The 230686-nt window shown below is 70.7% G+C and carries 208 protein-coding genes and 6 tRNA genes (2 of these 214 cut by a window edge); 71 read left to right on the forward strand and 143 right to left on the reverse strand.

The annotated features are described in order from the left end of the window. Nucleotides 1–631, forward strand: the 3' portion of a protein-coding gene (locus tag QU602_RS11045) for a LysM peptidoglycan-binding domain-containing protein (protein WP_308796506.1). The gene continues 458 nt to the left of window position 1, outside the view; the window shows 631 of its 1089 coding nt (coding positions 459–1089); its start codon lies off the left edge, out of view; it ends in the stop codon at nt 629–631. A 100-nt stretch (nt 632–731) separates the two neighbouring features. Further along, complete coding sequence (pknB, locus tag QU602_RS11050) at nt 732–2669, forward strand: Stk1 family PASTA domain-containing Ser/Thr kinase (RefSeq protein WP_308796507.1); 1938 nt, start codon at nt 732–734, stop codon at nt 2667–2669. A gap of 576 nt (nt 2670–3245) precedes the next feature. Here the strand turns inward: pknB and QU602_RS11055 are convergent. The 3 genes from QU602_RS11055 to QU602_RS11065 all read right to left on the reverse strand — a co-directional run bounded on the left by QU602_RS11055 (nt 3246) and on the right by QU602_RS11065 (nt 6412). Then, nucleotides 3246–4574, reverse strand: a complete 1329-nt coding sequence (locus QU602_RS11055; protein ID WP_308800152.1) for a class II 3-deoxy-7-phosphoheptulonate synthase — start codon at nt 4572–4574, stop codon at nt 3246–3248. Between the two features lie 148 nt (nt 4575–4722). Further along, nucleotides 4723–5412 carry a lysophospholipid acyltransferase family protein gene (locus QU602_RS11060; protein ID WP_308796508.1) on the reverse strand — a complete coding sequence of 230 codons (690 nt, stop codon included), beginning with the start codon at nt 5410–5412 and terminating at the stop codon, nt 4723–4725. 49 nt (nt 5413–5461) lie between these two features. Beyond that, nucleotides 5462–6412 (reverse strand): ROK family glucokinase, encoded by a 951-nt coding sequence (locus tag QU602_RS11065; RefSeq protein ID WP_308796509.1) that lies wholly within the window; start codon nt 6410–6412, stop codon nt 5462–5464. Between the two features lie 173 nt (nt 6413–6585). Here QU602_RS11065 and QU602_RS11070 point away from each other — a divergent pair, with 173 nt between their 5' ends. Beyond that, a complete protein-coding gene (locus tag QU602_RS11070) occupies nt 6586–8415 on the forward strand; it encodes an AMP-dependent synthetase/ligase (protein WP_308796510.1) in 1830 nt (609 codons plus the stop codon). Nucleotides 8416–8437: 22 nt separating this feature from the next. On the opposite strand, the gene QU602_RS11075 is transcribed toward QU602_RS11070, so the two are convergent. Genes QU602_RS11075 through QU602_RS11085 form a run of 3 tightly spaced genes read right to left on the reverse strand, consistent with a single transcriptional unit; the run spans nt 8438 to nt 12567 of the window. Beyond that, the gene (locus QU602_RS11075; RefSeq protein WP_308796511.1) at nt 8438–8641 is read right to left on the reverse strand and encodes a hypothetical protein; all 204 of its coding nucleotides are present in this window, start codon (nt 8639–8641) and stop codon (nt 8438–8440) included. A gap of 10 nt (nt 8642–8651) precedes the next feature. Then, nucleotides 8652–9143, reverse strand: coding sequence for a peptide deformylase (gene def, locus QU602_RS11080; protein ID WP_308796512.1), 492 nt, complete (start codon nt 9141–9143; stop codon nt 8652–8654). A gap of 13 nt (nt 9144–9156) precedes the next feature. After that, a complete protein-coding gene (locus QU602_RS11085; protein WP_308796513.1) occupies nt 9157–12567 on the reverse strand; it encodes a pyruvate carboxylase in 3411 nt (1136 codons plus the stop codon). An 87-nt stretch (nt 12568–12654) separates the two neighbouring features. On the opposite strand from QU602_RS11085, the gene QU602_RS11090 reads away from it, so the two are divergent. Next, nucleotides 12655–13500, forward strand: coding sequence for a ParA family protein (locus QU602_RS11090; protein WP_308796514.1), 846 nt, complete (start codon nt 12655–12657; stop codon nt 13498–13500). 81 nt (nt 13501–13581) lie between these two features. Here the strand turns inward: QU602_RS11090 and QU602_RS11095 are convergent, their stop codons facing one another. The 4 genes from QU602_RS11095 to QU602_RS11110 all read right to left on the reverse strand — a co-directional run bounded on the left by QU602_RS11095 (nt 13582) and on the right by QU602_RS11110 (nt 16093). Beyond that, nucleotides 13582–14136, reverse strand: coding sequence for a MerR family transcriptional regulator (locus QU602_RS11095; protein WP_308796515.1), 555 nt, complete (start codon nt 14134–14136; stop codon nt 13582–13584). 132 nt (nt 14137–14268) lie between these two features. Beyond that, the gene (ftsR, locus tag QU602_RS11100) at nt 14269–14958 is read right to left on the reverse strand and encodes a transcriptional regulator FtsR (protein ID WP_308796516.1); all 690 of its coding nucleotides are present in this window, start codon (nt 14956–14958) and stop codon (nt 14269–14271) included. Continuing rightward, nucleotides 14958–15431: an FHA domain-containing protein gene (locus QU602_RS11105; RefSeq protein ID WP_308800153.1), complete on the reverse strand. Its 474-nt coding sequence runs from the start codon at nt 15429–15431 to the stop codon at nt 14958–14960. Before QU602_RS11105 ends, ftsR begins: the two co-directional genes overlap by 1 nt. 38 nt (nt 15432–15469) lie before the next feature. Next, on the reverse strand, nt 15470–16093 hold the full coding sequence (locus QU602_RS11110) for a CDP-alcohol phosphatidyltransferase family protein (RefSeq protein ID WP_308796517.1): 624 nt from the start codon (nt 16091–16093) through the stop codon (nt 15470–15472). Between the two features lie 56 nt (nt 16094–16149). Here QU602_RS11110 and QU602_RS11115 point away from each other — a divergent pair, with 56 nt between their 5' ends. Continuing rightward, nucleotides 16150–16980 carry a DUF1295 domain-containing protein gene (locus tag QU602_RS11115; RefSeq protein ID WP_308796518.1) on the forward strand — a complete coding sequence of 277 codons (831 nt, stop codon included), beginning with the start codon at nt 16150–16152 and terminating at the stop codon, nt 16978–16980. Nucleotides 16981–16994: 14 nt separating this feature from the next. On the opposite strand, the gene QU602_RS11120 is transcribed toward QU602_RS11115, so the two are convergent. Further along, complete coding sequence (locus tag QU602_RS11120; RefSeq protein ID WP_308796519.1) at nt 16995–17444, reverse strand: NUDIX hydrolase; 450 nt, start codon at nt 17442–17444, stop codon at nt 16995–16997. Nucleotides 17445–17510: 66 nt separating this feature from the next. Here QU602_RS11120 and QU602_RS11125 point away from each other — a divergent pair, with 66 nt between their 5' ends. From QU602_RS11125 to QU602_RS11140, 4 genes are all read left to right on the forward strand, one after another. Then, a complete protein-coding gene (locus QU602_RS11125; RefSeq protein ID WP_308796520.1) occupies nt 17511–17891 on the forward strand; it encodes an RNA-binding S4 domain-containing protein in 381 nt (126 codons plus the stop codon). A gap of 10 nt (nt 17892–17901) precedes the next feature. Further along, entirely contained in the window at nt 17902–18195 is a 294-nt protein-coding gene (locus tag QU602_RS11130) for a GNAT family N-acetyltransferase (protein WP_308796521.1), read from the forward strand. Nucleotides 18196–18262: 67 nt separating this feature from the next. Continuing rightward, on the forward strand, nt 18263–18928 hold the full coding sequence (locus QU602_RS11135; RefSeq protein ID WP_308796522.1) for a GntR family transcriptional regulator: 666 nt from the start codon (nt 18263–18265) through the stop codon (nt 18926–18928). Between the two features lie 92 nt (nt 18929–19020). Next, nucleotides 19021–20943 carry a hypothetical protein gene (locus tag QU602_RS11140; protein ID WP_308796523.1) on the forward strand — a complete coding sequence of 641 codons (1923 nt, stop codon included), beginning with the start codon at nt 19021–19023 and terminating at the stop codon, nt 20941–20943. Nucleotides 20944–21027: 84 nt separating this feature from the next. Here QU602_RS11140 and QU602_RS11145 read toward each other — a convergent pair whose 3' ends face one another. After that, the gene (locus QU602_RS11145; RefSeq protein ID WP_308796524.1) at nt 21028–23202 is read right to left on the reverse strand and encodes an RICIN domain-containing protein; all 2175 of its coding nucleotides are present in this window, start codon (nt 23200–23202) and stop codon (nt 21028–21030) included. 262 nt (nt 23203–23464) lie between these two features. Between QU602_RS11145 and QU602_RS11150 the strand changes: the two genes are divergently transcribed. Further along, the gene (locus tag QU602_RS11150; RefSeq protein WP_308796525.1) at nt 23465–24469 is read left to right on the forward strand and encodes a LacI family DNA-binding transcriptional regulator; all 1005 of its coding nucleotides are present in this window, start codon (nt 23465–23467) and stop codon (nt 24467–24469) included. On the opposite strand, the gene QU602_RS11155 is transcribed toward QU602_RS11150, so the two are convergent. Both QU602_RS11155 and QU602_RS11160 read right to left on the reverse strand, forming a co-directional pair. Next, nucleotides 24447–25709, reverse strand: a complete 1263-nt coding sequence (locus QU602_RS11155; RefSeq protein ID WP_308796526.1) for a family 1 glycosylhydrolase — start codon at nt 25707–25709, stop codon at nt 24447–24449. The genes QU602_RS11150 and QU602_RS11155 overlap by 23 nt on opposite strands. Nucleotides 25710–25801: 92 nt before the next feature. Continuing rightward, the gene (locus QU602_RS11160; RefSeq protein ID WP_308796527.1) at nt 25802–27070 is read right to left on the reverse strand and encodes an ABC transporter substrate-binding protein; all 1269 of its coding nucleotides are present in this window, start codon (nt 27068–27070) and stop codon (nt 25802–25804) included. Nucleotides 27071–27295: 225 nt separating this feature from the next. Here QU602_RS11160 and QU602_RS11165 point away from each other — a divergent pair, with 225 nt between their 5' ends. The 8 genes from QU602_RS11165 to QU602_RS11200 all read left to right on the forward strand — a co-directional run bounded on the left by QU602_RS11165 (nt 27296) and on the right by QU602_RS11200 (nt 34600). Next, on the forward strand, nt 27296–28252 hold the full coding sequence (locus QU602_RS11165; RefSeq protein WP_308796528.1) for a carbohydrate ABC transporter permease: 957 nt from the start codon (nt 27296–27298) through the stop codon (nt 28250–28252). After that, nucleotides 28249–29160, forward strand: a complete 912-nt coding sequence (locus QU602_RS11170; RefSeq protein WP_308796529.1) for a carbohydrate ABC transporter permease — start codon at nt 28249–28251, stop codon at nt 29158–29160. Before QU602_RS11165 ends, QU602_RS11170 begins: the two co-directional genes overlap by 4 nt. 79 nt (nt 29161–29239) lie before the next feature. Further along, the gene (arfA, locus tag QU602_RS11175) at nt 29240–30766 is read left to right on the forward strand and encodes an arabinosylfuranosidase ArfA (protein ID WP_308796530.1); all 1527 of its coding nucleotides are present in this window, start codon (nt 29240–29242) and stop codon (nt 30764–30766) included. A gap of 173 nt (nt 30767–30939) precedes the next feature. Beyond that, a complete protein-coding gene (locus QU602_RS11180) occupies nt 30940–31620 on the forward strand; it encodes an NAD(P)H-hydrate epimerase (RefSeq protein ID WP_308796531.1) in 681 nt (226 codons plus the stop codon). Between the two features lie 107 nt (nt 31621–31727). Then, entirely contained in the window at nt 31728–32297 is a 570-nt protein-coding gene (locus tag QU602_RS11185; protein ID WP_308796532.1) for a hypothetical protein, read from the forward strand. Between the two features lie 226 nt (nt 32298–32523). Continuing rightward, complete coding sequence (locus QU602_RS11190; protein ID WP_308796533.1) at nt 32524–33000, forward strand: GyrI-like domain-containing protein; 477 nt, start codon at nt 32524–32526, stop codon at nt 32998–33000. Next, on the forward strand, nt 32987–33862 hold the full coding sequence (locus QU602_RS11195; protein WP_308796534.1) for a TrmH family RNA methyltransferase: 876 nt from the start codon (nt 32987–32989) through the stop codon (nt 33860–33862). Before QU602_RS11190 ends, QU602_RS11195 begins: the two co-directional genes overlap by 14 nt. A 9-nt stretch (nt 33863–33871) precedes the next feature. After that, nucleotides 33872–34600 (forward strand): hypothetical protein, encoded by a 729-nt coding sequence (locus QU602_RS11200; RefSeq protein ID WP_308796535.1) that lies wholly within the window; start codon nt 33872–33874, stop codon nt 34598–34600. 163 nt (nt 34601–34763) lie between these two features. On the opposite strand, the gene QU602_RS11205 is transcribed toward QU602_RS11200, so the two are convergent. The 10 genes from QU602_RS11205 to rplU all read right to left on the reverse strand — a co-directional run bounded on the left by QU602_RS11205 (nt 34764) and on the right by rplU (nt 41672). Further along, nucleotides 34764–34839: transfer RNA gene (locus tag QU602_RS11205), tRNA-Ala, on the reverse strand. Nucleotides 34840–34931: 92 nt separating this feature from the next. After that, nucleotides 34932–35309 (reverse strand): ribosome silencing factor, encoded by a 378-nt coding sequence (gene rsfS, locus QU602_RS11210; protein WP_308796536.1) that lies wholly within the window; start codon nt 35307–35309, stop codon nt 34932–34934. 76 nt (nt 35310–35385) lie between these two features. Beyond that, entirely contained in the window at nt 35386–36468 is a 1083-nt protein-coding gene (locus QU602_RS11215; protein WP_308796537.1) for a hypothetical protein, read from the reverse strand. Between the two features lie 32 nt (nt 36469–36500). Then, the gene (nadD, locus tag QU602_RS11220) at nt 36501–37100 is read right to left on the reverse strand and encodes a nicotinate-nucleotide adenylyltransferase (protein WP_308796538.1); all 600 of its coding nucleotides are present in this window, start codon (nt 37098–37100) and stop codon (nt 36501–36503) included. Between the two features lie 17 nt (nt 37101–37117). Then, nucleotides 37118–37324, reverse strand: a complete 207-nt coding sequence (locus QU602_RS11225; protein WP_308796539.1) for a hypothetical protein — start codon at nt 37322–37324, stop codon at nt 37118–37120. A 73-nt stretch (nt 37325–37397) separates the two neighbouring features. Continuing rightward, nucleotides 37398–38666 carry a glutamate-5-semialdehyde dehydrogenase gene (locus QU602_RS11230; RefSeq protein ID WP_308796540.1) on the reverse strand — a complete coding sequence of 423 codons (1269 nt, stop codon included), beginning with the start codon at nt 38664–38666 and terminating at the stop codon, nt 37398–37400. 9 nt (nt 38667–38675) lie between these two features. Beyond that, nucleotides 38676–39494, reverse strand: a complete 819-nt coding sequence (gene proB / locus QU602_RS11235) for a glutamate 5-kinase (RefSeq protein ID WP_308796541.1) — start codon at nt 39492–39494, stop codon at nt 38676–38678. Further along, nucleotides 39491–41011 carry a GTPase ObgE gene (gene obgE / locus QU602_RS11240; RefSeq protein ID WP_308796542.1) on the reverse strand — a complete coding sequence of 507 codons (1521 nt, stop codon included), beginning with the start codon at nt 41009–41011 and terminating at the stop codon, nt 39491–39493. The genes proB and obgE overlap by 4 nt, the downstream gene beginning before the upstream one ends. A gap of 73 nt (nt 41012–41084) precedes the next feature. After that, nucleotides 41085–41342 carry a 50S ribosomal protein L27 gene (gene rpmA, locus QU602_RS11245; RefSeq protein ID WP_308796543.1) on the reverse strand — a complete coding sequence of 86 codons (258 nt, stop codon included), beginning with the start codon at nt 41340–41342 and terminating at the stop codon, nt 41085–41087. Nucleotides 41343–41363: 21 nt separating this feature from the next. Continuing rightward, nucleotides 41364–41672 (reverse strand): 50S ribosomal protein L21, encoded by a 309-nt coding sequence (gene rplU, locus QU602_RS11250; RefSeq protein ID WP_308796544.1) that lies wholly within the window; start codon nt 41670–41672, stop codon nt 41364–41366. A gap of 367 nt (nt 41673–42039) precedes the next feature. On the opposite strand from rplU, the gene QU602_RS11255 reads away from it, so the two are divergent. Then, a complete protein-coding gene (locus QU602_RS11255; RefSeq protein WP_308796545.1) occupies nt 42040–42324 on the forward strand; it encodes a DUF4031 domain-containing protein in 285 nt (94 codons plus the stop codon). A gap of 82 nt (nt 42325–42406) precedes the next feature. Here QU602_RS11255 and QU602_RS11260 read toward each other — a convergent pair whose 3' ends face one another. Continuing rightward, nucleotides 42407–45400 carry an Rne/Rng family ribonuclease gene (locus QU602_RS11260; protein WP_308796546.1) on the reverse strand — a complete coding sequence of 998 codons (2994 nt, stop codon included), beginning with the start codon at nt 45398–45400 and terminating at the stop codon, nt 42407–42409. A 274-nt stretch (nt 45401–45674) separates the two neighbouring features. Here QU602_RS11260 and QU602_RS11265 point away from each other — a divergent pair, with 274 nt between their 5' ends. Then, nucleotides 45675–46301 (forward strand): vitamin K epoxide reductase family protein, encoded by a 627-nt coding sequence (locus QU602_RS11265; protein ID WP_308796547.1) that lies wholly within the window; start codon nt 45675–45677, stop codon nt 46299–46301. Nucleotides 46302–46352: 51 nt separating this feature from the next. Here the strand turns inward: QU602_RS11265 and ndk are convergent, their stop codons facing one another. The 5 genes from ndk to QU602_RS11290 all read right to left on the reverse strand — a co-directional run bounded on the left by ndk (nt 46353) and on the right by QU602_RS11290 (nt 52474). Further along, nucleotides 46353–46775, reverse strand: a complete 423-nt coding sequence (gene ndk, locus QU602_RS11270; protein WP_308796548.1) for a nucleoside-diphosphate kinase — start codon at nt 46773–46775, stop codon at nt 46353–46355. Beyond that, nucleotides 46772–47191, reverse strand: coding sequence for a DUF4233 domain-containing protein (locus QU602_RS11275; RefSeq protein ID WP_308796549.1), 420 nt, complete (start codon nt 47189–47191; stop codon nt 46772–46774). Before QU602_RS11275 ends, ndk begins: the two co-directional genes overlap by 4 nt. Further along, a complete protein-coding gene (locus QU602_RS11280) occupies nt 47188–48567 on the reverse strand; it encodes a bifunctional folylpolyglutamate synthase/dihydrofolate synthase (protein WP_308796550.1) in 1380 nt (459 codons plus the stop codon). Before QU602_RS11280 ends, QU602_RS11275 begins: the two co-directional genes overlap by 4 nt. Beyond that, a complete protein-coding gene (gene ileS / locus QU602_RS11285; RefSeq protein ID WP_308796552.1) occupies nt 48564–51884 on the reverse strand; it encodes an isoleucine--tRNA ligase in 3321 nt (1106 codons plus the stop codon). Before ileS ends, QU602_RS11280 begins: the two co-directional genes overlap by 4 nt. 239 nt (nt 51885–52123) lie before the next feature. Further along, nucleotides 52124–52474, reverse strand: coding sequence for a GntR family transcriptional regulator (locus tag QU602_RS11290; RefSeq protein WP_308796553.1), 351 nt, complete (start codon nt 52472–52474; stop codon nt 52124–52126). A 76-nt stretch (nt 52475–52550) separates the two neighbouring features. Here QU602_RS11290 and QU602_RS11295 point away from each other — a divergent pair, with 76 nt between their 5' ends. From QU602_RS11295 to QU602_RS11320, 6 genes are all read left to right on the forward strand, one after another. Then, nucleotides 52551–54221, forward strand: coding sequence for an ABC transporter substrate-binding protein (locus QU602_RS11295; RefSeq protein WP_373692802.1), 1671 nt, complete (start codon nt 52551–52553; stop codon nt 54219–54221). Continuing rightward, on the forward strand, nt 54218–55264 hold the full coding sequence (locus tag QU602_RS11300; RefSeq protein WP_308796554.1) for an ABC transporter permease: 1047 nt from the start codon (nt 54218–54220) through the stop codon (nt 55262–55264). Before QU602_RS11295 ends, QU602_RS11300 begins: the two co-directional genes overlap by 4 nt. Continuing rightward, nucleotides 55261–58059 (forward strand): ATP-binding cassette domain-containing protein, encoded by a 2799-nt coding sequence (locus tag QU602_RS11305; RefSeq protein ID WP_308796555.1) that lies wholly within the window; start codon nt 55261–55263, stop codon nt 58057–58059. The genes QU602_RS11300 and QU602_RS11305 overlap by 4 nt, the downstream gene beginning before the upstream one ends. Nucleotides 58060–58170: 111 nt before the next feature. Next, nucleotides 58171–60750, forward strand: a complete 2580-nt coding sequence (gene valS, locus QU602_RS11310) for a valine--tRNA ligase (protein WP_308796556.1) — start codon at nt 58171–58173, stop codon at nt 60748–60750. A gap of 30 nt (nt 60751–60780) precedes the next feature. After that, entirely contained in the window at nt 60781–61227 is a 447-nt protein-coding gene (locus tag QU602_RS11315) for a GNAT family N-acetyltransferase (protein WP_308796557.1), read from the forward strand. Nucleotides 61228–61243: 16 nt separating this feature from the next. Next, nucleotides 61244–61465: a hypothetical protein gene (locus QU602_RS11320; protein WP_308796558.1), complete on the forward strand. Its 222-nt coding sequence runs from the start codon at nt 61244–61246 to the stop codon at nt 61463–61465. A gap of 71 nt (nt 61466–61536) precedes the next feature. On the opposite strand, the gene QU602_RS11325 is transcribed toward QU602_RS11320, so the two are convergent. The 6 genes from QU602_RS11325 to sufB form a co-directional block, all read right to left on the reverse strand. Next, nucleotides 61537–62376 (reverse strand): methyltransferase domain-containing protein, encoded by an 840-nt coding sequence (locus tag QU602_RS11325; protein ID WP_308796559.1) that lies wholly within the window; start codon nt 62374–62376, stop codon nt 61537–61539. A gap of 1 nt (nt 62377) precedes the next feature. Continuing rightward, the gene (locus tag QU602_RS11330) at nt 62378–62707 is read right to left on the reverse strand and encodes a metal-sulfur cluster assembly factor (protein ID WP_308796560.1); all 330 of its coding nucleotides are present in this window, start codon (nt 62705–62707) and stop codon (nt 62378–62380) included. A gap of 9 nt (nt 62708–62716) precedes the next feature. Next, nucleotides 62717–63475, reverse strand: a complete 759-nt coding sequence (gene sufC, locus QU602_RS11335; RefSeq protein WP_308796561.1) for a Fe-S cluster assembly ATPase SufC — start codon at nt 63473–63475, stop codon at nt 62717–62719. A 69-nt stretch (nt 63476–63544) separates the two neighbouring features. Beyond that, on the reverse strand, nt 63545–63871 hold the full coding sequence (locus QU602_RS11340; RefSeq protein WP_308796562.1) for a non-heme iron oxygenase ferredoxin subunit: 327 nt from the start codon (nt 63869–63871) through the stop codon (nt 63545–63547). A gap of 1 nt (nt 63872) precedes the next feature. Continuing rightward, nucleotides 63873–65051, reverse strand: coding sequence for a Fe-S cluster assembly protein SufD (gene sufD, locus QU602_RS11345; RefSeq protein ID WP_308796563.1), 1179 nt, complete (start codon nt 65049–65051; stop codon nt 63873–63875). Between the two features lie 2 nt (nt 65052–65053). After that, a complete protein-coding gene (gene sufB / locus QU602_RS11350; protein WP_308796564.1) occupies nt 65054–66472 on the reverse strand; it encodes a Fe-S cluster assembly protein SufB in 1419 nt (472 codons plus the stop codon). A 253-nt stretch (nt 66473–66725) separates the two neighbouring features. On the opposite strand from sufB, the gene QU602_RS11355 reads away from it, so the two are divergent. Beyond that, the gene (locus QU602_RS11355; RefSeq protein ID WP_308796565.1) at nt 66726–67664 is read left to right on the forward strand and encodes a COX15/CtaA family protein; all 939 of its coding nucleotides are present in this window, start codon (nt 66726–66728) and stop codon (nt 67662–67664) included. A 30-nt stretch (nt 67665–67694) separates the two neighbouring features. Here QU602_RS11355 and QU602_RS11360 read toward each other — a convergent pair whose 3' ends face one another. After that, complete coding sequence (locus QU602_RS11360) at nt 67695–68615, reverse strand: heme o synthase (RefSeq protein WP_308796566.1); 921 nt, start codon at nt 68613–68615, stop codon at nt 67695–67697. A gap of 313 nt (nt 68616–68928) precedes the next feature. Between QU602_RS11360 and tkt the strand changes: the two genes are divergently transcribed. Genes tkt through pgl form a run of 6 tightly spaced genes read left to right on the forward strand, consistent with a single transcriptional unit; the run spans nt 68929 to nt 77039 of the window. Further along, complete coding sequence (gene tkt / locus QU602_RS11365) at nt 68929–71019, forward strand: transketolase (RefSeq protein ID WP_308796567.1); 2091 nt, start codon at nt 68929–68931, stop codon at nt 71017–71019. Between the two features lie 28 nt (nt 71020–71047). Continuing rightward, nucleotides 71048–72157 (forward strand): transaldolase, encoded by a 1110-nt coding sequence (tal, locus tag QU602_RS11370; RefSeq protein WP_308796568.1) that lies wholly within the window; start codon nt 71048–71050, stop codon nt 72155–72157. Next, nucleotides 72154–73755 carry a glucose-6-phosphate isomerase gene (locus QU602_RS11375; RefSeq protein WP_308796569.1) on the forward strand — a complete coding sequence of 534 codons (1602 nt, stop codon included), beginning with the start codon at nt 72154–72156 and terminating at the stop codon, nt 73753–73755. The genes tal and QU602_RS11375 overlap by 4 nt, the downstream gene beginning before the upstream one ends. Nucleotides 73756–73777: 22 nt before the next feature. Further along, complete coding sequence (gene zwf / locus QU602_RS11380) at nt 73778–75319, forward strand: glucose-6-phosphate dehydrogenase (RefSeq protein WP_308796570.1); 1542 nt, start codon at nt 73778–73780, stop codon at nt 75317–75319. After that, a complete protein-coding gene (locus QU602_RS11385; protein WP_308796571.1) occupies nt 75316–76272 on the forward strand; it encodes a glucose-6-phosphate dehydrogenase assembly protein OpcA in 957 nt (318 codons plus the stop codon). The genes zwf and QU602_RS11385 overlap by 4 nt, the downstream gene beginning before the upstream one ends. Continuing rightward, entirely contained in the window at nt 76269–77039 is a 771-nt protein-coding gene (pgl, locus tag QU602_RS11390; RefSeq protein ID WP_308796572.1) for a 6-phosphogluconolactonase, read from the forward strand. Before QU602_RS11385 ends, pgl begins: the two co-directional genes overlap by 4 nt. 72 nt (nt 77040–77111) lie before the next feature. Here the strand turns inward: pgl and QU602_RS11395 are convergent, their stop codons facing one another. The 16 genes from QU602_RS11395 to QU602_RS11470 form a co-directional block, all read right to left on the reverse strand. Further along, entirely contained in the window at nt 77112–77477 is a 366-nt protein-coding gene (locus QU602_RS11395) for an RNA polymerase-binding protein RbpA (RefSeq protein WP_308796573.1), read from the reverse strand. 48 nt (nt 77478–77525) lie between these two features. Beyond that, nucleotides 77526–77777, reverse strand: a complete 252-nt coding sequence (secG, locus tag QU602_RS11400) for a preprotein translocase subunit SecG (protein ID WP_308796574.1) — start codon at nt 77775–77777, stop codon at nt 77526–77528. 104 nt (nt 77778–77881) lie between these two features. Next, nucleotides 77882–78670 carry a triose-phosphate isomerase gene (tpiA, locus tag QU602_RS11405; RefSeq protein ID WP_308796575.1) on the reverse strand — a complete coding sequence of 263 codons (789 nt, stop codon included), beginning with the start codon at nt 78668–78670 and terminating at the stop codon, nt 77882–77884. Next, a complete protein-coding gene (locus QU602_RS11410) occupies nt 78661–79875 on the reverse strand; it encodes a phosphoglycerate kinase (protein WP_308796577.1) in 1215 nt (404 codons plus the stop codon). The genes tpiA and QU602_RS11410 overlap by 10 nt, the downstream gene beginning before the upstream one ends. Before the next feature lie 5 nt (nt 79876–79880). Further along, nucleotides 79881–80885, reverse strand: a complete 1005-nt coding sequence (gene gap / locus QU602_RS11415; protein WP_308796579.1) for a type I glyceraldehyde-3-phosphate dehydrogenase — start codon at nt 80883–80885, stop codon at nt 79881–79883. Between the two features lie 89 nt (nt 80886–80974). Then, complete coding sequence (locus tag QU602_RS11420; RefSeq protein WP_308796580.1) at nt 80975–81601, reverse strand: superoxide dismutase; 627 nt, start codon at nt 81599–81601, stop codon at nt 80975–80977. A 136-nt stretch (nt 81602–81737) separates the two neighbouring features. After that, nucleotides 81738–82718 carry a DNA-binding protein WhiA gene (gene whiA, locus QU602_RS11425; RefSeq protein WP_308796581.1) on the reverse strand — a complete coding sequence of 327 codons (981 nt, stop codon included), beginning with the start codon at nt 82716–82718 and terminating at the stop codon, nt 81738–81740. A 64-nt stretch (nt 82719–82782) separates the two neighbouring features. Then, nucleotides 82783–83658: an RNase adapter RapZ gene (gene rapZ / locus QU602_RS11430; RefSeq protein WP_308796582.1), complete on the reverse strand. Its 876-nt coding sequence runs from the start codon at nt 83656–83658 to the stop codon at nt 82783–82785. Between the two features lie 36 nt (nt 83659–83694). Beyond that, nucleotides 83695–85623, reverse strand: a complete 1929-nt coding sequence (gene uvrC / locus QU602_RS11435; protein WP_308796583.1) for an excinuclease ABC subunit UvrC — start codon at nt 85621–85623, stop codon at nt 83695–83697. A 4-nt stretch (nt 85624–85627) separates the two neighbouring features. Beyond that, entirely contained in the window at nt 85628–88516 is a 2889-nt protein-coding gene (uvrA, locus tag QU602_RS11440) for an excinuclease ABC subunit UvrA (protein WP_308796584.1), read from the reverse strand. Nucleotides 88517–88606: 90 nt separating this feature from the next. Continuing rightward, nucleotides 88607–90673, reverse strand: coding sequence for an excinuclease ABC subunit UvrB (gene uvrB / locus QU602_RS11445; RefSeq protein ID WP_308796585.1), 2067 nt, complete (start codon nt 90671–90673; stop codon nt 88607–88609). Nucleotides 90674–90750: 77 nt separating this feature from the next. Further along, nucleotides 90751–91374, reverse strand: a complete 624-nt coding sequence (gene coaE / locus QU602_RS11450) for a dephospho-CoA kinase (RefSeq protein WP_308796587.1) — start codon at nt 91372–91374, stop codon at nt 90751–90753. A 216-nt stretch (nt 91375–91590) separates the two neighbouring features. Further along, a complete protein-coding gene (rpsA, locus tag QU602_RS11455) occupies nt 91591–93054 on the reverse strand; it encodes a 30S ribosomal protein S1 (RefSeq protein ID WP_308796588.1) in 1464 nt (487 codons plus the stop codon). Nucleotides 93055–93215: 161 nt separating this feature from the next. Beyond that, nucleotides 93216–94934, reverse strand: a complete 1719-nt coding sequence (locus QU602_RS11460; RefSeq protein ID WP_308800155.1) for a DUF885 domain-containing protein — start codon at nt 94932–94934, stop codon at nt 93216–93218. A gap of 273 nt (nt 94935–95207) precedes the next feature. Beyond that, the gene (polA, locus tag QU602_RS11465) at nt 95208–97898 is read right to left on the reverse strand and encodes a DNA polymerase I (protein WP_308796589.1); all 2691 of its coding nucleotides are present in this window, start codon (nt 97896–97898) and stop codon (nt 95208–95210) included. 131 nt (nt 97899–98029) lie between these two features. Continuing rightward, a complete protein-coding gene (locus QU602_RS11470; RefSeq protein ID WP_308796590.1) occupies nt 98030–98635 on the reverse strand; it encodes an ANTAR domain-containing response regulator in 606 nt (201 codons plus the stop codon). A 36-nt stretch (nt 98636–98671) separates the two neighbouring features. Here QU602_RS11470 and QU602_RS11475 point away from each other — a divergent pair. After that, nucleotides 98672–98757: transfer RNA gene (locus QU602_RS11475), tRNA-Leu, on the forward strand. 70 nt (nt 98758–98827) lie between these two features. Here QU602_RS11475 and pyk read toward each other — a convergent pair. The 38 genes from pyk to mltG all read right to left on the reverse strand — a co-directional run bounded on the left by pyk (nt 98828) and on the right by mltG (nt 140672). Next, on the reverse strand, nt 98828–100243 hold the full coding sequence (gene pyk, locus QU602_RS11480) for a pyruvate kinase (protein WP_308796591.1): 1416 nt from the start codon (nt 100241–100243) through the stop codon (nt 98828–98830). An 80-nt stretch (nt 100244–100323) separates the two neighbouring features. Then, on the reverse strand, nt 100324–101781 hold the full coding sequence (locus tag QU602_RS11485; protein WP_308796592.1) for a glutamate synthase subunit beta: 1458 nt from the start codon (nt 101779–101781) through the stop codon (nt 100324–100326). 53 nt (nt 101782–101834) lie between these two features. Then, entirely contained in the window at nt 101835–106472 is a 4638-nt protein-coding gene (gene gltB / locus QU602_RS11490; protein ID WP_308796593.1) for a glutamate synthase large subunit, read from the reverse strand. A gap of 84 nt (nt 106473–106556) precedes the next feature. Beyond that, nucleotides 106557–107570: a prolipoprotein diacylglyceryl transferase gene (lgt, locus tag QU602_RS11495; protein WP_373692803.1), complete on the reverse strand. Its 1014-nt coding sequence runs from the start codon at nt 107568–107570 to the stop codon at nt 106557–106559. Nucleotides 107571–107647: 77 nt separating this feature from the next. Next, a complete protein-coding gene (gene trpA, locus QU602_RS11500; RefSeq protein WP_308796594.1) occupies nt 107648–108433 on the reverse strand; it encodes a tryptophan synthase subunit alpha in 786 nt (261 codons plus the stop codon). Next, nucleotides 108430–109647 carry a tryptophan synthase subunit beta gene (trpB, locus tag QU602_RS11505; protein WP_308796595.1) on the reverse strand — a complete coding sequence of 406 codons (1218 nt, stop codon included), beginning with the start codon at nt 109645–109647 and terminating at the stop codon, nt 108430–108432. Before trpB ends, trpA begins: the two co-directional genes overlap by 4 nt. A gap of 2 nt (nt 109648–109649) precedes the next feature. After that, nucleotides 109650–110420: an indole-3-glycerol phosphate synthase TrpC gene (trpC, locus tag QU602_RS11510; protein ID WP_308796596.1), complete on the reverse strand. Its 771-nt coding sequence runs from the start codon at nt 110418–110420 to the stop codon at nt 109650–109652. Between the two features lie 5 nt (nt 110421–110425). Then, nucleotides 110426–110659: a DUF6704 family protein gene (locus tag QU602_RS11515; RefSeq protein ID WP_308796597.1), complete on the reverse strand. Its 234-nt coding sequence runs from the start codon at nt 110657–110659 to the stop codon at nt 110426–110428. A gap of 85 nt (nt 110660–110744) precedes the next feature. Then, nucleotides 110745–111452, reverse strand: a complete 708-nt coding sequence (locus QU602_RS11520; protein ID WP_308796598.1) for a Trp biosynthesis-associated membrane protein — start codon at nt 111450–111452, stop codon at nt 110745–110747. Next, nucleotides 111453–112982: an anthranilate synthase component I gene (locus QU602_RS11525; RefSeq protein WP_308796599.1), complete on the reverse strand. Its 1530-nt coding sequence runs from the start codon at nt 112980–112982 to the stop codon at nt 111453–111455. Nucleotides 112983–113016: 34 nt separating this feature from the next. Next, on the reverse strand, nt 113017–113463 hold the full coding sequence (gene hisI / locus QU602_RS11530; protein WP_308796600.1) for a phosphoribosyl-AMP cyclohydrolase: 447 nt from the start codon (nt 113461–113463) through the stop codon (nt 113017–113019). Then, complete coding sequence (gene hisF / locus QU602_RS11535) at nt 113460–114221, reverse strand: imidazole glycerol phosphate synthase subunit HisF (RefSeq protein WP_308796601.1); 762 nt, start codon at nt 114219–114221, stop codon at nt 113460–113462. Before hisF ends, hisI begins: the two co-directional genes overlap by 4 nt. Before the next feature lie 8 nt (nt 114222–114229). Continuing rightward, complete coding sequence (hisG, locus tag QU602_RS11540; RefSeq protein WP_308796602.1) at nt 114230–115072, reverse strand: ATP phosphoribosyltransferase; 843 nt, start codon at nt 115070–115072, stop codon at nt 114230–114232. A gap of 49 nt (nt 115073–115121) precedes the next feature. Further along, complete coding sequence (locus QU602_RS11545) at nt 115122–115385, reverse strand: phosphoribosyl-ATP diphosphatase (protein WP_308796603.1); 264 nt, start codon at nt 115383–115385, stop codon at nt 115122–115124. Between the two features lie 27 nt (nt 115386–115412). Then, the gene (gene rpe / locus QU602_RS11550) at nt 115413–116075 is read right to left on the reverse strand and encodes a ribulose-phosphate 3-epimerase (protein ID WP_308796604.1); all 663 of its coding nucleotides are present in this window, start codon (nt 116073–116075) and stop codon (nt 115413–115415) included. Between the two features lie 127 nt (nt 116076–116202). Beyond that, entirely contained in the window at nt 116203–117762 is a 1560-nt protein-coding gene (locus tag QU602_RS11555) for an RsmB/NOP family class I SAM-dependent RNA methyltransferase (protein ID WP_308796605.1), read from the reverse strand. Further along, nucleotides 117759–118706, reverse strand: coding sequence for a methionyl-tRNA formyltransferase (gene fmt / locus QU602_RS11560; RefSeq protein ID WP_308796606.1), 948 nt, complete (start codon nt 118704–118706; stop codon nt 117759–117761). Before fmt ends, QU602_RS11555 begins: the two co-directional genes overlap by 4 nt. A gap of 134 nt (nt 118707–118840) precedes the next feature. Beyond that, the gene (locus tag QU602_RS11565) at nt 118841–120817 is read right to left on the reverse strand and encodes a primosomal protein N' family DNA-binding protein (protein ID WP_308796607.1); all 1977 of its coding nucleotides are present in this window, start codon (nt 120815–120817) and stop codon (nt 118841–118843) included. A 2-nt stretch (nt 120818–120819) separates the two neighbouring features. Then, nucleotides 120820–122013 (reverse strand): methionine adenosyltransferase, encoded by a 1194-nt coding sequence (gene metK / locus QU602_RS11570; RefSeq protein WP_308796609.1) that lies wholly within the window; start codon nt 122011–122013, stop codon nt 120820–120822. Then, the gene (gene coaBC, locus QU602_RS11575) at nt 122010–123317 is read right to left on the reverse strand and encodes a bifunctional phosphopantothenoylcysteine decarboxylase/phosphopantothenate--cysteine ligase CoaBC (RefSeq protein ID WP_308800157.1); all 1308 of its coding nucleotides are present in this window, start codon (nt 123315–123317) and stop codon (nt 122010–122012) included. The genes metK and coaBC overlap by 4 nt, the downstream gene beginning before the upstream one ends. Before the next feature lie 19 nt (nt 123318–123336). Then, nucleotides 123337–123594, reverse strand: a complete 258-nt coding sequence (gene rpoZ / locus QU602_RS11580) for a DNA-directed RNA polymerase subunit omega (RefSeq protein WP_308796610.1) — start codon at nt 123592–123594, stop codon at nt 123337–123339. Nucleotides 123595–123607: 13 nt separating this feature from the next. Beyond that, nucleotides 123608–124603 (reverse strand): guanylate kinase, encoded by a 996-nt coding sequence (gene gmk / locus QU602_RS11585; RefSeq protein ID WP_308796611.1) that lies wholly within the window; start codon nt 124601–124603, stop codon nt 123608–123610. Next, nucleotides 124596–125474 carry an orotidine-5'-phosphate decarboxylase gene (pyrF, locus tag QU602_RS11590; protein WP_308796613.1) on the reverse strand — a complete coding sequence of 293 codons (879 nt, stop codon included), beginning with the start codon at nt 125472–125474 and terminating at the stop codon, nt 124596–124598. The genes gmk and pyrF overlap by 8 nt, the downstream gene beginning before the upstream one ends. Then, nucleotides 125471–128761: a carbamoyl-phosphate synthase large subunit gene (gene carB, locus QU602_RS11595; RefSeq protein ID WP_308796614.1), complete on the reverse strand. Its 3291-nt coding sequence runs from the start codon at nt 128759–128761 to the stop codon at nt 125471–125473. Before carB ends, pyrF begins: the two co-directional genes overlap by 4 nt. Then, nucleotides 128761–129918, reverse strand: a complete 1158-nt coding sequence (gene carA, locus QU602_RS11600) for a glutamine-hydrolyzing carbamoyl-phosphate synthase small subunit (protein WP_308796615.1) — start codon at nt 129916–129918, stop codon at nt 128761–128763. Before carA ends, carB begins: the two co-directional genes overlap by 1 nt. Continuing rightward, nucleotides 129911–130510 (reverse strand): PH-like domain-containing protein, encoded by a 600-nt coding sequence (locus QU602_RS11605; RefSeq protein WP_308796616.1) that lies wholly within the window; start codon nt 130508–130510, stop codon nt 129911–129913. The genes carA and QU602_RS11605 overlap by 8 nt, the downstream gene beginning before the upstream one ends. After that, nucleotides 130503–131846: a dihydroorotase gene (locus QU602_RS11610; RefSeq protein ID WP_308796617.1), complete on the reverse strand. Its 1344-nt coding sequence runs from the start codon at nt 131844–131846 to the stop codon at nt 130503–130505. The genes QU602_RS11605 and QU602_RS11610 overlap by 8 nt, the downstream gene beginning before the upstream one ends. Beyond that, a complete protein-coding gene (locus QU602_RS11615) occupies nt 131843–132793 on the reverse strand; it encodes an aspartate carbamoyltransferase catalytic subunit (RefSeq protein ID WP_308796618.1) in 951 nt (316 codons plus the stop codon). Before QU602_RS11615 ends, QU602_RS11610 begins: the two co-directional genes overlap by 4 nt. Beyond that, nucleotides 132790–133332, reverse strand: a complete 543-nt coding sequence (gene pyrR / locus QU602_RS11620) for a bifunctional pyr operon transcriptional regulator/uracil phosphoribosyltransferase PyrR (RefSeq protein ID WP_308796619.1) — start codon at nt 133330–133332, stop codon at nt 132790–132792. The genes QU602_RS11615 and pyrR overlap by 4 nt, the downstream gene beginning before the upstream one ends. 235 nt (nt 133333–133567) lie before the next feature. Then, nucleotides 133568–134086, reverse strand: coding sequence for a DoxX family membrane protein (locus tag QU602_RS11625; protein ID WP_308796620.1), 519 nt, complete (start codon nt 134084–134086; stop codon nt 133568–133570). A 174-nt stretch (nt 134087–134260) separates the two neighbouring features. Beyond that, the gene (nusB, locus tag QU602_RS11630; RefSeq protein WP_308796621.1) at nt 134261–134674 is read right to left on the reverse strand and encodes a transcription antitermination factor NusB; all 414 of its coding nucleotides are present in this window, start codon (nt 134672–134674) and stop codon (nt 134261–134263) included. Next, entirely contained in the window at nt 134674–135237 is a 564-nt protein-coding gene (gene efp / locus QU602_RS11635) for an elongation factor P (protein ID WP_308796622.1), read from the reverse strand. Before efp ends, nusB begins: the two co-directional genes overlap by 1 nt. 106 nt (nt 135238–135343) lie before the next feature. After that, complete coding sequence (locus tag QU602_RS11640; RefSeq protein WP_308796623.1) at nt 135344–135787, reverse strand: type II 3-dehydroquinate dehydratase; 444 nt, start codon at nt 135785–135787, stop codon at nt 135344–135346. 58 nt (nt 135788–135845) lie between these two features. Beyond that, entirely contained in the window at nt 135846–136928 is a 1083-nt protein-coding gene (gene aroB / locus QU602_RS11645) for a 3-dehydroquinate synthase (RefSeq protein ID WP_308796625.1), read from the reverse strand. Continuing rightward, nucleotides 136925–137443, reverse strand: coding sequence for a shikimate kinase (locus QU602_RS11650; RefSeq protein WP_308796626.1), 519 nt, complete (start codon nt 137441–137443; stop codon nt 136925–136927). The genes aroB and QU602_RS11650 overlap by 4 nt, the downstream gene beginning before the upstream one ends. Beyond that, nucleotides 137436–138644: a chorismate synthase gene (gene aroC / locus QU602_RS11655; protein WP_308796627.1), complete on the reverse strand. Its 1209-nt coding sequence runs from the start codon at nt 138642–138644 to the stop codon at nt 137436–137438. Before aroC ends, QU602_RS11650 begins: the two co-directional genes overlap by 8 nt. 23 nt (nt 138645–138667) lie before the next feature. Next, nucleotides 138668–139498, reverse strand: coding sequence for a shikimate dehydrogenase (locus tag QU602_RS11660; protein ID WP_308796628.1), 831 nt, complete (start codon nt 139496–139498; stop codon nt 138668–138670). After that, a complete protein-coding gene (gene mltG, locus QU602_RS11665; RefSeq protein ID WP_373692804.1) occupies nt 139491–140672 on the reverse strand; it encodes an endolytic transglycosylase MltG in 1182 nt (393 codons plus the stop codon). The genes QU602_RS11660 and mltG overlap by 8 nt, the downstream gene beginning before the upstream one ends. On the opposite strand from mltG, the gene QU602_RS19125 reads away from it, so the two are divergent. Then, entirely contained in the window at nt 140667–140843 is a 177-nt protein-coding gene (locus tag QU602_RS19125) for a hypothetical protein (protein WP_373692805.1), read from the forward strand. The two genes, mltG and QU602_RS19125, sit on opposite strands and share 6 nt — an antisense overlap. A 72-nt stretch (nt 140844–140915) precedes the next feature. Beyond that, a complete protein-coding gene (locus QU602_RS19130) occupies nt 140916–141230 on the forward strand; it encodes a pentapeptide repeat-containing protein (RefSeq protein WP_373692806.1) in 315 nt (104 codons plus the stop codon). Here the strand turns inward: QU602_RS19130 and ruvX are convergent. The 5 genes from ruvX to QU602_RS11690 form a co-directional block, all read right to left on the reverse strand. Continuing rightward, nucleotides 141146–141631 (reverse strand): Holliday junction resolvase RuvX, encoded by a 486-nt coding sequence (ruvX, locus tag QU602_RS11670; RefSeq protein ID WP_308796630.1) that lies wholly within the window; start codon nt 141629–141631, stop codon nt 141146–141148. The genes QU602_RS19130 and ruvX overlap by 85 nt on opposite strands. A 2-nt stretch (nt 141632–141633) precedes the next feature. After that, nucleotides 141634–144288, reverse strand: coding sequence for an alanine--tRNA ligase (gene alaS, locus QU602_RS11675; RefSeq protein WP_308796631.1), 2655 nt, complete (start codon nt 144286–144288; stop codon nt 141634–141636). 67 nt (nt 144289–144355) lie between these two features. After that, complete coding sequence (locus tag QU602_RS11680) at nt 144356–144553, reverse strand: hypothetical protein (RefSeq protein WP_373692807.1); 198 nt, start codon at nt 144551–144553, stop codon at nt 144356–144358. Between the two features lie 202 nt (nt 144554–144755). Continuing rightward, nucleotides 144756–145379 (reverse strand): 30S ribosomal protein S4, encoded by a 624-nt coding sequence (gene rpsD / locus QU602_RS11685; RefSeq protein WP_308796632.1) that lies wholly within the window; start codon nt 145377–145379, stop codon nt 144756–144758. Nucleotides 145380–145566: 187 nt separating this feature from the next. Beyond that, nucleotides 145567–146985 carry a replication-associated recombination protein A gene (locus QU602_RS11690; RefSeq protein WP_308796633.1) on the reverse strand — a complete coding sequence of 473 codons (1419 nt, stop codon included), beginning with the start codon at nt 146983–146985 and terminating at the stop codon, nt 145567–145569. Between the two features lie 137 nt (nt 146986–147122). Between QU602_RS11690 and QU602_RS11695 the strand changes: the two genes are divergently transcribed. From QU602_RS11695 to QU602_RS11705, 3 genes are all read left to right on the forward strand, one after another. Further along, complete coding sequence (locus QU602_RS11695) at nt 147123–147923, forward strand: peptidylprolyl isomerase (RefSeq protein WP_308796634.1); 801 nt, start codon at nt 147123–147125, stop codon at nt 147921–147923. Nucleotides 147924–148032: 109 nt separating this feature from the next. Beyond that, nucleotides 148033–149265, forward strand: coding sequence for a DUF349 domain-containing protein (locus QU602_RS11700; protein ID WP_308796635.1), 1233 nt, complete (start codon nt 148033–148035; stop codon nt 149263–149265). A 100-nt stretch (nt 149266–149365) separates the two neighbouring features. Then, on the forward strand, nt 149366–149932 hold the full coding sequence (locus tag QU602_RS11705) for a hypothetical protein (protein ID WP_308796636.1): 567 nt from the start codon (nt 149366–149368) through the stop codon (nt 149930–149932). Here the strand turns inward: QU602_RS11705 and QU602_RS11710 are convergent. The 11 genes from QU602_RS11710 to pdxS form a co-directional block, all read right to left on the reverse strand. Further along, nucleotides 149911–152160, reverse strand: coding sequence for a RelA/SpoT family protein (locus QU602_RS11710; protein ID WP_308796637.1), 2250 nt, complete (start codon nt 152158–152160; stop codon nt 149911–149913). The genes QU602_RS11705 and QU602_RS11710 overlap by 22 nt on opposite strands. 110 nt (nt 152161–152270) lie before the next feature. After that, on the reverse strand, nt 152271–153293 hold the full coding sequence (secF, locus tag QU602_RS11715) for a protein translocase subunit SecF (protein WP_308796638.1): 1023 nt from the start codon (nt 153291–153293) through the stop codon (nt 152271–152273). Beyond that, complete coding sequence (gene secD / locus QU602_RS11720) at nt 153293–155044, reverse strand: protein translocase subunit SecD (protein ID WP_308796639.1); 1752 nt, start codon at nt 155042–155044, stop codon at nt 153293–153295. Before secD ends, secF begins: the two co-directional genes overlap by 1 nt. A gap of 63 nt (nt 155045–155107) precedes the next feature. After that, nucleotides 155108–155506, reverse strand: coding sequence for a preprotein translocase subunit YajC (gene yajC, locus QU602_RS11725; protein WP_308796640.1), 399 nt, complete (start codon nt 155504–155506; stop codon nt 155108–155110). Nucleotides 155507–155574: 68 nt separating this feature from the next. Then, the gene (gene ruvB / locus QU602_RS11730; RefSeq protein ID WP_308796641.1) at nt 155575–156642 is read right to left on the reverse strand and encodes a Holliday junction branch migration DNA helicase RuvB; all 1068 of its coding nucleotides are present in this window, start codon (nt 156640–156642) and stop codon (nt 155575–155577) included. Next, complete coding sequence (gene ruvA, locus QU602_RS11735) at nt 156639–157265, reverse strand: Holliday junction branch migration protein RuvA (RefSeq protein ID WP_308796642.1); 627 nt, start codon at nt 157263–157265, stop codon at nt 156639–156641. Before ruvA ends, ruvB begins: the two co-directional genes overlap by 4 nt. Next, the gene (ruvC, locus tag QU602_RS11740) at nt 157262–157879 is read right to left on the reverse strand and encodes a crossover junction endodeoxyribonuclease RuvC (protein ID WP_308796643.1); all 618 of its coding nucleotides are present in this window, start codon (nt 157877–157879) and stop codon (nt 157262–157264) included. The genes ruvA and ruvC overlap by 4 nt, the downstream gene beginning before the upstream one ends. 11 nt (nt 157880–157890) lie before the next feature. Next, nucleotides 157891–158649, reverse strand: a complete 759-nt coding sequence (locus QU602_RS11745) for a YebC/PmpR family DNA-binding transcriptional regulator (protein ID WP_308796644.1) — start codon at nt 158647–158649, stop codon at nt 157891–157893. A gap of 118 nt (nt 158650–158767) precedes the next feature. Then, nucleotides 158768–159295 carry a DUF1697 domain-containing protein gene (locus QU602_RS11750; RefSeq protein WP_308796645.1) on the reverse strand — a complete coding sequence of 176 codons (528 nt, stop codon included), beginning with the start codon at nt 159293–159295 and terminating at the stop codon, nt 158768–158770. A gap of 102 nt (nt 159296–159397) precedes the next feature. Beyond that, nucleotides 159398–160051, reverse strand: coding sequence for a pyridoxal 5'-phosphate synthase glutaminase subunit PdxT (gene pdxT / locus QU602_RS11755; protein ID WP_373692808.1), 654 nt, complete (start codon nt 160049–160051; stop codon nt 159398–159400). Beyond that, nucleotides 160048–160938, reverse strand: a complete 891-nt coding sequence (pdxS, locus tag QU602_RS11760; protein WP_308796646.1) for a pyridoxal 5'-phosphate synthase lyase subunit PdxS — start codon at nt 160936–160938, stop codon at nt 160048–160050. Before pdxS ends, pdxT begins: the two co-directional genes overlap by 4 nt. A gap of 117 nt (nt 160939–161055) precedes the next feature. Between pdxS and QU602_RS11765 the strand changes: the two genes are divergently transcribed. Both QU602_RS11765 and pdxY read left to right on the forward strand, forming a co-directional pair. Next, a complete protein-coding gene (locus QU602_RS11765) occupies nt 161056–162447 on the forward strand; it encodes an aminotransferase class I/II-fold pyridoxal phosphate-dependent enzyme (RefSeq protein WP_308796647.1) in 1392 nt (463 codons plus the stop codon). Beyond that, on the forward strand, nt 162444–163295 hold the full coding sequence (gene pdxY / locus QU602_RS11770) for a pyridoxal kinase PdxY (RefSeq protein WP_308796648.1): 852 nt from the start codon (nt 162444–162446) through the stop codon (nt 163293–163295). The genes QU602_RS11765 and pdxY overlap by 4 nt, the downstream gene beginning before the upstream one ends. A 61-nt stretch (nt 163296–163356) precedes the next feature. On the opposite strand, the gene QU602_RS11775 is transcribed toward pdxY, so the two are convergent. The 3 genes from QU602_RS11775 to QU602_RS11785 form a co-directional block, all read right to left on the reverse strand. Then, a complete protein-coding gene (locus tag QU602_RS11775; RefSeq protein ID WP_308796649.1) occupies nt 163357–163923 on the reverse strand; it encodes an HIT family protein in 567 nt (188 codons plus the stop codon). Continuing rightward, nucleotides 163920–165905: a threonine--tRNA ligase gene (gene thrS, locus QU602_RS11780; RefSeq protein WP_308796650.1), complete on the reverse strand. Its 1986-nt coding sequence runs from the start codon at nt 165903–165905 to the stop codon at nt 163920–163922. The genes QU602_RS11775 and thrS overlap by 4 nt, the downstream gene beginning before the upstream one ends. Nucleotides 165906–166011: 106 nt before the next feature. Next, complete coding sequence (locus tag QU602_RS11785; RefSeq protein WP_308796651.1) at nt 166012–167901, reverse strand: sialidase family protein; 1890 nt, start codon at nt 167899–167901, stop codon at nt 166012–166014. A gap of 242 nt (nt 167902–168143) precedes the next feature. Here QU602_RS11785 and QU602_RS11790 point away from each other — a divergent pair, with 242 nt between their 5' ends. Next, nucleotides 168144–168974 carry a sigma-70 family RNA polymerase sigma factor gene (locus tag QU602_RS11790; RefSeq protein WP_308796652.1) on the forward strand — a complete coding sequence of 277 codons (831 nt, stop codon included), beginning with the start codon at nt 168144–168146 and terminating at the stop codon, nt 168972–168974. A gap of 17 nt (nt 168975–168991) precedes the next feature. Here the strand turns inward: QU602_RS11790 and QU602_RS11795 are convergent, their stop codons facing one another. Further along, on the reverse strand, nt 168992–169948 hold the full coding sequence (locus QU602_RS11795) for a glycosyltransferase family 9 protein (protein ID WP_373692809.1): 957 nt from the start codon (nt 169946–169948) through the stop codon (nt 168992–168994). Nucleotides 169949–170044: 96 nt separating this feature from the next. On the opposite strand from QU602_RS11795, the gene QU602_RS11800 reads away from it, so the two are divergent. Genes QU602_RS11800 through QU602_RS11830 form a run of 7 tightly spaced genes read left to right on the forward strand, consistent with a single transcriptional unit; the run spans nt 170045 to nt 176689 of the window. After that, nucleotides 170045–170602 carry a D-glycero-alpha-D-manno-heptose-1,7-bisphosphate 7-phosphatase gene (locus tag QU602_RS11800; protein WP_308796653.1) on the forward strand — a complete coding sequence of 186 codons (558 nt, stop codon included), beginning with the start codon at nt 170045–170047 and terminating at the stop codon, nt 170600–170602. Continuing rightward, the gene (locus QU602_RS11805; protein ID WP_308796654.1) at nt 170599–171648 is read left to right on the forward strand and encodes a glycosyltransferase family 9 protein; all 1050 of its coding nucleotides are present in this window, start codon (nt 170599–170601) and stop codon (nt 171646–171648) included. The genes QU602_RS11800 and QU602_RS11805 overlap by 4 nt, the downstream gene beginning before the upstream one ends. After that, nucleotides 171645–172712, forward strand: a complete 1068-nt coding sequence (locus tag QU602_RS11810; protein ID WP_308796655.1) for a glycosyltransferase — start codon at nt 171645–171647, stop codon at nt 172710–172712. Before QU602_RS11805 ends, QU602_RS11810 begins: the two co-directional genes overlap by 4 nt. Continuing rightward, a complete protein-coding gene (locus QU602_RS11815) occupies nt 172697–173995 on the forward strand; it encodes a glycosyltransferase (protein WP_308796656.1) in 1299 nt (432 codons plus the stop codon). The genes QU602_RS11810 and QU602_RS11815 overlap by 16 nt, the downstream gene beginning before the upstream one ends. Beyond that, nucleotides 173992–174603, forward strand: a complete 612-nt coding sequence (locus tag QU602_RS11820) for a D-sedoheptulose-7-phosphate isomerase (protein ID WP_308796657.1) — start codon at nt 173992–173994, stop codon at nt 174601–174603. The genes QU602_RS11815 and QU602_RS11820 overlap by 4 nt, the downstream gene beginning before the upstream one ends. Further along, nucleotides 174600–175958 (forward strand): PfkB family carbohydrate kinase, encoded by a 1359-nt coding sequence (locus tag QU602_RS11825; RefSeq protein ID WP_308796658.1) that lies wholly within the window; start codon nt 174600–174602, stop codon nt 175956–175958. The genes QU602_RS11820 and QU602_RS11825 overlap by 4 nt, the downstream gene beginning before the upstream one ends. A gap of 32 nt (nt 175959–175990) precedes the next feature. Further along, nucleotides 175991–176689: an SDR family NAD(P)-dependent oxidoreductase gene (locus tag QU602_RS11830; RefSeq protein WP_308796659.1), complete on the forward strand. Its 699-nt coding sequence runs from the start codon at nt 175991–175993 to the stop codon at nt 176687–176689. On the opposite strand, the gene QU602_RS11835 is transcribed toward QU602_RS11830, so the two are convergent. Further along, nucleotides 176619–177788 carry a glycosyltransferase family 9 protein gene (locus QU602_RS11835; protein WP_308796660.1) on the reverse strand — a complete coding sequence of 390 codons (1170 nt, stop codon included), beginning with the start codon at nt 177786–177788 and terminating at the stop codon, nt 176619–176621. The genes QU602_RS11830 and QU602_RS11835 overlap by 71 nt on opposite strands. Before the next feature lie 150 nt (nt 177789–177938). On the opposite strand from QU602_RS11835, the gene rfaE2 reads away from it, so the two are divergent. After that, complete coding sequence (gene rfaE2 / locus QU602_RS11840) at nt 177939–179450, forward strand: D-glycero-beta-D-manno-heptose 1-phosphate adenylyltransferase (RefSeq protein WP_308796661.1); 1512 nt, start codon at nt 177939–177941, stop codon at nt 179448–179450. 53 nt (nt 179451–179503) lie between these two features. Here rfaE2 and QU602_RS11845 read toward each other — a convergent pair whose 3' ends face one another. The 3 genes from QU602_RS11845 to QU602_RS11855 all read right to left on the reverse strand — a co-directional run bounded on the left by QU602_RS11845 (nt 179504) and on the right by QU602_RS11855 (nt 181791). After that, nucleotides 179504–180253, reverse strand: coding sequence for an SDR family NAD(P)-dependent oxidoreductase (locus tag QU602_RS11845; RefSeq protein ID WP_308796662.1), 750 nt, complete (start codon nt 180251–180253; stop codon nt 179504–179506). Nucleotides 180254–180394: 141 nt separating this feature from the next. Continuing rightward, nucleotides 180395–180904, reverse strand: coding sequence for a PaaI family thioesterase (locus QU602_RS11850; RefSeq protein WP_308796664.1), 510 nt, complete (start codon nt 180902–180904; stop codon nt 180395–180397). After that, the gene (locus QU602_RS11855) at nt 180901–181791 is read right to left on the reverse strand and encodes an NAD(P)-dependent oxidoreductase (protein WP_308796665.1); all 891 of its coding nucleotides are present in this window, start codon (nt 181789–181791) and stop codon (nt 180901–180903) included. Before QU602_RS11855 ends, QU602_RS11850 begins: the two co-directional genes overlap by 4 nt. Nucleotides 181792–181888: 97 nt before the next feature. On the opposite strand from QU602_RS11855, the gene yczR reads away from it, so the two are divergent. Further along, nucleotides 181889–183307 carry a MocR-like transcription factor YczR gene (gene yczR / locus QU602_RS11860; RefSeq protein ID WP_308796666.1) on the forward strand — a complete coding sequence of 473 codons (1419 nt, stop codon included), beginning with the start codon at nt 181889–181891 and terminating at the stop codon, nt 183305–183307. Between the two features lie 13 nt (nt 183308–183320). On the opposite strand, the gene QU602_RS11865 is transcribed toward yczR, so the two are convergent. Together QU602_RS11865 and QU602_RS11870 are read right to left on the reverse strand one after the other, a co-directional pair. Continuing rightward, nucleotides 183321–184223 (reverse strand): aldo/keto reductase, encoded by a 903-nt coding sequence (locus tag QU602_RS11865; RefSeq protein ID WP_373692931.1) that lies wholly within the window; start codon nt 184221–184223, stop codon nt 183321–183323. 78 nt (nt 184224–184301) lie between these two features. Beyond that, nucleotides 184302–185216, reverse strand: a complete 915-nt coding sequence (locus QU602_RS11870) for a MetQ/NlpA family ABC transporter substrate-binding protein (RefSeq protein ID WP_308796669.1) — start codon at nt 185214–185216, stop codon at nt 184302–184304. A 287-nt stretch (nt 185217–185503) separates the two neighbouring features. Here QU602_RS11870 and QU602_RS11875 point away from each other — a divergent pair, with 287 nt between their 5' ends. The 4 genes from QU602_RS11875 to QU602_RS11890 are packed head-to-tail and all read left to right on the forward strand — an operon-like array spanning nt 185504 to nt 189860. Beyond that, nucleotides 185504–186550, forward strand: a complete 1047-nt coding sequence (locus QU602_RS11875; protein ID WP_308796670.1) for a methionine ABC transporter ATP-binding protein — start codon at nt 185504–185506, stop codon at nt 186548–186550. Between the two features lie 17 nt (nt 186551–186567). Beyond that, nucleotides 186568–187209, forward strand: coding sequence for a methionine ABC transporter permease (locus QU602_RS11880; RefSeq protein ID WP_308800162.1), 642 nt, complete (start codon nt 186568–186570; stop codon nt 187207–187209). Nucleotides 187210–187224: 15 nt separating this feature from the next. Further along, nucleotides 187225–188481 (forward strand): acyl-CoA dehydrogenase family protein, encoded by a 1257-nt coding sequence (locus QU602_RS11885; RefSeq protein WP_308796671.1) that lies wholly within the window; start codon nt 187225–187227, stop codon nt 188479–188481. A gap of 11 nt (nt 188482–188492) precedes the next feature. After that, nucleotides 188493–189860: an LLM class flavin-dependent oxidoreductase gene (locus QU602_RS11890; protein WP_308796672.1), complete on the forward strand. Its 1368-nt coding sequence runs from the start codon at nt 188493–188495 to the stop codon at nt 189858–189860. Nucleotides 189861–189882: 22 nt separating this feature from the next. Here QU602_RS11890 and QU602_RS11895 read toward each other — a convergent pair whose 3' ends face one another. The 4 genes from QU602_RS11895 to QU602_RS11910 form a co-directional block, all read right to left on the reverse strand. After that, entirely contained in the window at nt 189883–191061 is a 1179-nt protein-coding gene (locus QU602_RS11895; RefSeq protein WP_308796673.1) for a hypothetical protein, read from the reverse strand. Between the two features lie 117 nt (nt 191062–191178). Continuing rightward, a tRNA-Val gene (locus tag QU602_RS11900) sits at nt 191179–191253 on the reverse strand. A 21-nt stretch (nt 191254–191274) separates the two neighbouring features. Further along, nucleotides 191275–191348 (reverse strand) — tRNA-Cys (locus QU602_RS11905). 54 nt (nt 191349–191402) lie between these two features. Then, nucleotides 191403–191474: transfer RNA gene (locus QU602_RS11910), tRNA-Gly, on the reverse strand. Nucleotides 191475–191755: 281 nt separating this feature from the next. Between QU602_RS11910 and QU602_RS11915 the strand changes: the two genes are divergently transcribed. Next, nucleotides 191756–191828: transfer RNA gene (locus QU602_RS11915), tRNA-Val, on the forward strand. Nucleotides 191829–191868: 40 nt separating this feature from the next. On the opposite strand, the gene QU602_RS11920 is transcribed toward QU602_RS11915, so the two are convergent. Next, nucleotides 191869–192582: a GntR family transcriptional regulator gene (locus tag QU602_RS11920; protein ID WP_308796674.1), complete on the reverse strand. Its 714-nt coding sequence runs from the start codon at nt 192580–192582 to the stop codon at nt 191869–191871. Nucleotides 192583–192871: 289 nt separating this feature from the next. On the opposite strand from QU602_RS11920, the gene QU602_RS11925 reads away from it, so the two are divergent. The 5 genes from QU602_RS11925 (at nt 192872) to QU602_RS11945 (ending at nt 196931) form a co-directional block, all read left to right on the forward strand. Continuing rightward, a complete protein-coding gene (locus QU602_RS11925; protein ID WP_308796675.1) occupies nt 192872–193768 on the forward strand; it encodes a transporter substrate-binding domain-containing protein in 897 nt (298 codons plus the stop codon). A 2-nt stretch (nt 193769–193770) separates the two neighbouring features. Then, nucleotides 193771–194481: an ectoine/hydroxyectoine ABC transporter permease subunit EhuC gene (gene ehuC, locus QU602_RS11930; RefSeq protein ID WP_308796676.1), complete on the forward strand. Its 711-nt coding sequence runs from the start codon at nt 193771–193773 to the stop codon at nt 194479–194481. Further along, a complete protein-coding gene (gene ehuD, locus QU602_RS11935; RefSeq protein WP_308796677.1) occupies nt 194478–195131 on the forward strand; it encodes an ectoine/hydroxyectoine ABC transporter permease subunit EhuD in 654 nt (217 codons plus the stop codon). Before ehuC ends, ehuD begins: the two co-directional genes overlap by 4 nt. Continuing rightward, nucleotides 195115–195927, forward strand: coding sequence for an ectoine/hydroxyectoine ABC transporter ATP-binding protein EhuA (gene ehuA / locus QU602_RS11940; RefSeq protein WP_308796678.1), 813 nt, complete (start codon nt 195115–195117; stop codon nt 195925–195927). The genes ehuD and ehuA overlap by 17 nt, the downstream gene beginning before the upstream one ends. Nucleotides 195928–196085: 158 nt before the next feature. Further along, nucleotides 196086–196931 (forward strand): PIG-L deacetylase family protein, encoded by an 846-nt coding sequence (locus tag QU602_RS11945; protein ID WP_308796679.1) that lies wholly within the window; start codon nt 196086–196088, stop codon nt 196929–196931. 32 nt (nt 196932–196963) lie between these two features. Here the strand turns inward: QU602_RS11945 and QU602_RS11950 are convergent, their stop codons facing one another. The 5 genes from QU602_RS11950 to zapE form a co-directional block, all read right to left on the reverse strand. Beyond that, nucleotides 196964–197914 (reverse strand): hypothetical protein, encoded by a 951-nt coding sequence (locus QU602_RS11950; protein ID WP_308796680.1) that lies wholly within the window; start codon nt 197912–197914, stop codon nt 196964–196966. After that, nucleotides 197901–199931 (reverse strand): hypothetical protein, encoded by a 2031-nt coding sequence (locus tag QU602_RS11955; protein WP_308796681.1) that lies wholly within the window; start codon nt 199929–199931, stop codon nt 197901–197903. The genes QU602_RS11950 and QU602_RS11955 overlap by 14 nt, the downstream gene beginning before the upstream one ends. A gap of 118 nt (nt 199932–200049) precedes the next feature. Next, entirely contained in the window at nt 200050–200553 is a 504-nt protein-coding gene (locus tag QU602_RS11960; protein WP_308796682.1) for a type II toxin-antitoxin system PemK/MazF family toxin, read from the reverse strand. Between the two features lie 144 nt (nt 200554–200697). Beyond that, nucleotides 200698–201918 (reverse strand): ammonium transporter, encoded by a 1221-nt coding sequence (locus tag QU602_RS11965; protein WP_308796683.1) that lies wholly within the window; start codon nt 201916–201918, stop codon nt 200698–200700. 283 nt (nt 201919–202201) lie between these two features. After that, nucleotides 202202–203275, reverse strand: a complete 1074-nt coding sequence (zapE, locus tag QU602_RS11970; RefSeq protein WP_308796684.1) for a cell division protein ZapE — start codon at nt 203273–203275, stop codon at nt 202202–202204. A 158-nt stretch (nt 203276–203433) separates the two neighbouring features. Here zapE and QU602_RS11975 point away from each other — a divergent pair, with 158 nt between their 5' ends. After that, a complete protein-coding gene (locus QU602_RS11975; RefSeq protein ID WP_308796685.1) occupies nt 203434–204333 on the forward strand; it encodes a sulfurtransferase in 900 nt (299 codons plus the stop codon). Between the two features lie 77 nt (nt 204334–204410). Further along, nucleotides 204411–204857, forward strand: coding sequence for a SufE family protein (locus QU602_RS11980; protein ID WP_308796686.1), 447 nt, complete (start codon nt 204411–204413; stop codon nt 204855–204857). A 28-nt stretch (nt 204858–204885) separates the two neighbouring features. On the opposite strand, the gene QU602_RS11985 is transcribed toward QU602_RS11980, so the two are convergent. After that, nucleotides 204886–206100 (reverse strand): alpha/beta hydrolase family protein, encoded by a 1215-nt coding sequence (locus tag QU602_RS11985; protein ID WP_308796687.1) that lies wholly within the window; start codon nt 206098–206100, stop codon nt 204886–204888. A gap of 145 nt (nt 206101–206245) precedes the next feature. On the opposite strand from QU602_RS11985, the gene QU602_RS11990 reads away from it, so the two are divergent. From QU602_RS11990 to QU602_RS12005, 4 genes are all read left to right on the forward strand, one after another. Further along, entirely contained in the window at nt 206246–206779 is a 534-nt protein-coding gene (locus QU602_RS11990; protein ID WP_373692932.1) for a DUF3000 family protein, read from the forward strand. Beyond that, nucleotides 206772–207968 (forward strand): ribonuclease D, encoded by a 1197-nt coding sequence (locus QU602_RS11995; protein WP_308796689.1) that lies wholly within the window; start codon nt 206772–206774, stop codon nt 207966–207968. Before QU602_RS11990 ends, QU602_RS11995 begins: the two co-directional genes overlap by 8 nt. 76 nt (nt 207969–208044) lie before the next feature. After that, on the forward strand, nt 208045–209250 hold the full coding sequence (locus QU602_RS12000; protein WP_308796690.1) for a thiolase family protein: 1206 nt from the start codon (nt 208045–208047) through the stop codon (nt 209248–209250). Nucleotides 209251–209255: 5 nt separating this feature from the next. Next, nucleotides 209256–211400 carry a 3-hydroxyacyl-CoA dehydrogenase NAD-binding domain-containing protein gene (locus tag QU602_RS12005; protein WP_308800164.1) on the forward strand — a complete coding sequence of 715 codons (2145 nt, stop codon included), beginning with the start codon at nt 209256–209258 and terminating at the stop codon, nt 211398–211400. 117 nt (nt 211401–211517) lie between these two features. Here QU602_RS12005 and dxs read toward each other — a convergent pair whose 3' ends face one another. The 5 genes from dxs to dut form a co-directional block, all read right to left on the reverse strand. Then, on the reverse strand, nt 211518–213464 hold the full coding sequence (gene dxs, locus QU602_RS12010; protein ID WP_308796691.1) for a 1-deoxy-D-xylulose-5-phosphate synthase: 1947 nt from the start codon (nt 213462–213464) through the stop codon (nt 211518–211520). Nucleotides 213465–213613: 149 nt separating this feature from the next. Continuing rightward, complete coding sequence (gene acnA, locus QU602_RS12015) at nt 213614–216427, reverse strand: aconitate hydratase AcnA (protein WP_308796692.1); 2814 nt, start codon at nt 216425–216427, stop codon at nt 213614–213616. Nucleotides 216428–216585: 158 nt separating this feature from the next. Beyond that, nucleotides 216586–217377 carry a DUF3159 domain-containing protein gene (locus QU602_RS12020; RefSeq protein ID WP_308796693.1) on the reverse strand — a complete coding sequence of 264 codons (792 nt, stop codon included), beginning with the start codon at nt 217375–217377 and terminating at the stop codon, nt 216586–216588. Then, entirely contained in the window at nt 217374–217994 is a 621-nt protein-coding gene (locus QU602_RS12025; RefSeq protein ID WP_308796694.1) for a DUF3710 domain-containing protein, read from the reverse strand. Before QU602_RS12025 ends, QU602_RS12020 begins: the two co-directional genes overlap by 4 nt. After that, nucleotides 217991–218449 (reverse strand): dUTP diphosphatase, encoded by a 459-nt coding sequence (gene dut / locus QU602_RS12030; RefSeq protein ID WP_308796695.1) that lies wholly within the window; start codon nt 218447–218449, stop codon nt 217991–217993. The genes QU602_RS12025 and dut overlap by 4 nt, the downstream gene beginning before the upstream one ends. Nucleotides 218450–218487: 38 nt before the next feature. Here dut and QU602_RS12035 point away from each other — a divergent pair, with 38 nt between their 5' ends. Further along, nucleotides 218488–218937, forward strand: coding sequence for a DUF3093 domain-containing protein (locus QU602_RS12035; RefSeq protein WP_308796696.1), 450 nt, complete (start codon nt 218488–218490; stop codon nt 218935–218937). Nucleotides 218938–218951: 14 nt separating this feature from the next. Here QU602_RS12035 and QU602_RS12040 read toward each other — a convergent pair whose 3' ends face one another. Further along, on the reverse strand, nt 218952–219245 hold the full coding sequence (locus QU602_RS12040; protein WP_308796697.1) for a DUF4193 domain-containing protein: 294 nt from the start codon (nt 219243–219245) through the stop codon (nt 218952–218954). Between the two features lie 201 nt (nt 219246–219446). Between QU602_RS12040 and sepH the strand changes: the two genes are divergently transcribed. Continuing rightward, nucleotides 219447–220610 (forward strand): septation protein SepH, encoded by a 1164-nt coding sequence (gene sepH / locus QU602_RS12045; RefSeq protein WP_308796698.1) that lies wholly within the window; start codon nt 219447–219449, stop codon nt 220608–220610. A 189-nt stretch (nt 220611–220799) separates the two neighbouring features. Then, the gene (locus QU602_RS12050; protein ID WP_308796699.1) at nt 220800–221084 is read left to right on the forward strand and encodes a hypothetical protein; all 285 of its coding nucleotides are present in this window, start codon (nt 220800–220802) and stop codon (nt 221082–221084) included. A gap of 4 nt (nt 221085–221088) precedes the next feature. Here QU602_RS12050 and clpX read toward each other — a convergent pair whose 3' ends face one another. From clpX to QU602_RS12085, 7 genes are all read right to left on the reverse strand, one after another. Then, on the reverse strand, nt 221089–222363 hold the full coding sequence (clpX, locus tag QU602_RS12055) for an ATP-dependent Clp protease ATP-binding subunit ClpX (protein ID WP_308796700.1): 1275 nt from the start codon (nt 222361–222363) through the stop codon (nt 221089–221091). Nucleotides 222364–222482: 119 nt separating this feature from the next. Further along, nucleotides 222483–223235, reverse strand: coding sequence for an AAA family ATPase (locus tag QU602_RS12060; protein WP_308796701.1), 753 nt, complete (start codon nt 223233–223235; stop codon nt 222483–222485). A 13-nt stretch (nt 223236–223248) separates the two neighbouring features. Then, a complete protein-coding gene (locus tag QU602_RS12065; protein ID WP_308796702.1) occupies nt 223249–223932 on the reverse strand; it encodes an ATP-dependent Clp protease proteolytic subunit in 684 nt (227 codons plus the stop codon). Nucleotides 223933–223966: 34 nt separating this feature from the next. Further along, complete coding sequence (locus tag QU602_RS12070) at nt 223967–224554, reverse strand: ATP-dependent Clp protease proteolytic subunit (protein ID WP_308796703.1); 588 nt, start codon at nt 224552–224554, stop codon at nt 223967–223969. Between the two features lie 75 nt (nt 224555–224629). Continuing rightward, the gene (locus tag QU602_RS12075; protein WP_308796704.1) at nt 224630–225307 is read right to left on the reverse strand and encodes a hypothetical protein; all 678 of its coding nucleotides are present in this window, start codon (nt 225305–225307) and stop codon (nt 224630–224632) included. Nucleotides 225308–225453: 146 nt separating this feature from the next. Then, nucleotides 225454–226920, reverse strand: coding sequence for a phosphomannomutase/phosphoglucomutase (locus QU602_RS12080; protein ID WP_308796705.1), 1467 nt, complete (start codon nt 226918–226920; stop codon nt 225454–225456). Next, on the reverse strand, nt 226917–227132 hold the full coding sequence (locus tag QU602_RS12085) for a DUF3499 family protein (protein WP_308796706.1): 216 nt from the start codon (nt 227130–227132) through the stop codon (nt 226917–226919). Before QU602_RS12085 ends, QU602_RS12080 begins: the two co-directional genes overlap by 4 nt. 45 nt (nt 227133–227177) lie before the next feature. On the opposite strand from QU602_RS12085, the gene QU602_RS12090 reads away from it, so the two are divergent. Further along, a complete protein-coding gene (locus QU602_RS12090; RefSeq protein WP_308796707.1) occupies nt 227178–227621 on the forward strand; it encodes a hypothetical protein in 444 nt (147 codons plus the stop codon). Nucleotides 227622–227714: 93 nt separating this feature from the next. Here QU602_RS12090 and QU602_RS12095 read toward each other — a convergent pair whose 3' ends face one another. Next, the gene (locus tag QU602_RS12095) at nt 227715–229172 is read right to left on the reverse strand and encodes a DUF5719 family protein (RefSeq protein ID WP_308796708.1); all 1458 of its coding nucleotides are present in this window, start codon (nt 229170–229172) and stop codon (nt 227715–227717) included. Continuing rightward, a protein-coding gene (locus tag QU602_RS12100; protein WP_308796709.1) for a glycosyltransferase family 2 protein crosses the window boundary here: on the reverse strand, nt 229162–230686 show its final stretch. It continues 1604 nt past the right edge of the window; only the last 1525 of its 3129 coding nucleotides appear in the window; its start codon lies beyond the right edge, outside the window — the gene reads right to left on this strand; its stop codon occupies nt 229162–229164. The genes QU602_RS12095 and QU602_RS12100 overlap by 11 nt, the downstream gene beginning before the upstream one ends.

The raw sequence follows: 230686 nt of genomic DNA on the forward strand, positions 1-230686 counted from the left end.
GCACGTCGTCGTCGAGGGCGACACGATGAGCGGCATCGCCGCGCAGCACGGCCTCGGACTCGACGCGCTGCTCAGCGCGAACGGTCTGAGCCGCACGAGCCTCATCTTTCCCGGACAGTCGATCGTGCTGCCGCCCGCGGATGCGGCACCCGCACCCGCACCCGCCGCCCCCGCGGCCGCGCCCGCACCCGCGCCGGTCGAATCGGTCGTCGCCGTCTCCGCACCGCTCACGGACGAGATGAGGCAGCACGCGCGCGTCATCGTCGACGTCGGCCGTTCGCTCGGCGTCCCCGAGCAGGGCCTCGTGGTGGCCCTCGCGGCGGCCGCCCAGGAGTCCGGTCTCAGAAACGTCGACTACGGCGACCGTGACTCGCTCGGCCTCTTCCAGCAGCGGCCGAGCCAGGGGTGGGGCACCCCCGAGGAGGTGCGCGATCCCACGCGCGCCGCGCTCGCGTTCTACGGCGGGCCGACGAATCCGAATCCCGGTCGCACACAGGGGCTGCTCGACATCGACGGCTGGCAATCGATGACGGTCACCCAGGCGGCGCAGGCCGTGCAACGGAGCGCGCACCCCGATCTCTATGCGAAGTGGGAGCAGCAGGCGCGCGCCTGGCTCGTCGAACTCGGCTGACGCGCGGCTCGACCGCCCGAGGTATCACGGTCGAGTTTCGATTCGAGCCGCACCCGGTGTCTATCCGGCTTCGGGCATGTCCGGTTCGTACACTGGTACGGTGACCACCGCTCCGCCCGACCCCATGATCGGCCGCCTCATCGATGGCCGGTATCAGGTGCGCTCGCGCATCGCCCGGGGCGGCATGGCCACGGTCTACCTCGCGACCGATCTGCGGCTCGAACGCCGCGTCGCGATCAAGATCATGCATGGCCACCTGGCCGACGACAACACCTTCAAGACGCGGTTCGTGCAGGAGGCGCGGAGCGCCGCCCGACTCGCGCACCCGAACGTCGTCAACGTGTTCGACCAGGGACAGGATGCAGAGTCGGCGTACCTCGTCATGGAGTACCTGCCCGGCATCACGCTGCGCGACCTGCTGAAGGACTACACCCGGCTCACCCCCGAGCAGACCGTCGACATCATGGACGCCGTGCTCTCGGGCCTCGCCGCCGCGCACAAGGCCGGCATCGTGCACCGCGACCTCAAGCCCGAGAACGTCCTGCTCGCCGACGACGGCCGCATCAAGCTCGGTGACTTCGGCCTCGCCCGGGCGGCATCGGCGAACACCGCGACCGGTCAGGCCCTGCTCGGCACGATCGCCTACCTCTCCCCCGAGCTCGTCACCCGCGGCGTCGCCGACGCGCGGAGCGACCTCTACGCCATCGGCATCATGATGTACGAGATGCTCACGGGTGAGCAGCCGTACGTCGGCGAGGCGCCGATGCAGATCGCCTACCAGCACGCCAACGACACCGTGCCCACGCCGAGTTCGAAGCAGGAAGGCGTCCCGGCCGAGCTCGACGAGCTCGTGCTGTGGGCGACCTCGCGCGATCCCGAGGAGCGGCCGGCCGACGCCCGCGAGCTGCTCGACCGGTTGCGCGAGGTCGAACCGCTCGTCCGCGCGCCGCACGCGGCGCCGCCCGGCACCGCCACCATGGTGCTCGCGGGCGGTACGGCGACGGCAACCGCCGAGACGCGTGTGCTCGCCCCCTCCTCGACCGTGGCCTTCCCGTCCGACCTCGTCCCGCCGGGCGGCGGCGACGAGCCGCCCGCCGACGACGACGCCGGCGCGCTGACGGCCGGGGCCGCCCGGCGCCGCCGCCGCGGCTACTGGCTGTTCGCGCTCGTGCTGCTGCTCACCGGCCTCGCCGCCGGTACTGGGTGGTTCTTCGCTGCCGGCCCGGGCGCCCTCGCCGACGTCCCCGACACACGCGCGAAGACGGTCGCCGAGGCGACGGTCCTGCTCGAGGACGCCGGATTCCAGGTCGCGCCCGACGAGCGACACGACCCCGACGTACCCGAAGGCCAGGTGTCGGGCACCGACCCGGCCGGCGGGGTGCAGGCGCAGCGCGGCTCCACCGTGCGCATGTTCGTCTCGCTCGGCCCGCGCATCCTGCCGATGCCCGAGGTCGTCGGACTTCCCGAGGCCGAGGCCCGCGAGCAGCTCGCGGAGTTCGCGGTCGCCGACGCGTCTCAGCCGCAGTTCTCCGACGACCTCGCCGCCGGCACGGTGATCGGCGTGCTCGACCGCGACGGCGCTCCCGTCGGCGCCGAGTATCCCGAGCGCGCCGCACTCACGCTCATCGTCTCGGTGGGCGCGGTCCCCGACGTGGTCGGCCTGCCGCGCGCGGAGGCGCAGGCCGCGCTCGAGGCCGTGAACCTCGCCATGAACGAGGCCGGCGCCGAGTTCGACAACTCGGGCGGCGTCCCCGCCGATGCGGTGCTGAGCGCGGAGCCGACGACGGATCCCGTACGACCGGGCGACACCATCGACGTCATCGTGTCGAAGGGCCAGGATCTCGTCGCGGTGCCGAACGTCGTCAACACGCGACTGCCCGACGCGATCGCGGCGCTCGAGGCGGCCGGGTTCACGGTCGCGCACAACTTCCCGGCCGCGTTCCTGCCGTTCGTGAACGTGACCTCGCAAGACCCCGGCGCCGACGCACGCGCGCTGCGCGGCAGCGAGGTCAAACTGGTCGGCACGCTCACCCTCTGAGTGACCCTCCGGCACGCTCATTCTCGAACGATTCCTCGCTCGGTGAGCAAGCGCCGCGGAGCGTATCGACACCCGGTGGGCCGCCCGTGCGACCGGCTCACCGGCCGTCGACACGCGCGCTCGTTCTTCGCTCGCCTCGCGTCCGACGAGAACAGCGCGAGGCATCCGTCATCGACGTCGGATCCCTCGCCCTCCTGCGTGGCGCGCGCCCGAGGCATCCGCCGACCGTCGCGAGCGCAACGCGTTCCCGACCGTCGCGCGCGAAACGCGCTTGCTCAGGAAGATCCATGCGACACGCCGCGCCCGCGGCACGCGCGAACCGCGTGCCTCTCGCATCTTCCTGAGCTGGGTGCGCGCTGGAGGCATCCTCCCGGCCCGCACACCCGGCCCGCACACGCCCGCGCCCGCACCACCCGCTTGCTCAGGAAGATCCACGCGACACGCCGCGCCCGCGGCACGCGCGAACCGCGTGCCGCCCACGTCGTCCTGAGCTGGGTGCGCGCCCAGCACGACGAGGGCGCGAGACATCCGTGATCGGATGCCTCGCGCCCTCGTCCGTGCGTCGCGCGCGCCGGCTCAGCTGGCCGAGAGCTCCTCGGCCACCAGGAACGCGAGCTCGAGCGACTGCATGTGATTGAGCCGCGGGTCGCACAGCGACTCGTAGCGCGTCGCCAGGGTCGCCTCGTCGATGTGCTCCGACCCGCCGAGGCACTCGGTGACGTCGTCGCCCGTGAGCTCGACGTGGATGCCGCCGGGGTGCGTGCCTGCGGCGCGGTGCGCCTCGAAGAACCCCTTGACCTCGTCGACCACGTCATCGAACCGGCGGGTCTTGTAGCCCGTCGGCGTGGTGATGCCGTTGCCGTGCATGGGATCGGTCACCCACAGCGGGTTGGCGTCGCTGGCCTTGATCGCCTCGAGCAGGGGCGGCAGCGCGTCGCGGATCTTGCCGGCGCCCATGCGCGTGATGAACGTCAGCCGCCCGGGCTCGCGGTTCGGGTCGAGCTTCTCGACGAGCTCGAGCATGACCTCGGGCGTCGTCGTCGGGCCGAGCTTCACGCCGATCGGGTTGCGCACGCGCGACAGGAAGTCCACGTGGGCGCCGTCGAGCTCACGCGTCCGCTCGCCGATCCACAGGAAGTGCGCCGACGTGTTGTACGGCGTGCCCGTGCGCGAGTCGATGCGGGTCATGGGCCGCTCGTAGTCCATGAGCAGGCCCTCGTGCCCCGTGTAGAACTCGGTGCGCTTGAGCTCGTCGAAGTCGGCCCCGCACGCGTCCATGAACTTCACGGCCTTGTCGATCTCGCGCGCCAGCTTCTCGTACCTGGCGTTCGCCGGGTTCGCGGCGAAGCCCTGGTTCCACTGGTGCACCTGCCGCAGGTCGGCGAAACCGCCCTGGGTGAAGGCGCGGATGAGGTTCAGTGTGGAGGCCGCGGTGTGGTAGCCCTGCACGAGTCGGCGCGGGTCGGCCGCGCGTGACTCGGGCGTGAAGTCGTACCCGTTCACGATGTCGCCGCGGTAGGCCGGCAGCGTCACCTCGCCGCGGGTCTCGGTGTCGCTCGAACGCGGCTTCGCGAACTGGCCGGCCATGCGGCCCATCTTCACGACGGGCATCGAGGCGCCGTAGGTCAGCACGACGGCCATCTGCAGCACGGTCTTCACCCGGTTGCGGATCTGATCGGCCGTCGCACCCGCGAAGGTCTCGGCGCAGTCGCCGCCCTGCAGCAGGAACGCCTCACCGCGTGACGCGGCGGCGAGCCGGTCGCGCAGCATGTCGACCTCGCCGGCGAAGACCAGCGGCGGCAGGGTCGCAAGCTCGGCCGATGCCGCGTGCGCCGCCTCGGGGTCCGGCCAGGACGGCTGCTGCTTGATCGGCAGGGTCCGCCAATAGTCGAGCCCCGCGATCACCGAGGGATCTGCGTTCACGAAGGGCTCGACGAGCTGGGTCACTGGAATGGTCCTTGCGGATCGGGCGCCGGTCCGGCGCGGGATGGGGGCAGGCGACGCCGCAGAGCGCGAGCGGCCGCCGAAGCGAGCCTACCGCGATCGGCGGCACCTAACGCGACGGTGCCGCGCGCTGCTCCTTGACCGAACTCGCATACAGGTCGACGTATTCCTGGTCGCTGAGCTGGCGCAGTTCGTGCACGAGCTCATCGGTGACGCTCCGCAGCACGAACCGGTCGCCCTCGAGCCCCTCGAAGCGGCTGAAGTCGAGCGGCTCACCGAGGATGATCCCGATGCGACGGATCTTGGGCAGCCGGGTGCCGATCGGCATCACGTGCTCGGTGCCGATCATGGCGACCGGGATCACGGGTGCACCGGACTCGAGCACCATGCGCGCCACGCCCGTGCGGCCGCGGTACAGTCGCCCGTCGGGGCTGCGTGTGCCCTCGGGATAGATGCCGAGGATCCGCCCCTCGGAGAGCACACGGAGGCCCGTGTTGAGCGACGCCTCGGAGGCCTTGCCACCGGAGCGGTCGATCGGCAGCTGACCCGTCGCCTGGAAGAACAGGCGCGTCGCCCAGCCCTTCAGGCCCTTGCCGGTGAAGTACTCGCTCTTCGCGAGGAAGACCACCGGCCGGTCCACGACGATCGGCAGGAACACCGAATCGATGAACGACAGGTGGTTGGAGGCCAGGATCACCGGCCCGTCCTTGGGCACGTGCTGCAAGCCCACAACCCAGGGGCGGAAGATCGCGAGGAGGATCGGGCCGACCACGACGTTCTTCATGATCCAGTAGAACACCCGGCCTCCTTCCAGCTGGACTGAGCCAGCCTACTCCTCAGCGATCCGCTCACGCGTGCTCGGCCACCCACACGCGGGCGAGGTCGGCGGCACCCACGACACCGGCGTCGTTGACGAGCTCGGCGATGACGAAGTCGGGCTCGGGATGGTAGCCGCGCGCCGGAAGGTGCTGCAGGTAGGACTCGCGGATCGGCTCGAGCAGCAGCTCCCCGGCGACCGCGACCCCGCCGCCGAACACGAAGCGCTGCGGGTCGAGCACCGCCGACAGACTGGCGGATGCCTCGCCGAGCCAATGCCCGAGCTGTCGCAGCGCCGAGACGGCGCCGGGGTCGCCCTGCTCGATGAGCGCACCGACGAGCTGACCGTCGAGCCCGCCCTGCGCGGCGCGCACGCGCGCCAGTTCCTGCCCGATGCCGCCGGCGTCGGCGATCTCGTTCGCCATGCGCAACAGGGCGCGACCGGAACCGTACTGCTCGATGCATCCGTGCTGGCCGCACCCGCAGGCGATGCCGCCGGGCACCACCCTCAGGTGCCCGAGCTCGGCGCCGGCGCCGAAGCCCCCGCGGAAGAGCCGGTCGCCCGCGACGATCGCGCCGCCGACCCCCGTGCCGATGGTGAGCATGACCATGTCGCTCACGAGGCGACCGGCGCCGAACCGGAACTCGGCCCAGCCGGCCGCGTTGGCGTCGTTCTCGACCACCACCGAACCGCCGACGCGCCGCTCGAGCTTCTCGCGGAAGGGCTCGTTGCGCCAGTCGATGTTCGGCGCGTAGTACACGGTCGACTGCGCGGCGTCGATGAACCCGGCCGCCGCGACACCGACCGCGGTGATCTCGTCGTGTGCGCGGAGCGCCTCGATCATCGCGACGACCGCGTCTTCGAGACGCCCGGTGTCGGCGGGCGTCGGCACGCGGTCGGCCCGGACGATCTGGCCGAGCTCGTCGACGACCGCACCCGCGATCTTCGTCCCGCCGATGTCGATGCCGATCGCATACGTCACGAGGGCCGCCTTCCGGTGTTTCCGTCTGGGTGTCGAGGAGGTGGGTGCCACGAGACCGCGCTCGACCGCACGCCGAGGGGCCCGCGGAATGCACCGAGTAGAGTGTAGTCAACCCCATGCCGAGGTCCGCACGGCCCGACCCCGGGCGGCCTCCCGGTACCGAAGGAGCTACCGTGACCGAATTCGAAACCCCGGCTGTCGTCGCCGCCGACCCCGACGCGAATGCGACGGACCTGCTCGTGCAGCGGCTGGCGGAGACCCCCGACCGTGTGCTGTTCTCGCTGCCGACCGCTGACGGCGGGTGGTCGCCCGTGACGACGCGCGAGTTCTACGACGAGGTGATCGCACTCGCGAAGGGATTGGTGGCGGCCGGCATCCAGCCCGGTGACAAGATCGGGCTGATGTGCAAGACCCGCTACGAGTGGACCCTCATCGACTTCGCCACGTGGTTCGCCGGTGCGGTCCTGGTTCCCGTCTACGAGACCAGCTCCCCGTCGCAGGTGCGCTGGAACCTCAGCGACTCGGGTGCGATCGCGTTCATCGTCGAGACGCCCGACCATTTCGCGCGCTTCGACGAGGTGCACCCCGAGCTCCCGGCCATCCGCAGCGTATGGCAGATCGACCTCGGCGACCTCGACAAGCTCCGCGCCGGCGGCGCCGACGTCCCCGACGACGAGATCGAGCGACGTCGCTCGCTCGCGGTCGGCTCCGACATCGCCACGCTCATCTACACCTCGGGTTCGACCGGCAAGCCCAAGGGCTGCGTGCTCACGCACGCGAACTTCGTCGAGCTCTCGCGCAATTCGGCCGTCGCGCTCGAAGAGGTCGTCCTCGACCCCGACGGCGCCTCGACGCTGCTGTTCATCACGACCGCGCACGTGTTCGCGCGATTCATCTCGGTGCTGTGCGTGCACGCTGGCGTGCGCGTCGGCCACCAGCCCGACACCAAGCAGCTGTTGCCGAGCCTCGGCACGTTCAAGCCGACGTTCCTGCTCGCGGTGCCGCGCGTGTTCGAGAAGGTCTACAACGTCTCCGAGCAGAAGGCCGAGACCGGCGGCAAGGGCAAGATCTTCCGGTCCGCGGCCGACACCGCGGTCGCGTACTCGCAGGCGCTCGAGCGCGGCAGTGTGCCGCTCGGCCTGAAGCTGAAGTTCCGGCTCTTCGACGCGCTCGTCTACAAGAAGCTCCGGCACGCGATGGGCGGCCATGTGAAGTACGCGGTGTCGGGCTCCGCCCCGCTCGGCCCGCGCCTCGGGCACTTCTACCACGCGCTCGGCATCACCATCCTCGAGGGCTACGGCCTCACCGAGACCACGGCGCCCGCGACCGTGAACCTCGCCACCAAGTCCAAGATCGGCACGGTCGGCCCGGCTCTGCCGGGCGTCGCGGTGCGCACCACCGACGACGGCGAGATCCAGGTCAAGGGCATCAACGTGTTCAAGGAGTATTGGAAGAACCCCGAGGCGACCGCCGAGTCGTTCGACGGCGAGTGGTTCAAGACGGGCGACCTCGGCAGCTTCGACGCCGACGGGTTCCTGACGATCACCGGCCGGAAGAAGGAGATCATCGTGACGGCCGGCGGCAAGAACGTCGCGCCGGCCGCGTTGGAGGATCCGATCCGGGCGAACCCGCTCGTCGGTCAGGTCGTCGTGGTCGGCGATCAGAAGCCCTTCATCGCGGCCCTCGTCACGCTCGACCCCGAGATGCTGCCGGTGTGGCTCAACAACAGCGGCGAGGACGCCGCCATGAGCGTCGACGAGGCAGCGAAGCACCCGGTCGTGCTCGCGGAGGTGCAGCGCGCGATCGACGCGGCGAACGAGACCGTGTCGCGTGCCGAGTCGATCCGCAAGTTCACGATCCTGCCGATCGAGCTCACCGAGGCGAGCGGGCACCTCACGCCCAAGCTCAGCATCAAGCGCAACATCATCCTCGACGACTTCGCGGTGCAGATCGAAGAGATGTACGTGGGCGCGCCCGCCACCGAGAGCACCTCGATCATCTGACGGGCGCGGCGCGGTCGCCGCGTCACACGCGTGGGAAGTCGAAAAGTGGGTTGGAAGTCGGGAGTTCCCGGCTTCCAACCCACTTTTCATCGGCGATCGCACCGGGTGCGGCGGTCACATCGGGTGCGGCGGTCACACCGGGCACCGCGGTCACACCGGGTGCGGCGGTCACACCGGGCGCGGCCAGCACACTGTGCGCGGTGAACACACCGAGTGCGGCGATCACATCGGGTGCGTCAGAACCAGTCGGACTCGCGGACCTGACGCATCGCGACGCGGCGTTCGTCCTTCTCCAGCCGGTCGAGGTACAGCAGACCGTCGAGATGGTCGACCTCGTGCTGCAGCGCCTGCGCGAGCACGCCGGTGCCCGAGACCTCGACGGGGCGGCCGTCGAGGTCGATGCCGCGGACGCGGGCGAACGGATGCCTCGGGGTCTTGTGCCAGTTCTCCGGCACCGAGAGGCAACCTTCGTCGATCTTCTCGGGCTCGCCGCCGAGCTCGACGATCTCCGGGTTGATCACGTACCCGACCGCACCGTCGACGTTGTAGCTGAAGACGCGCAGGTTCACACCGATCTGGGGCGCGGCCACGCCGGCGCGCCCGGGCACCCGCACGCTGTCGAGCAGGTCGGTCACCAGTGCGCGCACACGGTCGTCGACCTCGCCGACGGGTGTCGAGACCGTCTTCAGGACGGGGTCGCCGAAGAGTCGGATCGGGCGTTCCGGCACGTGGACGCTCCGATCAGTTGCCGCGCGGGCGGACGACGACGAGGAGATCCCCGGCCTCGACCTGCTGGGTCTTCGGGATCGCGACGCGTTCGATCACGCCGGAGATGGGAGCCGTGATCGCCGCCTCCATCTTCATGGCCTCGATCGACGCGACCGCCTGGCCGGCCTCGACCTCGGCGCCGGCCTCGACCTGCAGCGTCACCACGCCGGAGAAGGGTGCGGCGATCTGGCCGGGCTGCGAGGCGTCGGCCTTCTCGGCCGCACGCGTCTCGACCACGATCGAGCGATCGCGCACGAAGACCGGGCGCAGCTGGCCGTTGAGGATGGTCATGACGGTGCGCATGCCCTTGTCGTCGGCCTCGCCGATCGCCTCGAGCCCCGCGTACAGCCGCACGCCGCGCTCGATCTCGACGACGTGCTCGGTGCCGACCTGCAGACCGTAGAGGTAGTCGGCCGTGTCCACGACCGACAGGTCCCCGAACAGCTCGCGGATCTGCTCGAACTGGCGCGTCGGCGCCGGGAAGAGCAGCGTGTTGAGCGTCGAGCGCCGCGTCGCGCTGTCACCCTCGAGCCCGGCGCGCTGCTCGTCCGTGAGCTCGGTCACGCCGACGCGGACCTCGCGGCCGGCGAGCACCTTGGAGCGGAACGGCTCAGGCCAACCGCCCGGCAGGTCGCCGAGCTCGCCCGCCATGAAGCCGATCACCGAGTCGGGCACGTCGTACTTCTCGGGGTTGGCCTCGAAGTCGGCCGGGTCGGCCTTGACCGCCGCGAGGTGCAGCGCGAGATCGCCGACGACCTTGGACGACGGCGTGACCTTCGGCACCCGGCCCAGGATGTTGTTCGCCGCGGCGTACATGTCCTCGATGAGCTCGAAGTCGTCGGCGAGGCCGAGCGCGATCGCCTGCTGCCGCAGGTTCGACAGCTGCCCGCCCGGGATCTCGTGGTGGTACACCCGGCCGGTGGGGCCCGGCAGCCCCGACTCGAACGGCTTGTACAGCCGGCGGACCGCCTCCCAGTACGGCTCGAGATCGGACACGGCGTCGAGCGAGATGCCCGTGTCACGCTCGGTGTGCGCGAGCGCGGCGACGAGCGACGACGCCGAGGGCTGGCTCGTGGTGCCCGCCATCGGCGCGCTCGCGACGTCGACCGCGTCGACGCCCGCACGGCTGGCCGCGAGCAGCGTCGCGAGCTGGCCGCCGGCGGTGTCGTGCGTGTGCAGGTGCACGGGAAGGTCGAACCGCTCGCGCAGCGCGGCGACGAGCTTCTCGGCCGCAGCGGGACGCAGCAGCCCGGCCATGTCCTTGATCGCAAGGATGTGCGCGCCCGCGTCGACGATCTCGTCGGCGAGGCCCAGGTAGTAGTCGAGCGTGTAGAGGTCCTCGGCGGGGTCGAGCAGATCGCCCGTGTAGCAGAGCGCGACCTCGGCGACGGCGGTGCCGGTCGCGAGGACCGCGTCGATCGCCGGTCGCATCTGCGAGACGTCGTTGAGTGCGTCGAAGATCCGGAAGATGTCGACGCCCGTCGCGGCGGCCTCACGCACGAACGCGTCGGTCACCTCGGTCGGGTACGGCGTGTAGCCGACCGTGTTCCGGCCGCGGAGCAGCATCTGGATGTTCAGGTTGGGCAGCGCCTCGCGGAGCGCGGCGAGCCGGTCCCAGGGGTCTTCGCCGAGGAAGCGCAGCGCGACGTCATACGTCGCCCCGCCCCACGCCTCGACGGACAACAGTTGGGGCGTCAACCGGGAGACGTACGGCGCGACCGCGACCAGGTCCTTCGTGCGCACGCGGGTCGCGAGCAGCGACTGGTGGGCGTCCCGGAAGGTCGTCTCGGTGACCGCGAGCGGGGTCTGCGCGCGGAGCGCGGCCGCGAACCCGGCCGGCCCGAGCTCGAGGAGCCGCTGGCGCGACCCGTCGGGCGCGGGCGTCGTCAGGTCGAGCTTCGGCAGCTTGTCGACCGGTGCGACGTTGATCGGCGCCGCGCCGTTCGGCTGGTTCACCGTGACATCCGCCAGCCAGTTCAGGATCTTGGTGCCGCGGTCCTTCGAGACGCGGCCGCGCATCAGCTGCGGACGCTCGTCGATGAACGACGTGCTGAGGTCGCCCGCGATGAACGCCGGGTCGTCGAGCACGGCCTGCAGGAACGGGATGTTCGTCGAGACGCCACGGATGCGGAACTCCGCGAGTGCGCGCCTCGCCCGGGTCACGGCCTGCGGGTAGTCCCGGCCACGGGTGATGAGCTTGGCGAGCATGGAGTCGAAGTGCGGGCTGATCTGCGCACCCGGGTTGACCGTGCCGCCGTCGAGGCGGATGCCGGCGCCGCCCGGAGACCGGTAGGTCGTGATCTTGCCGGTGTCGGGGCGGAAGTTCGCGGTCGGGTCCTCCGTCGTGATGCGGCACTGCAGGGCCGCACCGCGCAGCTGGATCTGCTCCTGCCGCAGTCCGAGCTCGGCGAGCGTCTCACCGGCCGCGATGCGCATCTGCGAGACCACGAGGTCGACGTCGGTGACCTCCTCGGTCACGGTGTGCTCGACCTGGATGCGCGGGTTCATCTCGATGAACACGTGCTGACCTGCACGGTCGCCCGCGGTGTCGACGAGGAACTCGACGGTGCCCGCGTTCACGTACCCGATGGACTTCGCGAACGCGATCGCATCACGGTGGAGGGCCTTGCGGATGTCCTCGTCGAGGTTCGGCGCGGGCGCGATCTCCACGACCTTCTGATGACGCCGCTGCACGGAGCAGTCGCGTTCGAAGAGGTGCACGGTCTCCCCCGTGGCGTCGGCCAGCACCTGCACCTCGATGTGGCGCGGCCGCAGGACGGCCTGCTCGAGGAACATCGTGGGGTCGCCGAACGCGCTGTCGGCTTCGCGCATGGCCTCTTCGAGCGCGGGCCGCAGGTCGGCCTTGGTCGCGACCCGGCGCATGCCCCGGCCGCCGCCGCCGGCCACGGCCTTCGCGAAGATCGGGAACCCGATCTCGTCGGCCTGCGCCAGCAGCTGCTCGATGTCGCGCGACGGCTCCGTCGACTTCAGCACCGGGACGCCGGCGGCGATCGCCTGCGACTTCGCCGTCACCTTGTTGCCCGCCATCTCGAGCACCCGCGTGGGCGGCCCGATGAAGGTGATGCCGGCGTCGGCTGCCGCCTGCGCGAGCTCGGGGTTCTCGGAGAGGAAGCCGTAGCCCGGGTAGATGGCGTCGGCGCCCGACTCCCTGGCGACCCTGATGATCTCGTTCACGTCGAGATAGGCGCGCACCGGGTGGCCCGGCTCACCGATCTGGTAGGCCTCGTCCGCCTTGAGTCGATGCAGTGAGTTGCGGTCTTCGAAGGGATAGACCGCAACGGTCTTCGCACCGAGTTCGACGGCCGCACGGAACGCCCGAATGGCGATTTCGCCGCGATTGGCAACCAGGATCTTCGTGAACATGAGGCCTTTCCGAGATGGTTCGGAGACGGATTTGCGCACAGCGAACGTTTAGGTATCGCCCAACGTCTAAAGGTAACGTATCTGTTCGTGCATGTTCTCTCCGTCAGCTCCCTCAAGGGCGGCGTCGGCAAGACCACCGTGACCCTCGGACTGGCGTCGGCGGCCTTCGCCCGCGGCGTCCGCACGCTCGTCGTCGACCTCGACCCCCAATCGGATGTCTCGACCGGCATGGACATCCAGATCGCCGGCCACCTGAACGTGGCCGATGTGCTGGCTTCGCCGAAAGAGAAGATCGTCAGGTCGGCGATCGCCGCGAGCGGCTGGTCCAAGTCGAACCCGCAGGGCACCATCGACGTCATGATCGGCAGCCCGGCTGCGATCAACTTCGACGGGCCGCATCCGTCGATCCGCGACATCTGGAAGCTCGAGGAGGCGCTCGCGAACGTCGAGTCCGACTACGAGCTCGTGCTCATCGACTGCGCACCCTCACTCAATGCGCTCACGCGCACGGCGTGGGCCGCGAGCGACCGTGTGGCCGTCGTCACCGAGCCAGGGCTCTTCTCGGTCGCCGCCGCCGACCGCGCGCTCCGCGCGATCGAAGAGATCCGCCGCGGCCTCTCACCTCGACTGCAGCCGCTCGGCATCGTCGTGAACCGGGCCCGCGTCCAGTCGCTCGAGCACCAGTTCCGCATCAAAGAGCTGCGCGACATGTTCGGGCCCCTGGTGCTCTCGCCCCAGCTCCCCGAGCGCACCTCGCTGCAGCAGGCGCAGGGCGCGGCGAAGCCGCTGCACATGTGGCCCGGCGAGAGCGCCGAAGAGATGTCGGCGCACTTCGACCAGCTGCTCGATCGCGTGCTGCGCACCGCGCGCATCGGCGAGTATGCGAACGGTGAGCCGGCCGAGGAGCCGCTCACGGTCGAGCGCGCCGGCTGAGCGTTCATTGGGCGGGTCGCGGGTGACGATCGCGACCACGGATCGAGAGCACACGGCCAGGCGGCCGTGCGAGCACCGGTCCTAGGAGATGCGTCGCGTCTTCGCGCCGCGTCGCGCGGCGAGCTCGTCGATCGGGTCGGCGGGCTGGGTGCCGATCTCGACGAGCGTCGATTCGACCTCGCGGAGCACTTTGCCGACGGCGATGCCGAAGACGCCCTGTCCGCGGTTGACGAGGTCGATGACCTCGTCATCGGACGTGCACAGGTAGACGCTCGCGCCGTCGCTCATCAGGGTCGTCTGCGCGAGATCCTGGACGCCGGCCTCGCGGAGCTGGGTCACCGCCGTGCGGATCTGCTGCAGCGAGATGCCGGTGTCGAGCAGGCGCTTCACGAGCTTGAGGACGAGGATGTCGCGGAACCCGTACAGGCGCTGCGAACCCGAGCCCGCGGCCCCGCGAACGGTCGGCTCGACGAGACTGGTGCGCGCCCAATAGTCGAGCTGCCGGTAGCTGATGCCCGCGGCGCGAGCCGCGACCGCACCGCGGTAGCCGCCGCCGTCGTCGTGCTGGGGCAGTCCGTCGGTGAAGAGCAGGCCGAGGTCGTAGCGCGTTCGATCGCTCCGCTCGAGCTCAGTCATCCGGGTGCCCCTCACTGTTCCACGCGTCGTGCTCGGCGCGTGACCCCAACGCTACCGAGCGGACGAACCCCGGCCAAACACATCCGGCCGATCGTCACGGCGTGTCGCGTCGGCCTCGCGGGTTCGCGTGCGTCAGCGCGTCGGTTTCGTGAGCGCGCTGCGCAGGATGCTGCCGTGGATCGTCTCGAGTTGCCGCCCGAGGTCGAGCGCGCGTTCCATGGAGCGCGCGCGCCCGGCAGGGTCGTTGCGCCTCGCCGGGGCAATGGCGCGTTCGATCAGTGCGGCGTCGCGCTCCGCGGCGAACCGGACCCCGCGAAGGTGGCGCGGTTCGATGCCGACGGCTCTGAGCATGGCGAGGGCCTGCATGACCTCGAGCGCATCGTCACCGTAGTCGTCGGCGGCCGGGAGCAGCCCCGCGGAGACGGCTTCGTCGAGCAACGACGGCGGCGCGCCGGCCGCTCGCGCGAGCTCGTCTCGGCGGAACCTCGGCGCACGGGTGACCTGCGCCGCCGGTGCGGCGCCGGGCAGCGCGGGCGTCTCGCCGGCGTCGATCGCCTCGAGGTGGGTGCGGATGACCTTCAGGGGAAGATAGTGGTCGCGTTGCATCGCGAGCACGAACCCGATGCGCTCGACGTCGCCCGGGGCGAACTTCCGGTAGCCAGACGGGGTGCGCGCGGGAGTCACGAGCCCCTGCTCTTCGAGGAACCGGAGCTTCGAGGGCGTCAACTCGGGGAACTCGGGCTGCAGCCGGGCGAGCACCTGCCCGATGCCGAGCAGCGGCACGCCGCGGCCCGCGGCCTGCGATGCGGCCGAACGGGCCACTAGCCGCCCGCCACCGACGCGAGGTCTCGGCGCGAGGCGTAGAACGTGAGGCGATACTTGCCGATCTGCACCTCGGCGCCGTCGGAGAGCAGCGCGGTCTCGATGCGCACGCCGTCGAAGTAGGTGCCGTTCAACGAGCTCAGGTCTTTCACCTCGAACGCGGTGCGGTGACGGAGGAACTCGGCGTGCTTGCGCGAGACCGTCACGTCGTCGAGGAAGATGTCGGCGTCAGGGTGCCGGCCGACGGTGGTCACATCCTGGTCGAGGAGGAAGCGGGCGCCGCTGTTCGGCCCGCGGCGCACGATGAGCAGGGCTGAGCCGGACGGCAGCGCCCCGATCGCCTCCTGCTCTTCGGCCGAGACATCGGCGTCGAGCGCGCTCAGCTGCGCTGCGGCTTCCCTGCTGAACCCGATGGTCGTGTCGTCGGCCCGTCCCGCGCCCTGCGCCGGGTCGAGCGGAGTGCCCGCATCCATCGTGTCGCCGGCCTGGGTGTTGTCGGAATCCGCCACGGCTAACCTCCCGATCCCAGCGTATCGGATCCTGCGTCGCTCGCCACCCGCGGAATGCGGATGACGCGAGCGGTCTCGATCGCATAGATGACGCCCGCCCACCAGTAGAGGAAGGCGCCCCAGAGGGTGACCGCCCAGCCGATCGGTGCGCTGACCGCCTCGACGGCGGGGAACGCCGCACCGAGCATGAGGATCGGCAGCCCGGTGAACAGGGCGAACGTGGCGACCTTGCCGAGTTGATGCACGGGCAGCGGACCGTAGCCGAAGTTCGCGAGCACGACGCCGAGCACGACGAGGAGCGCGTCGCGCGCGACGATGACCGCGACGATCCACCACGGAACGAGATCGCGCGCGGCGAGCCCGATGAGCGCCGCGAAGATGTAGAGCCGGTCGGCCGCCGGGTCGAGGAGACGCCCGAGCTTGGTGATCTGGTTGAGGCGCCGTGCGAGATATCCGTCGAGCAGATCCGAGATGCTGGCGACGATGAGCACGACGAGCGCCGCGACATAGTCGCCGAGCACGATGAACACCAGGAACACCGGGACGAGCAGCAGGCGCAGCATGCTGAGCAGGTTCGGGACGGTCCAGATGCGGTCGCTCTCCCCCGCCGCTCCGTCCCCGTTCACACGTCGATCCTAGCGACGCCCACGAAATCGATGAGCGAGGTCCTAGAATCGCGCACATGAACGCCCTGACCGTGTGTCTCGTGCTGTGCGGCGTCGTCACCGCCGGCACCTGGCTCGCCAGCGTCGTCACGCGCGAGCACTCCTGGGTCGATCGAATCTGGTCGATCGCGCCGATCGCCTATGCCTGGATCCTCGCTGCAGGGGGCGGCTTCGAGCCCCGGCTCGTGCTGATGGGCGTGCTCGTCACGCTCTGGGGCATCCGGCTGACCTTCAACTTCTGGCGCAAGGGCGGCTACCGGCCTGGCAGCGGCGAGGACTACCGCTGGGCGGTGCTGCGCGGCCGCATGCCGGGCTGGGCCTTCGCCCTGTTCAACCTCGGCTTCATCTCGATCTACCAGAACGCGCTCATCCTCGCGTTCTGCCTGCCGGTGTACACGGCGTCGCAGTCCGGCGCGCCGCTCGGGGCGTGGGACATCGTGCTCGCGGTCGGATTCCTCGCGCTGCTCGCGGGCGAGACGATCGCCGACCAGCAGCAGTGGCGTTTCCACCAGTGGAAGGCCGCGGAGCGCGTGGCCGGCCGGGCCCCGCAGCCGGGCTTCTTGCAGCAGGGCCTCTTCCGCGTCTCGCGGCACCCGAACTTCTTCTTCGAACAGGCGCAGTGGTGGGTCTTCTACGGGTTCGCCGTGGCGGCGACGGGCGTATGGCTGCACTGGACCGTCGCGGGCGCTGCGCTGCTCACCCTGCTGTTCATCGGCTCGACGATCTTCACCGAGTCGATCTCGCGAAGCCGCTACCCCGAGTACGACGACTACCGCCGTCGCACGTCGATGCTGGTGCCGTGGTTCCCGCGCCCCGCGCGGGCCCACGCCACCCCGGTCGCCGAGTAGGGCGCGAACCCGCGTCAGATCTTCGCGGCGAGCGCGGGCCAGGCTTCGGCGAAGCGCGGATGCAGCGGCAGCGCCGCGACCTCGTCCACGGGCACCCAGGACAGCGCGATGCTCTCGGGATCGCTCACGACGGGCGGGAACCGTTCGACGGCGTCGGCGACGACGGTCGTGTACGACCAGTAGCCGAGGTCGAGCACCGTGCTGAACCGCACGACCAGGAGGCCGGCCGGCACACCGGCTTCCTCGGCGGCTTCGCGCACCGCGGCGTCGACCGCGCTCTCCCCCTCGTGCCGGGCGCCGCCCGGCATGCCCCAGGTACCGCCGAAATGGCTCCACACCGCGCGGTGCTGCAGCAGCACTTCACGGCCGGGGCTGACCGCGAGCAGCCCGGCCGCACCGAACCGCCCCCAGTACCTCGCCCCGTCGGGGCCCTCGACCCAGGCATCGCCGCTCACGCCGCTCATCCGTCCAGCATGCCCCACTCGCCGCTGGTCGACGGCGAACCGCGTCACCCGACGTAGGGTGAGGGGGTGAGCGACGAGTCCCCGGTGCGCGTCGACGCCTGGCTCTGGGCGGTGCGGCAGTACAAGACGAGGTCGGCGGCGACGGCTGCGTGCCGCGCCGGACACGTGCGCGTGAACGGCGAGCGGGCGAAGGCCGCGCAGCAGGTGCGCCCAGGCGACGAGCTGCGGGTCCGCGTGAACGGCTTCGATCGATTGCTGGTCGTGCGGCGGACGATCGTCAAGCGCGTGTCGGCCACGCTCGCCGCGACCGCGGTGGAGGACCTCACGCCGCCCCCGCCGCCGAGGACCGAGCAGGCCCTCGCACCCATGCGGGACCGGGGTGCCGGCCGGCCGACCAAACGTGAGCGCCGGGACCTCGAGCGGCTCCGCGGTCGCCCGGGCGCGTAGGCTGGATCGCGTGAAGAAGGACATCTCGCACGAACCCGATGCGCGGCGTTACGCCCTGCGCGTGAACGGCGAGCTCGCGAGCGTGCTCGACTACCGGGTGCTCGGCGACTCGATCGCCTTCACCCGGACCTTCACCAATCCGCCGTACCGCGGCAATGGTCTCGCGGGCGAGGTCGTCGCGTTCGCGGTCGACGACGTCGAGGCGGGTTCGAAGCGCACGATCGTGCCGGCGTGCTGGTACGTCGGCGAGTGGTTCGACCGGCACCCCGACCGTGCCCACCTGCTCGACCCGCGAACGAGCTGACTGCCCCGCACGGCCGGCGCTACGGTTGGGTGGACCCCGGATCGACCGGCGTCGGATGGGAACAGCGATGGTCGACCGGGTGGAGGGCGGATTCGTGCCGGCGATCGCCACCGAGCCTCCGCGAGGCGGGGTCGCGGATGCCGTGTTCGCCGCCCTGTGCGCGGCGATCGCCGACGGCAGCCTGACCTCGGGCATGTACGTGCACGAGGGCGCGATCGCGAAGGCGCTCGGCATCTCGCGGACCCCCGTGCGCGAAGCCGTGCAGCGGCTCCGCAGCCTGGGGCTCATCGACGCGCAGCCCGGCCATCACACGCGAGTCGCGTTCATCACACCCGAGCGCACCGCACAGGCGCTCAGCGTCTTCGTCTCGCTGTTCCGGAGCGTCTGCCTCGAGGTTGCGCCCCGCGCCGAGGCATCCGTCATCGTTCCCATGCGTGCGGCGCTGGACGCGTTCGGCGCGGCCCGCGACGCGGCCGACGACGACGGCATGGCCGTCGCGAACTTCGGCTTCTACGATGCGGGCATCCGCGCGAGCCGGAACGCGGTGCTGCAGTCGGCGATCGAGCACGTGGTGTATCTGATCCGACTCGGGGGGTTGCAGCTCCCGGCACGGATCGACGTCGAGGCGGTGCACGGCGCGCTTCGCGGCGTGCTGGACGGCTTCGAAGGACGCGATGCGAGCGTCGCGGTCGGTGCGCTCGATCTGCTCGTCGAGCTCCAGATCCCGCGCTGACGCAGAGCCCTTGAATGTGAGAGGCACCTCCGCTACGCTCACGATCAACCATTATAACGGTGTTCCGGCGAGCAATCTGAGGACGACGACTCATGACCCTTTCCCCGACGGCGTCGCTCGGCTTCCGACGAGTCCGGCGGGTCCCCCGCTGGTCGGCGGTGACCGCCTTCGGCGCGGTGTTCCTCGCGGCCGCGCTCATCACGCCGGCCGGCGCGGCATCCGGCGCCGAAGCCGGCAGCGCCGCGTGCGACTTCGACGCCGGGCTGTGCGTCGTCGATCCATCGAACATCGCCGCGAACCCCTCGGTCATCGTGCCGGCCGACACGCACGTCATGACGGCGGTGGTCGTCGGCGGCAACGGCGGCGCGAACAGCACCGGCGTGCTCGGCGGGCAGGGCGGACTCACGGTGGCGACGTTCCCCGTCACGCCCGGCGAACAGTTGCGCATCATGCTCGGCGAGGGCGCCGACGGCCCGACGCCGGGAGCCGGCTATTCATCGGGCGGCCGCGGCGGCCCGATCTCGGACACGCCGACCGGCATGCCGACCGGTGGCGGCGGTGGCGGCTCGACGGCCGTGCTCGACGCCTCGGACCAGCCGATCGTCGTGTCGGGCGGCGGTGGCGGGGCCGGCGGCGACATGGAGGGCAGCGGCGATGCGGGCGGCCAGGGCGGCAGCGGCGGCTCGCCGGCGAAAGACGGCTGGAACGGCGCACCCAATGAACAGAACACCGACGGCGCGGCCGGTGGCGAGGGCGGCGCCCACTCCACGCCCGACGGCGAAGACACCCACGGCATGCCCGCCAGCCCGACCACCGGGGCCGGTGGCGGCGGCTGGAACGGGAACGGCGGCGGTGGCGGTGGACACGGCGACACGGGCGCACCCATCGACGACGGCATCCAGTACGGCGCCGCGGGCGGTGGCGGCGGCGGCCAGTCCTACGTCAGCCCGGCCGTCACGACGTGGACCTTCCTCTCCGCCGGGCCGATGAACACGGGCGGCGACGGTGTCGTCGCACTGTTCCCGCGTTCCACGGCCGCGATCTACCAGTGCGCGGACGGCACCCAGGATTACGACCTCGCAGAGGGGGCAACACGCGTCTTCGGCATCGTCGGCGGCGGTGCCGGTGAATCCACGCGTGACAACGCCCAGGGTGGCGGCGGCGCGGTCGTCACGGGCACCTTCGACGTCGCCGGACCGCAACAGCTCCAGGTCGTCGTCGGCTGCAGCGGCGAACGAGGCGGGTACGGCTGGTCCTCGGGCGGCGCAGGCGGGCACGGTGGCACCGCGGAGGTCTCGGGCGGCACCGGCGGCGGGTCGACGCAGATCGACATCACGGGCCTCGGCGGACCGAAGCTCGGCGCGGGCGGCGGGGGCGGCGCAGGCGGCGGCATCTTCGAACCGGTCTGCAACTGCCCAGGCGGCGACGGCGGGAGCGGCATCCCCGTTCCGGTCGCCGGTGGCGTGGGACAGGCCGGTGACGGTGGAGTCGGCGGCGGCGCGCTCGGCGGCAATCCGGGTCCGGGCGGAAATGCGAACGGCGCATCGGGTGACGACGGCCAGAACCACACCGACGGAGCCCCAGGCGGTGGCGGCGGCGGCGGCATCTTCAACGGCGGCAGCTTCGGCCGCGCCGGCGGGTTCTCCTCGTCCGGTGGCGGGGGCGGCGCCGGATCGTCCTTCGTCTCGCCGGATGCTGCGCTCGTCTCGGGCGGCACCCTCGACCCGCGCGACGGCTACGTGCTCGACGGCATCGCGGTGATCGTGCCGATCTTCGCGGCCGAGGACGCACCCGCGCCGTCGCCATCGCCCGGGCCGAACGATCCATCCGTGCCGCCGGCCGGTGGCGGCTCCGCAGCCGACCCGTCCGGATCGGGCCTCCGCGCCCTTCCGGCGACCGGAGCTGCGTGGACCGCCGAGAGCCTGATCGTGCTCATCGCGGCCGCGATCGCCGCGGTCGGCTGGGGCTCTGCCCTCGTCATGCGGCGAGCGCGTGGCCGGCGTGCCCAGATCTGACCTGATCGGCGACTGAGTCGGGACGCGAGAGCGGGGCGGTTGCCATTGATGCATCCGCCCCGCTTCCGGATCGCTCGGCGCGTCCTACTGGATCCCCTCCTTCACCAGCCGCCAGTCCTGGCACGCTGCGGCCGTCGGCCCCCATTGCTGGGCGACCGCGCCGTCGGTCGGCGAACACCCGTCGATCTCGAGCAGCTTGCCGCTGTTCGCATTGACGAGCTGCCAGAACCCGCCGCTCACGAGGTCGAGGTCCCAGCGTTGCGTCGCGTTCCCGGTCGGGCCCCACTGCACCGCATCCACGCCGTCGGCCGTCGCCGCCCCCGGGATCTCGAGCAGCTTGTGGCTGTTCTTGTTGACCACGTGGTGCGTTCCCGAGCTCGCGCTCTGCAGTTGCCAGACCTGCGTCGGATTGTTCGTCGGACCCCACTGGCCGACCGCAGCGCCGTCCGTGGTGAGCGCGGCGAGCACCTCGAGCAGCTTCCCGCTATTGCGGTTGACGATGTGGAACTCGGGATCGGGTGTGACGCCGGAGCGGAACACCTGGATCTGATCGATCTCGGCGTAGGTGCCCTGATAGCCGAACTGGATCGTGTTGGCTCCGGCGGCGAGGGTGGTCGTGAACTGCGCCCACAGATACCGACCCCAGTGCGCGGTCGGCGGATAGCTCACCGAGAACGCCGAGCCGCCGTTGACGCGGACCGCGTGACTGCTCGTGCCCGGCATACCGTTCGCGTAGCGGACGTTCACCGTGTAGGTCCCCGACGCCGGCGCATCCACCGTGAACGCGACCGTGCTGTCTGAGAAGTTGATGTCGCCCACCTTCGATCCGTTGGAGGCGTCCGCGTGTGTGACGAGCGACACGTTCGAGAGGGTGGCGTTCTCCGCCTCGTACGCGATGGCGTTCAGCGGGACCGTGCCGACTCTGATGTCGTTGTACATGTAGGTCTCGCTGGGGTCGCTCGGGTTCGGGCGGTAGTTGTCGACGTTCGTGGCCTGGTAGAGGGTGCGCCCGTCGGGGCTGTAGTCGATGCCCTGCGCGAACCCGGTGATCGAGCTCGGACCGTCGAACGTCACCGCGAACGGCAGTCGTTCCCACGGCCCGGCGCCGAGGTTGTAGTTCACGAAGAAGTTCTGGCCCTGATAGACGTTGCCCGCCGGGTCCAGTCCCCACTTCGACGCGACCACGATCATGCCCTTCGGGCCGCCGGTGGGCACCCACTTCACGAACGGCGAGGATCCGATGCCGCTGCCGTCGGCGAGCTCGACCGGGGTGCCGAGACCCGTGGTGGTGCCCCAGTCGAGACCGTCCGGAGACGTCTTGAAGAACACCGGCGAGGCGTTGGGGTGGGCGTAGCCCACGGCGTTCACGACCTCGTACGTGGCGATGTAGCTGCCGTCGGGCAGCCGGTCGACCGTGATCATCCCGGGCCGGTGCGTGTTGTCGGTCGGTGCAGAGACGTTCGACAGCGCTCCCCACGTCAGGCCGCCGTCGGTCGAGCGCCGGTAGGAGATCGCCTGCAGGACGCCGTCCGCCTTCTGCCGCTCGTCCGAGAAGTAGGCGACGAGACCGCCGTACGCGTCGATCGCGAGCGTGGGCTCCCAGACGGTGGTGGTGGTCGAGGTCGGGCTCGGGTCGTAGACGGCGGGGCCGCCGGTGTCGATGGTGCTGAGGTAGGACCAGGATGCGCCGTGGTCGCTGCTCGAGTAGACGACGAGCTTGCTGACCGAGGCGGGGTCGTCGCGGTCTGCCGGCCGGATCTGCCCGGTGAGCAGAATCGTCCCGGCGGGGAGGTCACCCACCGCCTGCGGGAGCTCGTAGAGGAACGGCTGCGCGGTGCGGTCGAGCTGTGTGGTGTCCTCCTGACCCGGGATGCCCGGGAAATCGGCGCCGGGATCGACCGCGGAGATCTTCTGCCAGGTCGCGCCGTCGTCGGTGCTCTCGAAGATCGGCCACTCCTGGTGACAGGCAAGGAGCGGGTTCGCGAGGCACGCCTGGGTGTCGACGACGGGGTCGGGGCTGGGGCTGACGTCCTGGATGAGGCGGGCATCGTCGAAGGTGGCGATGAGCGTGCCGTTGGCTGCGCCGCTGTGTTTCAGCGCAAGCACCTTGGCGTAGGCGGTGCCGGTCGCGTCGCCGCCCTCGTCGTTGAACGACGATCCGTTCGGCGGCGCATAGACCAGGGATCCATTGCCGGTCGTCACGGCGTGGGCCGGGCTCGCGACGAGCACCGGACCGATGAGGACTGCTGCGGCGATCACCGCCGCTCCGACGGCGGTTCGGGGTCGTGATGGTTGCGTACGAGAGTGCTTCATTGCGTCTCCTCGGTAGACGTACCTGCGGAGTCCGGCGCACATGCAGAGCCGGTTCTCCGGTTTACATCGTTGCAATCGAAGGCTTGCACAACGTTGTACTCTCGTCAAGAGCGCCGTGTCACCTCCGCGCGCCGCCCGCGCGCCGACGCGCGCGCACGATACAACGATGGGAACGACCCATCGCCGACCACAGATGGAAGGGACGAGCATGGCGGCAACGCTGCACGACGTCGCCAAACTGGCGGGCGTCTCCATCAAGACCGTCTCGAACGTCGTCAACGACTACGTGCATGTGCGACCCGAGACGAGGGAACGGGTGCAGCGCGCCATCGACGAGCTCGCATACCGGCCGAACCTGTCGGCGCGCAGCCTGCGGTCGGGCAAGAGCGGCGTGATCAGCCTCGTGCTCCCGGAGCTCGGCCTCAGCTACTTCGCGCAGCTCGCGGACGCGGTGATCGCCCGAGCCGACGCGCATGGCCTGATCGTGCAGGTCGAGCAGACCAACGGCGACCGTGAGCGTGAGATCGCGATGCTCTCGAGCCCGCGGCGGCAACTGGCCGACGGGTTGATCTTCAGCCCGCTCGGCATGGGACAGGAGGATGCCGAGCTGCTGCAGGTCGACTACCCGATGGTGCTGCTCGGCGAGCGCATCTTCGGCGGGCCGGTCGATCACGTGACGATGCGCAACACCGAGGCGGCGAAGGCCGCCACCGAGCTGCTGCTCGCAGGAGGACGCCGTCGCGTCGCCGTCATCGGCGCGCACGAGAACGAGGTGATCGGCTCAGCGGGCCTCCGGCTCGAGGGGTACCGGCAGGCCCTCGACGCCGCCGGCATCGCGTACGACCCGCGTCTCGTGACGTACACGACGCTCTGGCACCGCGCCAACGGCGCCGAGTCGATGGCCGAGCTCATCGCGTCCGGCGCCGAGTTCGACGCGGTCTTCGCCATGAACGACGCACTCGCACTCGGCGCCATGCGCGTGCTGCAGCACGCGGGATACCGGATCCCCGAAGACGTCCCGCTCGTGGGCTTCGACAACATCGAGGAGGCCGACTACGCCGTGCCGAGCCTCACGACGATCGATCCCGGGCGCGCACCCATCGCGGCCCGCGCGGTCGATCTCCTCGTCGAACGCATGGGCGATCCGGGGCGTCCCGAATCGGCCGAGGAGATCCTGGTCGACTTCGAGATCATCCGGCGCGAGTCGCACTGAGCGACGCACGCGCCAGCGCGCGGAACCGGTCGGCGACGGGTGTGTGCACGCGCCGCAGCGCACCGGTGTCATCGGGCTCGAGCGCCCAGAGCCCCATGCGGAGCCGGTAGTCCATCGGCGCCCCGTTCCCGTAGCGATACGTCCACTCGACCATGTCCGTCAGCGACCACCAGGTATAGCCGACCAGGTCGACCCCGCGCGCGCGGAGCTCGTGCACGGCCTCGACCGAGGCATCCAGCCACGCCATGCGCTCCTCGACCGTCCCGGTGAAACCCGTCTCGGTGAGGAAGACGGGTTTGCCGTACCGAGCCGCGAACGAGGCGAGCACATCCGTGAGGCCGTCGGTCCACGCGTTCACGCGTGGTCGCAGCTCACCGGGCCCGCCGTGCAGGAACACTCCCGCCTCGAACACCTCGGTGGAGTGCTGCGGGTAGTAGTTCACGCCGACGACGTCGGGCTCGGCGACGTGCTCGCGAGCCCACGTGAGATCGTCGTCGGAGAACCCGTTGGCGACGAGGTACGGCACGAGCGGATGCTCCGCCCCCACGCGTCCCGTCACGAGATCCTGGACGACGTAGGCGCGGTGGCGGAGGTGCTCGGTGAGCTCGGGGTGGGCCGAGAGGTCACCGTCGAACCGGAACGACGCCTCGACGTGCACGAAGTCCGCAGCGGGATCCAGCTCGGCGATGGCCGACTGCGTCCGCACGATGCCCCGGGCGATCGATCGCAGCACGGTGACGAAGCCCCGGTCCCCGGTGAGGTAGGGCGGCCAGTGGCCGAACTCGCCGCAGTACATCGTGTTCAGCAGCGGCTCGTTCGCCGGAGTGTAGTGCCGGATGCGGCCCCGGTAGCGCTCGGCGACCGCCGCGCCGTACTCGGCCACCCGGCGGTCGTAGTCGGGGTTCGCGAACTCCCCCTCCAGCCAGAGCGGCGTCCCGTAGTGGATCAGGTCGGCGATGAGGTCGATCTGCTCCTCCTCGAGCCGGTCGACCACGCGGTCCAGCCAATCCCAGTCCCACACGCCAGGTTCGGGGTTCACGCGGTACCAAGGGATACCCCAGCGCAACATGGTGGCGCCCGAGCGTGCCGTGAGCGCGAGGTCCTCCTCCCAGAACCGGTAGTGCTGCATGAGGTCGTACTCGTCGAGCGCGCGCTGCCCGGGGCGGGTCTGCGGGACGAACGTGTCCTCGATGCCGACGGCGAAGTGCAGCCGGCCGTCCTGGAACCATGGCTGGGTCATGCGGGGTCTCTCCTGGGATCGGTGCGGTCGATCGGCGAGCTGACGGCCCGCGGGAGCACGCGTCTCTCGCGGGCCGTCAGCTCGTGGCGGGGTCACTCGGCGAGCGTGGCCTCCATCTCGGTCTGCGCGGTCTGCAAGAGCTCGGCGATCGCTCCCCCGGCCATCGCCTTCTGGGTGGCGGTGTCGAGCTCGGTCAGGATGTCGGCCTGCGGGATGACGCCCGGCAGCAGCGCCACGCCGTACTGCGACTGCTCGGTGAGCGCGGCGACGACGGGGTTCTCGGCGACGTCCGCAGCATCCACGTCGGTCGTGAGCGGGGGCCAGCCGGATGCGAGCGACCAGGTCACCATGTTCTCGGGCTGGTAGAACCACGTCAGGAACTGCTCGGCGGCGGCCTGCTCCTCGGCGCTCGCCTGCGCGGTCACCGTCATGTCCACGGCGAGCGCCGACGCCTTGATGCCCGCGGGGCCGGCCGGCAGCGCCGCGATGCCGTACTCGATACCCGACTCCTCGGCGATGCTTGCCATCCAGGGGCCACCGAGCGTCATGGCCGCCTTGCCGGCCTTGAACAACTCGTCCGCGTCGACGCCGGTGAGTCCGGTCGGCGAGATCTGGTGGTCGCGCACGGCTGCGGTCCAGTACTCGAGCGTCGCCACATTCTCGGGCGAGTCGACGAGCACCTCGCCCTCAGGGGTGACCACGTCGCCGCCGCCGCTCTGCAGCAGCGAGATCCACACGCCGTTGCCGACGGTGGCGTTGTCCTGGAGCGCGAGCCCGTACTGCTCGGGCGTGCCGTCGCCGTTCTCGTCGACGGTGAGCGCGGTCGCCGCCTCGACCCATTCGTCCCAGGTCGTGGGCACCGCGACGCCGGCCTCGTCGAACAGCGTCTGGTTGATGAACATCGTGAGCGGCGTGAAGCTCAGCGGGGCGCCGAATCGCTCGCCGTCGGCGAGGCCCGTCTCCACGGCCTGCGGGTTCAGCGTGGAGGCGCCGCTGTCGGGCGAGTCGTACCACTCGTCGAGCGGCAGCAGCGCACCTCGCGAGGCATAGACCGGGATGTTCTCCGGCGGAAGGGCGAGCAGCTGCGGGCCGTTGCCGGCCGTGAGCGCGGGCAGTGCGGTGTCGAGGAGTGTGGCCCACGGCTTCGTGACGGGTGTGATCTCCACGCCGTCCTGCGACTCGTTGAATTCGGCGACGAGCTCGTCGAGCACCTTGCCGTCGGCCTCGGTGTAGCCGTGCCAGAACTCGAGCTCGACGGTGCCGCCCGTGGAGTCCGCGTCGGCTGCGTTCGTGCAGCCCGTGAGGGCGAGTGCGATCGTGGCCGCCGCGGCCGCCGCGATGGGAGGGATGGACCTGCTCATGGTGGGAGTCTCCGTTCGACTGCATTGTCGGGTTTGCCAGGGATGCGAGGAAATGTACAACGATGTAATTGCTGCGGTAGCCATATGGTGACCCAGGAGCGACCCGGAAGTCAAGGCGGGGGTCCTCGATCGATGCGACCCCGCACGATCATCGGCTTGACGCCGTCGCACGCTGGTACGTATGGTGCATTACAACGTTGTACTCGACCCGAGGTGAGGAAGCCAATGGTCACTGGAGCCCCACCGGCCCCCGCACGCCGACACCGCACCCCGGCGCGGCTCGGCGGCAGCGGGCCGCTCTCGCCACGCGCACGCCGATGGCTGACCGTGGTCGCGTTCCTGCTGCCCGCGCTCGCGGTCCTCGGCACGTTCAACTTCTGGCCGATGATCGACGCCCTGCGGCTCTCGTTCACCGACGCGAGCGGCTTCGGGCGGGAAGAGTTCGTCGGGCTCGAGAACTACCTGCGCGTGTTCACGGATCCGGCGATCGTGCGCTCGATGGGCAACACCATCCTCTACGCGGTGCTGTTCACCCCGACGGCCGTCGTCGTCGCCCTCGTGCTCGCACTCGCGCTGAACCACCCGCGGCTGCCGCTGCGCGGATTCTTCCGCACCTGGCTCTTCCTGCCGTTCATCGTCTCGCTCGCGGTCGCCGCGTTCGCGTGGCAGTACCTCCTCGACCCCCAGGTCGGCCTGCTCAACCACTGGCTCCAGTCGTTCGGTGTTCGCATCGGCAACGTCTTGCAGGACCCGATGCTCGCCATGCCGACGGTCGCGCTGATCGCGGTGTGGAAGAGCTTCCCGTTCTACATGATCGTCTTCCTCGCCGGGTTGCAGGAGATCCCGCAGAGTCTCTACGAAGCCGCGCGCGTCGACGGCGCCTCGGCCTGGTCGCGCTTCCGTCACATCACGCTGCCGCTCCTCGGCAACACGACCGGCTTCGTCCTCGTCATCGCCACGATCGCGGCGCTGCAGGCGTTCGACCAAATCTACATCCTCACGAACGGCGGCCCCTACCGCAGCACCCAGACCGTCGTCATGCAGATCTACGAGTCGGGCTTCAAGAACCTCGAGCTCGGGTTCGCCTCCGCGCTCTCGTACGTGCTGCTCGTGGCGACCCTGCTGCTCGGGCTCGTCCAGTTCGCCCTCTCGAGCCGACGCGCAAAGGATGCCGCAGCATGAGCACGACCACCCGCCTCGCCACGGCACCATCGCCCGAGGCATCCGCGCCCGCTCGACGCACCGGAGGCCGGCCGCGCCGCGGCCCGCTCCCCGAGCGCGTGGGCGGCTGGCTGCTCTTCGTCGCGATCGCCGTCGTCACCGCGGTCACCGTCCTGCCGATCGCGATCATCGTCCTCACGGCGTTCAAACCCGTCGCCGAGGTCAACGCGTTTCCGCCGACCCTGGCCCCCACCGACTGGACGCTCGACAACTTCACACGCATCTTCGCCGACCTGCCGTTCGCGCGCCTCATCGTCAATAGCTTCGTCTTCGCCGGCGGCGTGACCCTGTTCGCGCTCCTGTTCGACTCACTCGCCGCGTACGTGCTCGCCCGGATCGACTTCCGCGGGAACCGGGTGCTGCTGATCGCGATCATCGCGAGCCTCATGATCCCGTTCCAGGCGCTGCTGATCCCCGTGTACCAGGTCATCGCCGACCTCGGCTGGATCAACACCTACTGGGGGCTGATCCTCCCCCGCGCCGCCGACGCCTTCGGGATCTTCTTCCTACGGCAGTTCTTCCTCTCGCTGCCGCAGGATCTCGACAGCGCCGCGCGGCTCGACGGAGCATCCGAAGCGCGCATCTACTGGAGCATCGCCCTCCCGAACGCCGTCCCCGCGCTGCTCACGCTGGGCGTCTACACCTTCGTGAACAACTGGAACGACCTCCTCTGGCCGCTCGTGCTCACGACCGATGCGCAGATGGGCACCATCACGTCGGGACTCACCCAGCTCACCGGGCCGGGCGGCATCATCCCGTTCGGAGTGATGATGGCCGGCTCGCTGATCGCGCTCATCCCGCTCGCGATCATCTTCCTCTTCCTGCAGCGGCGCTTCGTGGCGAGCGTCGCGAGCACCGGATTGAAATAGCCGCAGCTCCCCCGACCTCGCCCACGCACGCCGGCACACCGGCGCCCACGCCAACCGTCTCGACCAGAAAGCAGTCTGTATGCGCTCCGCTCACCTCGCCCTCGATCCGGACCACACGGTCGGGCCCATCCGCCGGGAGCTCTTCGGCGGCTTCGTCGAGCATCTCGGACGTCACATCTACGACGGCATCTACGAGCCGGGGCATCCGACCGCCGACGCCGATGGGTTCCGCACCGACGTGATCGAGCTGGTCAAAGGGCTCGGCGTCACGACCATCCGATACCCCGGCGGCAACTTCGTCTCGGGATTCAAGTGGGAGGACTCGGTCGGTCCCCGCGAGACACGTCCCCGCCGGCTCGACCTCGCGTGGCATTCGACCGAGCCGAACGAGGTCGGCCTGCACGAGTTCGCCGGCTGGCTGGAGAAGGTCGGCAGCGAGCTCATGCTCGCGGTGAACCTCGGCACGCGCGGCGTCGCCGAGGCGATCGAGCTGCTCGAGTACAGCAACATCCCGGGCGGTACCGAGCTCAGCGAGCGGCGGATCGCGAACGGACGTCGCGAGCCGTTCGCGGTGGAGATGTGGTGCCTCGGCAACGAGATGGACGGGCCGTGGCAACTCGGTCACCGCAGCGCCGACGACTACGGCAAGCTCGCCGCGCAGACCGCGAAGGCGATGCGCATGCTCGACCCGTCGGTGCGGCTGGTGGTCTGCGGTTCCTCGAGCGCCCACATGCCGACGTTCGGCGAGTGGGAACGGGTGGTGCTCGGCCACACCTACGACGACGTGGACCTGATCTCGTGCCACGCCTACTACGAGGAGCAGGACGGCGACCTCGGCAGCTTCCTCGCGTCCGCGGTGGACATGGACGGATTCATCGAGTCGGTCGTCGCCACGGCCGACCACGTGCGCGCCGTCAACGGTTCGACGAAACGGATCGACATCTCGTTCGACGAGTGGAACGTCTGGTACAACTCCCGGTTCGAGCAGGTCGACAAACTCGCCGGCATCGGCAACTGGCCCGTCGCACCGCGCCTGCTCGAGGACGTCTACACGGTCGCCGACGCCGTCGTGTTCGGCAACCTGATGATCTCGCTCATCAAACACGCAGACCGGGTCGCCTCGGCATCGCTCGCCCAGCTGGTGAACGTCATCGCCCCGATCATGACCGAGCCGGGCGGACCGGCCTGGCGGCAGACCACGTACTTCCCGTTCGCGATCACCTCCCGGCTCGCGCGTGGACGGGCGCTCCGGCTCGCGATCGACGCACCGACGTATGCGACCGGGCGGTACGGCGAGGTGCCGCTCGTCGATGCGGTCGCGACCCACGACGACGAGACCGGGAACAGCGCGCTGTTCCTCGTCAATCGCAGCGTCGACGAGGAGATCACCGTGCGCGTGGGCGTGCAGTCGCTGGGCGACGTCCAGGTCGTCGAATCGCACACGCTCGCCGACGCCGACGTGACCGCGAAGAACACGCTCGAGCATCCGGACCGCGTCGCGCCGCAGCGGAACACGTCCGTCCGCGTCGAGGACGGCGTGCTGACCGTGACCCTGCCGGCCGTGTCGTGGACGGCGCTCGCGCTCGGACGCCGCGGCGCGAGCTGAGGCATCCCGAACCGAGTCGCCGGCGCGATGCGCACGCGTGGCAGACTCTCCGCATGGGGGCGACGCGGTGAGGGTGCGGAACGGGCCGACGGACCGCCCGGCTGACTCGGTCGGCTACTCGGCGGCGCAGGTGCGTGCGGCGGAGGCGCCGCACCTGGCGGCCGGCGAGCCTCATGCGCCGTGCGGCGGCCGCGCTCGCGGCGGCGATCCGGCGCGAGGCGGCGATCCGGCGCGAGGCGGGCGGGGCGGATGCCTCGGGCGGCACCGTGCTCGTCCTCGCGGGTTCCGGCGACAACGGCGGCGACGCGCTGTTCGCGGCGGCCGAGCTCGCGCAGGGCGGGCTCGAGGTCGTGGCGATCCCGACGGGGTCGCGGTTGCACGACGAGGCATCCGCGGCGGCCCACGCAGCCGGCGTGCGGTTCCTCGACCGAGACGACGATGCCGGGTTCGCCGTCGCCGCGGACGCGGCCGCGCTCGTGATCGACGGGATCCTCGGCACGGGCACGGGCACGGGTGCGGGTGCGGGCGCGAGCGCGAGCGCGGGCACGGGCGCGAGCGCGAGCGTTGAGCCCGCCCTGCGTGGGCGCGCACGTGAGCTCGTCGCCGCACTGCTCCCCGTGGTGGAACAGACGGGCGCGCGCGTGATCGCGGTCGACCTCCCGAGCGGCATCCACCCCGACGACGGCAGCGTGCCGGACCCGACGGTCCTCCGCGCGACGCTGACCGTCACCTTCGGGGCGATCAAGGCCGGCCTGCTGCTCGAGCCCGGCGCCGGCTACGCCGGACGCATCGAGCTCGTCGACCTGGGCCTCGGCCCCGAGCTCGCCACGATGACCCCGCTCATCTCCCCCTGAACGGCCCGCACGCGGACTGCTGTGCTTCGAACGGTCGCGAATGGCGGGTGGGCGTGACGGGGACCCGCCATCCGTGACCGGTCGATGGCCGCCGATACGCTGGGACCATGACCGGACCTTCGATGCCGCCGCCCAACGCTCCCGCACCGAACACCGTGCACTACACCGCACCACCCGCCCGGCCGCTGCTCGCCCCCGGGACCTCGACGTCGACGCCCTGGATCTGGGTGATCGTGCTGCTGCCGATGGTCGGGCTGAGCTCGATCTGGCTCCTGGACCCGATCCGGCTCATGCCGGCGCCCGGCGACCTGGACTCCGTCGAGGTCATGCCGTTCCGCATCTGGGCCGACCCGATGATGCTGCTGATCGTCGGGGTCAGCTATCTCACTTCCGCGGTGACGATCGTCGCCGCCTTCCTCGACTTCCGGGCACTGGAGCGCATCGGGGTGGTGCGACCGTTCCACTGGGCCTGGGCGTTCACGACCCTCGCGGTCGGCCCTCTCGTCTACCTGATCGGTCGCACCGTCATCGTCGGCAAGGTCACGCCGGGCCGCGGCGGCGCGCCGCTCTGGGCCGCCATCGCCGTCACGGTGCTCGGCATGATCAATGTCGGGATCTGGACGTTCTGGCTGATGGGCCGCGCGCTCGATTGGGCGTTCGCCGTCGGCGCGGTCTGATCCCAGCGCCACCTGGACGACGCCCCCGGCCTTCGGCCGGGGGCGTTTCACGTGTGGCGCCCCGACGTGTCCAGCACTCTGCGCGATGGAATCGGGCACGGATTGTCGGGTGCCGAAGTCCGGCGACGCACACGCTGGAAGCACGAGGCAGCCTCCGTTCCGGCCAAGCGGTGAATGCCCTGCGCCACGGACGCCCCGGCGCGCCCGGCACTCGAAGGGAAGCATTGTGGACACTCGCATCATCGACCGCCCGGCCTTCCGCCTCGTCGGCTACGCCGCTCGCGTTCCGCTCGTCGATCACGGACGCAACCCGCACATCGAGGCACACATCACGTCGCTGCCGACGGATGCACATAGGCGACTCGAGGCGATCGGAGACACCGAACCGGCGGGCTTACTCCGGGTCAGCGCAGACGTCGACCCCGACTACGCGGAGGGCAGTCGGTTCACGTTCGTGTTCGGCGTCGCCCTCGACACACCGTCGCCGGTGCCCGACGGTCTCGACCTGATCGAGGTGCCTGCAGGCACGTGGGCCGTGTTTCGCACGACCGCGTCATTTCAGTCCGCGTGGATGAGCATCGTCAGCGAGTGGTTCCCGTCGAATCCTTGGCGTCTGCGCCCGGGGCCGTCGATCGTCACCGACCGCGGAGATGAGCACGGCCCTTCGACGGCCGAAGTCTGGATACCCGTTGAGCGCGCGTAGAGACCCGGTTCAGGATGGCCGCGCCCAGTTCACCCGGCTGGAACGCAACGTGATGCAGATCTCACGCCCGAACGCGCGATTCCAGCAGTGGGAGGCGTTGCGGCGAAATAGGAACAAGCGACAGCGAGCTGGCGAGTTCCTGGTGCAGGGAGTGCGACCGATCAGCGTCGCCATCGAGCGAGGTTGGCCGATCCGCGCCGTCCTCTATACCGCGGACCGGTCGCTGTCGCAGTGGGCCGTGCGTGTGCTCGAGCGATCAGGGGGCGAACGGGTGGCAGTCGCGCCCGAGTTGCTCCGCCAGTTGAGCGACAAAGCACAGCATGCGCCCGAGTTGGTGGCCGTGGTGGCGATGCCGGACGATCAGCTGTCCCGGATCCCTGTGGAGTCATCGTTCCTGGGCATGGTGTTCGATCGCCCCTCCATGCCCGGCAACATCGGCACCATCGTCCGGTCGCTGGACGCGTTCGGCGGTTCGGGACTCATCGTCACCGGACACGGCGCCGACCCCTACGACCCCAAGTCCGTCCGCGCGTCCACGGGGTCCGTGTTCGCGATTCCGATCGTCCGATCGCCGTCACCTCAGCCCGTGCTGGCCTGGGCACGAGCGCAGCGCGCTGCGGGAATCTCGCTGACCGTCATCGGGACCGACGAGAACGGCGCGGACGACATCGCCGACCTCGATCTGACGGGCCCGACGCTGCTCGTGATCGGCAACGAGACCACCGGGCTGAGCGCCGGATGGCGGGAGGCGTGTGATGTCATGGCGCGGATTCCCATCGGCGGCGCCGCCAGCTCGTTGAACGCCGCAAGCGCAGCCACGGTCACGCTCTACGAGGCCGCCCGCCAGCGCGGCCGTCCATAGCGAGCGCGAATGGCCTATCGTCACGCGCTGACGCGCGAGAGCTACGCCGACCTCTCGGGTGGCGTCCTGCACTCCGCCCCGGGATTCCCCGCGTTTCCCGTCCGCCTGGCGAGCGAGATGTTTCAGCGCGCCCTGGCGCTCGCACCGAGCTCGACAGCACAGGTATGGGACCCCTGCTGCGGCAGTGGTCACCTCCTCACCACACTGGTCCTCCTGCATCGCCGCGACATCACCGGCGTCCTCGGCACCGACCTGGACCCGGCCGCGCTGAGGCTGGCTCGGAAGAACCTGGACCTGCTGAGCGAGCACGGTATGGATGTCCGCTCAGATGAACTCCGTGCGCGGGCCGAACGGCTGGGCAAACCCGCATATCTCGATGCCGCCGCGGCGGCTCAGCGGCTCGCTCGCGGACTCGCACGGCGCGGCGGCGCACTCCCATATGGTGTCGCGCGGGCAGACGTCTTCAACCCCGATCAGCTCCGTCGCGCCCTCGATGGGCGGCGCCCGAATCTCGTCATCACCGACGTCCCCTACGGCGAGCAGACGTCGTGGGCCGGGCCCGATGGCGCGGCAGGGATCGACGGCATGCTGAGGGCGCTCGAGGAGGTGCTCGACGATGATGTCGTGATCGCGGTGGCCACCCGGGGTCGCAAGGCGGGCTTGGCCGGCGTACGTCGGCCCATCGCATCGTTCAAGATCGGCACCAGAGTCGTGGGCTTCTGGCGCGTCGCACGCTGACACGGAATTATCGCCTCGATGCGGAGGACTTCGCCGCGACCATCTCCGCCGAACCGGGCCCACGTTCCCCGTACACGCAGAAGCCCTCGGCCGATGGCCGAGGGCTTCCGAAACGTGACCCAATTCGCGACTCAGGCGTGACGTCCGTCGCGACTCATCACATTGGTGGATCTGAGGGGACTCGAACCCCTGACCCCCTGCATGCCATGCAGGTGCGCTACCAGCTGCGCCACAGACCCATCGGGACCTCAGCCCCAGATCGCTACTCCGCTCTCGCGGGCAACGGATTCAGATTACACCGCGGTGGCCGGGATATGAAATCGAGCCGGTCTCACTCCGCGGCTTCGGCGGGCGCTTCGAGCAGCGGTTCGACAGGGATCGGCGGGCAGTCGAGCCAGAGGCGTTCGAGCCCGTAGTACATCCGGTCCTCGCGGTGGAACACGTGCACGACCAGGTCCCCGAAGTCGAGCAGGACCCATCGGCCGTGTTCGCGGCCCTCACGGCGCAGTGCGCGGCCTCCCAGGCGGTCTTCGACCTCGTCGGCGATCGCGAGCACGTTGCGCTCGGAGGTGCCGGTGACGAGCAGGAAGACGTCCGCGAACGGCATCGCGCCCGACACGTCGAGCGCGACGAGGTCCTCACCGCCCTTGGCGTCGGCCGCGCGCGCGGCCACCGCGAGCTGGTCGAGAGCGTGGGCAGAGGCGGTCATGCGTTCCCTTCAGGGAGGACGGCCCGGTCGGCGCGACCGGTGTGGCGCTGGATGCGGGGAGCCATCGCGAGCCGGATCAGAAGATCCCCACCAGGGCACCGACGACGAGGCTCGCGACGACGCCGAGCGCGAGGACGCCCGCCGTCACGGCGAGCACGAGCGGCGCATTCACGCCCTCTTTCTTCGGTGGGGCGATCATGTCGCGCGGATGCCCCTGCGTGCTCACCGCACGACTCGCCGAGACGGGTGCGACACCCGCACCGCCGGCGTCTTCCACATGGTCGATCAACCGGTCGACGTCGCCGGTGTCGAGCTGACTCGGGTGCAGGCCGGTGGCGCCGTAGCTGCGCGGCAGGTCGATCGAGCCGGTGACCATGATCTCGCCGCCATCGGGCAACGGCTGCCCGATGGCACCCTGATGCGGCATGGAGGGCAGAATGAGCGCGCTCGTCGTGGTCGGAACGCCGTGCGAGCCGCCGCCGCCGCGGGCGAGCAGCTGATCGAACGGCTCGGGCTGCTCCTCCGGCAGGTCGAGTTGCGAGGTCCAGTGGCCGACCGGCTTCGCGCCGAGCGCCGGCTCGTCGGCGGCCGAGGTCGCGGTGGGCTGCTGCGGCGTGGTGACGCGAGCCGGCGCCGCCTTCGCGGCGGGCGCGTCACCGGCAGGATCGTCGATGCCCTCGAGATCGTCGAGATCGCCGGACCGGCTGGACTCGATCAGCGCGCGCAGCTCACGTCGCGTGAGCGTGCGCTCGGGCGTCGGATCGTCGTCATCGTCGACCGCGACAGCGGGCCGCGACCAGGCCTGCGGGGTGGCCCCCGGCGCGAACGACGACGTCCTGGTCGGTTCGGTCAAGCCGGGCTCAACCGCGGCAGGCCTTGCGGCGTTCGCCGGCGCGTCGGTCACGGGTTCCGCGACCGGACCGCCGAACAGCGACCCCTCGGTGGCCGCGGTGTTCGCCGCCCGGGGCGCGAACGTCGAGGCCGGTTCGGTCTCGACGGCGTCGGCCGGGTCGTCGGCGGGTGCGGCCGGCTGCGGTGCGGGCGGGAATGCCGGCGCCGACTGCGGCGGCGGCGAGACGGGGAAGGCCGGCGCCGGAGCATCCGTCTGCGGGCTCGCTGAAGCCGCCTGCTGCTCCAGCAGGCGCTCTCGCTCACGCATCTCGCGGCGCGTGAGGGGCCGATCCTGCGATGTCATTCGACACTCCGGTAGAGGTGGTGCTTGGAGATGTACTGGACCACCCCGTCGGGTACGAGGTACCAGACCGGGAACCCCCGGCGCACCCGGCTCCGGCAGTCGGTCGATGAGATCGCCAGCGCCGGAACCTCCAACAAGGATACGTGCTGCTCAGGCAATCCCGAAACGGAGAGTACATGACCTGGGCGACTGACCGCTACGAAATGCGCCAGCTCCCACAGTTCGCCGACGTCCCGCCACGACAAGATCTGGGCCACCGCGTCGGCACCGGTGATGAAGAACAGCTCGGCGTCGGGCCGCTCCCGGCGGATGTCGTGCAGCGTGTCGATCGTGTAGGTCGGCTTCGAGCGGTCGATGTCGACCCGGCTCACCGTGAACCGCGGGTTCGATGCGGTCGCGATGACCGTCATCAGGTACCGGTGCTCGGGTGGCGTGACCACCTCTTTGTACGAGGGGCGACCGGTCGGCACGAACACGACCTCGTCGAGATCGAACGACTGGGCGACCTCGCTCGCCGCCACCAGGTGGCCGTGGTGAATGGGGTCGAATGTGCCGCCCATCACCCCGACCCGGGGCCGGCGACCCTCACCCGACATTGCGCGATCGACCCCGCTCAGTGCGCGGCGTGGTCGTCTCCGCCGTGCCGAGCGGCGTACGCCTCCGACTTGTGGCGGTGGCGGTTCGCGACATCGCGGTACGAGTAGGTGACAGCACCCAGCGCGAGGAGGATGACGAGCGCGATGAGCCCGTAGAAGAAGGGATCCATGGGCAGCTCGCGCGCGTGTACCGTCTCAGCGAAGACCGCGGTCACCAGGCTCATTCGGGGTGTTCCTTTCGTTTCTCGCGTACCGGCCGTCGGGCGGCGGCGCGCACACGACAGTCTAGTGGGGCCGTCACTCGCGTACGTGGCCCGCGCCGCGCACGATCCACTTCGTGCTGGTCAGCTCAGGCAGACCCATGGGCCCGCGGGCGTGCAACTTCTGGGTCGAGATCCCGACCTCGGCCCCGAACCCGAACTCGGCGCCGTCGGTGAACCGCGTCGACGCGTTGATCATGACGGCCGCCGCGTCGACCTCGTTGAGGAACCGCTCCGCGTTGCCCAGATCGTTCGTCACGATCGACTCGGTGTGCTTGGTCGAGAAGCGCCGGATGTGCCGGAGCGCGTCGTCCATCGAGTCGACGATGCCCACCGACAGGTCGAGGCTCATGTGCTCGGTGGCCCAGTCCTCGTCGGTGACGGGCACGGCTTCCGGGCGGATGGCCCGCACACGGTCGTCGCCATGGACGGTCACTCCGGATGCCTCGAGGCGGTCGATCACCGAGGGAAGCAGCCGATCGGCGGCGGCGCGGTGCACGAGCAGGGTCTCGAGCGCATTGCACACGCTCGGGCGCTGCACCTTCGCGTTGTGCACGAGCTCGACCGCCCAGTCTTCTCGGGCGCTCTCGTCGAGGTACATGTGCACGACGCCTGCACCCGTCTCGATGACGGGGACCTTCGCCTCGTCGACGACGGCCCGGATGAGCCCCGCGCTGCCGCGCGGAATCAGCACGTCGACGTAGTCGCGGGCCTGCATGAGATGCCTCGCGCCGGCTCGGCCGTAGTCGTCGACCGTCTGCACGGCGTCGGCGGGGAGGCCGGCCGCCGCGTACGCGTCACGCAGCAGCTGGACGAGGACCCGGTTCGTATGCTCGGCGGCGGTACCGCCCCGGAGGACGACGGCGTTGCCGCTCTTCAGGGCGAGCGCCGCGATGTCGATCGTGACGTTCGGCCGCGCCTCGTAGATCGCGCCGACGACACCGAGCGGCACCCTGACCTGGTCGATGCGGACCCCGCTCGGGAGCGAACGGCCGGAGACCGTCTCGCCGATCGGGTCCTCGAGCCGCACGACGTCGAGCACGGCGTCCGCCAGCGCTCCGATGCGCCGCTCGTCGAGCCGGAGCCGGTCGAGCAACCCGTCGGCGAGGCCTGACGCGCGCCCGGCCTCGAGGTCCTCCTGGTTCGCCGCGACGATGTCGGATCGACGTTCGCGGAGCAGCTTCGCGACCTGCTCGAGCGCGGCATCCTTCTCGGCCGTGGTCGCGATGGCGAGCCGGTAGGACGCCTCCTTCACGGCGGCGAGCCGGGCATCGAGACGAGCGGGATCGAGTTCGGGATGCGCCATGGTCTCAGTCTAGGGACGCGTGGCCGAGCCCGAATCCTCGTGACGCTCGGTCGCCGGCTCGAACCAGGTGCCGAGCTCGCGCCCGGCGAGCGCGTCGGCCACGAGCGGCGTCGCGGTGATCAGCACCGCGGTGCCGGCGGCCGCGGCGATCCGCGCCGCGGACACCTTCGTCTCGGCACCGCCGGTGCCGACACCGGCACGGCCCGCCGCCCCGATCTCGATGCCCGCGAGGTCGTCGCCGTAGGGGACGTGCGCGATCCGTTCGGCGCCGGGCAGGTGCGGCGGCCTGGTGTAGAGCGCGTCGACGTCGGAGAGGAGCACCAGCAGGTCCGCCGCGATCAGCTCCGCGACGAGCGCCGCGAGCCGGTCGTTGTCGCCGAACCGGATCTCGTGCGTCGCGACGGTGTCGTTCTCGTTCACGATCGGCAGGATGCGCAGCCCGAGCAGGCGTTCCATGGCGCGCTGCGCGTTCTGGCGCGGCGTGGGGTTCTCGAGGTCGCCGGCCGTGAGCAGCACCTGCCCCGCGAGGATGTCGTGCCGGTCGAGACTCGTCTGGTAGCGCCACATGAGCACGTTCTGGCCGACCGCGGCCGCGGCCTGCTGGGTCGCGAGGTCGGTCGGCCGGCCGCCGAGGTCCAGGAACGGGATCGCGGTGGCGATCGCACCGGATGACACGAGCACGACCTCGGCCCCGCGCTCGTAGGCCTCGGCCAGGGCGTCGACGAGCGGCTCGATCTGGCCGGCGTTCTCGCCGCTCACCGACGACGAGCCGACCTTGACGACGATGCGGCGTGCGCCGGGGATGTCGGAGCGGCTCCGCGGGGTCACTGTTCGCTCTCCCCCTCGTCTTCGTCGGACCAGAGTCCGGCCTCGCGTTCGCGCTGCAGCTCCGCGCGGGCCTCGGCCTTCGCGTCCATGCGATCGTGGTACTCCTGCTTGCGCTCGGCGCGGGTGGCGCGACGCTGGTCGTCGAGCCGCACGTCGGTGCCGCGCGGGGCGGTCATGAGTTCGGCGGTCGAGGTGAGCGTCGGCTCCCAGTCGAACACGACGCCGGCACCCGCGCCGATCACGACCGTCGATCCGGCAACCGCGCCGGCACGCACCAGCTGGTCCTCGACGCCGAGCTTCGCGAGCCGGTCGGCGAGGAAGCCGACGGCCTCGTCGTTGGTGAAGTCGGTCTGCGCGACCCACCGCTCGGGCTTGCCGCCCAGCACCCGGTAGGTCGTGCCGTAGGTGCCGCCCTCGGCCCGCACGACGAAGTCCTGCTCGTCGACGGCCTTCGGCCGCATGATGATGCGGGGACCTGCCGGTGCCGCCGCCGCCTCCCGACGCGCCTCGTCGACGATGTCGCCGAGCGCGAAGCCGAGCTGGCGCAGCCCCTCGTGCGACACGGTCGAGATCTCGAACACGCGGTAGCCGCGGGACTCCAGCTCGGGGCGGACGAAGGCCGCGAGCTCGCGCGCTTCGGGCACATCGACCTTGTTGAGGGCGATCAGCTGCGGCCGGTCGAGCAGGGGCACCTGACCCTCGGGCACCGGGTAGGCGGCGAGCTCGGCGAGGATGACCTCGAGGTCGCTGACCGGGTCGCGGCCGGGCTCCAGCGTGGCACAGTCGAGCACGTGCAGCAGCGCCGAGCAACGCTCGACGTGGCGCAGGAACTCGAGTCCGAGCCCCTTGCCCTCGCTCGCACCCTCGATGAGCCCCGGCACGTCGGCGACCGTGAACCGGTGGTCGCCCGCCTCCACCACACCGAGGTTCGGGTGCAGCGTCGTGAACGGGTAGTCGGCGATCTTGGGCCGGGCCGCCGACATCGCGGCGATGAGGCTCGACTTCCCGGCCGATGGGAAGCCCACGAGGGCGACATCCGCGATGGTCTTGAGCTCGAGTGTGACCTCGCCCTCGTAGCCCGGCGTGCCGAGCAGGGCGAATCCGGGCGCCTTGCGTTTGGTGGATGCGAGCGCCGCGTTCCCGAGCCCACCCTGGCCGCCAGGTGCGACGATGAATCGCATGCCCGGCTCGTCGAGGTCGGCGAGCTCGTCACCGTTCTCGTCTTTCACGACGGTGCCGACGGGCACCGGCAGTTCGACGTCGTCGCCGGTCACACCGGACCGGTTGTCACCCATGCCGGGCTGGCCGTTCGGCGAGGTGCGGTGCGGTCGACCGTGGTAGGCGAGCAGAGTGGTGACCTGCGGGTCGGCGACGAGCACGATGTCCCCGCCCTTGCCCCCGTTGCCGCCGTCGGGGCCCGCGAGCGGCTTGAACTTCTCGCGGCGAACGGACACGCAGCCGTTGCCGCCGTGTCCGGCCTTCACGAACAGCCGGACCTCGTCGACGAAGCTCACCATGAGCGGGCCCTCTCTTGACTGTGGAAACACGTGAGGGCGAGCCGAAGCCCGCCCTCACGAAAAAACCGATCGACTACGCGTCGACCGCGACGATGTTGACGACCTTGCGGCCGCCCTTCGCACCGAACTGCACCGAGCCGGCCTCGAGCGCGAACAGCGTGTCGTCGCCACCGCGGCCGACACCCGCACCCGGGTGGAAGTGGGTGCCGCGCTGGCGGACGAGGATCTCGCCGGCCTTGACGACCTGACCGCCGAAGCGCTTCACGCCGAGGCGCTGGGCGTTCGAGTCACGACCGTTGCGAGTCGAGCTCGCTCCCTTTTTGTGTGCCATGTCAGTCTCTCCTCAGCCGTCTTACTTGATGCCGGTGACCTTGACGCGCGTGAGCTCCTGACGGTGGCCCTGGCGCTTCTTGTACCCGGTCTTGTTCTTGAACTTCTGGATCACGATCTTCGGGCCGCGGAGGTCGTTCAGGACCTCAGCCGTGACCGTGACCTTCGCGAGCGACTTGGCGTCGGAGGTGATCTTGTCGCCGTCGACGAGGAGGACGGGGGTCAACTGGACCGTGCCGTTCTCGCCTGCCTTGATGCGGTCCATCGTCACGATGGTGCCGACCTCGACCTTCTCCTGCCGGCCGCCGGCGCGCACTACTGCGTAAACCACTGCTCGTACCTAACTCTGGGGAGCCTGAGCTCCGTCTGCTGAATGGGAGTGTCACGTGATTGTGACTGTCACTGCGCCGGACCCCAGCGGGAAGGAGGGTCGTGCCAGAAAACTGTACGTGCACCCCGTGATAAGCGGAGGGCACCAGCGGTCGAGTTTACCGGATGCCCCGTGGCCGGTCAAACGCACGCCACGCCGGCCGCGCCGCCGTCCAGTGGACACGCTCCGTCTCCCGCCGCCTCGGCGCGACCAGTCGTCGGCATTCCTGCACCGACACGCCGTCCGATCGCCGAGGACGTCGGCGTGTCGCCGGATGTTCCCGACGACTCGCCGTGCGGCGCAGGTGGCCGTGCCTAGAATCGCGGACATGACCGTGTTGATCGACACGCCGCTGTGGCCGAACCACGGCACGCTCTGGGGGCATCTCGTGAGCGACGCGTCGCTCGACGAGTTGCACGAGTTCGCACGGCGGGCCGGCGTGCCGGCGCGCGCGTTCGATCTCGACCACTACGACGTGCCCGTCGAGCGGTACGGCGAGCTCGTCGCCGCGGGCGCGACGCCGGTCGAGCCGCGAGAGCTCGTCCGTCGCCTCGCCCGCAGCGGCCTGCGCGTCACGCCCAAGCAGCGGCACGGGCGCGGGCAGCCCGACTGACGGGCGGCCCGGCGGACGGGCAGCCCGACCGACGGGCAGCCGGGCTGATCAGCGCAGCGGGCTGATCAGACCGGCCTGCCGATCAGCTGCGCGAGTCCTGGTCGCCGTCCGCATCCTCGGGCCGTACGATCACCGGTGCCGAGCCGTTGCCGCTGAGCGCGGCGGTCGACACGCGCCGGCTTCGGCCGCGGCCCTCCCCCGGCTTCTTCGGCGCCGGCAACGAGTCGAGCACGGATCCGAGCAATGCGTCGGGGTCGGCCGCGGGGCGCGGACGCTCCCGGCGGCCGGGCAGATCGGGCAAGCCGGGGAGATCCAGTGTCGGCGCGGGCGAAGTCGCCTCGGCCGCCGGCGTCTGCCCCGGAGCCTTCGCCCGACGTGACCCACCGCCGGCACGCTTCGTGCCCGCGCCCGCGGACGCGGCGGTCGCGGACGCGGATGACGACTCGGCTGACGCAGGCTCGGCTGACGCGGACGCGGACGCGGGCTCGGCGGACGCGGACGCGTCAGACGACGACTCGGACTCGGCACGCGCGCCCTCTGCGGGCACGGACGCCCGCACGTCGTCTGCGGCCGTCGACCCGGCGTCGGCGCGCTCGCCGGCCGGTGCCGACTGCTCCTTCGAGGCTCGGCGGTGCCGGCCGCGGCGACCGCGCGGGGCGGTGTCGCCCGATTCGTCGGCCTGCGACGAGCGGCCGTGACTCGAGGCATCCGATTCGCGGGCGCCGGCGGCGGCCTCGATCTTGGCCTCGTCACCGCCGGTGTGGGCGATCGTCGACGCGGCGATCTGCGCGAGCGCGTGCTTGACGTCCTCGGTGATCTCGTGGGCGCCGTTGTGGTGGCCGGCGGGCGCCGACTGCTGCTGCGACTCGCGCGAGCCGCCGCCGTTGCCGCCACCACCGCGATTGCGACGACCGCCGCGCTCGACCTGCTGCTGCGGAGCACGGTGCTTCATGATCGGCTCGTGGTGCACGATGATGCCGCGGCCCGCGCAGACCTCGCACGGCTCGCTGAACGTCTCGAGCAGCCCGAGGCCGAGCTTCTTCCGCGTCATCTGCACGAGTCCGAGCGAGGTGACCTCGGCGACCTGGTGCTTCGTGCGGTCGCGCGACAGGCACTCGACGAGCCGGCGCAGCACGAGGTCGCGGTTCGACTCGAGCACCATGTCGATGAAGTCGACCACGATGATGCCGCCGATATCGCGCAGGCGCAGTTGCCGGACGACCTCCTCGGCCGCTTCGAGGTTGTTCTTCGTGACCGTCTCTTCGAGGTTGCCGCCGGAGCCGACGAACTTGCCGGTGTTGACGTCGACGACCGTCATGGCCTCGGTTCGGTCGATCACCAGCGATCCGCCGGACGGCAGCCAGACCTTGCGGTCGAGCGCCTTCTCGATCTGCTCGCTGATGCGGAACTCGTCGAACGCGTCGCGCTCGCCCTCGTACGCCTCGACGCGCTCGAGCAGGTCGGGCGCGACGGCGCTGAGGTACTTCTCGATCGTGGCGCGAGCCTCGTCGCCGGCGATGATCATCTTCTGGAAGTCCTCGTTGAAGACGTCCCGGACGATCTTCACCAGCAGGTCGGGCTCGGAGTGCAGCAGCGCGGGCGCCTGCACCTTCTCGAGCGACGCCGCGATGTCGGCCCACTGCGACGTGAGGCGGTTGACGTCGAGCGTGAGCTGCTCTTCGGTCGCACCCTCGGCGGCGGTGCGCACGATGACGCCGACGTTCTCGGGGAGCACGGCCTTGAGGATCTTCTTCAGGCGCGCACGCTCGGTGTCGGGGAGCTTCCGGCTGATGCCGTTCATCGACCCGTTCGGCACGTACACGAGGTACCGGCCCGGCAGCGACACCTGGCTCGTGAGCCTGGCACCCTTGTGCCCGACCGGGTCCTTCGTGACCTGCACGAGCACCTTGTCGCCGGGCTTCAGCGCGAGCTCGATGCGGCGCGGCTGGTTCTTCTCGCCGTTCTCGGCTGCCGCTTCCCAGTCGACCTCGCCCGAGTAGAGCACCGCGTTGCGGCCACGGCCGATGTCGACGAAGGCGGCCTCCATGCTCGGCAGCACGTTCTGCACGCGGCCGAGGTACACGTTCCCGATGAGGGAGGCATCCTGATTGCGGGCGACGTAGTGCTCGACGAGCACGCTGTCCTCGAGCACGCCGATCTGGATGCGCCCGCCCTTCTGCCGGACGATCATCTGCCGGTCGACGGATTCGCGACGCGCCAGGAACTCGGACTCCGTGATGATCGTGCGGCGTCGTCCCGCATCGCGGCCGTCGCGCCGGCGCTGCTTCTTGGCCTCGAGCCGCGTCGACCCCTTGACCTTCTGCGGCTCGGTGATCAGCTCGGGCTCGCGCGGCTTGCGAACCTTGACGACCGTGTTCGCGGGCTCGTCGCCCTGGCTGCGGGCGTCTTCGCCGCTCCGACGGCGCGTGCGGCGGCGCACGGTCGATGCGGCGTCGTCGCCGGGCGCAGCCTGCTCGCGCGGCGCCTCGGACACCTTGAGCACCGGCGGCGCGCGGAAGATCAGCGAGGTCGTCGTCAGCCCGCCGGGAATCGGCTCGAGCTCGGGCGCGCCGGGCGTGTCGCCTGCGTCGGACGCGCCGGCGGCGGCATCGGATGCCTCGTCGGCGGCCGGCTCGGCCGTGTCCGCGTCGAGCGCGTCCGCGTCGACCGTGTCCGGCTCGACCGTGTCCGGCTCGACCGTGTCCGCCTCGTCGATGTCCTGCCGCGCTTCTTCGGGCCGGTCAGCGGCGGGACGCCGGGGTGCGGATCGCGGCTCCGCGCGCCCCTGGTCCGCACCGCCCTCACGGGACGGCGGGGCCGCGGATGCCTCGACGGCGGCCGTGCCACCGGCGGTCGGGTCCGGGGCCGCCGAACCGGTCGGGCGGCCGCCCGACGTCATGCCCGCCGACGCCGGCTCGCGGGCGGCACGGGCGCCTTCGGTGGGCGTCGCGCGCGCGTCGGCCGGGGGCACCGCGGTGTTCTTGGCCCGCGTGCGCCGCGAGCCGAAGAGGCCTCGTCGACGCGGTGCGCCGTCGTTGCCGGGATCGTTGGTCTGCTGGTCGTTGCCTTCCACCATCTCTGGTGCACTCCTATGCCGGTCGGAATGGCCGCGCCATCCCTCCCCGGTACTCCTCGGAGCGGAAACACGCGGTGCGCGTCTCCGCCAAACCTTCTCTGCGGCGACCGGCGTCAGCCGGGTCGCCTCCTCGTCGCGGTGCGTTCACCGCCATCCGGATGCCAGGGCATCCCAAAGCCTTCGTTGGCGTCGAGCCGGGCGCGGCCCGGACGACTGCTTCGATTATCGCACGGCTGCACAGGGACCGCCTGAACCGGCGTGCCATAATCCGACCATGGCCGACACTTCACCTCGTTCCGGCGCGCGTGCACTCGGGATCTTCCTGCTCGTCGCCGGGGCACTCGGCCTGCTCGCGGCCTACGAGCTCTCGCTCGAGAAGGTGCTCTCGCTGGCGGACCCCGAGCATGTCCCCGCCTGCAACGTCGGCGTGCTCGTCGGGTGCAGTGTGAACCTCGGCTCGTGGCAGGGCGCGGTGTTCGGCTTCCCGAACCCGTTCCTCGGCCTCATGGCGTGGCCGGTCGTCATCACGATCGGCGTCGCGCTGATCGCCGGGGTCCGGTTCCCCCGCTGGTTCTGGCTCGGATTCAACCTCGGCGTGGCGGGCGCGCTCGTGTTCGTCGGCTGGCTCATCGCGCAGAGCATCTACGTGCTCGACGTGCTCTGCCCCTGGTGCATGCTCACCTGGGCGGTGACCATCCCGACGTTCTGGGCGGTCACACTCGACAACCTCAGGGCCGGCCGCATCCCCGCCTCGGCGCGCGTACGCCGGCTCGCGGCCGCCTGGTACGGCTGGATCCCGCTCATCACGGTGGTCTGCTACGCGATCGTGATCCTGCTCGCGCAGGCGCAGATGAACGCCATCCCCCGCGTCATGATCGATCTGCAGAACCTCTTCCGGTAGCCGTCGCCGGCCGAGGAGCGAGTGCCCTCGGCCGACGAGGTGTTCCGCGGTCTACGCGAACCAGAGGGCGAGCTCGCGCGCTGCGGACTCGACCGAGTCCGAGCCGTGCACGAGATTCTGCTGCACCGCGAGGCCCCAGTCCCGGCCGAAGTCGCCGCGGATCGTGCCCGGCGCCGCCGTGGTCGGGTCGGTCGTGCCCGCGAGCACGCGGAAGCCCTCGATCACGCGGTTGCCGGCGACGCGCATCGCGACGACCGGCCCCGACTGCATGAACTCGACGAGCGGCTCGTAGAACGGCTTGCCCTCGTGCTCGGCGTAGTGCTGCGCGAGCAGTGAACGGTCGGCCTGGACGAGCCGGATGTCGACGAGCGAGTAGCCCTTCGCCTCGATACGGCGGAGGATCTCGCCGGTGAGGTTGCGCGCGACGCCGTCGGGCTTGACGAGCACCAGGGTCTCTTCGATGGCGGTGGTCATGGACCTTCCTTCCCCGCCGCGTCGTGCGCGGCTCTGTTGCGGTCGATACGTGCGCCGGCGACCATGCAGTACGCCCACATGCCGCCGAACACGGCCCCGACGATGAACATCGCCGGGTTGAGGATTCCGGACGCGAGGATGACGACCTGGATGGCCCAGCCGAGGCCGTACGCCCACGGATGGCGGAGCAGTCCGATGGTCGCGATCGTGAGCAGCAGGATCACGCCGCCGACGACGAGGATCGACCAGCGCGGCAGCCCGAAGGGCGTCTCGTCGACCGCGAGACCCCAGATCGCAAGCGCGGCGAGGAACACCACGAAGATCTCGAAGGCGAGCACGATCGACGCGAGGCTGCGGCGCAGCGAGCGCGGTTCGGGAGCCGGCAGGGCCGCCTCGGCGCTCGTCGACCCGCTCACGCGCGCCCCCACTCACGGTCCTCGGCGAACGCGATGGCATCGCCGACGAGGGTGATCGAGCCGGTCACGACGACCCCGGCGCCGGGGGCGTCCGCCGCCCAGTCGCGCGCGGTCTCGAGCGCCTCCTCGAAGCGTTCGATCACCTGCGTCCGCTCGCCGCCGACCACGCCGGCGACGACCCGGCCGAGCTGCTCGGCCGGGATCGCGCGGTCGGACTCGGACTGCGTGACGACGAACCGGGCGCCCGTGCGGGCGAGCTCGCGCACGATGCCCTCGGCGTCCTTGTCGCCGAGCACCCCGAGCACGATCACGAGCTCTGCGAAGTCGAAATACTCCTCGAGGGCGGCGACGAGGGTCTCGGCACCGTTCGGATTGTGCGCGGCGTCGACGATGACGGTCGGCTCGCTCGCGATCCGCTGCAGCCGGCCGGGCGAGGCGACCGAGGCGAGCCCGCTCTGCACGACCTCGTCGGCGAGACGCACCGCGCCGCCGCCGACGAACGATTCGACCGCGGCGATCGCCAGCGCGGCGTTCTCCGCCTGGTGGCGACCGAAGAGCGGCAGTTCGAGGTCGCGGTATTCTCCCGCGAGCCCGCGCACCGAGACGACCTGGCCGCCGACGGCGACCTGGCTCTCGAGCACGGCGAACCCACCGCCCTCGACGGCGAGCGTCGCGTCGTTGCGCTCGGCGACCTCGCTCAGCACCGTGAGCACCTCGGCGGGCTGGAACGCGGTGACCACCGCGGCGCCCGGCTTGATGATGCCCGCCTTGGTGCGCGCGATCTGCTCGACGGTCGACCCGAGCCGGGCCACATGGTCGAGCGCGATCGGCGTGAACACGGCGACCTGGCCGTCGGCGACGTTGGTCGAGTCCCACTCGCCGCCCATGCCGACCTCGAGCACGACGACGTCGACGGGCGCGTCGGCGAACACCGCGAACGCGAGGACCGTGAGCGCCTCGAAGTAGGTCAGCTCCGGCTCGCCGCGACCTTCGAGCTCGGCGTCGACCAGCTCGACGTAGGGCGTGATCTCCGACCAGATGCGGGCGACGTCGGCGTCGGCGACGGGTTCGCCGTCGACGCGGATGCGTTCGGTGAAGCGTGCGAGGTGCGGGCTCGTCATGAGCCCGGTACGGAGCCCGCTCACCCTGAGCAGGCTCTCGACGATCCGAGCGGTCGACGTCTTGCCGTTCGTCCCCGTGAGGTGGATGACGGGTGCCGCGCGATGCGGGTCGCCGAGCACCTCGACGGCGCGGAGCGTGGCCGAGAGCCGCGGCTCGGGCGACTGCTCGCCGACGCGTCCGAGCAGGGCGCGGTAGACGTCGTCGGCCGCATCGCGGACGGCAGCGCCCGATTCGTCGGGGAACTGGTCGGTCATCGCTTCTCCAGGTCGACGAGGAGGGTGGACGTCTCGCCGACGGTGCGCGCACCCTCGATCTCCGACAGCACGACCCCCGGGCTGTCGAGCACCGAGATGTCGAGCTCGACCGCGAGGGTCTCGCCGGCGATGAGGTCACGGTGCGCGGCCGCTGCGGCCGCGCCGCCCGGATCGAGCGTCAGCCCGAGCCGGATGCGGTCGCCCACCTCGAGCCCCTCGGCCTTGCGCGTCTCCTGCACCGCCCTCACGATGTCGCGTGCCAGGCCCTCGGCCTCGAGTTCCGGCGTCGTCGCGGTGTCGAGGATCGTGAAGCCGCCGTCGCCGAGCAGTCCCAGCGCGCGCTGCCCGTCGCCCGCCCCGCCGGCCTCGAGCACGAGCTCGTACTCGCCCGGCTGCAGCGCGATCCCGCCGGCGATCACACCATCGCCGTTCACCGACCAGTCGCCCGACCGTGCGGCCTGGATCGCCTGCTGCACCGTCTTGCCGAGCCGGGGCCCGGCCGCCCGGGCGTTGACCGTGAGGCGCTTGGTGACGCCGAAACGGTCGGCGCTCGCCTCGTCGAGGGTGACGAGCTCGACGTGCTTGACGTTCAGCTCGTCGCGGAGGATCGCCTCGAACGGCGCGAGCGCCGAGGCATCCGCCGTGACGACCGTGAGCGACGCGAGCGGCAGCCGCACCCGGCGGCCCGCCTGCTTGCGGAGCGCGAGCGTCGTGCTCGAGAGCTCCCGCACCGCGTCCATCGCCGCGACGAGCGCGGGGTCGGCGGGGAACTCGGATGCCTCGGGCCAGTCCTCGAGGTGCACGCTGCGCCCGCCCGTGAGGCCACGCCAGATCTGATCGCTCACGAGCGGCAGCATCGGCGCCGCGAGGCGGGTGAGCGTCTCGAGCACGGTGGAGAGCGTGTCGAAGGCGGCGGCGCCCGAACCGTCTTCGCCGACCCCGGCCCAGAACCGGTCGCGCGAGCGGCGTACGTACCAGTTGGTGAGCACGTCGCCGAAGTCGCGGAGCTTCTGCGCAGCGAGCGGCGAGTCGAACGCGTCGAGATCCGCTGTGACCGCCTCGACCAGCTCGCGCAGCTTCGCGAGCAGGTACCGGTCGAGCACATCGGTCGAGTCGGTTCGGCGGGATGCCTCATACCCGCCCTCCTTCGCCGTGTTGGCGTACAACGAGAAGAAGTACCAGGTGCTCCAGAGCGGCAGCATGAGCTGGCGCACACCCTCGCGGATGCCTTCCTCGGTGACGACCAGGTTGCCGCCGCGCAGCACCGAGCTCGACATCAGGAACCAGCGCATGGCGTCGGATCCGTCGCGGTCGAACACCTCGGCCACGTCGGGATAGTTCCGCAGCGACTTCGACATCTTCTGCCCGTCGCTGCCGAGCACGATGCCGTGGCTCACGACGTTCTTGAACGCGGGCCGACCGAACAGCGCGGTCGAGAGCACGTGCATGACGTAGAACCAGCCGCGCGTCTGGCCGATGTACTCCACGATGAAGTCGGCCGGGTGGTGCGAGTCGAAGAACTCCTGGTTCTCGAACGGGTAGTGCACCTGCGCGAACGGCATCGACCCCGAGTCGAACCACACGTCGAGCACATCGGGGATGCGGCGCATGGTCGACGCCCCGGTCGGGTCGTCCGGGTTCGGGCGCGTGAGGTCGTCGATGTACGGCCGGTGCAGGTCGGGTTCGCCGTGCGCGTTGAGCGGCAGCCGGCCGAAGTCGCGTTCGATCTCCTCGAGCGAGCCGTACACGTCGACGCGCGGGTACTCGGGGTCGTCGCTCTTCCACACCGGGATCGGCGAGCCGAAGTACCGGTTCCGGCTGATCGACCAGTCGCGCGCATTCGCGACCCACTTGCCGAACTGCCCCTCCTTGACGTTCTCGGGCACCCAGGTGATGTCCTGGTTCAGCTCGCCCATCTCGTCGCGGAACTCGGGCACGCGCACGAACCAGCTCGACACCGCCTTGTAGATGAGCGGGTTGCGGCAGCGCCAGCAGTGCGGGTACGAGTGCTCGTAGCTCGCCTGGCGGAGCAGGCGCCCCTCGGCCTTCAGCAGCTGCGTGAGCGGCTTGTTCGCGTCGCTCCAGAGCAGGCCGGCGACGTCGGTCACGGCCGGAAGGAAGCGGCCGGCATCGTCGAGCGAGATGATCACCGGGATGCCGTTCGCCTCGCCGATCTTCTGGTCTTCCTCGCCATAGGCGGGAGCCTGGTGCACGATGCCGGTGCCGTCATCGGTCGTGACGTAGTCGGCCACGAGGATGCGCCAGGCGTGCTGCAGACCGTAGGCCTCGACGTCGGCGTAGTAGTCGAAGAGCCGGTCGTAGGTGACCCCTTCGAGCTCGGCACCGCGGATGGTGCGGGTCACGGCCGCGCGCGCCGCCTCGGCGGAGTCGTAGCCGAGCTCCTTCGCGTAGTTGCCGACGAGGTCGAGCGCGAGCAGGTAGTCGGCGGCGAGGACCTCGTGGTCGCCGCCCGCCGTGACGAGCTCGCGGTTCACGGTCGCGTCGGGCGTGCCGTTCGGGCCGGTGGGCACGACCGCGTACTCGATGTCGGGGCCGACGGCGAGCGCGAAGTTCGTGGGCAGGGTCCAGGGCGTCGTCGTCCACGCGAGGGCACGCGTCGCGGTCAGGCCGAGTGTCTCGGCTTTGGGGCCGGTCAGCGGGAACGTGACCGTGACGGTCTGGTCCTGGCGCATCTTGTAGACGTCGTCGTCCATGCGCAGCTCGTGGTTGGACAGCGGGGTCTGGTCGCGCCAGCAGTACGGCAGCACACGATAGCCCTCGTAGGCGAGGCCCTTCTCGTGCAGCTGCTTGAACGCCCAGATGACCGACTCCATGTAGGTCGCGTCGAGCGTCTTGTAGTCGTGCTCGAAGTCGACCCAGCGCGCCTGCCGGGTGACGTATTCCTGCCACTCCTTGGTGTAGCGCAGCACCGAGGCACGCGCGGCCTCGTTGAACGCCGCGATGCCCATCTCCTCGATCTGGCTCTTGTCGGTGATGCCGAGCTGCCGCTCGGCCTCGAGCTCGGCGGGCAGGCCGTGCGTGTCCCAGCCGAATCGGCGGTGCACCTGCTTGCCGCGCATCGTCTGGTACCGCGGGAAGACGTCCTTCGCGTACCCGGTCAGCAGGTGACCGTAGTGCGGCAGGCCGTTGGCGAACGGCGGACCGTCGTAGAAGACCCACTCGGGCGCGCCTTCGCGCTGGTCGATCGACGCCTGAAAGGTGCCGTCGGCCTTCCAGTAGGCGAGGATCTGCTGCTCGATCGCCGGGAAGTCCGGTGAGGGGGTCACGCCGTGGTCGTCTGGGGTGCGCGGGTACACGCTCGCTCCTTGCGGGGACGGATGCCTTCACGAGGACGGCGCCGGCTCGAAAAGCCCGCGTCGCGGTACCACCTCGCTTGTCCCGGACACGCCGGGACCCCTCCTTCTTTGGCTGTGACGGGCCAGCCCCGTTCGGTTCTACTGACGAGCCGCGGCCCGCGTTCTTCCGAAGACTCCCCGGTGATGGCCGGATCGATGTCGGTCCTGCCAGTGTATCGGGTCCGGCGCGACCTTTCGGGTCACCGGTATGCGGCGCGGATGAGCTCCACGAGCGCGGGCTCGCCGATGCCGTTCAGCTTCGCCTCGTCGACGAGGTCGTGGATGGCTCCGGCGAGCGCGGTGTGGTGCCCGAGCCGCACGACCACGACCGCCCCTCGGCCCGGGTGGAGCTCGATCAGGCGCTCGTCGCGGAGCATCCGGTACGCCCGGAGGACGGTGTGCACGTTCAGGTCGAGGTCGGCCGCGAGCTGTCGTGCCGCGGGAAGGCGCTCGCCGTACGCGATGCGGCCGTCGACGATGGAGGCGCGCAGACCCGACGCGAGCTGGGCGAAGAGTGGCTCGGTGCGGGACGGATCGACTCGGATGAGCACGATTTGAGCCTATTGTGCTAGTTCGATTCGCGCAATTTCCTCGCCGACACGCGTCCGCGCTGTCAGGATGAGCACCGTGATCTCTCCCGCATCCTCCGCGGCGTCCTCCCCCACCCGGCGCCGCCATCTCCTCCTGCCCACCGCCGTCGCGGCGCTGACCCTCGTCCTCGCCGCCTGCACCGCCGGGGCGCCCGGAGGCACCGCGGAGCCCGAGGAGGGCGGCACGCTCGTCTACGCGACCGGCGACGCGGAGCCGACCTGCCTCGACCCGCACGTCGGGGGCAACTATCCGCAGGCGCTGGCGGCGACGCAGTTCCTGGAGTCGCTGGTCTCGCGGGACGCCGACGGCGAGATCATCCCGTGGCTCGCCGAGTCGTGGCAGGTCTCCGAGGACGGACTCACCTGGGACTTCGAGCTGAAGCCCGGCATCGAGTTCACCGACGGCACGCCGTTCGACGCGGCCGCCGTGCAGGCCAACGTCGAGCACATCCAGGACCCCGACACCGCGTCGTCGACGGGGTGGCTCGCGCTCGCAAAGGTCGAGCGTGTCGAAGCGGTCGAGCCCACGCATGCGCGCTTCCACCTCAGCGCGCCCGACAGCGCGCTGCTCGAGTCGCTGAGCCAGCCGTGGACCGCGATCGAGTCCCCGGCCGGGCTCGCCCGCGGCACCGACGAGAACTGCCTGGCCCCCATCGGCACCGGTCCGTTCGTGGTCGAGTCGTGGACCCCGCAGGACCGCATCGTGTTCGCGAACAACCCCGACTACGCGTCCGCTCCGGCCGATGCGGGACATGACGGCCCGGCCTACCTCGACCGCATCGAGTGGCGCTTCCTGCCGGATTCCGCGACGCGGTACGCCGCGCTCCAGTCGGGCGAGGTGCACGTCATCGACAATGCCCAGCCCGACACGATCGCCGCGGCGTCGGACGCAGCGGGCATCACCGAGCTCGACGCGCCGCGGCCGGGTGCCGCGAACCGCATCGAGCTCGACTCGAGCAAGCCGCCCTTCGACGACGTCCGCGTGCGCGAGGCGTTCATCCGTGCGGTCGACGTCGAGGCCGGCATCGACGCACTGTTCTTCGGGACGGCCGAGCGCGGCACCTCGCCGCTGTCGAGCGTCGAGCCGACGGCCTACAGCGCGCCTGAGCTCTTCGCGGTCGACCCCGATCGCGCGAACGCACTGCTCGACGAGGCCGGCTGGACCGAGCGCGACAGCGACGGCACGCGCATGAAGGACGGCACCCGACTCACCCTGCGGTTCCCGGTGAGCACGAACCAGTCCACCCCGGCCGAGCAGTCGCTGTTCGAGCAGCTCGCCGCGGGCGCGCGGGACGCGGGCTTCGACGTCGTGCTCTCCCCGCTCGACCTGTCGAGCTGGTACGCCGCACTCGCGGCGCACGAGTACGAGCTCGTCAGCGCCCCGTACACCAAGGTCGGGCCGGACGTGCTGCGCATCCTCTTCCACTCCGCGAGCACCGTGCCCGCACCGAGCGGCTACTTCGCGAACCTCGCCCAGGTGCGCGATCCCGAGATCGACGCCCTGCTCGAGCAGGCATCCGCCTCGCAGGACGCCGAGGCACGCGCCGCCATCTACGCCGACGTGCAACAGCGCGTGCTCGAGGGCTACTACCTCCTGCCGATCTACGACCAGCAGAACCACTACCTGCTGACCACACGCCTCGAGGGGGTCCGTGCGATGCCGACCGTGTCCACACCGACCTTCCTCGACGCGCGCTTCACCGAGTGAGCGGGTCGCACGCCGAGCCGGCGCGCCGTCGACGCGGGTCGACGGCGCGCCGGCTCGGCGTGCGGCTGCTCGGCGCGGTCCTCGTGCTGTGGGCCGTCGCGACGATCACGTTCTTCGTCGTCCGCCTGATCCCCGGCGATCCCGCCGCCGCGATCCTCGGCGGACCCGGGTCGCAGGCCGGCGAGGAGGCGCTGGCCGCGGTGCGCGAGCAGTACGGGTTCGACCTCCCGCTCTGGCAGCAGTACCTCCTCGCGCTCGGCCGCATGGCGACGTTCGACCTCGGCACCTCGTACGCCCTGCGCCAGCCGGTCGCGGAGGTCATCGGCGCCCAGCTGCCGGGCACGTTCACGTTGGCCCTGCTCGCGCTCGTGCTCGCGTGGGCGTTCGCGGTCTCGCTCGCCCTGTTCTCGACGCTCGGCGCGGGCGATGCGGGGAGCGGCGGCGCCGGGGCATCCGTCCGTTCGCGCCGACGGCTCGGCCGTGCCGCGGCCGCGGTGGGCGGCACGATCGAGACGATCGCGGCCGCGCTCCCCCATTTCTGGCTCGCGGCGGTCCTGGTGGTCGTGTTCAGCTCGTGGCTGCGCGTGCTGCCGCCGGTCAGCACCGGTGACGTCGCGGGCCTCGTGCTGCCGGTGCTGACGCTCGCGATCCCGGTCGCCGGCTTCCTCGCGCAGGTCATGCGCGAGTCGTTGCTGACCGCGCTGTCGACGCCGTTCGCGCTCTCCGCCCGGGCCCGCGGTGAGACCGAGACCGGCCTCCGACTGCGGCATGCGCTGCGGCACGCCGCCGTGCCGGGCGTGAACCTGAGTGCGTGGGCGTTCGGCTACCTCGTGTCGGGCGCGGTCGTCGTCGAGACGATCTTCGCCCGGCCGGGCCTCGGACGTTCGCTGCTCCAGGCGGTCACCCTCCGCGACGTGCCGCTCGTGACGGGGATCGTCCTCGTCTCGGCGCTGGCCTACATCGTCGTCACGCTCGTCGCCGACATCGTGAGCGCCGCGCTGGACCCGCGCCTCCGGGCGCCCGTCGCAGAGGCCACGGCATGAGCGGCCCGGAGCTCGGCGGCCGGAGCGGCCGCACCGGCCGGACCGGCGACCTCGAGGCGCTCGGCACGCGAGGCGTGCCACGGCTCACCCTGTTCGGCCGGCCGGCGCTCAGCATCGGCGAGCTGCTCGCGCTCGGGTTCGCGCTGTTCCTCGCGATCGCGGCGTTCGCGCCGGCACTGCTGGCACCGGGCGACCCGCTCGCGATCGACCCGGCCGAGGCGTTCACACCTCCCTCGCCGGGCCACTGGCTGGGCACCGACGAATCCGGGCGCGACGTGTACACGCGGCTGGTGCACGGCGCAGCCGCCTCGCTGCTGATCGGCGTGGCGGCGACCGCGATCGGCCTCGCGCTCGGCCTCGTGCTCGGACTCGTCGCCGGACTCGCGGGCCGGGTCGCCGACGCCGTCGTCGGGCGCGTGCTCGAGGTCCTGTTCGCCTTCCCCAGCCTGCTGCTCGCCCTCCTGGTGATCGTGGTCGCCGGGCCGGGGCCGCTGCCCGCGACGATCGCCGTCGGCCTGTCCACGGCGCCCGGCTACGCGCGCATCGTCCGCGGACAGGTGCTCCGGATCCGCCGCACCGGATTCGTCGAGACGGCTCGGCTGCTCGGGCATCCGCCGACGCGGATCGTCGCCCGCTCGATCCTGCCCAACCTCACGTCGGATCTGCTCATGCTCGCCACGCTCGGCGTCGGCCAGGCCGTCGTCTGGGCGTCGACGCTGAGCTTCCTCGGGCTCGGGGCGCAACCGCCCGCTCCCGAGTGGGGGGCGATGCTCAATGCGGGCCGCACCTACATCCAGACCGCCTGGTGGCTCACGGTGATGCCGGGGCTCATGATCGTCGGCACCATCATCACGGCCACCGTGCTGGGTCGGCGGCTCGCCTCGCGGCCGGCGCGGCGCGCCGAGGCCGCCGGGCGCGCGGCCGCCGGGGGCGCGGTCGCGTCGGCGAGCGACGCGGCGGATTCAGGCGCGACGCATACCTCGGGCGCTCCGGATGCCTCGGGCGCTCCGGATGCCTCGGGCGCTCCGGATGCCTCGGGCGATCCGCATGCCTCGGGCGCGGCGACGACGGACGCGGACGCGCCGCTCCTCGACGTGGCGGGCCTGAGCGTGGCGTTCGGCGATCGGGAGGTCGTCCAGGACGTCTCGTTCTCGCTGCGCCGCGGCGAGTGCGTCGCGATCGTCGGCGAGTCGGGCTCCGGCAAGTCCGTGACCGCACGCGCGCTGCTCGGGCTCGCGGGCAGCGGCGCCGCGGTCGACGCGACGGGGCTCGAGCTCGAGGGACGGGATCTGCGCGGCCTCTCGCCGCGGCAGTGGCGCGCCATCCGGGGCGAGCGTATCGGCCTGATCCTGCAGGACGCGCTCGTCTCGCTCGATCCGCTCAGGCCGATCGGGCGAGAGATCGCCGACGCGGCCCGGCTGCACCGCCGGCTCCCCGCGCACGCGCGCGCCGAGCGCGTGCGCGACGCGCTCGTGCGCGTCGGCATGCCCGACCCCGAAGCACGCGCCCGCCAGCGCAGCGGGGAACTGTCGGGCGGGCTCCGCCAGCGTGCGCTCATCGCCTCGGCGATCGTGCTCGATCCTCCTGTGCTGATCGCCGACGAACCGACGACCGCGCTCGACGCCTCGGTGCAGCGCCACGTCCTCGACGAGCTCGCGCGCCTCAAGTCCGCCGGGACCGGCATCCTCCTCATCAGCCACGACCTCGCCGTGGTCGCCGACGTCGCCGACCGGGTGCTCGTGATGCGCGGCGGGCGCATCGTCGAGCGCGGCGAGGTCAAACAGCTGCTGACCGAGCCTCAGGCCGCGTACACGCGCGAGCTCGTCGCCGCCGCCGCACTTCCGCCGAGGCGCCCGTCCCAAGCTCACCCCGCACCCGCCGCCGCGGCGCACGACACGCTGACGCCGGCCGACACGACACGGACGCCGACCTCCGACGGCACCGCCGCAGCCCCACCCTCGGTCCCGACCGACGCATCCCCCGCACCCGACGCCGCGGCACGCGACGCGCCCCGGGCGCCCGCCACGCGGCCAAGGCCTGCGGTCGTCGCGACCGGGGTCCGGAGGTCGTTCGGCGCGCGTGTCGCGCTCGACGGCGTCGGGTTCGAGCTCAGGCCGGGTGAGACCCTGGGCGTCGTCGGCGAATCGGGCTCGGGCAAGACCACGCTCGCCCGCATCGTGCTCGGACTCGAGACCCCCGACGCGGGCGACGTCGAGCTGTTCGGCCTGCCGTGGACCGGGCGCTCGGAGCGTCAGCGCCGGCCGCTCAGGCGGCGCATCGGACAGGTCGCGCAAGACACGTCGTCGAGCTTCGACCCGCGCTGGCCGGTCGGCCGCGCGATCGCCGACGCACTGCCCACCGAGACACCGCGATCAAGCCGGCCCGCGCGCGTCGCCGAGCTGCTCGGCGATGTCGGACTCGACGCGGCCTTCGCCGCACGATCGCCAGCCTCGCTGTCCGGAGGGCAGCGGCAACGCGTCGCGATCGCGCGTGCACTCGCGGCCGATCCCGACGTCCTCGTGCTCGATGAACCCGTCTCCGCACTCGACGTCACCGTCCAGGCGCGGGTCCTCGCCCTGCTCGACCGCCTGCAGCGCGAGCGCGGGATCGCCTACCTGTTCGTGTCGCACGACCTCGGCGTGATCCGGCACGTCGCCGACCGCGTGCTCGTGTTGCGCGACGGCCGCGTGGTCGAGACCGGGCCCGCGGACGAGGTGTTCGGCGATCCGTCCGCCGCCTACACCCGAGACCTGCTCCGCGATCAGCCGATGCTGGCCTCCGCCGTCGGACGCTGACCTCACCACGGTCCGCCCCCGTGGCGGCGGGTCGCCGCTCTTGTATGCTGGAGCGTCGCACATTCAGGCACCCCCACGGACTCGGTGCCGTACATACCGAACCGGAGCATCATGACCGACACCCCGCGCATTCCCGACAAGCCGGCCCTCGAGGGCCTCGAAGCCAAATGGGGCGGCGTCTGGGAAAGCGACGGCACGTACCGGTTCGACCGTGCGAACGCGACCCGTGAGTCCATCTACTCGATCGACACACCACCGCCCACGGCCTCGGGCTCGCTGCATATCGGCCACGTGTTCTCGTACACGCACACCGACGTCGTCGCGCGGTACCAGCGCATGCGCGGCCGGAGCGTCTTCTACCCCATGGGCTGGGACGACAACGGGCTGCCGACCGAACGTCGCGTGCAGAACTACTACGGCGTGCGGTGCGACCCGACGCTGCCCTATGACGCCGACTTCACCCCGCCGTTCGAGGGCGGCGAGGGCAAGAGCGTGAAGGCCGCCGACCAGGTGCCCATCTCGCGCCGGAACTTCATCGAGCTCTGCGAACGGCTGACCGTCGAGGACGAGAAGCAGTTCGAGGCGCTCTGGCGCACACTCGGGCTCTCCGTCGACTGGACCCAGTCGTACCGCACGATCGCCGACGAGGCGCTGTTCACGTCGCAGCTGGCGTTCGTCCGCAACGTCGAGCGGGGCGAGGCGTACCAGGCGCTCGCGCCGACCCTGTGGGACGTGACCTTCCGCACCGCGGTCGCGCAGGCCGAGCTCGAGGACCGCGAGCAGCCCGGTCACTACCACCGCATCGCGTTCCACCGCCCAGACGGCGGCACCATCGAGATCGAGACCAGCCGCCCCGAGCTGATCCCCGCGTGCGTCGCGCTGGTCGCGCACCCCGACGACGAGCGGTATCAGCCGCTGTTCGGTACGACCGTCACCACGCCCGTGTTCGGCGTCGAGGTGCCCGTGGTCGCGCACCACCTCGCGCAGAAGGACAAGGGCACCGGCATCGCGATGATCTGCACCTTCGGTGACGTGACCGACGTCGTCTGGTGGCGTGAGCTCGACCTGCCGAACCGCGCCATCATCGGCTTCGACGGCCGCATCATCGCCGATCCGCCGGCCGCGATCGAGTCGGAGTCCGGCCGTGCGGCGTACGCGCAGCTCGCCGGCAAGACCGCGTTCTCGGCCAAGCAGGCGGTCGTCGAGCTGCTCCGTGAGTCGGGTGACCTGCTCGCCGACCCGAAGCCGATCACGCACCCGGTGAAGTACTTCGAGAAGGGCGACCGGCCGCTCGAGATCGTGTCGACCCGGCAGTGGTACATCGTGAACGGCTCGCGCGACGCCCAGCTGAAGGAGCGCCTGCTCGCGCGTGGCCGCGAGATGAGCTGGCACCCCGAGTTCATGCGGGTCCGGTACGACAACTGGGTCGGCGGCCTCTCGGGCGACTGGCTGATCTCACGGCAGCGCTTCTTCGGCGTACCGATCCCCGTCTGGTACCCGATCGACGCCGACGGCGAGCCCGTCTACGACGAACCCATCGTCGCGACTCGCGAGATGCTGCCCGTCGACCCCTCGTCGATGCCCGCCCCGGGCTATGACGAGGCACAGCGCGGCACGGCCGGCGGCTTCGTGGGCGAGCTCGACGTCATGGACACCTGGGCGACGAGCTCGCTGACCCCGCAGCTCGCGGGCGGCTGGGAACGCGACCCCGAGCTGTTCGACCTCGTGTTCCCGTACTCGCTCCGCCCTCAGGGTCAGGACATCATCCGCACCTGGCTGTTCTCGACCACGCTCCGCGCCGAGCTCGAGCACGGCGTGGCGCCCTGGTCGAACGCCGCGATCTCGGGCTTCATCGTGGACCCCGACCGCAAGAAGATGTCGAAGTCGAAGGGCAATGTCGTGACGCCCGCCGGCCTGCTCGAGCAGCACGGCTCCGACGCGGTGCGCTACTGGGCGGCGTCGAGCCGGCTCGGCACCGATGCCGCGTTCGACCCGCAGAACCCGACGCAGGTGAAGATCGGCCGCCGGCTGGCGATCAAGGTGCTCAACGCGGCGAAGTTCATCCTCGGCTTCGAGGGGACGGCCGATGCGGCCGTCACCGAGGCGGTCGACCGCAGCATGCTCGCGGCACTCGCGACCGTCGTCGAGCAGGCCGCGCGCGCGCTCGACGGCTACGACCACGCGCGCGCGCTCGAGGTCACCGAGACGTTCTTCTGGACGTTCTGCGACGACTACCTCGAGCTCGTCAAGGAGCGCGCCTACGGGGAGCCGAGCGCCGAGCAGGCCTCGGCCGTCGCCGCGCTGAAGACCGCGCTGAGCGTGCTCGTGCGACTGTTCGCCCCGGTCATCCCGTTCGCTGCCGAAGAGGCGTGGAGCTGGTCGAACGAGGCGTCGGTGCACACCGCTCCGTGGCCGGCGATCGACGAGCTCGCCGCGCGCGGCGAGGCCGGCGTCGAGCTGCTCGAGCTCGCAGGCATCGCGTTGACCGGCATCCGCCGGGCGAAGACCGACGCGAAGGCCTCGCAGAAGACGCCCGTCGCCCGCGCCGTGATCGCGGGCCCCGCGGACGCGATCCGTCTCCTCGAGTCGGTGGCGAACGACCTGCGTGCGGTGGGCCGCATCGGCGTGCTCGAGTTCGCCGACGGTGACGAGCTCACAGTGCGTGAGGTCGAGCTCGAGCAGGCCGACTGAGTGCAGACGACAGAGACAGAGGACACAACGATGGCATACGAGATCAGGCCCGCGGCCGATGAAGACTTCTTCGGCTGGCTGCCGCTCTTCGAGGGCTACTGCGACTTCTACAAGCACGACCTCGACGATCAGAAGGCACTGACCGTCTGGACGTGGCTGCGCGATCCTGCGAACCCGTTCGAGGCGGCGCTCGCGGTGAACGACGAGGGCACGCCCGTCGGGCTCGCGCACTTCCGCCCCGTGCCCGAAAGCCTCACCGGCACGATCGGGTGCTTCCTTGACGACCTCTTCGTCGCCGACGAGGTGCGCGGCGGTGGGGTGGGCCGCGCGCTCATCGAGTACGTGCACGCACGATCCGCGCAGATCGGCTCGGGTGCCGTCAGCTGGATCACCGCGGCCGACAACGCACCCGCACAGAAGCTCTACGACTCGATCGGTCGCCGCACCGAGTGGGTCTGGTACGACCTGGACGTCTGATGCGAGCGGGCCTCTGATGCGACTGGGCACCCGCTGGCCCTTCGGCGCCGAGCCTCCGGCCTCGGTGCCGGCCGATCTGCGCGCCCGCATCGCCGACGCTGAGTCGCGCCACGCCGACGGCTCGGGCCGGCACTGGACCCTCACCTGGCTCGAGAACCGGCCGATCGCCGAACTCGACGACGGCACCGTCGTCCGTGAGATCCTCGCCGACGCCCACGACGCAGACGAGGACTGGTAACCCGGCGCTCAACGCGCCCGAGCGCGGTTCCGCCCATGCCGCTGGTGCTTCACCACTCATCGGCACAGCGGTCAGGCGCGCGCCAGCACCTCGCCGTGCGGCATGAGCAGCCAGCCGTCGGGGTCGGCGACCCACGAACGCCACGACTCGGCGATGGCCTGCAGCTCGGCCGTGTGCGCATGGCCCGACTCGATGGCATGGGCCGCGAACGCGGACTCGGTGACCCGCTCGGCCCACGCGCCGCCCCACCGCTCGCGGTCGAGTGCGGTGGCGTAGACCCATACGCTGCCGGATGCCTCGATCTCACGGAATCCCGCTTCGCGAACCCACCTCGTGAGCTTGCGCCCCGCATCGGGCTCGCCGCCGTTCCACACCGCGACCGCGTGGTACAGCTCGAGCCACCTGGTGAGCCCCGCGAGCGGTGGCTCGAAGATCACACCGCCGTAGTCCACGTCGCGCACCGCGAGCACTCCCCCGGGCCGAAGCACCCGTCGCCACTCGCGCAGGGCATCGATCGGCCGGCCGAGGTGCTGCAGCACCTGGTGCGCATGGACCACGTCGAACGAGTCGTCGGGGAACTCGAGTGCATAGGCGTCGCCGGTCTCGAACCGGACGTTCGGCACGCCCTCGCTCTCGGCGAGCCCGTTCGCCTGTGCCACCACCTCGGCCGAGGCATCCACCCCAATGACCTCGCCCGGCCGCACCCGGCGCGCGAGGTCCAGTGTGATCGTGCCCGGTCCGCTGCCCACATCGAGCACCCGAGCGCCGTCGGCGAGGTGCGGAAGCAGATAGCCGGCCGAGTTCTCCGCCGTCCGCCACGCGTGCGAACGCAGTACGCTCGCGTGATGGCCGTGCGTGTACTCGTCGCGCCGGCCTGCGCCGGCGGCGGACGCCTCGCCGGGCCGCGTCATCTCAGATCGCGAAGCCCAATGCGCGCATCATGTCGCGCCCGTCGTCGGTGATCTTCTCGGGACCCCACGGCGGCATCCAGACCCAGTTGATGCGGAACGCGTCGACGATGCCGTCGAGCGCCTCGCCGGTCTGCTCTTCGAGGACGTCCGTGAGCGGGCAGCCCGCACTCGTCAGCGTCATATGGATGACGAGCGCGTCGTGCTCGTCATCCCAGCCGAGGTCGTAGATGAGCCCGAGGTCGACGATGTTGACCCCGAGCTCGGGGTCGACGACGTCTTTCAGTGCCTCGGTGACCTGATCGAACTTCTCAGGAGCCAGTGAGGTGACCATGATGCCAGCCTACGCCGACTGGGTGACGTAGCGGTCGTAGCCCTCGTCTTCGAGCCGGTCGGCCAGCTCGGGGCCGCCCTGCTCGGCGATCCGCCCCGCCACGAAGACGTGCACGTGGTCCGGCTTGATGTACCGGAGGATGCGCGTGTAGTGCGTGATCAGCAGGATGCCGAGACCCGAGTTCTGGTGCGCCCGGTTCACGCCCTCCGAGACGACCTTGAGTGCGTCGACGTCGAGACCCGAGTCGGTCTCGTCGAGCACCGCGAACTTCGGCTTCAGCAGCTCGAGCTGCAGGATCTCGTTGCGCTTCTTCTCGCCGCCCGAGAAGCCCTCGTTGACATTGCGCTCGGCGAACGCCGAGTCCATCTTGAGGTTCTCCATGGCACCGCGGACGTCTTTCAGCCACGTGCGGATCGCGGGCGCCTCGCCGTCGATCGCGGTCTTCGCGGTGCGGAGGAAGTTGGTGACCGTCACACCGGGGATCTCGACCGGGTACTGCATCGCCAGGAAGAGGCCGGCGCGGGCGCGCTCGTCGACCGACATCTCGAGGACGTTCTCGCCGTCGAGCAGGATCTCACCGTCGATGACGGTGTACTTCGGGTGGCCGGCGATCGTGTACGCGAGCGTCGACTTGCCGGAGCCGTTCGGGCCCATGATGGCGTGGATCTCGCCCTCGTTGATGACCAGGTCGACGCCGCGGAGGATCTCGCGGGTGCCCTGGTCGGTCTCGACGTTGACGTGCAGGTTCTTGATCTCGAGCACGGACATGTTGGGGGAATCTCTTTCAGTCGGAGGTCCGGCCGCACGGCCGGACAGGCCATTCGGCGAGAACTGGGGTCAGACGGTCAGGGTGACCGCGGGGTCGATGTGGACGCCGCCGTCGACGAGCTCGACCCGGTAGACGGGAACGGGCTCGTAGGCGGGCAGGGTGAGCGGCTTGCCGGTGTGCAGCGAGAACTTCGAGCCGTGGGCCCAGCACTCGAGCGTGTCGTCCTCGACGAACCCCTCGGCGAGCGAGATGTCGCCGTGGGTGCAGGTGTCGCCGATCGCGAAGATGTCGCCGGCCGCGTCTTTCACGACGGCGATGGCGACGCCGTCGACGACGAAGCGCGCGGCCTGGTTCTCTTCCAGGTCGTCGATACCGCACACGCGGACGGAGGCCACGTCAGTTCCCCTGCAGTTCGGCCTCGAGCGCGGCGGTGAGACGCGCTTCGAGCTCGGGCGAGCCGATCTGCTGGACGACCTCGGTGAGGAAGCCGCGCACGACGAGGCGACGTGCCTCGTCTTCGCGGATACCGCGGGCCATGAGGTAGAAGAGCTGCTCGTCGTCGAACCGGCCGGTCGCCGACGCGTGCCCGGCTCCCTCGATGTCGCCGGTCTCGATCTCGAGGTTCGGGATCGAGTCGGCACGCGTGCCGTCGGTGAGCACGAGGTTCCGGTTCTGCTCGTAGCTGTCGGTTCCGGTCGCGGCGTTGCCGATGAGCACGTCGCCGATCCAGACGCTGCGCGCACCCTGGCCCTGCAGCGCGCCCTTGTAGGTCACGCGCGAACGCGTGTGGGGGGCGTCATGGTGGACGTACACCTGCTGCTCGAGGTGCTGGCCGGCGTCGGAGAAGTAGAGACCGAGCGCCTCGACATCGCCGCCCTGCTCGGCGAGGTGCGTCGACGGGTTCACCCGCACGACCTTGCCACCGAGCGAGACGACGATGTGCTTGAGCTTCGCGTCGCGCGCGATGCGCGCGAAGTGGCTCGCGAGGTGCACCGAGTCGTCGGTCCACTCCTGGAGCGAGACGACGGTGAGGTTCGCGCCCTCGCCGACGAGGATCTCGACGTTCTCGGTGAGCCGGGCGTCGCCGGTGCCGCGGAGCACGACGAGGCCGCGGCTGTTCGGGGCCGCCTCGATGACGGTGTGCGCAGCGCGTGCGACGTCACCCAGGCCGTCGCGGGTCACGGTGACGACCTTGTCGTCCTCACCCGTGACCGAGACGAGCAGCGCCTCGCCGAAGCTCGACCAGGCATTGGCCGATGCGCGCTCTTCGGGCGTTCCGGCCGTGCCGATCCGGGCGTCGTCGCGGCCGATCCATGAGACCGTCACCCCCGGCGCATCCGTCGACTCGATCGTGAGACGCGAGCCGTCGAGCTCGCCGCCCGTCAGGTCCGCGAAGACCGCGACGGGTGAGAGCTTCCACTCGTGCTCGCGGCCGGTCACCGGCGCGAAGTCGGCGACGTCGGTCGAGCGGAACCGCTCGGACCGGGTCTGCACGGGCGCGAGCGTGTCGGAGTGGGCGCGGAGGCCGTGCTGCTCGGCCGTGGGCAGGGCGGTGCTACTGATCTGTGCGGTCATTCCTAGCCGACCGACCCTTCCATGCCCATCTCGATGAGCTTGTTGAGTTCCATCGCGTACTCCATGGGCAGCTCGCGCGCGATCGGCTCGATGAACCCGCGCACGATCATGGCCATGGCCTCGTCTTCGGGCATGCCGCGCGACATCAGATAGAAGAGCTGCTCCTCCGAGACCTTCGAGACGGTCGCCTCGTGACCCAGCTGCACGTCGTCGACCCGGATGTCGATCGCCGGGTAGGTGTCGGAGCGCGAGATGGTGTCGACCAGCAGCGCGTCGCAGCGGACGGTGTTCGCGGAGTGGTGCGCGTTCGCGTCGACCCGGACCTCGCCGCGGTAGCCGGCGCGGCCGCCGCCGCGCGCGATCGACTTGGAGACGATCGACGACTGCGTGTACGGCGCCATGTGGATCATCTTGGCGCCCGCGTCCTGGTGCTGGCCGGGGCCCGCGAACGCGACCGAGAGCGTCTCGCCCTTGGCGTGCTCGCCCATGAGGAAGATCGACGGGTACTTCATGGTCACCTTGGAGCCGATGTTGCCGTCGACCCATTCCATGGTCGCGCCCTCGTGGGCGACGGCGCGCTTGGTGACGAGGTTGTAGACGTTGTTCGACCAGTTCTGGATCGTCGTGTAGCGCACGCGCGCGTTCTTCTTCACGATGATCTCGACCACGGCCGAGTGCAGCGAGTCGCTCTTGTAGATCGGCGCCGTGCAGCCCTCGATGTAGTGCACGTAGCTGTCTTCGTCGGCGATGATCAGGGTCCGCTCGAACTGGCCCATGTTCTCGGTGTTGATGCGGAAGTACGCCTGCAGCGGGATCTCGACGTGCACGCCCTTCGGCACGTAGACGAACGAGCCGCCCGACCACACCGCGGTGTTCAGCGCGGCGAACTTGTTGTCGCCGGCGGGGATGACGGTGCCGAAGTACTCCTCGAAGATCTCGGGGTGCTCGCGCAGCGCGGTGTCGGTGTCGAGGAAGATGACGCCCTGCTCCTCCAGGTCCTCGCGGATCTGGTGGTAGACGACCTCGGACTCGTACTGCGCGGCGACGCCCGCGACGAGCCGCTGACGCTCGGCCTCGGGGATGCCGAGCCGCTCGTACGTGTTGCGGATGTCCTCGGGCAGGTCCTCCCAGGTCTGGGCCTGCTTCTCTGTCGAGCGCACGAAGTACTTGATGTTGTCGAAGTCGATCTCCGAGAGGTCCGCGCCCCACGAGGGCATCGGCTTGCGGTCGAAGAGCTGGAGGGCACGCAGACGGCGCTGCAGCATCCATTCGGGCTCGCTCTTGAGTCCCGAGATGTCCCTCACCACGGCTTCGGACAGCCCCCGGCGCGCGGCGGCGCCTGCGGAGTCGGAGTCGGCCCAGCCGAACTCGTAGACACCGAGACTCTCCAGTTCGGGGCGGTCGATCAGTACGTCCGTCATGTGCTCCTCTTCTCCTCCCTGCAACCGGATATCAGTCCGGCTCACGCCCCCTCGCGCGTCGAGGTGCGGGCGATCGGGGGTGATGTGCGGGCGGCTCCATTTTTCGAACCTAAGATGTCTAACGGATCTGCAGGACGCGTCATTCCGCGCGTCGAGCGGATGCCTCAACCCATCAAGTCTACAGGGTCCCGCCCATCGTCGCCCCGACTCTCGGTACCGTCACAGGCCGCGGACCCCAGTGAGGAATCACCCCGTGCACCGCTCCGCCGTCTCGCTCACCGACCGGCTGCCCGTCCGCGTCACCCGCCCGCTCCGGGTGTTCGCCTGGCTGTCGTTCATCGCCGAGACGGTGATCATCGCCACCGGTGGCGCGGTGCGGCTCACGAGTTCGGGCCTCGGCTGCCCGACCTGGCCGCTCTGCACGCCCGATTCGCTCGTGGCGACCCCCGAGATGGGCATCCACGGCATCATCGAGTTCGGCAACCGTCTGATGACGGGCGTCGTCGGCATCGTCGCGGTCGTCGTGCTCCTGCTCGTGTGGCGGATGCGCGAATCGCGCCGCGACCTGTGGACCCTCGCGCTCGTCGTCGTGGGCGGTGTGATCGCGCAGGCGATCGTGGGCGGCATCACGGTGTGGACCGGGCTCAACCCGTTCATCGTGGGCTTCCACTACATCTCGTCGCTGCTGCTCGTGTGCGTCACCGCGGCGTTCCTCGTCCGGCTGGACGCGACGCCCGGCCCCCGCGAGCGCGCCGTGCCCGGCTGGTACGCCGGACTCACGCATCTCACGAGCGCGGCACTCGCCGTCTCGATCGTCTTCGGGGTCCTGACGACGGGCGCCGGCCCGCACTCGGGCGACAAGGACGCCGGCCGCAACGGGTTCAACGCCGAACTGCTGGAGCACATCCACGCGTGGCCCGGGTACGCGGTCTTCGCCCTCACCGTCGTGCTGGTGATCGCCGCGTGGCGGCTCGGCCTGCCGACGCGCCGCTGGTCGCTCGTGCTGCTCGGCACCGTCCTGGTGCAGATCGCCGTCGGCCTCATCCAGGCGCGCACCGGGCTCCCGGCGGTGCTCGTCGGCATCCACATGGTGCTCGCCGCGCTCACCGCGGCCGCGATGACGGTGTTCATCCTGAAGCTGAAGCGCCCCGTGCACGAGGCCGAGCCCGCCGAGGCATCCGTCACCCGCTGATCGCCATGCCGCCGGCCTGCCGGCGACGGCTCAGAAGGGCAGCAGCGGGTCGATGCCGACCGCGAGGAAGAGCAGCGACAGGTACACGATCGAGCCGTGGAAGACCCGCATCGGCGAGACCTGCTCGTGCCGGATGGCGAGGGCGTAGAGGCGGTGCGTCTCGTAGATGAACCAGCCGCCGACGACGATCGCGGTGGCCGTGTACACGACGCCCATGCCCGCGACGGGGATGAGCAGGAGCGAGCACACGACGGTCGCCCAGGCATAGAGGATGACCTGCAGGCCGACCTGGGCGCGACCGCGCACGACCGCGAGCATCGGCACGCCCGCCGCCTTGTAGTCGGCCTGGTACTTCATGGAGAGCGGCCAGTAGTGCGGCGGCGTCCACAGGAAGATGATGAGGAACAGGATGAACGGCGGCCAGCTGAGGTCGCCGGTCACCGCCGCCCAGCCGATCAGCACGGGCATGCACCCGGCGACGCCGCCCCACACGATGTTCTGCGACGTGCGGCGCTTCAGGATCAGGCTGTAGAAGACGACGTAGAGCAGGATCGCGCCGAGCGAGAGCGCCGCGGCCACCCAGTTGGTGAAGATCCAGAGCCAGGCGATGGATGCCACGCCGAGTGCGTAGGCGAAGACGAGCGCCTGCCGGTCGGTGAGCTCGCCGGTCACGAGCGGACGGTTCTTCGTGCGCTTCATGACCCGGTCGATGTCGCGGTCGATGTAGCAGTTGAACGCGCCGGCGGAGCCCGCGCTCATGGCACCGCCGATGAGGGTCGCGAGGAGCAGCCAGAGGTCGGGCAGGCCCTGCTGGGCGAGGATCATCGTCGGCGCGGTGACGACCAGCAGCAGCTCGATCACCCGCGGCTTCGTCAGCGCGACATAGGCGCCGATCTTCCGGCGGAGGGTCGACGCCGGTCGAGCGTCACGGGTCTGTACGGATGCCTGCATCGTTCCTCTACTCCGGCGTCCGGGCGCGGTCGAGGCGCACGGGCGTTCTCGATTCTATGGCATCGCGGTGCGGCCCGTGGCCGTCGCGCGACCCGTCGTCGACGCGGCGACCGCTCGTCAAGGGCCGTCACAGGCATGCACGACTCGATATGCTGAGAGCAGCGCGCCCGGCGGCGCGGAACCCATGTGCCGTCCACCTGCGACGCACCTGCCGCATCAGCCGCCGGGCTCCACCGCGCCGAGACGTTTCCCGGCGGGTCCTGGAGGCCGAGGCTTCCCGTGACACCGCCACGATCGGAAGGAACACCACCTCGTGGCAACTCTGCAATGGGATCCCATCGACGACCGCGCCGTGGACACCGCGCGCGTGCTGGCCGCTGACGCGGTCGAGAAGGTCGGCAACGGGCACCCCGGCACCGCGATGAGCCTCGCTCCCGCGGCGTACCTGCTCTTCCAGAAGGTCATGCGGCGCGACCCGAACGACACGCACTGGCTGGGGCGCGACCGCTTCATCCTCTCGGCGGGGCACAGCTCGCTGACGCAATACGTGCAGCTCTACCTCGAGGGCTCGGGCCTCGAGCTCGGCGACCTCGAGGCGCTGCGCACCTGGGGCTCGCTGACCCCCGGCCACCCCGAGTACCGCCACACCAAGGGTGTCGAGATCACGACCGGCCCGCTCGGCCAGGGCCTCGCGTCCGCGGTCGGGTTCGCGTACGCCTCGCGCTTCGAGCGGGGTCTCTTCGACCCGGATGCCGCAGCGGGGCAGAGCCCGTTCGACCACTTCGTCTACGTGATCGCCAGCGACGGCGACCTCGAAGAGGGCGTGACGAGCGAGGCGTCCTCGCTCGCGGGCCACCAGCAGCTCGGCAACCTGGTCGTCATCTACGACGCCAACCAGATCTCGATCGAGGACGACACGAACATCGCCTTCACCGAGGACGTCGCGAAGCGCTACGAGGCGTACGGCTGGCACGTGCAGACGGTCGACTGGAAGAAGACCGGCCAGTACGTCGAAGACATCGCCGAGCTGTACTCCGCGATCGAGGCGGCCAAGGGCGAGACCGACCAGCCGTCGATCATCATCCTGAAGACGATCATCGGCTGGCCCTCGCCCGGCAAGCAGAACACGGGCAAGATCCACGGTTCGGCGCTCGGCGCCGACGAGCTCGCGGCCACCAAGAAGGTCCTGGGCTTCGACCCCGAGCAGCACTTCGCCGTCGCGGACGACGTCATCGAGCACACGCGGTCGTCGCGTGAGCGCGGTGCGGCCGCACACGCCGAATGGCAGCGCTCGTTCGACGCGTGGGCCGAGGCGAACCCCGAGCGCAAGGCGCTGCTCGACCGGCTCCTGGCCGGCGAGCTGCCCGAGGGCATCGAGGCGGCGCTGCCCGTGTTCGAGCCCGGCAAGGACGTCTCGACGCGCGCCGCGTCGGGCAAGGTCATCAACGCGCTCGCGGCGCAGCTGCCCGAGTTGTGGGGCGGCTCGGCCGACCTCGCCGAGTCGAACCTCACGACGATCAACGACGCGGCCTCGTTCATCCCCGAGCAGTGGTCGACGCACGAGTTCGCCGGCAACCCGTACGGGCGCGTGCTGCACTTCGGCATCCGCGAGCACGCGATGGCGGCGATCGTGAACGGCATCGTGCTGCACGGACCGACGCGCGCGTTCGGCGGCACGTTCCTCATCTTCAGCGACTACATGCGCCCCTCGGTGCGCCTGTCCGCGCTGATGGACATCCCGTCGATCTTCGTGTGGACGCACGACTCCGTCGCGCTCGGCGAAGACGGCCCGACGCACCAGCCGATCGAGCAGCTCGCGACGCTCCGCGCCATCCCGAACTTCACGGTCGTGCGCCCCGGCGACGCCAACGAGGTCGCCTACGCGTGGCTCGAGGTGCTGCGCCGTCGCGGTGGCCCCGCGGGGCTCGCGCTCACCCGGCAGAACATCCCCGTGTTCGAGCGCGGTGCCGGCGAGGCATCCGGTGACGTGCTCGCGTCGGCCGCCAATGTCTCGAAGGGCGCCTACGTCATCGCGGAGGCACCGTCGGGCACGCCCGAGCTCATCATCATCGCGACCGGCTCCGAGCTCCAGATCGCGCTCGAGGCCCGCGAGCAGCTCGCGGCCGAGGGCGTGCAGGTCCGGGTCGTCTCGGCACCGAGCCTCGAGTGGTTCGAGGAGCAGGACGCGGCGTACCGCGAGTCGGTGCTTCCCGCCTCGGTGACGGCGCGCGTGTCGGTCGAGGCCGGGCTCGCCCTGACCTGGCGCTCCTATGTGGGCGACCGGGGCCGCAGCGTCTCGATCGAGCACTTCGGCGCCTCGGCCGACTACAAGACCCTGTACCGCGAGTTCGGCATGACGACGGAGGCCGTCGTCGCCGCCGCGAAGGAATCGCTCGCCGCCTGAGCGGCGAGCAGAAGGAGACATGAGTTCCATGAGCACCACACCCACCGCCGCCCTGTCCGAGGCCGGCGTCAGCATCTGGCTCGACGACCTGTCGCGCCAGCGCATCGCCTCAGGCGATCTCGCCCGCCTCATCGTCGAGCGCGACGTCGTCGGCGTCACTACCAACCCGACGATCTTCGCCGGTGCGCTCGCCAACGGAGCCGCCTACGCCGACCAGCTCCACGCCCTGGCCGGCCGCGGCGCCGACGTCGACACCGCGGTCTTCGAGATCACGACCGACGACGTCCGCGACGCCGCCGACGTCTTCCGCCCGGTCTTCGACCGGACCGCGGGCTTCGACGGTCGTGTCTCGATCGAGGTCGCACCCGACCTCGCGCACGACTCGGCCCGCACGATCGAGTCGGCCAAGGCGCTCTGGGCCACGGTCGACCGGCCGAACGTGATGATCAAGATCCCCGCGACCGTCGAGGGCCTCGACGCGATCCGCGAGACGATCTCGGCGGGGATCAGCGTCAACGTGACGCTGATCTTCAGCCTCGAGCGCTACCGCCAGGTCATGGAGGCCTACCTCGCGGGCCTCGAAGCGGCGAAGGCCAACGGCCACGACCTCTCGAAGATCCACTCGGTCGCGTCGTTCTTCGTGTCGCGCGTCGACACCGAGATCGACAAGCGGCTCACGGCGATCGGCTCCGACGCGGCGCTCGCCCTGAAGAGCCGTGCGGGCGTGGCGAACGCCCGCCTCGCGTACGAGCTGTTCACCGAGGTCTTCTCGGGCGAGCGGGCGACCGCGCTGCTCGAGGCCGGCGCGAACCGACAGCGTCCGCTCTGGGCGTCGACCGGCGTCAAGGACCCGGCCCTGCCCGACACGCTCTACGTGACCGAGCTGGTCGCACGCGGCGTCGTCAACACGATGCCCGAGAAGACGCTCGAGGCGACGTTCGACCACGGCGAGGTCGTGGGCGACACCATCACGGGTGCCTACCGCGACGCGGGCGAGGTGCTCGACGCGCTGGCCCGTGTCGGCGTCGACTACGACGACGTCACGGCGCTGCTCGAGCGCGAGGGTGTCGAGAAGTTCATCGTGTCCTGGAACGAGCTGCTCGGCACCGTCCGCGAAGCGCTGGAGTCGGCGCGATGAGCTTCCGTATCGCCGTCAGCGGGCCCGCCGCGGAGGCGGTCCGCCGCACGCTGCCGGCGCTCGTCGCCGACCGGGTCGCCTCGGGCATCACCGCGCAGGACCCCGCCCTCTGGGGTCCGGCAGCCGAGTCCGAGGCGGCCAAGCGCCTCGGCTGGACCGAAGCCGTCGCGATCTCGCGCCCCCTGGTGCCCGAGATCACGGCGCTCCGCGACGAGCTCCGCGCCAAGGGCGTCGACCACATCGTGCTCGCCGGCATGGGCGGCTCGTCGCTCGCCCCCGAGGTCATCACGCGCACGACCGGGGCGCACCTGACCGTGCTGGACTCCACCGAGCCCGGTCAGGTCCGCGCCGCGCTGGCCGACCGGCTCGCCTCGTCCGCGCTCGTCGTCTCCTCGAAGTCGGGCTCGACCGTCGAGACCGACAGCCAGCGCCGCGTCTACGAGCAGGCCTTCCGCGACGCCGGGATCGACCCCGCCGAGCGCATCGTCGTCGTGACCGACCCCGGTTCGCCGCTCGACGAATCGGCGCGCGCCGCCGGGTACCGGGTGTTCAACGCCGACCCCGACGTTGGGGGCCGCTACTCGGCGCTCACCGCGTTCGGTCTCGTGCCCTCGGGCCTCGCGGGCGTGAACATCGCCGAGATCCTCGACGAGGCCGAGACGATCGAGCTCTCGCTCGCGATCGACGCCGACTCCAACCCCGGGCTGATCCTGGGCGCGGCGATCGCCGCGACCGAGCCGCTGCGCGACAAGCTCGTGATCGTCGCCGACGGCACGCACATCGTCGGGTTCGCCGATTGGGCCGAGCAGCTCATCGCCGAGTCGACGGGCAAGGAGGGCAAAGGCCTGCTGCCCGTCGTGGTCGACACGAACGCCCCCGAGCTCGCGGCGGGCCTTCCCGACGTGCAGGTCGTGCGTCTGGTCGCCGACGCCGGCGACGAGGTCTTCGCGGGCCACGACGGCGAGATCCGGGTCTCGGGCACGCTCGGTGCGCAGCTGCTCGTCTGGGAGTACGCGACCGCGGTCGCCGGGCGGCTGCTCGGCATCAACCCGTTCGACCAGCCCGACGTGGAGTCGGCGAAGATCGCCGCGCGCGGCCTGCTCGACGCCCGTCCCGCGCCCGAGCCGCCGGCGTTCATCGCCGACGGCGTCGAGGTGCGCGGCACGCCGCACGTCATCGGCGCGGCGAGCGACCTCATGTCGGCGATCGACGACCTGCTGGAGGAACTGCCCGAAAACGGGTACATCTCGATCCAGGCCTACCTCGACCGGGTCGCGCACCCCGAGTACGCGGAGCTCCGCGACCTCCTCGCCGCCCGGTCCGGGCGACCGGTGACGTTCGGCTGGGGGCCCCGGTTCCTGCATTCGACGGGCCAGTTCCACAAGGGCGGTCCGGCGGTCGGTGTGTTCCTCCAGCTCACGCAGCACCCGGTCGACGACCTCGCCATCCCCGATCGTCCGTTCACGTTCGGTCAGCTCATCGCGGCGCAGGCGTCGGGTGACGCGAGCGTGCTCGCCGAGCACGACCGGCCGGTGCTGACGCTCACGCTCTCGGACCCGGCCGCGCAGCTCGCGACCATCCGGGGCGCGCTCGACTGAGCGACGGCAGACAGGACACGGTATGGAACCGGCCAAGATCAGCGCGGGGCACAATCCGCTCCGCTCCCCCAACGATTACCGGCTGAACCGCATCGCGGGGCCCTCGAGCCTCATCATCTTCGGCGTGACGGGTGACCTCTCGCGCAAGAAGCTGATGCCGGCGGTCTACGACCTCGCGAACCGGGGGCTGCTGCCCCCGGGCTTCGCGCTGGTCGGGTTCGCGCGGCGCGACTGGCAGAACGAGGACTTCGCGCAGGTCGTCCACGACTCGGTGAAGGAGCACGCCCGCACCGAGTTCCGCGAGGACGTGTGGAAGCAGCTCTCACGGGGCATCCGCTTCGTGCAGGGCACGTTCGACGACGACGCGGCGTTCGACCGCCTCCGCGAGACGGTCGAGGAGCTCGACCGCGAGCGCGGCACGATGGGCAACCACGCGTTCTACCTGTCGATCCCGCCGAAGTCGTTCCCGCAGGTGATCTCCCAGCTGAAGCGCTCCGGACTCGCCGAGCAGCGCGACGGCCAGTGGCGCCGCGTGGTGATCGAGAAGCCGTTCGGCAGCGACCTGAAGACGGCGCGCGAGCTGAACGACGTCGTCGCCTCGGTGTTCCCGCCCGACTCGGTGTTCAGGATCGATCACTATCTCGGCAAAGAGACGGTGCAGAACATCCTCGCGCTGCGGTTCGCCAACCAGCTGTACGAGCCGATCTGGAACGCCAACTTCGTCGACCACGTGCAGATCACGATGGCCGAGGACATCGGCGTGGGCGGCCGGGCCGGGTACTACGACGGCATCGGCGCGGCGCGCGACGTGATCCAGAACCACCTGCTGCAGCTGCTCGCGCTCACCGCGATGGAGGAGCCGATCTCATTCGACGCCGCGGATCTGCGGGCCGAGAAGGAGAAGATCCTCGCCGCCGTCCGGCTGCCCGATGACCTCGCCGAGGGCACCGCGCGCGGCCAGTACGCGGGTGGCTGGCAGGGCGGCGAGAAGGTCGTCGGATTCCTCGACGAAGACGGGATGAACCCCGAATCGACGACCGAGACCTACGCGGCGATGAAACTCCTCATCGGCACCCGCCGGTGGGCGGGCGTCCCGTTCTATCTGCGTGCCGGCAAGCGGCTCGGCCGTCGGGTCACCGAGATCGCCGTGGTGTTCAAGCGGGCCCCGCAGCAGGTCTTCGCCGACAGCCAGACCTCCCAGCTCGGGCAGAACGCGCTCGTGATCCGGGTGCAGCCCGACGAGGGCGTGACGATCCGGTTCGGCTCGAAGGTGCCCGGTGCGGGCATGCAGGTGCGCGACGTGACCATGGACTTCGGGTACGGTCATGCCTTCACCGAGGCGAGTCCGGAAGCGTACGAGCGGCTCATCCTCGACGTGCTCCTCGGCGAGCCACCGCTCTTCCCCCGACAGGAGGAGGTCGAGCTGTCCTGGAAGATCCTCGACCCGATCGAGGAGTTCTGGGCCACGCAGGGCCGGCCTGAGCAATACCGGCCCGGCACATGGGGGCCGAGCTCCGCCGATGCACTGCTCGCCCGCGACGGACGAACCTGGAGGCGACCGTGATCGTCGATCTGCCCGACACCACGACGAGCAAGATCTCGAAGACACTCGTCAAGATCCGCGAGGAGGGTGGAGCGGTCGCCCTCGGGCGGGTGCTGACGCTCGTCATCGCGACGAACTCGGACGGCGAGGAAGAGGCCATCGAGGCCGCGAACGACGCGTCGCGGGAGCATCCGATGCGCGTCATCGTGGTCTCGACCGAAGAGGGCGCCGCAGCCGAGCCCAGCCGACTCGACGCGGAGATCCGCGTCGGCGGCGACGCGGGCGCGAGCGAGGTCATCGTCCTGCGCGTCTGCGGCGACGCCGCCGACGACGAGGAGAGCCTCGTCATGGGTCTGCTGCTGCCCGACGCGCCGGTCGTCACCTGGTGGCCGGGTCGCGCACCGGAACGTCCCGGTGTGTCGCCGCTCGGGCGGATCGCCCAGCGGCGCATCACGGATGCCTCGACCCAGGCCGACCCGCAGGCGGCGCTCCGCGTACTCGCGGCGAACTACCTGCCGGGCGACGCCGACTTCGCGTGGACGAGGCTCACGCTCTGGCGCGCCCAGCTCGCGGCGGTGCTCGATCAGCCGCCGTACGAACCCGTGACGGCCGTGCACGTGACCGGCGCGGTGGACTCCCCGTCGACGACGCTCCTCGCGGCCTGGCTGCAGATGCGGCTCTCGGCGCCGACGGCATACCGGCTGACGCCGGTCGACCAGGGCTCGCACGGGATCCACGGCGTGCACCTCGAGCGCCCGGGCGGTGACATCGACCTCGTGCGCGACGTCCCGGGTGTGGCCACGCTGCGTCAGCCGGGTCAGCCGACGCACGATGTCGCCCTTCCCCGTCGCAACCTGCGCGACTGCCTCGCCGATGAGCTCCGCCGGCTCGACCCCGACGAGCTGTACGGTGAGGTGATCACGAGCGGCCTCGCGCTGCTCGGTGAGCCGGACCCCGAGGAGGCGGACCGATGACGAACGAGCGGCGAGTCCTGGTCCATCCCGACAAGGGCTCCCTCGCCGGGGCGGTCGCCGCGCGCTTCATCACGAAGACGCTCGACATCCTCGATGCGCAGGAGGTCGCGCACATCGCGCTCACGGGCGGCAGCATGGGCTCCGCGGTGCTCGCGGCGATCGGCGCGTCGCCCGCGCACGCCTCGCTCGACTGGTCGCGCATCCACTTCTGGTGGGGCGACGAGCGGTGGCTGCCCGAGGGCGATCCCGAGCGCAACGATCGGCAGAACCGCGATGCGCTCCTCGATCGGCTCTCGCTGCCCGAGGGGCACGTGCACGCCTTCCCCGCGTCCGACGCCGGGCTGAGCCTCGACGACGCGGCCGACCGCTACGCCGAGGAGCTCGCGCGATTCGGCACGGGCGACGTCGCGCACCCGGTGTTCGACATCACCTTCCTCGGTGTCGGTCCCGACGGGCATGTCGCGTCGCTCTTCCCGCACCGCAGCGGCATCGAGGTCACGGACCGTACGGTGATCGCCGTGCGCGACTCCCCCAAGCCGCCGCCGGAGCGGCTGAGCCTCACCCGCCCGGTGCTGAACGCCTCGCAGCGCGTGTGGTTCGTGCTGGCCGGCGCCGACAAGGCGTCTGCGCTCGGGCTCGCCCTCGCCGGGGCGAGTCGCGAGGAGGTACCGGTCGCGGGCATCAAGGGCCGCAGGCGGACGGTGTTCTTCGTCGATCAGGATGCAGCGGCCGAGGTGCCTGAGGCGCTCATCGCGCGCGAGTACTGACGCCCTCTCGACGATGAGACGACGAAGGCCGGCCCCCTCGGAGCCGGCCTTCGTCGTATGCGCGGGGCGCGCCTATTCGGGCGCCGCGGTACCGCGACGCGCGCGAAGCTGCTGCAGCGCCTCGTCGAGGAGCGCGGCCGCCTCTTCTTCTGAGCGCCGTTCCTTCACGTACGCGAGGTGCGTCTTGTAGGGCTCGGTCTTCGCGAGCGACGGCGGGTTGGCCTGATCGCGTCCGGCGGGCAGACCCGTGGACGGGCTGTCGATGACCTCGGGGATCTCCTCGTCGGGGAGGTTCGCCGCGAAGTACCGGACGGTCTCGTTGCCGAGCGCGTCCCAGTAGCTGATCGCGACGCGGTCGGCGTGGAAGCCGTGGTCTTGCTCGCCCATGGGGCCCGCGCCGACGCGCGACCCACGGATGGCGCTGTTGCCTGAAACCATCTTGCGTCCTGTCGTTGGGGGTGAGGAGGGAGGGGGATGGGGAGAAGGCTAGAGGCCGACGTCGAACTTGGTGATCAGGCCCAGCACGACGATGCACGAGACCCACACGAGCGCGAGGATGACCGTGATGCGATTGAGGTTCCGCTCGGCCACACCCGAGGCCCCGAGACTCGAGGTGACACCGCCGCCGAACATGTCGGAAAGACCGCCGCCACGGCCCTTGTGCAGCAGGATGAGCAGCGTCAGCAGGAGGCTCGTGAGGCCGAGCAGCACCTGCAGGACGACCTGGAGAATCTCCACGGTGAACCCTTTCATGGCACAGCGAGGGGCGCGTGCCGACACCCGAGTATAACGGTCGACGAGGCCCGCCTCCATTCGGGGCGGGCCTCGACGACAGGCGGATGCTACGCGCCGACGTGCTTCTTGAACCTGACGATGCTCGAGAACTCCTCGATGTCGAGGCTCGCGCCGCCGACGAGCGCGCCGTCGACGTTCGGCTCGCGCATGAACGCGGCGATGTTCGCGGCCTTCACCGAGCCCCCGTAGAGCACGCGGGTGGCCTGCGCCGCGTCGTCGCCGAGGACCTCGACGAGCACCGCGCGGAGCGCGGCCGCGACCTGTTCGGCCTGGGCGGGCGTCGCCGCCTGCCCCGAGCCGATCGCCCAGACGGGCTCGTACGCCACGACGATCTCCTTCGCGGCGTCGACGCCCTCGAGCGCCGCCCGAAGCTGCGCCACGGGCACGGCGCTCGCGCCGTGCGCCTCGAGATCCTCCGCCGTCTCGCCCACGCAGAGCACCGGCACGAGCCCGTGCTTCTGCGCCGCGAGCACCTTCGCGTTCACGATCTGATCGGTCTCGTGGTGGTACTGCCGACGTTCGGAGTGGCCGATGATGACGTACTTCGCGTCGAGCTTCGCGAGGAAGGCGCCCGAGATCTCGCCCGTGTAGGCCCCCGAGTCGTGTGCCGAGACGTCCTGACCGCCGTAGGCGATGGTCAGCGAGTCCGCGGACACGAGCGTCTGCACCGAGCGCAGGTCGGTGAACGGCGGGAACACCGCGACCTCGGCGTCGGCCGGGTCGTGCTTCGAGTCGGTCAGCGACCACGCCAGCTTCTGCACGAAGGCGATCGCCTGCAGGTGGTCGAGGTTCATCTTCCAGTTGCCCGCGATGAGCGGGGTGCGCTTCACTGCCATCCGAGGACCTCCAGTCCGGGGAGTTGCTTACCCTCGAGGAACTCGAGGCTCGCGCCACCGCCCGTCGAGATGTGTCCGAACGCGTCGTCGGAGAATCCGAGCTGACGCACGGCGGCGGCCGAATCGCCACCGCCGACCACACTGAGGCCGTCGACCTCGGTGAGTGCTTGTGCGACCTGGCGCGTGCCGTCGGCGAAGGGCGCGAGCTCGAACACGCCCATCGGGCCGTTCCAGAACACGGTCTTCGACCCACGGATGCGCTCCGCGAACGCGGCGGCCGTGTCGGGGCCGATGTCGAGGCCGAGCCCCGCGGCGCCGAACGGGGTGTCCTCGATGGCGTCGGCCGGCGCGACCTGATGCGGCGCGTCCGCGGCGAACCGCTCCGCGACGACCACGTCGGTGGGCAGCACGAGGTCGACGCCGCGCTCGTTCGCCTCGGCGAGATAGCCGCGCACCGTCTCGATCTGGTCGGCCTCGAGCAGGCTCGAGCCGACGCGATGGCCCTGGGCGGCGAGGAACGTGAACAGCATGCCGCCGCCGATCAGCAGCGCATCGACCCGCGGCAGCAGGTGCGCGATGACACCGAGCTTGTCGGAGACCTTCGATCCGCCGAGCACGACCGCGTACGGCCGCTCGGGCGACTCGGTCAGCCGATCGAGCACGTCCAGCTCGGCCGCGATGAGCAAGCCCGCCGCACTCGGCCGCAGCCGCTCGAGGTCGTAGACGCTCGCCTGCTTGCGGTGCACGACGCCGAAGCCGTCGGACACGACGGCGTCGGCGAACGCGGCGAGCTGCTCGGCGAACGCAGCGCGCTCGGCGTCGTCCTTCGCGGTCTCGCCGGGGTTGAACCGGAGGTTCTCGAGCACGAGCACCTCGCCGTCACCCAGCGCCTCGACCTTGCCCGAGGCATCCGCCCCGACCGTGTCGGTCGCGAAGGCGACCGGCGCATCGAGCAGCTCACCGAGTCGCGTCGCGACCGGCGCAAGGCTGTACTTCGGGTCGGGCGAACCCTCGGGGCGGCCGAGGTGGGAGACGACGATGACGCGGGCGCCCTGCCCGGTCAGTGTCTCGAGCGTGGGCACCGAGGCGCGCACCCGGCCGTCGTCCGTGATGACCCCGTCCTGGAGCGGAACATTGAGGTCGCATCGGACTACGACGCGCTTGCCGGCGAGGGGACCGAGGGAGTCGATCGTTCGCAGGGTCACGGCGCTCAGAGCCGCTCGGCGACGTACTCGGTCAGGTCGACGAGCCGGTTGGAGTAGCCCCACTCGTTGTCGTACCAGCTCGAGAGCTTCACCTGGTCGCCGATCACGCGCGTGAGACCGGCGTCGAAGATCGACGAGTGCGGGTCGGTCACGATGTCGCTCGAGACGATGGGGTCCTCGGTGTACTTGAGGATGCCCTTCATGGGCCCCTCGGCGGCCGCCTTGTACGCGGCCTTGATCTCGTCGACCGTGACCGGGCGGGACGCCGTGACCGTGAGGTCGGTGATCGAGCCGGTGGGGATCGGCACGCGCAGCGCGAAGCCGTCGAGCTTGCCGACGAGCTCGGGCATGACGAGGCCGATGGCCTTCGCGGCACCGGTCGAGGTCGGCACGATGTTGATCGCGGCGGCGCGGGCCCGGCGGAGGTCCTTGTGCGGGCCGTCCTGGAGGTTCTGGTCTGCGGTGTAGGCGTGCACCGTCGTCATCAGGCCTCGCTCGATGCCGAAGGCGTCGTTGAACACCTTGGCGAGCGGCGCGAGGCAGTTCGTCGTGCACGAGGCGTTCGAGATGATGTGGTGCTTCTCGGGGTCGTACGAGCTCTCGTTCACGCCCATGACGAAGGTCGCGTCCTCGTCGGTCGCCGGGGCCGAGATGAGCACCTTCTTCGCGCCCGCCTCGAGGTGCTTGCGCGCGTCGCCTGCCTTGGTGAAGAACCCCGTGGACTCGATGACGATGTCGACGCCGAGCTCGCCCCAGGGCAGGTTCGCGGGGTCGCGCTCCGCGAACGCCTTGATGGCCTTGCCGTCGACGATCAGGTTCTCGTCGTCGTAGTCGACGGTCGCGTCGAGACGCCCGGTGATCGAGTCGTACTTGAGCAGGTGTGCGAGCGTCTTGTTGTCGGTGAGGTCGTTCACCGCCACGATCTCGAGGTCGGCGCCCTGGGCGAGGGCGGCCCGGAAGTAGTTACGGCCGATCCGGCCGAAGCCGTTGATACCGATCTTTACGGACACGAGGTCTCCTGAATGACATGCGCGAATGCGCGGATTTCCGTGGTGCCGGACGACGGTGTCCCCGGACGGGCCCGGGGACACCATCCGGCTTACGACAGTAGCAGCAGGCCCGAAGTCTTCTCGCGGGCCACCTCGAAGCGCCGCTGGACGTCCGCCCAGTTCGCGATGTTCCAGAACGCCTTCACGTAATCGGCGCGGACGTTCTGATAGTCGAGGTAGTAGGCGTGCTCCCACACGTCGAGCATGAGGAGCGGCACGACGCCGGCCGGCAGGTTCGCCTGCTGGTCGAAGAACTGCAGCACGATGAGCCGGGCGCCGATCGAGTCCCACGCGAGGACCGCCCAGCCCGAGCCCTGCACGCCGAGCGCGGTCGCCGTGAAGTGGGCCTGGAACGCGTCGAACGAACCGAACTGGTCGTCGATCGCCGCGGCGAGCTCACCGGTCGGCTTGTCGCCTCCGTCCGGCGAGAGGTTCGTCCAGAAGACCGAGTGGTTGACGTGGCCGCCGAGGTTGAACGCGAGGTCCTTCTCGAGCTTGTTGACGTTCGCGAGGTTGCCGGACTCGCGGGCTTCGGCGAGCTGCGTGAGCGCGGTGTTCGCGCCCGTCACATACGCCTGGTGGTGCTTCGAGTGGTGCAGCTCCATGATGCGGCCGCTGATCGACGGCTCGAGGGCCGCGTAATCGTACGGAAGGTCGGGCAGGGTGTAGTCGGCCATTGCTTCTCCTTGTCAGATGCCGCGCTCGGCGCGTCTGGCCGGGAACGGCGGCTCGTCCGAGTCTATGCCTCTGTACCGATCGGCCGCCCGGGGTTGCGTCGCACGGGCGTCATACGTCGTGTGCAGCCGGGTCAGGTCACACGTCGTCGAAGTCGGCGGGCAGACTGGCCTCGGTGCCGGGGACGCCGAGTTCGGCGGCGCGCTTGTCGGCCATCGCGAGCAGTCGCCGGATGCGGCCGGCGACGGCGTCTTTCGTCATGGGCGGGTCGGCGTGGTGACCGAGCTCGTCGAGGCTGGCCTCACGGTGCGCGAGCCGCAGCCGGCCGGCGTACTTGAGGTGGTCGGGGATGTCGTCGCCGAGCAGCTCCATCGCGCGTTCGACGCGAGCGCACGCGGCGACCGCGGCCTGGGCGGAACGGCGGAGGTTCGCGTCGTCGAAGTTCACGAGGCGGTTGGCCGTGGCGCGCACCTCGCGGCGCTGGCGCAGCTCCTCCCAGTTGCGCACCGTGTCCCCGGCGCCCATGAGCGCGAGCATCGAGCTGATCGCCTCGCCGTCGCGGATGACGACCCGGTGCACACCGCGCACCTCGCGCGCCTTGGCGGCGACGCCGAGGCGCCCCGCCGCACCCACGAGCGCCATGGCGGCCTCGTTGCCCGGGCAGGTGATCTCGAGCGCGGCCGAGCGGCCCGGGTCGGTCAGGCTGCCCTGCGCCAGGAACGCGCCTCGCCACACCGCGGCGACCTCGTCGCGCGAGCCGGTCGTGAGCCGGTTCGGGAGGCCGCGCACCGGGCGCCGGCGCGCGTCGAGCAGCCCCGTCTGCCTGGCGAGGGTCTCTCCCCCGTCGAGCACCCGCACGAGGTACTGGTTCTGCCTGCGGATCCCGGAGGCCGCGATGACCGAGACGTCGGGCCGGACTCCGTAGAGCTCGCCGAGCGCCCGGGTGACGCGCTTGGCCACGGTCGCCGAGTCGAGCTCGGCCTCGATGGCGATGCGATTCGAGATGAGATGCAGTCCGCCCGCGAACCGCAGGATCGACGCCAGCTCCGCCGCCCGTACGCTCGTCTTCGAGACCTCGACCCGTGCGAGCTCTTCCTTCACATCGGCGGTCAATGCCACGTCTTCACTCCATCTGTTCGCGTCGTGCGGGCCGGCCTCATGGGCGAGCGCTGGTCGCCGCGGATCATTCGCGGCCCAGGTCGCGGTCTTTCACCGCGACGGCGACACCGGGCATCTGCTCGAGACGCTTGGCGAGCTCCCGGACCAGGGCGACGGAACGGTGCTTGCCCCCCGTGCAGCCGATCGCGATCGTCGCGTGGCGTTTGTTCTCGCGCTGATAGCCGGCCACGACCGGTTCGAGCGCCGCGGCGTACATGTCGAGGAACTCGCGCGCACCGTTCTGCCCGAGCACGTACTCGGAGACGGCCGCGTCGGTGCCGGTGAGCGGTCGCAGGTCGGGCACCCAGAACGGGTTCGGCAGGAACCGGGCGTCGGCGACGAGATCGGCGTCGGGCGGAAGCCCGTACTTGAAGCCGAAGCTCACCACCGTGACTCGCAGGCCCGCCGCGTCGCTCTCGGCGAACGCCTCGGTCACCCGGTTGGCCAGCTGGTGGATGTTCAGGTCCGAGGTGTCGATGAGGATGTCGCTCATCTCGCGCACGGCCGCGAGCCGGCGGCGTTCGGCGGCGATGCCGTCGAGGATCGTGCCGTCCTCCTGGAGCGGATGCGGTCGCCGCACCGATTCGAACCGGCGCACGAGTGCCGCATCGGTCGCATCGAGGAAGACGACCCGGACGTTCACCCCCGTGCGGAGCGCGAGGACGATGTCGTGGAACTCGGTGAAGAAGTCGCCGCCGCGGACGTCGACGACCGCCGCGATGCGCGGCAGCGAGGCCCCGGCGCGCTCCACGAGTTCGACGAGCGGGCGCAGCATCTGCGGCGGCAGGTTGTCGACCACGTACCAGCCGAGATCTTCGAGTGCGTTCGCGACGGTCGAGCGGCCGGCTCCGGACATGCCGGTGACGATGAGCATCTCTTGACGCTCGGACTCATCGCCCATCGGCTGATGCCCCTTCTTCGGTTCCCTGCCTCCACCCTACCTGGGCGTGGGCGCCGCATCGCCCCGCAGCGTCGCGCTGATGGTGCTCGCGAGGGTCGGCCCGATGCCCTTGACGTCGGCGATCTCGGCCTCGCTCGCGGTCTTCAAGCGCGCGACCGAGCCGAAGTGCCGCAGCAGCTGTTTGACCCGAGACGGACCGAGCCCCGGGATCTCGGAGAGCACGGTGCCGATGTCGCGCTTGCGCCGCTGCCGCTGATGCGTGATCGCGAACCGGTGTGCCTCGTCGCGAATCCGCTGGAAGAGGAACAGCGCGTCCGAGTTGCGCGGCAGGATGACCGGGAAATCAGAGTCTGGAGTCCAGATCTCTTCGAGGCGCTTCGCGATGCCGCAGAGTGCGATGCCCGGCACGCCCGATTCGCGCAGCGCGCGTGCGGCGGCCTCGACCTGGGGTTGGCCGCCGTCGACGACGAGCAGGTTCGGGCGATATGCGAACTTCTTGCGCTTCGGGGAGATCGCCGGCTCAGCGTCGGGGTCGCCGGATGCCTCGGCCGGGAGCTCCCCCGAGGCCTCCGCTCGATCGTCGCCACCGGCCAGATAGGCGAGCCGGCGCGTGAGCACCTGATGGATCGAGTCGGTGTCGTCGGTCGACGCGGGGATGCTGAATCGCCGGTACTCGTCTTTGCGGGGCAGCCCGTCTTCGAAGACCACCATCGACGCGACGATGTTCGTACCGGAGAGATGCGACACGTCGAAACACTCGATGCGCAGCGGGGCATCCGCCATGCCCAGCGCCTCCTGGATGTCTTCGAGGGCGCGCGACCTCGTCGTGAAGTCGGCGCTGCGCCGGGTCTTGTAGAGCATCAGCGACTGCTTCGCGTTCTGCGTGGCCGTCTCGAGCAGGGCCGCCTTCTCGCCGCGCTTGGCGGCGCGTACCCGGACACGTCGCCCCGCGACCCCGCCCAGCCAGCCTTCCAGCGCGGCCGCGTCGTCGGGCAGCTCGGGGACGACCACCTCACCGGGCGGGAGGATGTCTTCGGCGTACGCATTCTGCAGGACCGAGTCGACCAGGTCGCCGAGGGGCACGTCCAGCTCTTTGTCGACCGTCCAGGAGCGGACACCGCGGATGCGGCCGCCTCGCACGATGAACAGCTGCACGGCTGCGGCGAGCTCGTCGTGATCGATGCCGAACACGTCGAGGTCGGCCGTCTCGGAGAGCACGACCGCGCTCTTCTCGAAGAACTGGTTCGCAGCCTGCAGCTCGTCGCGGCGTCGCGCGGCGGTCTCGTAGTCCTGTGCCGCGGCCGCCCGCTGCATCGCGCGGGTGAGCTCGTCGACGATGCGGCGGTCCTGATTCTGCATGAACGCCACGAACCGGTCGACGTTGGCGCGGTGCTCCTCGATCGTCGCCCGCCCCGAGCAGGGTCCGAAACACCGGCCGATCTGGCCCGCGAAGCACGGCTTGCCGGTGGCCATCGCGCGCCGGTAGTCGCTGTCTTTGCAGGTGCGGATCGGAAACAGCTTGAGCAACAGGTCGAGCGTCTCATTGACCGCCCAGACCTTCGGGTACGGGCCGAAATACCGTGCGCCGGGGATGCCGCGCCTGCGCGTGACGATCGCCCGCGGCGCCTCGTCGGCGAGCGTGACCGCGAGGTACGGGTACGACTTGTCGTCGCGGTACTTGACGTTGAAGGGCGGCTCGAACTCCTTGATCCACGTGTACTCGAGCTGCAGCGCCTCGACATCGTTGCCCACGACGGTCCACTCGACCGAGGCGGCCGTGAGCACCATGCGCCGCGTGCGCTCGTGCAGGGTCCGGAGCGGGGCGAAGTAGTTCGAGAGCCGCGCGCGCAGATTCTTCGCCTTACCGACGTAGAGCACCCGCCGGTCGGCGTCACGGAATCGGTAGACGCCCGGGGAGGTGGGGATCTCCCCCGCCTTCGGGCGCCAGGGCACCGTGCTGTTCATCGCCTCAGCTGGCGACCTCGGCGCGCTCGTGCGCGTCGAAGATCTCACGGAGGAAGTAGCCGGTGTGGCTGTCATGGTTGCCGGCGACCTGCTCGGGCGTGCCCGTCGCCACGATCTGCCCGCCGCCCGACCCGCCCTCGGGCCCGAGGTCGATGATCCAGTCGGCGGACTTGATCACGTCGAGATTGTGTTCGATCACGATGACCGTGTTGCCCTTCTCGACGAGCTTGCCGAGGACCTTCAGCAACTTCCGGACGTCTTCGAAGTGCAGACCCGTGGTCGGCTCGTCGAGCACGTACACACTGCGCCCGTTCGAGCGGCGCTGCAATTCGGTCGCGAGCTTCACGCGCTGCGCCTCGCCGCCGGAGAGCGTGGTCGCGCTCTGCCCGAGCTGCACATAGCCGAGGCCGACGTCGACCAGCGTCTTGAGGTAGCGGTGGATGGCGGAGATCGGTTCGAAGAACTCGGCGGCCTCGCTGATCGGCATCTCGAGCACCTCGGCGATGTTCTTGCCCTTGTAGTGCACCTGCAGCGTCTCGCGGTTGTATCGCTTGCCGCCGCACACCTCGCACGCCACGTAGACGTCGGGGAGGAAGTTCATCTCGATCTTGATGGTGCCGTCGCCGGAGCACGCCTCGCAGCGACCACCCTTGACGTTGAAGCTGAACCGCCCGGGGAGGTAGCCGCGCGCCTTCGCCTCCGTCGTCTCCGAGAACAGCGTCCGGATGCGATCGAAGACGCCGGTGTACGTGGCGGGGTTCGATCGCGGGGTGCGGCCGATCGGGGCCTGGTCGACGTGGACGACCTTGTCGAGTTGCTCGAGGCCGGTCACCCGGCGGTGCTTGCCCGGCACCTTGCGGGCCCCGTTGAGCTTGTTCGCGAGCACCTTGTACAGGATGTCGTTCACGAGTGAGGACTTGCCCGACCCCGAGACGCCGGTCACCGCGGTGAACGTGCCGAGCGGGAAGGTGGCGTCGACCTTCCGAAGGTTGTTCGCCTCGGCGCCCTCGACCGTGATGACCCGCTCGGGATCGACGGGGCGCCGGTGCGACGGGATCGTGAGCATCTTCCGGCCGGAGAGGTAGTCGCCGGTGAGCGACTTCGTGTTCTTCAGCAGATCGTCGTAGGAGCCCGAGTGCACGACGGTGCCGCCGTTCACCCCCGCGCCTGGACCGATGTCGACGATCCAGTCGGCGGTGCGGATGGTGTCTTCGTCGTGCTCGACCACGATCAGCGTGTTGCCCAGATCGCGCAGCGCCACGAGGGTGTCGATCAGTCGGCGGTTGTCCCGCTGGTGCAGGCCGATGCTCGGCTCGTCGAGCACGTAGAGGACGCCGGTCAGACCCGACCCGATCTGGGTCGCGAGCCGGATGCGCTGGGCCTCGCCGCCCGAGAGCGTGCCCGCCGCGCGGGCGAGATCGAGGTAGCTCAACCCGACGCGGATCAGGAAGTCGAGCCGGACCTTGATCTCGCGGAGCACCTGCGCCGCGATCGTCTGCTCGCGCTCGCTGAGGTGCAGCCGGTCCATGAACGAGCGGGCATCGCTGAGGCTCAGCAGGCCCACGTCGGCGATGCTCTGGTCGTGGATGAGCACCGAGAGCACCTCGGGCTTCAGCCGCTTGCCGTCGCACACCGGGCAGGGCACCTCGCGCAGGTACTCGGCCCAGCGTGCGCGCTGCACGTCGGTCTCGGCCTGCACGTACTGCCGCTCGATGTAGGGCACCACGCCCTCGAAGCCCGACGTGTAGCTCATCTCACGCCCGTACCGGTTGCGCCACTTCACGCGGACCTCGAAGTTGTCGCCGCGGAGCACCGCGTGCCGCGCGGACTCGTCGAGCTGCTCCCACGGGGTGCTGAGCTTGAAGCCGAGATCGCTTGCGAGCCCCTTCAGCAGCTTCTCGTAGTAGTTGTACAGGCTCTTGCCCTGCGAGGTCCACGGCAGGATGACGCCATCGGCGATGCTCAGCGACGGGTCGCCGAGCAACAGGTCTTCGTCGACCGACATGCGCGTGCCGAGCCCCGAGCACTCGGGGCAGGCGCCGAAGGGCGCGTTGAAGGAGAACGTGCGCGGCTCGATCTCGGTGAGCTGGATCGGGTGCTGATTGGGGCAGGACAGCTTCTCGGAATAGGTCTGCCACGCCTCGTCGCCCTCGAGATCGACGTAGTTGATCTGCACGACCCCATCGGTCAGGCGGAGCGCCGTCTCAAGGGAGTCGGTCAGCCGGCCGAGGATGTCGGGCGAGGCCACGAGCCGGTCGATGACGACGGAGATGTCGTGCTTGATCTGCTTCTTCAGCTTCGGCGGCTCATCGAGCCGGATGACCTCGCCGTCGACGACCGCACGCGTGTAGCCCTGCGAGGCCAGATCGCGGAACAGGTCGACGAACTCGCCCTTCTTCTTCGACACGACCGGGCTCAGCACCTGGAACCGGGTGCCGTCGCTGAGTTCCATGAGCTGGTCGGCGATCTGCTGCACCGTCTGCTTCTGGATTCGCTCGCCGCAGACCGGGCAGTGGGGCACGCCGATGCGCGCCCACAGCAGACGCATGTAGTCGTAGATCTCGGTGATCGTACCCACCGTCGAGCGCGGGTTGCGGTTGGTCGACTTCTGGTCGATCGAGACCGCCGGGCTCAGACCCTCGATGAAGTCGACGTCGGGCCGGTCGACCTGCCCGAGGAACTGCCGGGCGTACGCGGAGAGCGACTCCACGTATCGTCGCTGCCCCTCGGCGAAGATCGTGTCGAACGCCAACGACGACTTGCCCGAGCCGGACAGCCCGGTGAACACGACCATCGCGTCGCGCGGCACCTCGACATCGACGTTGTGCAGATTGTGCACGCGGGCACCGCGGACACTCAGGCGCGAATGGGCATCGAGACGTGAAACTGGCACCTCAGAAGTCTAAATACGACCACCGACACGGCCGACCGGATCGCACGTGCTCTCAGCGAACATACGTTCGAATCCCAGGCTCTCGCGTCGCTAGCCCAGGTGACCGGCCTTCTCCATCTGCCGCAGCTCGCGCTTGAGCTCGGACACCTCATCGCGAAGCCGCGCCGCCAGCTCGAACTTGAGCTCGCCGGCCGCCTGCAGCATCTGCTCGTTGAGGTCGCGGATCAACTCTTCGAGCTCGTTGCCGCCTGCTGCGGCGATGCCGGCGCGCTTCCCGCCCGGCACCGGCGCCTTCTGCTTGGCGTTCCGGCCGGCGAGCAGGGCGGCCGTGTCCGCCTCTTCGCGCGCGAGCACGTCGGTGATGTCGGCGATGCGTTTGCGGAGCGGCTGCGGATCGATGCCGTTGACCCGGTTGTACTCGAGCTGCTTCTCGCGGCGCCGGGTCGTCTCCTCGATGGCGTTGTTCATCGAGTCGGTGAGCACGTCGGCGTACATGTGCACCTCACCGGAGACGTTTCGCGCCGCACGCCCGATGGTCTGGATGAGCGAGGTCGAGGACCGCAGGAAGCCCTCTTTGTCGGCGTCGAGGATCGCCACGAGCGACACCTCGGGCAGGTCGAGCCCCTCGCGGAGCAGGTTGATGCCGACCAGCACGTCGTACACACCCGCCCGCAGCTCGGTGAGCAGCTCGACGCGGCGCAGCGTGTCGACGTCGGAGTGCAGGTAGCGGACCCGGACCCCGGCCTCGGTGAGGAAGTCGGTGAGCTCTTCGGCCATGCGCTTGGTCAGCGTGGTCACGAGCACGCGCTCGTCGCGGTCGGCGCGGATGCGGATCTCTTCGAGCAGGTCGTCGATCTGCCCCTTGCTCGGCTTCACGACGATCTGCGGGTCGACGAGCCCGGTCGGGCGGATGATCTGCTCGACCACGCCATCGGCGATGCCCATCTCGTACCGACCCGGCGTCGCGGAGAGGTAGACCGCCTGACCGATGCGGTTCTTGAACTCATCCCACTTCAGCGGCCGGTTGTCGAGCGCGCTCGGCAGCCGGAACCCGTGTTCCACGAGCGTGCGCTTGCGCGACGAGTCGCCCTCGTACATCGCGCCGATCTGCGGCACCGTGACGTGCGACTCGTCGATCACGATGAGGAAGTCATCGGGGAAGTAGTCGAGGAGGCAGTGCGGCGGCTCCCCCGCCGATCGGCCGTCGATGTGCCGCGAATAGTTCTCGATGCCCGAGCAGAAGCCGATCTGCTCCATCATCTCGAGGTCGAACGTCGTACGCATGCGCAGGCGCTGGGCTTCGAGCAGCTTGCCCTCGCGCTCGAGCTCGACGAGCCGCTCGTCGAGCTCGTCGCGGATCGTGCCGATCGCGCGCTGCATGACGTCGGTGCTCGCGACGTAATGCGACCCGGGGAACACCGGCACCGCATCGAGCTTCGCCACGACCTCACCGGTGAGCGGGTGCAGGCTGTACAGCCCCTCGATCTCGTCGCCGAACATCTCGATGCGGATCGCGAGCTCTTCGTACACCGGGATGATCTCGATCGTGTCGCCGCGCACCCGGAAGGTGCCGCGCGAGAAGTCCACGTCGTTGCGCTGGTACTGCATGGACACGAACTTGCGGATCAACCAATCACGATCGACGCGCTGGCCGACCTGCAGCGGCATCATGGCCGCCAGATACTCGACCGGCGCACCGAGCCCGTAGATGCACGAGACCGTCGAGACCACGACCACATCGCGCCGGCTCAGCAGCGAGTTCGTCGTCGAGTGGCGCAGCCGCTCGACCTCGGCGTTGATCGACGAGTCCTTCTCGATGAAGGTGTCGGTCTGCGGCACGTACGCCTCAGGCTGGTAGTAGTCGTAGTACGAGACGAAGTACTCGACCGCATTGTTCGGCATGAGCTCGCGGAACTCATTGGTCAGCTGCGCCGCGAGCGTCTTGTTGTGCGCGAGCACGAGCGTCGGCCGCTGCACCTGCTCGATGAGCCAGGCGGTCGTCGCGGACTTGCCGGTACCGGTCGCACCGAGCAGCACCACATCGGTCTCACCCGCGTTGATACGGCCGGCGAGCTCGGCGATCGCCGCCGGCTGATCGCCGCTCGGCTGGTACTCGCTGACCACCTCGAACGGGCGGACGGAACGCGTGGACTGCATGCGACCAAGTCTATGGAGCCCCACCGACACGTCGGCCGGGGTTCGCTGAGAGCGACCGCGGCCGAGGCATCCGCCCGCTAGGAACCCGCGAGGCGAGCCCGACGCTCGTCGCCGATCCGCGCCCAGAGCGCGTCGGTCTGACTCATGGTGTGCGCGAGCGAGCCCGACGTGTCGATGACCACGTCGGCGATCTTCCGGCGCTCCTCGTCGTCGATCTGCGAGTCGACGCGTGCCTCCGCGTGGATGGGGTCCATGCCTCGCTCCTCCACCAGGCGCTTGACCTGCTGTTTGCGTCCCGCGCTCGTCACGACGATCAGGTCGAACGGATGATCGACGGATGCCTCGACGAGGAGCGGCACGTCATAGACCACGACCGCGTCGGGGTCGTCGCGCTCGGCGTCCGCGATGACCCGCTTCGACAGTTCCCGCACGGCGGGGTGCACAATCGCGTTGAGCTTCGCGCGGGCGGCGTCGTCATGGAACACGAGCTCGCCCAGCTTCGCCCGGTCGAGCGAGCCGTCTGCGCGCAGCACGCCGGGCCCGAAGGTGTCGACGATCGCCTGCAACGCCGGCTTGCCCGGCTCGACCACCCGGCGGGCGAGCTGGTCGGCGTCGATGTGGACCGCGCCGTGCTCGTAGAGCCGCCGCGCCACCGTGGATTTGCCGGACGCGATGCCGCCGGTGAGCCCGATCAGATACACGCCATCAGCCTACTCACCGGCTCCGATCGGGTTCGAGCAGCCGGGCTCGCCGAAGCGGTTCGTGTCGGAAGTCGAGAAGTGGGTTGGAGTCCCGGAGAAGGCGCCTTCCTCCACACTTTCCGGCTTCCCACACACCTTCGACCTCGACGGCGGCACGGGCCGGAACGGCGGAAGGCCGGCCCCGATGGGGCCGGCCTTCCGTGTATCGCGGTGCGATCAGTTGCTGCTGGAGAGCTTCTCGCGCAGCGCCGCGAGCGACGCGTCGTCGGCGAGGGTGCCGCTGCCGGCCGTCTCGCTCGAGTACGAGGCCGAGCCTGAGCCGCCTGCGGGGGCGCCGAACGACTCGTCCGCCTGGGCGGCGAGCGTCGCGGCGACCTGCTTCTTGTGCGCCTCCCAGCGAGCCTGAGCGGCAGCGTACTGCTGCTCCCACTCTTCGCGCTGGGAGTCGAAGCCCTCGCGCCACTCGTTGGTCTCGGAGTCGAAGCCCTCGGGGAACTTGTAGTTGCCCTGCTCGTCGTACTCCGTGAGCATGCCGTAGAGCGCCGGGTCGAACTCGGTGCCCTCGGGGTCGACGCCCTCGTTCGCCTGCTTCAGCGAGAGCGAGATGCGGCGACGCTCGAGGTCGATGTCGATGACCTTGACGAAAACCTCTTCGCCGACCGAGACGACCTGCTCGGCGAGCTCGACGTGCTTGGCCGAGAGCTCCGAGATGTGCACGAGGCCCTCGATGCCGTCGGCCACGCGGACGAACGCACCGAACGGCACGAGCTTCGTGACCTTGCCCGGCGCGACCTGACCGATCGCGTGCGTGCGGGCGAAGACCTGCCACGGGTCTTCCTGCGTCGCCTTGAGTGACAGCGAGACGCGCTCGCGGTCGAGCTCGACGGAGAGCACCTCGACGGTGACCTCCTGGCCGACCTCGACGACCTCGCTGGCGTGCTCGATGTGCTTCCACGACAGCTCGGAGACGTGCACGAGGCCGTCCACACCGCCGAGGTCGACGAACGCACCGAAGTTGACGATCGACGAGATGACACCCTTGCGGATCTGGCCCGGGTGCAGGTTCGCGAGGAAGGTCGAACGCGACTCGGACTGCGTCTGCTCGAGCAGCGCGCGGCGCGAGAGCACGACGTTGTTGCGGTTCTTGTCGAGCTCGAGGATCTTCGCCTCGATCTCCTGGCCGAGGTACGGCGTGAGGTCGCGCACGCGGCGGAGCTCGATGAGCGACGCCGGGAGGAAGCCGCGGAGGCCGATGTCGACGATGAGGCCGCCCTTGACGACCTCGATGACCGAACCGGTCACGACGCCGTCGGACTCCTTGATCTTCTCCACGTCGCCCCACGCGCGCTCGTACTGCGCACGCTTCTTGGACAGGATCAGACGGCCCTCTTTGTCCTCCTTCTGGAGAACGAGCGCCTCGACGGTGTCGCCGACCTCGACGACCTCGCTGGGGTCGACGTCGTGCTTGATGGAAAGTTCGCGGGAGGGGATCACACCCTCGGTCTTGTAACCGACGTCGAGGAGGACCTCGTCACGGTCGATCTTGACAACGGTGCCTTCGATGAGGTCGCCGTCGTTGAAGAACTTGAGCGTCTTCTCGACCGCGGCGAGGAAATCGTCAGCAGATCCGATGTCATTGATCGCGACCTGCTTGGGCGCCTTGGTCGTTACGGTGGTCATGTAGTGGTTGCTCCGAAAGGACAGAATCAGGCCCATCGCCAGGTCGAGCAAGGTTGTGGTTCCGCGATGGGCATGCGGACATGGATGTCACAAATGTGACGTTCAATCCTAACGGACCCAGACGTGCGGCGGCAACCACCCGCCGGCCGCACCGCAGCAGGTCAGCCGAGCACCGCGGTGCGGAGGGTGTCGAGCCGCACACCCCCGAGGTCGAGTGCGCGCTTGTGGAACGCCCGGACGTCGAACGATGCGCCCTCTCGGCGCCGGGTCTCCTCGCGAAGCTGCTCCCAGATGCGCTGCCCCACCTTGTACGACGGCGCCTGACCCGGCCATCCCAGGTACCGGTTGACCTCGAAGCGCACGAACTCCTCAGGCATGTTCACGTTGCCGAGCATGAACTCGAGCGCGTACTCCCCCGTCCACGCACCCGCTCCGTCGGGGCGCTGCTTCCCGAGGTGGACGCCGATGTCGAGGACGACCCGCGCGGCGCGCATGCGCTGACCGTCGAGCATGCCGAGCCGATCGGCCGGATCGTCCAGATACCCGAGTTCCGCCATGAGCCGTTCGGCGTAGAGCGCCCAGCCCTCGGCATGACCCGACGTGCCGGCGAGCTGTCGGCGCCAGGTGTTGAGCGTCCGGCGGTTGACGACCGCCTGGCCGATCTGCAGATGGTGGCCGGGCACCCCCTCGTGGTACACGGTCGTGAGCTCACGCCACGTGTCGAACTCGGTGACACCCTCCGGCACCGACCACCACATCCGACCGGGCCGTGAGAAGTCGTCGGTCGGGCCGGTGTAGTAGATGCCGCCCTCCTGCGTCGGCGCGATGCGGCACTCGAGCGTGCGGATCTCGGCCGGGATGTCGAACTGCGTGGCGCCGAGCTCGGCCACGGCGCGATCGCTGGTCTCCTGCATCCAGCGCTGCAGGGCGTCGGTGCCGTGCAGCTTGCGAGCCGGGTCGGCTTCGAGATGGGCGACGGCTTCGGCGACGGATGCCCCGGGCAGGATCTCGTTCGCGATGGACTCCTGCTCGGCGACCATGCGGGCGAGCTCTTCGACGCCCCAGTCGTAGGTCTCGTCGAGGTCGACGATCGCACCGAGGAAATGCTGCGAGCGCAGCGCGTACAGGTCACGACCCACCGCGTCGGCGGTGTCCGCGTGCGGCGCGAGCTCGGTCTCGAGGAACTCGGCGAGCCCCTCGTACGCGCCCGCGGCTCGCGCGGCCGCTTCCTCGAGAGTCGTCGCGAGCGAGGCCGGAAGCGCGCCGCCGGACGCCGCCGCGCCACCCGTCGCGGCCCCGGCCGCGGCTGCGCCACCCGTCGCGGCCCCGGCCGCGAACCTGGCGAAGAACCCGTCGGGCTGCGCATAGCGGCGTGCCTGCACGGCGACCTCGCGGACCTGGCGGATCGCGGGGACGATCCCGCGCTCCGCGCCCGCGCGCAGCGTCGCGGCGTAGCCGCCGAGCGCGGCGGGCAGCTCGGCGAGCCTCGTGGCGATGCGCTCCCAGTCGTCGACCGTCTCGGTCGCCATGAGATCGAACACCTCGCGCAGCTCCTGCGCCGGGCTCGCGATGACGTTCAGGTCGCGCAGGTGCAGGCCCGCCTCATGCTCGGCGATCGCGAGCTCCAGCTCGCTGCCGAGGTCGGCGGCGGTGACGCGGTCGACCGCATCCAGGGGCGTTGCCTCACGGAGCGCGGCCAGCGTGTCGCGGGCGGCCTGCACCGCGCGTCCGTGCCCATCGGGCGAGAGATCGGGGAGCCGCGTGTCGGCCTCACGACGGCCGATGTACGTCCCCGTCGTCGGCGACAGCTCGACGAGCGTGTCGACCCACCCTTCGGCGATGCGGTCGATGCCGGTCGGAGTGCGCGTCTCAGCGTCCATGCGGTCCATGCGATCCACCCTATGGTCGGCAGCTCGCGCGAGAGGACACCTTTCGTGGACCGCCAGTCGTGTGAGGACGACAATCGTGTGCATCCCAGCCCGAAGATGAACGAATGTCGTCCTCACACGTCGAGGCGTCGACGAATGTCGTCCTCACGCCGGGCGGGACCGGCGCGCGGGCGGGGCGGCGGTGGCCGGGCGGGGTGCCGGGGCCCCCGGGGGGGGTGCCGGGGGCCGGGGTCCGGGGGGTGCCGGGGCCCGGGGGTCTCGACTCTAGTGCGCCGCGTCGTCCCAGCTCGCACCGCGGCCGATCTGCACGTCGAGCGGGACAAGCAGGTCGGCCGCGCGCGCCATGCGATCGCGGACGATCTCGGCGACCTGATCGGACTCGCCGGGCGCGACCTCGAAGATGAGCTCGTCGTGGACCTGCATGAGCATGCGCGAGCGCAGCCCCGCTTGGGTGAGCGCCCGCTCGGTGCTCACCATCGCGAGCTTGATCAGGTCGGCGGCCGAGCCCTGGATCGGCGAGTTGAGCGCGGCACGCTCGGCGTTCTCGCGCAGCACCCGGTTCGGGCTGTTCAGGTCGGGGAACGGCCGGCGACGGCCGAAGATCGTCTCGGTGAAGCCGTCGACCTTGGCCTGCTCGACCACGCCGCGCAGGTAGTCGCGCACCGCACCGAACCGCTCGAAGTAGTCCTTCATGAGCTGGGTCGCCTCGGCACGGTCGATGCGCAGCTGCTTCGACAGGCCGAACGCGCTGAGGCCGTACGCGAGGCCGTAGGACATGGCCTTCACCTTCGTCCGCATGATCGGCGTGACGTCTTCGGGTGCGACCGAGAAGACGCGGGCGCCGACGAACCGGTGCAGATCTTCGCCGGCGTTGAACGCCTCGATGAGCGCGGGGTCGCCGGACAGGTGCGCCATGATCCGCATCTCGATCTGCGAGTAGTCGGCCGTCAGGAGTTCGGCGTACTCGGGCGCATTGCGGAACGCCTCGCGGATGCGACGACCGTCTTCGGTACGGATCGGGATGTTCTGCAGGTTCGGGTCATTGCTCGACATGCGCCCGGTCGCCGCACCGACCTGCCCGTAGGTGGTGTGGATGCGCCCGTCAGAGCCGATCGCCTTGTCGAGGGCATCGACGATCTGGCGGAGCTTCGTCGCGTCGCGGTGCTCGAGCAGGAGCCCGAGGAAGGGATGCGGACTCGACTCCTGCAGGTCGGCCAGCGCGCTGGCGTCGGTCGAGTACCCGGTCTTGGTGGCGCGTGTCTTCGGCATGCCGAGCTGTTCGAAGAGCACCTCCTGCAGTTGCTTCGGCGACCCGAGGTTCACCTCGCGCCCGATCTCGGCGAACGCCGAGGCGGCCAAGGCCGCCGCTCGCTCGCCCAGTTCCGACGAGAGCTCGGCCAGACGCTCGTGCGACACGGCGACGCCACGCAGCTCCATGGCGGCGAGGACCGGCACGAGCGGCATCTCGATGTCGGCGAGGACGCGTCGCGTGCCATCGCTCATCGCCGCGAGCACGGCTGGCGCGAGGCGCACGCTGTACCACGCGAACTCCGGGACGCCTGCACCCTCGCCGTCGACGGCGAGCAGCTGCGACGGGTCCGTTTCGGCGACCGACTCGCCCAGGTACCGCTGCACCAGGTCGGCGAGGGTCTTCTCCTGCAGGTTCGGCCGGAGCAGCCAGCCCGCGACGAGCGGGTCGACGACGAGACCGTCGAAGGGCAGCCCCGAGCGGGAGAGCGCCTTGAGCTGACCCTTGGCGTCGGTCACGATCTTCGGCGCGTCGCTCGCGAGCCACGCCTCGAACGGCGCGAGCTCGGCGTCGCCGGCGCGCCACTGCACGTCGAGCGTCTCGGACTTCGTCGCGACGCCGGCACCGATGACCTTCCCGTCGAGCACGTCGAGGTGCAGGCCGAGGCCGGCCGGCTCGGCGGCGACGGCACGTGCGAGCCAGGCCTCGAGCTCCACGCCGACGACTCGCGCCGGCTTCGGCGTCTCGGGCGCGGGCTCGGTGCCGAGGATCTCGAGCGGTGGCGTGGGCGTCGCGAGCTGCCCGGTCGTGGAGCCGGTCTGCACGAGCTTGGTGAGCCGGTCCATGAGCGTGCGGAACTCGAGCCTCGTGAACATCTCGCGCACGGCCTCGAGGTCGAACGGCTTCGACTCGAGGGCGTCGAGCTCGACCTCCACCGGGGCGTCGCACACGAGCCGGTTGAGCCGTCGATTGCGCTCGGCGTGCTCGCGCTCGCGGCGCAGGTTCTCGCCCACGACGCCCTTGATCTCGTCGGCGTGCGCGAGGATGCCCTCGAGGTCGCCGTAGAGTCCGAGCCACTTCACCGCGGTCTTCTCGCCGACCTTGGTGATGCCGGGCAGGTTGTCGCTCGTCTCGCCGACGAGCGCGGCCACGTCGGGGTACTGCTCGGGCCGGATGCCGTAGCGCTCGACCACGGCGGCCGGGTCGTAGCGCTTCAGCTGCGAGACGCCCTGCGTGTTCGGGTAGAGCAGCGTGACGTCGTCGTTGACCAGCTGGATGACGTCACGGTCGCCCGACACGAGCAGCACGCGATACCCGTCGGCCACGCCGCGGGTCGCGAGCGTCGCGAGGATGTCGTCGGCCTCGTAGTCGTCGAGCTCGAGCACCGTGATGCCCATGGTCTTGAGGGTCTCTTGCAGGAGGGGCACCTGGCCCTTGAACTCCGGGGGCGTCTCGCCGCGGTTGCCCTTGTACTCCTCGTACTCGCGCGTGCGGAACGACACCCGTGACTTGTCGAACGCGACCGCGATGTGCGTGGGCTTCTCGTTCTGCAGCAGGATGAGCAGCATCGACAGGAAGCCGTGGATGGCGTTCGTGTGCTGCCCGTCACGGGTACTGAAACTGTCGACGGGGAGGGCGTAGAACGCCCGGAACGCGAGCGAGTGCCCATCGATGACGAGGAGGGTGGGCTTCTGGGGGTCCGACACCACAACAGCCTACAAGCGCCCTCCGACAGCACACGACGGGACCGCACAGGCGGTCGCACCGACGGCCCACCAACGACGGATGCCGCGGCGAATCACTCGCCGCGGCATCCGTTCTTGGTCGTGTCTAGGGGTTACTTCTTGGCCGAGAGCTGCTCGATGATGGCCTGGGACACGTCGCGCATCGTGAGCCGGCGGTCCATGGAGGCCTTCTGGATCCAGCGGAACGCCTCGGGCTCGGACAGGCCCATCTTCTCGTTGAGGAGCCCCTTGGCCCGGTCGACGAGCTTGCGGGTCTCGAACCGCTCGACGAGGTCGCCGACCTCGGCCTCGAGGGCGATGATCTGCGCGTGCCTGGCCAGCGCGATCTCGATCGCGGGCAGCAGGTCGTTCGGCGTGAACGGCTTCACGACGTAGGCGAGGGCACCGGCCTCGCTCGCGCGCTCGACGAGCTCTTTCTGGCTGAACGCGGTCAGCAGGACGACGGGCGCGATATGACCCTTCGAGAGCCGCTCGGCGGCCGAGATGCCGTCGAGCTGGGGCATCTTCACGTCCATGATCACGAGGTCTGGGCGTAGCTCGGTCGCGAGGGCGACGGCGGTCTCACCGTCTCCGGCCTCGCCGACGACCTCGTACCCGTTGTCCCGGAGGATCTCCACGATGTCGAGGCGGATGAGTGACTCATCCTCGGCCACGACGACGCGCCGGGGCGCCGTCTGGGGTGCTTCGCTGTCTGTCACGACTGAAAGCCTACGGTATTCTGACGTGGCCCCCTGGCCGGTGTGGCGGAATGGCAGACGCGGAGCACTCAAAATGCTTTGCCCGAAAGGGCGTGTGGGTTCGACCCCCACCACCGGCACCACAGCACACGACGAACGGCCCGGCCGGCGGGATCAGAGATCCTGCCGGCCGGGCCGTTCGTGTACGGGGTGTCAGAGCACATCGCCGACGCGGTGCACGCGCACGTCGTTGGTCGTGCCGGGGATTCCGGGGGGCGAACCCGAGATGATGACGACGGTCTCGCCCTCGACGGCGCGGCCCGACTTCACGATGACCTCGTCGACCTGACCGACCATCTGGTCGGTGTGCGTCACCCGGTCGACCACGAAGGACTCGACGCCCCAGAACAGCGACATGCGGCGCCGGATCGCGGGGTCGGGCGTGAACGCCAGGATCGGGATGGGGCTGCGCAGCCGGGACATCCGTCGCACCGACTCGCCCGACTCGGTGAACACGCAGAGATACTTGGCGCTCACGAAGTCCGCGATGTCGACCGCCGCAGCGGTGATCGCCCCCGACTGGGTGCGCGGGCGCGTGCCGAGCTTCGGCACGCGCTCGAGCCCGTGCTGCTCGGTGGACTCGACGATGCGGGCCATGGTCTTCACCGTGACGACGGGGTACTCCCCCACGCTCGTCTCGCCCGACAGCATGACCGCGTCGGTGCCGTCGAGCACCGCGTTCGCGACGTCGGAGGTCTCGGCACGGGTGGGCACCGGACTGTGGATCATCGACTCGAGCATCTGCGTGGCCACGATGACGGGCTTCGCGAGCCGACGCGCGATCTCGACCGCCTTCTTCTGCACGATCGGCACGGCTTCGAGCGGCAGCTCGACACCGAGGTCGCCACGGGCGACCATGATGGCGTCGAAGGCCTCGATGATCTCCTCGAGGTGATCGACCGCCTGCGGCTTCTCGATCTTGGCGACGACCGGTACGCGCCGGCCGACCTCGTCCATGATCTCGTGCACTCGCGTGATGTCGGCGGCGTTCCGGACGAACGAGAGCGCGATGAGGTCGGCGCCCAGCTCGAGCCCCCACCGCAGGTCGGCCTCGTCCTTCTCGGAGAGCGCCGGCACGTTGACCGCGACGCCCGGGAGGTTGATGCCCTTGTTGTTCGACACCGGGCCGGCGACGACGACCCTCGTGGTCACGACGGTTCCGTCGGTCTCGACGACCTCGACTCGAACCTTGCCGTCGTCGATGAGCAGTGGGTCGCCGGGCTTCACGTCGCCGGGCAGCCCCTTGAACGTGGTGCCGACGATCTCCTTGTTGCCGACGATCTCTTCCGTGGTGATCTTGAAGATGTCACCCTCGGCCAGCTCGTACGGCCCGCCCTCGAACTTGCCCAGCCGGATCTTCGGCCCCTGGAGGTCGACGAGCACGGCGATCGCCCGGCCGGAGTCGCTCGCGGCCTTCCGCACGTTCTGGTAGACGCCCTCGTGGACCTCGTAGCTGCCGTGGCTGAGGTTCATGCGTGCAACGTCGACACCCGCATCGATGATCGCGCGGATCTGGTCATAGCTCGACGTCGCCGGGCCGAGGGTTGCGACGATTTTCGCTCGTCTCATGTCGTGGTGTGCTCCCAGATGGTTCGCGCGGAACCCGCGCAGGTCGGTGGTCGGAATGGACGCCCGATGGCGTTGGGGGGTCAGACGGCGAATGCCCGGTCACTTGCGCGGACCGGACTCGGAAGCCGCGTCCCGCCTTCAAGGTACCGGTCGACGGCCGAAGCCGCAGCCCGGCCTTCGGCGATCGCCCAGACGATGAGCGACTGCCCGCGGCCGGCGTCGCCGGCCACGAACACGCCGGGCGTGCTCGTCGCATAGGCGTCGTCGCGCTCGATGTTGCCGCGGCCCGTCACCGACAGGCTGAGCTGCTCATCGAGCTCGGCGGTCTCGGGCCCGGTGAAGCCGAGCGCGAGCAGCACGAGGTCCGCGGGGATCTCGCGCTCGGTGCCCGCCTTCGGCACGCGCCTTCCGTCGAGGTACTCGGTCTCGGCCACACGGATCGCGCGCACCTCGCCGGCGTCGTTGCGCAGGAACTCGACGGTGGACGCGAGGTACTCGCGCGTGCCGCCCTCCTCATGCGCGGACTGCACCTCGAACAGCGTCGGATGCATCGGCCAGGGCTGATCCGTGGACCGGACCTCGCCCGGCTGCTTGCCGATCGCGAGGTTCGTGACGGTCAGCGCGCCCTGACGGTGCGCGGTGCCGATGCAGTCGGCACCGGTGTCGCCACCGCCGAGGACCACGACATGCTTGCCCTCGGCCGTGATCTGGTCGAACACGTCGTCGCCGGCCACCGCTCGGTTCGACTGCGTGAGGTACTCCATGGCGAAGTGCACGCCGGGCAGGTCGCGCCCGGGGATCGGCAGGTCGCGGGGCACGATCGCGCCCGTGGCGATGACCACCGCGTCATACCGCTCGCGCAGCTGAGCCCAGGTGATGTCCACGCCGATATTGACGCCGGCCCGGAACCGGGTGCCCTCGGCCGTCATCTGCGCGAGGCGCAGATCGATGTGCTTCTTCTCCATCTTGAAGTCGGGGATCCCGTACCGGAGCAGGCCGCCGATGCGGTCATCGCGTTCGAACACGGCGACGGTGTGTCCGGCACGCGTGAGCTGCTGCGCGGCCGCGAGGCCCGCGGGACCCGAGCCGACGACCGCGACGGTCTTGCCCGTGAGCCGTCCGGGCGGCTGAGGCTCCACCCAGCCGTTGCCGAACGCCTGGTCGATGATGGAGACCTCGACCTGCTTGATTGTCACGGCGGGCTGATTGATGCTCAGCACGCACGCCGACTCGCACGGCGCCGGGCAGAGCCGGCCCGTGAACTCGGGGAAGTTGTTGGTCGCGTGGAGCCGCTCGATCGCCGCGCGGCCTTCGCCGCGCCACGTGAGGTCGTTCCACTCGGGGATGAGGTTGCCGAGCGGGCAGCCCTGATGGCAGAACGGCACGCCGCAGTCCATGCAGCGGCCAGCCTGCCGGCGGAGCACGGCGGAGTCGCCCGGCTCGTAGACCTCTTTCCAGTCCATGATGCGCACCGGAACGGGCCGCCGCTTCGGCAGCTCACGCTCGGTGACCTTCAAGAAGCCCTTCGGGTCAGCCATTCGCCACCTCCATGCCGTTCACGAGCTCGGCCATGTCCATGCCAGCCATCTGCTCAGCCATTCGTCACTTCCAGAATGCGTGTCCAGACCACGTCGCCGTCGGGGTCGAGCCCCTCGTCGACCGCCGTCTGACGGGTACGGAGCACCGCGGCGTAGTCGCGCGGGAGCACCTTGGTGAATCGGTCGAACGCGTCGTCGCCCTCGGCGAGGAGGCGTTCGGCGACCGCGGATCCGGTGTGCGCGACGTGCTGTTCGAGCAGATCGCGGACGATCTCACGGTCGGCGCTGCCGAGCGGCAACAGCTCGAGCTCGCCGCCGGACAGCGATTCGCGGTTCACCCGGCCCTCGCGGAGGTCGAGCACGTAGGCGGTGCCGCCCGACATGCCCGCGCCGAGGTTGCGGCCGGTCTCACCGAGGATGAGCGCGAGCCCACCGGTCATGTACTCGAGGGCGTGGTCGCCGACCCCCTCGACCACCGCGGTCGCGCCCGAGTTCCGCACGAGGAACCGCTCACCGACGATGCCGCGGATGAACATCGAGCCGCGCGTCGCGCCGTACCCGATCACGTTGCCCGCGATCACATTGCGCTCGGCGACGAACCCGGCGTCGGCCGTGGGACGCACGACGATCTGTCCGCCCGAGAGCCCCTTGCCGACGTAGTCGTTCGAATCGCCCTCGAGGCGGAGGGTGATGCCGTTCGGCAGGAAGGCGCCGAACGACTGCCCTGCCGAGCCGGTGAGTGTGATGTCGATGGACCCGGTGGGCAGGCCGTGCTCGCCGAAGCGCGCGGTGACCTCGTGGCCGAGCATCGTGCCGACGGCGCGCTCCGTGTTCTTGATCGGAAGGGAGATGTGCACCGTGCCGACAGCGTCGGGCGCGGCGCCGTCGGGCGCGGCGCCGTCGGCACCGTCCGCGTCGAAGAGCAGCCGGCTGCGCTGGATGAGCGCGTTGTCGAAGTGCTCGGCGAGCTCGTGGTCCTGGGCACGGCCGTTCCGCCGCGGCTCCGTGGAGGCGAAGTCCGGGCCGACGAGCACGGGCGTCAGATCGAGGCCCGACGCCTTCCAGTGCTCGACGGCACGGTCGACATCGAGCAGCTCGCGCCGGCCGATGATCTCGTCGAGCGAGCGGTATCCGAGCTCGGCGAGGTACTCGCGCACCTCTTGCGCGATGAACTCGAAGAAGTTCACGACGAACTCGGGCTTGCCGGTGAAGCGCTTGCGCAGCTCGGGGTTCTGCGTCGCGACGCCCACGGGGCAGGTGTCGAGGTGGCAGACCCGCATCATGATGCAGCCCTCGACGACGAGCGGCGCCGTGGCGAACCCGAACTCCTCGGCCCCGAGCAGGGCGCCGATGAGCACGTCGCGGCCGGTCTTGAGCTGCCCGTCGACCTGCACCACGACCCGGTCGCGCATGCCGTTCAGCATGAGCGTCTGCTGCGTCTCGGCGAGGCCGAGCTCCCAGGGCGTGCCGGCGTGCTTCAGCGAGTTCAGGGGGCTCGCCCCCGTGCCGCCGTCGTGGCCCGAGACGAGGATCACGTCGGCGAGGGCCTTGGCGGTGCCGGCCGCGACCGCGCCGATGCCCGACTGGCTCACGAGCTTGACGTGGATCCGGGCATCGGGGTTCGCACGCTTGAGGTCGAAGATGAGCTGCTTCAGGTCCTCGATCGAGTAGATGTCATGGTGCGGGGGCGGCGAGATGAGCCCGACGCCCGCGGTCGCGTGCCGTGTGCGGGCGACCCACGGGTACACCTTCGTCGGCGGCAGCTGACCGCCCTCGCCGGGCTTGGCACCCTGCGCGAGCTTGATCTGGATGTCGTCGGCGTGCGTGAGGTACATGCTCGTCACGCCGAACCGGCCGGACGCGACCTGCTTGATCGCGCTGCGCCGCTCGGGGTCGAGCAACCGGTCGACGTCTTCGCCGCCCTCACCGGTGTTCGACTTGGCGCCGAGCCGGTTCATCGCGATCGCGAGGGTCTCGTGCGCCTCTTTCGAGATCGATCCGTAGCTCATCGCACCGGTCGAGAACCGCTTGACGATCGATTCGATCGGCTCGACCTCGTCGATCGGCACAGGCGGGCGGGCGCCCGTGCGCAGCGCGAACATGCCGCGGAGCGTCATGAGCGACTCGGCCTGCGAGTCCACGAGCGACGTGTACTCGCGGAAGATGTCGTAGCGCCGCGTGCGGGTCGAGTGCTGAAGCCGGAAGACGGTCTCGGGGTTGAACAGGTGCGGCGAGCCGTCGCGACGCCACTGGTACTCGCCGCCGGTGGCCAGGCGCTCGTGCGCGCGGACGGCGACGTCTTCGGGGTAGGCGACCTCGTGCCGGGAGAGGTTCTCGGCCGCGATCACATCGAGCCCGACACCACCGAGCTTGGAGGTGGTGCCGGTGAAGTACTCGTCGATGAACTCCTGCGAGAGTCCGACCGCCTCGAAGGCCTGGGCGCCCGCGTACGACGCGATCGTCGAGATGCCCATCTTCGACATGATCTTCAGCACGCCCTTGCCGAGCGCCTTGATCACATTGCGCACGGCGGTCTCGGGCGAGACGCCCGTGATGACCCCGGAGCGCACCAGCTCCTCGCACGTCTCCATCGCGAGGTACGGGTTGACGGCCGAGGCACCGTAGCCGACGAGCAGCGCGACGTGGTGCACCTCGCGGACGTCGCCGGCCTCGACCACGAGTCCGACCTTCATCCGGGTCTCCGACCGGATGAGGTGGTGGTGCACCGCGGACAGCATGAGCAGCGACGGGATGGGTGCGAGGTCCTTGTTGGAGTCACGGTCGCTCAGCACGATGAAGGACGCACCGGCCTCGATGGCCTCGTCGACCTCGTCGTAGAGGGCGCGCAGACGGTTGCCGAGCGCGTCGGGACCCTCGTCGAAGCGATAGAGCCCGCGCAGCGTGACCGTCGTGCGCGCGCCCGGCCTCGGGTCGATGTGCACGATCTTCGCGAGCTCGTCGTTGTCGATCACCGGGAAGTCGAGCGAGACCTGCTCGGCGTGCTCGGGACCGGCGGAGAGCAGGTTGCGCTCCGGCCCGAGCGACGTGCCCAGCGAGGTGACGACCTGCTCGCGGATCGAGTCGAGCGGCGGGTTCGTGACCTGCGCGAACTGCTGGGTGAAGTAGTCGAACAGGAGGCGCGGCCGTTCGGAGAGCACGGCGACCGGGGTGTCCGAGCCCATCGCGCCCAGCGGCTCCGCCCCGCTCTTCGCCATCGGGGCGAGCAGGATCTTCACTTCTTCTTCGGTGTAGCCGAAGGTGCGCTGGCGACGGTTCACGGAGGCCGGCGGGTGCACGATGTGCTCGCGCTCCGGAAGGTCGGCGAGGTTGATCCGCCCGTCCTCGAGCCAGTCCCCCCAGGGGGCCGATGCCGCGAGGTCGGCCTTGATCTCGTCGTCTTCGATGAGGCGCCCGGCCTCGGTGTCGACGAGGAACATACGACCCGGCTGCAGGCGGCCCTTCCGGACAACCTTGGACTGGTCGATGTCGAGCACGCCGATCTCACTCGCGAGCACGACGAGACCGTCGTCGGTCACGAGGTAGCGGCCCGGGCGGAGCCCGTTGCGGTCCAGCGTCGCACCGACGAGCGAGCCGTCGGTGAAGACGATCGCGGCGGGCCCGTCCCACGGCTCCATGAGCATCGAGTGGTACTCGTAGAACGCCCGGCGGGCGGGATCGATCTCGGTCTGGTTCTCCCACGCCTCGGGCACCATCATCATGATGGCGTGCGGCAGGCTGCGGCCCGAGAGCGTGAGCAGCTCGACCACCTCGTCGAACGAGGCCGAGTCGCTGGCCCCGGGCGTCACGATGGGCAGCAGCGGCGCGAGGTCGCCGAGCACCTCGGACTCGAGCTGCGACTGCCGCGCGCGCATCCAGTTGCGGTTGCCCTGGATCGTGTTGATCTCGCCGTTGTGCGCGATCATGCGGAACGGCTGCGCGAGCGGCCACGACGGGAAGGTGTTCGTCGAATACCGCGAGTGCACGAGCGCGAGCTTGGAGGCGAAACGCTCGTCGGAGAGGTCGGGGTAGAACGGCTCGAGCTGGAGCGTCGTGACCATGCCCTTGTAGACCATCGTGCGGCAGGACAGCGACGCGAAGTAGAGCTCGAGCTCGCGCTCGGCGCGCTTGCGGAGCCGGAAGGTGAGCCGGTCGAGGGCGATCCCGCCGATGCGGGTGCCGTCGTCGTTCTGCGCCAGCGACTGCACGTAGAGCTGTTGGACGACGGGCATGGCCGCGCGTGCGAGCGTGCCGAGCTCGTCGGGACGGACCGGCACCTCGCGCCAGCCGAGCACCTCGAGGCCCTCTTCCCGTGCGATGTGCTGCAGCTGCTGCTTGATGCGGCTGCGCCCGGTCGGGTCGACCGGCAGGAACGCATTGCCGACCGCGAACTCACCGGCTGCGGGCAGCGCGAACCCGGCCACCTCGCGGAGGAACGCGTCGGGTACCTGGGTGATGATGCCCGCGCCGTCGCCGGTGCCTGCGTCCGAGCCGATCGCGCCGCGGTGCTCGAGGTGCCGCAGCGCGTCGAGCGCGGCGGTGATGATGTCGTGCCCGGCGGTACCGCGGAGCGTGGCGACCATGGCGAGGCCGCACGCGTCTTTCTCGGCGGCGGGGTCGTACAGGCCCTGGGCAGCCGGGACGCTGCTGAACCGCGAGAAGGGTGGAGTGAGCGACACAGGGACCGTCCTCATCAACTGTAGGTGGCGGGGGACGACGTCGGCCCTTGAAGTGGGGTGGCGACGCGCAAGTGATGACGTCGCGTCGAGAGCGTGTTGCTACTCGACGGCAGACCGGCCTGGGCTTGTGGCCGCCGTGGTGCCGGGCTGGTTCTCAGCCTCGACCTCGTCGTCGAGCAAGTCGGAATCGGACTCGGAGCCTTCAGAGTCTACCTCAGCGTCGGCGCCAGGCCATTCACGGCCGGGAACGTACACGCTGGGCTCGAGTCCGGGGTGCCGGCGGCGCTGCACGATGATCAGCACGATGCCGACCACGACCGCGGCCCACGCCGCCCAGACATTGACCCGGACGCCGAGGAACATCTCGCTCGGGTCGACGCGGATCGACTCGAAGAACGAACGGCCGGCGCCGTACCAGATCAGGTAGACGGCGAACGCGCGACCCCAGCGCAGGTGGAACCGCTTCTCGAGGACGAACACGATCAGCGCGGCGCCCGCGAGGTTCCAGAGGAGCTCGTAGAGGAACGTCGGGTGGAACAGGACCCCCTCGGGCAGCCCCGCGGGATAGGCGGGGTTGCTCGACTCGATCTCGAGGCCCCACGGCAGGTCGGTGGGCAGGCCGTAGAGCTCGTGGTTGAACCAGTTGCCGATGCGGCCGACGGCCTGTGCGACCAGGAGCCCGGGCGCGAGCGCGTCGGCGAAGGAGAGGAACCGCAGACCGGTCATGCGGCAGCCGATGAACGCGCCGATGCCGCCGCCGATCAACGCGCCGAAGATCGCGTTGCCACCCTCCCAGATGTTCCAGATCGCGCCGGGCTGGAACGGATTCCAGATGTTCGCGCCCTCGTAGAAGTAGTCGCCCGGATGCGTGAACACGTGGTACAGCCGGGCCCCGAGGATTCCGAGCACCACGGCCCACAGCGAGACGTCGAACACGACGCCCGGCTCGGCGCCGCGCTTGGTGAGCCGACGCGAGGTGATGGCGATCGCGAGGATGATGCCGAGCAGGATCCACAGGGCATAGATGTGGATGTTCAGCGTCCACCCGAAGATGGGAATCTCCCAGACCTGCCAGCCGTAGTCGGGGCTCGGAATGCTGAGGGGTGCGATCACGCCGGGTGCGCCTTTCTCACAGACGGGTGGGCCGTCTCACGGGAACGAGGGCCGCTCGCGGCCCCATCGAGCGTACTTCACTCGCGGCGCGTGCCGCGCGCGAGCTCGGCCGCGAGCTCCGCGACCGCGTCGACGCCGCCGCGAGCGAGCGCGGCGACGAGCGCCGAGCCGACGATGGCGCCCTCGGCGTACTCGAGCACCTCGGCGACCTGGGCGGCCGTGGAGATGCCGATGCCGACGCACGCCGCGGGCGCGTCGGCGTCGTGCAGCCGGCGCACGAGCGTGCGTGCGGCCTGATCGACGTCGGATCGGGCGCCCGTGATCCCCATCGTGGACACCGTGTACACGAATCCGCGACTCGACTCGACCGCCAGCCTGATGCGCGCATCGCTCGATGTGGGAGCGGCCAGGAAGACCCGGTCGAGCCCTTCGCGCTCGGATGCGGCGATCCAGTCGGCGCCCTCGTCGGGGATCAGGTCGGGGGTGATCAGCCCGGCTCCCCCGGCGGCCTTGAGGTCGGCCGCGAAGCGGTCGACCCCGTACTGCACGACGGGGTTCCAATAGGTCATGATCAGCACGGGGGCATCCACCCGCTCGGTGATCCGCCGCACCGCCTCGAACCCGACCGCGAGCCGGAAGCCGTTCGCGAGCGCCTGCTGCGTCGCGGCCTGGATGACCGGCCCGTCCATGACGGGATCCGAGTACGGCAGGCCGAGCTCGAGCACGTCGACGCCCTGCTCGACGATCGCGACCGCGGCGTCGACGCTCGTGTCGAGATCGGGGAAGCCGACCGGCAGATAGCCGATGAGGGCACCCCCGGCCTCGTCATTGCGCCGTGCGATCACGGGAGCGACGGAGGTCATGCCCTGGCCTCCTCAGCCTCGTCGTCGTACAGACCGAACCACTGGGCGGCCGTGTCCATGTCTTTGTCGCCACGCCCGGAGAGGCTCACGAGGATCGTCGCGTCCGGGCCGAGCTCGTGACCGAGCTCGATCGCGCCCGCGAGTGCGTGCGCCGACTCGATCGCCGGGATGATGCCCTCGGTGCGCGTGAGCAGCCGCAGCGCCTCCATGGCGGCCGCGTCCGTCACCGGGCGGTACTCCGCGCGCCCCAGCGCAGCGAGCCACGAGTGCTCAGGACCCACCCCCGGGTAGTCGAGACCCGCCGAGATCGAGTGCGACTCGATCGTCTGGCCGTCCTCGTCTTGCAGCATCATGCTGCGTGCGCCGTGCAGCACGCCCGGCCGGCCCTTGGTGATGGTCGCCGCGTGCCGGGGCGTCTCGGCGCCCTCGCCGCCCGCCTCGAACCCGTACAGCCCGACCTCGGCGTCGTCGAGGAACGCATGGAAGATGCCGATCGCGTTCGAACCACCGCCGACGCACGCGGCGACGGCCGTGGGCAGCCCGCCGGTGAGCTCGAGCACCTGCGCCCTCGCCTCTTCACCGACGATCTTCTGGAAGTCGCGCACCATCTCGGGGAACGGATGCGGGCCCGCGACCGTGCCGAACACGTAGTTCGTGGTCGCGACGTTCGTGACCCAGTCGCGCATGGCCTCGTTGATCGCGTCCTTGAGCGTGCGCGAGCCGGCCGTGACCGCGACCACCTCGGCGCCGAGCAGCCGCATGCGGGCGACGTTCAGCGCCTGCCGCTCGGTGTCGACCTCGCCCATGTAGATCGTGCAGTCGAGGCCGAAGAGCGCGGCCGCGGTGGCCGTTGCGACGCCGTGCTGGCCCGCGCCGGTCTCCGCGATCACGCGCTGCTTGCCGATGCGCTTGGTCAGGAGCGCCTGGCCCAGCACGTTGTTGATCTTGTGCGAGCCGGTGTGGTTCAGGTCCTCGCGCTTCAGGATGATGCGCGCGCCGTTCGCATGCTCGGCGAAGCGCGGCACCTCCGTGATGATGGACGGGCGACCCGTATAGCTGCGGCCGAGCTCGGTGAGCTCGGCGGCGAACGCCGGGTCGAGTTTCGCCAGCGTGTACGCCTCGCCGAGCTCGTCGAGCGCGGCGACGAGCGACTCGGGCACGAAGCGCCCGCCGAACTCGCCGAAATAGGGACCGGACTGGTCGCGCAGAGCCATGATCACACCGCCAGGAATGCCGAGAGGTTCGCAATGGGGTCGCCCGTGACGAGCGCTTCGCCCACGAGAACCGCATCGGCGCCCGCCCGGCGATAGTGCGCCACGTCGTCGGGCGAGAGCACCGCCGATTCCGCGACGCGGATCGCGTCGTCGGGGAACCGGTCGGCGAGCCGGCCGAACAGGTCGCGGTCGAGCTCGAAGGTCGAGAGGTCGCGCGCGTTCACGCCGATGAGCTTCGCGCCGAGCGCGGCCGCACGGTCGAGCTCCTCAGCCGAATGCGTCTCGACGAGAGGCGTCATGCCGAGCTCGACGATCAGCCGGTAGAGCCGGGCGAGGGTCGCGTCGTCGAGCGCGGCGACGATGAGCAGCACCAGGTCGGCACCCGCCGCCCGTGCCTCGAACACCTGGTACGGCGTCGCGATGAAGTCCTTGCGGAGCACGGGGAGCGCGACCGCGGCCCGCACGGCCTCGAGATCGGCGAGCGAGCCGCCGAACTTGCGCCCTTCGGTGAGCACGCTGATCGCGCTCGCGCCGCCGAGCTCGTAGCTTCGTGCCAGCTCCGCCGGGTCGACGATGTCGGCCAGCGCGCCACGGGACGGGCTCGACCGCTTGATCTCGGCGATGATTTTGATGCGCTCGCCGGGTGCGAGCACCGTGAGCGCGTCGATCGCGGCCGGGCGCGCGAGCGCCGCCGCCTCGACCTCGGAGAGCGGGCGCTGGGCCTCGCGGGCGCGCGCGTCTGCGACGGCGTTCGCCGTCAGTTCGTCGAGCACGTCGGTCAGTGCACCTTCGGCGGAGCGGTCTTCACGCCGCCCACCCCGTAGCCGGCGCGCGCGAGCACCCAGCCGACCAGCAGACCCACGACGAGCAGCCCCGCGGACGCCCACACGAGCCACGGCACCTCGAACCAGAACGCGAAGGTCCCGAGCGTGAAGGCGACCAGCATGATCGTGACGGCCGTCCATGCCGCGGGCGAGTGTCCGTGGCCGGGTTCGTCGGTCTCAGTGCTCATGTCGCTCCTTATGTTGCGGGGGTCGGCAGCCAGTCTAGCGGTCGCGAGGATGCGGCTCCGTGCGCCGGCCTCGGGAGCGCGCCGCTCAGCGGGTCGGGTCGTCGCCCCGGCTGAGATCGTCCCAGTCGTCGATGGCCCGGTCGGATGCCCCGTGCTGATCGCTCGCGGGCGCGGGGTCGTCGCCCGCCGGATCGGCATCGGCCGCACCCTCGCCCCGCGCGCCTCCGGCTCCCGGCGCATCCGGCCCGGACGCCTCGGCGAACCGGGCGCGTCGCGCGTCGCGGTACCGCCGCGACGACGCGGGCCAGGCCAGGCCGGTCGCGAGGACGAGCACGCCCGCCGCGACCACCAGGATTCCGCCGGCGATCGCGACGACCGGCCAGAAGGTCGATTCGGCCGACGCCACGAGCTCGGCGGTGGGCCCGGCACCGGCCACCCCCGTGGCATCCGTCACCGCGGGTCCGACCGCGGCCGTCGGATCGCCGAGCGTGACCCAGGAGGCCAGCACCACGCACCCTCCGAGCAGCACGCCGAGCACGCCGAGCACCATGCGGATGCCGGGACCGGCGATCGCCAGCGCGCCGCCGAGCGCGAGCGCAGCCAGGCCGAGGGCCGCGACCGCCGGCGAGGCGATCTGGCCGGCGACCGCGATCGGCTCGCCGCCCCCGCTGCCCGCCCCGGCGCCCGCCGTCAGCACGAGATCGAACCAGGTCTGGCTCCACGCCAGCAGTGCGAGTCCGCCGCCGACGATCGCGAGCAGGATCGCCGGCAGCTTCATCCGGGTGCGACGCACTCAGCCAACCCTTCGCATCGCGTTGGCGACGGCGACCGCGCGGAGCGGCGCCGCAGCCTTGTTCCGCGACTCCTCGTATTCCGACTCGGGATCCGAGTCGGCGACGAGCCCCCCACCGGCCTGCACCCGGGCGACGCCGCCGGAGATCGTGGCGGTGCGGATCGCGATGGCGAGATCGGCGTCGCCGCCGAAGCCGAAGTAGCCGACCACTCCCCCGTACACCCCGCGCTGCGCGGGTTCGAGCTCGTCGATGATCTCGAGCGCGCGCGGCTTCGGCGCGCCCGACAGCGTGCCGGCCGGGAAGGTCGCCCGGAACACATCGATCGCGTTCCGCCCGCCCGAGAGGTCACCCTGGACCGACGACACGAGGTGCATGATGTGGCTGAACCGCTCGACCCGCATGAACTCGGTCACCTCGACCGTGCCCGCCTCGCACACCTTCGCGAGGTCGTTGCGGGCGAGATCGACGAGCATGAGGTGCTCGGCCTGCTCCTTGGGGTCGTCGACGAGCTCGGCCTCGAGGTCGGCGTCGGCCTCAGGCGTCGCCCCACGCGGCTTCGAACCCGCGATCGGGTGCGTGTAGACGCGTCCGTCCTCGACCTTCACGAGCGCCTCGGGCGAGGACCCGACGATCCAGTACGGCTCACCGTCGGTGTCCTCGAGGTGCAGCAGATACATGTACGGGCTCGGGTTGAGGCTGCGCAGCACGCGGTACACGTCGATCGGGTGCGCGGTCGACTCCTGCTCGAAGCGCTGCGAGATCACCACCTGGAAGATGTCGCCCTCGCGGATGTACTCCTTCGAGCGTTCCACGGCCGCGAGGAAGTCCGCCTTCTCGGTCCGGTGCCGTGGCGTACCCGTCGCCGAGAGGTCGATCTCCGCGAGCCAGGCCTCGGCCGGCGCGGCGAGCGCCGCCTGCATGCGGTCGAGGCGCCGTTGCGCATCCGCCCACAGCCCCGAGGCATCCTGCTCGCCGTCATTCAGCGCCGACGCGACCAGCTGGACCGTTCCCGTGCGGTGATCGATGACCACGAGCTCGGAGACGAACGTGAACGCCTGACCGGGCACCGCGAAGTCGGCCGGCGGCCGGTTCGGCAGATGCTCGATCTGCCGGATGGCGTCCCAGCCGATGAACCCGACGAGCCCGCCGGTCAGCGGCGGCGCGCCCGGCACGTCGGCGGTCGCCCAGCGCTCATAGAGCGCCTCGAGCGCGGCGAGCGGCGCGAGATCGGATGCCTCGCCGAGGGCGCGCGCCGCGGACAGGCCGTGATCCTGCCAGACCACGCGGCCGTCGCGCTCGGTGAGCACGCCGTACGAGGCGACGCCGACGAACGAATAGCGCGACCAGATGCCACCCTGCTCGGCGGACTCGAGCAGGAACGTTCCGGGCCGACCCGCCGCCAGTTTGCGATAGATGCCGACCGGCGTCTCGCCGTCGGCGAAGAGCTCGCGGACCACCGGAACCACCCTGCGGCCCTCGAGGAGCGCACCGAAGTCCTCGAACCTGGTGGTGGCGGACGTGGCGGTCATCGGGGCTCCAGTCGGTCGGTTGCGGTACGGGTCGTCAGTCGGTCTCGGCGGGGTCGCCCTGCGCGACGCGAAGCCGGTCGGCGTCGAAACAGGTGCGGGTGCCGGTGTGGCAGGCCGCGCCGATCTGCTCGACGCGCACCAGCAGCGTATCGGCGTCGCAGTCCAGCGCCGCGCTCTTCACGTACTGCGCGTGGCCGGACGTGTCGCCCTTGCGCCAGTACTCCTGTCGCGAACGGGACCAGAACGTGACGCGACCCTCGGTCAGCGTGCGCCGCATGGCCTCGCGGTCCATCCAGCCGAGCATGAGCACCTCGCCCGTGTCCCACTGCTGGATGATCGCGGGCAGCAGCCCGTCGGCGTTGAACGCCGCGCGATCGATCGCGGTCTCGTCGGGCGACCAGGGCTCCCGGTCGCGCTCGAGCTCCTCGTCGCCGGGATCCGGCGAGGCATCCGTGGCGCGTGCGCCAGTGGCATCCGTCATCGCACGACCCTCCCATCGGCGGCGAGCGCCCGCTTGACGTCGGCGATGGTCATCTCGCCGAGGTGGAACACCGATGCCGCGAGCACCGCGTCGGCGCCGGCCGCGACGGCCGGCGCGAAGTGCTCGACGGCGCCGGCGCCGCCCGAGGCGATGACGGGCACGCTCGCGAGCTCGTGCATGAGCGACGTGAGCTCGAGGTCGAAGCCCTGCTTGGTGCCGTCGGCGTCGATCGAGTTCACGAGCAGCTCGCCCGCTCCCAGCTCCACGGCCCGGCGCGCCCACGCGAGGGCGTCCAGATCGGTCTCGGTGCGCCCGCCGTGGGTCGTGACGACGAAGCCGGACTCGGTGCGTTCCGAGCGCTTCACGTCGAGCGAGAGCACGACGACCTGCGCGCCGAACCGGTCGGCGATCTCGGCGATCAGCTCGGGCCTCGCGATCGCCGCGCTGTTCACGCCGATCTTGTCGGCGCCGTGACCGAGCAGCCGCGCGACGTCTTCGGCGCTGCGCACGCCGCCGCCGACCGTGAGCGGGATGAACACCTGCTCGGCGACGCGCTGCACCATGTCGTAGGTCGTCGAGCGGTCGTCGACCGTCGCGGTCACGTCGAGGAAGGTGAGCTCGTCGGCGCCCTGCGCCGAGTACCGGGCCGCGAGCTCGACGGGATCGCCGGCATCGCGCAGGTTCTGGAAGTTCACGCCCTTCACGACGCGCCCCGCGGCGACGTCGAGGCACGGGATCACCCGGATCGCGAGCGACATCGCCGGCCTCACAGCCTCGCGGCGTGGATCGCGGAGACGAGGATCGCGCGCGCGCCGATCTCGTAGAGCTCGTCCATGACGTGGTTCATGTCGGTGCGCGGGATCATGACCCGCACGGCCACCCACTCGGGGTCGTGCAGCGGCGAGACCGTCGGCGACTCGAAGCCGGGCGCAGCCGCCGTCGCGCGCTCGAGGTGGGCGACGGGCACGTCGTAGTCGAGGAGCACGTACTGGCGCGCGACGAGCACGCCCTGCAGCCGCCGCAGGAGTGTCTGCGCACCGGGCTGCTCGGTGCCCGACCCGATCAGCACGGCCTCGGACTCGAGGATGACCGGGCCGAAGATCTCGAGGCCCGCCTTCCGCAGCGTGCCGCCCGTCGAGACGACGTCGGCGACCGCGTCGGCCACGCCGAGGCGTACGGCCGACTCGACCGCGCCGTCGAGCTTCACGAGCTTGGCGGTCACGCCCTGCCGGGCGAGGAAGTCGCCCACGAGGCCCGGGTAGCTCGTGGCCACCCGCACCCCCTCGAGATCGGTGAGCTCGGCGAAGCCGCCGCCGGTCGGCGCGGCGAACCGGAACGTCGAGTCGCCGAATCCGAGCGAGGCGATCTCGGGCGCCTCGGAGCCGGAGTCGAGCAGCAGGTCGCGGCCCGTGATGCCGACGTCGAGCGCACCCGAGCCGACGTAGGTGGCGATGTCGCGCGGGCGGAGGTAGAAGAACTCCACCCCGTTGCGCGGGTCGGCGACGACGAGCTCGCGCTGGTCGCGGCGGCCGGTGTACCCGGCCTCGTAGAGCATCTGCGCGGCGGTGTCGGAGAGCGAGCCCTTGTTGGGCACGGCGATTCGGAGCATGTCAGGCTTTCGTGTCGACGAGAAGAGATCGGTCATGAGGTGGTCCGATCTACAGATGTCGGTACACGTCGGCCGGCGTGAGCCCCTTCGCGAGCATGAGCACCTGCAGGTGGTAGAGCAGCTGCGAGATCTCTTCAGCGGTCTCGTCGTCGGTCTGGTACTCGGCGGCCATCCAGACCTCGGCCGCCTCTTCGACGATCTTCTTGCCGATGGCGTGCACGCCCGCGTCGAGCTGACGCACGGTGCCGGAACCCTCGGGGCGGGTGGCGGCGTTGTGGCTCAGCTCGACGAAGAGGTCGTCGAAGGTCTTCACGCGGACCAGCCTACCGGTGCGGCAGGGTCACTCGTGGCGGTGGGCCGCCACGGCCGCACGGAGCTCGGCGATGCGCTCGGCCGGCTCGCCGCCGTACACGGCCGACCCCGCGACGAACGTGTTCGCGCCGGCCTCGGCCGCGATGCCGATGGTGTCCTCGGTGATGCCGCCGTCGACCTGCAGCCAGACGTCGAGGCCCGCCGTGCGGACCGCGTCGGCGACGCGCCGGAGCTTCGGCATGGTCTCGGGGATGAACGACTGGCCGCCGAACCCCGGCTCGACGGTCATGATGAGCACCTGGTCGAACTCGGGCAGGAGATCGAGGTAGGGCGTGGCATCCGTGCCGGGCTTGAGCGCGATGCCCGCCCGCGCGCCGATCTCCCGGAGCCGGCGCGCGAGCGCGACGGGCTCGCCGGCGGCCTCGGCATGGAACGTCACCGACTGCGCGCCCGCCTCGGCGTAGCTCGGCGCCCAGCGGTCGGGGTCGTCGATCATGAGATGGACGTCGAGCGGGATCGGCGAGACCTGCTGCAGGCGCTCGACCATCGGCAACCCGAACGTGAGGTTCGGCACGAAGTGGTTGTCCATGATGTCGACGTGCACGAGGTCGGCGGTCGCGATGCGCCCGAGCTCACGCTCGAAGTTGGCGAAGTCGGCGGCGAGGATGCTCGGGTTGATGCGCGTCGTCACCCGGCCAGCCTACCGAGCGCCGGCACAGTACTGCGGCGCACAGTCCGCGCCACTTCTGCACTGCCGCGCCACTTCTGGTCGCCAGAAGTGGCGCAGTGGTGCAGAACTGGCGCAGCAGGCGACGAACTCACCCGGCCCGGCGCACCAGGGCGATGAACATCGCGTCGGTGCCGTGCCGGTGCGGCCAGAGCTGCGCGGTGCGGCCGTCGCCGGCGAGATCGAGCGGATGCCTCGACAGCGCCTCGAGCGCCGCGCGCGTGTCGACGGGCTCCAGCTCGTCGCCCCAGCGGCCGATTGCGGCCGTGAGCGACCCGTGGGTCTCGGCCGTGTGCGGCGAGCAGGTCACGTAGGCGAGCAGGCCGCCCGGCCTGAGCGCGCGCACCGCGGCGTCGATGAGTTCGCCCTGCAACGCGGTGAGCTCGCCGACGTCGGACGGCGCTTTGCGCCAGCGCGCCTCGGGTCGGCGGCGCAGGGCGCCGAGCCCGGTGCACGGTGCGTCGAGCAGGATGCGGTCGAAGCCCTCGGGCGCGCCGAGCGCCGCCGGGTCGAGCTCGCGGCCGTCGCCGACGCGCACGTGGACGTCGAGCGGAACGCCCGCGATCGAGCGGCGCACGAGCTCGGCCCGCGCCGGTGCGAGCTCGTTGGCGACGAGTGTGGCGTCGCCCGCGAGCGCCTCGGCCGCGAGCACGGCGGTCTTGCCGCCGGGGCCCGCGCAGAGGTCGAGCCAGCGCTCCCCGGGCTCGATCGGCCGGGCGCGCGTCAGCGCGAGCGCCGCGAGCTGCGAGCCCTCATCTTGGACGCGCACCCGCCCCTCGTGCGCGGCGACGAGCGCGAGCGGATGCTCCGCGGTGATCCCGATCGGCGAGAACCGGTTCGGGTCGCCGAGCTCGTCGGGCGTCTCGTCGCCGAGTCCGGGCAGCACGGCGAGATTGACCCGTGGCGACGCATTGTCGGCCTCGAGCAGGGACTCGAGCTCGCCGGCGCGACCGTCGCGGTCGAGCGCGGTGCGGAGTGCCCGGACCACCCACTGCGGGTGCGAGTGCAGCACCGCCAGGCGGGCGTCCTCGGTGCTGGTCTCCTCCGCCACGAGCCGGCGCCATTCGGTCACGTCCGTGCGCGAGATCTTCCGGAGGACGGCATTCACGAACCCCGCCGCAGCCGGTGCGACCCGGTGCGCGAGCGCGACCTGCTCGTGCACGGCCGCGTGGGTGGGCACGCGGGTCGCGAGGAGCTGATGCGCACCGAGCCTGAGCACGTCGAGCACGGCCGGGTCGATGTGCTCGGGCGGCCGGTTCGCCGCGAGCTCGATGACCGCGTCGTAGTACCCCTGGAGACGGAGCGTGCCGTACGTGAGCTCGGTCGCGAGCCGAGCATCGGCCTCGTTCAGGTGCGCGCGCTCGATGCGCGCCGGAAGCAGCAGGTTCGCGTACGCCTCGTCGGCGCGGACCGCTTCGAGCACGTCGAAGGCGACCTGACGTGCCGGGGCGACCTGGCGGGATGCCGGGGACGCTCGGCGACGGTTCGGCGCCGCGTCGTCGCGACGCGGGCCGTTGCCGCCCGACCGCTCCGGGCGATCGCCGTCGCGCCGGCCGGCCCCGCCCGAACCACGACCGCGGTCCGCATCGTCGCGGCCGCGGCGGTCCGCATCGTCGCGGCCGCGGCGGTTCGCGCCCTCGCGGCCGCTCATCGAGCGATCACCTCATCGGCCGACATCCCGCGCCACCAGTCGGCGGCGTCCATCACGTTGCGGCCGGCGGGCTGCACGCGGAGCAGTTCCATCGCCCCGTCAGCGGTGCCGACGAGGACCCGCCTGCCGACCGTGGAGATGCGCCCGGGGGTGCGGGTGGGCGCGGTGTCGATCGCGGCGACAGCCTGCTCAGCGGGCCGCGCCTCGAGGATCTTCAGCCGCATGGCGTCGAGCTCGGTGAACGCACCCGGTTCGGGCGTCACGCCGCGGAAGCGTGCGTCGACCTCGGCCGTCGAGCGGGTCCAATCGAGCCGGGCGTCCTCGATCGCGAGCTTGGGGGCGAACGACGGCTCGCCCTGCTGGGGCACAGCCCTGGCCGAGCCGTCGGCGATGCGGTCGGTCACATCCGCGACGAGTCCCGCACCGTCTTCGGCGAGCGCGGCGAGCAGATGGCCCGCGGTCTCGTGCGGCGCCACCTCACGGCGGAACTCGCCGTACACGTCCCCCGCGTCGAGTTCGGGCACCAGATGGAACACCGACGCCCCGGTCACCCGGTCGCCCGCGATGAGCGCGTGCTGCACTGGCGCGGCGCCGCGCCACGCGGGCAGCAGCGAGAAGTGGAGGTTGATCCAGCCGTGCGCCGGCCGCGAGAGCAACGGCTCGCGCACGAGCCCACCGTAGGCGACGATCACGCCGAGGTCTGGCTCGAGCGCACCGATGCGCTCGGTCGCCGTCTCATCGAGCCGCGCCGCCTCGATCACGGGCAGGCCGAGCTCCTCGGCGGCGGCGTGCACGGCCGACGGCGTGAGCACGCGCTTCCGCCCGAGCGGTGCCGGCGGGCGTGTGACCACCCCGACGACCTCGTGCGGGCCCGCAGCGAGACGGCGCAGCGTGGGCACGGCGGGCGCGGGCGTTCCCGCGAAGACGATCCGGAGCTGTGGCACACCCCATTCTCCCAGCCTCTCCACCCTCCGAGGTTCGCCCCCTGTCGCGTTGGAGGACAGAATTCGCATGAGAGGTCGGTATCGTTCGACCTCTCATGCGAATTCTGTCCTCCATCGCGTCAGGGCGGGCGGGGTCAGGGGAGGTCGGGGTCGTCGAAGCGGACGCGGAGCACGGGCGGGCGGCCCGGGCCGCGGCCGGCGACCGGACGGCGGCGCTCGGTCGCGGTGCGGATGGTCTCGGCCTTGAGCGCGGCCGCGACGGCGTGCCCCGCGCCGTAGTCGAAGCGAACGACCGCACGCTCGAGCCCGTCGTCGAGCGGCATCGGACCGAGGAGGTCGACGCCCGGTGCCGCGTCGCGGGCCAGCTCGGTCGCGCGGGCGAGGCGGTCGGGCGCGGCCGTCACGCTCGCCATGCGTACCGCGGGCGGGAAGCGCACGGCACGGCGCCCAGCGAGCTCTTCCGCGGCCCACTCGGGCTGTCGCCAGGTCGCGAGCGCCGTGCCGAGCGCGCCCGCGACGCCCACCAGGAAGACGGATGCCCCCGGCGCCGCGAGCGCCGCGGTGTTCGACCACCAGCGCAGGCAGTCTTCGGCGACGCGCAGGGACTCGCGCAGGAGCATCCGCTCGCCGTCGAGGAGCAGCACCGCACGATAGCCGCCGTCGGCGACCGGCTCAGCCCCGCGCGTGGCGACGACGAGCGCGGGCTCGGGCCCCACGCGGAGCACCTGCCGCTCGCCGTCGGCGAGGATCACGCGGGCCCGCGGGAAGGCGCGACCGAGCTCTTCGGCGGTGCGCGTCGCGCCGATCGTCGCCGCCCGGAGCTTGGTCGACTCGCACACCGGGCACTTCCAGCCGGCGGTGCCGGTGCCGCACAGGTCGCAGCGCGGCGCCCCGCCCGACGCCGGCACCTCGATGCGCCCACCGCACGCCGCGCATTTGGCCGGCTCGCGGCAGCGATCGCAGACCAGGAGTGGGGTGTGCCCAGGCCGCGCGACCTGGACGAGCACCGGCCCCTCGGTGACCGCCTGCTGCGCCTGCCGCCACGCCGACGACGGGATGCGCGCGGACCCGGGCTCGGGCGACGCCTGCTGCTCGGTGAGCACGATCCTCGGCCGCACGTGTCTCACCGGGTCGATCTCGTGCACCCAGCCGAGCTCGACGAGCCGGGTGACCTCGACGCTCCGCGTGTGCCCGAGGAACAGCAACGCCGCACCCGACTGCTCCTGCCGGATGAGCGCCGCATCGCGCGCGTGGACGCCGGGTGCCAAGGGCTCGGCGTACAGCGGGTCGCCGTCGTCCCAGATCGCGATCAGCCCGAGCCGCGCGGCCGGCGCATAGACCGTCGATCGATTGCCGATGATCACGCGCGCCGCCTCGCCGGTGGCGTCGAGGAACGCGCGGTACCGGTCGCCGCCGGACTGTCTCGCGTCGGTGCGCAGCACCCGCCGGGCGTCGACGACGTCGGCGAGCGCGGCCTCGAGCTGCTCCTGATCGCGGTGGTCGGGCACGACGAGCAGGCTCGACCGGTCGGCCGCGAGGGCCGTGCGCGCGACCTGCGCGAGCGTCACCGCCCACGAGCCCACCCACGTCCCGGAGTCGAGGCGGAGGAGCCGGGGATTCGCGGCGAGAGACATCCGCTCGCCGCGTTCGATGCCCGACTCGACCCGACCCGGCTCGAACCCCTCGACCGGCGCGACCTCGGGCAGTGGGCCGGGCTCGCCGTCGCCCGCGCCTTCGCCTGCGCCCGCGGCGAGCCAGGACCGTTCGACCCGCACGTAGCGCGACGGGATCGCGAGCCGCAGGATGTCGCTCGCATTGCCGGCAGCGCGGTCCGCGGCCGCGCGGGCCAGCCGCCAGACCTCGGGGGTGAGCAACGGGACCCCGCCGACGACGTCCTCCAGGTCGCTCAGCCGGCCGCCGTACTCGCTCGTGTCGACGAGCTCGACGATCCATCCCTGCGCGATCCGGCCGCCGGTGCGCAGCGGCACCTTCACCCGCACACCGGCCCGCGCGACGTCACGAAGCCGCTCGGGCACGCGGTAGTCGAACAGCTGGTCGAGCTGCGGCAGCGGCGAGTCCACGAGGACCCGCGCCACCGGCCCCTCGGCCACGCCTACAACCCGGCGGCCGCGCGCAGGTCGTCGACGCGGTCGGTGCGCTCCCAGGTGAACTCGGGCAGTTCGCGGCCGAAGTGCCCGTAGGCCGCCGTCTTGGCGTAGATCGGACGCAGCAGGTTCAGGTCGCGGATGATCGCGGCCGGCCGTAGGTCGAACACCTCGCGGATCGCGGCGATGATCTGCGCGTCGGGAAGCGCACCCGTGCCGAACGTCTCCACGTAGAGACCTACCGGTGCGGACTTGCCGATCGCATAGGCGACCTGTAGCTCGAGCCGGTCGGCGAGCCCGGCGGCCACCGCGTTCTTCGCGACCCAGCGCATCGCGTACGCCGCTGAGCGGTCGACCTTCGACGGATCCTTGCCGCTGAACGCACCGCCGCCGTGCCGGCTCGCGCCGCCATAGGTGTCGATGATGATCTTGCGCCCGGTGAGGCCGGCATCGCCCTGCGGGCCGCCGATCTCGAACCGGCCGGTCGGGTTGATCAACACGTTGAGGCCGGGGCGCGCGAGCTCGACCGAGTCGAGCACCGGCCGTACGACGAGCTCTTCGACCTCGGCCCGGAGCTGCTCGGTCGACACCTGCGGCGAGTGCTGGGTCGACAGCACCACGGTCTCGACCGTTCGCGGCGTCTGCCCCTCATAGCCCACGGTGACCTGGGTCTTGCCGTCGGGCCGCAGGTAGTCGAGCTCGCCGGCCTTGCGCACGTGCGAGAGCCGCTCGGCCATGCGGTGCGCGAGCCAGATCGGCACGGGCATGAGCTCGGGCGTCTCGCGCACGGCGTAGCCGAACATGATGCCCTGATCGCCGGCCCCCTGCCGGTCGAGCTCGTCGACGCTCGAGCCCTCTCGGGTCTCGAACGCGTCGTCGACGCCCTGCGCGATATCGGGCGACTGCCCGCCGATCGACACCGAGACGCCGCACGAGCGACCGTCGAACCAGACGTCGGACGAGTTGTACCCGATCGAGGTCACCCGTTCTCGCACGATGCTCGGGATCTCGACGTACCCCGAGGTGCTTACCTCGCCGGCGACATGGACCAGCCCGGTGGTCACGAGCGTCTCGACCGCGACGCGCGCCGCGGGATCGACCGCGAGCAGGGCGTCGAGGATCGAGTCGGACACCTGGTCGCAGATCTTGTCGGGATGCCCCTCGGTCACGGACTCGGAGGTGAACAGGCGCAGATCGCTCATCGGGGGTCGGACTCCTCATCGGTGGTGCGGGCCGGTCGGCCGGCGGTCGGTTCGCGCTCGGTCGAACTGCGGTCGGTCAGAACCGAGACAACCACGTCGAGGATGCCGTGTGCCACCGACACCTTCGTTCCGTGAAGTTCGGTGACGACCGCGCCGTCTTCGCCGACGACCGTCGCACGGTTGTCGTCGCCGGCGAACCCTTCGTGCCAGCCGACGCGATTGACCACGATCAGATCGGCACCCTTCGCTGCGCGCTTCTCGCGGCCGAGCTCGACGAGCCGCACGTCGTCGGGCTCGGTCTCGGCGGCGAAGCCGACCAGCACCGTGCCGTCGTGCGGCGCGTGGCCGAGCTCGGCGAGGATGTCGGGGTTGCGGACCAGTTCGAGCGTGAGCCCCGCATCGCCGGGCGTCTTCTTGAGCTTCGCCTCGCTCACCGCCGCCGGGCGGTAATCGGCCACCGCGGCCGCCATGACGACCACGTCGGCGCCGACGGCCGCTTCGCGGATCGCGTCGCGCAGCTCGAGCGCGGTCGAGACCTGCCGCACCGCGCACCCAGTGGGCTCGGCGATCTCGAGATTGGCCGCGACGAGCGTCACGGATGCCCCGCGGGCGCGCGCCGCCTCGGCGATGGCCACACCCTGTTTGCCGCTCGAGCGATTGCCCAGGAAGCGCACGGGATCGAGCGGTTCCCGAGTGCCGCCGGCGGACACCACGATGCGCCGGCCCGCGAGATCGTGGGACCTGGCGACTCCGGCGCCGGTTCCAGACGGAGCATCCGTCTCACCCACGACCGCGAGCGCGGCGCGCACGATCGCCTCGGGCTCTTCCATGCGGCCCGGCCCGGAGTCGGCGCCGGTGAGCTGTCCGACCGCGGGACCGACGACGGTGACCCCCCGGGCGAGGAGCGTGTCGATGTTCGCCTGGGTCGCCGGATGACGCCACATCTCGGTGTGCATCGCGGGCGCGATGACGAGCGGCGCCTCGCTCGCCAGGACGGTGTTGCCGAGCAGGTCGTCGGCGAGTCCGGTCGCGAGCTTCGCGATGCTGTTCGCCGTCGCCGGGGCGATGACGATCAGATCGGCCGCCTGGCCGATCGCCACGTGCCGCACCTCGGAGACGCCCTCGTACAGGTCGGTGTGCACCGGATTGCGCGAGATCGCCTCGAGCGTCGGCCTGCCGACGAATCGCAGCGCACCCTCGGTCGGCACGACGTGGACGTCGTGCCCCGCGAGCACGAGCGCGCGCACGACGCCGACGGCCTTGTAGGCGGCGATGCCGCCGGTGATGCCGACGACGACGTTCAGCGGCACGGACGCGCCCGGACTACTCGCCGACGGGGCGGATGCGGAGCTTGTCCTCGTTGATCTCGTGCATGGCCACGGTGAGCGGCTTGTCGTCGATCGACGAGTCCACGAGCGGGCCGACGTTGTCGAACAGGCTGCCCTCGTGCAGGTCGGCGTAGTAGTCGTTGATCTGACGCGCGCGCTTCGACGCGAAGATCACGAGCTGATACTTCGAGTCGACCTTCGAGAGCAGGTCGTCGATGGGCGGGTCGATGATGCCGGAAAGCTTCTCAGCCATGAACGTGGACTCCTCAGTTCGCGGGGTGCGCAGGACCGGTGCGCGGAAGATCGTGGCGGAGGGCGGCGGGTCGCCGGCCCTTCCGAGGCCGCATCAAGTCTACGACCTTTCGCGCGGCCTCGCCGACGTCGCGGTTCACGACCTGGTGATCGAACTCCTCGACGGCCGCCAGCTCGACCTTCGCGGTCTCGAGCCGGCGCTGCTGCTCGGCGGGCGTCTCGGTGCCGCGACCGACCAGCCGGCGCACGAGCTCCTCCCAGGTCGGCGGCAGCAGGAAGACCAGCGTGGCGTCGGGCATCGCCCGGCGGACCGAGCGAGCGCCCTGGATGTCGATCTCGAGCAGCACCCGGTCACCGGCGCGGATCGCCGCCTCGACCGGGCCACGCGGCGTACCGTACCGGTACGCGTTGTGGACGGTCGCCCACTCGAGCAACTCGCCCGCCGCGACCAGCCGATCGAACTCGGCGTCGTCGACGAAGTAGTAGTGCTCGCCCTCGATCTCGCCCGGCCGCGGCGGCCGGGTCGTCGCCGACACCGAGAGCCGCACCTCGGGGTGGTGCGTGCGGATGTAGTTCGCGACGGTGCCCTTGCCGACCGCCGTGGGCCCGGCGAGCACCACGAGCCGGTCGCCGAAGCCGCCGTGCGAGGCCACCCAGTCGGCGACGAACTCGCGCAGCCGGCGGCGCTGCAGGCGGCCGAGCCCGCCGAGCCGCTTGGCGTCGGCGATCTGCAGCTCCGTCATGATGCGGGCGGTCTTCGTCTCGCCGATCGCGGGGATCGCGCCCAGGAACTCGGTCGCGCGCAGGCGGCCCTCGACCCCGTCGGGATCGGTGAACGCGGCACGCAGGACGTCGAGCGGGCTGCGCACGCCGTCGGCGATCTCACGCTTCACGGCGGCTCGGGCGCGCCGGGCCGCGACGGCGGCGCGCGATGCGGCGACCCGGTCGACCTCGGGCGGCGTCCTCGTCGACGTGGATCCGGTCGTGGCCGGCTCGATCGGTTCAGGCACCTGCAACTCCCACTTCGTCGACCCGGCGCGCGATGACGTCGGCGAGGCCGTCTGGCCCCGCCGCGAGGATCGAACGCGATTCGCTGACGAGCACGCCGCCCGCGAGCGCACCGAAGATCCCGCGGTACTCGGATGCGGCGGCGCCCTGGTGGCCGAAGCCCGGCGCAAGCACCGGCAGGCCCGGCCGCGGCGGCTCGCCATCGCGGTCGATGCCCGCGGCCGCGAGGTCGACGGTCGCGCCGATGACGACGCCGATCGAGCCCATGGCCCGGTTCGAGGCATCCGGCAGACCCTGATTCCAGGCCGTGACGCCGGACACGATCGCACCGCCGACGGACTCCCCGGCCCGGCTGGACTGCTGCAGCACCGCACGCTGGATCGCCGCCGCCTCGGGGTTCGACGTCGCCGCGAGCACGAACACGCCTTTGCCCGCGGATTCGGCGAGCCGCAGGACCGACTCGAGCGAGCCGAGCCCCTGGTAGGGGCTCACGGTGATCGCGTCGGCCTCGAGCGACGAGCCGGGCGTGAGCCAGGCCTCGCCGTACGCCTCGACGCTCGAGCCGATGTCGCCGCGCTTGACGTCCGCGATGACCTCGAGGCCGGCATCGCGGGCCTCGTGCAGCACGCGCTCGAGCGCAGCGTACCCGGCGACGCCGTGGCGCTCGTAGAACGCCACCTGCGGCTTCACGACGCCGGCCAGACCCGCGGCGGCGCCGACGACGCGCAGACCGAACTCTCGCGCACCCTCTGCAGAGTCGGGCAGTCCCCACCGGTCGAGCAATCCGGCGTGCGGGTCGATGCCGACGCACAGGCGTCCGGTCGAGGCGAAGACCGCCGCGAGCCGCTCGCCGAACGGCGTCACCGCCGTCATACGGTGACCTCGCGACGGGCCTGGTACTCCTGCAGGCTCGTGACCTCGAAGCCGTGTTCACCCGCGTCGAGCGAGGCGACGGCCGCCGAGAGCTCGGCGATGGTGGTGAAGATCGGGATGCCGGCCGCGACCGCGGATGCGCGGATCTCGTAGCCGTCGGCCCGCGCCGACCGGCCGCTCGGCGTGTTGACCACCACGTGCACGTCGCCCTGGTGGATGAGCTCGACGATGCTCGTCGCCTCGGGCGTCGGCTTGTCGTGGTACTTCAGCACGAGACCGGCCTCGATGCCGTTGCGGCGCAGTACTTCGGCCGTGCCCTCGGTCGCCGTGATCCGGAACCCGAGCTGCTGCAGGCGGAGCACCGGCAGGATCGCGGCTCGCTTGTCGCGGTCGGACACCGACACGAAGACCGTGCCCGTCGCCGGCATGCCGCCGTACGCGGCGAGCTGGCTCTTCGCGAACGCGGTCGGGAAGTCCTTGTCGATGCCCATGACCTCACCGGTCGAGCGCATCTCGGGCCCGAGCACCGAGTCGACCATGGTGCCCTCGCGCGTGCGGAACCGGTTGAACGGCAGCACGGCCTCCTTCACCGCGACCGGCGCGTCGAGCGGCACGCGCGAACCGTCCTGCTCGGGCAGCATGCCCTCCGCGATGAGCTCCTGCACCGATGCGCCGACCATGATGCGGCTCGCGGCCTTCGCGAGCGGGATGCCGAGCGCTTTCGACACGAACGGCACGGTCCGGCTCGCGCGCGGATTCGCCTCGAGCACATAGAGCACGCCTGCGCCGATCGCGAACTGCACGTTCAGCAGGCCGCGCACGCCGATGCCCTCGGCGATCAGGCGCGTCGCGTCGCGGACCCGGTCGACCTCGGCACGGCCGAGCGTCACCGGCGGCAGCGTGCAGCTGGAGTCGCCCGAGTGCACCCCCGCCTCCTCGATGTGCTCCATCACGCCGCCGACGTACAGGTCGGTGCCGTCGTAGAGGGCGTCGACGTCGATCTCGATCGCGTCGTCGAGGAAGCGGTCGACGAGCAGCGGATGCGTCGGGCCCACGATGCCCTGACCCTCGATGCGCGTGAAGTAGTCGGTGAGGTTCGCGGTGTCGAACACGATCTCCATGCCGCGGCCGCCGAGCACGAAGCTCGGGCGGACGAGCACCGGATAGCCGATGCCCTCGGCCACCTGCACGGCGGTCGCGAGATCGGTCGCGGTGCCGTTGCGCGGCGCCAGGAGTCCGGCGTCCTCGAGGATGGCCGCGAACTGGCCGCGCTCCTCGGCCAGGTCGATGGCGTCGGGCGTCGTGCCGAGAATCGGCACGCCCGCCGCCTCGAGCCCCTTGGCGAGCCCGAGCGCCGTCTGCCCGCCGAGCTGCACGACGACGCCCACGAGCTCGCCGGACTGCGACTCGGCGTGGATGACCTCGAGCACGTCTTCGAGCGTGAGCGGTTCGAAGTAGAGGCGGTCGCTCGTGTCGTAGTCCGTCGAGACCGTCTCGGGGTTGCAGTTGATCATGATCGTCTCGAACCCTGCGTCCGAGAGCGCGAACGAGGCATGCACGCACGAGTAGTCGAACTCGACACCCTGGCCGATGCGGTTCGGTCCCGAGCCGAGGATGACGACCTTGCGCCGATCGCTCGGCGCGACCTCGGTCTCGATGTCGTAGCTCGAGTAGTGGTACGGCGTGAGCGCCGGGAACTCCCCCGCACAGGTGTCGACCGTCTTGTACACGGGCCGGATGCCGAGGATGTGCCGTACCTCACGCGCGTCGGCCTCGCTGCCGAAGCCCCGGAGCTCGGCGATCTGCGCGTCCGAGAACCCGTGGTCCTTCGCGAGCAGCAGGGTGGCGTGATCGAGCGACTCGGCCGCGGCCACCTGCTCGGCGACCTCGTTGATCAGCTGGATCTGGTCGAGGAACCACGGGTCGATCTTGGTCGCCTCGAACGCCTGCTCGATGGTCGCGCCCTTGCGCAGCGCCTGCTGCACGAGCACGATGCGGCCGTCGGTCGGCACGCGGGCGCCCTCGAGCAACTCGTCGGCGCTGCGCTCCTCCGCGCCCCAGTGGAAGGACGAGCCGCGCTTCTCGAGCGAGCGCAGGGCCTTCTGCAACGCCGTGCTGTAGTTGCGGCCGATGGCCATCGCCTCGCCGACCGACTTCATGGTGGTGGTGAGGGTCGGGTCGGCGGCCGGGAACTTCTCGAACGCGAACCGGGGCACCTTCACGACCACGTAGTCGAGCGTCGGCTCGAAGCTCGCGGGGGTCACCTTGGTGATGTCGTTCGGGATCTCGTCGAGCCGGTACCCGATGGCGAGCTTCGCGGCGATCTTCGCGATCGGGAAGCCCGTGGCCTTGGACGCGAGCGCCGACGAACGCGACACGCGCGGGTTCATCTCGATGACGATGACGCGGCCGTTCTCGGGGTCGACCGCGAACTGGATGTTGCAGCCGCCCGTGTCGACGCCCACCGCGCGGATGATGTCGATGCCGATGTCGCGGAGCTTCTGGTACTCGCGGTCGGTGAGCGTCAGCGCGGGTGCGACCGTGATCGAGTCGCCGGTGTGCACGCCGACCGGGTCGACGTTCTCGATCGAGCAGACCACGACCGTGTTGTCGGCCGTGTCGCGCATGAGCTCGAGCTCGTACTCCTTCCAGCCGAGGATGGACTCCTCGAGGAGCACCTCGGTGGTCGGCGAGTCGTGCAGGCCTGCGCCGGCGATCCGGCGCAGATCGTCCTCGTCGTAGGCGAAGCCCGAGCCGAGCCCGCCCATGGTGAACGAGGGGCGCACGACGAGCGGGTAGCCGAGGTCGTCGGCCGCCGCGAGGACCTCGTCCATGGTGTGCGCGATGTGCGAACGCGCGACGTCGGCGCCGCACTCCACGACGAGCTCCTTGAACAGCTGCCGGTCCTCGCCCTTGCGGATGGCGTCGACCTTCGCGCCGATGAGCTCGACGCCGTGCTTCTCGAGGATGCCGGCGTCGTGCAGGGCGATGGCCGCATTGAGCGCGGTCTGGCCGCCGAGCGTCGGCAGCACCGCGTCGGGCTTCTCCTTGACGATGATCGACTCGATGATCTCGGGTGTGATCGGTTCGACGTAGGTCGCGTCGGCGAAGTCGGGGTCGGTCATGATCGTGGCCGGGTTCGGGTTCACGAGGATGACGCGCACGCCCTCGGCACGCAGCACGCGGCAGGCCTGCGTGCCGGAGTAGTCGAACTCGGCCGCCTGGCCGATGACGATCGGGCCGGACCCGATGACGAGGACGGAGGTGATGTCGTCGCGCTTGGGCATCAGGCGTTGGACTCCTTGTTGGCGACCACGAGGTCGCGGAAACGATCGAAGAGGTAGTTGGCGTCGTGCGGACCGGCCGCCGACTCGGGGTGGTACTGCACGCTGAACGCCGGGATGTCGAGGCAGTTGAGGCCCTCGACGACGTCGTCGTTCAGGTCGACGTGGCTCACTTCGACGCGGCCGAAGCCCTCGCTCGACTCGGTGATCTCGCCGATCGGTGCGTCGACCGCGAAGCCGTGGTTGTGCGAGGTGATCTCGACACGGCCGGTGGCCCTGTCGAGCACGGGCTGGTTGATGCCCCGGTGACCGAACGGCAGCTTGTAGGTGTCGAAGCCGAGCGCACGGCCGAGCAGCTGGTTGCCGAAGCAGATGCCGAAGTAGGGCCGGCCGTCGCGCAGTGAGTCGCGGAGCAGCTCGACGTGCCGGTCGGACGCGCTCGGGTCGCCCGGCCCGTTCGAGAAGAACAGCGCGTCGGGCGCCAGGTCGCGGATCTCGTCGATCGACACGGTCTGCGGCACCACGTGCACGTCGAAGCCGCGGGCCGCGAGGTACTTCAGGGTAGACGTCTTGACGCCCAGGTCGAGCACCGCGACCGAGCCGACCCGCTCGCCCTCGGCGGGGAGCGTGTACCGCTCGACGGTCGAGACGGTGCCCGACAGGTTCTGGCCGGCCATCTCGGCGCCGCTGCGCACGAGATCGAGCTGCTCGCCCGCGCTCAGGAGCGCGTCGTCGCCGGAGAACACGCCGGCGCGCATGGCGCCGGCCGAGCGGATGTGCCGCGTCACGGCCCGCGTGTCGATGCCGGAGATGCCGACGACGCCTGCCTCCACGAGGTCGTCGTCGAGACGGCGCTGGGAGCGGAAGTTGGACACGACCCGGGCGGGGTCGCGCACGATGAACCCGGCCACCCAGATGCGGGCGGACTCGGTGTCCTCGTCGTTCATACCGGTGTTGCCGATGTGCGGCGCGGTCATGAGGACGATCTGCCCCGCGTACGAGGGGTCGGTGAGCGTCTCCTGGTACCCGGTCATGCCGGTCGCGAAGACGGCCTCGCCGAGCGTGCGCCCACGCGCGCCGTAGGCGCGCCCCTCGTATCGCGTCCCGTCTTCGAGGACGAGCACCGCGGGATCGCTCGTCAGCGGGGTCGGCTCAGTCATTCGTGTCTCGTTCTTTCGCTTCGGGCCGCGGGACGGATGCCACCGCGGCGAGATCGGAGACGGCCGCGATGAGGCGGGCCGCGTCGCCCGGATACCGGGCTCTGAAGTAGCTGTCGACCTGGACCGGCGGCGGTGCCGCGGTCGCGGCGGCTGCGGATGCCCCGGCAGCACCGGATGCCTCGACCGCACCCGATGCCTCGGGGCGCCAGGTGATGGCGACGAGTCCCTCGGGCTCGACCCCGCGATCGATCGCGTAGGTCGCCGTGCCCGCACCGGCCAGCGCCGCCGAGGGGATGAAGCTCGGCTGCTCCCCCACGATCCGGAGCAGGACGCCCTCCGCATGGACCTCGACGTGCGCGGCACCGCGGAAGGCCAGCCCGGCCAGCGCGAGGCGCTCGAGCGGGCTGCCGACGGGCGTCGTCGCGACGTAGAGCGCCTCGATGTCGAGCTCGGCCGTGCCGAGCCCCGCGGGCACCGCGTACGTCCCGTAGGCGGCGTCGCGTCGCGCGCGCCGACGCCATGAGCGCCACATCAGCGCGGCGGCCGCGCCGATCACGAGGGCGGCGACGAGGCCGCCGACCAGCTCAGCCATGCGCGACCCCGGCGGCCTGAGCCGCGAGCTCGGCGATCTCGGCGGCCGGCCGCACCGCGCCGTCGAGCATGGTCGGGTAGCCGGCGTGCACGGTCGCGACGACCCGGCCGGGGAGCTGCATGCCGAGGTACGGCGAGTTGCCGCTTCGTCCCGCCAGCCGGGCGGTGTCGAACATGGCCGACGCGGCGGGGTCGTAGAGCGTGAGCTCGGCCGGCGCCCCCGCCGCGAGCGCGGCGCCCTGGCCGCCGAGCCGGCCGATGCGCGCGGGCGCCTCTGACATGACGCGGGCGACGCCCGCCCAGTCGAGGAGACCGGTCTCGACCATCGCCTGATGCACGACCGAGAGCGCGGACTCGAGCCCGACCATGCCGTTCGCGGCGGCGTCCCACTCGCTCTCCTTCGCCTCGACCGGGTGCGGGGCGTGATCGGTCGCGACGATGTCGATCGTGCCGTCGGCGAGCGCCGCGCGCAGCGCCTCGACGTCCTCCGATCGGCGGAGCGGCGGATTCACCTTGTACCGGGCGTCGTAGGTCGCCACGAGGTCTTCGGTGAGCAGCAGGTGGTGCGGCGTGACCTCGGCGGTCACGGGGATACCGCGGGCCTTGGCCCAGCGGATGACCTCGACCGAGCCGGCGGTCGAGACGTGGCAGACGTGCAGCCTGGAGCCCACGTGCTCGGCGAGCAGCACGTCGCGCGCGATGATCGACTCCTCGGCGACCGCGGGCCAGCCGGTGAGGCCGAGTTCGGCGGAGCGCGCGCCCTCGTTCATCTGCGCCCCCACGGTGAGCCTCGGCTCCTGGGCGTGCTGCGCGATGACGCCGTCGAACGCCTTGACGTACTCGAGGGCCCGGCGCATGAGCACCGGGTCGGCGACGCAGATGCCGTCGTCGGAGAAGACGCGCACGTTCGCCCGCGAGGTGGCCATAGCGCCGAGCTCGGCGAGGCGCTCGCCCGCGAGGCCCACTGTGACGGCGCCGATCGGCTGCACCGTCGCGTAGCCCGCGGCCCGGCCGAGGCTCGCGACCTGCTCGACGACGCCCGCCGTGTCGGCCACGGGGAACGTGTTCGCCATCGGGAAGACCGCCGTGTACCCGCCGGCGGCGGCGGCCTGGGTGCCCGTGAGCACGGTCTCGCTCTGCTCGTACCCCGGCTCGCGGAGGTGCGTGTGCAGGTCGACGAGGCCGGGCAGTGCGAGCAGGCCGTCGGCGTCGATGACGGTGGCGCCCGAGGCATCCGTCACCTGACCGACCTCGAGGATCTCACCTCCGGCGATCAGCAGGTCGGCGCGCTCGCCACCCGGCAACGTCGCGCCGCGGACCAGGATGCGCCCGCTCATGCGTCGCTCCGTTCGCCGGACAGCAGCATGTACAGGGCAGCCATTCTCACTGAAACTCCGTTCGCAACCTGCTCGCGCACCGTGGACTGCGGGGAGTCGGCGGCGCGGGCGGCGATCTCGAGCCCACGGTTCATCGGGCCCGGATGCATCACCATCGTAGTCGTGGGCAGCCGGTCGAACCGGGCGTCGTCGAGCCCCCAGGTCCTCGCATACTCTCGGCTGTTCGGGAAGAACGCGTCGTGCATGCGCTCGGCCTGCACCCGCAGCATCATGACCACGTCGGGCGCGTCGGCGAGCGCCGCGTCGAGGTCGTAGCCGACCCGGGCCGGCCATGAGCCGGTCTCGACCGGCAGCAGGGTCGGCGGGGCGACGAGCTGCACGTCCGCGCCGAGCGTCTCGAGCAGCCACACGTTCGAGCGCGCCACGCGCGAGTGGAGGATGTCGCCGACGATGACGACACCCACGCCGTCGAGCCCTCGCCCGCGGGAAGCGGCGCCGTGGAGCCGGCGCCGCATGGTGAACGCGTCGAGCAGCGCCTGCGTGGGGTGCTCGTGCGTGCCGTCGCCGGCGTTCACGACGCCCGCGTCGATCCATCCGCTCGTGGCGAGCACCTGTGGCGCTCCCGAGGCGTGATGCCTGATGACGACGCCGTCGGCACCCATCGCCTGGAGGGTCTGTGCGGTGTCTTTGAGGGATTCGCCCTTCGAGACGCTCGACCCCTTGGCGCTGAAGGTGATGACGTCGGCCGAGAGCCGCTTCGCGGCGGCCTCGAACGAGATGCGCGTGCGCGTGGAGTCCTCGAAGAACAGGTTGACGACGGTCTTGCCCCGGAGCGTCGGGAGCTTCTTCACCTCGCGCTCCTGCACGGCCGCCATGTCTTCGGCGATGTCGAGCAGCGCGATCGCCCGCTCGCGCGGAAGGCCCTTCGTGCCGAGCAGATGCCTCATACGTCGCCCCCCTCGATCGTCACGGCGTCCTCGCCGTCGGACTCGACGAGCCGGACGTTCACGCGCTCCTGCTTGGAACTCGGCAGGTTCTTGCCGACGAAGTCGGCGCGGATCGGGAACTCGCGGTGCCCGCGGTCGACGAGCACCGCGAGCCGGACGGCTTTCGCGCGTCCGAGGTCGCTGAGCGCGTCGAACGCGGCGCGGATCGTGCGGCCCGAGTACAGCACGTCGTCGACGAGCACGACGGTCTTGCCGTCGATGCCGCCGGCCGGGAGCCGGGTGGGCGACGGCGTGCGCGTGCGGGTGCGGCCCAGGTCGTCGCGGTACATCGTGACGTCGAGCGCGCCAGCGAGATCCGCCGGGGCATCGGGCTCGATGCGCGAGATGGTGTCCGCGATCCGGCGGGCGAGGAACACGCCCCTGGTCGGGATGCCGAGGATGACGAGATCGGCCGCTCCGCGGTTGGACTCGAGGATCTCGTGCGAGATGCGGGTCAACGCCCGCGAGACGTCAGCGTGAGTGAGCACGGCACGTGCCATCCACCGACTCCCTTCTCCGCCTCACAGGACGGCCTTAAAGGTTGCCAAACTCCCCCGAGCCTACCAGCGTGACCGCCCCGCCTCATTCCTTGCTCAGGAATCACGACGGCCCCGTCGGCGTGTCGGTGGGCGACACGCCGGCGGGGCCGGTGATCTTCCTGAGTTGCGAGGTGAGGAACAGCGCTTCGGGCGGGCGGATGCCTCGGGCGGGCGGATGCCTCGGGGGGCGGGTGTCTCAGGCGCGGCGTCCGATCGGGCGGCGCAGCGCGCCGGCCGCGACGACCATCGCGGCCGCGACGAGGATGACGTCCTTCAGGATGTACTGGGCCGTCAGGCTCGGCCCGGCGGTCGTGAGCAGCTCGCCCGCGAAGAACACGAGCGGCGAGAAGATCCCGACGAAGGTCGCCGCGAGGGCGAGCAGACCGACGCGGAACAGCACGCCCGTGACGAGCGTGAGTCCGACGAAGACCTCGAGGCCCGCGGTGAGCGCCATAGCGGCGTAGCCGTCGATCAGGCCGAACGAGAGCGCATTCCAGGTCCGGGTGACGAGCGCCTCGACCGGGCTGACGCCCGGGAAGAATTTCAGGGCGCCGAACACGAGGAACACGAGGCCGAGCGAGATCCGCAGCGCGGGCACGCCGGCTCGGGCCAGGAACCGCTGGACGACGGCCTGCGCCGCGTTCGCCCGGTCGAGGACGGTGTCGAGTCCGGCCGCGGTGGAGGCGCGTCCGGTGCCGAGAGTGGTGGTGGACATGAGGGTGCTCCTTCGAGAGCTTCGGGTGAGTCGCAGCCGGATGCGGCAGCACACTCATCCCATCGCTCGGACACCCCGCGGTCGCCCGGAACACCGCTGATCTCCACTCGGGGATATCCCCGAACGGAAACCGGGACCTGCGTCCCGGTGGCGTCCCGGCGACGTCCCGGCGGGTCAGCCCTTCGAGTGGGAGACCGCGGCGAGCAGGCCGTTCACGAAGCCCGCCGAGTCATCCGTCGACAGCACCGTGGCCGCCTCGACGGCCTCGCTGATCGCGACCGCGTCGGGGACCTCGTCGTTGTGCAGGATCTCCCACACGCCGATGCGCAGGAGCGCGCGGTCGACCGCGGGCATGCGCTCGAGCGTCCACCCGCGCGAGTGCGTCTCGATCAGCTCGTCGATCTCGTCGCGGTGGTCGACGATGCCGTCGACGATCTCGCGCGCGTACAGCCACGACGCCTGACGCTCGGGCTCGTTCACCGCGCGCTCGGCCTCGGTCGCGAGCATCTGCTCGACCGGCACCTGACGCATGTCGGCGGAGTACAGCAGGTCGAGGGCGCGCTTGCGCGCCTTCGTGCGGGCACTCACTAGTCGTTCACACGCCCGAGGTAATCGCCCGTCCGGGTGTCGACCTTGACCTTCGTTCCGGTCTCGAGGAACAGCGGCACCTGGATCTCGTAGCCGGTCTGGACGGTCGCGGGCTTGGTGCCGCCGGTCGAGCGGTCGCCCTGGAGGCCCGGCTCGGTGTAGGTGATCTCGAGCACGACCGACGCGGGGAGCTCCACGTAGAGGGGGTTGCCGTTGTTCAGCGCGATCGTGACGGGCTGGTTCTCGAGCATGAAGTTCGCGGCGTCGCCGACGGTCGCGGCGGGCACCGTGAGCTGGTCGTAGTCGGTCTGGTCCATGAACACGAAGCCGTCGCCGTCGTTGTACAGGTAGGTGAAGTCGCGACGGTCGACGTTCTCGATGTCGACCTTGGCGCCCGCGTTGTAGGTCTTGTCGACGACCTTGCCGGTGAGGACGTTCTTCATCTTGGTGCGCACGAACGCGCCGCCCTTGCCCGGCTTGACGTGCTGGAACTCGATGACGCTCCAGAGCTGGCCGTCGATGTTCAGGACGACGCCGTTCTTGATGTCTGCGGTCGATGCCATGGGAAAACTGATCCGATCGGTTGGAGGAAGTCGAAGGCTCGGTGGCCGGCGGAGCTGGTCGGTCGGCGGCGATACGCGCGCGTGCGACTGATCGAGTGTAGTCGACTCAGCCGCGCGCCCGCAGAAGCCAGTCGATCGCGAGCCGGTACGACTCGGCGCCGAACCCGGCGATCACACCCGAGGCGACGCCCGAGATGACGCTCGTGTGCCGGAACGTCTCACGGCTGTGCGGATTGCTCAGGTGGACCTCGACGAGCGGGATGCCGGCCTGCTTGAGCAGCGCCGCCGCATCGCGCAACCCGTAGCTGTAGTGCGTGAACGCGGCCGGGTTCAGCACGACGGGCAGCTCGCGGTCGACCGCCTCGTGCAGCCAGCCGATGAGCTCGCCCTCGTCGTCGGTCTGCCGCAGCTCGATCTCGACTTCGTCGGGCACGGATGCCTCGAGCTGCGCTCCGATGTCCGCGAGCGTGTCACTGCCGTAGACCTCGGGCTCGCGCGAGCCCAGCCGGCCGAGGTTCGGGCCGTTCAGGACGAGGATCGTGGTGGTCACTCCGGAAGCCTATCGGCGAGGCATCCGGTCACGAGCGTCGCGTGCCTCGGCGCCGCGCTCAGGACGCGATCTCCTGGTACGCGGCGAACAGCAGGGACTGGTCGGGCGCCTGCATGGCCGTCGGCTTCGCGAGGTCGTCGAGCACGATGAATCTCAGCTGGCCGCCGCGCGCCTTCTTGTCGCGCTGCATGGTCGCGAGCAACGTGTTCCAGCGACCGGCCGGGTAGCTCGTGGGCAGGCTCAGCAGGTCGAGGACGTGCCGGTGCCGGTCGGCGACCTCGTCGGAGAGCCGGCCGCTCAGCCGGCCGAGCTCCGCGGCGAACATCATGCCGACCGCGATCGCCGCACCGTGCCGCCACTGGTAGCGCTCGGCGTGCTCGACCGCGTGCCCCAGCGTGTGACCGTAGTTCAGGATCTCCCGGATGCCGGCCTCGCGGAAGTCCTCGCTGACCACGTCGGCCTTCATCTGGATGGCGAGCTCGACGACCCGGCGGAACTGGGGCGTCGTCGGGTCGGTCGCGGCCTCGGGATCGGCCTCGATCACGTTGAGGATCTCGGGGTACCGGATGAACCCGGCCTTCACGATCTCGGCGAAGCCCGCCAGGATCTCGTTCTTCGGCAACGTGTCGAGCAGCTCGAGATCGCACAGCACCGCCGCGGGCGCGTGGAAGGCGCCGACGAGGTTCTTGCCCTCGTTCGTGTTGATGCCGGTCTTGCCGCCGATCGCGGCATCGACCATGCCGAGCACGGACGTGGGCACGAGCACGAACCGGACCCCTCGCAGCCAGGTGGCCGCGACGAAGCCGGCCACGTCGGTCGCCGCGCCGCCGCCGATCCCCACGATCGCGTCGCTCCGCGTGAAGTCGGCCTGTCCGAGGATCTGCCAGCAGAACGCCGCGACCTCGACGCGCTTGCCAGCCTCGGCGTCGGGGATCTCGGCGAGCAGCACCTCGAACCGATCGCTGAGCTCCTCGCGGATCGCCGCGGCGCGCGCCCCAAGGGTGGAGGGGTGCACCACCAGCACCTTGCGCACGGCGGGTCCGAGCGCGTCGCCGAGCTCGCCGACCACGCCGCGGCCGACCACGACGTCGTACCCCTCGTCGCCGCCGACCCTGATCACGGTGCGGTCTTCGGTCGTCATTCCAGCTCTCCCAGGCGTCCGGTGACGTCGGCGACGATCCGCGCGACCGGACGGCGCGAGGTGTCGATGTCGAGATCGGCCAATGCCTCGTAGATCGGGAGGCGCTCGGCGAGGATGCGCTCCCAGCGCTCGAGACCGCCCTCGGCGAGGAGCGGGCGGGCCCCGCCCGCGAGCCGCGGTTCGACCGCTGCGGCGTCGACCCTGAGCAGCACGACCGAGAGCGGCTCGAGGTCGGCCTGGGTCTCAGGGTGCAGCACCGCTCCCCCGCCGAGCGCCACGACCGCGGGCTCGCGCAGCGCCTCGGCGACGACCTCCCGCTCGATGACGCGGAAGTAGTCCTCGCCCTCGCGCGCGAAGATGTCGGCGATCGGCCCGTAGCGTGCGACGATGCGCTGGTCGGTGTCGATGAACGGCGCACCGAGCACCGTGGCGAGACGCCCGCCGATGCGCGACTTGCCGGCGCCCATCGGGCCGATGAGCACGACCGGGAGCGCGACGGCGGCCGCGTCAGCCACGATCGGAGACGGCGCCCGCGGTCGCGAGCGCATCGGGGATGGCCGCGAGGTACCCCTGCAGGTTCCGAGCGGTCTCGCCGACCGAGTCGCCGCCGAACTTCTCGAGTACCGCGTTCGCGAGCGTGAGCGCGACCATCGCCTCGGCGACGACGCCCGCCGCGGGCACGGCACAGACGTCTGAACGCTGATGGTGGGCCGGCGCCGGCTCCCCCGTCGCCACGTCGACCGTGGGCAGGGCGCGCGGGACCGTGGCGATGGGCTTCATGCCGGCGCGAACGCGCAGGAGGTCGCCGGTCGACATGCCGCCTTCGGTGCCGCCGGAACGGTTGCCGTCACGGACGATGCGATCGCCCTCGAGGTGCAGCGGGTCGTGCGCCTCGGATCCGCGCCGGGTCGTCGTGAGGAAGCCGTCGCCGACCTCCACGCCCTTGATCGCCTGGATGCCCATGAGCGCCGCCGCCAGCTGCGCATCGAGCCGGCGGTCCCAGTGCACGTAGGACCCGAGCCCCGGCGGAACCCCGTACGCGAGGACCTCGACGACGCCGCCGAGGGTCTCGCCCTCCTTGTGCGCGGCATCGACCTCGGCGACCATCGCCGCGCTCGTCGCCTCGTCGAAGCAGCGCAGCGGGTCGGCGTCGAGCCGGTCGACGTCGTCGGGGTGCGGCAACGGCGCGTCCTCGGGGACGCGCACCGGCCCGATCGCGAGCGTGTGCGACACGAGGCGGATGCCGAGTTCGGCGAGGAACGCGCGCGCGACGGCGCCGAGCGCGACGCGGGCCGCGGTCTCTCTCGCGCTCGCGCGCTCGAGCACCGGGCGCGCCTCGTCGAAGTCGTACTTCTGCATGCCGACGAGGTCGGCGTGGCCCGGGCGGGGGCGGGTCAGCGGTGCGCCGCGCCCGCGGCCGAGCTTCGACGGGTCGACGGGCTCCGCGCTCATGACCTCCTGCCACTTCGGCCACTCGCTGTTGCCGATGCGCAGCGCGACAGGGCTGCCGAGCGTGCGCCCGTGCACGACACCGCCCGAGATCGCGAGCTCGTCCTGTTCGAACTTCATACGCGCACCCCGGCCGTAGCCGAGCTTCCGGCGCGCGAGATCGGCGCGGATCTGGTCGAGCGAGACGGGGGTGCCGGCGGGAAGACCCTCGAGGATCGCCACGAGCTCAGGGCCGTGCGATTCTCCGGCGGTGAGCCAACGGAGCATGTCCCTCATCCTCCCACAGGCGCTCAGCCCAGGGCGTCGCGCATGGCGGCGAGGACGTCGTCCTCTCCGGGAAGCTCCGCCGTCGGGTCGCCCGCGACGAAGATGCGCACCTGGAGGAGCGCCTGGTGCAGCAGCATCCCGAGACCATGGATGACGCGGCCGTCGGCGGCCAGCCAGCTCGCGGCCAGTCGACTCGGCCAGGGGTCGTAGGCCACGTCGAAGAGCGCCGCCTCGGTGCGCAGGGCGACGGATGCCTCGTGCGGGAGCTCGGTTCCGCCGGGCACCGTGCTCACGACGAGGTCGGCGCCGGGCGCGCGGCCGAGTGTGTCGAGCGTCTCGACGCGCACGTCGACGCCCAGGCGTTCGCCCAGCGCGCGAAGCGTCGTCGCCCGCGAGGGTGTGCGCGCGAAGACCGAGACATGCCTGGCTCCCAGCTCCTGCATGGCCACGAGCGCGGACGCCGCGGTCGCGCCGGCACCGACGATGACGCCACGGGTGACCCCGGAGCATCCGCCCTCGCGCACTGCACGGACCAGGCCGCCGACGTCCGTGTTGAACCCGAGCCGGCGCCCGTCGTCGGCGAGCAACAGGGTGTTGACCGCTCCGGTCAGCTGTCCGACGCGATCGACCTCGTCGGTCAGCGGCAGCACGTCCTGCTTCAGCGGCATCGTGAGCGAGAGACCGCGCCAGCTCGCATCGAGGCCGCCAAGGAATCCGGGCAGGGCGGGGCCGTCGACCTCGACCGCGTCGTACGACCAGTCGAGCCCGAGCCGCCGGTAGGCCGCTCGGTGCAACGCCGGGCTCTTGGAGTGCGAGATCGGGCTGCCGAGTACGGCGAGCCGGCGATCAGCCATCGCCACGCTCCTGGAGCCACCGGTAGAACTGCTGCGCCGCCGCCTCGTGCTCGGCGTAGGTCGTCGAGAAGACCGTCTCGCCCGTGTCGGGGTTCACCGTGACGAAATAGAACCACGGACCGTCCTCGGGGTTCAGCGCGGCCTGGATGGCCGCGACGCCCGGGTTGCCGATCGGACCCGGCGGCAGACCGGTATGCGCATACGTGTTGTACGGGTTGCCGGCGTCGGCCCGCTCCGCGTCGGACGTGGTCACGTCGGAGTGGTCGGCGATGCCGTAGTGCACGGTCGAGTCGAACTGCAGCGGCATGCCGTCGTCGAGCCGGTTCTGGATGACCCGCGAGACCTTGCCGAAGTCCTGCGGGAGGGCCTCGCGTTCGATCAGCGCGGCGATCGTCGCGACCCGGTACCGGTCCTCCGGTGCGACGCCGGCCTCGTCGAAGGAGCGCAGGCTGAGATCGACCATCTGCTGCAGCACCTGCTGGGCCGTGACGCCGGGATCGAACGTGTACGTGTCGGGGAACAGGAACCCTTCGAGCGTGGTCGCCTCGGGGGGCAGCCCGAGCGCCTGCGGGTTCGCCGCAACCGCCTGGAGCTCCTCCATCGGGATCTCGAGCACGGCCGAGACCTCGGCGAGCACGTCGTCGGCCCACATGCCCTCACGGATCAGGATGGTGTTCTCGAGCCGGTTGGATTGGTCGGTGAGTCCGGCGAGGGCGGCCTCGGCGCTCATCTGCTGAGCAAGCCGGAAGACGCCCGGATAGAACGTCACCGCGGTGGGCGCGTCGTCGATCGCTTCGAGGAACGCCGCCTCTGACGCGACGATGTCCTGCTCGACGAGGCGCGTGCCGATGCTCGACCCGCTGTCGCCCTCCTCGACCTGGAACAACACCTCACCGGTGCCCTGGCCGGAGTAGTTCTCGGCGGGCGTGAATCGATCGATGAGCGCCGTGATCGGCCCCTGCAAGACGAAGAACGCGCCGACCGCGAGCGCGAGCACCACGACCAGCCCGATGAGACACCCGAGCGCGCCGCGGCGCCGGCGTGGCGGCTCGGCGGCGTCGTGCGGGTGGCTCGCCGCGGCTCGGCGCTCGGCACGACTCGGGCGACGGCCGGAGGGCGGCTCGTCGTCGAAGTCGATGAGATCTGCGAGCCCGGTGCGGGTCGCCGTGTGCATACGCTCGGCGGGCTCGCCCGACTCGTGGGACGCGGCGGCGACCTCGGTTCGGACCCCGACCGACGACGCCGCAGCGCCACTCGCGGCGGCGCCCGGCTGCTCGACGTCGGCCTCGACGATGAGCCGGATGGCCTCGGCCTCGGCGAACTCGCGCTGCTCGACCTCGCGTAGCTCGCGGCGCGTCAGCGGGCGGTCCGACGCCGACGCGTCGGAGGAAGGCCTGGCGGGCTCAGCCGAAGCGGCGTGCGCCGGCTCGGGTCGTGCCGGTTGCGTGGGGCGTGGCTGCGCGGGGCCCGGTTGCGCGGGGCCCGGTTGCGCCGGGCCCGGTTGCGCGGGGCCGGGTTGCGCGGGGCCCGGTTGCGCCGGCGACCGGCGCGATGCCGGACGCGGCGGAAGCTCGCCGCGCAGGAGCGCGTGCCACTCGTCGCCGTCGCCGTCGTCGTGAGGATCGCGTGGCGCAGGGGGGAGCTGGGTCACGGGGGAACTGGCCCTTCGTCGCTGGAAAGCACCCGGCCGGGTGCGCTGCCCGACGCCCGCTCGGCATCGATTGCATGCTGAAGAATGATAACCGCGGCCGCCTGATCGATCACCGGACGCTGCTGGCGAGCCTTCTTTCCGGTCGCACGCAGGTGCTGCTGTGCGGTGACCGTCGACAGCCGTTCGTCGACGAGCCGCACCGGGCGGTCCTCGCCCACCGCGATCGCGAGCCGCGCCGCGAATGCGATGGCGTCCTCGGTCGATGCGGTGACCGCACCGGACAGCGACAACGGGTTGCCGACCACGAGCTCGACCGCGCCGTGCTCGTCGGCGAGCTCGACGATCCGCCGGACGTCGTCATCACCGTCGGCGCTCCGCGCCACGGTCTCCACCGGGACCGCGAGCACCGCGGCCGAGTCGCTGCGGGCGACGCCCACCCGCGCCCGCCCGACGTCGATGCCCAGCCGCACCCCTGGCCGCATGGCTACCGCCCGAACTCCGCTCGGACCGCTTCGAGCGCGGCGGGGATCGCGGACACGTCGTTGCCACCGCCCTGCGCGAGGTCGGGCTTTCCGCCGCCGCCGCCGCCGAGCGTCTTCGCCATCGCCTTGGCCAGTGCGCCGGCGTTCGCACCGGCATCGCGGGCGGCGGGCGAGGTCGCGACGATCGCCACGGGCTTACCGCCGACCTCGGCCGCGAGGGCGACCACGGACGCCGCGTCGCCGAGCCGGCCGCGTACCGCGGTCGCGAGCGACCGCAGCTCGTCGCCGGAGCCGAGGGTGCCCACCGACTCGGCGACGAGCAGCACGTCGCCGACACGCACCGCCCGGTCGGCGAGAGCCGGCACGCGATCGTTCAGGGCCTTGGCCTCGAACGCCTGGATCTTCCGCTCCGCGGACTTGAGGCTGCCCACGAGCTCGGACACGCGGTCGACCAGCTGATCGGGGCGGGTCTTCAGGCTCTGGGTCAGTTCGGTGACCAGTGCGCGCTCCGCGGCGAACTGCCGGAACGCCTCCGCGCCGACGAGCGACTCGACGCGTCGGTTCGAGGCGCCGACCGAGGACTCCCCGACGATATTGATCAGGCCGACCTCGGCGCTCGTGGAGACGTGCGTGCCCGCGCAGAGCTCCCGCGACCAGGGTCCGCCGATGTCGACCACGCGCACGACGTCGCCGTACTTCTCGCCGAAGAGCGCCATGGCCCCGAGGGACTTGGCCTCATCGAGCGGCATCTCGCGCGTCACGACCTGGAGGTTCGACCGGATGGCGTTGTTCGAGACCTCCTCGATCTCGCTCCGCGTCTCGGGCGAGATCGACTGGTTCCAGCCGTAGTCGAGCCGCAGGTAGCCGGCCTTGTTGAACGAACCGGACTGGTGCGCCGAGGGCCCGAGCACCTCCCGGAGCGCCGCGTGCACGAGGTGCGTGCCCGAGTGCGCCTGCGTCGCACCACGGCGGTAGTCCTCGTCGACGAGCGACGTGGCGGGGACCCCGACGCCCACCTCGCCGCGGGTGACCTTGACCGTGTGGCTGATGAGGCCCTTCACGGGCTTCTGCACGTCGAGCACCTCGAGCTCGAATCCGTCGCCCACGATCCGGCCGCGGTCGGGGGCCTGGCCGCCCGACTCGGCGTACAGCGAGGTCTCGGCGAGGATGATCTCGGCGGTCTGCCCCGCGGTCGCGAGCTGCGCAGGACGACCGTCGACGAGGATGCCGAGCACCGTCGACTCGGTCGCCAGGTCGGTGTACCCGCGGAAGATCGTCTCGCCCAGCGCCCGGAACTCGCCGTACACCGAGAGGTCCGCGAGCACCTTCTTCTTCGACTTGGCGTCGGCCTTCGCGCGCGTGCGCTGTTCGGTCATGAGCGCGTCGAACGCCGGCCGGTCCACGGAGAGGCCGGCCTCCTCGGCGATCTCGAGCGTGAGCTCGATCGGGAACCCGTACGTGTCGTGCAGGAGGAACGCGGTGTCACCCGGGAGCGCGCCGCCGGCGTGCTTGGTCTGCTCGACGGCGACGTCGAGGATCTCGGTGCCGGCCTCGAGGGTCCGCAGGAAGATCGCCTCCTCACCGAGCGCGAGCCGCTCGATGTGGGCGTAGTCGCGCTCGACCTCGGGGTACGCGGCCTTCATGGCGTCGCGGGACGCTGCGAACAGCTCGCGGAACGACGGCCCCTCGACCCCGAGCAGGCGCATCGCGCGGATCGACCGGCGGAGCAGGCGACGCAGGATATAGCCGCGACCCTCGTTCGACGGGGTCACGCCGTCGCTCATGAGCATCAGCGAAGACCGAACATGGTCGGCGATGACGCGCATGCGCACGTCGTCTTCGTGGTCGGCGCCGTACCGGCGGCCCGAGATCTCGGCGGCGGCGTCGAGCACGGGCCGCACCTGGTCGATCTCGTACATGTTGTCGACGCCCTGCTTGATGAACGCGACGCGCTCGAGCCCCATACCGGTGTCGATGTTCTTCTTCGGCAGTTCCTTGACGATCCGGAAGTCGGTCTTGGACTTCACGTCGTCGATCAGGTACTGCATGAAGACCAGGTTCCAGATCTCCACGTAGCGGTCGTCATCGGTCGCGGGACCGCCGTCGGCGCCGTACTCGGGGCCGCGGTCGAAGAAGATCTCCGAGCAGGGGCCCGCGGGGCCGGGCTGGCCCGTGTGCCAGTAGTTCGTGTCCTTGCCGAGCCGCTGGATGCGCTCGGGCGGCAGGCCCGCGACCCGTTCCCAGATCTGGATGGCCTCGTCGTCGTCCTCGTAGACGGTGACCCACAGCGCCTCCGGGTCGAACCCGTAGCCTCCGTCGGCCTCGGGGGTCGTCAGCAGCTCCCACGCGAACGAGATCGCACCCTCTTTGAAGTAGTCGCCGAAGGAGAAGTTGCCGTTCATCTGGAAGAACGTGCCGTGGCGGGGGGTCTTGCCGACCTCTTCGATGTCGTTCGTCCTGATGCACTTCTGCACGCTCGTCGCCCGCGGGTACGGCGCAGGGACGACCCCCGTGAGATACGGCACGAAGGGCACCATGCCGGCGACGGTGAAGAGGAGCGTCGGGTCGTCGGACACGAGCGAGGCCGAGGGCACGACCGTGTGGCCGCGCGCCGCGAAGAAGTCCAGCCAGCGCTGGCGGATGTCGGCAGTCTGCATGGTTCCGTATCTGTCGGGATCGGTCGGATCGGCCGGTGGGCGGACCCTGGTGCGGGCGGCTCGCCCGTCAGTCGGCGGTGGGCGCGCCGGTCGCGCGCAGCTCGGCGTCGCGTTCGTGATAGCCCTCGGCGATCGCCTGACCGAACGCCCTGGCCTTGGCGTTCACGCCGGCGAAGAACTCGCGGCCGGGTTCGGTCTTGTTGAACTGATGCGCCGCGACGAACCCCGCCGCCACGCCCGCGGCGAACCACAGCATGTTCTTCACGAGAATGCTCCCTGATCGTCTGCGCCGGCGCCGGGCGCCGACGGCTCCGGGCGGTGCCGGAGGGTCTGAGCACCCAGTCTAGTGGCGACGGATGCCACGGCAGCCGCGGCGGCCGGGTGCACCCGGCGCCCGGCAGGGCACGTCGTGGAACGCGAAACGGGGGCCGCGGGAAACCCGCGACCCCCGTCCTCGACGTGAGACGTCAGCGAGCGGCGTAGTACTCGACGACCAGCTGCACGTCACAGGTGACGGGAACCTCGGCGCGCTTCGGACGACGCACGAGCGTGGCCTGGAGCTTGTCGAGCTCGACCTCGAGGTAGCCCGGGGTCTTGGGCAGCACGTCGACGTGACCGCCGGCCGCGGCGACCTGGAAGGGCTCGGTGCCCTCGGAACGCTGCTTGACACCGATGACCTGGCCGGGCTTGACGCGGAACGAGGGGCGGTCGACGAGACGGCCGTCGACGGTGATGTGGCGGTGCACCACGAACTGGCGGGCCTGCGTGATCGTACGGGCGAAGCCGGCGCGGAGCACGAGCGCGTCGAGACGCATCTCGAGCAGCTCGACGAGGTTCTCACCGGTCAGGCCGTCGGTGCGACGGGCCTCGTTGAACGCGATGCGGAGCTGCTTCTCGCGGATGCCGTACTGGGCGCGGAGACGCTGCTTCTCGCGGAGCCGGACGGCGTAGTCGCTGTCCTGCTTGCGCTTGGTGCGGCCGTGCTCGCCGGGGGCGTACGGGCGCTTCTCCATGATGCGGGCGGCCTTCGGGGTGAGGGCGACGCCGAGCGCGCGGGAGAGGCGCGTCTTGCTGCGTGACTGGTTCGACACGGATGTGTCCTTTCAAAGATTTCTCGAACGGTGGGTCCCGGGCGCATGACGCGCCGGAAGTCTTGTCAGAGCCGAAACTCTTGTGAGAGGGATCCGCCACGGGGCGACCGGCTACAGGTCGCACCCCTTCGCCGGCGATCCCGCGCAGCCGCACGCGAGATCTGGCTTCAGGCCGTCGACCATGCTATCACGAGCGGTCACCGCGCACGATGCGCCGGAGCTTGGAGAGCCGCGCCGACACGTCGCGCTCGTTGCCGTGCTCGGTCGGCCGGTAGTACACGGCACCGGTGAGCCCCTCGGGCAGGTACTGCTGCTCGACCACACCGATCGCCTCGTCGTGCGGGTACCGATAGCCCTTGCCGTGGCCGAGGCGCTTCGCGCCCGGATAGTGCGCATCGCGAAGATGCTTCGGCACCCGGCCGGCCCGGCCCTCGCGGACATCGGCAATGGCCTGGTTGATGCCGAGATAGGCCGCGTTCGACTTCGGCGCGGTGGCGAGGTGCACGACCGCCTGCGCGAGCGGGATCCGCCCCTCCGGCATGCCGATGAACTGCACCGCGTCGGCCGCAGCCACCGCCACCCCCAGCGCAGTGGGGTCCGCCATGCCGATGTCTTCGCTCGCGAGCACGATGATGCGGCGCGCGATGAAGCGCGGATCCTCGCCGGCCTCGATCATGCGGGCGAGATAGTGCAGGGACGCATCGACATCGCTGCCGCGGACCGACTTGATGAACGCGCTGATGACGTCGTAGTGCTCGTCGCCGGCGCGGTCGTATCGGAGCAGGGCCCGGTCGACCGCGCGTGACACGATCTCGGCGGTGATGACCGGCCCCGAGGCATCCGCCGCATCCTCACCGCCGTCGTCGCCCTCGACGTGACCGCCGCCGTCGTCCGCATCACCGCCGTCGCCGGCCTCCTCGGCCTGCACGCCGGCCGCCGAGACCGAGGCCGCCTCGAGCGCGGTCAGCGCTCGACGCGCGTCGCCCGACGCGAGCCTCACGATGGCCGCGCGCGCTTCGGCGTCGAGCACGAAACGCCCGCCGAGTCCGCGCGGATCTTCGACCGCCCGGTCGACGAGCACACCGAGGTCCTCGTCGGACAGGGTCTCGAGCGTGAGCAGCAGCGAGCGCGACAGCAGCGGCGAGATGACCGAGAACGACGGGTTCTCGGTCGTCGCCGCGACGAGGATGACCCAGCCGTTCTCGACGCCCGGCAGCAGGGCGTCTTGCTGCGCCTTCGTGAACCGGTGGATCTCGTCGAGGAAGAGCACGGTCGACAGGCCGTAGAGATCGCGGCTGGACTGCGCCTCCTCCATGACCTGGCGCACATCGCGGACGCCGGCGGTCACGGCCGAGAGCTCGACGAACTTCCGCCCGGACGAGCGCGCGATCGCCTGGGCGATCGTGGTCTTGCCCGTGCCGGGCGGACCCCACAGGATGACCGACACCGAGCCTGTCGTGCCGGCGCGATCGCCGGCGAGGGCCCGGAGCGGCGAGCCGGGGCTGAGCAGATGACGCTGACCCGCGACCTCGTCGAGACTCGTCGGACGCATGCGCACCGCGAGCGGGGTCGCCCCCGTGCGCAATCCCGGGCCGGACTCCACCATGACGACCAGCGTAACCGGGCCCGCCGACACGGGCCCCGCTCGGGGAATTGAACAGGCACCCCTCGCCCCCGTACGATCTCGTCGCAGGAGTCCGGAAGCCGGAGTCCGGAGCCCGGAGTCCGGAAAAAGGAGCACGCGTGGCAGCGAACGACCGTCAGGCCCGAGAGGAACGCGCCCGGCTGCGCACCTACCAGGCACGTCAAGAGGTGCACCGGCGGAAGCAGCGCCGGCGGGTCCGCGACAACGTGATCGCCGCGGGCGCGCTCGTCGTGGTGCTCGTGCTCGCCGTCTCGGCCCAGCTGTTCTTCTTCGACGGCGGCCCCGGCGGCTCAGCGGCCTCCCCGTCGGCGAGCCCCGACCCGAGCGCCACTCCGGATGCGGATGAGCCCGATGCCGATGCGAACGCCGGCGAGGTCCCCTCCCCCGACCTCGCCGAGGATCGCACCTGGACGGGCGAGCTCACGCTCAACGGCATCCCGCTCGGCGTGGAGCTCGATGGCGCCGCCGCACCGCAGGCCGTGGCCTCCACGGTGAGCCTCACGCAATCCGGGTTCTACGACGGCGTGAGCTGTCACCGGCTGACCACGGCCGGCATCTTCGTGCTCCAGTGCGGCGATCCCGCCGGCGACGGCACCGGCGGGCCCGGCTACTCGTACGGACCGGTCGAGAACGCCCCGGCCGACAACGTCTACCCCGCCGGCACCCTCGCCATGGCGCGGCAGGGCGGCAACGCCTCGAGCCAGGGCAGCCAGTTCTTCGTCGTCTACGAGGACTCGACGATCCCCTCGGACCAGGCGGGTGGGTACACGGTCATCGGGCGTGTGACGAGCGGACTCGACGAGTTGCGCACGGCGGTGATCGACCCGGGCGTGACCGGCGGCGCCACCGACGGCGCTCCAGCCGTCCCGGTCACCATCGACGCCTTCACGCTCGAGTGACCCCAGCCGCGGCCCGGCGCGATTCCCGACCGATCCGCGTGCGCCGCCGTGCAATAGGCTGGTTCCAGTGCGCCGCCGAGGGCGGCATCCGACCACGACAGGTGAGGCCGTGACCGATTCAGTGCAGCAACCTTGGGGCCGCGTCGATGAGACGGGGACCGTCTTCGTGCGGACGGAGGACGGCGAGCGCGTCGTCGGACAGTACCCCGATGGCACCGCTGAGGAGGCCCTGGCCTACTTCGAGCGCAAGTACGCCGACCTCGCGGGTCAGGTGAGCCTGCTCGAGCAGCGAGTGCGACGCGGCGCCCCGGCGGCCGACGTCGCGAAGGCGGTCGCCCGGCTGCAGGAGTCGGTCGCGAATGCCAACGCGGTGGGCGACCTCGGCGCACTGTCCACGCGACTCGAGGCGCTCTCCGGCTCCGCGAAGGAGTTGACCGAGCAGCAGCACGCCGAGGCCAAGGCCGCGCTCGACGAGGCGATCGTCGAGCGCACCGCGATCGTGGAGGCCGCCGAGCGGCTGGCGGCGCAAGATCCCGCGAAGACGCAGTGGAAGCAGACGACGAGCGAGCTCGACGCGCTGTTCACGCGGTGGCAGAAGCACCAGCAAGACGGCCCCCGGCTCCCGAAGAACGAGGCCAACGAGCTCTGGAAGCGGTTCCGGACCGCGCGTTCGACGATCGAGCAGCACCGGAAGAGTTTCTTCGCCGAGCTCGACGCCGCACACCGCGACGTGCGCGCGCGCAAGCAGCAGCTCGTCGAGCGCGCCGAGGCGCTCGCCCCGCGCGGCGCCGACGGCGTCGGCGACTATCGCGCCCTGCTCGACGAGTGGAAGCTCGCGGGCCGCGCGGGCAAGAAGGTCGACGATGCGCTCTGGGCACGGTTCAAGGCCGCCGGCGATGTGCTCTTCCACGCGAAGGCCGAGATCGATGCGCAGGAAGACGAGGCCTACCGCGCCAATCTGGAGCAGAAGCTCGCCCTGCTGACCGAGGCCGAACCGCTGCTCACGGCGACCGACCCGGGTGCCGCGCGAACCACCCTGAGCCGGATCCAGCGGCAGTGGGACGAGATCGGCCGGGTCCCCCGCGACCAGGTCCGCCCGGTCGAGGACCGCTTGCGGAAGATCGAGCAGCACGTGCGCTCGCTCGAGGACGAGCGCTGGCAGCGCGAGGATCCCGAGAAGAAGGCCCGCTCGGAGGGGCTCGCCGGGCAGCTGCAGGACGCCATCGAGAAGCTCGAGTCGGAGCTCTCCGACGCCGAGGCGAGCGGGGATGCGAACGCGGCGGCCACCGCGCGGGAGGCGCTCGAGGCGCGTCGCGCGTGGCTCAAGGCCGTCGGCGGCTGACTCCGCCTGCGCGGTCCTCCACAGCGCACCGGCGAACGGACTCTCCACAGCTTCCTCGCGGATCGCGAGCCGTCGGCGCGCCGTGCCTCACGATGGACGGATGACCCGGATCCCGAGTGTGCTCGGCACTGACGACCTCTCCCTCGCCGAGCTCTGCGCGGCACGGATCGACGGCGATGTCGGCGCCATGCACGGCGTGTTCGTCCCGGTCGATGAGCCGGACCTGCCGGCGCTCCGGGCTGCGGCACTCGCGGTCGGCATCGACCGGTCGCTCATCCTCGACCGCCGCTCGGCAGCCTGGGTGCACGGCGCGCTCCCGGTGCCGCCGCACGAGCTCCAGCTGTGCCGGTCGTCGACCGCACGGAGCACCGCGCACCCGGGCGAGCCCCGCATCCGCGAGCTCGTCATCGCCGAAGACGAGCTCGTCGAGTATCTGGGCGTGCGCTGCACCTCGCCGGCGCGGACCGCCTTCGACCTGCTCCGCGACCCGGAGGAACCATCCCATGAGGTCGAGCAGATCGTCGGGCGCCTGCTGGCGACCCACGGCGACGTCGAACGCGAGCTCCGGGCGCGTCTGGTGACCTCAGCGAGGTTGCCGTACCGCGCCCTCGCCGTCGGCCGCCTCGCGCGTGCGCTCGACGCGGCTCACCCGTCGGCGACTCGATAGACGTCGTACACGGCATCGATGCGGCGAACGGCGTTCAGGACCCGGTCGAGATGGGTCGTGTCGCCCATCTCAAAGACGAACTTGCTCAGTGCCAGTCGATCGGTCGACGTCGAGACGTTTGCGGAGAGGATGTTGACGTGGTGCTCCGACAGCACCCGGGTGACGTCGGAGAGCAGGCCGGCGCGGTCGAGCGCTTCGATCTGGATCTGCACCAGGAAGACGCTCTTCGAGCTCGGCGCCCATTCCACGTCGATCATGCGCTCGGGCTCGCGCAGCAGCGACTGCACGTTGTGGCAGCTCGCCTGATGCACCGAGACGCCTGCGCCGCGCGTGACGAAGCCGACGATCTCGTCGCCCGGCACCGGCGTGCAACACCGCGCGAGCTTGACGAGGATGTCGGGTGCGCCGCGAACGAGGACGCCCGAGTCGCTCCGCGGCAGCTGGCGCGGCCTCGCCGAGATCGGCAGACCGGGCTCGTCGCTCTCGTCGACCTCGCGCACCTGCGCGAGCACCTTCTCGAGCACCGACTGGGTCGACACGTGCCCTTCGCCGACGGCCGCGTACAGCGCGGACACGTCGTCGTAGCGCAGCTGCGCGGCGACCTCGGCGAACGACTCCTGGCTCATCAGCTTCTGCAGGGGCAGGTTCTGTTTGCGCATGGCGCGCGCGATCGCGTCGCGGCCGTGCTCGATCGCCTCGTCGCGGCGCTCCTTCGTGAACCACTGACGGATCTTGTTCCGCGCCCGCGGACTCTTGACGAAGGTGAGCCAGTCTTTGCTCGGCCCGGAGTCGGGGTTCTTCGAGGTGAACACCTCGACCACGTCACCGCTCGACAGCTCGCTCTCGAGCGGTACGAGCCGGCCGTTCACCTTGGCGCCCATCGTCCGGTGCCCGACCTCGGTGTGCACGGCGTACGCGAAGTCGATCGGGGTGGCACCGGACGGCAGGCCGATCACACGGCCTTTCGGTGTGAAGACGTAGACCTCTTTCGCGCCGATCTCGAAGCGGAGCGAGTCGAGGAACTCCCCCGGGTCGGCCGTCTCGGCCTGCCAGTCCGAGATGTGGGCGAGCCAGGCCATGTCGGTCTCGGTCGCGCCGGCCTTCTCGTCGGTGCGCCCGCCCGCCATGCGCTCTTTGTACTTCCAGTGCGCGGCGACGCCGTACTCGGCCCGCTGGTGCATGTCGTGGGTGCGGATCTGGATCTCCACCGCCCGGCCCTTCGGGCCGATGACGGTCGTGTGCAGCGACTGATAGAGGTTGAACTTCGGGGTCGCGATGTAGTCCTTGAAGCGCCCGGGCAGCGGCGTCCAGCGCGCATGGATGGCGCCGAGCACGGCGTAACAGTCGCGGACGCTGTTCACCAGCACCCGGATCCCGACCAGATCGTAGATCTCGTCGAACTCGCGGCCGCGCACGATCATCTTCTGGTAGATCGAGTAGAACTGCTTCGGCCGCCCCATGACCTTGCCGCGGATTCGCGCGGCCTTGAGGTCGTCGCTCACGAGGTCGATGACGTTCTGGACGAACTCCTCGCGCTGCGGGGTGCGCTGTTTCACGAGACTCTCGATCTCGGCGTAGAGCTTCGGGTAGAGCACCGCGAACGACAGGTCCTCGAGCTCCCACTTGATGGTCTGGATGCCGAGCCGGTGCGCGAGCGGCGCGTAGATCTCGAGCGTCTCGGTCGCCTTGCGTTCGGCGTTCGCCGCGGGCACGAACCCCCAGGTGCGTGCATTGTGCAGCCGATCGGCGAGCTTGATGATGAGCACGCGGATGTCTTTGGACATCGCCACGATCATCTTGCGAACGGTCTCGGCCTGCGTGGAGTCGCCGTATTTGACCTTGTCGAGCTTGGTGACGCCGTCGACGAGCATCGCGATCTCGTCGCCGAAATCAGCGCGGACCTGGTCGAGCGTGTAGGCGGTGTCTTCGACCGTGTCGTGCAGCAGTGCCGCGGCCACCGTCTTCGAGCCGATGCCGAGGTCGGCGAGGATCTGCGCCACCGCGATCGGGTGCGTGATGTACGGTTCGCCGCTCTTGCGCGTCTGGCCGTCGTGTGCGCGATCGGCCTTCTGATACGCGCGTTCCACGAGCGCGAGATCGGCCTTCGGGTGGTGCATGCGCACCGTCCGGAGCAGGGTGTCGACGGCACCGGTCGATTGCGCCCGCGAGAAGATCCGAGGCACGAGACGGCGCAGCGAAGCGGTCTGATTGACCCCGGTCTCCGTCACGCGCACCTCCAGAGTTCGATTATCGCCGCTTCAGACGGCGTCGCGGCCGCACGCGGCCATGCTCTGGGCGAACGTCGGGCTCTGGGCGAACGTCGGGCTCGGGGCGACCGTCATGCCGTGGCGACCGTCGCCGCACCGTCGGCAGCGCCGGCCCGCGCGCGCTCCTTCAGCACCTTCTCGTCGTGCCGCTTGATCGCGGGCTCACCCTCGCGCAGCTGCGAGTACAGCGGCGCGGCGAGGAAGACGGTCGACCAGGTGCCGACGAGGATGCCGATGAGCAAGGCGAGCGAGATGTCGCGGAGCGTGTCGGCCCCGAGCACCCCCGCACCGATGAAGAGGATCGCGGCCACGGGCAGCGCCGCGACGACCGACGTGTTGATCGACCGCACCAGCGTCTGGTTCACGGCGAGGTTCACCGACTCGGCGAACGTGCGTCTGGACTCGCTGCCGTCTTCCGCCGTGTTCTCGCGGACCTTGTCGAACACCACGACGGTGTCGTACAGCGAGTACGACAGGATCGTCAGGATGCCGATCATGGCGGCGGGGCTGAGCTCGAACCCGACGGCGGCGTAGATGCCGACCGTCGCGATCAGGTCGGCGACGAGCGCGATCATGGCCGCCACCGACATCTTGATCGTCCTGAAGTACAACGCCATGATCACCGCGGCGAGCAGCAGGAATGCGACCAGACCCACCAGCGTCTGTCTGGTGACGTCGGCACCCCAGGTCGGCCCGATGAACGTCGCCGTGACCTCGGTCTCTGGGACGTCGTACGCCGAGGCCAGGGCGGTCGTCAGTTCGCGGGTCTCTTCTTGCGACAGCTGCTCGGTCTGTACGCGCACACCGTCGCCGCCGACGATCGCGACCCTCGGCACGGAGCCGGGGACGACCTCCTGCACGGCCGCTTCGGCCGGGCCGGCCGAGGCCTCTTGCACGCCGACGATCTGGAACTGGGACCCGCCGCGGAACTCGATGGACAGGTTCACGCCGCGGATGAGCGGGATCGCGACGGCCAGGATGAGCACCGCGGCCACGATCACGTACCACTTCCGGCGACCGCCGACGAAGTTGAATGAACGCTTGCCGGTGTAGAGGTCGTTGCCGAACCGGGTCAGGCGGCTTGCGTTGGCCATCAGGACTCCTTGCCTTCGTCGGAGACGGCAACGCTCTCGTCAGAGCGGGCACCGACGCCGACGCCGGCCTTCCGCTCCGCGATCGTCTGCCGCTTCTGCGCTTCCCGCTGGCTCGCCGCCGTCTTCTTGCCCGCAGCGACGGGTGCGCGGAACTCGGCGCGACCGCGATAGACGGCTCCCAATGCGGTCGGGTCGAGCCCAGACCACGAGTTGCCCGACGAGAAGAACTTGGTCTGCGCGAGCAGCTGCAGCATCGGGTGCGTGAACAGGATCACGACGATGACGTCGATGATCGTGGTCAGACCGAGCGTGTAGGCGAAGCCCTTCACGCTGCCGACCGCGAGGATGAACAGCACGACCGCGGCGAGCAGGTTCACGCCCTTCGAGGCGAGGATCGTGCGGAACGCCCGCTTCCAGCCCGCCTCGACCGCGCCGACCAGCAGGCGGCCGTCACGCAACTCGTCGCGCACACGTTCGAAGTAGATGATGAACGAGTCGGCCGTGAAGCCGATCGCGACGATCAGACCCGCGATACCGGCCAGCGACAATCGATAGCCCTCGCGCCACGACAGGATCGTGATCATCAGATACGTGATGATGCCGGCGATGATCAGCGATGCGATGGTCACCGACGCCAAAGCTCGATATTGGAAGAGCGTGTAGACCACGACCAGGATCAGACCGATCAGACCCGCCACGAGGCCCGACTGCAGCTGCGACGTGCCGAGCGTGGGCGAGATCGTGTCGGACGACTGCACCGTGAAGCTGATCGGCAGCGCGCCGAACTTCAGCTGATCGGCGAGGGCCTTGGAGGACTCCTGGGTGAACTGGCCGGTGATCTGCGGACGACCGTCGGTGATCACGCCGTTCATCGACGGCGCCGACAGCACCGCACCGTCGAGCACGAAGGCGAACTGGTCGCGCGGGGTCTGGCCCTGCAGCCCGTACAGTCGCGTCGAGACCGCCGCGAAGTCTTCGGTGCCCGTGCCGTCGAACACGATGTTGACGGCCCACTGACCGGTCTGGCCACCCGTGCTCGTCTGCACCATGCCGTTGGTCGCGTCGACGATGTTCTCGCCCGAGACCTCGACCGGGCCCAGCAGGTACTTCGCCGTGCGCGACTGGTCGCAGGTCACGAGCGGCTCGGCGGCCGGCGCGACGTTCGTCTCGGTCTCGTCGAGTGCGGCGCAGTCGAACGCGTCGTACTCGGCCTGGAGGGCCGGCGTGACCCAGTTCAGGTCGCTGCCGTCGGTCGGCTCCACCGTCGGCTCGGTCTCGAGGCCCTCGGCCGGATCGGCGGCGTCGGGCGACTCCGTCGGGTCGATCTGCTGCGTCGTCGCGGCGCCGGCGAGGAGCACGGGCCGAAGCTCGAGCTTGGCCGAGGATTCGATGCGGGCCCGGGTCTGGTCGTCGAGCTCGCCCGGGATGCGGACCACGACGTTGTTGCCCTCGGTGTTGATCTCGGCCTCGGCGACGCCGGAGGCGTCGACGCGCTGGCGGATGATCGAGACGGCCTGATCGAGCTGCTCCTGGGAGGCGCTCTGTCCGTCTTCGAGCTGCGGCGCGAGGATGATCTGCGTGCCGCCCTCGAGGTCGAGCGCGAGCTTCGGCGTCCAGGACCCGCCGCCCCAGATCACGCCAGCGGCGTTCACCGCGAACAGGCCGACGATGATCACGCCGAGCCAGGTGAGGGATCGCCAGGCCTTGCGGACCGGCGCGGGGCGGGAGGACCGCTTGGATGGTGCAGCCACGATGTGAGCCTTCTCTGCAGGCGCCTCCACCGTCACTGGTGCAAGGCGCGGGTGAGGTGAGTCCTAGTCGTCCGACTTCTTCTTGGTGTCGGGCTGCTCGTCGGCCGGGGCGTCGTCGAGACGCTGTCCGAACTCGGGCTCTGCGGTGAGCTCGTCGGGCACCGTGTCGGCGACGACCGACTCGCCCCCGGGCTGGACCTCGTCGACCACCCGGGCGACGACCTGGCGGTGCACGGTGACCACGGTGCCCGGGGCGATCTCGAGTTCGACCTTGTTCTCTTCTTCGTCCATCGAGGTGATCGTGCCGAACATGCCGAAGTTGGTCATGACCGTGGCTCCGGGAACCACCTTCGACTGGAGCTCACGTGCGTCGGCTTGGCGCTTCCGCGAGTTGCGGAACATGAAGAAGATCAGCACCGCCAGGATGGCGAGCATGATAATAGTGAACGGATCGAAAACCATGGGGTGCGGGAACCTTTCGCGTGCGTGAGCGCACACTTCGAGAGCATGGGGGCCTAAGGCCTCTCAGATTATAGATCATCAAGCGGAAGCGCCGTTGAACTCTCCACAGTCTGGTTCGTGAGACCGAAGTGCCGCCAGGCCGCGGGCGTCGCCACCCGGCCCCGCGGAGTCCGCGTGATGAGCCCGATGCGGACGAGGAACGGCTCGACCACGGCCTCGATCGTCTCGGCCTCCTCGCCGGTCGAGACCGCGAGCGTGTTGAGCCCCACCGGCCCGCCACCGAACCGGGTAAGCAGCGTCTGCATGACGGCGCGGTCGAGGCGGTCGAGCCCGAGCTCGTCGACGTCGTAGAGCTCGAGCGCCGCCTTGACGGCGTCGAGGTCGGCGCCGGTGCCCGGCCGCCCGGAATCCGATGCGGCGTGCACGAGCGCGTAGTCGCGGACGCGGCGGAGCAGCCGGTTCGCGATCCGCGGCGTTCCGCGGCACCGGCCGGCGATCTCGGCCACCGCCGCCCGGTCGATGCGGAGCCCGAGCATGGTCGCGGCACGGGCGAGCACCTGCTCGAGCTCAGCCTCGTCGTAGAACTCGAGGTGCGCGGTGAACCCGAACCGGTCGCGGAGCGGATTGGGCAGCAACCCGGAACGAGTCGTCGCACCGACCAGCGTGAAGGGCGCGAGGTCGAGCGGGACCGATGTGGCACCCGCGCCCTTGCCGACCATGATGTCGATGCGGAAGTCCTCCATCGCGAGGTACAGCATCTCTTCGGCCGACCGCGCCATGCGGTGGATCTCGTCGATGAAGAGCACCTCGCCGGGCACGAGCGAACTCAGGATCGCGGCGAGATCTCCGGCGTGCTGGATCGCCGGGCCGCTCGACATGCGCAGCGGCCGGCCGCTCTCGTGCGCGACGATCATGGCGAGCGTGGTCTTGCCGAGCCCGGGAGGACCGGCGAGGAGGATGTGATCGGGCGTGCGCTGCTGCAGCGTCGCAGCCGTGAGCAACAGCTGCAGCTGCCCGCGCACGCGGCTCTGCCCGACGAACTCCTGCAGGCTCTTCGGACGCAGCGCCCCCTCGAACGCGAGCTCGGCCTCGTTCGCCAGCTCGGGATCGGTGAGGTCCTCGTCGCGGTCGGTCATCGCGACCTGCCACTCTGCTGTGCGGGGCCGAGCCGCGCCAGGGTGAGCCTGAGCAGCGCGGGCACCGATGCCGCATCGGCGTCGGACGCCGCGGCCATCGTCTCCTCGACCGCATCGGAAGCGACCCGCTCGGTCCAGCCGAGGCCGGTCAGCGCGGCGAGCACGCTGTCGGCGACGCTCCCCGTGACGACGGCGCCCGCCGGGGCGGCCGCGGTGCGGCCCGTCGAGCGCACCTTGCCGGCGAGCGACACGACGATGAGCTTCGCCGTCTTCGGGCCGATGCCGCTGACCTTGCGGAACGCCGCGTCGTCTTCACGCTCGACCGCCTGTGCGATCTGTTCGGGCGAGAGCGCCGAGAGCACCCCGAGCGCGGACTTGGGACCGACGCCCGTGACCCCGATGAGGATCTCGAAGACCTCGAGCTCGTCGCGACCCGCGAACCCGAACAGGGTCAGGGCGTCTTCACGGACGATGAGCGAGGTGTGCAGCGCGGCCTCTTCACCTTCACGACTGGCGAGCGCGAGGGCCGGGGTCGTGTTGACGAAGAAGCCGACGCCCCCGACCTCGAGGACGACGGAGCCGCCGGCTGCCTGGAGCACCCGGCCACGGAGGGAGGAGATCACGCCTTCAGCCTACGTGCGGCCCCCGACACCGCCGCGGAGCGTTCGGCGGCGCGCCACGCGCGCTGCGCCGGCGTGAGCCCCGCCGAGTCTTCGTCTGGACGGCGCGTCGACGAGGCATCCGTCACCGCCTGGCCGACCACCCCGCCGACCCGCCACGCATGGCAGACCGCGAGCGCGAGGGCGTCCGCGGCGTCCGCGGGCTTCGGCACCGCGTCGAGGCCGAGGATCCGAGCGATCATGGCGCCCACCTGCTTCTTGTCGGCCCGGCCGTACCCGGTGATCGCCGCCTTGACCTCACTCGGCGTGTGCAGCGCGACCGGCAGCGCACGCCGGGCGGCGATCAGCATCGCGACGCCCGAGATCTGGGCGGTGCCCATGATCGTCGAGACGTCGCTCCTGGCGAAGACGCGCTCGAGTGCGACCGCCTGCGGCCGGTGCTCCTCGAAGATCGCCTCGAGTCCCTCGGCGATCCGCGCCAGCCGACGCTCGATGGAGAGGTCGGTGGACGAGCGCAGCACCACGACGTCGACGAGCCGCGCGCTGCGATTCGGCTCCACGTCGACCACGCCGACGCCGCACCGGGTCAGCCCGGGATCGACGCCGAGCACGCGCACGGCCAGACCCCCTAGTCCTCGGCCTCGAGCTCGGCCTGCACCTCGGCGCTGAGGTCGAAGTTGCTGTACACGTTCTGCACGTCGTCGCTGTCTTCGAGCGCGTCGATGAGCCGGAACACCTTGCGCGCGGTGTCGGCGTCGACCTCGACCTTGAGGTTCGGCACGAACTCGACGTCGGCCGACTCGTAGTCGAGCCCCGCCTCTTGCAGCGCGACGCGCACCGCGACCATGTCGGACGGGTCGGTGATGACCTCGAAGCCCTGCGCGTGCGGCTCGATCTCTTCGGCGCCCGCCTCGAGCGCGGCCATCATCACGTCGTCTTCGGTCGTCCCCTCGCCTGAGACCACGATGACGCCCTTGCGCGAGAAGTTGTAGGCCACCGAACCGGGGTCGGCGAGCGTGCCGTTGTTGCGGTTCAGGCCGGTGCGCACCTCTGCGGCGGCCCGGTTCTTGTTGTCGGTGAGCACCTCGATCATCATCGCGACGCCCGACGGGCCGTACGCCTCGTACGTGATGCTCTGGTACTCGACGGCCTCGCCGCCGATGCCCGCACCGCGCTTGATCGCGCGATCGATGTTGTCGTTCGGCACCGACGTCTTCTTGGCCTTCTGCACCGCGTCGTAGAGCGTCGGGTTGCCGGCCAGGTCGGCGCCGCCCATCTTTGCGGCGACCTCGATGTTCTTGATCAGCTTGGCGAACGACTTGGCGCGCCGTGCGTCGATGACGGCCTTCTTGTGCTTGGTCGTCGCCCACTTGGAATGCCCGGACATGCGTCTCCTGAATCGAGTCTCGAGCGGATGCCGCTCAGGCCCCGCGCCTGCCCATTCTAGCGAGGGGCGTCCGGCGCGGCGCTCAGGCGAGCAGGCTGCGTCAGGCGAGCAGGCTGCGTCAGCCGAGGATCTTGTGCAGCGTGCGCAGATTGCGGTTGGTCGTCGTCGGCGCGAAGCGCGGCTTGCCGAGCATCTTGCCGAACGGTGTGTGCAGGGTGGTGCCCTTCACCGGGTTCCAATAGAGCACCGAGTCCCCGGGGCGGATCGGGTCGGCATCGGGGTCGAGGTCGCCCGCGGCCTCGACGAGTTCGTCGATCACCTCGGGCTTCGAGGCGAACACCACGTACGGCTGACGCGTCGCGTCGTGCTCGTCGAACGGGAACCCATCGACGACCCGCTCGAGCGCATCGCGCGTCACGAGCACGATCCACGCGTCGTACCCGAACCGGTCACCCAGCGCGGCTTCGATACGGCGCTTGAGCGCTGCGTCATCCTTCACGGATGCCTCGAACCGCACATTCCCACTCGCGAGCACCGTGCGCACCGCGTCGAACCCGAGCTCCTCGAACACCTCACGCAGCTCGCCGCTCTTGATCGTCACGCCCCCGACGTTCACCCCGCGCAACAGCGCAACATACCCGGTCATGCGTCGAGCGTACGCCCGACCCCTCCCCGCAACGGGGACGCACAGGGTCGCTCCGACTGGCTGCGAGCGACGAGATGCGTCCCCACTCGGCTGGTCGGAGATCTACGCGCCGACGCGCGCTCGCACCTTCTCGAGGAAGTAGGCGTGGAAGCGGTGCTCGCCCGTGATCTCGGGGTGGAAGCTCGTGCCGAGCAGGTCGCCCTGCTCGACCGCGACGACGCGGCCGTCGGCGAGCGAGGCGAGGGGCGTCGCCCGCTCCCCCACCGACTCGACGACCGGTCCGCGGATGAACGCCGCGTGCACGGGGTCGGCACCGAGCGCCGGCACGTCGAGGTCGGTCTCGAACGACTGGTTCTGCGAGCCGAACGCGTTGCGCCGGACGACGACATCGAGGCCGCCGAAGGTGCGCTGGCCTTCGATCGCGTCGAGCAGCGTGTCGGCCAGCATGATGAGCCCGGCACACGTGCCGTAGACCGGCAGGCCCGCGCCGATCGCGGCGCGAAGCGGTTCGGCGAGCCCGTACGCCCGCGACAGCTTGTCCATGACGGTCGATTCGCCGCCGGGGATCACGAGCCCGTCGATCACGGCGAGCTCCTCCGGCCGCCGGATCAGCTCGACTTCGGCGCCGAGCGAGCTCAGCACGCGCGCGTGCTCACGGAAGTCGCCCTGGAGGGCGAGCACGCCGACGCGCGGACCTCCGCCCGGAGCATCCGCCCGCCCGAGCGACTCGCCTCGGAGCGTCACCGCGTTCGTCACCAGCCGCGCTCGGCCAGCCGGTGCGGCGCCGCGAGGTCGGCGACGTTGATGCCGACCATCGCCTCGCCGAGACCGCGCGAGACCTCGGCGATCACGGACGCGTCGTCGTAGAACGTCGTCGCCTTGACGATCGCGGCCGCGCGCTCGGCCGGGTTGCCCGACTTGAAGATGCCCGAGCCGACGAACACGCCGTCGGCACCGAGCTGCATCATCATGGCGGCGTCGGCCGGCGTCGCGACGCCGCCGGCGACGAAGAGCACGACGGGCAGCTTGCCGGTCTCGGCGACCTCGGCGACGAGCTCGTACGGGGCCTGGAGCTCCTTCGCGGCGACGTAGAGCTCGTCCTTGGTCATCGACTTCAGCTGGTTGATCTCCGAGCTGATCTTGCGGATGTGCTTGGTCGCCTCCGACACGTCCCCCGTGCCGGCCTCGCCCTTCGAGCGGATCATCGCCGCGCCCTCGTTGATGCGCCGGAGCGCCTCGCCGAGGTTCGTCGCCCCGCAGACGAACGGCGTGTTGAACGCCCACTTGTCGATGTGGTTGACGTAGTCGGCCGGCGAGAGCACCTCGGACTCGTCGATGTAGTCGACGTCGAGCGCCTGCAGCACCTGCGCCTCGACGAAGTGCCCGATGCGGGCCTTCGCCATGACGGGGATCGAGACCTCGGCGATGATCGCCTCGATGAGATCGGGGTCGCTCATGCGCGCGACGCCGCCCTGTGCGCGGATGTCGGCCGGCACCCGCTCGAGCGCCATGACCGCGACCGCACCGGCGTCCTCGGCGATGCGCGCCTGCTCGGCGGTGACGACATCCATGATGACGCCGCCCTTCAGCATCTCGGCGAGGCCCCGCTTGACGCGGCTCGAACCAGTCTCGGCAATGCTCATCGGGGCTTCCCTTCATCGGATGACGCGCGTTCGCGCAGACATGCGGCCATGTGGACAACGCGTTCGCTTGACCTAGGCCAAAAGGTAGCATGGACCGGGCCTACACTCGAGAGCAGCATGGATCGTGAATTGACCCTCCAGATCGCGGGCCGCTCGGCCGCCGACATCGCCGCGAGCGTGCGCGAACTGATCGAACGCGGTGCGCTGCTCCCTGGCGACCCGCTCCCGCCCGTGCGCGCCCTCGCCGACGACCTCGGCGTGAACCGCAACACCGCGGTCGCGGCGTACCGGCAGCTCACGCAGGCCGGTGTCGTCGTCACCCGCGGCCGCGGCGGCACGCACGTCGCCGACCGGTCCGCGGTGGCGCAAGAGGGCTTCGCGGCCGACAACGTGCTCCGCGACGTCGCGACCGGCAACCCCGACCCCGACCTCATCCCCGACCCGTCCACCGCGCTCGCGCGCGTCGCGGGTCGCCCCGTGCTCTACGGCGAGCCGGTCATCGACCCCGGGCTCGAACACTGGGCGCGCGAGTGGATGAGTGCCGACCTGGCACCCGCCGACCTCCGACTGACCATCACGAGCGGTGCCGCCGACGCAGTCGAGCGGCTCCTCGCCCAGGCCCTCGTCCGCGACGACGCCGTGGCGCTCGAGGATCCATGCTTCCTCACGAGCATCCACACGGTGCGCGTGGGCGGCTACCGGGTCGTCCCGGTCCCCATCGACGACGAGGGCATGACCGTCGAGGGCCTGCGCCACGCGCTCGAGCAGGGCGTGCGCGCGATCGTGTGCACCCCGCGCGCGCAGAACCCGACTGGCGCGAGCGTCTCGGCGCGCCGGGCCGAGGCGCTGCGGGCGGTGCTTCGCGCGCACCCGTACGTGCTCGTCATCGAGGACGACCACTTCTCGATGCTCTCGCGGCAGCCGTTCCACTCCCTGATCGGCCCCGAGCACCGGCGCTGGGCGCTCGTGCGCTCGGTGTCCAAGTTCCTGGGCCCCGACATGTGCCTCGCGGTGACCGCCTCAGATCCCGACACCGGCGAGCGTCTCGCGATGCGGCTCACGCCGGGGACCACCTGGGTGAGTCATCTGCTGCAGCGGCTGACGCTCGCGCTCGTGACCGATCCCGACGTCGCGGCGGGCATCGAGGCGGCCGGCGCGCACTACGCCGAGCGCAATCGCGCGTTCGCCGCACGGCTGACCGCGCTCGGCGTGCCCGCGACGGCCGGCGACGGCGTCAACCTCTGGGTCGCGCTTCCGGTGCCGGCCCGTGACGTCTCGGAGCAGCTCATGCGGCGCGGCTGGCTCGCGCGTGCCGGCGACGCCTTCGTGCTCGCCGACGCGCCGGCAGCACGCCGGCTCCGGTTGACCGTGCACGATCTGAACGACACTGACGCCGACCGCCTCGCCAGCGACATCGCCGCCGCGGTTCGCGCGGCCGGAGGGCGGCTCGTCGCCGCAGACACGACCTCCCCAGAACAGGCCAGAGACAAGGAAGCACCCGTCCAATGAGAGTCCTCTCCATCCAGTCCGCCGTGGCGTACGGCCACGTCGGCAACTCCGCAGCCGTGTTCCCGCTGCAGCGCATCGGCGTCGAGGTGATGCCGGTGTACACCGTGAACTTCTCCAACCACACGGGCTACGGGGCGTGGCGCGGCCCGCTGATCGCCCCCGACGATGTCCGCGACGTCATCACCGGCATCGAGGAGCGCGGTGCGTTCACCGACACGGACGTCGTGCTCTCGGGCTACCAGGGCGGAGAGGGCATCGCCGACGTCATCCTCGAGACGGTGGCACGGGTCAAGGCGGCGAATCCGGGCGCGATCTACTCCTGCGACCCGGTCATGGGCAACGCCAAGAGCGGATGCTTCGTGGCGCCCGCGATCCCGATCCTGCTGCGCGACCGCGTCGTGCCCGCGGCCGACCTGATCACGCCGAACCAGTTCGAGCTCGGCTTCCTCACCGACACCGAGCCCGACACGCTCGAGTCGACGCTGGTCTCGGCCGACCTGATCCGCGCGACCGGCCCGCGCACCGTGTTGGTCACGAGCGTCGAACGGCCCGACCGTCCCGAGGGCACGATCGAGATGCTCGCGGTCGACGACCGCGGCGCGTGGATCGTGCAGACGCCCATGCTGCCGATGAAGGCGAACGGCTCGGGCGACGTCACGGCGGCGCTGTTCACGGCGCACTACCGTCGCACCGGTGACGCGGCAGACGCGCTCGCGCGCACCACGTCGAGCGTCTTCGACCTGCTCACGCGCACCTATGAATCCGGCGCGCGCGAGCTGCAGCTCGTCGAGTCGCAGGAGGCGTACGCGCACCCGAGCATGCAGTTCACGGTCCAGCAGGTGCGCTGAGCCCGGCCACGAGCGAGCGGATGCCTCGTGCGCGCGCCGCACGAGGCATCCGCTCGACTGACTAGCGTTGAGGCCAGGCGTCCGCGATCTCTTGACGGACCTCGCCGAGCAGGCGCGGCAGCGCCTTGGTGCCCGCGATGATCGGGAAGAAGTTCGAGTCCAGCGCCCAGCGGGGCACGATGTGCTGGTGCAGGTGCTCCGCGATGCCGGCGCCCGCGATGCGGCCCTGGTTCATGCCGATGTTGAACCCGTCGCACTTCGAGACCTGCTTCAGCACGCGCATCGCGATCTGCGTGAGCTCACCGATCTCGGCGACCTCCTCTGGGTTCGCCTCGTCGTAGGTCGGGATGTGCCGGTACGGGCACACCAGCACGTGCCCGCTGTTGTACGGGTAGAGGTTCAGCAGCACATAGGCGTGCTCGCCTCGCGCGACGATGAGCGACTGCTCGTCGGAGAGCTCGGGCGCCCGGCAGAACGGGCATGCGTGCTCGTCGGGCTGCTGCCCGTGCTGGATGTAGACCAGTCGGTGCGGCGTCCAGAGACGCTGGAAGGCGTCGGGCACCGCCGCCAGGTCGCTCGAGAGCTGCGTGGGCACGCCCTCGAACTCGTCAGCGCCGTAGGCCGTCATGCGAACAGGTCGTCCCGCGTCGAGATCTGCCGGTGCTCGTCGATGGCGTCGCGGATCCGCGCGATCGCGTCGGCGACGGGCACCCCGTTCTCCTGTGTGCCGTCACGGAACCGGAAGCTCACCGTCTCGGCGCTGCGGTCGTTCTCACCCGCGATGAGCAGGAACGGCACCTTGTCTTTCGTGTGCGTGCGGATCTTCTTCTGCATGCGGTCGTCGGTCGAGTCGAGCTCGGCGCGCACGCCCGCACCCTTCAGCTGGGTCAGGATGGCGCCGAGGTAGGGCGCGTACTCGTCGGCGACCGGGATGCCCACGACCTGCACCGGCGCGAGCCAGGCCGGGAAGGCGCCCGCATAGTGCTCGAGCAGGATCGCGAAGAACCGCTCGACCGAGCCGAGCAGCGCCCGGTGGATCATGGCGGGCTGCTTCTGTGTGCCGTCGGCTGCGGCGTAGCGCAGCTCGAACAGCTCGGGCTGGTTGAAGTCGAGCTGCACGGTCGACAGCTGCCAGGTCCGGCCGATCGCGTCGCGCGCCTGCACCGAGATCTTCGGTCCGTAGAACGCGGCCCCGCCCGGGTCGTCCACGAGCTCGAGGCCCGAGTCGACCGCGACCTCGCGGAGGGTCGCCGTCGCCTGCTCCCAGAGCGCGTCGTCGCCGACGTACTTCACCGGGTCCTTGGTCGACAGCTCGAGGTAGAAGTCGGTCAGCCCGTAGCCACGCAGCGTCTCGAGCACGAACGCAAGCTGGCTGGCGACCTCGTCCTTGATCTGCTCGTCGGTCACATAGATGTGCGCGTCGTCCTGCGTGAGACCGCGGACCCGGGTGAGCCCCGAGAGCGTGCCGCTCTTCTCATAGCGATACACGGTGCCGAACTCGGCCAGCCGGAGCGGCAGCTCGCGGTACGACCGGCCGCGCGCGCGGAACACGAGGTTGTGCATCGGGCAGTTCATGGGCTTCAGGTAGTAGTCCTGCCCCTGCCGGGTGACGTTGCCCTCGGCGTCGACCTCTTCGTCGAGGTGCATGGGCGGGAACATGCCGTCGGCGTACCAGTTGAGGTGCTGACTGACCTCGTAGAGGTGCGCCTTGGTGATGTGCGGGGTGTTGACGAAGTCGTATCCGTTCGCCAGCAGCTGCCGGCGCAGGTACTCCTCCATCTCGTACCGGATGATGCCGCCCTTGGGGTGGAACACCGCGAGGCCCGAGCCGATCTCGTCGGGGAAGCTGAACAGGTCGAGCTCGCTGCCGAGCTTGCGGTGGTCGCGCTTCGCGGCCTCCTCGAGGCGGGTCTGGTACGCGCGGAGCTCGTCTTTCGTCGGCCACGCGGTGCCGTAGATGCGCTGCAGCTGCGGGTTCTTCTCCGACCCGCGCCAGTAGGCCGCGGCGACGCGCATGAGCGCCCAGCCGTTGCCGATCATGCGCGTGTTCGGCAGGTGCGGGCCGCGGCAGAGGTCCTTCCAGACCACGTCGCCCGTCTTCGGGTCGACATTGTCGTAGATCGTCAGCTCGCCGGCGCCCACCTCGACCGACTCGTGGTCGTCGCCGCTCGACTCACCGTGCCCGGCGTGCCCTTTGAGACCGATGAGCTCGAGCTTGTAGGGCTCGTCCGCGAGCTCGGCGCGCGCCTCGTCGTCGGTGACGACGCGCCGGATGAACCGCTGCCCCGAGCGGACGATGCGCGCCATCTCTTTGTCGAGCGCCTTGAGGTCTTCGGGGGTGAACGGCTGCGCGACGTCGAAGTCGTAGTAGAAGCCGTCGGTGACGGGCGGCCCGATGCCGAGCTTCGCCTCGGGATTGATCGTCTGCACGGCCTGCGCGAGCACGTGCGCGGTCGAGTGGCGCAGGATCGAGAGCCCGTCGGGCGAGTCGATCGTCACGGGCTCGACCGTGTCGGCTTCGGTGACCGTCGTGGCCAGATCCTTGAGCTCGCCGTTGACGCGCATCGCGACAACGGATCGGTCGGTGAAGAGCTCGAAGCCGTCGGCCACTGTGGATCCACTTTCTCTCGAAGACGAACCCTTCAACTGTAGTGCGGCGCGGACTCGGCCGATGCGGGGAGGGCCGCGCGACCCCGCCCCGCATCGGCGCGCGGACTCACTCGATGGTCACGGTGACGTCGGCGTGCGACTGCGTGACGAGGGTGTACCCACCTGGGGTGTCCGAGAAGCGGATCTTCGCGTAGGGAACGTCTGCGTCGACCCCGTCGACGGTCACGACGCTCCGGCCGCCGACCGTCGCCTTGCTCACGGTGAATCCGGTGCGCGGCGTCCAGGTGACGCCGTCGGGACTCGTGTACACCTCGATGTTCGCCGCCGTGATCGCGTTCGACGAGTTGGAGTCGCGCAGGTGGATCGCCCCGATCACCTCGCCGCTGGCGAGCGGGTAGTTCACGACGAGACTGCGCCGACGGATGTCCCAGCCGGCGTTGAACCCGAGCTCGTCATCGAAGTTCGCGGCGCGGCGCGTGAGCGGGCGGTCGTCGTAGTCCACAAGACCGACCCGCAGCTCGGGGTCGCTGAGCCGCTTCGCACCGACGACCACCACATCGCCTGAGCTCAGCCCGGCCTCCGAGACCGTGCCGGTGAGCGGCAGCGGGATGCCGCCGTGCGTGAGCGAGATCGATCCCGAGCCGGCCGAGGACAGGCTCAGCGCCGTCGTTCGGAGACTCGCCATGGTGGCGTCGGCTGCGACCGTCGTGCGGCGATGCGCGTACGGGTAGTCCCAGTCGGCTGCGCCGGCACGGTCGATGTAGAGGGTCGGGTTGGCCTCGCTGGCCGCGGTGCTCGCGGCAAGCTCGTTCGCGCATTCGGTGGCGTCGGACTCCTCGAGGATGTTGTACGCGAGCCGGTGGTTGCCCGTGAACAGCACGAACAGCCGGCCGTCCGAGAGGTACTCGGCGTCGGCGTAGATCGGGTTCGTGACTCCGGTCGGCAGTTGCACGTTGGTGACATTGCCGAACGTCGTGCCGCCGTCATAGGTCGTGTACATCTTGAGCGCGGAACCTTCGGCGGTCGTGTAGAGCACCTTCGACGCCGCCCCGGGCAAGCCCTCGGAGCAGGAGGTGACGAAGGCTGCCGGGCCGCGCGCGGCGAGGCCGGTCACGACGGGCTCCGACCAGGTCCGCCCGCCGTCGTCGGAATAGGTGAGGTACCCGGTCCGGTCGAAGATCCGGGAGTCGTACCGCATGCTCGCCATGAGCCGGCCGTCTCGGAGCTCGACGATCGTGGCCTCGTTCAGGCCGGCGGGCATCCATGCCACGTTGAGCGGGCGGAGCGGCGCATCGAGGAACGGGTCGAACGCACTGAACTCGCCCCACGTGAGCCCCGCGTCGGTCGAGCGCAGGACGCCGCTCAGCAGCGGCTCGGGGTTGAGGTTCGCGTAGTCCGTCGAGGCGGGCGGTTTCGCGCTGCCCCAGATCGGCATGAGCAGCGTGCCATCGGCGAGCTCGACGAGCTCGCCGAACTGGAACGCGCCGTACCAGTCGGGCGTGACCGTGACCGGCGCATCGTGCCCGGTCCAGGTGATCCCCCCGTCGGCCGAGCGCGCGAGGTAGAGGTCGGTCTCGCGATTGAGATAGTGCTGATGGATCGTCTGCAGGGTGTAGGGCAACAGCATGGTGCCGTCGTCGAGCGTCGTCGCCGAGCCCGCCGAGATGCGGGACGCGGGATTGCTCGGAGCGATGAACTGCGACGGAGTCGTCCAGGTCGCCCCATCGTCCTCCGAACGTGTGGTCATGATTCCGACATCGGCTGCACCGTCGTTCCCGGTGTTGTAGAAGGCGACGAGGTCGCCGTCATCGGATTTGGCGAGCGTCGAGATCACGACCTGAGCGGTCGCCGATCCCGTGTGGATCACGCCACTGCTCGCGATGTGGATCGCCGGATCGGCCGCGGCGGCCGGACCGACCGGCGCGCTGAGGGTGAGGATGAGCGCCGCGACGGCGCCGATCGAGATGGTGGTGCGCGGACGGATGGAACGAGTCACAGTGGGCTCCGTTTCACTAGTTGAAACTGCGCATTCCGAATTGCTTGCGTGGAACCTACCGGCTGGCGAGCGCGGGGTCAATGACCGGCTCGGTCCGGCCGCGGTGCTCGCCCGCGCGCCCCGAGCGCTTATAACGCTCCTGCCGCGGCTTCTCAACTCCCTTCCGAGAAGCGCTCGCGAGGTATGTCCTGCGGGAGTCGGCGGGCATTCGGCTCCTCCGCACGGACCGAGGGGGTCGCACGGTGATCGGAACAGCGAGGTCCGCGCGAGCGGAGGCGGTCCGACAGCGCTGGGCAGAGCGCGAGCAGTGGACCAGGGCCAGGTTCCGGGAACGTGGCGGGCTGAGCGGGCGGCCCCGGCGGCTCGTCGAGGACGAGATCGTGCTCGAGCACCTCGACCTCGTCGACGGGCTCGTCCGGCGGCTCGCACCGCGCTATCGCGATCTCGGCGACCTGCGACAGGTCGGCTGTGTCGGGTTGATCAACGCGGTGCACCGGTTCGACCCGGTGCGAGGTGACGCGTTCGTGCCCTACGCCGTGCCGACCATCAGCGGCGAGGTCAAACGGTATCTTCGCGACCTGGGCTGGTTCGTGCGCCCGCCCCGCAGCGTGCAGGAGCTCCGGGCCGCCGCCGTACGGGCGATGCCTGATCTGGCACAGCAGTTGCGGCACGAGCCGACCGCCGGCGAGATCGCGGTCTACCTGCAGACCTCGCGGCAGGCCGTGCAGGAGGCGATCGCGACCCCCACGAGCCTGCATCCGATCTCGCTCGACGAGCGCGGCGACGACGAGTCGAGCGCGGACGCCATGCTCGGCGCGGTCGACGTCGGACTCGAGGGCGCCGACACACGCCTGCTGGTTCGCCGCGCGATCGCGGCCCTGCCGCCGCGCGATCGTCGGATCGTCTACCTGCGGTTCTTCGAGGAGCGGACGCAGCGTGAGATCGCCGCCGACATCGGGGTGACGCAGATGCAGGTGTCACGGCTGCTCACGAGCATTCTCATCAGACTGCGGGCGCGCGTGACCGCCGACCCGCATGCGGTCGGCGACCCCGAGGAGCTCGACGCCGGATGAGCCGCGACGCACGCGGTTCACGCGCCCGCACGGAGCCGTTCGAGCGCACGCACGACCTCGTCGGCGTGCACCGCGAGGAGTGCCGGGTCTGGCTCATCGGAGAAGGTGTCGCCTCGGCGGAGCTCGGCCCGGGTCAGCACCACGTGCGGCCCAGGCGGCGGGCCCCACTCGGACGGCGGCGCGGGACCGAAGATCACGACCGAGGGTACCCGGTACGCCGAGGCGAGATGCGCGGCGCCGGTGTCGACGGACACGAGCAGGCGTGCGGATGCCACGACCGCGGCGAACTCGGCGAGTCCGAGCCGCCCGGCCAGCACCCGATCGGCGCCGATTCCCGCCGCGCCGGCGATGGCCACGGCGCGTGCGCGGTCGGCGTCGCCACCGGTGAAGACCACGGTCTCCCCCGCCGCCGCCAGGTTCCGGGCGACCGCGGCGAACCGCTCGGCCGGCCACCGGCGCGAACCGTAGAACGCCCCGACGTGCACGACCGCAGCGCGGCTGACCACCGGAGGGCCCGCCGGGGTCGAGATGCGCACCTCGTCGGCGTCGGCCTCGGCGCCGAACGCCCGCACGAGCCGGGCCCAGCGCTCGCGCTCGAGCATCCCGTCGACCCAGCGAGGCCCGTCTGGCGCGTCGGGCCGGTGGGCGATGAGCGCACGCGGACGCAGTGCCGCGAGGAGTTCGGCGCTCTCCGGGCCGCAGCCGTGCAGGTTCACGGCCACATCGACCTCCCGCCCACCGACGTCGATGGGTCGCGACAGGCCCGGGGTCGGCACGAGCTCGTCGACGGCGCCCACGAGGTCGACAATGGGCTCGAGCCAACCCGTCGTCGCGAGCACGATCCGATGCCGCGGATACGCGCGTCGCAGTGCGGCGAGCGCGGGCACCGCGACGAGCAGGTCTCCGAGCTTGAGCGCCCGCAGCACGAGCATGATCGGCCGCGGGTCGTGCCGGCGATCCGCGCGAACGACCACGCCACCACCCTTCCAGGCGGGACCGCGCGGCGGAAGGGCTCCGCCTTCGGGAACCGGCGACGTTTGACGCCCGCTCCCGATGGGAAGTACTCCAGCATGACCCTGGTCACTGCTTCGAGCGCCGTGGGGGCACCCGCGGCCGTGCTGTTCGACCGCGACGGCACGCTCGTGAGAGACGTGCCCTATAACGGGGATCCCGAGCAGGTCATGGTCATGCCGACGGCCCGCGCCGCCCTCGGCCTGCTCAGGGCGCGAGGCATCCGCATCGGCGTGGTGACCAATCAGTCCGGAGTCGCACGCGGACTCATCACGCCGATGCAGGTGGCGGCGGTGAACGCGCGGGTCGACGCTCTGCTCGGGCCGTTCGAGGTCTGGGCGGTGTGCGAGCACGGCCCCGGCGACGGCTGCGACTGCCGGAAGCCGGCGCCCGGGCTGGTCCTGCGCGCGGCACGTGAGCTCGGGGTCGCTGCGTCGTCGGTGGTCGTAATCGGGGACATCGGCGCGGATGTCTCGGCGGCACTCGCGGCGGGAGCGCGAGCCGTGCTCGTCCCGACGCCGGAGACCCGGCCCGAGGAGGTGGGCGCCGCCCCCGTGGTGGCGCGGACGCTCCTCGCCGCGGTGTCAGCGGCCCTCGGCTCGGAGGTGCCGGCATGACCGGCACGGTGCTGGTCGCGCGCCTCGACAGCGCGGGCGACGTGCTGCTCGCCGGCCCGGCCATCCGGGCCGTCGCCGCACGCGCACGCGTCGAGCTGCTGTGCGGTCCGAACGGCGCGGAGGCCGGCTCCCTGCTCCCCGGGGTCCACCAGACCGAGGTGTGGGCGGCGCCGTGGATCGTCGAGCCGGCGCCCGCGGCGACGCCCCGACACGTCGACCGGCTGATCGAGCTGGTGTGCGGGCTCGATCCCGACGAGGCGATCGTGCTCACGTCGTTCCACCAGAGCCCGCTCCCGCTCGCGCTGCTGCTGCGCCTCGCCGGGGTCCCGAGGATCACGGGCGCGAGCGTCGACTACGCGGGCACGCTGCTCGACGTGCGACTCCGGCCCGGTGAGGACTTCGCCGAGGAGCAGTCGGAGGTCACCCGCGCGCTCGGCATCGCCGCGGCGGCCGGTTATGTGCTTCCCGCGGACGATGACGGGCGGCTCGCGGTGGCCCCGCCGCCGGACACCGCAGCGCTGACCGGGTCCCGACCGTACGTGGTCGTGCATCCCGGAGCCGCGGTGCCGGCCAGGACCTGGCCGGCCGGACATCACCGTGCGGCCGTGCAGCGGCTGCGCGACGCCGGCCTCGGCGTGGTCGTGACCGGCTCGGCGCGCGAGCGCGAGTTGACGGCGTGGGTCGCGGGCGAGGCGGGGCTCGATCTCGGCGGCCGCACGGACCTCAGGCAGCTGTCCGGGGTGCTCGCCGGCGCGGCGGCGGTCGTGGTCGGCAACACCGGTGCCGCACATCTCGCGGCCGCGGTCGGCAGCCCCGTGGTGAGCCTGTTCTCGCCGGTCGTCTCCGAACGGTGCTGGCGTCCGTTCGGGGTTCCCGTGGTCGTGCTCGGACGGACGGACACCGCATGCGCCGGAAGCCGGGCTCGGGTGTGCCCCGTGCCGGGCCATCCATGCCTGGCCGACGTGACCCCTGCGACGGTGGTGGAGGCCGTGCTGGGTGTCGCACGCACGCCGTCGGCTGCCCAGGTCGAGGTGATCGCGACATGAGGATCCTCATCTGGCATGTGCACGGCGGGTGGATGGACGGCTTCGTGCAGGGTCGCCATACCTACCTCCTGCCGACCGACCCGAGCCACGGGCCATGGGGGCTCGGGCGCGGCGGTCGTCCGTGGCCGGTCAGCGCGATCGAGGTCGACCCCGGCGCCCTGCACGACGAGGAGATCGACGTCGTCGTCCTCCAGCGGCCCGACGAGCTCAGCGCGGTCGAGCAGCTCACGGGACGACGACCCGGCAGGGACCTGGCGGCCGTCTTCCTCGAACACAACACGCCCAAGCGGGAACCGGTGACGGAACGGCATGCGCTCGCCGACCGCGACGACATCCCCATCGTGCACGTGACGCAGTTCAACCGGGTGGTGTGGGACTCCGGGCGCGCACCCACCGTCGTGATCGAGCACGGGGTGCCGGATCCGGGGCTGCACTACACCGGCCGTCTGGAACGGCTCGCCTTCGTGGCGAACGAGCCGGTGCGCCGGCGGCGCGTCGTGGGCGCCGACCTGCTGGCGAGCTTCGGCAGCGCCGGCGGCATCGACGCCTACGGCATGGGCGTCACCGAGCTCCCCGCCGCGCTCGGACTCGACGAAGCACGGCTCCGCCCGGTCGGCGATCTGGCGCCGGCCGACCTGCACGCGTCGATGGCGGACCGCCGCGCCTACCTGCACCTCGCGCGCTGGACCTCGCTCGGGCTGTCGCTGCTCGAAGCCATGGCGCTCGGCATGCCCGTGATCGTGCTCGGCACCACCGAGGCGGTCCGGGCCGTGCCGCCCGGCGCCGGCGTCCTCTCGACGAGTGTCGACACGCTGGTGGCTGCCGCACGTTCGCTGATCGAGGACCCCGTCGAGGCCGCGCGGCTCGGTGCCGCTGGACGCCGGGCGGCGCTCGATCGCTATGGCCTCGGCCGGTTCCTGGGCGAGTGGGATGCCCTGCTCGCCGACGTCGTCGAACGGACCAGCCGCCGGAGCGGCGCCGCCACGAGCCGCACCGCGCACGTCGCGGCGTCGGGTGAGACCTCGGCACGAGAACGGAAAGGGACGACATGCGAATCGCGATGATCTCCGAACACGCCAGCCCACTGGCCACCCTCGGCGGGGTCGACGCCGGCGGACAGAACGTCCATGTGGCGGCCCTGTCGACCGCGCTCGCCCGACGCGGGCACCAGGTTCGGGTCTACACCCGACGTGACGATCCCGACCTTCCGCCGAGGGTCGGCTTCGCCGACGGGGTCGATGTCGTGCACCTCGACGCCGGCCCACCGGCACCGGTGTCGAAGGATCTGCTGCTGCCGTTCATCCCGGATCTCGCGGCCGGTGCACGTGCGGACTGGGAGCGCTTCCGCCCCGACCTGGTGCACAGCCATTTCTGGATGTCGGGCGTGGCCGCGCTCACGGCCGCGGATGACTGGGCCGTCGCGAACGCGCCCATGCCCGTGGTGCACACGTTCCATGCGCTCGGCGTCGTCAAGCGCCGCCATCAGGGCGCACTGGACACGAGCCCACCCGAACGGGAATGGCTCGAGCCGGACGTCGGCCGCCGGGCCGATGGGATCGTCGCGACGTGTTCGGATGAGGCGTTCGAGCTCCGCAACCTCGGCGTGGACCGCCGCAGCATCACCGTCATCCCCTGCGGCGTCGACCTCGATCACTTCACCCCGGATGGACCGGCTGACCCGCGACGGGCGCGCTACCGCGTGCTGAGCGTGGGGCGTCTCGTGCCACGGAAGGGCGTAGGCACGGTGATCGAGGCCGTCGCCGCGCTCGCGCAGCAGGGCGTCGATCTCGAGCTGATCGTGGTCGGCGGCGGCGCCGAGGCCGACGACCGCACAGATCCCGAGCTCGAGCGGCTCCGCGGCATCGCCGAGCGTTCGGGCGCGGCGGCGCGCATCGAGCTGCGCGGCCGGCTTCCCCAGGCGGAGCTGCCGACCCTGTATCGATCGGCCGACCTCGTGCTGTGCACGCCCTGGTACGAGCCGTTCGGCATCGTGCCCCTGGAGGCGATGGCGTGCGGCGTCCCGGTGGTGGCCTCGTCGGTCGGTGGCCTCATCGACAGCGTCGTGGACGGCCGGACCGGGCGCCACGTCCCGCCGCGCGACGTGGAGGCGATCGCGTCGGTCGTCCAAAGCCTGCTCGACGACGAGACCGAGCGCGACCGGCTCGGCGCGAACGGCCGCCGGCGCATGCTGAGCCGGTACTCGTGGGACCGGGTCGCGGCCGACACGGAGCGCTGCTACCGCTCGGTCGTCGCCCGTGTGCGAGGTGCGGGTGCCGGCGTCGCGCGCGCGGCCGCCGAGCCGGATGACGGCGCGACGACGATCCGGCGAAGCGAGGCCCGGCGGTGATCGTCCGGCAGGCGGCTCCGGCGACCGCCGCACCCCGGCTGGCGCGATCGATCGCCGCGCACACGCGCGGTCTCCGGCCGGTCTTGGACGCGCTCGAGCTCGAGGCGCCTCGACTCGCGGCGTGGGCGATGCACCTCGCGACCCGGCTCGGGTCCGGGTCCCGCCTGCTCGTGGCCGGCAACGGCGGCTCGGCCGCCGAGGCACAGCATCTCGCCGCCGAGTTCGTGGGGCGCTTCCGCGAGGACCGCCGCCCGTTCGCCGCGATCGCGCTGAACACGGACTCGTCGGCGGTGACGGCGATCGCCAACGACTACGGCTTCGAGCAGGTCTTCGCACGCCAGGTGCTCGCCCACGCCAGACCGGGCGACGTCCTGCTGCTGCTCTCGACGAGCGGGGCGAGCGCCAATCTGCTGGCGGCGGCCGACGCCGCACGCCGCGCGGGAGCCAGGCGGTGGGCGATCACCGGTCCGGCGCCGAACCCGCTCGCGACCGTGTGCGACGAGGCGATCACCCTGCCGGGCACGGCGGCGAACGTCCAGGAGGCCGAGCTCGTGGCGGTGCACGCCCTGTGTGTCGCGTTCGACGCGGCGATCGGTGGCGCGGGATGAGGATCGCGGTGGTCGGCGACAGCCTCCTCGACGTGGACCTCGACGGCGGCGCCACCCGGCTGAGTCCCGACGCGCCCGTCCCCGTCGTCGATGTCGTGCACGCCACGGATCGAGCCGGCGGCGCCGGTCTGGTGGCGACGCTGCTCGCGCGTGACGGCGTCGAGGTCACGCTGATCACCGCGCTCGCCGACGACGCCGCGGCAGACCGGCTGCGCGCGGCGCTCGTCGGCATCCAGCTCGTGGCCGGGCGTCTGCTCGGACCGACCCCCGTGAAGACGCGCGTGCGCGCCGACGGGCATGCAGTGGCCCGCCTCGACGAGGCATGCCGGGATGTGCCCGCGCTGACGCTCGCCCACGAGGCCGCCGCCGTGCTCGCTTCGGCCGACGCGGTCGTCGTCGCCGACTACGGGCGCGGCGTCCTCGCCGACCCCGGCCTTCGTCGAACGCTCCGCCGGGCCGCAGCGGACCGGCCGATCGTATGGGACCCGCACCCGCGAGGCTCACGGCCGATCGCGGGCCTGAGCCTCGTCACACCGAATGCCGCGGAGGCGTCGGGCGCCACCGGCCGTCGCATCGCGAACGTCGCCGAGGCGGTGCCCGCCGCGGCGAGTCTGCGGCAGATCTGGCGGGCTGCGGCGGTCGGTGTGACGCTCGGTCCGCTCGGTGCGGTGCTCGCCGACGGCCGGCACCTGCCGGCCGTGCTGCCGGTGTCGGCGGTGCACGGCATCGACCCCTGCGGCGCCGGCGATCGGCTCGCGGCTGAGGCCGCCACCGCGCTCGCGCGCGGCGCGGACGCGCACGAGGCGATGCGGCTCGGCGTGGACCGCGCCGCCGAGTTCCTGCGTGCGGGCGGCGTCGCCACACTCGACGCCGGCACGCCACCGGTGCCGGTCCACGGGCGCTCGGACGCGCTCGGAGTCGTGTCGACCACGCGCGCGACCGGCGGCACCGTCGTCGCGACCGGTGGCTGCTTCGATCTGCTCCATGCGGGGCACGTCCGCACCCTGCAGGCCGCACGCGCGATGGGCGATTGCCTCATCGTCTGCCTGAACTCCGATGCCTCGGTGCGGCGTCTCAAGGGGCACGGCCGGCCGATCATCGCCGAGCCCGACCGGGTGGACTTGTTGCTCGCCCTCGCCTGCGTCGACGCGGTCCTCGTGTTCGAGGAGGACACCCCGGTCGGCGCACTGCGCCGGCTGGCCCCCGACCTCTGGGTCAAAGGCGGTGACTACCGCGACACCGAGATCCCCGAGACCGGCGTGCTCGCCGAATGGGGCGGCAGGGCGGTCTCCGTGCCGCAGCATCCCGCCCGCTCGTCTTCCGCACTCGCCGCCGCGCTGGCCGCGGTCGGGTGAATCCACGCCATCGACCGAAAGGAACCACCAGCATGCCGGACCCCACAGCTCTCGGACGCATCGTGATCACCGGCGGCAGTGCCGGGCTGGGCGCGGCGATCGCCGACGCCATCGCCGACGGCGGCGGCACGCCCATCGTGCTCGACCGCATCGTGCCGGCCGACGCCCGACACGAGACGCACCAGGCGGATGTCTCGGACGCCCGCCGGCTCGAGCACGTCATCGAGGAGATCGCGACGAACGACGGCGGCCTCGACGGGCTCGTCACCGCCGCGGGCATCGATCGCCCCGGTCGCCTCGACCGCATCGACCCCGTCGAGTGGGAGCGCGTGATCGCGGTGAACCTGCTCGGCACGGTCGCCGCGGTGCGCGCCGCACTCCCCCATCTCGAAGCATCCGCCGGTCGCGTGGTGACCGTGGCCTCCACGCTGGCGCTCTCCGCCGTCTCGGACGCGACGGCCTACTGCGCATCGAAGTTCGGCGTGCTCGGGTTCTCGCGCGCGCTCGCCGCGGAGACGAAGGGGCGGGTGGGGGTCACGACGCTGATCCCGGGCGGTATGCGCACGCACTTCTTCGACGACCGCGACGAGCAGTATCGCCCGGGCCCGGACGCGAAGCTCAGCGATCCCGCCGACGTCGCCGCCGCGGTGGTGTTCGCCCTCAGCCGGCCACCGGGCTCCGAGATTCGTGAGCTGCTCGTGTGCCACGCCGAAGAGAGCTCATGGCCATGAGCTGACGGGCGTCGGCGAGCACGGGTGCTACCGCCACATCGGCCACGAACGAGACGTCGTGCTCGCAGCGCGGCGCGGTCCATCCGACCTGTGTGACATCGGCGTCGCACACCGGGCAGCGCACCGTGAACGCGAGGTGCACCCGGTGCCTCGCCCGAGCGAAGGGCGCGGCGTTCACGACGTTCCCGAACCAGAAGACGCCGACCGTCGACGCCCCGACGGCCTGGGCCAGATGACGCGGGCCGCTGTCGTTCGCGATCATGACGGCCGACGACGCGGCGAGCGCGGCGGTCTCACCGATCGCGAGGCGGCCCGCGAGCACCGAGATCCGGCCGTCGATGTCGGTGTCGCAGAGGTCGCGGGCCTCGTCGGCGACCCGGTCCGCCAGCTCGGCGTCCGCGGCATCGCCGACGAGGCGCACGTGCGCGCCGTCGTCGAGCAGTGCGGCGGCGACCTGCGCGAAGCGACCGGGCGGCCAGCGCCGTCGCGGGTCGCCGGCTCCGGCGTGGATGACGGCGAGCGGCGCGCCGTCGGCGGGCACATGGGCCGCGACCGCGGCGAACTCCGCCTCGGTCAGCCGGATGCGGGGCTCGAGCGTCACGGGCGGCGCGCCGGCGAGCGCCGCGACCTCGAGCCACCGCATGATCTCGTGCTGGTAGTACACGTACGGCAGCGTGCGGTCGAGCCGCTCGGCGTCGTCGGTCGCGAGTCCCACCGTGCGCCGCGGCGCGAGCGTGCGGAGGAACGGGTTCGAGTACCGGCCTCCCCCGTGCAGCTGCACTCCGAGGTCGAACCCGCCGACGTGCGCGAGGCGCGCACGGAAGGCCGTGGCGCTCTCGGCCGGTTCGCCGGGCGCCTCCTCCCGGATCCCGGGCAGCGCCGGCAGCGCCTCGACCCGTGAGACCGACGACGGCCGGCCGCGCAGCAGTGCGGCGTGCAGCGGACTGCCCAGCAGGACGAGCTCGGCGTCCGGGTACACCGCGGCGAGCGCGTCGATGGCGGGCATCGCGAGGAGGAGGTCGCCGAGCCCGCCCCCGCGGAGCACCGCGATGCGACGGACGTCTGGGAAAGGACGTTCGTCGACGGTCACGACGGGCATGTGTCCTCCTCGAATACGCGGGCGCACATGAGCCGCCGCGGCTGCGGCGACGGCCGCCGCTGCCCGGGCGGCGTCCGGCTCTCCTGGGACTCTGCCCGATCGCGGCCGGCGTGAAACCTTCGTCGAACCTCGAATGCGCTGAGGGCGCGCATGACTCACGCCGGCAACGGGTACGTCCCGGCCATGAGCACCTTCGAGACCATCCCCGCACGCATGGTGGCACTCGCTCCTCTGGTGGTCGTGGCCGGTGACGCCATCCTCGACCGGTGGTGGAGCGGCACCAGCGCACGGCTCAGCCGGGAGGCGCCGGTGCCGGTCGTCGAGGTCGCCGAGCGTCGGTCGGCGGCGGGCGGCGCGGCGAACGCGGCGGCGAATGCGGCGGCGTTGGGCGCTCGGGTCAGGTTCGTCGGCGTCGTGGGGGCGGATGCGGCGGGCGACGAGGTGGTGCGGCTGCTGCGTGCCGCGGGCGTGGACTGCGCCGGCGTGCTCCGACGCGGCGGCATGGTCACGCCGGTGAAGACCCGGATCGTCGCCGACGACCAGGTGCTCGTGCGCGCCGACGAGACGGCTCGTCCCGCCGATGAGGGGGTGGACCCCGCGGAGCTCGCTCCGGCGCTCGCCGCGGTGCTGAGCGCGTCGATCGACGGTGCGGCCGCGCTGCTCGTGAGCGACTACGGCGGCGAGTCGCTCACCGCGGCGGTCACGTGCGCGCTCGAGGACCGGCGGCCTCCGCACGTCGTGGTCGACGCCCACGACCCGGCGCGCTGGCGAGACATCCGCCCCGATGTCGTCGTGCCGAACGCACTCGAGGCCGCCGCGCTCGTCGATCAGGTCTGGCGCGCCGGCCGGGAACGCATCGACGCCGTGATCGCCGCGGAGGACCAGCTGCTCGACGCCGCGGGCGCCGACCGCATGGTGGTGACCCTCGACCGGGACGGAACGGTCGCGCTGCAGCGCGGCGAGGCGCCCACGACGACGATCGCGCATCCCGTGGCCGAACGGTTCGCGTCGGGCGCCGGCGACACGTTCGCGGCGGCACTGACGACCGCGCTCGCGGTCGGCGGGCGACTCGACGACGCCGCCACCGTCGCGCAGCGGGCCGCCGACGTCGTCGTACGAGCCCTCGGCACGAGCGTCTGCTCGGCGGCGGACCTCGCCGCCGAGCTCGGCGCGGCCCGTCCGGCGATCCTGCCCGCCGAGGAACTGGCCCGGGTCATCGCCGGGGACCGAGAAGCCGGGCTGCGCATCGTGTTCACGAACGGATGCTTCGACGTGCTGCATCTCGGCCACACGACGTATCTCCGGGAGGCGAAACGGCTCGGCGACCGCCTGATCGTCGCGGTGAACGCCGACGCCTCGGTGCGCCGGCTCAAAGGCCCCGGCCGGCCGGTGAACGACGAGACCGACCGTGCGGGCGTGCTCGCGGCCCTGGAGTGCGTGGACTACGTCACGCTGTTCGACGCGGACACGCCGGTCGCGCTGCTCGAGGCACTCCGTCCGGACGTCTACGTCAAGGGCGGGGACTACACGCCCGACATGCTCGAGGAGACCCCCACGGTGCGCGCCTACGGGGGCGAGGTGCGGACCGTGGGCTACGTCGCGGCGCACTCGACGAGCGCGGTCGTCGAGCGGATCCGAGCGCAGACCGGGGAACCCACCTGACGCGGCCGGGGTGAGGGATCCCGTCGCTCAGCCGCCCTGCACCTGCCCTGGCGTCACCGGATCCCGCCGGTCACGTCGATGATGCTGCCGGTGACGTACCCCGCGTCACCCGAGACCAGCCACTCCACGGCCGCCGCGATCTCGTCCGGGTCCCCGGGGCGCCCCAGCGGCGTGCGCGCGCCGACCTCGGCGGCGCGGTCGGGCCGGCCGGCGCGCGCGTGGATGGTCGTCGCGGTCGTTCCCGGGCTGACCCCGTTGACACGGATACGCCGAGGGGCGACCTCGTTGGCCAGCCCGACCGTGAGCGCTTCCACGCCGGCCTTCGATGCGGCGTACCAGACGTACTCGCCCGGCGCGCCCGTGCGCGCAGCGATAGACGAGACGTTCACGATACTGCGGTCGTCGCGGACTGCCCGGGACTCCCAGCGGCCGACGACCTCACGGCACAGCCGTAACGTCGCCCCGAGGTTGACGTCCAGCACCCGTGCGATCGTCGCATCGGTGACCGTACGCAGTGGCCCGATCGGGCCGGTCACCCCGGCGTTGTTGACCAGGACGGTCAGCTCCCCCAGCTCGTCGGCGGCGTCGGCGAGGCGCGCCGGAGCGTCCGCCGCGGTGATGTCGCCGCGCAGCGCGCGCACGGTGGCGCCGCTCTCGGCCGCCTCCGTCAGAACGTCGTCGGCGCCCCGCTCGTCGGTCGTGTAGGTGAACACCACGGCATGGCCGCGGCGGGTCAGGCGCCGCAGGACGGCACGGCCGATGCCGCGGCTGCCTCCGGTGACGATGGCGACGGTGCCGGTCATACGAGGTTCACTTCCTTCCGTCCGTTCCAGCGCTTTCCAGCGCCTTCCAGCGCTCTCCAGCGCTTTCCAGCCTGGCGTGCGCCCGGCCGTCGCGCCAGGTCCACCGCGCCGAACTGGACCGGCGCCGCAGCCTCGGACAACTCACGAGCGGGCGCGCGGCCCGGACCGGTCGGCGGCGTCGCCGCGGAGCGTGATGATCGAGCTGTCGGCGACGGCGACCGGGCGATCGTCGTCGTCGCGGATCTCGCACCGATAGTGGCTGATGGTCCGGCCGGCCGATGCCGCCGACGCCACTGCGGTGAGCGTGGTCTGCCAGACGGGGCGGAGGAAGCGAACGGTCAACTCGATGGTGGCGAACGACTCGCCCTCGCCGATCACCGTGGAGTGCGCCGTACCGATCGCCGCATCGGCGAGCTCGGCGATCGTCCCGCCGTGCACGGTGCCCTGCTGATTGCCGTGGACCGCGGGCGTCACATCCATGCTGAGCGTCGCGGAGCGTTCACCGGCATCGATGACCCGGATCCCCAGCAACCCGGAGACCGGTGTCGGATACCGCAGCCACGTCGAGTCCTCTGGCCGGAGCCGGCCCGAGACCTGCCGCTGGAGGTAGTCGAGCACGCTGAGCGGCGTGGCGGCGCCGTCGGCGCTCATGACGCGCTCGTCTCGGCGCGCAGCTGCGCGGTGCGGGCCCGATAGGCCGAGATGACCGCGGCCATGTCGTCACCGTCGTGCCCGAGCGCCAGCGCCTCGGCGTACAGCTCGGCGCACGTCGTCATGAGCGAGGCCGCCGTCGCATGTTCACGGGCGGACGTGACGACGAGGTTCGCGTTCTTCAGCACATCCGGGATCGCCGCCTGCGGTGTGAAGTCGCCCGAGACGATCGCGGCGGCCTTCGCGCGCGACACGAACGACGCCATGGGTCCGGCGCCCAGGATCTCTGCCAGCAGGCCGGCGTCGAGCCCGTGCGTCTCGGCGAAGTGGAAGGACTCGGCGAGGCCGGTGACGACGGTGATGAGGAATGTGTTCACGGCGAGCTTCATGCGCATCGCCTGCGGCGGCGCACCGCAGCGGACGACGGTCGCGCAGACCGGCTCGAGCAACGGTGCCACCTCGTCGACCACGTCGTCGTCCCCGGCGAGCATGCCGATGAGCCGGCCGTCGAGAGCGGGCTGTCGTGACCCGGAGACCGGCGCTTCGACGTACCGTCCGCCGGCCTCGGCGACTCGGCGCGCGAGCGACTCGGAGTAGCCGGGCGGCACGGTGCTCATCTGCACCAGCGTCGTGTCCGCGAGGTGGCGCCCGACCGTGCCGAGCAGGTCGTCGAGCGCCCGCTCGTCGCTCACCATGACGAACACCGTGCGCGAGGTCGCGAACACCTCAGCGGCCGAGCCGGCGACGACTGCGCCGGCTTCCGCGAGCGGCACCGATGCGGCGGGCGTGCGGTTCCAGACGGTCAACGGATGCCTCGTCAGCAGGCGTGCGGCGATCGCGGAGCCCATCAGCCCGAGTCCGATGAACCCATGGGGAGTTGTCGTCATGTGCCACATCCGCCTTCCGCCGCGCACTTCCTGCCGAGTTCCGAGCCAATCACACCGAGGAGTTGGCCAGCGCGGTCCAGTTGCCCATGCTGGACTCATGGCCGCATCCGGAGCCCGAATGTCCGCTCGTGCGCTGCTGTCCATGACCGGCGACCTCGGCGTCGAGGCGGTCGCGTACAGCGAACTCGCCGGGCGCATCCGCGTGCTCATCGCCGACGGACGCATCCCGGTCGACACCCGGCTCCCGTCGGAGCGCGAGCTCGCGGCGGGCGCCGGACGCAGCCGTACGACGATCGTCGCGACGTACCAGGCGCTCCGCGAGAGCGGACACCTCGTCAGCCGCCGGGGTTCGGGCAGCCGGGCGAGCCTGCCGCATCTCGCCGAGGTGTCCAAGCGACCGGGTCGCGCGGTGGACTTCGCCGGCTCGGTGCCGCCGCCGGTCGACGGCCTCAGCGAGCTCATCGCCGAGACCGTTGCCGCGCTCCCGGACATCACCGCGTTCCCGGGCTTCGACCTGCTCGGCCAGGACGCCCTCCGCGAAGCGATCGCCGACCGCTACACCGATCGCGGCCTGCCGACCTCGCCCGATCAGATCATCGTGACGACCGGCGGACAGCATGCGATCTCGCTCACCGCGCACACGCTCATCCGCCGTTCCGATGTCGCCCTCGTCGAATCGCCCACCTATCCGCACGCGTACGAGGCGCTCCAGCGGGCGGGCGCGCGGCTGGTCGCCTCGCCCGTCACCGCGGAGGGGTGGGATGTGCCCCATCTGCTCGGGCTCATCGCCCAGACCCGCCCGAGAGCGGCGTACCTGATCCCCGACTTCCACAACCCGACCGCGGCCTCCATGGACCCGGAAGACCGAGCTCGGCTGGCGCACGCGGCACGCGCCGTCGGCACGACGCTCGTCGTCGACGAGGCGACGGTCGACCTCGACATCGACCGGCCGTGGGATAACGGGCCGTTCGCGCGTCACGCGCTCCCCCACACCGCCGACGGGCCGGGGGTCATCACCCTGGGGTCGTTGTCGAAGTCGATCTGGAGCGGTCTGCGCATCGGCTGGATCCGAGCGGACGCGGCCGTCGTCCGCCGGCTCGTACAAGCCCGCCCCGCGGGCGACCTCGGGACGCCGCCCATCGAGCAGCTCATCGGCGAGCGGGTCGTCCGACGACTCGATGAGCTGGTGCCCGCGCGCCGCCGGCTGCTGCGCGAGCATCGCGCCGTGCTCGGCGAGGCGTTGCACCGCCGCCTCCCGCAGTGGACGATGCCGTGGCCCGATGGCGGGCTGTCCATGTGGGTACAGCTCGACCGGCCCGCGAGCTCCGCACTCGCCGCGGCGTGCCGGGCGCGCGGGATCTCGCTCATGGCCGGGCCGAAGTTCAGCATCGACGGCTCGCTCGAGCGCTTCCTCCGTCTGCCCTTCACCTCCCCCACGGCCGACCTCGACGCGGGCGTCGCCATCCTCGCCGACGCCTGGGCCGAGCTCGGTGATGTGCGGCTCGCTGCTCGGTGACGGACTCGGCGCTTCACCAGGCGTAATACTCGGGCGCCTCACCGGCCGGCGGGAAGATCCGGTCCAGCTCGTCGAGCTGGTCGTCGTCGAGCCTGAGCGTCAGCGCACGCACCGCGGACTCGAGCTGCTCCGGGGTGCGCGGCCCGATCACCGGCCCGTGCACCCCGGGTCGGTGCAGCAGCCATGCGAGCGCAAGCTCCGCGGGCGGATGTCCGGCCTCCGCGCTGAACCGCTCGAATCGCTCGAGCCCTGCGGCGACCTCCGGCCGACGCTCGGCGGCGCGGCCCGCAAGCCGGCGCACCCCGTCGGGACCGCCCGCGAGCAGGCCGTCCTGCAGCGGACTCCAGGCGATGACGCCGAGTCCGAAGCGCTGCGCCGCCGGGAGCACCTCGCGCTCCGCCTCGCGCCGGACCAGGTTGTAGAACGCCTGCTCCGAGACGAGGCCGAGGCGGCCGTGCCGCTCGCGGACGGTCTGCGCCTCCGCGATGTTCCAGCCGGCGAAGTTCGACGAGCCCGTGTAGACGATCTTGCCCCGGTCGACGAGCACGTCCACCGCCTGCCAGACCTCCGGCCAGCTCGTCGCACGGTCGATGTGATGGAACTGATAGAGGTCGATGTGATCGGTGCGGAGGCGGCGAAGCGAGGCATCCGCCTCCCGGCGGATCGCCAGCGCCGAGTACCCGCCGTCGCCCGGCAGGCCAGGACTCACCGGGGCGAAGACCTTGGTGGCCAGGACGACCCGGTCACGGACTCCGGGTCGCGCGTCGAACCAGCGGCCGATGATCTCCTCGGTGAGGCCCTTGTGGTCGGCGGTGCCGTAGCTGTTCGCGGTGTCGATGAAGGTGACGCCCAGGTCGACGGCGAGGTCGAGGATGCGGAACGAGTCCCGCTCATCGAGCACCCGGCCGAGATTCATCGTGCCGAGGACGAGTCGTGAGACCCGCAGCCCGGACCGCCCGAGCTGCGCGGCGGCGCGCTCGTCCCCGGTCACGGCTCAGCCCTCGGCCCGTGCAGCGTCCTCGAGTTCCGCCAACACCTCGCGCAACTCCTCCAGCGGCACGATCGCCTGGATGTTCGTGCCCTGGCTCTTCTCCTCGATGTACGCCGCGAGGCTCGCATCCTGGAACAGCTCCGCGACCCGCTGGAGCGTGGGGTCGTCGGCGCGTCCCTCGCGTGCGGCGACGACGAGCACGTAGGGCAGGTTGAACGCCGCGTCGGGGTCGGTGGTGGCCAGGGCCTCGTCGACCGGCACGTCCGCGTTCGACAGACCGAAGGTGCCGCCGGCGACGAGGTCGACGTCCGGGTAGGTGAAGGGCAGCTGCTCGCCGGCCACCAGGGTGAACTGGAGGTTCTTGGGGTTGCGCGCGATGTCATCCGGAGTGGGGAACAGTCCGGCGTCGTCGCCGAGCTCGATCAGGCCCTCGCTCTCGATGAGGCGGAGCGCGCGGCCGAGGTTCGCCGCATCCTGCGGGATCGACACGCTCGCGCCGTCCGGCAACGCGTCAAGGCTGTCGTACCGCGACGAGAAGAGGCCGTCGAGCGAGAGCCGAACCGACCCGAGCGGCACGATGTCTCCGTCGTTGGCGACGTTGAACTGGCTGAGGAACGCGGCGTGCTGGAAGACGTTCAGATCGATCTCGTCGTTCTGCACCGACGTGTTCGGCAGCACCCAGTCGGTGAACGTCGTGTACTCGAGGTCGATGCCCTCTTCGGCCGCGAGCTCCTCCACGCGATCCCAGATGGGCACCCCGCCCTCGACGATCGCGATCGTGACCGTCTCGCGCGCCTCGGCGTCGCCCGTGTCGGCGCCGTCGGCTCCGGCCGGCTGCGCGGCGCATCCGGCGAGCGCGATCGCAGCGACCGCGGCGACGGCGAGCAGGGGGGTCGTGATCTTGCGTGTCCGGGGCATGAGTCGGTGGTCCTCCGTGTGTCGGTTGCAGGGTCGGCGCGGAGGCAGGTCCTTCGCACGGAGACCATGCTCCGTGAGATTCCAGACGGGCCGCGTCCGGTTGACCTCTCGTGACCGACGGTGACCTCCGATGTCGCCGTGTGTCGGCGGGTGACGAGCGCCGGCGGGTCGGCGACGGGTGATTCCTATCCTGCTGAGGCGGGCACACGTGGGCTCGACGGCTTCGCCCGACCCGGGTGGCTTCCGCGCACGGCGTCACGCGCCAACGTTCCCGATCGAGGAGAGTCATGTCCAACGCCGACCCGGCGCGCACCGGCGAGCCGGTGATCCGCTTCGACCAGGTGAGCAAGGACTTCCGCGGTCGTCGCGACCGCGGCCCGCTCCTCGCGGTCGACGACGTCAGCCTGAGCGTCGAGCAGGGTGACATCTACGGCATCGTCGGCTTCAGCGGAGCAGGCAAGAGCACGCTCCTGCGCCTGGTCAACGGCCTCGAACGCCCGAGTTCCGGACGAGTCGTCGTCGAGGGCGTCGAGCTGGCGTCGCTGCGCGGTCGGGAACTCCGCCGGCTCAGGCGGCGCATCGGGATGATCCACCAGCAGTTCAACCTCATGGCGTCGCGCACCGTGTTCCGCAATGTGGCGTTCCCGCTGACGCTCGCCCGTACGCCACGCGACGAGATCCGCGAGCGGGTCGCCGAGGTCCTCGACTACGTGGGACTCGCCGACAAGGCCCGCGCGTTCCCGGACCAGCTCTCGGGCGGGCAGAAGCAGCGCGTCGGCATCGCACGGGCGCTCGCCGCCAGGCCGGACATCCTCATCTCCGACGAGGCGACCTCGGCGCTCGACCCGCAGACCACGGACGAGGTGCTCGAGCTCCTCGAGCGGGCGAACCGCGACTACGGACTCACCGTGCTCCTGATCACTCACGAGATGGACGTCGTGCGGAAGGTCTGCAACCGGGTCGCCGTCATGCAGGACGGGCGGATCGTCGAGGAGGGCACGACGTTCGAGCTGTTCTCCGCCCCGCAGACGGACACGGCCCGGCGGTTCGTCGGCTCGGCGGTGCGCGACGGGCCATCCCCCGCTCTGCTCGAACGCGCTCGCCGACGCGCGCGTGGCGTGCTCGCGGAGCTGCCGCTCGGCGAACCGGACCCGACCTTCTCCGCACGCCTGCGGGAGACCGGCGTGGACTTCCTCGTCCACTACGGAAGCCTCGAAGAAGTCCGCGACCGGACGTTCGGCCGGCTCCTGGTCGAGCTCGTCGGCCCGCCGGCCGCGGTCCAGGGCCTCATCGCCGAATTCGGGCTCCGCACGATCCCGGAGCACGCCTCGTGAGCACCGACTGGACCACCATGTGGCCGAAGATCCTGCAGGCGACGGCCGAGACGCTGTACCTCGTGACGGCGACCCTGTTCTTCGCGTCGATCGCGGGCCTGCTGCTCGGGTTGCTGCTCTACGCGACGCGACCCGGCAACGTGCTGCAGAGCCGTGCCGTGCATCTCGGGCTCAACCTCGTCATCAACGTGGTCCGTCCCATCCCGTTCATCATCTTCATCGTGGCCCTCACGCCGGTGACGCGCGCGGTGATCGGCACGTCGATCGGTCCCAATGCCGCGATCTTCGCCATGACGATCGCGGCCGCGCTCAGCGTCGCCCGGATCGTCGAGAACAACCTCGTCGCCGTGCCGGTCGGGGTGGTCGAAGCCGCCGCGGCGATGGGGGCGTCGCCGTTCACGATCCTCGTCCGCGTGGTGGTGCCCGAGGCGCTCGGACCGCTGATCCTCGGGCTCACCTACATCCTCGTCGCGCTCATCGACTTCTCCGCCATGGCGGGCGTCGTCGGTGGTGGCGGCCTCGGCTCGCTCGCCATGGTGTACGGCTATCAGCGTTTCGAGATCGAGGTGATGCTCATCACCATCGTCATCCTCGTGCTGCTCGTCCAGCTGGCGCAGCTGCTCGGCAACAAGCTCACCCGCATCATCATGCGCCGCTGACCGGAAGGACCCGCTGTGACCATCCCCTCATTGCTCCGCTTCGCCGATCCGGGAGCGTCCGTGCGTTCCCGCTTCGCCGACGCGGTGACGGCCGTGGCCGACCACTTGCGACCGGACGCGGTGCAGCGCGAGATCGCGGGCGCCGATCCGCACGACGAGATCGACCTGTTGCGCCGATTCGGGCTGCTGAGCGCACCCGTGCCCGCGGCGTTCGGAGGAGGCGGCATCGAGCTCGAGGAGGTGGTGGAGGCCGTGCGCCTCATCGCCCGCGTCGACGGCTCGGTCGCGGCGCTCCTCGGCTACCACTACCAGCGCGTGCACAGCATCGCGGACGCCGCCGGTGGCGGCGACCCGCAGATCGAGACGCGCCGCGCCCGGCTGCTGACCGACACGGCGCGCGAGGGCTGGTACTGGGCAGCGACGGGAAGCGCACAGGACGCGGAGTTCACCCTCGAGCCGCACGTCGACGGCGGCTATCTCGTCAGCGGGCGCAAGGGCTTCGCGACGGGCGCGTCGGTCGCCGACCGGCTGGTGAGCGCCGGCAGCCTCGGCGACCAAGGCCGTGTGCTGCGCTTCGCCATCGACCCGTCCCGTCCCGGCATCCGCTTCGCGGGCGATTGGGACAACATCGGCCAGCGACTCACCGCGAGCGGCGGCATCGAGCTCGACGGGTATCACGTCCAGGAGGAGGACGTGTTCGGCTCGTTCCCGCGCTTCAGCGGAGAGGCCGGGGAGTCGTTCGCCCGGGATCCGCAGGCTTCGCTCATCGTGCCGGCGTTCCAGCTGCTGTTCGTGCACCTCTACCTCGGTCTCGCGGAGGGCGCCCTCGGCGAGGCATCCGGCTATGTGCGGGCGCAGAGCCGGCCGTGGGTGCACGCCGTCGCCGACTCGCCCGCCGACGACCCCTATGTGCTGCGGCACGTCGGGGAGTCGGCGGTGCAGCTGAGCGCAGCATCCGCGCTCGCGGATCAGGCGACCGCCGAGCTCGCGTACGGTCGCGCGCGCGGCGCGGCGCTCACCTACGACGAGCGTTCGCGCATCGCGGTGCGGATCGCGGCGGCGAAGGTCGCGAGTACGCAGGTCGCACTCGCGACCACCGCGCGCGTGTTCGAGGCGACGGGCGCCCGCTCGACTCAGCGTGCGGTGGGTCTCGACCGGTTCTGGCGGGAGGCGCGCACGCATACGCTCCACGACCCGGTGGAGTACAAGATCCGCGAGGTCGGCGACGCGGTCCTGAACGGCCGCTCGCCCGAACCCTCGCACTACCGGTGAGGGGTACGGGCATGACGAGACGGCTGGCGTTCAATCTGTTCGACATGACGACGACCGGGCACCTCGCCCAGGGGCTCTGGCGGCATCCGGACACCGAGCGGCTCCAGGTGCACACGCTCGCGTTCTGGACCGCGCAGGCCCGACGAGCGGAGACCGGACTCTTCGACGCGCTGTTCCTCGCCGACGTGCTCGGCGTCTACGAGGGGTACCGCGGCACCCGGGACACGGCCGTGCGCGAGGGAGTCCAGGTGCCCAACTACGACCCGCTGCTGCTGGTCCCGGCGATGGCGGCGGTCACGGACCACCTCGGGTTCGTGGTCACGGCGAGCACGAGCTACGAACCGCCGTTCGCGTTCGCGCGACGCGCGAGCACGCTCGACCATCTCACGGACGGCCGGGTGGGATGGAACGTGGTCACCTCGTACCTCCCGAACGCCGCCCGCAACTTCGGGCACCGCGAGGAGATCCCGCACGGCGAGCGGTACCAAATCGCCGAGGAGTACCTCGAGGTGCTCTACAAGCTGTGGGAGGGCTCGTGGGACGACGACGCGGTCCGGCACGACACCGCCGGCGGCGTCTTCAGCGACCCCGCGAAGGTGCACGCGATCGACCACTCGGGCGAGCACTTCCGGGTCGCCGGCCCGCATCTCGTGGATCCGTCACCCCAGCGCACCCCGGTGCTCTACCAGGCGGGCGCATCGCCGACCGGTCTCGCCTTCGCCGGGCGGCACGCCGAAGCCGTCTTCGTGGGCGGGTCGACCGCCGAGATCGTCGCCCGCGGCGTGCGTGCGATCCGCGAGGCCGCCGAGCAGGCCGGGCGCGACCCGCAGGCGGTGAAGGTCTTCGCCGAGTTGGGCGTCGTGACCGCCGAGAGCACGCCCGCGGCGCGTGAGAAGCTCGCAGCGCTCGACGCCTTCGCGAGCATCGAGGGCTATCTCGCGAAGACCGCAGGCGGCGGTCCCGACCTGCTCGCGTACGAGCCCGATGAACTCGTCGAGCGGCTGCACGAACGCGGGGCCTCCGGAGCCGCAGGCTACAACCGATTCCCACCGGGCACGACGGTCGGACAGGCGATCGACAGTCTGCGGTCGGTCGGCCAGGGAGCGTTCTTCGCGGTGGGTTCGGGCGCTGAGGTGGCGGACCGCATCGAGGAATGGGCCGCGCAGACCGGACTCGACGGCTTCAATCTCCGGCAGGCGATCACTCCGGGTTCCGTCGATGACTTCATCGCGCACGTCGTCCCCGAACTCCAGGCGCGTGGGCGCTATCGCACGTCGTACGAGGAGACCGTCCTGCGGGAGCGTGTCGCGGGCTCCGGCCCGCGGCTCGCCGCGTCGCATCCCGGTGCGCGGTTCCGCGGCGCGTTCGCCGAACGCTGACGGCCGCCTCCTCCGCCCGAGACTAGGACGTGCGTTCCGGCATCGCCGTGCGGCGTTGCTCCCTCGACGTCGCGCCGATGAGGAGGCCTGCGGCGAGGACAGCCTGGGCGAGCAGTCCGAGGTACCAGCTCGCCGCGGTGCGGTCGACGAGGGCGGGCACGGTCGTCGCCTCGTGCTGGCCGTCGATCGTGCAGGCGTCGAGGATCTCGGTCGTCTCGCCCGCGACCTGTGCCTGACGGACACCGGAGGTCACCATGCCGAACAGGTCAGCGGGGCTCTGCATGCTGCCCTGCCAGGTCAGCGGAGTCGCGTCGGCGACGAGCACGAAGGGGTTCGCGGCGAGCACCCACCAGGCGAGGTCGAGCCTGGCTCGCTCGGAAGTCGTCCGCTGCCACGCCTCGCACGTGGTCACGCCCTCGCCGTCGGCGTCCTCGACACAGTCGCTGGCGCCCTCGGCGAACGCCTCGTCGCAGTCGGCGACGAGCTCGGTCGACGACCAGCTGACCCCGCGGTTCTCAGTCACGACCTCGTGCCGCGCGAGATTGCCGACGAACGCGAACACCAGGATGGTGCCGATCGTCAGGCCCGCGACCACGGCGTAGGCCACGGCCACGGACCTGCCGGGGCGGGCCACCAGTCCGCTCACGCCCACGGCGATCGCGCCGAGCACCAGGACCTCCGCGATGAGGATGCCGAGCGAGCCGATGACGACGTGCGCGGCGACGCCGCCGGCCACGGCAGCGACGAGCAGCACCGGGACGGCGATGCCGACGAACACGAGGCTGGTCACCCACTCGGCGAGCAGCGCCCCGAAGACGCGAGCCGCTGGACTCGACGCGGTCGCCTCGTCGGACGACGAGTGTTCGGCCGAGCGCCCGACCAGTGCCGACACATTGAGCGCACGCCCCTGCACAGCCGGTCCCGCAACGATCGCGAGCAGCAGCACCCAGAAGACCACTGACGAGTAGATGAGCGGGCCGGTGTCGCCGCCGCCCGAGAGCGCGGAGAGTGCCCAGGCCACGACCGCCGACACCACCGTGAGCACGAGCAGGACGACGGCGTAGACGCCGAGCAGGATCAGGAACCGACGGCTCGCGAAGCGGCGCCGCAGCCGGTCACCGGCGACCGAGCCCGCGCCTTTCTGGCGCGGGGTCGCGCCGGCGGTCTCGCGTCGGTCGTCTCGGAGGTTCCTGGTGTCCATGCCGTCACCTTAGGGCGCGGGATGCCTCGAGCTCGCGCCACGGCGTAGAACTACCTAGTCGTGCTCGACGTGGTCGCCGGGAAGGCGAAAACCCCCGGCGAGCCGGGGGTTTTCAGTTGGTGGGCGATACTGGGATCGAACCAGTGACCTCTTCCGTGTCAGGGAAGCGCGCTACCGCTGCGCCAATCGCCCAAGTCGAGGAGAACCTCGTCTTGGAGGTGGATACGGGATTCGAACCCGTGTATACGGCTTTGCAGGCCGCTGCCTCGCCTCTCGGCCAATCCACCGTGTATGGGTTCACCACCAGAAGAACAGCCTGGGAGTGAACCCGGGCTGATCAGAGCGGATGACGAGATTCGAACTCGCGACCCTCACCTTGGCAAGGTGATGCGCTACCACTGCGCCACATCCGCGTTGCCCGCATTTCTGCGTGCAGAGAGACTCTAACCGATGATGTGAACGAATCACAAACCGAGGGCGTCACACCAGGATTCCGACCCGGTCGCGCCCCGATTCGAGGTCCTATCCCGGGCGTGTCCGCCAGCCTACGGTCCGCCCATGAGGCCACGGAGACGCGGCGACGACCTCGGGAGGGAGTTCCCCGCCCTCGATGTGCAATCGCCCCCTCGCGTCGGCTACTATCGAAGACGCGGCCGCTCGCCGGCCGCACCATCCTGTGGGCACCTGCCCTCATGGGCGATTGGCGCAGCTGGTAGCGCGCTTCCTTCACACGGAAGAGGTCGTCGGTTCGAGCCCGGCATCGCCCACTGACTACGTCGTTCGCCACGCACGCGCGGGGCATCCAGGTCAGGTTTCGTCCACGACCGCGATCGGGCTGAACGCCTGCGGCTCCCCCTCGACCGGAGTCTCAATCGTCTCGACGTCGTCGTCACGCCCGGTGAGGCGATCGACAGCGGCCGCGAACTGGCGGCGGAGCGCATCTTCCGCCATGGCCGCATCGCCGTCGCGCAGGGCGGTCATGAGTTCGCGATACGTCGGCGAGACCGTCCGGCGCACGGAGTAGCCGTTCTTCTCGGACAGACTCGCGATGCGCGTCTCGATCGCGAGCGTCGCCATGGCCTTCGACAGGCGGGGGCTGCCGACGGTGTCGACGAGCAGCCGGTGGAACGCGAGGTCGGCATCGCCGATGGCCCGGGCGTCGTCACCTTCGCTCACGGTCTCGAGCGCGGCGAGCGCCCGATCGAGCGCCTCGAGGTCGAACGCCGCTGGGGCGGCGGCGATCATGCGCGCCGCCTGGGACTCGATCGCCATCCGTGCGTCGTAGACGTCGGCGATCTGATCGGGACCGATGGTGGTGACCCGCAGCCCGCGACCGGGCGACGCCGTCAGCAAGCCCTCTTCCACGAGACGTTGCGCCGCCTCGCGGAGCGGACCGCGGCTGACTCCCAGCTGGCTCGACATCTCCACCTCGCCGATCGGGCTTCCGACCGGGAGCGCGCCGGTGAAGATCGCCGTACGCAGCTCAGCAGCGATGAGGTCGACGGTGGATGGCCTCGCCACGCGGAGCACCGAAGCCGCCGAAGCCGGACGCGTCGGATGTGCAGCCATCCCGTGCCCCCTCTCTGATCTCCCGCTCGTGGCGGCCCTTTGCATCGTCGACGCCCAGCGCACGGCACCCGGTCGTCGCCGCCTGTCTCGAGTCTGCCCGAGCATAACGATTTTGTACAGTTGTCAACAATCTGCGGATCCGACTGTACTTACGTTGACAGTCTCTCTACAGTGGGCAACCGTGTCGAAACGCGGGCGCTCACGAGCGCCCATCTCTGTATACGGAACTCGAGGAATGACGATGACGACGAAGACCACCCGTACCGGCCTCTCGGCCGTCGCGATCGGCGCCCTGACGCTCGGCGCACTCGCCGGCTGCGCGAATGACGATGCCACCGAGGCGGGCGGCAGCACGCTCGAGCAGCTCCGCGCCGACGGCTCGATCACCGTCGCGATCGCCGACGAACGCCCCTACTCGTGGAAGGAGGGCGACGAGGCGAAGGGCGCGACGATCGCCATGCACGAGCAGATCTTCGCCGAGATGGGCATCGACCAGGTCGAGGTCGTCGAGGTCGACTGGAACTCGCTCATCCCCGGTCTGAACGCCGGCAGGTTCGACGCGATCAGCGCGGGCATGTCCATCATGCCGGACCGTTGCGCCGAAGCGGCGTTCAGCGATCCCGAGATCATGTACACGACGACGCTCATGGTGCCCGAGGGCAACCCGCAGGGGCTCACCGACCTCGACTCCGTCGCGGACTCGGGCGGCGACGTCACCCTCGCCGTCCTCTCGGGCGGCATCGAGGCCGGCTACGCCGAAGACCTCGGCATCGGGAACACGGTGTCGGTCGACAACGCCCAGAGCGGCATGGACCTCGTGTCGAACGGGCGCGCTGACGCGTTCGCGATGACGGCGATCTCGCTCAACTGGATGGCCGACAACTCCCCCGACGCCGGCGTCGAGACGACCGACGCCTTCGTTCAGGAGCTCGACGGCGTCGAACAGATCGGCGCGGGCGCCACGGTCTTCCGTCAGGACGACACCGAGCTGCTCGAGGCCTACAACGAGGCGCTCGCGGGCATCACGGGCGACGCCGAGACCTACCTGTCGCTTGTGGGCGAGTACGGGTTCACCGAAGAGAACCTGCCGCCGTCGGATCTCACCACCGAGCAGCTCTGCGCCGGTGACCTGAGCTGACGTTGGCCGACAACCTCGAAGCGCTGGGCGCGGCGCTCCCGCAGGTGTGGCAGGGGGTGCTCATCACCCTCCAGCTCACCGTCGGGGGCGCCCTCCTGGCGTTCGTGCTGGCGGTCGCGCTCGGGCTCATGGCCCGGGCAGACCGCACGTTCGTGCGTGGCATCGCGCGCGTGGTGATCGAGTTCTTCCGCGGGACATCCCTCGTCGTCCAGCTGTTCTTCCTGTTCTTCGTCCTCCCCCAGCTCGGCGTCGAACTGCCGCCGATGCTCGTCGGCATCCTCGGGCTCGGGCTGAACTACGGCGCCTACGGCGCCGAGGTCGTGCGCGGATCGATCAACGCCGTGCCGGCCGGGCAGTGGGAGGCCACGACCGCGCTGAGCATGGGCCCGGTCCAGCGGATGACCCGCGTCATCTTCCCGCAGGCATGGGCGCTCATGCTGCCCTCGCTGAACAACCTGCTCGTCCTGCTGCTGAAGGGCACGGCGATCGTGAGCTTCATCACAATGGCCGACCTGACGTTCGAGCTCGGCAAGCTCCGGCAGAGCACAGACACGTTCTTCGCCTACACCGTGGGGCTCGTGATCTACTTCGTCATCGCGTACGCGCTGACGCTCGTCATGAACGCGCTGGAGATCCGCGCCAAGCACCGGCTCGGCGTCGGTGACTCGCTGCGGGCCGTGCTCCGCCCGAAGACCCCGGAGAAGACCGTATGAACGACCTCTGGAGCTGGAGCACCGCGTGGGAGGCGCTTCCACAGCTGTTGGAGGCGTTCGTCCGGGTCACGCTCCTCGTCACCGTGCTCGGCAGCGCCATCGCCGCCGTCCTCGGACTGCTGCTGGCGATCGCCCGGCGCTCCCTGCCGAGGCCGCTCTCGGCGATCCTCGGCTTCGCGATGAACTTCGTCCGGATGACGCCGATCGTCGTCCAGCTGCTGTTCGTCTACTACCTGTTCCTCTCGGTGGACCCGGTGGTGCTCGGCATCGTAATCTTCGGCGTCCACTACGCCACCTACATGGCCGAGGCGTACCGCGCGGGCATCGATTCGATTCCCGCGGGCCAGTGGGAGGCGACCACGGCGCTGTCCATGTCACGCCGCCGGGCCTGGACGGCGGTCATCATCCCGCAGGCGGTCCGAGCCACCGCACCGGCGCTCGGCAACTACGTGATCTCGATGCTGAAGGACACCCCGTTCCTCATCGCGATCACCGTCGTCGAACTCGTCCGCGCCGCCCTCATCATCGGCGGCAACACGTTCCGGTACGTCGAGGTGTTCACGCTCGCCGGCATCATCTTCCTGCTCGCCAGCTACCCGACGTCGTTGCTCGTCGGCCGATTGGAGAAACGCCTTGCCTACACCTCCTGACCCGAAGGAACGCCCCGAAGCCACGAAGCCTGGGGCCCCAGCGATCCGATTCGCCGGCGTACAGAAGCGGTTCGGCGGCCACACGGTGCTCGACGACCTCGAGTTCACGGTCGCCAAGGGTGATCGGGTCACCCTGATCGGGCCGAGCGGATCGGGGAAGACCACCATCCTCCGCCTCGTGATGACCCTCGAGGAGGCCGATGGCGGCTACATCTTCATCGATGGCGAGCCGCTCACGCATCGCGAGGTCGACGGGCGGCGGGTCGAGCTCAAGGAGAAGCACAAGAACCGGATGCGCCAGCGCATCGGGATGGTCTTCCAGCAGTTCAACCTCTTCCCGAACATGACCGTCATGGAGAACCTCATCGAGGCCCCCGTACACGTGCTCGGCATCCCGAAGAAGGCCGCGATGGAGAAGGCGCGGGATCTGCTCGACCGGGTGGGCCTCGCCGACAAGGCGGATGCGCACCCGCTCGAGCTGTCGGGTGGGCAGCAGCAGCGGGTCGCGATCGCACGGGCGCTCGCCATGGATCCGGAGATCCTGCTGCTCGACGAGGTCACGAGCGCGCTCGACCCCGAGATCGTCGGTGACGTGCTCAACATCCTCCGTGACATCGCGCAGACGACGGACATCACGATGCTCATCGTCACGCACGAGATGCAGTTCGCGCGCGACGTGTCCAACCGCGTCCTCATGTTCGATCACGGGTCGATCGTGGAGGAGGGCAGCCCCGAGCAGATCTTCACCGAACCGCGCGAGCATCGAACCAGGGAGTTCCTCTCCGCCGTACTCTGACCGCCGGCGGGGATCCCGGCACGCGTCCCGACGTGCGAGCACGTCGACAGAATCGGAGTGACCGCTAGCATTTGGTGCAGTGCGCCAGCGTCGGGCACGGCCCTCGGGGCATCCGGCCGGCGTTTCGACCCGTGACCGTCCCGACGAACCGGAGACCCATGCGTAAGCGCGGCCTCATCATCCTCGGCGCCGGCGTCGGCGTGCTCGCCCTCGTCGTCGGCGGCGCCTACTGGGCAGGGCGCTCGCTCTTCCACGAGCCCACGGCGCGCGGCGTCGACTCCGTGATCGGAGAACTCGGCGGTGAGCGGGTGCTGGGCGTGTTCGCCCACCCCGACGACGAGCAGACCGTCAACGGATTGTTCTGGCGGGCGTCGGAGCGCGACGGCGCCTACACGGCCATGATCACCGCGACTCGGGGCGAAGCGGGCGAGCAGTCGCCCACCGTCGGGCGCCAGGTGGACCTCGGGACGATCCGCGAGGCGGAAGCGCTCATGAACAGCTTCAATCTCGGGGTCGACCGGCACGTCGTGTGGGACTACCCCGACGGCGGAGTACCGGAGGCTGACGAGCAGGAGCTCGTCGATCGCGTCGCCGACGAGATGCGCCTGGTCAAGCCCGACGTCGTCGTCGCGTTCTGGCCGGAATCGGGCGCGACCGGGCACAAGGACCACATGGAGATGGGCTCGGCCACCGAGCAGGCCATCGCGCAGGTCGCGGCGGCGGACGACACCTACGCCGGCCCGCGATGGATCGTCTACACGATCAGCCCGACCTCGGCGCTCGCCGCCTTCGGCGGCGAGCAGGGCGCGTTCGTCGTCGAGAATCAACCGGATCCCGACTACGCGATGCCCGCCGAGGTGCAGAAGAAGCACGAGGGATGGGCGATCCACCGATCGCAGGAGAACTACATGCAGGAGTCGTACATCCTGCCGACCTGGCTGATCTACGCACTGTGGGATCAGGAGTTCTACCACGTCCGCGATCTCCAGGCCGACCCGCTCTGACGCAGCGACGACCGCGAGTCACCGGGCGGATCTCAGGCCGTCTCGACCACGCCCGGGCACGCGAACGGCAGCCCGATCGTGATCTCGGACTCGTACGTGTTCACGTCGACGAGTCCGCGCAGTACGATCTCGCCCGCGGGCGACGCGTCCGCGGAGCCCGCATGCACGGTCGCCTCCCCGCTGAACGCGTCGCCGGGTTCGAGCGGCATGAGCGGCGGTTCGCTCGCGGTCGCGTACGCGTCGGTCATCGCCTGCAGGAACCGGTCGCCGTGCTGGAGCAGGTGAAGGTTCACCGAGGAGCTGTCGTCTGCGCTCACGGCGTAGCCGTCACCCGATCGGAGCAGCGAGACCTGACCCTGACCGCCGAGGTTCGCGTCCGTATCGAAGTACACGCTCACGATGAGATCGCCCGTCGACGTCGACCGCATGCACTGCGTGGTCGCGACCCAACCCGGTGCGGCTCCGGGCAGGCCGCCGCCCTCCAGGGTGAGGTCGCCGCGCGAGACGGGCGCCACGGTCGCGGTGCACGCGGAACCGCCGTCCATCGCAGCGAAGGCCAATGCGTCGCCGCGCTGCAGCAGCTCGCCGGCCACGCCGCCGAAGCCGGACAGCATCGCCAGCGCCTCGGCGCCGAGGGCGCCGAAGGACAGCCGGTCGACGGTGCGCCACTCCCCGGCGGCGAGCATGGCCGAGAGGTCGTCGCATGAACGGCTGCTGGCGAGCATGAGCGACGATTCCCCCGCCGCGACCAGCGCCACATCGGCCGTGACGTACAGGCCGCGGAACGCACTCATCACTCCGCCGTCGGCCTCGGGCACCGTCGGCGACGGTGCACCGGCACCGGCTGACGGGCGATCGGAGGCGGCGCTGCCGGCGCCGGCGCCTGTGTCGGCGGTGTCGGTGTCGGTGCAGGCCGTGAGCCCCACCGCGCTGACCAGCGCAGCGGCCAGCACCAGCGCGGTTGAGAACCTAGAGCGCGTCATAGAAGTAGCTCACCTTCGGGCATCGTGGATCCTCCTTGACCCGGACGATAGGCCAGCTGAGATCGCTGAACGGGAAGCTGCTCCCCCCGAGCAGAATCTCGACCTCACCGACCGGGCGACCGACCCGGCCGTCCGCGAGGATCTCGGCGCGCGCATTCAGGAACGGGAAGAACGTGAGCCGGCCGTCCAGGAACTGTGCTCCGCCCTCGCCCGTCATGATGAAGAACGGGTTCGGTCCTTCGCGGTCGTTCGTCAAGACGCTGATCGGGTTGTCCTGGCCGGCGAAGTCGCTCGGCACCGGAACCCCGGTGATCCCACCGGCAGCCTGCAGCATGCCGCTGCTGGTCGCGCCGTCGTAGCCCGCACTGCCCTTGAACGGGCCGGCCACGCCGGCGCAACTCACGAGGTCGACGTAGACCCTCGGCAGCTTCGCGAGGATGAGGTTCACCTCGTTCTCGCCCTGGGCGACGATGATGTCCACACCGTGGTACGCGACCTCGAGCACGATGCTCTGCGACGGGAGCCCCGCCTTCACGAGCACGTCCTTGAGCAGGTCGAACGTCTTGCCGACCGCGAAACCCACCGCATTCGCCAGGAACCCGTACGCATCGCCGAGCTCGAAGGGGAATTTCTCTTTGTCGAGCGACGCGATGAAGGTCGCCTTCCCTTTCAGCTGCTCGCCCTCGCCCGACGGGTCCTCGACGGGCGGCTTCACCTCGAGCGTCGCCGTGCCGTCGGCGCCCGTCTTCGAACCCCCGTCCATCTTCACGCTGTCGGCCGAGATCGCCTTCAGGAGCTGCGCCCCACCGTGCTGGAGTCCGCCGACCTGGGGCTGCTGGCTGCTCCAGCGCACCGTCATGTCCTTCATCGGCCCGGGCTTCGGCACCTCCATGCCGGCGAGCGAGTAGCACTCGATCGTCTCGAGCGCGACCTTCGGATCGAACCGCGCGGTCGCCGTGAGCGTGATGTGCTCATCGCGCGTGCCCGCCCTGTGTTTGAAATGCGTGGACGTCTTGTCCGCGGAGAGATCGAGCCGGGTGGCGAGCAGCAGCATGATCGCGCTGGCTGCGGCGCCTGCCTTCCCCCACGCCTCGTTCGCCTTGTCGAAGGCCTCCTTGCCGCCCTCGGTGAGAAACTCCTTCGCCAGCCGGTCTTTGAGCTCGCCCTTGAGGAAGTCGCTGTGCGCTTTCACGGCCGGGTCGTCGGGGCTCGCGAAGATCGACGCGAACTCGCCGCAGGCCCCGGCCGGTGCCGCGTGCGCGACACCGACCCCGAGGATGGCGTCGATGAACCCCGGCCCGCTCGCTTCGGGCACCGGTCCCCCGGCGCCGGCGGCGACCTCGCCGAAGCGGCTCGTCGCGTGCCCGAGCAGCAGCGTCGTCTGCAGCGGGTCGAAGAAGACCTCGGCCGGATCGGCGCCGGCGTACAGCACCTGCTGACGCTGACCCGCGAGCGCACGCACGCCCGCCGCCGCGCTCGCGAAGATCGCGTGGTCGCCCGGTTCCTTCGCCCAGCCGCCGATGGCGGCGGCGACCTGAACGGGTGCCGCGTCCTGGTCGGTCAGCCCGACGGCGGTCAACAGCGTCGCGAACTGCTCGATGGAGTACCAGTCGCCGGATCGCGTCGCCTCGGCGAGCATGGGCACGAGCTCCGCGTAGACGGGCGCATCGATCATCGCGAGGTGGTCGGGAGCCGCGACCACCGACCCGTCGACGGACACGATGGCGTGCCCGGATCGTCGCAACAGCTCGGCGGTCGCGGCAGCCGAACGCGCGTCGTCGTCCGCCAGGATCTCGGCGACGAGCTGTTCGGCCGCCGTCACGGGGTCATTGGGCAGATCGGTCGCGATCGCCTCGATCGCCGTGGCATCGACCGGGTCGGCCCCACCGCCCGGTTCATCGCCACCGGGCGTGCACGCCGTGGTGACCAGCGCCGCACAGATCGCCGTCGCGACGGTCGCGGTCCACCGCGCGCGGGCGGCGCGTCGTCGTGGCCGGTGGGCTGATGCTCGATTCACGCGGATCAGTCAAGCGCCCGCGACGGCCCAGGCAGCTAGGGGCGGATGTCCCGAATCGGCGCCGACCCGGATCAGGACCGGCACGGATCACCACCGGCGCGGATCCGCCCGGCCCGGATCAGCGCCAGCCGTGCCGGGCCGCCAGCGCCGCGGTGAGCCGGTCGTACGGCGCACGGTCGAGCGTGGCGCCCTCGCGTCGCATGCCAGCCGTGCGCACCCGGTACACGCGGTCGATGCGCGCCCAGCTGGGGCGGCCCTCCGCGTCCCACCCGCCGGCGCCCAGTGCCACGTACCGGTCGGGGTCGTCGTGCGGCTTGCTCGTGAGCTGCACCGCGAGGTACTCCCCGGGTGCGCCCGCGGCCACGATCGCGACGGGCCGGTCCTTGCCCCGGCCGTCGCGCTCCTCGTACGGCACCCACGTCCAGACGACCTCGCCCGGGTCGGGCTCGCCGTCGTGCTCGGGCGCGTACGCGAACCGCACCCGGCCCACGCGCCGCGGATCGAGCTCGATGGTCGCGGACGCCCCGGAGGCACCGGGCGACGGCGCACCCGCCGTGCGCGACCCCACCGAGGCATCCGACCCCACCGAGGCATCCGCCCGCACCGAGCCAGTCGCCCGCATAGAGCCGGTCGCCCGCCCACGCGCGCCGCGCGCGCGACCCGCACCCAGGACACGCCGAAGGGCGGTGAGGAAGCGACCGGTGCCTGACACACCCGCACACTACCCCACCGCCCTCGCGGTGATTCAGCGAGTCACACGCGTGACTCAGACCGTCTCGAACTTGTAGGCCTCGCTGCCGTGCACCGAGGTGTCGATGCCCGCGAGCTCGTCCTCGTTCTTGACCCGGAAGCCGATCGTCTTCTCGATGGCGAAGCCGAGGATCCAGGCGACGACGAACGAGTAGACCATCACGCCCACCGCGGCGATCGTCTGCACCGCGAGCTGGCCGAGGTCACCGCCCGTGAAGAGACCGGTGTCGATGGCGAAGAAGCCGAGGTAGAGCGTGCCGATGAGGCCACCGACGAGGTGGATGCCGACCACGTCGAGCGAGTCGTCGAAGCCCATCTTGAACTTCAGCTCGATCGCGAGGGCGCAGATCGCACCCGTGACGATGCCGAGGAGGAGCGCCCAGCCGGGCTCGAGGTTGGCACACGCCGGGGTGATCGCGACCAGACCGGCCACGGCGCCCGAGGCGGCGCCGACCGCGGTCGGCTTGCCGTCCTTGATCTTCTCCACGATCAGCCAGCCGATGATGGCCGCGGCGGTCGCGCCGATGGTGTTGATCGCGATGAGGCCGACGCCGGCGAGCTCGTTGGAGAACTCGGCGCCCGCGTTGAACCCGAACCAGCCGAACCACAGCACGGCCGCGCCGAGCAGCGTCAGCGGCACGTTGTGCGGCTTGTCGATGCCCTTCTGGAAGCCGACGCGCTTGCCGAGCACCAGGGCCAGGGCGAGCGCCGCAGCACCGGCGTTGATGTGCACCGCGGTGCCGCCGGCGTAGTCGATGACCTCGGGCAGCCCCAGGGTCTCGCCGAGGTTGAGGATCCAGCCGCCGCCCCAGACCCAGGCCGCGACCGGGAAGTACACGACGGTGGCCCAGATGCCCGCGAAGATCATCCAGGAGCCGAACTTCGCGCGGTCGGCGATCGCACCGGAGATCAGCGCGACGGTGATGATCGCGAAGGTCGACCCGAAGGCGACGCCGATCAGGTCGGTGTTGGCCGACTCACCCGTCGCGAGCTGTCCGAGCCCGAAGTCGGAGAACGGGTTGCCAGCGAAGTCCCAGACCCCGCCGACTGCGCTCATGTTGTAGCCGTAGAGCACCCAGAGCACGGCGACGAGACCGAGCGCGCCGAAGCTCATCATCATCATGCTCACGACGCTCTTCGCCTTGACGAGGCCGCCGTAGAAGAACGCGACGCCCGGGGTCATGAAGAGCACGAGGGCGGTTGCGGTGATCGCCCATGCAATGCTTCCCGTATCCATTGGAATTCCTCACCAGTCAAAGTTGCAGGGATGTACCGCGAGGAATCGAGGAGCTGCGAAAGGTCTCGGGTACGTCCCTCAGACTGGTGCTGGCACGTTTCGACCAGAGGACATGACTCGTTTCGGGTCGGTTACGAAGAACGCGCTCAGGTAACAGGCATGTTTCGCGAGGCCACAGATCGGCCGGGAGTCGGCGAAGGACGGTTGCGGATGCCCCGCCTGGCGCCGAAGCCTCGGGTGGGACGGATGCCCCGCCTGGCGCGGATGCCTCGTGGGTCCGCCGTCAGTCGTGCGGCGGCAGCTCGCCCGTGGTGAGGGCCGTCATGCGGCTCATCGCTCGGAGGTACTTCTTGCGGTACCCGCCCGCCATCATGTCGTCGTCGAAGACACGGTCGAGCGGCACGCCACTCGACACGATCGGCACCTCGGCGTCGTACACCCGGTCGATGAACGCGACGAGCCGCAGCGCGGCGCTCTGGTCGTGCAACTCGTGCACGCCGCGCAGGCCGATGATCTCGACGCCGTCGATGAGCTTGATGTACTTCGACGGGTGCACGGTCGCGAGATGGGCCATGAGGGCGTCGAAGTCGTCGACCGAGACCCGGTGTCCGCGTTCGGCGAGCGCGCCCGCGGTGCGGTCGACCTGCGCGTCGTCGCTGAGCGTCTCGGCGCCGCCGCTGACGTCGCGCCGACGGAAGTCGAGCCCGTCGATGCGCAGCGTCTCGAAGTTCGAGGCGAGGCCCTGGATCTCGCGGAGGAAGTCGGCGGCCGCGAAGCGGCCCTCGCCGAGCGCGTTCGGCGGCGTGTTGCTCGTGGCGGCGACCCGGGTGCCGGTCGCCATGAGCTCGCCGAGGAACCGCGTCATGAGCATCGTGTCGCCCGGGTCGTCGAGCTCGAACTCGTCGATGCAGATCAGCTTCGCGCCCGTGAGCAGTTTCACGGCAGGTGCGTAGCCGAGCGCGCCGACGAGCGCGGTGTACTCGATGAACGTGCCGAAGTACTTGGGCCCGTGCGCGACGTGCCAGAGCGCGGCGAGCAGGTGCGTCTTGCCGACGCCGAACCCGCCGTCGAGGTAGACGCCCGGCAGCTCGATCCGAGCCGGTCGCTTGCGCGAGAAGAAGCCGCCCGGCCGCTGCGCCGCACGCCACGCGCCCGCGAACTCCTTGAGCCGGTCGAGTGCGGCCTGCTGCGACGGGAAGTCGGGGTCGGGCCGATACGAGTCGAAGCTCGCGTGCTCGAACTGCGGCGGCGGCACGAGATCGCTCGCGATCTCGGCACCCGAGATGACCGGGTTGCGCTCGACGAGCCGGAGCATCTCTGACGAATGGTCGTGGCCGGAGGAGAGGTCCGAGGACATGTGGCGTGGCTCCCGTATTGCACCTGATGACGGGCCCGTGACTTCGGCAGGCGGAGCCGCGTAGATTCGAGGGTGGACAGCTCAACAGCCTAGTCCGCGCCCACCGCTCCCCCGTCCGCACTGCGCCGCAGTCCGCACGGGGACATCCTGGAGGTCTCATGTCCGTCGAGTTCGACTCCGCCGAGAAGTTCGCGTCGTACGCGCACCCCGAGCGTCTGGTGAGCACCGAGTGGCTCGCCGAACGGCTGGGCCGCCCCGGGCTCGTGGTCGTCGAGTCCGACGAGGACGTGCTGCTCTACGAGACGGGCCACATCCCCGGTGCGGTGAAGATCGACTGGCACCTCGACCTCAACGACCCCGTCGTGCGCGACTACGTCGACCCGGAACAGTTCGCGGCGCTCCTGGGCTCGAAGGGCATCGCCCGCGACACCACCGTCGTGATCTACGGCGACAAGAACAACTGGTGGGCCGCCTACGCACTGTGGGTGTTCACGCTGTTCGGGCACGAGGATGTGCGTCTGCTCGACGGCGGCCGCGACCTCTGGATCGCCGAGGGCCGTCCGATCACGACCGAGCCGGCCGAGGTGACGCCGGTCGAGTACCCGGTCGTCGAGCGCGACGACGCGACCATCCGAGCCTTCAAGGAGGACGTGCTCGCGCATCTCGGAAATCCCCTGATCGACGTGCGCTCGCCCGAGGAGTACTCCGGCGAGCGCACGACCGCGCCCGCGTATCCCGAGGAGGGCGCGCTTCGCGCGGGTCACATTCCGACCGCGGCATCCGTGCCCTGGGGCCGCGCCGCGGCCGCCGACGGCACCTTCAAGACGCGCGAGGAGCTGGACGCGATCTACCGCGGTGAAGCCGGCCTCGCCGACGGCGACGACATCATCGCGTACTGCCGCATCGGCGAACGCTCGAGCCACACCTGGTTCGTGCTCACCCATCTGCTCGGGTTCGACGGCGTCCGCAACTACGACGGCTCCTGGACCGAGTGGGGCAGCGCGGTGCGCGTGCCGATCACCACCGGGCCCGAGCGCGGCGAGCTTCCCGCGCGCTGAGCCGGCGCCGGCGTACAGCGCGGCGCGGCGCGGGCGCGCAGGCCGGCTCGTCCGGCCCGCTCCCAGAGGCACGTGCGATGATCGAGACGATGGATGCCACGCTGCCCGCCCGTCTCGCCGAGACCCGTGACGACTTCCTCGCCCTCGGTGTGCGCGACCGCCTGCAACTCCTGCTCGACTTCGCGAACGAGCTGCCCGAGCTGCCCGAGCACCTCCGCGACCACCCCGATCTGCTCGAACGGGTCGAGGAGTGCCAGTCGCCGGTGTACATCTTCGTCGAGGTCGACGGCGGCGTGGTGCACCTGCACGCGACGGCGCCGGCCGAGTCGCCGACGACCCGCGGGTTCGCGTCGATCCTCGTGCAGGGCCTCGACGGGCTGACCGTCGACGAGGTGCTCGCACTTCCCGCCGACTATCCGCAGTCGCTCGGGCTCGGCGAGGCGGTCTCGCCGCTGCGTGTCCGCGGAATGACCGGGATGCTCGCGCGCATCACGCGTCAGGTCCGCGACCGGCAGGCCGTCTGAGGCATCCGCTGCCCGGGCGCTGCGAGCGTCAGCCCGCGATCTGGTCCTCGTCGTGGTCGATCGCGCCGTCGACCGCGCGACGGGCGAGCCATCCCTCGATGAGACGCGTCCACCGCTCCGGGTCGTGATTCCACAGCTTCACGTGGCGTGCACCCGTGAAGACCTCGAACTGGACCAGATCGGGGCGCGCCGCGGCGAACCGGCGGGCGCCCTCGATCGGCACGAAGCCGTCGTCCTCGCTCGCCAGCAGCAGGATCGGCACGTCGAACTCCTCGGCGCGCGCGACCGCGTCGAGGCTGTGCAGGTCGATGGGCGCGGCGATGCCGGTCACGGTCACCGCGAGCGGCGCGCTCAGCAGCCGTGTGACCATCGAGCTCACCTCAGCCGGCAGGCCGTAGAGCGTGCCCTGGAAGTGCAGGATGTCGACCCAGTCGATCGCGGGCGACTCGAGGATGAGCCCGACCAGGTTCTCCCGGACCGCCGCCGACCGCAGCACCGCCTGCAACGTGATCGCGCCGCCCATCGACCAGCCCATGATCACGATCTCCTCGGCGCCGCGCTCGCGCGCGAAGCGCACCGCCGCCTCGACGTCCTCCCACTCGGTGCCGCCGAGGCCGTACCGCCGGTCCACGCTCGCGGGAGCCTCCCCGTCGTTCCGGTAGGAGATGACGAGCGAGTCCCACCCGCGGTCGTACGCCGCAGGCAACGCCCGCAGGGTCTCGCCGCGCTTCGCGCCGCGTCCGTGCACCTGGATCACCCAGCGCGAGGTCGGTGTCTCGCTCGGCACATACCAGGCCGGGGCGGGGCCGAGCGGCGTCGTGACCACGACGTTCTCGTAGCTGCGTCCGAACTCCCACGGGCCGAGGTAGAACCACCCGTCGAGGCGACCACGACGCGCCCGGTCGAGCCGGCCGAAGTCCACGCCCTCGATGCGACGCCTGGCCGAACGCGATCCGACCGCGACCACCTCCCCGATGCGCGCGTGGCCCGAATCGCGCTCGAACCACAGCCCGTACCTGCCCGCGAGGTCGACCTCGTCGCCGTACAGCTCGACCTCGCCGCCCGCCAGGTCGACGCGTCCGATGCCGAGGTCCTCCTCGCGCCGGCCGACCGGCGTGACGACCTTGCGCGCGAAGAACACGGCGATCGCGGCCACCACGCTCGCCGCGATCCCGCCAAGGAGGACGATCGACCCGAGCAGGATCGCGGCGGTCGACCGCGTCGTGCGCCCTCGCCGAACCATCAGCACCCCTTCACCCCGCCGAACGCATCGGCTCGATCACGTCGCGGCGTGCCGTCGACGCCCGCTCAGATGCAGACTCTAGTCTGCGAACGTGTCCGACCCAGAGCCTCCTGCACCGCCCGAGTTCGAAGCCGCGCTGGCGTCGATGCGAGCCGCGGTGCACCGCGACGAGCTCCGGGTCACCGAGATCCCGGCGCCCGGATCCCTCGCGCCGTACGCCGCCGCGCTCGCGGCGGACGTCGAGCCGAGCCGGCACGCGGCCGACTCGGACCTCGGCACCGGCCGGTTCGTGCTGCTCTACGACCCCGAGGAGCCCGAAGCCTGGGGCGGGCGATTCCGGGTCGTGTGCTTCGCGCAGGCGCCGCTGGAGACGGACATCGGCCTCGACCCGTTCGTCGCCGACGTCGCCTGGTCATGGCTCGTCGACGCCCTCGACGGGCTCGGCGCCGCCTACGTGTCGGCGAGCGGCACGGCGACGAAGGTGCTCTCGACCGGGTACGGCGAACTCGCTCACCGCGGCGACGGCGCGCAGCTCGAGCTGCGCGCGTCGTGGACCCCGCTCGACGCCCGCATCACGCCGCATGTGGAAGGCTGGGGCGAGCTGTTGTGCATGCTGGCCGGGCTCCCTCCCCGTTCGGAAGGGGTGGCGACCCTGCCCCGTCGGAGGAACCGTGACTGATTTCCGGGTGATCGAGACGCCCGAGGCGTACGAGGACGCCGTCTCCCAGCTCGCCGCAGGCGACGGCCCGATCGCGGTCGACGCCGAGCGTGCGAGCGGGTTCCGGTACTCCCAGCGCGCGTACCTGATCCAGATGTACCGTCGCGGCGCCGGCACGTTCCTCTTCGACCCCACGACGGTCCCCGAGTTCTCACGGCTCGAATCCGAGATCCGGGACGTCGAGTGGGTGCTGCACGCCGCCAGTCAAGACCTGGCGTGCCTGCGCGAGGTCGGCCTCGACCCGGCCCGCATCTTCGACACCGAGCTCGCGGCACGGCTCCTCGGCATGCCCAGGGTCGGACTCGCCTCGGTCGTCGAGGAACTGCTGGGCGTCAAGCTCGCGAAGGAGCACTCCGCGGCCGACTGGTCGACGCGCCCGCTGCCCGACTCGTGGCTCACGTACGCCGCCCTCGATGTGGAGCTCCTCGTCGATGTGCGCGATGCGCTCACCGACCGACTCGCGGAGGCCGGCAAGCAGGCACTCGCCGCCGAGGAGTTCGAGGCCGTGCGCACGAAGGAGGCGAAGCCGCCGGCCGCCGAGCCGTGGCGTCGGCTCTCCGGCATCCACGCGATCCGGCACGGCAGGAACCTCGCCGTCGCGCGCTCGCTCTGGCACACCCGCGACGCCCGCGCGTCGGAGCTCGACGTCGCGCCCGGCCGGCTGGTGCCCGACGCCTCCCTCGTCGCCGCCGCCCGGATCCTGCCGCGCACCAAACGTGCGCTCGCCGAGCTCAAGGAGTTCACGGGGCGCGCAAGCCGATCCGAGCTCGACCGCTGGTGGGCGGCGATCGAAGCCGGGCTCGCCGACACCGAGCTGCCCGCGGTCCGCGTGCCGAGCGACGCTCCCCCGCCCCCGCGTGCGTGGGCGGCCAGGCACCCCGACGCCGACGCCCGGCTCCGACTGGCGAAGGCGGCCGTCACGGAGGTCGCCGAAACCCTGCAGATGCCGACGGAGAACCTGCTGACACCGGATCACCTGCGCCGCGTCGCCTGGCAGCCACCGGCGGATGCCTCGGCCCACGGCATCGGCGAGGCACTCCAGGCGCTCGGCGCACGTGCGTGGCAGATTGACGCGACCGCACAGAGAATCGCCGACGCGTTTGTAGAAGCGGCACAGTCGCTCGAAGACGCCTCCGCATCCAATTCGTAGGAACCGTCAAGCGATTCCCCGGCGCTCAGCGGCATTCATAGGATCGAATCAATCCTGATCGAAACGGAGCTGCAGCGTGGCTGAACGAACTGACGTCGTGTTCGTCGACGGGGTACGCACCCCGTTCGGCCGAGCCGGCGAAAAGGGCATGTACTGGAACACCCGGGCCGACGACCTCGCGGTGAAGACCATCGCAGGGCTCCTCGAACGCAACCCCAACCTCCCCGGAGCGCGCGTCGACGACGTCGCGATCGCGGCGACCACCCAGACGGGTGACCAGGGCCTGACCCTCGGCCGGACCGCGGCCATCCTGGCTGGACTGCCGACGAGCGTGCCGGGCTTCGCGATCGACCGCATGTGCGCGGGCGCGATGACCGCCGTCACCACGACGGGTTCGGGCATCGGCTTCGGCCAGTACGACGTCGTCATCGCAGGCGGCGTCGAGCACATGGGCCGCCACCCCATGGGGGGCGACTCCGATCCGAACCCCCGCTTCCTCACGGAGAAGCTCGTCGCCGGCGACGCGCTCAACATGGGCAGCACGGCCGAGCGGCTGCACGACCGGTTCCCCGGCCTCACCAAGGAGCGCAGCGACCGGTTCGGCATGCGCAGCCAGCACAAGGTGCAGGCCGCGTACGACGCCGGGCAGCTGCAGCCCGACCTCGTGCCCGTCGCGATCCGTACCGACGCCGGCTGGGGGCTCGCGACCGAGGACGAGGGGCGCCGGCCCGAGACCTCGATGGAGGGCCTCGCCAACCTGCGCACGCCGTTCCGCCCGCACGGGCGGGTCACGGCCGGCAACTCGTCGCCGCTCACCGACGGCGCCACCGCGGCCATCCTCGCCAGTTCGGACGCCGTGAAGGAGCTCGGCCTCACGACGAAGATGCGCATGGTGAGCTTCGGGTTCGCCGGCGTGCAGCCCGAGGTCATGGGCATCGGCCCCATCCCCTCGACCGAGAAGGCCTTGAAGCGGGCCGGCCTGAAGATCGACGACATCGGACTCTTCGAGCTCAACGAGGCGTTCGCGGTCCAGGTGCTGAGCTTCCTCGACCACTTCGGCATCGACGATGAAGACCCGCGCGTGAACCAGTGGGGCGGCGCGATCGCCATCGGGCACCCGCTCGCCGCCTCCGGCGTGCGGCTCATGACGCAGCTCGCGCGGCAGTTCGAGCAGCACCCCGAGGTGCGCTACGGCCTGACCGCCATGTGCGTCGGCCTGGGCCAGGGCGGCAGCGTCATCTGGGAGAACCCGCACCACAAGCGCTACGGAAAGGGCCGTTGAGCGACATGACCGACTACTCGAAGATCGACTTCTCCGAGCTGACGGCCGCATTCCAGGACGACGAGGTGGTGACGCACTCGTATGTGCGAGACATCCGCCTGCCCTCTGGGAACGTGCTGGCCCTCATCACGCTCGACAACGGGCGCGACCACACGCGACCGTCGACCCTGGGTCCGGTGACGATGCTCGAGCTCGGCGAGCGGCTCGACGAGCTTGCGACGCGGGCGTCCGCCGGCGAGATCGACGCCGTCGCCATCACGGGCAAGCCGTACTTCCTCGCCGCCGGCGCCGACCTGTCGAAGGTCGGTGAGCTGACGAGCCGTGAGATCGCGCTCAAGATGGGCCAGCTCGGCCACTACGTCTACGGCAAGCTCGGCGAGCTGGGCGTGCCCTCGTTCTGTTTCGTCAACGGACTCGCACTCGGCGGCGGCACCGAGATCGCGCTGAACTGCGACTACCGCACCGTCGACGCCTCGGCGCCCGCCATCGCACTGCCCGAGGTCTTCCTCGGCCTCGTCCCGGGCTGGGGCGGCGCCTACCTGCTGCCGAACCTGATCGGCATCGAGAACGCGCTGCGCGTGATCATCGAGAACCCGCTGAAGAACAACCGCATGCTCAAGGCGAAGGACGCCTACGAGCTCGGCATGGCCGACGCGATGTTCCCGACGGTGAACTTCCTCGAGGACTCGCTCACGTGGGCCGACGGCGTGCTCACCGGCTCGGTCGCCGTGAAGCGGCCGAACGCCCCGGGCAAGCTCGAGAAGCTCGCCAAGTGGGATGTGGCGATCAGCATCGCGCGGAAGAGCCTCGAGGGGAAGATCGGCACGGTCGCGAAGGCGCCCTATCGGGCGCTCGACCTGCTGAAGGCCGCCAAGAGCGGCACCAAGGCCGAGGCGTTCGAGCGCGAGGACGAGGTCCTCGCCGACCTCATCTCGGGTGACCAGTTCCACGCCTCGATCTACGCCTTCAACCTCGTGCAGAAGCGCGCGAAGAAGCCGGCCGGCGCGCCCGACAAGGAGCTCGCCCGCAAGGTGACGAAGGTCGGCATCATCGGTGCAGGCCTCATGGCCAGCCAGTTCGCGCTCCTATTCGTGCGCCGCCTGCAGGTGCCCGTCGTGATCACCGACCTCGACCAGGCCCGCGTCGACAAGGGCCTCGCGTACATCCGCGACGAGATCGGCACGCTCGAGCAGAAGGGCCGCATCGACGGCGACGAGGCGAACCGGCTGCGTGCGCTCGTCTCCGGCACGACCGACAAGGCCGACTTCGCCGACTGCGATTGGGTGATCGAGGCGGTGTTCGAGGACCTCGCGGTCAAACAGCAGGTGTTCGCCGAGGTCGAGCCGCACCTCGCCGAGACCGCGATCCTCGCGACGAACACCTCGTCGCTCTCGGTCGAGCAGATCGGCGCGAAGCTCGCCCACCCCGAGCGCGTCGTGGGCTTCCACTTCTTCAACCCGGTCGCCGTCATGCCGCTGCTCGAGATCGTGAAGGCGCCCACGACGGACGACGAGACGCTCGCGACGGCGTTCGCGGTCGCGGCCAAGCTGAAGAAGAGTGCGGTGCTGACGGCGGATGCCCCGGGCTTCGTGGTGAACCGGCTGCTGGCGAAGGTCATGGGCGAGGCGGCGCGTGCGGTCGACGAAGGCACGCCCGTACCGGTCGTCGAGCAGGCGCTGGCGCCGATCGGCCTGCCGATGGGGCCCTTCGAGCTCATCGACCTCGTGGGCTGGGCGGTCGCCGCGCATGTGCAGGACACCATGGTGCGCGAGTTCCCGGCACGGTTCTACAGCTCGGAGAACCTGCATGCGCTGGCCGGGCTCACCGGCCCCGTCGTCGAGAAGGACAAGCACGGCAAGGTGACCGAGTTCACCAAGGAGGCCAAGAAGGCCATCACGGTCGGCAGGGCACCGGTCGACCCGTCGGTGATCCTGCAGCGCGTCGAGGACGAACTCGCCCGCGAGATCAAGCTGATGCTCGACGAGGGCGTCGTCGCGGCGGCCGAGGACATCGACCTCTGCCTCATCCTCGGGGCGGGGTGGCCCTTCCAGGCGGGCGGCGCCACGCCGTACCTCGACCGGGTGGGCGCGTCTGAACGCGCCTTCGGCGACACGTTCCACCACCCGCCGATCCGCGGCGTGCAGGCGTAGCCCAAGACCCCGGCTCTGCGCCACTTCGCGCAGCTCCGCGCCAGCAGGACTGGCGCTGAGCACACAGAAGTGGCGCAGAGGCGGGGAACGCTCGCGGAAATGGCGCGGAACGGGACCTCAGAGACGCGGGTGCGAACCGGTGTCGCTCGACACGGTCTCGAGGCCGGCACCGCGCGCACGAGGGAGCTTGCTGCCGAGCACCATGGCCGTGACGTCGCGGGCGATCTGCTGCGGCGTGAGCCCGACCCGCTCGAGGATGTCGGAGCGCGAGCCGTGATCGAGGAACTCATCGGGGAGGCCGAGCTCCGTGACGGCCGTGTCGACGCCGGCCTCGCGCAGATCTTGACGGAGCCGGGTACCGACCCCACCCACCCGGATGCCGTCTTCGAGGCTCACGACGATGCGGTACTCGGCCGCGAGCTCGACGACGCTCTTCGGCACCGGCACCACCCAGCGCGGGTCGACGACCGTCGCACCGATGCCCTGGGCCTCGAGCCGTCGCGCGACGTCGAGCCCGATGCCGGCCATCGGGCCGACCGTCACGATGAGGACGTCTTTGCGCGCGGCCTCCACGAGCACGTCGACGCCGTCAGGCGTGCGGCGCTCGGCGGTGTACTCGACGCCGACGCTGCCCTTCGGGAACCGCAGCACGGTGGGACCGTCGTCGACCGCCACGGCTTCGGCGAGCTCCTCCGCGAGACGCACCGAGTCGCGCGGCGCCGCGATGCGCACGCCGGGTACCACCTGCAGGATCGAGAGATCCCAGACGCCATGGTGGCTCGGACCGTCGGGACCGGTCACGCCCGCCCGGTCGAGCACGAACGTCACGCCCGCCTTGTGCAGCGCGACGTCCATCAAGACCTGGTCGAACGCCCGGTTCATGAACGTCGCGTACACGGCGACGACGGGATGCAGGCCGCCGAAGGCGAGCCCCGCCGCCGAGGTGACGGCGTGCTGCTCGGCGATGCCCACGTCGAACACGCGCGTCGGGAATCGCTCGGCCATGCGGTGCAGGCCGGTCGGCCGCAGCATCGCCGCCGTGATGCCCACCAGCCGCTCGTCGCGCTCGGCGAGCGCCACGAGCTCGTCGGCGAACACGCCGGTCCAGGACGGGGCGGCCGAGGTGTCGAGCGACTCCCCCGTCTCGGGGTCGATCTGCCCCACCGCGTGGAACTGGTCCGCGACGTCGCGCAGCGCGGGCTCGTACCCGCGGCCCTTCTCGGTGATCGCGTGCACGATCACGGGGGCGCCGTAGTGCTTCGCCTGCTGCAGCGCCTCTTCCATGGCCCGGAGGTCGTGACCGTCGACCGGGCCGACGTACTTGATGTCGAGGTTGGAGTACAGCGCCGCGTTGTTCGTGAACCTCGCGAGGAAGCCGTGCAGGCCACCACGCACGCCACGGTAGAACGCCCGCGCCGGGCCGCCGAGCCGATCGAACGCCTGCCGGCTCGACTGGTGCAGCGTCCGGTACGACTGCTTGGTGCGGACCGAGTTGAGGAAGCGGGCCATGCCGCCGATCGTCGGCGCGTACGACCGGCCGTTGTCGTTCACCACGATGACGAGATTGCGGCTGTTGTCGTCGGAGATGTTGTTGAGCGCCTCCCACGTCATGCCGCCGGTGAGCGCGCCGTCGCCGACCACGGCGACGACGTGCCGGTCGAGCTGCCCGGTCATCTCGAACGCCTTCGAGATGCCGTCGGCCCAGGAGAGCGAGCTGGACGCGTGCGAGCTCTCGACAATGTCGTGCTCGGACTCGGAACGCTGCGGGTAGCCCGCCAGTCCGCCGGTCTGCCTGAGGGTCGAGAAGTCCTGGCGACCGGTCAGCAGCTTGTGCACGTAGGACTGGTGCCCCGTGTCGAAGATGATCGAGTCGCGCGGCGACTCGAACACGCGGTGGATCGCCAGCGTCATCTCGACCACGCCGAGGTTCGGACCGAGATGGCCGCCCGTCTTGGCCACGTTCTGCACGAGGTAGGCGCGGATCTCCGCGGCCAAGTCGACCACCTGCTCCTGCGTGAGCGCGTCGAGGTCTCGAGGACCTCGGATCGAGCTGAGCAGGGTCATGGATACCACCTTTCCGGGCCGCCGGGAGCTGCGGCCGGTGCGTCCCGATTCTACGCGCCCCGCCCTGGGGGCATCGTTCGAACGACGAAACTGCCCGCCCGAGGCATCCTTTTCATGGATGCCTCGACGCGGGCAGTTTCGATGTGCTACTAGGCCACCAGACTGCGCAGCACGTACTGCAGGATGCCACCGTTGCGGTAGTAGTCCGCCTCACCGGGGGTGTCGATGCGGACGACCGCGTCGAACTCGACCGTCTGCTTGCCCGCGGGCGAGTGCTCGCTCGGCTCGGCGACCACACGCACCGTGCGCGGCGTGACGCCGGAGTTCAGCTGCTCGATGCCGGTGATCGAGACGATCTCGGTGCCGTCGAGGCCGAGCGAGTCGGCCGACTCGCCGGCGGGGAACTGCAGCGGCACGACGCCCATGCCGATGAGGTTCGAGCGGTGGATGCGCTCGAAGCTCTCGGTGATGACGGCCTTCACGCCGAGCAGGCTCGTGCCCTTCGCGGCCCAGTCGCGACTCGAGCCCGAGCCGTACTCCTTGCCGCCGAAGATGACGAGCGGCGTGCCCTGAGCCTGGTAGTTCTGGCTCGCGTCGTAGATGAACGACTGGGGCGCGTCGGCCTTCGTGAAGTCGCGCGTGTACCCGCCCTCGACGCCGTCGAGGAGCTGGTTCTTCAGGCGGATGTTCGCGAACGTGCCCCGGATCATGACCTCGTGGTTGCCGCGACGCGAACCGTAGGAGTTGAAGTCCTTCCGGTCGACGCCGTGCTCGGTGAGGTACTGGCCGGCGGGGCTGTCGGCCTTGATGGAGCCGGCGGGCGAGATGTGGTCGGTCGTGACCGAGTCGCCGAGCTTCGCCAGCACGCGTGCCCGTGCGATGTCGGTGACGGGCGTAGTCTCGAGCGTCATGCCGTCGAAGTATGGGGGCTTCCGCACGTAGGTCGACTCCGCATCCCACTCGAACGTGGCGCCGGTCGGCGTCGGCAGCGTGCGCCAGCGCTCATCGCCCTCGAACACGCTCGCGTACTGCTTCGTGAACATGTCCTCGTTGATCGACTCGTCGATCGTCTTCTGCACCTCGGCGGCGTCGGGCCAGATGTCCTTGAGGAAGACGTCGTTGCCGTCGCTGTCCTGGCCGAGCGCGTCGGTCTCGAAGTCGAAGTTCATCGAACCGGCGAGCGAGTACGCGATCACGAGCGGCGGGCTCGCGAGGTAGTTCATCTTCACGTCGGGGTTGATGCGGCCCTCGAAGTTGCGGTTGCCCGAGAGCACCGCGGTCACGGCGAGGTCGCTCTCGTTGACCGCAGCGGAGACCTCTTCGATGAGCGGCCCCGAGTTGCCGATGCACGTGGTGCAGCCGTAGCCGACGGTGTAGAAGCCGAGGTCCTCGAGGTCCTGCGTGAGGCCGGCCTTCTCGTAGTAGTCGGTCACGACCTTCGAACCGGGAGCCAGCGTGGTCTTGACCCACGGCTTGGCCTTCAGGCCCTTCTTGACCGCGTTGCGGGCCAGCAGGCCGGCCGCGAGCATGACGGACGGGTTCGAGGTGTTGGTGCACGAGGTGATCGCCGCGATGGTCACGGCGCCGTGGTCGAGCGTGTACGCGTTGCCGTCGGCCAGCTCGACCCGCGTGGGCTTCGAGGCCGACTTCGGCGCGTGGCTGCGGTGGTGGTGCAGGTGGGTGTTGTACTCGTCGCCGGGCGTGTTGCTCGGCGGGTCGGAGGCCGGGAAGGACTCGGAGACCTCGAGGTCGACGAGGTCGTGCGACACCTCGGTGTAGTTGGTCAGGTCGTGCTCGAACTGAGACTTCGCGTTCGTGAGCACGATGCGGTCCTGCGGACGCTTCGGCCCCGCGATGGACGGCACCACGGTCGACAGGTCGAGCTCGAGGTACTCGGAGAACGACGGCTCGGTGTCGGGGTCGTGCCAGAGCTTCTGCTCCTTCGCGTACGCCTCGACGAGCGCGAGCTGCTGCGCGCTGCGCCCGGTGAGCCGCAGGTAGTCGACCGTGACGTCGTCGATCGGGAAGATCGCCGCGGTCGAGCCGAACTCGGGGCTCATGTTGCCGATGGTCGCGCGGTTCGCGAGCGGCACGGATGCCACACCCGAGCCGTAGAACTCGACGAACTTGCCGACCACGCCGTGCTTGCGGAGCATGTCGGTGATCGTGAGCACGACATCGGTCGCGGTCACGCCCGTGGGGATCTCGCCCGAGAGCTTGAAGCCGACGACCTTCGGGATGAGCATCGACACGGGCTGGCCGAGCATGGCCGCCTCGGCCTCGATGCCGCCGACGCCCCAGCCGAGCACGCCGAGGCCGTTGACCATCGTGGTGTGCGAGTCGGTGCCGACACAGGTATCGGGGTAGGCGCGGACGACGCCGTCGACCGAACGGTCGTAGATGACCTTCGCGAGGTGCTCGATGTTGACCTGGTGCACGATGCCCGTGCCGGGCGGGACGACCTTGAAGTCGTCGAACGCCGTCTGCCCCCAGCGCAGGAACTGGTACCGCTCGCCATTGCGCTCGTACTCGATCTCGACATTGCGTTCGAGCGCGTTCTCCGTGCCGAACAGGTCGGCGATGACCGAGTGGTCGATGACCATCTCGGCCGGCGACAGCGGGTTGATGCGGTTCGGGTCGCCGCCGAGGGCGACCACGGCCTCGCGCATGGTCGCGAGGTCGACGATGCAGGGCACACCGGTGAAGTCCTGCATGACGACCCGCGCCGGCGTGAACTGGATCTCGGTGTCGGGCTCAGCGCTCGGAACCCAGGAGCCGAGAGCCTCGATCTGCGCCTTGGTGACGTTCGCGCCGTCTTCGGTGCGAAGCAGGTTCTCGAGCAGCACCTTCAGGCTGAAGGGCAGCTTCTCGTGGCCGGGCACGGTGTCGATGCGGTAGATCTCATACGAGTCGTCGCCGACCTGGAGCGTGTCCTTCGCCCCGAAACTGTTCACTGCAGACACGATGTCCTCTCCTTCGCGGATGCCGCGGGCGGGCCGGCGACACCTCGATCATGCTCGTCGGACACGGGACGAATCCAGCAAGGCTTACCTAAGCCGCCCCGCTCGCCGGCCGAGGATGTCGAACCGGCCGGATTTATCTCGACGTCGAGATAACTGTATCACCGTTCCGCACGGGCCGGCGCCCACGCCGCCCGCACGATGAGCCACGTGAACACGAGCATCAATGCGTAGAGAGGCACACCCATGAGCAGGCGCGTGAGACCGAGCGCCTGCACGTTGTCGACGAGGTACAGCGGGACCTGGACCACGAGACGAAGCAGGAAGAACCCGATCCACGCGAGCGTCAGGAACTGGGCGAGGCGAACCTTTCGCCGGTCGGTGCGCCAGTGCGTGCCGTCACCCATCAGGAACCCGACGATGAGACCGATCGCGGGCCACCGGACGAGCAACGAGACGAGCAGCGCCAGCGCGTAGCCGGCGTTCGTGAAGAACCCGAGCACGTAGTTGTCACGGGCGTCGCCGGTCCAGAGCGCGAGCGCGGCCGAGAGCAGGACGCCCACCAGGCCCGCGATCGCCTGCGTCGGCTGACCCTTTGCCACGATCCTGGCAATGGTGAAGAGCACCGCGAGCCCGACCGAGGCGGCGAGCGACGGCACCAGCGCCGCCTGTGCGTCCTGGCCGGCGAAGCTCGTGAGCACCGAGTAGACGACGAGGAAGACGAACCCCGGGAGCAGCGCCTCGAGGATGCCGCGCACACCGCCGACGGCGGTGAGCACGTCACGACCGGTCAGCCGCTCTTCACCGGCCAGCCCGCCGAGACCGCTCTTCCCGGCCGCCGCGGCGAACTGCTTCGCGAACTCGGTGCGCAGGTCGGGCTGACCGGCGTCGGCACCGGTCGGCGCCTCGCCCGAGGTATCCGCCCGCTCGTCGTCGCCCGGTGCGGCGCTCATTCGATCGCTGCGCCGGTCGACGTCGCGGGCATACGCAGCGGAATGAGGTCACGCGGCGGCATCGGCGTGTTGCCACGCACCACGACGATGGAGCGGAAGAGCTCCTCGACCTGCGCTGCGGCCTCGGGGTCGACGGCCGCCTTGCCGGCGATCACGCCGCGGAGGAACCAGCGAGGGCCGTCGACGCCGATGAACCTGGCCTGACGGAGCTGCGCGGCCTGGTCGGCGGTGCCGGCGACCGGGATCTGCGCGAGCAGCTCGGGCCCGAACGCCCCATCGCGCTCGGTCGTGGTGCCGCCCTGCTTCGCGATCTGGCCGGCGATCTGCTCACGGATCTCGTGCCACAAGCCGCTCGAACGAGGCGCGGCGAACGGCTGGACCTGCAGCGTGGAGCCCGCGAGGTCGAGCCCCACGGCGACGACGCGCTTGCTGCCCTCCTCGATCTCGAGGCGCAGGTTGAGGCCCTCGCGGGGCAAGACCTTCACCCCGCCGAGGTCGACGTACGGACGGACCGGGTTCGCCTCCGACTCGTCGAACGGGCCGGCCGTGGCGCGATCCTCGGGTGCGGACTTCGGGTGGTCGACAGGGGCGTCGCCCTCGGTCTCGATGTCGCTCATGCGTTCACTCCTTGCTTGTGCTCGCCGAATCCCGTCGAACCGAAGCCGCCCTCGCCGCGGTGGCTGCCGGGCAGGCGCTCGACCTCGACGAAGCGAGCGCGGCTCACGGGCATGACGACGACCTGCGCGATGCGGTCGCCCGCCTCGATGCGATAGGCCTCGCGGGCGTCCGTGTTCAGCAGGGCCACCTTGATCTCGCCCCGGTACCCCGCGTCGACCGTGCCCGGCGCGTTCACGATCGTGATGCCGTGCTTGAAGGCGAGTCCGGACCGCGGGACGACGAACGCCACGTACCCGTCCGGGAGGGCGATCGACACGCCCGTGCCGACGGTGGCGCGCTCACCGGGCTCGAGCGTCAGCGATTCGGCGGCGTGGAGATCGGCACCGGCATCGCCCGGGTGAGCGTAGACGGGGAGCCGGTCGGCCGTGATCAGGACATCGACGGATTCGGTCACCGTTCGAGGGTAGTGCAGAAGTCTGATCGAATAGACCCATGCCCGACTACCGCGAGCGCCTTTGGCCCACGCCCTGGATCTTCATCGTGAGCCTGCTGCTCATCCCCTCGAGCATCCTCGTCCTCGCGCCGGTCTCACTGCCGGCCGGCATCGTGACCGGGATCGTGCTCTACCTCGCCGTCGTGGGGGCGCTCTCGCTGACCGCGCCGGTCATCGAAGTGGCCGAAGGGCGCCTGCGTGCGGGCCGTGCGGAGATCGGAATCGAACACCTCGGCGAGGCGGTCCCGGCCGTCGACGCGGCCGCACGCGTCGAGCTCGGCACCGGCCTCGACGCGCGGGCGTTCCTCGTGATCCGCGGGTGGATCCGCCCCGTGGTACGGATCCCAATCGTCGACCCCGCGGATCCCACGCCGTACTGGCTCGTCTCGAGCCGCCGGCCGAACGAACTGGCCGCCGCGATCAATGGATCGCGACGGCCTGAATCGTAGGTGACCCCTCGGGGTCAGGAGGCGCACTCGAGGCAGATCGGCCCGAGCTTGGTCTCGTGATCGATCTGCGAGCGGTGCTTCACGAGGAAGCAACTCACGCACGTGAACTCGTCGGCCTGCGGCGGGAGCACGACCACGTCGAGCTCGACGTCGGACAAATCGGCGCCGGCGAGATCGAAGCTGCCCGGGTTGTCGGCGTCTTCGACGTCGACCTGACCGGACATCTTGTCGGGCACGCGCTCCTTGAGGGCCTCGATCGACTCGGAGTCGTCTTCGGTCTTCCGTGGTGCGTCGTAATCCGTTGCCATGCCCATCCATTCTTCGTGGCCGCCGGGGAGATCGGCGGCCATAGTTTGCATGAAAACCGGCCGGTAAGCAAACCCTCATCCCGATGAGGCTTTCATGCGATCACCCATGCAACTTCCGGCACGCCCGAGCTATTCCCGGGCCACACGCCACCCGCGTGGCATCCTTGGCCGGAGACGCAACGCACGGAAGGGCTTGTCGCGATGCAGGAACTCACAGTGATCGGTGTGGAGAGCGGCGCACTCGTCGCAACCTCTGAAGACGGAGCGCGCTTCCGGATCGAGATCGACGAGGTGCTCCAGTCACGGATCCGGCAGGCCAGCCCCGAGGCGCACCAGGGCCCCAAGCTCTCGCCCCGCGAAGTGCAGGCGCACATCAGATCGGGGATGTCGGCCGAAGAGGTCGCGGAACTCACCGGCGTCGCCGTCGATTTCGTGCGACGGTTCGAGGGGCCGGTGATCGCCGAGCGCGAACACGTCGTGACCTCGGCGCTCGGGGTGCCGGTGCACCTCGCAGGCGACGTCGACCCGGCCGACGAGCCGATGTCGTTCGGGACCGTCATCCGCGAGCGCCTGACCAAGCTCGGCGCCGACGGAGAACGCTGGGCGAGCTGGAAGGACGAGGAACGGGGCTGGATCGTCAAGCTCGAGTTCACCGCCGACACGATCGACCACGACGCCCGCTGGACCTACGACCTTCGCCGCCGCACGCTGCAGCCGCTCAACTCCGAGGCGATCACCCTCTCCCAGCAGGGCGAGCTCAAAGAAGGACTCATCCCCCGGCTGCGCGCCGTCGCCGCCGAAGCCGAACAGGCCCGCTTCGACAGCGGGGCGTTCACGTTCGACGAGCCCGAGCAGGGCGACGACCAGGCCGCACCGCAGCCGGAGCCACTCCCCTACGGACGCCCAACCCCGCTCGCGCCGCTCACCCCGACGACCTCGAGCCCCGCGGTGACGCGCGCCGCCATCAAGCGCGCCGACGAACCCGCGCAGACCCATGCCGAGACCGCCGATCTGCTCGAAGCCCTGCGGCGGCGGCGCGGCGAGCGTGAGGCCGCGACCGGCGAGCCCACGGTCGTGCCGGCCTCAGCGACGCCGCCCGAGGCCGAGCCCGCCCCGGCGCGGTCGGCAGGCTCGGCGCCGGGAAGCGCGCCGGCCGGCCCACCCCAGTCGGGAGGCACGGGCCGCCGCGTGGCCACCACCGACGACGACGCCGCCGAGGAGACGCCCGGCTCGACCGCTCGTGCCCTCTGGGGCGGCGCCGGCAAGGCGTCATCCGCGGGCGGTCGTTCGCGCAAGGGGCGGGCATCAATGCCGAGCTGGGACGAAATCGTCTTCGGCGCGCGCACCGACGACGACCTCGCCTGAGCCGACACCGACCGACCCGATGCGAGTCGTCGGGACATTCCGCCGACACGCCGACCTCGACGCCCGTGTCTTCGGCGTGTCGGCGAACAATCCCGACGACTGGTCACACCGCAGCACGAGTAGCGGGGCGTCCCGACTCCGCGCACCCGGTGCTACGATTCGAACATACATTCGAATGCGAGGTGCGTGATGCCGAACGTGCAGGAGTTCGTCGAGGTCTGGACGAGCGATGCGGGCACGCCGACGCGCCTCGTCTGGCGGGCACGCCGCTATCGCGTCAACGACACGCCGACACCGCTCGTCGGCCCCGCCGAATGGTGGGAGCCGTTTGCAGACCACGACGTCTCGCCGGGCCACCGGCCGCTCGCGATCGCCGGCTGGCGTTTCCAGGCACGCAGCGACGACGGGGACACCCGTGTGTTCGACGTCGGGCACGACGGGGAGCGCTGGCGGCTCCTGCGCACCTTCGAATGAGCAGCTAGGCGGACTTCTCGGCGCGGCGAGCCTTGTGCGGCACGATCGTCGGCGCCGCATTGTCGATGACAGCGGCCTTCGTCACGACCACTCGTGCGACGCCGGTCGACGACGGCACCTCGAACATGATCGGGCCGAGCACCTCTTCCATGATCGCCCGCAGCCCACGGGCACCCGTCTGACGGAGCACGGCGAGGTCGGCGATGGCCTCGAGCGCCTCGGGCTCGAAGTCGAGCTGCACGCCGTCGAGCTCGAACATGCGCTGGTACTGCTTGATGAGCGCGTTCTTCGGCACCGTGAGGATCTCCATGAGCGCGTCGCGATCGAGCGACGTGACGGTGGCGACCACGGGCAGACGCCCGATGAACTCGGGGATCAGGCCGAACTTGTGCAGGTCTTCGGGCAGCACCTCTTGGAAGGCGTCGTCTTGGTCCTGCTTGCTGCGCAGCGGCGCCCCGAACCCGATGCCCCGACTGCCCGACCGCGAGGCGATGATGTCCTCGAGCCCGGCGAACGCGCCGGCCACGATGAACAGCACGTTCGTCGTGTCGATCTGGATGAACTCCTGGTGCGGGTGCTTGCGGCCGCCCTGCGGCGGTACCGATGCGACGGTGCCCTCGAGGATCTTCAGCAGCGCCTGCTGCACGCCCTCGCCCGAGACATCCCTCGTGATCGAGGGGTTCTCGGCCTTGCGCGCGATCTTGTCGACCTCGTCGATGTAGATGATGCCGGTCTCGGCGCGCTTCACGTCGTAGTCGGCGGCCTGGATGAGCTTCAGCAGGATGTTCTCGACGTCCTCGCCGACGTAGCCGGCCTCGGTCAGCGCGGTCGCGTCGGCGACCGCGAAGGGCACGTTCAGCTGTCGTGCGAGGGTCTGCGCGAGGTACGTCTTGCCGCAGCCGGTCGGCCCCACGAGCAGGATGTTCGACTTCGCGATCTCGATGTCGTCCTTGTGGTCGGCCGAGGTCAGCGCCTGCTGCGCGCGCACGCGCTTGTAGTGGTTGTACACCGCGACGGCGAGCGTGCGCTTCGCCTGATCCTGGCCGATGACGTATTCCTCGAGGAACGAGTAGATCTCTTTCGGCTTCGGCAGCTCGAACTCGCCCGACTCCGACTCGGTGGCCTCGGCGAGCCGCTCCTCGATGATCTCGTTGCAGAGCTCGACGCACTCGTCGCAGATGTAGACGCCGGGACCGGCGATGAGCTGCTGGACCTGCTTCTGGCTCTTTCCGCAGAACGAGCACTTCAACAGGTCGGCGCTCTCCCCGATGCGTGCCATCGCATCCTCCCTCTCGGTGCGTCTTCCGGAAGCCTAACCCGACCTCGACCCATCGGGGCGGAGCCGCGCGAATTGGGTGGAGAAACGGCGGTTCGCCCTGGGCGAATCGCCGACGCCGATCACGCCAGCAGGTGGCGCAGATAGCGCTCCGGCTCGCTGAGATAGGAGCGCCAGTGGGTCACGATGTCGAGGTCGGCCCACTCGGCGCGTCGGATGCCCCACTCCCCGAGTTCGAGGATCGTCGCACCCGGCACGGACGCGAGGATCGGCGAGTGGGTCGCGCAGATCACCTGGGTGCCGCGTCGGGCCACCTCGTGCAGCGACGCGACCCATGTCAGTGTCGACGCGAACGAGAGCGCGGCCTCGGGCTCGTCGAGGCACACGAGACCCGCGGTGTACCTCGGGTGGTTGAGGCGCTCGTCGAGCAGGGCGTTGAACGACTCGCCGTGACTCATCTCGTGCAGTCCGCCGCCCGGCCCGCCGAGCGAGTCGAGATAGGTGTAGTACCCGTGCATGGTCTCGGCACGGAGAAAGAAGCCCCACCGCGGCGCGTCGGGGCTGCGCTCGACCCGGAGCCACTCGCCGAGCGACGATTCGCTCGGGCGCGTCGACCGGCCGCCGTGGCTGCTCCCGCCCTCGGGCGGCAGGCCGTACGCGGTCGCGATGCCCTCGAGCAGCGTGCTCTTGCCGCTGCCGTTCTCCCCGACGAGGAAAGTGATCCCCGGGCCGAACTCGAGCCCGCGGTCGCCGATGACCTGCGCGATGGCCGGCACGTTCGCAGGCCACGCGCGCACATCGATCTCAGCGTCGTCGAACAGCACGACGCGGCGGATGGCACGGCCGTCGTTCAGCCGGTCATCCGCCGCGTGCACGACCCGCGAGCCCCTAGCGCGTGAGCGCCGGGAGCGTCTTGCGGGAGGTCAGGACCTGGTCGAGCAACCCGTACTCGAGCGCCTCCTCGGCCGACAGGATCTTGTCACGGTCGATGTCGGTGTTGACCTGCTCGATCGAGCGGTTGGAGTGCTTCGACAGGGTCTCCTCGAGCCAGGTGCGCATGCGCAGGATCTCCTGCGCCTGGATCTCGATGTCGGACGCCTGGCCATGCCCGGCCTCGCCCATCGCGGGCTGGTGGATGAGGATCCGCGCGTTCGGCAGCGCGAGCCGGCGACCGGGCGTGCCTGCGGCGGCGATGACCGCTGCGGCCGACGCGGCCTGACCGAGCACGACCGTCTGGATCTGCGGGCGGATGTACTGCATCGTGTCGTAGATCGCCGTCATCGCCGTGAACGAACCACCGGGCGAGTTGATGTACATCATGATGTCGCGGTCGGGGTCCATCGACTCGAGCACGAGCAGCTGCGCCATGATGTCGTCGGCCGACGCGTCGTCGACCTGCACGCCGAGGAAGATGATGCGGTCTTCGAAGAGCTTCGCGTACGGGTCCTGGCGCTTGAAGCCGTACGCCGTGCGCTCCTCGAAGCTGGGCAGGATGTACCGCGAACCGGGCGCCTGGGTGCCCGAGAAGGCGGTTCCACCGAAAGCAGGGCCACCGAAACTAGTTACTGACATTCGCTCGTTCTCTCTGTTCGTCACAGCTGGCTTCTCAGGACTGGTCCGTGCCGCCGCCGCCGGACACGTCGAGCGCGGATTCGCGGATGTGGTCGACGAAGCCGTACTCGAGCGCCTGCTGGGCGTTGAACCACCGGTCGCGGTCGCCGTCGGCGTTGATCTGCTCGACGGACTTGCCGGTCTGCGCCGCGGTGATCTCGGCGAGCCGCTTCTTCATGTCGAGGATGAGCTGCGCCTGCGTCTGGATGTCGCTCGCCGTGCCGCCGAAGCCGCCGTGCGGCTGGTGCAGGAGCACGCGTGCGTTCGGCGTGATGTAGCGCTTGCCCTTCGTGCCGGCCGTGAGGAGGAGCTGCCCCATCGAGGCCGCCATGCCGATGCCCACCGTGACGATGTCGTTCGGCACGAACTGCATGGTGTCGTAGATGGCCATGCCCGCGGTGATCGAGCCACCGGGCGAGTTGATGTAGAGGTAGATGTCCTTCTTCGGGTCTTCGGCGGCGAGGAGCAGCAGTTTCGCGGCGATCTCGTTCGCGTTGTCGTCGCGCACTTCAGAACCGAGCCAGATGATGCGGTCCTTCAGCAGTCGATCGAACACACTGGGCTGCAGTGTCGGTTCGGCCATGGATGTCGCTCCGTTTCCGTTGTCGCGTTGCATCGAATCTATCCGGTGCAACACCGCGGATCGGGGCTGTTCGCCCTAGGCGGATGCTGCCGTGTCGTCGCCGTCGGGTGGGTACGAGGCATCCGGCACCTCGTCATCGGCGCCGCCTGCGTCCGCCCAGAGCAGGCGAGGACGCGAGGCACCGGCGATGAGGCCGCCGTCCACTCGGTACCGCAGCTCGTCGATGCCGAGCGCACGCCATACGAGCACGAGCTCGAGATCTCCGCGAACGCCTCCCGGCGACCACAGCCACGTGTCGATGTCCCCGCTGTAGCGATCCTCGCCGCCGCCACCGCCGCCGCCGAGCATGGACAGCGTCGGCGGCTCCGGATCACGCGAGTCAGGACCGAACCACGCCGAAGGGTCGGCCGGGAACACGCGCCGCCCGTCGGCCAGCTCGAACCCGACGAGCAGCCCGTGCTCGCGCGGGCTCGAGCCGTGCCACAGCTCGCCGTGGATCAGGCGGTTCCAGTCGTCGGCAGACTCGTCACGCCGGCGGCGCGTCCAGCGCAGGGCGACCGCGATCCCCGTGTCGTAGACCGAGAGGTCCCTGAGCCAGAGCACGGTCGCGTCATCCCGGTGCAGCACCGCGTCCAGGGCGACCCGACCCGGGAGCTCGTCTGGAGGAGGCTGATGCCACGCGGGCGGCACGTAGGGCGCCGGCTCGCGCTCAGGCCCCGCCGGCATCGCATCGAAGAACCCCGAGACATGCATGGGCGACATGCTAGCCGGGCCGCACAGCCGATACGACGATGGGCTGGCGCGCACCTCGCCCAGCGTCGGCGCGTCCGGCACGGATCCCGGGGATCTGACCCGCGAGCGGGCACCCCGGTCCACCGTCCCTCGCCCGCGCCGCGATCTCAGCTGCCGCGGATGAGTGCGAGCACCTCGTCGCGGAGGCGTTCCATGGTCGGCAGGTCGCCGCCCTCGACGTTCAGCCGGAGCAGCGGCTCGGTGTTCGACGGGCGGACGTTGAACCACCAGAACGGCTCGCTCTGGTCGGTGACGCCCGTCACGGTCAGCCCGTCGAACTCGTCGAATTCGGCACGGCCGGTGAATGCGTCGACGATGCGGGTGTACGCGCCCGCCACGTCGTCGACGGTGGAGTTGATCTCGCCCGACAGGGCGTACGGCGTGTACTGCGCGGCGAGGGCGGATAGGGGCCCGGTCGCGGCGCCGACCTCGGCGAGCACGTGCATGGCGGCCAGCATGCCGTTGTCGGCACCCCAGAAGTCACGGAAGTAGTAGTGCGCGGAGTGCTCGCCGCCGAACACGGCGCCGGTCTCGGCCATCTGGTCTTTGATGAGCGAGTGGCCGACCTTCGTGCGCACGGGCGTCGCGCCGGCCTGCTCGACCAGCTCGGGCACGGCGCGCGAGGTGATCAGGTTGTGGATGACGTTGATGTCGGTCTCACCCGCCGCGCGCACACGAGCGATTTCACGGAGCGCCACGATCGCGGCGACCGCCGAGGGGTTGACCGCGCCGCCGCGTTCGTCGACGACGAAGCACCGGTCGGCATCCCCGTCGAAGGCGAGGCCGAGGTCGGCGCGGTGCGCGACGACGGCGCGCTGCAGGTCGACGAGGTTCGCCGGCTCGAGGGGGTTGGCCTCGTGGTTCGGGAACGTGCCGTCGAGCTCGAAGTAGAGCGGCACGATCTCGAGCGGCAACGCAGGCAGACCGGCCGCCTCGCCGAGCACCGCGGGCACCGTGAGCCCGCCCATGCCGTTGCCCGCATCGACCACGATCTTGAGCGGGCGGATGCCACGGAGGTCGACGAGCGAGCGGAGGTACGCCGCGTACTCGGCGAGCACGTCGGCCTCGACGATCGAGCCGGGCGCCTCGACCGGCTCGATGCCCGACTCGAGGAACGCGGCGGCGCGATCGCGGATCGCGGCGAGGCCGGTGTCCAGCGAGATGCCCTGGGCCCCGGCGCGCGAGAACTTGATGCCGTTGTAGGACGCCGGATTGTGGCTCGCGGTGAACATGGCAGCCGGGGCCTGCATCGAGCCCGACGCGAAGTAGCTCTCGTCGGTCGAGCAGAGCCCGATCGCGACGACGTCGGCACCCCGCGCGGTCGCGCCGACGGCGAATGCGGCCGCGAACCTGGGCGAGGAGTCGCGCATGTCGTGACCGACGACGAGGCGGCCGCCGTTCGCGCCCACCTCGTCGGCGAACGCGGCGCCGAGCGCGGTGACCACGTCGTCGGTCAGCCCCTCGTCGACGATGCCGCGCACGTCGTAGGCCTTGACGATCCGGTCGAGCCGGGCACGGTTGTCGCCGGCACGATGGTCGCTGGCACGGTGGTCGGGAGCGGGCGTCGTAGTCACGCCTTGAAACCTACCTCGCCGAGCGGCACATGCCGGACGACCTGCCACCCGCGCGGCGCCGACGTGCGCTCCGCATGCCGGGCGCACAGGTCGTAGCCGTGGGGTTCGCGACGGAAGGCGAGCGGGCCGAGCACCGCGAGCGAATCGGCGTAGTCATAGGTCAGCGTCGCGACCGCTTCGGCGGTGCAGGCGGTGCGCGAACAACGTCTCATGGCTCGACCAGAATACCGAGGCCCGGTGACATTACGATGGAATGTATGCCCCGCTCACGCCGTGTCGCCTCCACGCCGAGCTCGCCGCGGCGGCTGGCCCGAGACCGGCACGGGCGGGGTCTGCGCTCGCCGGTGACCGGTCCTCACCTGCCGCTGCTCCGCACCCGCACTGATGAGTTCGATCTCACCGTCGCGACCACGGCGTCCTACCTGCGCGGCCTCTGGCCGCAGCTCGAGGGGGTCGTCTTCGAGGTGGCCCAGGGGCCGGCCGAGGCCGTCCACGACGATCACGTCGACCGGTGGAAGGTGTTCCACGACGAGCGGCGCATCATCTTCTACCGGCTGCCGATCGTGCGCTTCCTGCGGCTGCAGGAGGGCGAGGAGCGCGACGAGAAGCTCCTGATCGAGAGCTGCGTCTACCGCGCCGTCGCCGACCTCCTCGGCAAGGACCCGTGGGAGCTCTCGCCGGGCCGCTACCGCCACTTCTGATCGGCAGCCGCAGCGACAGCACCGGCGTCACGGCAGCCGGGGATGTCTCGGTAGCCGCCGGCGTCGCGGCAGCGCAGCCATCCCGACGGCGCGCTATCGCGGGTAGATGCGGATGGGCGCGTCGAGCGGGCCGGGCGGCTCGATCGGCATCGACGCGAGCTCGCGCTCGGACCGGTACGAGACCGACGCGTGCAGGCCTTCGGCGCCGCGCAGAACGAGACCCTGCCCGCCGGTCAGGCCGACCTCGACCGCGCTGCCAGCGCCGACGTCGACGGTCCGCTCGCTGCTACCCGAGACGAGGGTGACGGTCGCTGCGGCGTCGCCCGGGTTGCGGAGGTGCAGCTGCGGCGAGGGGCCGTCGCCGACCGCGACCGCCGTGTCGGTGACGAGGGGCGCGGTCGCGCCGAACCATGCGAGGTCGCCGGTGAGGCCGTCTGGCGCGGTGGCCGAGCCCGCCTCGGGCGGGATGACGGACCGCGCGGCGGCCACCACGGGCGCGTCGGCCTCGATCTCGACCGAGTACGGCCCGGCCGCGAGCTCGCCGAGCGGCACGTCGGTGACCTGCCCGGGCTGCAGATTGACCTCGGCGCTGGTGCCGCCCCCGCCCGACTCGGAGACGACGCCGATCGTGGCCACCACGGCCTCCTCGCCCGGCGCGAAGAGGCGGAGCGCGGGGAACGCGTCACCCTCGGCGTGATCCTCGTCGACGGCGACGCCGGCGTCGCCGTCGGTCACGAGGACACCTGGGATCTGCTGTGACCGGGCCGGCTGCGCGGCCGCGCCGGTGAGCTCGACGCCGGCGGGCACGAGGCCGTCGATCGCGGTCTGCTGCAGCGTCGCGGCGATGCGGCCGCCCGTGGCGGTGACGTGCACGACCGGCGACGCGATGTTCGGCGCGAGTCCGGCGAGCGAGACGACACGCTGACCCTGGGCGGGCACCTGCAGGCCGACGGCGGCGGGCGCTTCGACCGGCCCGGCCTCGCCGTAGACCCGGAGGTCGACGGTCGCGGCGACGTCGGTCGGGTTCGCGAGCAACACCAGGGTGACGCGACCCAGCGCCGTCGACCCGCCGACCAGCCAGGACTCGGCGACGGCTTCGCGGCACGACGCGACCGCGAGTCCGGCCAGGGTCTCGGTGGCCGCGGTCTGCGTCTGGGTGCCGGCGAGCAGCCCCGCGCCGACCTCGCCGGGCTCGGTCGTCAGCGCGATCGGTGTGCCGTCCTCGTCGGCATCGGGGTTGCCAGGTGCGTTCAGGGCGACTTCCTCGACCTCGGCTCCCGACGGATCGACCTGGGTCACGAGCGACGCCGACCCGAAGGACGACGCCGTGGTCGCCGCGGACGCGTCGTCGGCGAGCGCGAGCAGCGGGCCGGGGCACACGCGTATCTGCGGGCTCTCGGAGGGCTCGACGACGACCGACGCCGGCTCGGCGGTCACCTGCGGCCACGGCACGAGCGCGGCCGCGGCGACGGCGCCGGCCCCGACCGCGAGCGCGGCTGCGGCCGCCAGGCCGCGGACTCCCGCGATGACGTACGTGCGCCTACCGGCCATGTTCCGGACCCTCCCTGTGGTCGGCCGCCGCACGGGGGGTTCCCGGGTCACCGGCGCCCGTCGCGACGGACGCCTCGCTCCCGGTCGCTCCGGCGTCGGGTGCTCCGTCGACGGCATCGGTCGCGGACCGGTTGCCGGCCGGCTGGTCGGGAGCGGATGCCTCGCCCGCGGATGTCTCGGGAGCGGATGCCTCGTCGGTCGAGACCGCCCGGGCGGATGCCTCGTCTGCGGTGGCTCCGTCAGCGGATGAGCTTCCGGGCTCGGACACGGCGACCGAGGCCTCCCGGGCCGTGCGGTCGCGTCGACGCGACGGCTTCGGCCGGCGGACCCGCTGCCTGGCGTCCTCGCGGCCGGCGCCGGTCGGGATCGAGAGCAGCACGGCGGCGCCCAGCACGATGAGCTGCAGCGTCGTCCAGAGGGCGCCGGTGGCCCCGGCCGCGTTCGGCGGGATCGCCGAGGCCGGCGCGGGCGACGGAGCATCCGCGAACCGCCAGAGGACACCGAAGGCCGTGTCGCCGACCGGGATCAGCTCGGGGTTTCCGTCGAGCGCCGCGCGTGCGCGCTCGGCCGAGGCGACCGCCTCACGGTCCTCGGCGGACTCCGGAGCCGCCAGCAGCACGAAGGTCGTGCCGAACTCCTCGACGGCCGCGGCGGCGTCGAAGCCGCTCCGCGACGCGAGGTTCCCGGTGAGCTCGGCCAGCCGCGCCTCATCGTCCGACAGGCCGGCGCGCGTGGCGTCGACGGTGGACTGCGCGTCGAGCTTCGCCCCGGTTCCGTGCTCGAGCCAGGACCGCAGGCCGCCCCCGACGAGTGGTTGCATGCGCAGCGTGGTCACCCGCGGGTCGGTGTCGGCTGCGGCGACGACGAACGCGGGCAGCGTGCGCTCGCCGGCCGGGCCGACCTGCGCAGCCCCGGTCGCGAGCGCGAGCCCGGCCGGCAGCACGGCGACCGCGGCGGCGACTCCCGCGACCGCGGCGAGCGCAGGTGCCCCGCGACGGATCCCGTCGAGTCCGATCACGGCCGCGGCGATGAGGCCGAGCCACGCCAGACTCTGACCGGCGCCGGTCCAGACGCCCACGGCGTCGTCGCCGATGGTCGCGACCGCGAGGTGGGCCGCGACGACGGCGGTGACGAAGCCCACGAGCGCGGTGGCGAGGGCGAGCAGCGCAGCCCGCAGCCGCGGCCACATGACCGACGCGGCGGCGAGCAGCACCAGCGGTGCCAGCAGCGCCGTCACGATCCATACCGGGTCGAGGGAGAGACCGAGCGGCTCGAGGAGCTCCGACCAGCCGGCCTCGGCGACGGGGAAGCCGAGCGCGAGCCACCAGGTGCCCGGAACGACGCCGGGCGTCGGCAGTCCCGGATCGGCGAAGAGCGCGAGCGGGGTTCCGGCGGTGAGCTGCGTCCAGATGAGCGGCGCGGCGAGCACGAGCGCGGGCAGCGGCACGAACGCGTACCTGACCGCGGAGCGCCCGCTGACCGCCAGGGCGACGATCCACGCCAGCAGCAGGGCG

Origin of the sequence: Agromyces protaetiae (assembly GCF_030866785.1) — a bacterium.
Classification (GTDB): Bacteria; Actinomycetota; Actinomycetes; order Actinomycetales; family Microbacteriaceae; genus Agromyces; species Agromyces silvae.

Bases quoted from the DNA above. Each gene is read 5' to 3' on its own strand.
- QU602_RS11315 (WP_308796557.1), top strand. From the start codon at position 60,781: ATGGCATACGAGATCAGGCCCGCGGCCGATGAAGACTTCTTCGGCTGG.
- QU602_RS11975 (WP_308796685.1), top strand. From the start codon at position 203,434: ATGTCCGTCGAGTTCGACTCCGCCGAGAAGTTCGCGTCGTACGCGCAC.
- QU602_RS11890 (WP_308796672.1), top strand. From the start codon at position 188,493: ATGACGAGACGGCTGGCGTTCAATCTGTTCGACATGACGACGACCGGG.
- QU602_RS11750 (WP_308796645.1), bottom strand. From the start codon at position 159,295: ATGACCGGGTATGTTGCGCTGTTGCGCGGGGTGAACGTCGGGGGCGTG.
- QU602_RS11265 (WP_308796547.1), top strand. From the start codon at position 45,675: ATGGCCGACACTTCACCTCGTTCCGGCGCGCGTGCACTCGGGATCTTC.
- QU602_RS11485 (WP_308796592.1), bottom strand. From the start codon at position 101,781: ATGGCTGACCCGAAGGGCTTCTTGAAGGTCACCGAGCGTGAGCTGCCG.
- metK (WP_308796609.1), bottom strand. From the start codon at position 122,013: ATGAGCGATCTGCGCCTGTTCACCTCCGAGTCCGTGACCGAGGGGCAT.
- uvrB (WP_308796585.1), bottom strand. From the start codon at position 90,673: ATGCAGTCCACGCGTTCCGTCCGCCCGTTCGAGGTGGTCAGCGAGTAC.
- uvrC (WP_308796583.1), bottom strand. From the start codon at position 85,623: ATGAACAGCACGGTGCCCTGGCGCCCGAAGGCGGGGGAGATCCCCACC.
- QU602_RS11745 (WP_308796644.1), bottom strand. From the start codon at position 158,649: ATGTCCGGGCATTCCAAGTGGGCGACGACCAAGCACAAGAAGGCCGTC.
- QU602_RS12005 (WP_308800164.1), top strand. From the start codon at position 209,256: ATGACCGACTACTCGAAGATCGACTTCTCCGAGCTGACGGCCGCATTC.
- QU602_RS11945 (WP_308796679.1), top strand. From the start codon at position 196,086: ATGCGTAAGCGCGGCCTCATCATCCTCGGCGCCGGCGTCGGCGTGCTC.
- aroB (WP_308796625.1), bottom strand. From the start codon at position 136,928: ATGACGACCGAAGACCGCACCGTGATCAGGGTCGGCGGCGACGAGGGG.
- QU602_RS12025 (WP_308796694.1), bottom strand. From the start codon at position 217,994: ATGAGCGACATCGAGACCGAGGGCGACGCCCCTGTCGACCACCCGAAG.
- QU602_RS11990 (WP_373692932.1), top strand. From the start codon at position 206,246: ATGCGAGCCGCGGTGCACCGCGACGAGCTCCGGGTCACCGAGATCCCG.
- QU602_RS11170 (WP_308796529.1), top strand. From the start codon at position 28,249: ATGAGCACGACCACCCGCCTCGCCACGGCACCATCGCCCGAGGCATCC.
- QU602_RS12065 (WP_308796702.1), bottom strand. From the start codon at position 223,932: ATGTCAGTAACTAGTTTCGGTGGCCCTGCTTTCGGTGGAACCGCCTTC.
- QU602_RS12075 (WP_308796704.1), bottom strand. From the start codon at position 225,307: ATGCATGTCTCGGGGTTCTTCGATGCGATGCCGGCGGGGCCTGAGCGC.
- secF (WP_308796638.1), bottom strand. From the start codon at position 153,293: ATGGCCAACGCAAGCCGCCTGACCCGGTTCGGCAACGACCTCTACACC.
- gltB (WP_308796593.1), bottom strand. From the start codon at position 106,472: ATGAGGACGGTCCCTGTGTCGCTCACTCCACCCTTCTCGCGGTTCAGC.
- rpmA (WP_308796543.1), bottom strand. From the start codon at position 41,342: ATGGCACACAAAAAGGGAGCGAGCTCGACTCGCAACGGTCGTGACTCG.
- QU602_RS11330 (WP_308796560.1), bottom strand. From the start codon at position 62,707: ATGGTCACCTCACTGGCTCCTGAGAAGTTCGATCAGGTCACCGAGGCA.
- ndk (WP_308796548.1), bottom strand. From the start codon at position 46,775: ATGACCACCGCCATCGAAGAGACCCTGGTGCTCGTCAAGCCCGACGGC.
- QU602_RS11705 (WP_308796636.1), top strand. From the start codon at position 149,366: ATGACCCGGATCCCGAGTGTGCTCGGCACTGACGACCTCTCCCTCGCC.
- ruvX (WP_308796630.1), bottom strand. From the start codon at position 141,631: ATGCGGCCAGGGGTGCGGCTGGGCATCGACGTCGGGCGGGCGCGGGTG.
- QU602_RS11625 (WP_308796620.1), bottom strand. From the start codon at position 134,086: ATGTCCACCACCACTCTCGGCACCGGACGCGCCTCCACCGCGGCCGGA.
- tal (WP_308796568.1), top strand. From the start codon at position 71,048: ATGAGCACCACACCCACCGCCGCCCTGTCCGAGGCCGGCGTCAGCATC.
- QU602_RS11690 (WP_308796633.1), bottom strand. From the start codon at position 146,985: ATGGTGGAGTCCGGCCCGGGATTGCGCACGGGGGCGACCCCGCTCGCG.
- QU602_RS11460 (WP_308800155.1), bottom strand. From the start codon at position 94,934: ATGGACGCTGAGACGCGCACTCCGACCGGCATCGACCGCATCGCCGAA.
- efp (WP_308796622.1), bottom strand. From the start codon at position 135,237: ATGGCATCGACCGCAGACATCAAGAACGGCGTCGTCCTGAACATCGAC.
- QU602_RS11855 (WP_308796665.1), bottom strand. From the start codon at position 181,791: ATGACGACAACTCCCCATGGGTTCATCGGACTCGGGCTGATGGGCTCC.
- QU602_RS11950 (WP_308796680.1), bottom strand. From the start codon at position 197,914: ATGACGCGCTCTAGGTTCTCAACCGCGCTGGTGCTGGCCGCTGCGCTG.
- QU602_RS12035 (WP_308796696.1), top strand. From the start codon at position 218,488: ATGCCCGACTACCGCGAGCGCCTTTGGCCCACGCCCTGGATCTTCATC.
- pdxY (WP_308796648.1), top strand. From the start codon at position 162,444: ATGAGAGTCCTCTCCATCCAGTCCGCCGTGGCGTACGGCCACGTCGGC.
- pdxS (WP_308796646.1), bottom strand. From the start codon at position 160,938: ATGAGCATTGCCGAGACTGGTTCGAGCCGCGTCAAGCGGGGCCTCGCC.
- QU602_RS11775 (WP_308796649.1), bottom strand. From the start codon at position 163,923: ATGACGGCCTACGGCGCTGACGAGTTCGAGGGCGTGCCCACGCAGCTC.
- QU602_RS11185 (WP_308796532.1), top strand. From the start codon at position 31,728: ATGACCGGACCTTCGATGCCGCCGCCCAACGCTCCCGCACCGAACACC.
- QU602_RS11980 (WP_308796686.1), top strand. From the start codon at position 204,411: ATGATCGAGACGATGGATGCCACGCTGCCCGCCCGTCTCGCCGAGACC.
- QU602_RS12020 (WP_308796693.1), bottom strand. From the start codon at position 217,377: ATGAGCGCCGCACCGGGCGACGACGAGCGGGCGGATACCTCGGGCGAG.
- trpA (WP_308796594.1), bottom strand. From the start codon at position 108,433: ATGACCTCCGTCGCTCCCGTGATCGCACGGCGCAATGACGAGGCCGGG.
- zwf (WP_308796570.1), top strand. From the start codon at position 73,778: ATGGAACCGGCCAAGATCAGCGCGGGGCACAATCCGCTCCGCTCCCCC.
- QU602_RS11230 (WP_308796540.1), bottom strand. From the start codon at position 38,666: ATGGCGCATCCCGAACTCGATCCCGCTCGTCTCGATGCCCGGCTCGCC.
- carB (WP_308796614.1), bottom strand. From the start codon at position 128,761: ATGCCCAAGCGCGACGACATCACCTCCGTCCTCGTCATCGGGTCCGGC.
- pyk (WP_308796591.1), bottom strand. From the start codon at position 100,243: ATGAGACGAGCGAAAATCGTCGCAACCCTCGGCCCGGCGACGTCGAGC.
- pyrF (WP_308796613.1), bottom strand. From the start codon at position 125,474: ATGACGGCGGTGACGCCGTTCGGCGAGCGGCTCGCGGCGGTCTTCGCC.
- QU602_RS11985 (WP_308796687.1), bottom strand. From the start codon at position 206,100: ATGGTTCGGCGAGGGCGCACGACGCGGTCGACCGCCGCGATCCTGCTC.
- hisF (WP_308796601.1), bottom strand. From the start codon at position 114,221: ATGTCGCTCGCGATCCGGGTGATCCCGTGCCTCGACGTCGCCGCGGGG.
- QU602_RS11805 (WP_308796654.1), top strand. From the start codon at position 170,599: ATGACCGGCACGGTGCTGGTCGCGCGCCTCGACAGCGCGGGCGACGTG.
- QU602_RS11815 (WP_308796656.1), top strand. From the start codon at position 172,697: ATGCGAATCGCGATGATCTCCGAACACGCCAGCCCACTGGCCACCCTC.
- QU602_RS11260 (WP_308796546.1), bottom strand. From the start codon at position 45,400: ATGGTGGAAGGCAACGACCAGCAGACCAACGATCCCGGCAACGACGGC.
- QU602_RS11525 (WP_308796599.1), bottom strand. From the start codon at position 112,982: ATGACCGCCACGTCCGCCACCACCAGGTTCGAGGACTTCGGTGCGCTC.
- QU602_RS11830 (WP_308796659.1), top strand. From the start codon at position 175,991: ATGCCGGACCCCACAGCTCTCGGACGCATCGTGATCACCGGCGGCAGT.
- pyrR (WP_308796619.1), bottom strand. From the start codon at position 133,332: ATGGCACGTGCCGTGCTCACTCACGCTGACGTCTCGCGGGCGTTGACC.
- QU602_RS12085 (WP_308796706.1), bottom strand. From the start codon at position 227,132: ATGAGACGTTGTTCGCGCACCGCCTGCACCGCCGAAGCGGTCGCGACG.
- ruvB (WP_308796641.1), bottom strand. From the start codon at position 156,642: ATGACCGACCGCGACGAGGACCTCACCGATCCCGAGCTGGCGAACGAG.
- QU602_RS11610 (WP_308796617.1), bottom strand. From the start codon at position 131,846: ATGAGCGGGCGCATCCTGGTCCGCGGCGCGACGTTGCCGGGTGGCGAG.
- obgE (WP_308796542.1), bottom strand. From the start codon at position 41,011: ATGGTGAGCTTCGTCGACGAGGTCCGGCTGTTCGTGAAGGCCGGACAC.
- QU602_RS11375 (WP_308796569.1), top strand. From the start codon at position 72,154: ATGAGCTTCCGTATCGCCGTCAGCGGGCCCGCCGCGGAGGCGGTCCGC.
- QU602_RS11960 (WP_308796682.1), bottom strand. From the start codon at position 200,553: ATGCGGGCGACTGGCTCGGTGCGGGCGGATGCCTCGGTGGGGTCGGAT.
- QU602_RS12070 (WP_308796703.1), bottom strand. From the start codon at position 224,554: ATGGCCGAACCGACACTGCAGCCCAGTGTGTTCGATCGACTGCTGAAG.
- QU602_RS11555 (WP_308796605.1), bottom strand. From the start codon at position 117,762: ATGAGCGGCCGCGAGGGCGCGAACCGCCGCGGCCGCGACGATGCGGAC.
- QU602_RS12090 (WP_308796707.1), top strand. From the start codon at position 227,178: ATGCCCCGCTCACGCCGTGTCGCCTCCACGCCGAGCTCGCCGCGGCGG.
- QU602_RS11765 (WP_308796647.1), top strand. From the start codon at position 161,056: ATGGATCGTGAATTGACCCTCCAGATCGCGGGCCGCTCGGCCGCCGAC.
- QU602_RS11515 (WP_308796597.1), bottom strand. From the start codon at position 110,659: ATGAGCACTGAGACCGACGAACCCGGCCACGGACACTCGCCCGCGGCA.
- QU602_RS11115 (WP_308796518.1), top strand. From the start codon at position 16,150: ATGAACGCCCTGACCGTGTGTCTCGTGCTGTGCGGCGTCGTCACCGCC.
- clpX (WP_308796700.1), bottom strand. From the start codon at position 222,363: ATGGCACGCATCGGGGAGAGCGCCGACCTGTTGAAGTGCTCGTTCTGC.
- QU602_RS11875 (WP_308796670.1), top strand. From the start codon at position 185,504: ATGTCCAACGCCGACCCGGCGCGCACCGGCGAGCCGGTGATCCGCTTC.
- QU602_RS11800 (WP_308796653.1), top strand. From the start codon at position 170,045: ATGACCCTGGTCACTGCTTCGAGCGCCGTGGGGGCACCCGCGGCCGTG.
- sufD (WP_308796563.1), bottom strand. From the start codon at position 65,051: ATGACCGCACAGATCAGTAGCACCGCCCTGCCCACGGCCGAGCAGCAC.
- QU602_RS11880 (WP_308800162.1), top strand. From the start codon at position 186,568: ATGTGGCCGAAGATCCTGCAGGCGACGGCCGAGACGCTGTACCTCGTG.
- QU602_RS11965 (WP_308796683.1), bottom strand. From the start codon at position 201,918: ATGGATACGGGAAGCATTGCATGGGCGATCACCGCAACCGCCCTCGTG.
- sufC (WP_308796561.1), bottom strand. From the start codon at position 63,475: ATGTCCGTGCTCGAGATCAAGAACCTGCACGTCAACGTCGAGACCGAC.
- arfA (WP_308796530.1), top strand. From the start codon at position 29,240: ATGCGCTCCGCTCACCTCGCCCTCGATCCGGACCACACGGTCGGGCCC.
- QU602_RS11140 (WP_308796523.1), top strand. From the start codon at position 19,021: ATGACCCTTTCCCCGACGGCGTCGCTCGGCTTCCGACGAGTCCGGCGG.
- trpB (WP_308796595.1), bottom strand. From the start codon at position 109,647: ATGGCTCTGCGCGACCAGTCCGGTCCCTATTTCGGCGAGTTCGGCGGG.
- aroC (WP_308796627.1), bottom strand. From the start codon at position 138,644: ATGCTCCGTTGGCTCACCGCCGGAGAATCGCACGGCCCTGAGCTCGTG.
- rapZ (WP_308796582.1), bottom strand. From the start codon at position 83,658: ATGGGCGATGAGTCCGAGCGTCAAGAGATGCTCATCGTCACCGGCATG.
- QU602_RS12095 (WP_308796708.1), bottom strand. From the start codon at position 229,172: ATGGCCGGTAGGCGCACGTACGTCATCGCGGGAGTCCGCGGCCTGGCG.
- QU602_RS11925 (WP_308796675.1), top strand. From the start codon at position 192,872: ATGACGACGAAGACCACCCGTACCGGCCTCTCGGCCGTCGCGATCGGC.
- QU602_RS11660 (WP_308796628.1), bottom strand. From the start codon at position 139,498: ATGGCTGATCGCCGGCTCGCCGTACTCGGCAGCCCGATCTCGCACTCC.
- rpsA (WP_308796588.1), bottom strand. From the start codon at position 93,054: ATGACCACCGTAACGACCAAGGCGCCCAAGCAGGTCGCGATCAATGAC.
- QU602_RS11255 (WP_308796545.1), top strand. From the start codon at position 42,040: ATGACCGTGTTGATCGACACGCCGCTGTGGCCGAACCACGGCACGCTC.
- pgl (WP_308796572.1), top strand. From the start codon at position 76,269: ATGACGAACGAGCGGCGAGTCCTGGTCCATCCCGACAAGGGCTCCCTC.
- QU602_RS11280 (WP_308796550.1), bottom strand. From the start codon at position 48,567: ATGACCGACCAGTTCCCCGACGAATCGGGCGCTGCCGTCCGCGATGCG.
- rsfS (WP_308796536.1), bottom strand. From the start codon at position 35,309: ATGACCGCCTCTGCCCACGCTCTCGACCAGCTCGCGGTGGCCGCGCGC.
- QU602_RS11825 (WP_308796658.1), top strand. From the start codon at position 174,600: ATGAGGATCGCGGTGGTCGGCGACAGCCTCCTCGACGTGGACCTCGAC.
- QU602_RS11150 (WP_308796525.1), top strand. From the start codon at position 23,465: ATGGCGGCAACGCTGCACGACGTCGCCAAACTGGCGGGCGTCTCCATC.
- QU602_RS11865 (WP_373692931.1), bottom strand. From the start codon at position 184,223: ATGAATCTCGGCCGGGTGCTCGATGAGCGGGACTCGTTCCGCATCCTC.
- QU602_RS12040 (WP_308796697.1), bottom strand. From the start codon at position 219,245: ATGGCAACGGATTACGACGCACCACGGAAGACCGAAGACGACTCCGAG.
- QU602_RS11420 (WP_308796580.1), bottom strand. From the start codon at position 81,601: ATGGCCGACTACACCCTGCCCGACCTTCCGTACGATTACGCGGCCCTC.
- ehuD (WP_308796677.1), top strand. From the start codon at position 194,478: ATGAACGACCTCTGGAGCTGGAGCACCGCGTGGGAGGCGCTTCCACAG.
- QU602_RS11120 (WP_308796519.1), bottom strand. From the start codon at position 17,444: ATGAGCGGCGTGAGCGGCGATGCCTGGGTCGAGGGCCCCGACGGGGCG.
- QU602_RS11325 (WP_308796559.1), bottom strand. From the start codon at position 62,376: ATGACGCGGCCCGGCGAGGCGTCCGCCGCCGGCGCAGGCCGGCGCGAC.
- QU602_RS11095 (WP_308796515.1), bottom strand. From the start codon at position 14,136: ATGACTGAGCTCGAGCGGAGCGATCGAACGCGCTACGACCTCGGCCTG.
- QU602_RS11165 (WP_308796528.1), top strand. From the start codon at position 27,296: ATGGTCACTGGAGCCCCACCGGCCCCCGCACGCCGACACCGCACCCCG.
- rfaE2 (WP_308796661.1), top strand. From the start codon at position 177,939: ATGACTCACGCCGGCAACGGGTACGTCCCGGCCATGAGCACCTTCGAG.
- tpiA (WP_308796575.1), bottom strand. From the start codon at position 78,670: ATGGCAGTGAAGCGCACCCCGCTCATCGCGGGCAACTGGAAGATGAAC.
- valS (WP_308796556.1), top strand. From the start codon at position 58,171: ATGACCGACACCCCGCGCATTCCCGACAAGCCGGCCCTCGAGGGCCTC.
- QU602_RS11105 (WP_308800153.1), bottom strand. From the start codon at position 15,431: ATGGATGCGGGCACTCCGCTCGACCCGGCGCAGGGCGCGGGACGGGCC.
- QU602_RS11215 (WP_308796537.1), bottom strand. From the start codon at position 36,468: ATGCGTGAGCGAGAGCGCCTGCTGGAGCAGCAGGCGGCTTCAGCGAGC.
- QU602_RS11845 (WP_308796662.1), bottom strand. From the start codon at position 180,253: ATGACCGGCACCGTCGCCATCGTCACCGGAGGCAGCCGCGGCATCGGC.
- QU602_RS11870 (WP_308796669.1), bottom strand. From the start codon at position 185,216: ATGCCCCGGACACGCAAGATCACGACCCCCCTGCTCGCCGTCGCCGCG.
- QU602_RS11160 (WP_308796527.1), bottom strand. From the start codon at position 27,070: ATGAGCAGGTCCATCCCTCCCATCGCGGCGGCCGCGGCGGCCACGATC.
- sepH (WP_308796698.1), top strand. From the start codon at position 219,447: ATGCAGGAACTCACAGTGATCGGTGTGGAGAGCGGCGCACTCGTCGCA.
- QU602_RS11155 (WP_308796526.1), bottom strand. From the start codon at position 25,709: ATGACCCAGCCATGGTTCCAGGACGGCCGGCTGCACTTCGCCGTCGGC.
- QU602_RS11320 (WP_308796558.1), top strand. From the start codon at position 61,244: ATGCGACTGGGCACCCGCTGGCCCTTCGGCGCCGAGCCTCCGGCCTCG.
- alaS (WP_308796631.1), bottom strand. From the start codon at position 144,288: ATGCAGACTGCCGACATCCGCCAGCGCTGGCTGGACTTCTTCGCGGCG.
- sufB (WP_308796564.1), bottom strand. From the start codon at position 66,472: ATGACGGACGTACTGATCGACCGCCCCGAACTGGAGAGTCTCGGTGTC.
- QU602_RS11810 (WP_308796655.1), top strand. From the start codon at position 171,645: ATGAGGATCCTCATCTGGCATGTGCACGGCGGGTGGATGGACGGCTTC.
- yczR (WP_308796666.1), top strand. From the start codon at position 181,889: ATGGCCGCATCCGGAGCCCGAATGTCCGCTCGTGCGCTGCTGTCCATG.
- QU602_RS11395 (WP_308796573.1), bottom strand. From the start codon at position 77,477: ATGGTTTCAGGCAACAGCGCCATCCGTGGGTCGCGCGTCGGCGCGGGC.
- QU602_RS11305 (WP_308796555.1), top strand. From the start codon at position 55,261: ATGAGCGGCCCGGAGCTCGGCGGCCGGAGCGGCCGCACCGGCCGGACC.
- QU602_RS11200 (WP_308796535.1), top strand. From the start codon at position 33,872: ATGGCCTATCGTCACGCGCTGACGCGCGAGAGCTACGCCGACCTCTCG.
- yajC (WP_308796640.1), bottom strand. From the start codon at position 155,506: ATGGTTTTCGATCCGTTCACTATTATCATGCTCGCCATCCTGGCGGTG.
- QU602_RS11850 (WP_308796664.1), bottom strand. From the start codon at position 180,904: ATGAGCGCCGACGGCGCCGCCACGCCGCTCAGCGTGCTCGACTACCTC.
- QU602_RS11605 (WP_308796616.1), bottom strand. From the start codon at position 130,510: ATGGCTGAGCTGGTCGGCGGCCTCGTCGCCGCCCTCGTGATCGGCGCG.
- nadD (WP_308796538.1), bottom strand. From the start codon at position 37,100: ATGTCGGGTGAGGGTCGCCGGCCCCGGGTCGGGGTGATGGGCGGCACA.
- QU602_RS11895 (WP_308796673.1), bottom strand. From the start codon at position 191,061: ATGGACACCAGGAACCTCCGAGACGACCGACGCGAGACCGCCGGCGCG.
- dxs (WP_308796691.1), bottom strand. From the start codon at position 213,464: ATGACCCTGCTCAGCTCGATCCGAGGTCCTCGAGACCTCGACGCGCTC.
- QU602_RS11135 (WP_308796522.1), top strand. From the start codon at position 18,263: ATGGTCGACCGGGTGGAGGGCGGATTCGTGCCGGCGATCGCCACCGAG.
- mltG (WP_373692804.1), bottom strand. From the start codon at position 140,672: ATGCACACGGCGACCCGCACCGGGCTCGCAGATCTCATCGACTTCGAC.
- rpoZ (WP_308796610.1), bottom strand. From the start codon at position 123,594: ATGGCTGAGAAGCTTTCCGGCATCATCGACCCGCCCATCGACGACCTG.
- QU602_RS11180 (WP_308796531.1), top strand. From the start codon at position 30,940: ATGCGCCGTGCGGCGGCCGCGCTCGCGGCGGCGATCCGGCGCGAGGCG.
- QU602_RS11615 (WP_308796618.1), bottom strand. From the start codon at position 132,793: ATGAGGCATCTGCTCGGCACGAAGGGCCTTCCGCGCGAGCGGGCGATC.
- QU602_RS11360 (WP_308796566.1), bottom strand. From the start codon at position 68,615: ATGCAGGCATCCGTACAGACCCGTGACGCTCGACCGGCGTCGACCCTC.
- QU602_RS12050 (WP_308796699.1), top strand. From the start codon at position 220,800: ATGCCGAACGTGCAGGAGTTCGTCGAGGTCTGGACGAGCGATGCGGGC.
- hisI (WP_308796600.1), bottom strand. From the start codon at position 113,463: ATGACGGATGCCACTGGCGCACGCGCCACGGATGCCTCGCCGGATCCC.
- QU602_RS11085 (WP_308796513.1), bottom strand. From the start codon at position 12,567: ATGTTCACGAAGATCCTGGTTGCCAATCGCGGCGAAATCGCCATTCGG.
- QU602_RS11835 (WP_308796660.1), bottom strand. From the start codon at position 177,788: ATGCCCGTCGTGACCGTCGACGAACGTCCTTTCCCAGACGTCCGTCGC.
- zapE (WP_308796684.1), bottom strand. From the start codon at position 203,275: ATGTCCTCGGACCTCTCCTCCGGCCACGACCATTCGTCAGAGATGCTC.
- QU602_RS11225 (WP_308796539.1), bottom strand. From the start codon at position 37,324: ATGAGCCTGGTGACCGCGGTCTTCGCTGAGACGGTACACGCGCGCGAG.
- hisG (WP_308796602.1), bottom strand. From the start codon at position 115,072: ATGCTCCGAATCGCCGTGCCCAACAAGGGCTCGCTCTCCGACACCGCC.
- carA (WP_308796615.1), bottom strand. From the start codon at position 129,918: ATGACTGAGCCGACCCCGCTGACGAGCGATCCCGCGGTGCTCGTCCTC.